Here is a 230,686-nt window from a genome sequence, read left to right on the forward strand (position 1 = left end):
GCCTCCATTCCGAACCCGGAAGCTAAGCCCTTCAGCGCCGATGGTACTGCCCTGGAAACGGGGTGGGAGAGTAGGTCACCGCCGGAACACACCTGAACTGCGCCCCACAACCTGGGCGGCGACATCGATCGCTGCGGGTTGTGGGGCGCAGTCGTATCTCGCCCCGGCCGTTCCTGGGGAATCCCGCACGACCTGAACGCCACCGAACACGGCGGAAGCTGACGGGCCACCGGTGGGCCCGGATCACACCGGGTGCGGTGGACCGGGAAGAATGGCGTGCGTCAGGCTGAACACGAGGAGGATCATCGATGGCTGGGCGCGACGGCTCCGGGGGACCGAGATCGTCGGATGAGAACGGCGACGCCGGCGGGGACCGCCGCGATCGGCGTGAGCGCCCGGGCGGAGGTGACCGGTCTCGGGACGAGAACGACCGCGCACGTGGTGGCGGAGCGCGAGGCGATCGCTCGCCCCGCGCCGGAAGTGGCTCGGGCAACGATCGGAACAGTGGCGCCGGCGGTCGAGGTGAGCAAGGCGGAAGTGAGCGCCGCGGGCGCGGAGATCAGGGGCGCCCCGGTGGTGGCGGCCGGCCGGGACGCTCCGGCGGTGCGGGCCGTTCCGGTGCGTCGAGCGGTTCGGGTGGTTCGGGCCGCTCAGGCGGGTCCGATCGCTCGGGTGGATCGGGTGGCCGGTCCGGTGGTGGCGACCGGCCGGGACGCTCCGGCGGTGCGGGCGGTCCGGGTGGTGGTCGGTCCGGCGGAGGTGGCACCGGCGCCCGGTCGGGCGAGCGGCCCGGCCGGGACGAGCAGCGGCCGAAGGCGTCGGGAACGGCGAAGGCGAAGCAGCCGGATCCGGCGGTCGATGAGGACGTCACGGGGCGCGAGCTGGACCACGAGATCCGCGCCGAGCTGAGCGGGCTGTCCGCCCCGGCCGCAGCGAGTGTCGCGCGGCATCTGGTCATGGCGCAGCGGCTGCTGGAGGACGAGCCGGAACGTGCGTGCGAGCACGCGATGGCCGCGCGCCGCCGCGCGGGCCGGATCGGCGTGGTCCGCGAGGCGGCCGGTGTGGCGGCGTACATGGCTGAGCGGTACTCGGATGCGCTCGCCGAGCTGCGTGCGGCGCGTCGGATGACCGGTTCGGCGGAGTACCTGCCGATGATGGCGGACGCGGAGCGGGGAATGGGACGTCCGCAGCGCGCGCTCGACCTGTCGCACGATCCGGCGGTCGTCGGGCTGGACACGGCTGGGCGCGTCGAGATGTTGATCGTCGCCGCGGGGGCGCGGCGTGACATGGGTGAGCACGAGGCGGCCGCAGCGGCTCTGCAGGTTCCCGAGCTGCGCTCGTCGTCCGACGAGGAATGGGTGCTCCGGCTGCGCTACGCGTACGCCGAGGCGTTGCTGGGCGCAGGCCGCGAACGTGAGGCCCGCCGGTGGTTCGCTCGGGCGGCCGACGCCGATGTGGAGGGGATGACCGACGCCGCGGACCGGGTCATCGAGCTGGGGGCCGACGAGACGGACTGATCGCGGTGACGCGTCCGTCGCCTCGGTGTCCACAGGCGCCTGACCAGCGGCGCGTTGTCCACAGATTGGGCTCGGCCCAGCGCGGACGGACCGCATCGGATCGGATGATGAGGGCTCCGATCCAACCGCGAGAGGGAGCTGTCCATCGATGACGACGACATCCGTGCCGGTGGCAGAGCACCGCAACGAGGTACGGCTCGTCGGCCGAGTGGCCGCCGAGCCCAGTGTCACCATGCTGCCGAGCGGTGACGAGCTGGTCACCGCGCGTCTCGTGGTGCAACGTCCGCGTCCGCCGGCGGGACGGGGCAAGCGACGCCAGGTCGACACGGTGATGTGCGCGGCCTGGTCTTCGCTGCTGCGACGGCGATTGCGCATCTGGAATCCGGGCGACACCGTGGAAGTGACGGGAGCGTTGCGACGACGGTTCTGGCGGGGAGAGTCCGGCTCGCGCAGCCGATTCGAGATCGAGGTCGCGACGGCGTGCCGGCTGGCGCGGGCACCGGTGCCGGCGTCAGAAGAGGACGAGACCTGATGCGGTCGTGACGCGGCCGCCCGCACCGTGGGCCGCCGATCGGATCAGCCCGGCTGCCGCGCGGCGACATCCGGGTGGCCGAGCAGGCGCATCAGGATCCCGGTCCACGGTTTGGGGGCGAACGACGTCGACTTGCGGGGCATCCGTACGCCGCGCCGCGCCAGGTCGAGAACGTCGGTCAGGGCAGGCGGACGGACGATCACGGCGACGCCGCCCGCCCGCGAGGCCGCCGCCAGGGCGTCCTGGTCCTCGTGGTGGTAGCGCACGCGTTCGTCCGCGTCGTCGACCCCCCACAGCCACGACAGCACGACGTCGGTCATGACGGCGGCGTCCATGCGCCGCCATCCCTCGGGCCGATCGTGCGGGAACGCCCGGTCGAGCAGCTCCGGGTGCGGGTCGCGTAACAGCATTCGCCGCTCGTCGTCGCCGATGACGAAGGCGGTGCCGGTCTGCTCGGCCAGCACTGCGGCGACGTCGTGCGTGCCGAGGTCCACGGTGTCGAACCACGGTTGCGCCGCCGACGCGGCGGCACTCGGGGTCAGACCGGCCACGCTGCGGTGAACGCCGCGCAGCTGCAGCGGATGCTGGCGCGCATCCACCAGCATCGCCAGGCCGAGGCCGGCTTCCTCGGTGGCCGATGCCGCCGCCACCTGCTGGTACGCGGCGAACCGGTGGTGACCGTCGACGATCAGGGCCGACCGCGCGGCCAGGTCGCCGGCAATGGCGGCCTGCGCCGACGTGTCGTCGATACGCCACACTCGGTGCGTCTCGCCGGTGCCGACCGCCACCTCCCTGTCCGGTGCGCCGGCAGCGACGTCGTCCACGATGCGGCTCGCGGGCCCGCCGCCGTCGTAGGTCAGCAGGATCGGCTCGAACTGCGCCCGGGTGGCCAGCATCAGAGCGGACCGGTCGGCGACCGGTCCGGGAAAGGTGTTCTCGTGTGCGAGCACGGGCCCGTCCAGCCCGACACCACCGACCAGCCCGAGGGCCCGGTGCCCTGCGGCGCGGTGCTCGTAGACGTACAGCGCGGGCGCGTGATCGGTGCGCAGCGTGTGGTCGGCGAGCCACCGGTGCAGCTCGGCCGCGGCGAGGCGGTAGCGCTCCGCGTCGGGCGCACCGCCGTGCGCGGTGTCGCCGGCCCTGTCGCGGGGAAGGGTGAGGTGCACGATGTTGCGCGGGTCGGCCCGCTCGTACCGGCGCCGGGTATCGGCGTTGATGACGTCGTACGGCGGACATATCACCCGGGCGAGGTCCGTCTCGGGGGCGTAGGTCGTGGCGCGGAACGGCAGCAGGCGCAACCGCGGCGTGTCGTCGCTCACGACCGGCATGCTACGCACTGCCGGGGCGCGTCCGTCCACCTGGGAGAATGGACCGTGTGTTTGCGCTGACCCGAACCTACGACGTCGCCCTGCTCGATCTCGACGGGGTGGTCTACGTCGGAGAGCGCGCGGTCCCGCACGCGGCCGAAGCCCTGGTGGCCGCCCGCGACGACGGGATGCGCCTGGCCTTCGTGACCAACAACGCCTCACGCCCGGCCGAGACGGTCGCCGCGCACCTCAGCGACATCGGTGTCGCAGCGGCGCCGGAGGAGGTCGTGACGTCGGCGCAGGCCGCTGCGCGGGTCCTGGCCGAGCGGCTGTCCGCGGGCGCACGTGTGCTGGTGGTCGGTGGCGAAGGACTCGAGGTCGCGCTGCGGGAGCGGGGCCTCGAACCGGTCGGTTCGGCCGACGACGGGCCCGAAGCGGTGGCGCAGGGGTTCTCGCCCGACATCGGGTGGCGTGCGCTGGCCGAGGGGACCTACGCCGTCGCGTCCGGCGCTCTGTGGGTGGCCACCAACGTCGACGCCACGATCCCGACCACTCGCGGGCGCGCCCCTGGCAACGGGACCCTGGTGTCGGCCGTCGGCCGGGCCAGCGGTCGCGAGCCGGTCGTGGCCGGCAAGCCGGAGCCGCCGATGCATCGTGAGGCGATCCTGCGCACCGGAGCCCGCCGACCGCTGGTCGTGGGTGACCGTCTCGACACCGACATCGAGGGTGCGGAGCGCGCCGGTGTCGACAGCCTGCTGGTGCTCACCGGGGTGACCGACCCGGTCGAGCTGGTGCTGTCCCCGGCCGGGCTGCGCCCGACGTACCTGGGCGCCGACCTGAGGGCTCTGCACGAGCCACCGGATCGGCTGGTGGTGGAGCCCGGCCGGAGCAGCCACGGCCCGTGGAAGGCAGCCGTCGAAGGCGGCCGGCTGCGACTGTGGCGTGACGAGCCCGCGGCCGGTACGTCCGCGCCGGAGCTCGACGCCGTCCGTGCCGCTTGCGGCGCGGCCTGGGCGGCGGACGGCGTCGAGCCCGCGTCGGTCCGCGATGCGTTCGCCGCGGCGAACTGGGCAGTGGCGTGACGACGGGCCGCGCCGTGTCGGATCGCCGCGCCGTGTCGGTCGGGCGTACTAGCGTTACGCCCATGTGGGAGGACAGTGGTGCCGCCTCGCCGGAGTCGACGGGTGACGGTCAGGTCGACCAGGCGCTCCTGGACCTGCAGCGGCTGCAGGAGCTGCCGGTTCACGACCATGCCACGATCATCGAGGGTGTCCATCGTGTCCTGCAGGAGCGTCTCGGCGCGGGCGATCAGCCGACGGCGGACCCTCCGGCCGGCCGGCCCGAGACGTCCGCACGCTCGGAACCGGCGTCCGCGCCCTCCGAGCCGGCCGCCGGCGGGGAAGGCTGATCGGCCGGTGCCGGCTCGACGACGTCTCGATCAGGAGCTGGTCCGCCGCGGCTTGGCCCGGTCGCGCGAGCACGCCGCAGCGTTGGTGGCCGACGGGCGCGTCAAACTCGGCGGGCGCCCGGCGGCCAAGGTCGCCACCCAGGTGAGCACGGCGGAGCCGGTGCTGGTCACCGAGCCCGCGACAGGTGAGGAGTACGTCTCGCGGGGCGGGCACAAGCTCGCGGGGGCGCTCGACGCGTTCGCCGACCGCGGCCCGCGCGTCGCCGGGCGCAGGTGTCTCGACGCCGGGGCGTCCACCGGCGGGTTCACCGACGTGCTGCTGCGCCGTGGCGCCGCGTCGGTGGTCGCGGTCGACGTCGGCTACGGCCAGCTGGCATGGTCGCTGCGTTCGGACCAGCGGGTCGAGGTGCTGGACCGGACCAATGTGCGCGATCTCACCGCGGAGTCCGTGCACCCGCCGGTGGAGCTCGTGGTCGGCGACCTGTCGTTCATCTCGCTGCGGCTGGTGCTCGCCCCGCTGCTGACGGTGTGCGCGGCACGGGCCGACCTGATCCTGATGGTCAAGCCGCAGTTCGAGGTCGGGCGCGAGAGCGTCGGCAAGGGGGGCGTGGTGCGCGACCCGGCGCTGCGTGCCGAGGCGGTGTCCAGGGTCGCGCAGGCGGGCTCGGAGCACGGCCTGGGCGTGGCCGGGGTGACCGCGAGCCCGCTGCCGGGGCCGTCGGGCAACGTGGAGTACTTCCTCTGGATGCGTGCGGGAGCTCCGGACGCCGACGCGGACGACATTCGGCAGGCGGTGGAGGAGGGCCCCTCGTGAGCAGAACTGTCCTGCTGGTCACCCACACCGGCCGGGAAGAGGCCCGGCACGTCGCGAAGGAGGCCGTGCACCGGCTGCGTGAGGCGGGCATCGCGGTGCGGGTGATGTCCGACGAACAGGCCGAGCTGGACATCGACGGTCTGGTCGGCGCCGACGGCGACGTCGTCGAGGAGGGCGACCCGCAGGCCGCCAACGGCTGCGAGCTGGTGGTGGTGCTGGGCGGCGACGGGACCATCCTCCGCGGTGCCGAGGTGGCGCGACCGTCCGGCACGCCGATCCTGGGCGTCAACCTCGGCCACGTCGGTTTCCTGGCGGAGTCCGAGCGTGACGACCTCGGGTACACGGTCGACCACATCGTCCGGCGCAGTTACGCGGTCGAGGAACGGATGACGGTCGACGTCGTCGTGCGGCAGAACGGCCGGATCATCGCCGAGGGCTGGGCGCTCAACGACGTCAGCGTCGAGAAGGCGAGCCGTGAACGGATGCTCGACCTCGTGGCCGAGATCGATGGCCGCGCGCTGTCGCGCTGGGGGTGCGACGGTGTCGTCATGGCCACCCCCACCGGCTCCACGGCCTACGCGTTCAGCGCCGGCGGGCCGGTGGTGTGGCCCGACCTCGAGGCGTTGCTCATGGTCCCCATCAGCGCGCACGCGCTGTTCGCCCGCCCGATGGTGGTCTCGCCGTCGTCGTCGCTGGCCGTCACCGTCCAGCCGAGCACCCCCGGCGCGGTGCTGTGGTGCGACGGGCGGCGCGCGGTCGAGCTGCCCGCGGGGGCGCGGGTCGAGGTGCGCCGCGGCGCCCGGCCGGTCCGGCTCGCGCGGCTGCACGAGGCGCCGTTCACCGACCGGCTGGTGGCGAAGTTCGCGCTTCCGGTCGAGGGCTGGCGCGGGGCACGGACGTGAGGGGCGGCCGCGCGCCGGGCTCGGTCGTGCGGTGCGCGCGGCGCCTAGACTGGCGCGGTCGGCGGAGGAGTGGTGTCGTGCGTAGGGTGAACTGTCGTGCTTGAAGAGATCCGCATCCGTGGGCTCGGTGTCATCGACGACGCACAGCTGGAGTTCGGGTCCGGGCTGACCGTCGTCACCGGTGAGACCGGCGCGGGCAAGACCATGGTCCTCACCGGGCTCGGGCTGCTCATGGGCGGGCGCGCCGATGCCGGCGCGGTCCGCGCGGGCGTGGAGCGCGCCGTGGTCGAGGGCCGGGTGAGCCTCGGCACCGGCGACGCCGCCGAGCGCGCCGCCGAGCGCGCGGCGGAGGCCGGCGCCGAGCTCGAGGACGGCGAGCTCCTGCTCAGCCGTACCGTGCTGGCCGGTGGCCGCTCGCGAGCGCACGTCGGGGGACGAGGCGCGCCGGTGAGCCTGCTGGGCGAGCTGGCCGACGACCTCGTCGCCGTGCACGGCCAGAGCGACCAGCAGCGCCTGCTGCGTGCCTCCCGGCAGCTGAACGCCCTCGACCGCTACGCTGGTGACGCCGTCGCCGTCCCGTTCGCCGAGTATTCCGTGCGCTACGCGCGGCTGCGCGCCGTCGAGTCCGAACTGGACGAGGTGACGTCGCAGGCACGTGAACGCGTCCGCGAGGCCGAGCAGCTGCGTCAGGGCCTGGAAGAGATCGAGTCGGTCGACCCGCAGCCGGGCGAGGACGCCGCGCTGCAGGCCGAAGAGGAACGGCTGGGCCACGCCGACGCGCTGCGCACGGCTGCCGAGTCGGCCCACCAGTGCCTGTCGGCCGACGACACGGTCTCCGACCAGACCGACGCGACGAACCTGCTGGCCCTGGCGCGACATGCCCTGGACGGCGAACGCGACCACGACCCGGACCTGGCCTCGCTGGCCGACCGGCTCGCCGAGGCGGCGTATCTCGTCGGTGACGTCGCCGCCGACCTCGCCTCCTACGCCTCGAGCGTCGACACCGACCCGGAACGTCTCGCGGCGGTGCAGCAGCGTCGAGCCACCCTGACGGCGCTGACCCGCAAGTACGGCGACGACATCGACGAGGTGCTGCGCTGGGCGCAGACCGGCTCGCAGCGGCTGCTCGAGCTCGACGGCGACGACGAGCGGGTGGCGGCGCTGCGCGAGGAGCGCGAGACGCTGCGCGCCGAGCTCGGCGAGCTCGCGGCCACCATCACCGGTGCCCGTACCGACGCCGCCGCCCGCTTCGCCGAGGACGTCGGCGCCGAGCTGACGGCGCTGGCCATGCCGCACGCGCGCATCGTCGTCGACGTGCGCCCGCGCGACGAGCTCACGGCCACCGGCGCCGACGAGGTCGAGATCCTGTTCAGTGCCCACCACGGCGCGCAGCCGCGCTCACTCGACAAGGGCGCCTCGGGGGGCGAGCTGTCCCGGCTGATGCTCGCCGTCGAGGTGGTGTTCGCCGGTGCCGACCCGGTGCCGACGTTCGTGTTCGACGAGGTCGACGCCGGCGTCGGCGGCAAGGCGGCGGTCGAGGTCGGCAGCCGGCTGGCGAAGCTCGCCCGGCACGCCCAGGTGTTGGTGGTGACGCACCTGCCGCAGGTGGCCGCGTTCGCCGACCGGCACCTGAAGGTCGTCAAGGCCGACGACGGGCGGGTGACCACCAGCGGTGTCGAGGTCCTGGACGAGTCCGGTCGCGTGGGCGAGCTGTCCCGGATGCTCGCCGGTCTCGAGGACTCCGCCAGCGCGCGTGCGCACGCCGAGGAGCTGCTGGCGACCGCTGCGGCGTCGAAGGACGCCGCAGCGGTCTGACCGAGTCGGGGCGCGTTCTCGATGCCGGAACGGGCCGGGTGGCGCGGCGTTCCCCACGCGCAACACGCCAGGACCGATGCGGCGCAGCGGAGTCGAACATGGCAGGATTCGCCCAGTGAGGATGTCCACGTTGCGCCGCCGCCGACCCGATGACCTTCCCGGGGTCACGGGGGTCGTGCGGCTCGATCACCGCACGAAGAACCTCACCAAGAGACTGAAGCCCGGCGAGATCGGCGTCATCGACCATCTCGACCTCGACCGGGTCAGCGCCGAGGCGCTGGTGGCGTGCGAGGCCGGGGCGGTGGTGAACGTCCGGCCGTCGGTGAGCGGACGTTACCCCAATCTCGGGCCCGACATCATCGTCCAGGCCGGTATCCCGCTCGTCGACGACGTCGGCCCGGACCTGTTCAGCACCGTGCACGAGGGTGAGCGGCTCCGCGTCAACGGCGACACCATCTACCGCGACGGCAGCGACGGCTCCGAGGTCGTCGGCACCGGCATCCGGCACGATCACGACAGTCTCGCCACCCTGATGGGCGCCGCCCGCGAAGGGCTCTCCTCGCAGCTCGAGGCGTTCGCCGCGAACACCATGGAGTTCCTCAAGCGGGAACGCGAGCTGCTGCTCGACGGTGTCGGCGTGCCGCAGATCCGCTCCGACCTCGAGGGCCGCCACGTCCTCATCGTCGTCCGCGGGTACGACTACAAGGAGGACCTCACGGCGCTGCGGCCGTACATCCGGGAGTACAACCCGGTGCTCATCGGCGTCGACGGGGGAGCGGACGCGCTGCTTGAGGTCGGGCTCAGCCCGGACATGATCGTCGGCGACATGGACTCCGTCTCCGACGACGCGTTGTCCAGTGGCGCCGAGCTCGTCGTGCACGCCTACCGCGACGGGCGCGCCCCCGGGCTCGGCCGGCTGGAGCGGATGGGCCTGTCCGGTGTCCCGTTCGAGGCCACGGGCACCAGCGAGGACATCGCCATGCTGCTGGCCGACGACAAGGGCGCCACGCTGATCGTCGCCGTGGGCACCCACGCGACGCTCGTCGAGTTCCTGGACAAGGGCCGCTCCGGCATGGCCAGCACGTTCCTGACCCGGCTGCGCGTCGGCAGCAAGCTCGTCGACGCCAAGGGGGTCAGCCGGCTCTACCACAGCCGGATCCCGGCCTGGATGCTCGCGATCTTCGTGATCGCCGGCATCGCGGCGGTGGCTGCGGCGCTGTACTCCACCCCGACGGGCAGCGCCTATCTCGACATCTTCGGTTCGTGGTGGGACCGTTTCTACTTCTGGGTGCAAGGACTTTTCTGACGTGATCGACTTTCGATATCACCTGGTCTCGATCATCGCCGTGTTCTTCGCGCTGGCCGCCGGAATCGTGCTCGGTGCGGGACCGCTCGGCGAGACCGTGGACGACACGCTGGCCGACCAGACCGCGACGCTGCGCGACGAGAACCGCCAACTGCGCGAGGACCTCGCCCAGAGCAAGGCCGACCAGGAGTACCAGGAACGTTTCGTCGACGCGGTGACACCGCGGCTGGTCAACGGCGAGCTCGAGGGAAGCAACGTCGCGGTCGTGGCGCTTCCGGGCGCGGAGGACGAGACCGTGACGGCAGTGCGTGACGTGCTGACGAGCGCGGGCGCGACGGCCGAGCTGACGGTGCGTATCGAGCCGTCCTGGACCGACCCCGACTCCGAGGCGGTCCTGGACGAACTGGCCACCGAGCTGGTGTCCTCCGGCACCGAGCTGCCCGCGGACGCCGACGGCTTCGGTCGCGGTGCCACGGTGCTGGCCGCGGCGTTGATGGCGCCTCCGGTCGAGGAGGGCAGTCCGACGGGCGCGCACGAGACGGTCGACACCGCCACCGTCACCGCATTCGAGGAGTCCGAACTGATCCAGCTCGAGCAGGACGCGTCGGTGGCGCCGTCGATGGCGGTGCTGATCGCGGGGTCGGTCTCCGGCGACGACGCGGAACAGCGGCTGAACCGGCTGGCCGGCTTGTCGGCGCGGATCGACGCTGTCGGGCAGGGAGCCGTGGTGGCCGGTCCGGCGGCGATCGCCGAGAGCGGGCTGCTCTCCAGCATGCGTGACGGCGACGTCGCCGACGACGTCTCGACGGTCGACTCGGTCGACCTGCCCAGCGGCCGGGCGGCCGTGGTCTTCGCGCTGAGCGAGCAGGCGAGCGGCGAGACGGGCAACTACGGCGTCGTCGGCGAGACCGACGGGGTGCTGCCGCCCGTGCCGGACACCGCGCCGACCGACGGCGCGACCGGCTCCGCCGAGGGGAACGATGCCGGATGAGCCGGCGCGGACTCGCTGCGGCGGCTCTCGCCGCGGGAACGGCGGCCGCGGTCACGTGGGCGGTCGGCCGGGCGCTGGCGACCTCGCCGCCGGCCGGACGGCGGCGGTGGGAGCGGACGAACTTCCGCGGCTCCACCGTCACGCTGACCGGTGGGCCCGCGCTGGTCGCGGGTGTCACGGCCGGCGCCGCACTCGCTCCCGGCGTCCCGCGGCCGGTGCGGGCGGGCGCGGTGGGCAGCTGCGTCGCCGTGGGCGCGATCGGGCTGCTGGACGACCTGGCGCCGTCGTTCGACCCGGACGGCAGGTGGGGCCGGTTCGCCGGCGACGCCGGCAGCAAGGGCCTGCGCGGACACGTGCTGGCGTTGCGCGACGGCGAGGTCACCAGCGGCGTGCTCAAGATCGGCGTCATCGGCCTGGCCGGAGCGGCTGGAGCCGCCCTGGTCAGCGACAATGTGCCGGACGCCGTCATCGGCGGCGCCGCGGTGGCCGGGCACGCGAACGTGGTGAACCTGCTCGACCTGCGGCCCGGCCGGGCGAACAAGACCGCCTTGCTGCACGCGCCGCTGGTGCTGCGCGGGCCGGCGAAGGCGGTGGGCGCCGCGGCACTCGCCGGGTCGGTGGCCAGCCTGCCGGACGACCTCGGTGAGCGGACGATGATGGGCGACTGCGGCGCGAACACGCTTGGCGCGCTGCTCGGCCTGGCGATGGTGGCACGCGAGGGGCGCACCGCGCGATTGGTGCACCTGGGCGTCGTCACCGGGCTCACACTGCTCAGCGAGAAGGTGAGCTTCACCCGGGTCATCGAGAGCACGCCGGTCCTGCGTGAACTGGACGGCCTCGGCCGCAGGCCGTAGCGCCGTGAGCGCGCGACGCGTCGCCGCGGGGGCGGCGACCGGAATCGCCGGGGGAGCCGCGCTGATCGCCGCGATCAGCGTGGTGGCGCGGGTGGTCGGCTTCGGCCGGCAGCTCGTGTTCAACTCCCAGGTCGGGGTGACCCTGCTCGGCAGCGTCTACTCGACCGCGAACGCGATCCCGAACGTCGTCTTCGAGATCGTCGCCGGCGGCGCCCTCGCCAGCGTCGTCGTGCCGTTGCTCGCGGCGGCGGCGCAGCGCGGCGACACCGTGCACGTGCGGCAGACGGTGTCCGCGCTGCTGGGCTGGACGCTCGCGCTGCTGGTGCCGGTGGCGCTGCTGGGCGTGCTGGTCGCGGGGCCGTTGATCGAGCTGATGCTGCGCGGACAGGGCGGGTCGGCGGGTGTCGAGGCCGGCCGCTCGATGCTGGTGCTGTTCCTGCCGCAGATCCCGCTGTACGGCATCGCGGTCGTCACCGCGGGCACGCTGCAGGCACACCGGCGGTTCCTGGCCGCGGCGCTGGCGCCGGTGGTGTCGAGCGTGGTGGTCGCCGGGGCGTACCTGGTGTTCGGAACGACGTTCACCGGCGACGCCGACGACCTCGGCGACCTGACCCGGCAGGGTGAGCTGATCCTGGCCGGCGGCACCACGCTGGGCGTGCTGGCCCTGGCGCTGACCACGCTGCTGCCGATGCTGATGAAGGTCACCGGGCTGCGGCCGACACTGCGGTTCCCGCCCGGCATCGCGCGTCGCGCGGCGGCGCTGGCCGGAGCCGGCCTCGTCACGCTGCTCGCCCAGCAGATGGCGTACCTGACGTCCTACGTCACGTCGAACCAGCACGCCGGCGACGGCGGTGCGGTGACGTACCTGAACAGCTGGATGGTCTATCTGCTGCCGTACGCCGTTCTCGCGGTTCCGATCGCCACCGCGTCGTTCCCGCGGCTGGCGGAGTACGCCGAGGTGGACCGTGCCGCCTACGCGCGCACGCTCGCGGAGTCCACTCGCGCGGTGCTGATGGTGTCGACGGCCGGGGCGGCGGCGCTGATCGCGGCGGCGTGGCCGGTGGCCAGGTTCTTCGACGCCATCGACCAGGGAGACTCGGCGGCGCCGGCACGGATGGCGTGGGCGCTCGTGGCGTTCGCGCCGGGACTGATCGGCTACGGACTCATCGCGCATCTGGGCCGGGCGCTGTACGCCCGCCGCCGGGGACGCACGGCTGCCGCGGCGACCAGCACCGGATGGCTGCTGGTGGTGCTGCTCGCGGTGGTGCTGACCGCGCTCGTCCCGCAGGAAAAGGTCACCGCCGCGCTCGGGCTCGCGCACACGGCCGGCATGACCGTGGCCGGCGTGCTGCTGGTCGCCGGTGTGATCCGCGACTCCGGGCGGACGGCGACGACGGGCGTCGTGCGGGTGCTGGCCCTCGCGCTGCTGGCCGGTGCGGCCGGCGGCGCATGCGGGTGGCTGGTGGCCGGCGCCTTCCCGGCCGGCGGAGCCGGCACGCAGGTCGTCGCCGGTGTGGCGGCGGGGATGGTCGTGGCGACGGTGATGGCGGCGGTGCTCTGGGCGCTGATGCGCGGGGAGCTGACGGCTACGCTGAGGCGACGCCGTGCCGCTCCCGGGCACGAGCCCGGTGCGGGCGATACTCGGAGAGGGGAGAGCCGGTGAGGCTCACGATCGTGGTCGGCATGACGGCCGGTGGAGTCGGCGCGCACGTGCGTTCGCTCGTCGAACGGCTGGGAGCGCTGGGCGTGACCACCGGCGTGGCCGGTCCGGCCGAGACCGAGGAACGGTTCGGGTTCACTGCTGCGGGGGCGCGGTTCGTCCCGGTGGAGATCGGCAGCGCGCCGAACCCGCCGTCGGATCTGGCGGCCGTGCGGGCGCTGCGCCGGGCGTTCTCCGGCGCCGACGCGGTGCACGCGCACGGGTTCCGCGCGGCCGCGCTGTCGGGGCTGGCGCTGGGACGTCGCCGGCCCGGCCGGACACCGCTGCTGGCGACCTGGCACAACGCGGTTCTCGGCGGCGGGCCGCGCCGGCTGGTGCTCGGCGGTGTGGAACGGCTGGCGGCGCGCCGGGCCGACATCACCCTCGGCGTCTCGTCCGATCTCGTCCGCCGTGCCCGCGACCTGGGTGCCCCGCGGACCCGGATCGCCCCGGTGGCCGCTCCGGTTCCGCGGGCGCCGGAGCGTTCCCGTGAGGACGTCCGCGCGGAGCTGGGCGCCGGCGACCGGCCGCTGCTGGTGGCGGTGAACCGGCTGGCCGAGCAGAAGGGGTTGGACACGCTGCTCGCCGCCGCCGCGCGGTGGGGTGACCGCGATCCGGCGCCGCTGACCGTCGTCGCCGGCGACGGGCCCGAGCAGGACCGGCTGCAGCACGTCATCGACCGCGACGGGCTCGCCGTGCGGCTGCTGGGCCGCCGCGGTGACGTGCCGGACCTGCTGGCCGCGGCCGACCTCTACGTGCTGTCGTCGGTGTGGGAGGGCAGGCCGCTGGTGGTGCAGGAGGCGATGCTGGCGGGCCTGCCGGTGGTGGCGACGGCGGCCGGGGGTGTTCCCGAGCTGGTCGGTGACGGCGCCGAGGTCGTGCCGGTGGGCGACGACGCGGCGTTCGCGCGCGCGGTGTGCGGGCTGCTGGACGATCCGGCCCGCCGCGACGAGCAGCTGCAGCGGGCGCGAGAGCAGGTCGCGGGCTGGCCGGACGAGGACGACAACGCCCGGCTTGTCGCCGACCTGTGCCGAGAGCTCACCTCGCGCCGCGGGTGACGGGGTGGCCGGGGTGATCCCACCCTTGCCCGCGGCTCGCTCGTTCCTCGCTCGCCGATGCCCGTCCGCACCATGGATGGGACCACCACGGCCACCCCGCCCGTCCTGGCCGGTCGGCTCGCGGGCGAGGACGCAGAGCGCCCCCACCACCCAGCCGAATGCGGGCGAGCACGAGGGAGATTCCGCCCCGCCGGCCGCGAGTCCGGCGGGGCGGATGACCACCACGGGGGAAAGTGGCCGAAGACAAACGTACCTGATCAAGATCGTCATGCCACCGATTCGGCGATACTTCTCCGATGATCATCGGCACTTTCTCGTTGCCGCCGACGGAAGTGCCGGTGAGTCTCCGGGAGGAGACGGCCCGGGGTGGCGAGTTCGTGGCGCCGCGACGGTGCCGGCCTGTTAGGCTGAAGGTCCGTGGGGACACGGCCGGAGGATGACTCGTCGCCCGGCCCAGCCGACACCGGCCGAGGCGGACGCGCCGCCGAAGCCGCACTTGCAGCAGGCTCGACCGGTGCCGGACCGAGCCGAACGGACAGACCACGGGAGCCCTCCTTGGCGTTGCAGCCGACCACCCATGTGTTCGTCACCGGAGGCGTCGCCTCCTCACTCGGTAAGGGGCTCACCGCCTCCTCGTTGGGCAGTCTGCTGACCGCGCGCGGCCTGCGCGTGACCATGCAGAAGCTCGACCCCTACCTGAACGTCGACCCCGGGACCATGAACCCGTTCCAGCACGGCGAGGTCTTCGTCACCGAGGACGGCGCCGAGACCGACCTGGACGTGGGACATTACGAGCGGTTCCTCGACCGCGACCTGAACCGCTTCGCCAACGTCACCACCGGCCAGGTCTACTCCGACGTCATCGCGAAGGAGCGCCGTGGCGAGTACCTCGGCGACACCGTGCAGGTCATCCCGCACATCACGAACGAGATCAAGGACCGGATGCTCGGCATGGGCGTGCGTGACGTCGACGTGGTCATCCACGAGATCGGCGGCACCGTCGGCGACATCGAGTCGCTGCCGTTCCTCGAGGCCGCGCGGCAGGTCCGCCACGACGTCGGGCGCGAGCGCTGCTTCTTCCTGCACGTGTCGCTGGTGCCGTACCTCGCGCCGTCCGGTGAGCTGAAGACGAAGCCGACGCAGCACTCGGTCGCCGCGCTGCGCCAGGTCGGCATCTCGCCGGACGCCATCGTGTGCCGTTCCGACCGGCCCATCCCCGAGGGCGTGAAGCACAAGATCTCGCTGATGTGCGACGTCGACGCCGAGGCGGTGGTGGCCGCCGTCGACGCGCCGTCCATCTACGACATCCCGAAGGTCGTGCACTCCGAGGGCCTCGACGCGTACGTCGTCAAGCGCCTCGGACTGTCCTTCCGCGACGTCGACTGGCGGACCTGGGACGACCTGCTGCGGCGGGTGCACCATCCGCAGCACGAGGTGACCGTCGCGCTGGTCGGCAAGTACGTCGACCTGCCCGACGCCTATCTGTCGGTCACCGAGGCGCTGCGCGCCGGCGGGTTCGCGCGGGACGCGCGGGTGAGCATCCGCTGGGTCCCGTCCGACGAGTGCTCCACGCCCGAGGGTGCGGCGGCCCAGCTCGGCGACGTCGACGCGGTGTGCGTGCCGGGCGGCTTCGGCGTCAGGGGCATCGAGGGCAAGATCGGTGCCATCCACTACGCCCGTGAGCACGGCATCCCGACCCTGGGGCTGTGCCTGGGCCTGCAGTGCATGGTCATCGAGTACGCACGCGCCGAAGCCGGTCTCGAACAGGCCAGCTCGTCGGAGTTCGACCCGGACACCCCGGCGGCCGTCATCGCGACCATGGAGGACCAGAAGGGCATCGTCGCGGGTGAGGGCGACCTCGGCGGCACCATGCGGCTGGGCTCGTACCCGGCGTTGCTTGGCGAGGGCACGGTGGTGCGCGAGCTCTACGGCACCGAGCGGGTGACCGAGCGGCACCGGCACCGTTACGAGGTCAACAACGACCATCGGGACGCGCTGGTGAAGGCCGGTCTGATGGTCTCGGGCACCTCACCGGACGCGACGCTGGTCGAGTTCGTGGAGCTGCCGCGCGAGACGCATCCCTTCTTCGTCGGCACCCAGGCCCATCCCGAGCTGAAGTCGCGCCCCACCCGCGCGCATCCGCTGTTCTCGGGCCTGGTCGCGGCGGCGGTGCAGCGCCAGCAGGAGACCCGGCTACCGGTCGACGTCCGTCCCGCTTCCTGAGCGCACGGCGTCGACCAGCCGGACCCGGACCTGCTCGAGCAGCTCCGGGTCCGGCATCGGCAGCCCGGTCAGAGCGCTCAGGTACAGCCCGTCGCCCACCAGCCGGACGATCTCGGCGTCCACCGGGTCGCCGATGTGCTCGTGCAGGATCTCCGCCCAGCGCACGAAGCAGTAGATGATCAGCCGGCGGGCCTCGTCGCTGGCGACGTCGTTGGTCCGCAGCGCGGCGAGCAGCGACCAGAACAGCGCGCTGTCCGACGAGTCCGGCACCGACGTGCGCAGGAAGAAGCTGACGACGTCGCCGGAGGCCACGGCCTGTTCGAACTCCGCTTCGGCGGCCTCGGCCAGGCGCCGGGCGAGGGCGGTGATCAGCGCTTCCTTGGTCGGGAAGTGGTACAGCAGGCCGCCCTTCGACACCCCGGCGACATCGGCGACCGCCTCGAGCGTCACGGCGTGCGGACCGTGGTCGATCAGGGTCCGCTGTAGCGCGTCGAGGATCCGTTCTCGGGACGAGGGACGTGGCACGGAAATCAGTGGCCCTTTCGCGGCGTTAACTGTACCGTCTGGACGGTTCATTTTATCGCTGGAGTGTGTCGATGACGATGACGACGACCGTACGGGACCGCGAGCGGGCGGGCCCGAAGGAATGGGCTGCGCTGGTCGTTCTGCTGTTGCCGGTGCTGTTGATCTCCGTCGACATGACCGTCCTGAGCTTCGCCGTGCCGCACCTGACCGAGGACCTCGCGCCCAGCGGCACGCAACTGCTGTGGATCGTGGACGTCTACGGCTTCCTGATCGCGGGACTGCTGGTCACGATGGGCACGCTCGGCGACCGGATCGGGCGGCGCCGGCTGTTGCTGGCCGGTGCGGCGGCTTTCGGCGTAGCCTCGGCCCTGGCGGCGTACGCGTCCGACCCCGCGGTGCTGATCGCGGCGCGCGCCCTGCTGGGCATCGCCGGCGCCACGCTGATGCCGTCGACGCTGTCGCTGATCCGCAACATCTTCCTGGACATCCGCCAGCGGACCCTGGCCATCGCCATCTGGGCGACGATGTTCTCCGTCGGGTCCGCGGCCGGCCCGCTGGTCGGCGGCTGGATGCTCGAGCACTTCTGGTGGGGCTCGGTGTTCCTGGTGAACCTGCCCGTGATGGCGCTGCTGCTGGTGCTGGCGCCGCTGGTGGTGCCGGAGTCGCGGGACCCGGACCCGGGCCGCTACGACCTGGCGAGCGCGGGCCTGTCGCTGGTGGCGATGCTGCTCGCGATCTACGGCATCAAGAACCTGGTCACCGACGGCTTCGCCCCGGTGGCGACGGTCACCCTGGTGGCCGGCGTGTTCGTGGGCGCGGTGTTCGTCCGCCGGCAGCGCCGCCTGCCGGTTCCGCTGCTGGACCTGCGGCTGTTCGGGAATCCCGCGTTCAGCGCGTCGATCATCACGAACCTGCTGACGACGTTCGCGATCGTGGGGGCGCTGTTCTTCGTCACGCAGTACCTGCAGCTCGTCCTCGGCATGTCGCCGCTGTCCGCGGGCCTGCTGCTGGTGCCCGGCCTGGCGCTGGCCGTCGTCAGCGGGTTGACCGCGGTTCCGCTGATGCGGCGGGTCCGGGCGGCGTGGCTGGTGTTCGTCAGCCTGCTGACGGTGGCCGTGGGGTACTCGCTGATGACGCTCGTGGACGACGGCTCCGGCTCGACCGTCGTGCTGCTGGCGTTCCTGCTGGTCGGTGGCGGTGTGGGCCTGGTGCAGACGATCACGAACAACCTGATCATGAACACCGTCGACCCCACGAAGGCCGGAGCCGCGGCGGCGGTCTCGGAGACCGCGTACGAGGTCGGCGGCGGGACCGGCGTCGCGATCCTGGGCAGCGTGCTGTCGGCGGTCTACGCCGGCGGGCTGACGGCGGTCGACGGCATCGGCGGCGACGCGATGGAGCACGCACGCGAAACCATCGGCGGCGCGATGAGCGTGGCCGAGCGGACCGGCGGCGAGGCCGGGACCTCGCTGCAGACGGCGGCCGGCGCCGCGTTCACGGACGCGGTGCACGTCACCAGCGTGATCGGTGCCGTGGTGGTGGCGCTCGCGGCCGTGCAGGTCTTCGTCGTCCTGCGCCGCACCCCGTCGAAGTGACGGACGGCCGCACCGTGATGGTGGTGCGTTCACCCGCGCAACAGCACCGGTAGATGCTCCACCATCCCGAGGAACACGCCCTAGGCTGGCCGGAATGAGCGAGAGTTTGGCAGATCAGCCGGAAAGCTGGCCGGTCACGGCGTCCGACACCGGGTTCACCGGCGGCGTGGTGTCGGTGCGCAGCGACACGATCCGCTCACCGGTCGACGACGGCGAGTTCGTGCGTGACGTCGTCGAGCACCCCGGCGCGGTGGCCGTGGTCGCGCTCGACGACGACGCACGGGTACTGGTCGTGCGCCAGTACCGGCATCCGGTGCGGCTGCGACCGGTCGAGCTGCCGGCCGGTCTGCGCGACGTCGACGACGAGCCACCGCGGCTCACGGCCGAGCGGGAACTGTACGAGGAAGGACACGTCCGTGCGCGCGACTGGAACGTCCTCGTCGACCTGCTGCCGTCGCCGGGGATGACCGACGAGGCCATCCGGGTGTTCCTCGCGCGCGGCATCACCGCGTTGCCCGAGGACGAGCGGTACAGCGGCCATCACGAGGAGGCAGACCTGGACGTCGACTGGGTCGCGTTGCCCGAGCTCGTGGAGGCGGTCCTCGCCGGACGGGTGCAGAACGCCACCCTGTGCGCCGGCGTGCTGGCGGCGTGGGCGGTGCACGTCGGCGGCCCGGCGGAGCGCGGCTACGGCGAGCTGCGCCCTGCCGACGCGCCGTGGGCGAGCGGCGCGAGGTCCGGCGACTGACGACAGCGACCCGCGTGCACCCCGCGCCACGCCGGTGCTCCGGGTCGGCTGATCGGACCGCCCGTCCGGCGCGAGCCGGCGGAAGATGCCGGGACTAGACTCAGCCCGCCGCCCACCGCGGGGTCGGCCGCCCGACAGCGTCGTCGGGTCGAGTTCGAAGGGTTGGACAGCCTTGCTGGTCGGTATTCCCACCGAAGTCAAGAACAACGAGTTCCGCGTCGCGATCACACCCGCGGGTGTGCACGAGTTCGTCCGCCACGGACACGAGGTGCTGGTGCAGGCCGGTGCCGGCATCGGTTCGGCGGTCCCCGACGAGGAGTACCGCTCCGCCGGCGCGCGGATCGTTCCCACGGCCGACGACGTCTGGGGATCCGCCGAGCTGGTCTGCAAGGTCAAGGAACCGGTCGCCGAGGAGTTCGGCCGGATGCGCCGCGGGCAGGTGCTGTTCACGTACCTGCACCTTGCCGCGTCGCGCGAGTGCACGCAGGCGCTGCTGGACGCCGGCGTCACCTCGATCGCCTACGAGACGGTCGAGACGGCCACCGGTCACCTGCCGCTGCTGGCGCCGATGAGCGAGGTCGCCGGGCGGATGGCCACGCAGGTCGGCGCGCACGTGCTGGAACGCGCCCAGGGCGGCCGGGGCATCCTGCTCGGCGGCGTGCCCGGCGTGAAGTCGGCGAAGGTCGTCGTCATCGGCGCCGGCGCCTCGGGCATGAACGCGGCCACCATCGCCATGGGGATGCAGGCCGACGTGTGGGTGCTGGACAAGGACGTGTCGAAGCTGCGGCAGGTCGAAGAGCTCTATGGCGGGCGGGCACAGACCATCACCTCGAACCTGTTCGAGGTCGAGAGCGCGGTGCTCGACGCCGACCTGGTCATCGGAGCCGTGCTCGTGCCCGGAGCGAAGGCGCCGACGCTGGTCTCCGACGACCTGGTGGCGCGCATGCGTCCCGGAAGCGTCCTCGTCGACGTCGCCATCGACCAGGGCGGATGCTTCGAGAGCTCACGTCCCACCACACACGACGCGCCCACGTTCGCGGTTCACGACTCGATCTTCTACTGTGTGGCCAACATGCCGGGAGCCGTACCGCACACGTCGACGTACGCGTTGACGAACGTCACGCTGCCGTACGCCGTCGAGCTGGCCGACCGTGGCTGGCGTGACGCCGTCCGCGCCGATCCGGCGCTGGCCAAGGGGGTGAACACGCACGACGGCTCCATCACGTACGAGCCGGTGGCCTACGCGCACGACCTGCCGTCGACGCCCGTCGACGAGGTGCTGCGTTAGACGTCCGGCAGGGTCACCGGCTCCTGGTGCCGGGCCGTACCTGGAGCGATCGAGGAGCCGGGACCGATGGACATGACCGACACCGCGATCGACAGCGCGGTCCGCGGCTACCTGGACCACCTGTCCGTCGAACGTGGTCTCGCGCCGAACACGCTGGCGTCGTACCGGCGCGACCTGCGTCGGTACGGCGACTTCCTGCGCCGCCGCGAGCTGCGCGAGCCCCGCGAGATCGGCGAGGAGCACGTCGCCGCGTTCGTGCGCAGCCTGCGTGAGGGCGACGGCGAGCGAGCGGGGCTGGTGGCCAGCTCCGCGGCCCGTGCCGTCGTGGCGGTGCGCGGGTTCCACCGGTTCCTGCTGCGCGAGGGACTCACCGAAACCGACGCCGCCGTGACCGTCCGCCCGCCGACGCCGCCGCGCAGGCTGCCCAAGGCGATCCCGCTGGCGGACGTGGAACGGCTCCTGGGGGCGGCCTCGACCGGCGACGGACCGCGAGCGTTGCGCGACCGTGCGCTGCTCGAGCTGCTGTACGGATCCGGTGCGCGGATCTCCGAGGCGGTCGGGCTCGACTGCGACGACCTCGACCCCGAGACCGGGACGGTGTTGCTGCGCGGCAAGGGCGGCAAGGACCGCATCGTGCCGCTGGGCAGCTACGCGCGCGAGGCCGTCGACGCGTACCTGATCCGTGCCCGCCCGGCGCTGGTGGCGACCGGGCGCGGCGGCCCGGCGCTGTTCCTCAACGCCCGCGGCGGCCGGCTGTCGCGGCAGAGCGCCTGGTCGGTGCTGCGTGCGGCGGCGGGCCGCGCGGGACTTTCGACCACGGTCACCCCGCACACGCTGCGGCACTCGTTCGCCACCCACCTGATCGAGGGCGGCGCGGACGTGCGGGTGGTCCAGGAACTGCTCGGGCACGCGTCGGTGACCACCACCCAGGTCTACACGCTGGTGACCGTCGACCAGCTCCGTGAGGTCTACGTCGCCGCGCACCCGCGTGCCCGCAGCTCCACGCCGTCGTAGCGCGGTAGGCTCACGCCCAGACACAGTGCAGAAGGCCATCACGACCATCGAGGAGCTCTGACCGACGTGGCACCCTCGAACCCGGAAGCCGCGACGGGTGCGCTGCCGTTCGAGTCCGAGCCGGAGCCGGACCTCGGGCCGACCCGTCGTCCCAAGGTCGACTTCGACAAGCCGGCTCCGCTGGACCGGCACGGCCCGGCCCGGGTGGTGGCCATGTGCAACCAGAAGGGCGGCGTCGGCAAGACCACCACCGTCATCAACCTGGGCGCGGCTCTCGCCGGCTACGGCCGCCGGGTGCTGCTCGTCGACTTCGACCCCCAGGGGGCGCTGTCGGTCGGGCTCGGGCTGGACGCGCACGACCTCGAGCTGTCCATCTACAACGTGCTGATGGACAACTCGCTGCGCTCGGCGGACATCCTGCAGAAGACGCCGGTCGACGGCATGGACCTGCTGCCGGCCAACATCGACCTGTCCGCCGCCGAGATCCAGCTCGTCACCGAGGTCGGGCGCGAACAGGCGCTGAACCGGATCCTCGCGCCGCTGGTGCCGCACTACGACGTCATCCTCATCGACTGCCAGCCGTCGCTGGGGTTGCTGACGGTCAACGCGCTGACCGCCTCCGACGGCGTCGTCGTCCCGCTCGAGTGCGAGTACTTCGCGTTGCGCGGGGTGGCGCTGCTCAAAGAGACCATCGAGAAGGTCCGCGACCGGCTCAATCCGCGGCTCGAGATCGAGGGCCTGCTGGCGACGATGTACGACTCCCGGACGGTGCACGGCCGCGAGGTGCTCTCGCGCCTGGTCGAGGCGTTCGGCGACCGGGTGTTCCACACGGTCATCGGCCGCACGGTGCGCTTTCCCGAGACCACCGTGGCCGGCACCCCCATCACCAGCTTCGCCCCGTCGTCACGGGGTGCCTCGGCCTACCGTCAGCTCGCCCGCGAGGTGCTCGCACGGTGGGAGACCGATCGCCGGTGACCGCGCCCGCAGCCGCGCCGGACGTGTTCGAGCCCGATCGTGACGACGAGGCCGGTCCGGCCTTCGAGGTGCACCTCTCCAACTTCGAGGGCCCGTTCGACCTGCTGCTGTCGCTGATCGCCAAGCACAAGCTCGACGTCACCGAGGTGGCGCTGTCGAAGGTCACCGACGAGTTCATCGCCTACATCTCGGCCGGCACCCGCAGCGGCGACGCGGACGGCTGGGACCTCGACGAGACCAGCGAGTTCCTGGTGGTGGCTTCGACACTGCTGGACCTCAAGGCGGCCCGGCTGCTGCCTCGCGGCGAGGTCGAGGACGAGGACGATCTCGCCCTGCTCGAGGCGCGCGACCTGCTGTTCGCGCGGCTGTTGCAGTACAAGGCGTTCAAGGAGATCGCCGGCGAGCTGTCGGTCCGGATGGCCGACGAGTCGCTGCGCCACCCCCGCGCCGTGGGGCTCGAGGAACGATTCGCCGGCCTGTTGCCGGAGGTCGTGGTGGGGCTGGGCCCGGAGGAGCTGGCGCGGCTGGCCGCGAAGGCGCTGACACCGAAGCCGGCGCCCACGGTGGCCACCGGCCACCTGCACCAGCCGCGCGTGAGCGTGCGCGACGAGGCCGTGGTCGTCGTCGACCGGCTGCGCCGCTCGGGGGTGCTGACGTTCCGCACCCTCGCCGCCGACTGCCCGTCCACGCTGCACGTGGTGGCGCGGTTCCTGTCCCTGCTGGAGCTCTACCGTGAGCGGTCGGTGTCGTTCGAGCAGGTGAGTGCGCTGGGTGAGCTGACGGTGCGCTGGACCGGCGACGACGATGACGACGGTTCGGTCCAGATCGGCGCGGAGTTCGACGAACACGAGATCGCGGCGGACGGAAGTGAGCGGGCGAGCGGGTGAGCGAGGAAGCGATGCCGGACGCGACGATGCCGGAGGCGACCATGCCCGACGACGGTCCGTCGCTGCGCGCGAGCGTCGAGGCGATCCTGCTGGTGGCCGACGAGCCGGTTGAGGAGGTCACGCTCGCGCAGGTGCTCGAGCGGCCGCGGCACGAGATCTCCGACGTCCTCGAGATGCTGTCGGACGAGTACTCCGCTCGTGGCCGCGGCTTCGAGCTGCGCCACGTGGCCGGTGGCTGGCGCTTCTACACCCGCCCGGAGTGCGCGGCCGTGGTCGAACGTTTCGTCCTCGACGGGCAGCAGGCGAAGCTGACCCAGGCGGCGCTCGAGACCCTCGCGGTGGTGGCCTACAAGCAGCCGGTGAGCCGCGCCCGGGTGTCGGCCGTCCGCGGCGTCAACTGCGACGGCGTGATGCGCACCCTGACGACGCGCGGGCTGGTCGAGGAGGCCGGGGCCGACCAGGAGTCCGGCGCGATGCTGTACCGGACGACGTCGTACTTCCTCGAGCGGCTGGGCCTGTCCTCCCTGGACGACCTGCCGCCGCTGGCGCCGTATCTGCCGGACGCGGACGCCGTGGACGACCAGCAGGAGTCGGTGCGGTGATGCCCCTTGATCCCGGGTACGGTGGGGCCGTGACCTGGGAGACCGGACCGTATGGCTGATGACGACCAGGGCGTGCGGCTGCAGAAGGTGCTCGCGGGTGCGGGCGCCGGCAGCCGTCGCGCCTGCGAAGAGCTGATCACCGCCGGGCGGGTGGAGGTCGACGGCCGCGTGGTGCGGACGCTGGGCACCCGCGTCGATCCGGCCGCGGTGGTGCTGAAGGTCGACGGCATGCGGGTGACCCCGGCCGACGCGGGCGCGGTGTACCTGGCGCTGAACAAACCCGCCGGTGTCGTCAGCTCGATGAACGACGCGCATGGGCGCCCCGATCTGCGCCGCTACACCAAGGGCCGGCGCGAGCGGTTGTTCCATGTCGGCAGGCTGGACACGGACACCGAGGGACTGCTGCTGCTCACCAACGACGGCGAGCTGGCGAACCGGCTGGCACATCCGAGCTACGAGGTGCTGAAGACCTACGTGGCCGAGGTGCCGGGCCCGGTGTCGCCGGGGCTGGCGCGGCGGCTGCGTGACGGTGTCGAGCTCGACGACGGACCGGTGACCGTGCACTCGTTCCGGGTGGTCGACCGGGCCGGACCACGGGTGATGGTCGAGGTGGTCCTGCACGAGGGACGCAAGCACATCGTGCGGCGGCTGCTCGACTCGGTCGGTCATCCGGTGCGGCAGCTGGTGCGCACCCATGTCGGTCCGGTGGCGCTCGGCGACCTGCGGCAGGGCAACGTCCGCGCACTCACCCAGCCCGAGATCGCCAAGCTCTACGACACCGTCGGCCTCTGACCGCTCCGCGCCGGAATGATCACGTTCACCATGGAATTCCATGCGTCACCACCCCTGCAGCCCTGGTGACGCGTACGAAAGCCTGGTGACGTACGAGGCACGGCGCCTCCGTGTTCGACGAGCCGGTACGGTGCTCTGTTGTGACAGTCCGAGCCGTACGTGGAGCGACCCAGCTCGACGTCGATGAAGCCGAACACCTGCTGAGCAGAACCGCCGAGCTGATGCGAGCCGTCCTCGACCGGAACTCGCTGGTCGCCGACGACGTCGTCAGCATCATCCTCACCGCCACGCCGGACCTGCGATCGGCGTTCCCCGCGGCGGCGGTACGCGCCATCGGTATCACCGACGTGCCGATGATCTGCGCGAAGGAGATCGACGTCGCCGGCGCCATGCCGCGGGTGGTCAGGCTGATGGCGCACATCGAGTCGGACCGACCGCGTGACCAGGTACGCCACGTCTATCTGCACGGCACGAACGTGCTCCGCGACGACATCGCCGAGGAACAGTGACGGCGGAGCGCAGTACGGTCCAGCCGGGCGACGCGGCCGCCGCGTTCCCCGCCGGCGTCCTGGTGGTGGGCACCGGCCTCGTCGGCACGTCGGTGGGGCTGGCACTGCGCCGCGTCGGCGCGGACGTGCGGCTGCGCGACGCCACGCCCGCGTTGGCCCGCGAGGCGGTGAGCCTCGGTGCCGGCCGCCTGGCCACGGCGGACGACCCGCCCGCGTCGCTCGCCGTCGCGGCGGTCCCGCCGGAAGCCGTGGGCGAGGTCGTCGGCGAGATCCTGAACAGCGGCGCGGCGGAGTACGTCACCGACGTCGCGAGCGTGAAGGCGCTGCCGGCCGCGCGGGTCGGCGAGCACGCCACCGATCCCGGCCGGTACGTCGGCAGTCACCCGATGGCCGGGCGTGAGGTCTCCGGTCCCGCGGCCGCGCTGCCGGACCTGTTCGAGGGCCGGCCATGGGTGCTGTGTCCCGACGACGGCACGCATCAGCAGGCGGTCACCCGCGCTCTGGCGCTGGCCCGGATGGTGGGCGCGGCACCGATCACGATGACCGCCGACGATCACGACGCCGCCGTCGCGCTGGTGTCGCACTCGCCACACGTCGTGGCGGCGCTGGTCGCCGCACGCTTCACCGCGGTCGCCGAGCAACAGGTCCGGCTCGCCGGCCCGGGCGTGGCCGACGTCACCCGGGTCGCCGGCGGTGACCCGGAGCTGTGGACGGAGATCCTCACCGCCAACGCCGGCGCGGTCAGCGCGGTGTTGCGAGGCCTGCGCGGTGACCTGGACCGGGTGCTGGAGGCGCTGGAGACGTCCGCCGACGACCGCCGGAACCTGCGTGACGTGCTGCGCAGCGGCGTGGACGGCAGAGCCCGACTGCCGGGCAAGCACGGGACGGCGCACACCGAGTTCGCCACGCTCGTGGTGGTCGTCGACGACCGTCCGGGCCAGCTCGCGGCGCTGTTCGCCGACGTCGGCACCGCCGAGGTCAACGTCGAGGACGTGCGCATCGACCACAGCCCCGGTCAGCCCGTGGGCCTGGTCGAACTCGACGTGCGTCCCGGCGCCGAGGACCAGCTGGGCGACGTCCTGCGCGGCCGCGGGTGGACGATCCGCGGGTGACGACGCCGGTCGGCGGGTGTGGACGTTACCCTTCTGGTCGTGTCTGCTCCCTCCGCCTCCTCGTCGCGGGACTCGTCGATCGGCTCGTCCGGCGGGGCGGGGTCGCGGCGCTCGCCCGGCCCCGTCGTCGCCATCGACGGACCGTCCGGCTCCGGCAAGTCCACCGTCGCCCGTCGCGTGGCCGCTGAGCTCGGCCTGCGCTATCTGGACACCGGTGCCATGTACCGCGCCGTGACGTGGTGGCTGCTCGAACACGACGTGGATCTGTCCGACACCGAACGGGTGGCGGCGCTGGCAGCACAGGCGCCCGTGCACGTCGGTCTCGACCCCGAGCACCCGACGGTGCGGGTGGGCGACGTGGACGTGGCGGCGGCGATCCGCGAGAGCCGGATCTCCGCGGCCGTGAGCGCGGTGGCCACGAATCTCGGCGTGCGCGACACCCTGGTGGCGCAGCAACAAGGCACCGCGAGGGAGGGCGGAGTCGTCATCGAGGGCCGCGACATCACCACGGTGGTGGCCCCGGACGCGCTCGTCCGCGTGCTGCTGACGGCCAGCGAAGAGGCACGGCTGGCCCGTCGCGCGCTCGACGTGCACGGGAGCGCGGACGACGACGCCGTACACGCCACCCGTGACCAGATCGTGCGCCGGGACGCCGACGATTCCACGGTCGCCAAGTTCCACCAGGCCGCCGACGGCGTCGACGTCGTCGATTCGTCGCACCTGTCGCTCGACGAGACCGTCGAGGTGGTGCTGGCCCTGGTCCGCCGCCGTTCGGGGGCTCAGGCGTGAACTCGGAGCCTGTGACGTTACCCACTCGCCGCGGCGCCGCCGCGGGCCGGTGGATCGCCACCGGGCTGTTGCGGACGTTGTGGTCGGTGCGGGTCGACGGCGCCGATCACGTTCCCGCGCACGGTCCGGTGATTCTCGCGCCGAACCACGCCGGGTTCATCGACGCTCCGCTGCTGATGGCCACCAGCCCGCGACCGGTCCACACGCTGGCGAAACGTGAACTGTTCCGCGGCCCGATGGGGTGGCTGCTGCGTGGTGTGGGCCAGATCCCGCTGGACCGCGACGATCCGGGCCGGGGCCTGCTCAAGGCCGGTGTGGGTGTCCTCGACGACGGGCGGGTGCTGGTCGTGTTCCCGGAAGGGACCCGCGGCTCCGGTGACTTCAGCGAGTTGCGCACCGGGCTCGCGTGGTTCGCGTTGCGGTCCGGCGCGCCGGTCGTGCCGGTGGTGTTCAGCGGGACCAGCAGCAGAGGTCGTACCCTTGGGGGAATGCCCGGCCTGCGGTCCAGGCTCGACGTGGTCTTCGGCCCCCCGGTGCACCTACCCTCCGGCGGCCGGACCCGCGCGGCCCTGGACGCGGCAACCGACCAACTGCGCGAGGCGCTGGTGGCGCACCGTCAGGCCGTGGCGGATACACGACCCGAGGAGCCCACGTGAGTGAACCGACCCAGTCCGAGTACGTCGACGCCACGGAGCGCGAGCCCGATGCCGGCCCGGCGCCCGTCGTCGCCGTGGTCGGCCGGCCGAACGTGGGCAAGTCGACCCTGGTCAACCGCATTCTCGGGCGTCGCGAGGCGGTCGTCGAGGACGTCCCGGGGGTGACCCGCGACCGGGTCGCCTACGACACCGTCTGGGCGGGGCACCCGTTCACGCTCCTGGACACCGGCGGGTGGGACCCGGACGGTCAGGGCATGCAGGCCAGCATCACCACGCAGGCCGAGCTCGCCGTCGCGGCGTCCGACGTGGTGGTGTTCGTGGTCGACGCGGTCGTGGGTGCCACCGACGACGACGACGCGGTGGTGCGCGTGTTGCGCCGATCCGGCAAGCCGGTGGTGCTGGTGGCGAACAAGGTCGACGGCTCGAGCCGCGAGGCCGACGCGGCCGCGTTGTGGAACCTGGCGCTGGGTGAGCCGCATCCGGTGTCCGCCCTGCACGGACGTGGCAGTGGCGACATGCTGGACGCGGTCGTCGAGGCGTTGCCGGAGGCGCCGCCGGAGTCGTTCGACGACGAGGACGCGGGCCCTCGGCGCATCGCGCTGCTCGGCAAGCCGAACGTCGGCAAGTCGAGCCTGCTCAACCGCCTCGCCGGAGAGGACCGCGTGGTGGTCGACGAGGTGGCGGGCACCACCGTCGACCCGATCGACGAGGTCATCGAGCTGGGGGAGCGGCCCTGGCGGTTCGTCGACACGGCCGGCATCCGGCGACGCGTGCACGAGGCCTCCGGCGCGGAGTACTTCGCGTCGCTGCGCACGGCGGCCGCGCTCGAGCGGTGCGAGGTCGCCGTCGTCCTGGTCGACGCCAGCGACCCGCTGACCGAGCAGGACCTGCGGATCATCTCGATGGTCGAGGAGTCCGGCCGCGCGCTGGTCCTGGCCTACAACAAGTGGGACCTGCTGGACGACGATCGCCGCGAGACGCTGGAGCGCGAGATCGACCGTCAGCTCGCGCACGTGCGGTGGGCGCCGCGGGTGAACGTCTCGGCGCGCACCGGATGGCACGTGGACCGGCTGGTGCGGGGGCTGGACACGGCGTTGGACGGCTGGGCCACGCGGGTGCCGACGTCGCGGCTGAACGGCTTCCTCGGCGAGCTGGTCGCGGGGCAGCCGCATCCGGTCCGCGGCGGCAAGCAGCCGCGCATCCTCTTCGCCACCCAGGCCGACATCAAGCCTCCGCGGTTCGTGCTGTTCACGACCGGTTTCCTCGAGGCGTCGTACCGGCGGTTCGTGGAGCGGCGGCTGCGTGAGGAGTTCGGCTTCCCCGGAACGCCCATCGAGATCTCGATGAAGGTCCGCGAGCGGCGCTCTCGCCGCTGAGCCGCCGCCTGCGATCGCGCTGTCCGCCCGCTGTTCGCCGCTGTTCGCGTGCTCGTGCCGCCGTCCCCTGGTGTGCTTTCGCGGCCATTGGGGTGAGGCGGGTACCTCGTGGCCGCGGTGCCGCGGTGGGCGGCCGGTAGTCACATGATCGTCTCCGACGCCGTCGAGCGACGTGACACGGCGCGGGTGACCACGTGGCTCGTCAGGGGTGAGCGAGCGCGCCCGGTTCGCCGGGATTGTGGAACGCTCCGGCGAGCCACGTCGCCGTCGTCGCAGTCCGCGGCGGCGGCTTCCGCATCGTCAGTCCAGTCATCAGTCCAGTCCTCTGTCCGGCGACGATCAGGTGACATCTCGTGCGTCCGAGCGGCTGGGGCGTCACCTGATCATCTGCTGTCCGGAACCTGGACATGATCAGGTGACGCCCGTGCGCTTCAGCTGGGCTGTCCCGTCACCTGATCGCTCCGGTGCGGGCGATCAGGTGCGAAGAACGCGATCAGGTGACGTCGTCGCGCGGTGCGGGTGGTGGGGGAGGTTCGTTGGTGCTATGGTTCATTAGTCAAGTAATGAACCAAGGAGCCAGCAGAGGGGGTGTCGATGTTCGACGAGCGCAGCCCGATCTACTTCCAGATCGCGGACGCCATCAAGAACGACATCCTCAGCGGAGAACTCGAGGCCGAGGACCAGGTCATGTCCACGAACCAGTACGCCGCGCACTTCCGGATCAACCCGGCCACAGCAGCGAAGGGATTCCAGCAGCTCGTCGACGAGGGCATCATCTACAAGCGCCGCGGCGTCGGCATGTTCGTGAGCCCGGACGCGCGAGCGAAGCTTCTCGAGCAGCGCCGGCAACGATTCTTCGCCGAGGTCGTCGAGCCGATGGTCGCCGAAGCGCACGTCATCGGCATCCCCCTCGAGCAGATCGTGGACCGCATCAACGCACTGAACGGGAAGGAGGACGCATGACCCTGGGAATCGACGTCCAGGGCCTGACGGTCCGGTTCGGCGACGTCACCGCCGTCGACGACCTGTCCGTGCGGCTGGCCGGCGGAAAGATCTACGGGCTGCTCGGGCGCAACGGCTCGGGGAAGACGACGCTCATGTCGGCGATCGCGGCGTTCCTTCAGGCCGATCGCGGGCGCGTTCTCGTCGACGGTGAGCAGCCGTACGAGAACCCCGCGGTCACCGAGCAGATCTGCCTCGTCCGCGACAGCGGCGACCTCGCCGACCAGGATTCCGCACGCGCCGCTCTGAAGCGGGCGGCGAAGTTCCGGCCGAACTGGGACGCCGAGTTCGCCGAGCGGTTGATCGAGTTGTTCCGGGTGCCCACGAGACGGGGTGTCGCCAGGATGTCTCGTGGCCAGCGCTCGGCGCTCGGCGTCACCGTCGGGCTGGCCTCACGGGCTCCGGTGACGATGCTGGACGAGTCGTACTTCGGCATGGACGCACCGTCGCGGTACGCGTTCTACGACGTACTGCTCGAGGACTACATCGAGCACCCGCGCACCATCGTCATCTCCACGCATCTGATCGAGGAGGTCACGCGCCTGTTCGAGGAGGTCGTGATCATCGACCAGGGCCGGCTCGTCGCGCACGACGAGACCGAGGCGCTGCGGATGCGCGGTGCGGCGGTGACCGGAGCAGTGTCCGCGGTCGAGGCGTTCACCGACGGCATGACCGTCCTCGCCGAACGGCGGCTCGGAGGGACGAAGTCGGTCACCGTCTTCGGGGCGATGGGCGCCGAGCAGCGGGCGCGAGCGTCGGAGTTCGACGTCGAGCTGGAGCCCGTCGCGTTGCAGGACCTGTTCGTGCACCTGACGAAGGAGGCGCCGAGGTGAGCTCGATCACGTACCGCAAGGCCGGGCTCGTCAGCCGGGACGTGTTGTGGGCGCTGCGGATCTCGGCGGGGTGGTTCGCGGCCATCGTCGTCGTCGTGTTCCTCGGCATCGGCGTGGGCATCGAACTCGCCGGCGGGCTCGACGGCTCGACGCCGAACAGCGTCTGGGAGACCTCCGCCTATGCGACGCGCTACTGGCCGATGGCGATGGGCATCATGCTCACGCCCTTCTACCTGCCCGTCTGCGTCGCCAGCGGAGTGACCCGGCGCAGTTTCGGGATCGGCGCGGCGCTGGTGGTGGCCGGGCTCGCCGCGGTGATGGCCGTCCTCGAGGGCGTCGGGTACATCGTGGAACACGGCCTGTACGCACTCGCCGACAGCACGCCGCAGTTCGAGTCGCCGCACCTGTTCGACTCCGGCCTGCACATCTGGGTGAGCATGCCGGAGGTGTGGATCACGGTGTGCGGCAACGTCGCCGCCGGCTGGCTGATCGGGTCGGTCTACTACCGGTGGGGCTGGCTGTGGCCGACGCTCGCGTTGCCGCTGCTCGTCGTTCCCACACTCGCGGTGGAAGCCGCGATGTCGGTCGGGTGGCCGGGCGACGTGATGATCGGCGTGCTGGGCGTCGACCGTGCGCCGCTCGGCGTCGCGATCCCGGCGTCGCTGGTGATCATCGCGCTGACCCTCTGGGGAACCCATCGCCTCGTCCGCACCACCGCCGTCCGGCCACGGCGCGCCTAGCCCGAACGTCAGGAGGAATCGACCCATGTCGATCATCGAAGTCGCGAACCTGCGCAAGACCTACGGCAGCACCGTCGCCGTCGACGACGTGTCGTTCCACGTCGAGGAGGGCGAGATCTTCGGCATCCTCGGCCCGAACGGTGCGGGCAAGACCACCACGGTCGAATGCATCGAGGGGCTGCGCCGCCCGGACGACGGCACGATCCGGGTGCTGGGGCTCGACCCCACCCGCGACCGCCTCGAACTGCGACTGAAGGTCGGCGCACAGTTGCAGGAGAGCGAGCTTCCGGAGAAGCTCTCGGTCCGCGAAGCGCTGGAGCTGTACGCGTCGTTCTACCCAGATCCGGCGGATCCGCAGGTGCTGATGACCGAGCTGGGCCTGGCCGGCAAGGCGGACACGAAGTTCGGCAAACTCTCCGGCGGTCAGCGCCAGCGGCTGTCGATCGCCCTGGCGCTGATCGGCAACCCCAGCGTGGCGGTTCTGGACGAGCTGACCACCGGCCTCGATCCGCAGGCACGCCGGGACACGTGGCAGTTGGTGGAGAACATCCGCGCGCGTGGCGTGACGATCGTGCTGGTCACACATCTGATGGACGAGGCGCAGCGGCTGTGCGACCGGCTGGCGGTCATCGACGCCGGGCGTGTGGTGGCCGTGGACAGCCCCGCGGGGCTGGTCGACCGGGTCTCGGACGAGATGCGCGTGGCGTTCCGCCCCTCCGCGCCGCTGGACGTGTCGATCCTGGCCGACCTGCCGGAGGTGACCGAGGTCAGCCGCAACGGCGAGCACGTCGTGGTCACCGGCACCGGCGACCTGCTGTACCCGCTGGTGACGACGCTGGCTGCGCACGACGTCGCCGCCGTCGAGCTTCGCACCGAGCACGCCAACCTCGAGGACGCCTTCGTCACGCTGACCGGGCGTTCCTTCGACGAGGAACCGACCGCGGCCTGAGCCCGCACGAGGAGAGTCACGATGTCCACACTGACCACGATCACCGGGGTCGAGGCGAAGCTGTTCCTCCGCGACGCGACCGCGGCCATCATGACGTTCGCGTTGCCGGTGGGCCTGTTGGCCATCTTCGGTTCGATCGGCATGGGGGAGGGCGCCGACGCGCAGAACGTGCCCGAGTCGTTCGTCCCGGTGATGGCGCTGTCCCTGGCTGTGGCGATGCTGGGTCTGAGCGTGCTGCCCACCGTGCTGGGGACGTACCGCGAGAAGGGGATTCTGCGCAGGCTGTCGGTGACACCCGTCAACCCGGTGAACGTGCTGTCGGCGCAGCTGCTGGTCAACCTCGGTGCCGCGGTGGTCTCGTCGGCGGTCGTGCTGGTGCTGGCGGCGACCGCGTTCGGGCTGGGCAGTCCGCAGAACATCCCCGCGTTCGTCGTCGGGTTCGCGCTGACGGCCGCGGCACTGTTCTCGATCGGCCTGCTGGTCTCGGCCCTCGCCCCCTCCGGCAAATCGGCCACGTCCATCGGCATGCTGTTGTTCTTCCCCAGCATGTTCTTCGCCGGTGTCTGGACGCCGGGTGAGCTGATGCCCGACTGGGCCGAACCGGTACGCGAGGTCAGCCCGCTGGGCGCCGGAATGGAGGCGATGCAGGACGCGTGGGACGGTGGCTGGGGCGGTGCGGCCAACCTGGTCGCGCTGGTCGTGGCAGTCCTGGTGGCCGGCAGCCTCGGGGCACGATTCTTCCGCTGGGAGTGACGACGGCGTCGCCGGCCGGTGATCGGAGACGCCGGCTGGGCGGGTCGCGCACGCAGCGCCCCGGTGATTGTTCCGCGCCCCGGGGCGCCGTGTATGCTGCCTCCCGGCGGTGCACGGGCTGTGGCGCAGTTTGGTAGCGCACGTGACTGGGGGTCACGGGGTCGCAGGTTCAAATCCTGTCAGCCCGACACGTACACGATGCCCCGTTGGCCAAGGTCAACGGGGCATTCGCATGCCCGCCCGGCCAACACGACGCCTCGGCCGGTCACCCCTCCGCGCGGCCGGGGGCCGGATCGGAGTCGTCACCGGCCAGGCGGGTCTTCAGTTCGTCGCGTGACCGAAGGCCGAGCTTGCGGAGCGCGTTCGAGACGTGCGTCTCGACGGTCCGCGGGGAGACGAAGAGGTCCGCAGCGATCTCCCGGTTCGTTCTGCCGGCCGCGGCGAGTTCGGAGATCTCACGTTCGCGATCGGAGAGGTCGTGCCCGTGGGCGCGGCGTCCGCCCCGCCAGGGGTAGGGCACCGGGACCCCGAACCGGCGCATCGCACGAGTGACACGGGCGATGTCGCGGATGGCCGACATCGTGCCGTACGCGCGCAGGGCGCGCTCGAGGAGCGCGGGCCCGTCGTCGGAACCGGCCCCGGACCGCAGCACGCCGAGTCGCTCGGTGGCCTGTGCTTCCAGGTAGGGGAGACCGGCTTCGGCGAGCGTCCGTCTGGCCGACTCCATCAGCGCGTCCGCCCGGACGTCGTCGCCTTCGACGTGGGCCACGGCCGCCTGGCAGGTATGCAGCGCGGACATCGCCAGCGGAGCGTCCACCGCGTCCAGTCCTGCGGCGAGCTCCTCGGTGACCGTTCGGGCCCCGTCGGCGTCGCCGGAGGCTATCAAGGCGTCGACGAGGCACACGGCGGCTTCGGCGGCCCATACCCAGATGCCCTTGTGGCGAGCCACGTCGACGGCGGCGGAGGCTTCATGGACGCTGCCGTCGACGTCGTCGAGTGTCAGCAACAGGCGGGCTCGCGATGCGCGGGCGGGAATGAGCGGCCAGACAGCGCCGACCTCCTCGCAGTCGGCGATCAACGCGCGCAGCTGCGCCGCGGCATCGGTCGCGCTGCCACCGGCGGAGAGCATCTGGCCGTGCAACAACCGGCCGTCGAGCGACGTGGCACCGAACGCCGACGTGCGGCGGGCCAGCTCCTGAGCGCGCGCCGCCAGCCCGTCCCATCGTCCGGCGGCGTGGTCGACGAGGGCGGCGACGAGTTCGTTGACCTCGGTCACGCGGAGATACTCGGCACGTTCGGCGACCCGCCGACCATCGGCGAGCAGACTCTCGGCACGTTTCACATGACCGAGGTGCAAGGCGGCCTGGGCCCAGTTGGTGCACGCACGGGCGTGTTCGCGAGGGTGGGCACGCATGGTGTCGTCGTGGCGCATGTGTTCGACGAGCGGCCAGGCGTCGGGACGGCCCTGCTCCAACAGCAGGGAGGCCCGGGCGATCCGCACCGCGAGCTCGACGTCGGGGTGGCCGGTTCCGCGGGCGACCCGTTCGGCCTCGTCGCATCGCGCCGTGTGGTGCCCGATCGTCCGGTCGGCAACGGTCTCTGGCGCGGCCAGGGTGGCCAGCGCCCGGGCGTGGAGGTCGGGCCGGGTATGGAGGTCGTCGACGGCGCGCTCGATCTCCCGGTAGCCCTCGAGGGCCAGGCCGTGTTGGCGACGCAACCGGCCCAGGGCGAACCGGAGCTCGCCACGAACCGCCGACGAGAGCCCGTCAGAGGTGAGGAGCCGGGTGAGGATGGGCACGGCATCGGAATGAGCCAGTCCGTCGACCGCGGCGCGCCCCAGCTTGGTGGCCAGACGCAGCCTGTCGTCGATCGAGAGGTCCGGGACCTCGGTGGCCCGGAGGAGGAACACGGCGGCGGCCGCGTCGTTGCCGTGTCGGATGGCCTGGTCGGCCGCGATCTCGGCGTACCGGACGAAGTCGGCGCTCTGGCCGGCGCGGTCGTAGTGGTGGGCGATCCGAGCCGCCGCGAGCGGATCGTCGCCCTGTTCGAGGGCCTGGGCGACGCGCAGGTGCAGCCATCGACGGTTCGGCGCCGGTACCGCCTCGTAGACGATCTGCTGAGCCAGGACGTGGCGGAATCGGCTTTTCCCGTCCTGGTCGTGCAACAGCCCAGCGGCCTCGGCGGCGCCGAGGGCACCGGACACCTGTCGAGCGTCATGCCCGGTCACGTCGGTGAGCAGGGCCGGATCCACGCTCGGCCCGACGACGGCGGCCACGTCGACGATCTCGCGCGGCACCGGGTCGAGGGCGGCGAGGCGGTGCCGGACGACGTCGCGCAGCGCCGTGGACACCGACAGGGCGGCGAGCGCATCCGGACGGCTCGGGATGTCAGCGGGCGGAAGACGCTCGAGAAGGGTGCGGAGGACCTCCTCGACGACGAACGGTACGCCGCCGGTGGTCTCGAACAACGCCACCGCCGTCGGATCGGGGACGTCCTCGGCCAGGATGTGCCGGGCCAGCTCGCCGACCTCCGCGGCATCCAGCGGGGCGAGGCTGACGGACGACGCCGGCCCTTCCGGGGCGCGGGCGAACGCTTCGGCGACGGGGAGTGGGCCGTTCTCGGTGCGCGTGGTGACGACGACGGCGAGATCCGGCGGTTGGTGGGCGGCAAGAAACGCGAGAAAGTCGAAGGTGCCGCTCTCGGCCCAATGCAGGTCCTCGAGCACGAGTACCGCCGGTCCGAGGTGCCGGAGCAGCTCGACGGTGGCTCGGAAGATGCGGTACCGCGCGGCGGACTGGTCCGGCAGCGGGTCCGGGGGCGGGGGGAGTACATGCGCCAGTTCGGGCATCAGCGGCGCCAAGGCGCCGATCACCGGGCTCATTCCTGAAGAGTCGATCTGATCGACGTGGTGAGTGACGGCATCGAGGACGGGACCGAGCGGCAGGGGATCCTGCAGATGCTGGCAATGACCGATGAGGAAGCGGGTTCCGCCGAGGTCGGAGGCGACCAGTTCCCGGATCAGCCTGCTCTTACCGATCCCGGCCTCGCCGTCGACGATCACGAGAGACGGCGATGCGGCCACCGCCGACCGGACGCGTGAGAGTTCGGCCTCCCGCCCGACCAACACCGGCGACACTCCGGGCCGCGAACGGTGCGGTGCGAGGTCCCGAGGAATGGTCATCAACTCCCCTCCGGGGCCTGGCTGCGATCGGCAAAAGTCAGTGTAGGTCACGGATGTGGCCCGCAGCTTTGGTGCGTACCCTCGCTGACCACCTGTCCCGATCCTGATCCCGCGTCGGCGCTCACCGGCGTGACTCGAGAAGGTGCGATGCATTCAACGGGCACATCGATCCGGCGGTGATGGGCGCGCCGAGCGTGCGCACTGGCCGCGGCGGCGTCCGTGCTCGCGGTCGGAGCGCCAGTCGTGGCCTCGGCCGACGCCACGTATCGGTGGTACGGCGGGCGACCCGACCGCAGGTCGGTGGGATGGGCGCTCGACGAGCAAAGGTGGTTCGTGCTCGAGAATCCGGCTCCATGCGCGAAAAGCGGACGGATACGGCCCCGTTTCGGGGGTTGGTTCGTCCGGTTTTCGCGCATGGGACGCTCAGAACAGCGTCAGCCCGCCCGAGCGCATCCGCCGACGGGGTCACGGACGTGACAGGACCCCACACGCCGGTGCGTCGCGCACCGGCGTCCGCCCTCCGGGTTGCTGACCCTTCGACGAGACGGAATCCGCAGCCGGAGCGGCGCACGGGCCGTCGACGCGCAACCAGCCCGCCCACGGGTGAGGACGCAGAGCCGCAAAAGTCAGTGTCGGTCACGGATGTCGCCCGGAGCGTGGCGACGTACGGTCACTGACCACCTGTCCCGATCACCGTCCTGATCACGGTCGCCGTCGGCACTCACCGGCGTGACCCGAGGAGATGCGATGCAACCAGCGACACATCCGATCCGGCAGCGATGGGCGCGCCGATCCACGGCGCTGGCCGCCGCTGCCGCCGTCCTTGCGGCGATGGCACCGAGCGGGACCGCCACCGAGTCCGGTGCTGCCGAGTCCGGTGCTGCCGAGTCCGGCGGAGCCGAGTCCGGCGGAGCCGAGTCCGGCGCGCCCCACCTCAGCACGCCCGGCGGTGTCGAACTGGCCGAAGCCGCCGGGGTCGAGGTCACCGAGCCCGTCCAGGAAACGACGACCCGGCCGGACGCGGGCGAGACGGCAACGTACGTCGTCCAGATGGCGTTGGAGCCGGTCGTGACGTACGACGGCGACGTCGAGGGCCTGCCGGCGACGCGCCCGCGCGACGGGGAAAAGGTGGATCCGGCAGCGCCGAAGGTGGTCGACTACGCCGACCACCTGAAGGGCAGGCAACGTGCCGCGCTGGCGCAGGTCGACGCTGACGAACCGCTTTACCACTACGTGTACGCGTTCGACGGATTCGCCGCCGAGCTGACCGAGGCGCAGGCGGCGGATCTCACGGATCAGTCCGAGGTCGTGGCGGTGCGCAAGGACGAGCGGTACGAGGTGGACACGTCGTCCACCCCGTCGTTCCTGGGGCTCGACGACGGTGGGCTGTGGGACCAGCTCGGCGGACCGGACGGCGGGAAGCGTACGCCCGGAGCTGGTGAAGACGTGGTCATCGGCGTCATCGACAGCGGCATCTGGCCGGACGTCCGCAGCTTCTCCGACCGCGACGAGGACGGCAAGCTCGTGTACCAACCCCAGCCGGACGGGTTCCACGGCAGGTGCGAGTCCGCCGAGAAGGTGGGTGACGACTCGTGGGACGCCAACCTGTGCAACAACAAGTTGGTCGCCGCACGGCACTTCAACGCCGCATGGGGTGGTGACGAAGGGCTGGCCGAGCGGCGGCCGTGGGAGTTCGCCTCCCCGCGTGACTACAACGGCCACGGCACGCACACCGCGTCCACGGCCGGTGGCAACCACGACGTCGACGCCTCCGGGCCGGCTGAGTTGTTCGGTTCGATCAGCGGCATCGCGCCACGGGCCCGGATCGCGGCTTACAAGGCCCTGTGGTCCACCGAGGACGGGTCGACCGCCAACGGATATCTCTCCGACCTCGTGGCGGCGATCGACCAGGCGGTGGCCGACGGGGTGGACGTCATCAACTATTCCGTCTCGGGAACGAGTACCGACTTCCTGGATCCGGTCGAGCTGGCGTTCCTCAACGCCGCGGACGCGGGCGTGTTCGTCGCGGCGTCGGCCGGAAACTCGGGTCCGGGGGCGTCGACGGTGGCGCACCCCAGCCCGTGGGTGACGACGGTGGCGGCCGGGACGCACGATCGCGTGGCCTCCGCCGAGGCCACGCTCGGCAGCGGCGACGTTCTCGCGGGTGCATCCGTGGCGGCGTCGGCGGTCGGCCCGGCACCGTTGGTCGACGGCGCCGACGCCGGGCTGGACGGGGCCGACGCGACCGAGGCGGCGCGTTGCTACTCCGAGGCAGACAACGGCGGAGAACCGGTGCTGGATCCGGCGAAGGTCGAGGGATCGATCGTGCTGTGCGAGCGCGGTGGCGAGGTCGCCCGCGTGAACAAGAGTCAGGCGGTCGCCGACGCCGGCGGAATCGGCGTGATCCTGGTGAACTCCGCCCAGAACTCGCTCAATGCGGACTTCCACGTCGTTCCCACCGTGCACCTGGCCGACACGGAACTCGCTGATCTCCGGGCGTACGCGGCCACCGAGGGGGCGACGGCGACCCTGGGCGCGGCGACGATCGGCTCGGACGCCGAAGCACCGTACACGGCGTCGTTCTCCTCGCGCGGGCCGCTCAGGGCCGGTGGCGGCGACCTGCTGAAACCGGACGTGATCGCCCCGGGCCAGGACATCCTGGCCGCGGTGGCACCGCCCGGACACGATGGGAGGAAGTTCGGCCTGTCCAGCGGGACGTCGATGTCGGCCCCGCACGTCGCCGGGACGGCGGCGCTGCTGTCCGATCTGCATCCGGAATGGTCGCCGATGGCGATCAAGTCGGCGCTGATGACCACTGGATCGGACGTGCTCGACGGCGAGCCCACGGACCCGTCGGTGATCTTCAGTCAGGGCGCCGGTCACGTCGAACCCACGACCGCCGCCGATCCGGGCCTCGTCTACGACAGCGACTCCGACGACTGGCTGGCGTTCCTGTGCGGCGCCACCAGCGGCGTGGTGCAGAGCGTGTGTGACGACCTCGAGGAGGCCGGTCACTCGCTGGAGCCGACCGACCTCAACGTGCCGTCCATCGGGATCGGCCTGCTCAACGGCTCGGGGACGGTGACCCGTCAGGTCACCAACGTGAGTGGGGAAACCTCGACGTACACCGCGTCGGTCGACGGGCTCGACGGGTTCGACGTCGCTGTCGAGCCGAGTACTCTCACGCTCGATCCGGGTGAGACGGCGGAGTTCACGGTCACCTTCACCCATGTCGACGCCGAGCTTCTCGCCTATCGGGGCGGTCAGTTGACCTGGACCGACGGCACCCAGGACGTCCGTTCGCCGATCGTGCTCCGGGGGCGCGGTGCCGGCGAGGAGGACTGGGAGGCGCGGTACGACGGGCCGAGCAACTTCTTCGGTGACAGCGCCGACGGCGGCCGAGACCTGATCCTGCATCCCGACGGGGAGCGGCTGTACATGAGCGGGGTCAGCAATCCGCCGCTTCCGGGAACTCTGGTCTCCGACATGCTGACAGCGGCCTACGACCCCGAGACCGGCGACGAACTGTGGATGGTGCGCTACGACGGCTCTGACGGTGGATCGGACGAGCCGGGCGGGTTCGGCGTCAGCCCCGACGGCGAGGTCGTGTACGTCGCCGCCGCCAGCGGGGGCGATTTCGTCACGATCGCGTACGACGGAGCGACCGGCGAGGAGTTGTGGCTGACCCGGCTCGACGGGCCTGGCGCCGGCTCGGACGTCGTCAACGGGCTCGCCGTGGGTCCCGACGGTGAGACGGTGTACGTCACGGGATACCAGAACATGGGCGGGAACGAGCTGGACTACGCCACGGTCGCCTACGACGCGGCGACCGGTGACCAGCGATGGGTGTCCCACTACGACGACCCGGTGCAGGGCACTGATGACGCCCGCGACGTAGCCGTCAGCGCGGACGGCTCGACGGTGATCGTCACCGGCCAGAGCCGTGGTTTCGACACGGGCCTCACGGACTGGGGAACGGTGGCCTACGACGCCGCCACCGGTGCCGAGAAGTGGGAGGTGCTCCACAACGGCGACGCGGACAGCATCGACATCCCGAGCACGGTCGCCATCCAGGACGGCACGGTCGTGGTCGCGGGCTCCGTTCGCAACGACGACACCGCGACAGACTGGAACGTCGTCGGTTACGACCTCGCCACAGGGGAGCAGCGGTGGGCGTCCGAGTACGACGGTCCGGACAGCTACATCGACACGCCCCGGGCCCAGGCGTTCGGTCCGGACGGCGACGTGGTCGTGGTCACCGGTAACACCGAAGGCGAGGGCACCAACGGTGACTACACCACCATCGCCTACGACGTCGCCACCGGGGAGCAGCGGTGGGTGACCCGGCACAGCGGATCGGCGAACGGCCTGGACATCGCGTGGGACGTGGCCGTCACCGATGACGGCACGCACGCCGTCGTCACCGGGTACAGCGACGAGACCGATACGGAATACGACTACCTGACCATCGCCTACGACCTTGCCACCGGTGAGAAAGCATGGTCCACCCGGTACGACGCGACTACCGCCGGGGACGCCGGTAGCGCGGTGGTCGTCGACTCGGTCGCCGGTACCGGTCGGCGGGTCTTCGTCACCGGGCAGAGCTCCATCGCCACGAACCCGATGCGGGCCGGCAACGTCGACGCCACGACGTTGGCCTATTTCGATCCGTTCGGATAGGACCCTGGGTCGCCGGCCGGTGCGCCGGCCGGTGCGCCGGCCGGCGTCGGTGGCGGACAGAAGAGGCTCCGCGATCTGATCCGTGGGTGGTGATCGCGCCGATCACCGCGGGCGGGCGGGAGCGAACGTGATCAGCGCTGAATGGGGTGGTGCTGCCTGTGCTCGGCGCGCACGGTGTGGGACTGGTGTCGCTGTGGCGACGCGATGGTCACAGCGTGTCGTGCCCCTGGGTGCTGTAGCGACACGAAGTTCACACCGTGTCGTGCGCCAGCACGGCGCCTGTCCCGCAGGGCTGTGGATCACGGCGGTGTCCTTGCAGGTCACGAGCACCGCACGTTGTTCGCGCCCGCTCCGGCGGTTGCTCAGTGCGGTAAACAGGCCCCCATCACCCGGTGATCGTTGATGACCAGGGGGTGTGGAGGCACTATTCTAGCGCTAGAATAGAGCGATGGAACTCACGCCCGCCGAGCTGACCGTTCTGGGGCTCGTCATCGAGCGTCCTCAGCACGGCTACGACCTGGAGCAGGTCATAGAGCGACGCGGCGTGCGGCAGTGGACCGACATCGGGTTCTCCTCGATCTATTACCTGCTCGCCAAGCTGGAGAAGCGGGGCTTGCTCCATGTGCCCGCGGCTCCCGCCGCGGCGAAGTCCCGCCGGGTGTTCCACGCCACCGCTGCCGGCAAGGAGGTTGCGGCACGCGAGGCGCTGGCGCTCATCACCACGCCCCGACCGGCCGCGCACCCGTTGCTGGTCGGCCTCGCCAACCTGCCTCTGCTGCCGGAGCGGGAGTACGCGCAGGCGCTGCGTGCTCGGCTGGCGCAGATCGAGGCCCGTGTCGCCGAGGTTCAGGCGGCGCGGCGTGCGCAGCGCCCACTCCCGCTGCCGGCGCGTGAGGTGTTCTCGTACTCGTTGAGCCTCCTGGAGGCAGAAAGGCAGTGGCTCGCCGCGCGGGTCCAGGCGACCGATGACGGACAAGACTGACTTCAAGAAGACCCTCGACGGCTACCGGGCGCAACGAGGCGGGTTCCGGGCCCTGGACGTACCCGACACCGGGTACCTCATGGTCGACGGACACGGCGACCCGAACACGTCGCCCGCCTTCGCCGAGGCGATCGCGGCGCTCTACCCCGTCGCGTACAAGCTGAAGTTCGCCAGCAAGCGCGACCTGGGGCGTGACTACGTCGTCCCGCCGCTCGAGGGCCTGTGGTGGGCCGAGGACATGGACGCGTTCACGACCGCGCGGGACAAGTCACGGTGGGACTGGACGCTGATGCTCATGGTCCCGGACTGGATCGACCGGGCCATGATCACAGCCGCCGTCGAGCAGGCGGGGGCGAAGAACCGGCCGGCGCGGCTCGACGACGTCCGCGCGGAGACGCTCGCCGAGGGGCGGTGCGTGCAGACCCTGCACGTCGGCTCGTTCGACGACGAAGCCGACGTGCTCGCGCGGCTGCACCACGAGATCGTCCCCGGCCGAGGGTTGCGCATGACCGGCAAGCACCACGAGATCTACCTCAGCGACTTCCGCAGAGCCGCCCCCGGGAAGCAGCGGACCATCCTCCGGCAACCGGTCACAGCTGCCGCGGCATCGAGCGCGTCGTGACGGCGTCAGCGGTGCGGCGCTACCGGAGTGCCGGGGCGCCGGCTCCAGCACCACAGTGCCGTTGCGTCATCCAGCGGGGTGCTCGGTGCTCTCGCGCGCCAGGACGGTGTGCGGGGCGGTGAGCTCGGCGGCCGGGGTGTCGGGATCGGTGATCCTCGTCGTGATCCGCGCGACCGCGTGCTGTGCGATGAACGGTGTGTCCAGCGATACGGTGCTCAGGGTGGGGCGCGAGTAGCGGCCCTCCTCGATGTCGTCGACACCGACGATAGCGACGTCGTCGGGCACCTCCAAGCCCGCGTCGAACACCGCGCGCATCGCACCCATCGCGAGCAGGTCCGAGTAGCAGAAGATCGCGTCCGGGCGGTCGGGCAGGGCGAGCAGTTCACGCGCCGCGTGGTACCCGTCGGCCCGCCGGTAGTGCGCTGCCGGTTGCAGGTAGTCGCGTCGGGGTTCCAGGCCGGCGGCGCGCAGGGCACGCTCGTAGCCGGCGGTGCGCTGCTGCGGGGTCGCGTAGTTCTCTTCCGGCTGTGCCCCGATGGCCGCGATCCGGCTGCGCCCCAGCCCGATCAGATGGTCGGTGGCGTCCTGGGCGGCGCGGACGTTGTCGATGGCGACGTGGTCGTAACGTCCGTCGAATTCGTGTTCACCGAGCAGCACCAGCGGCATCGTGCTGCTGAGGTTCATCTCGAGGACTTCGGCGCGCGTGACCAGCGGGCTGAAGAGCACGCCGTCGAAGAGCATCGTGCGGTCGGCGCCGGTGAGCAGCCGCCGCTCCCGCTCGTGGTCGTGTCCGGTCTGGTCGATCATCACCCGGTAGCCGACGGCGGCGGCCGCGTCGATGACCTCGCGCGCCAGCTCCGCGAAGTACGGCACGTCGATCTCGGGGACGACCAGGGCCAGCACGCCGGTGCGCCCGGTCCGAAGCGTTTGGGCGACCGGGTTCGGGCGGTAGTCGAGCTCCTCGATGGCCGCGTGCACCCGTCTGCGCATCTGCTCGCTGACGTGCTGATACCCGCTCACGACGTTCGAGACCGTCCGGACCGAGACCTGTGCGCGCTGCGCAACATCACGCAGTGTCGCTGCCATGAACAACTCCCCACGTCGACGACGGCACAAGCATAGGGCTTGCAACGTTGGCAAACGACCGCTAGCGTTTGCGCACGTTGGAAAAGTCGGGGTGCGGATCGGTCGCGCCACCGCCTACCGGACGCACGAGGGAGTGCTCATGGACCAGCTCCACCCGCGTCGGCGCACGGCCCGGCCAGTCGGCGCCTGTCATCCCCGCCCGGTGGCCGCGGCGTTGGCTCTCGTGGCCGCCACGGCACTGGCCGCGTGCGGCCCGGAGATCACCCCCGGCGACGGCGGCGACGCGACGGCGCCGGCCGACGACCCGGACGTGCTCCAGGCGCCCACCGGCGACAGTCCCAGCGGCGAGATCACCATCTGGAGCCGCTCCGGCGACCTCTACAAGGTCTTCGACGCCGCAATCGACGACTTCAACCAGAAGTACCCCGACATCGAGGTCGACCACCGTGCGGTGGACATCGACGCCAAGTTGCAGAACACGCTGATCACCGGCACGGACGTGCCGGACGGGGTGTTCCTGGACGACGCCAAGGTCGCGGGCTTCGCCGAGCACCTGTGGGACCTCAGCGACGTGTTGCAGCCGTACGTGGACGACATCGCACCGCAGAAGGTGGACGTCAACTCGCTGGACGGCGGCATCTACGGCGTCCCGTTCGATCTCAACCCGGGCCTGCTCTACTACAACAAGACGGCACTGGAGAAGGTCGGCATCGACGCCACCCGGATCGAGACGTACGACGACCTGCTCGCGGCCGCACGTGAGTACAAGTCGGCGCGGCCCGACTCCGGGCCGATCCACCTCGAGCGCAGCGCCTTCCTCGCTCAGCTGCAGCTGGAGATGTACGCGAGCCAGTTGGGAACCAGCATCGCCGACGAGAACGGCGAACTGCGCCTGGACTCGCCGGAGTACGAGCGGATCCTCGGCTGGCTGGACACCGTCCGCACCGAAGGGCTGGGCACCCGCGCCGAGTACCTGACCCCCAGCGACATCGAGACGCTCGAATCCGGCCGGCAGGTGTTCTACCCGTGGGCGATCTGGTTCAGCTTCGCTCCCCAGCAGCTGCTGCCCGAGACGGCGGGGGACTGGCGCGCCATGCCGCTGCCCGCCTGGGAGGAAGGCGGGGCACGCGGCGGCGCGATGGGCGGCTCCTCGTTCGTCCTGCCGAAGGGAGGCGAGAGCTCCGAGCTCGCCTGGCTGTTCTACGAGTTCCTGATGTTCGACGAAGCCGGCTACACCGCGGTGTGGGGACCGAACGACATCTACCCGGGCGGACTGAACACGTCGATCCCGAGCTACCGGCCCGCCGCCGACGCCACCGAGCCGCTGTTCGATCCGGTCGACGCGCTGGGCGGACAGGACCTCTGGTCGGTCGCCGTCGAGGCCGGGCGGCAGATCCCCGGCGGCGCGCCGATCCCCGCGTGGTGGGCCGGCGCCGTCGACCACCTGGGCACGAACATGCAGCGGATGTTCGACGGAGAGCTCACCCCGCGGGACGTGATCGAGCGTTCCTCGGCCGACATCCAGAAGAACCTGGTCGAGCGCCAATGACGCCCGCCGCCCGCACCGAGCACCCACTGCTGAGGACGTCGCGTTGACACTCGCCGTCGACACGCAGGCATCGCCGTCCGCGTCGCCGTCGCCGAAGCGGCGCGCGAACCGGTCACGGTGGCGGCGTCAGCTCGCGCCGTACGTCTTCGTCCTGCCGTTCATCGCCATCTTCGCGGCGTTCGGCGTGTACCCGATGCTGTTCACGCTGCGGCTGAGCTTCACCGACTGGCGTGGGTCCGGAGCCGCCGAGTGGGTGGGCTGGGACAACTACACGTACCTGCTCGGCAACGAGGGCTTCTGGTCCTCGGTGAGCAACTCCGCGGTGCTGTGGCTGCTGATCATTCCCGTCCAGCTGCTGCTCGCCCTGGTCATCGCTGTGCTGCTGGACAACGCCAAACTCCGGCTGCGCAGCTTCTACCGCGTCGCGTTCCTGGTGCCGTTCGTCACGCCCCTGGTCGCCGTCGCGCAGATCTGGGTGGTGGTGTTCGACCAGGACTACGGCGCCGTCAACGCCATCCTCAACACGTTCGGGCTGCCGGACGTGGGCTGGCTGACCACGAGCCTGTGGGCCAAGCCCACGCTGGCACTGCTGTTCCTGTGGAAGACCACCGGCTTCATCGTGATCATCCTGCTGTCCGGCCTGCAGTCGATCGACGCGAACGTCTACGAGGCCGCCGACATCGACGGGGCGTCGCGGCTACGGCAGCTCGTGAACATCACGATCCCGCTGGTGCGGCGGACCCTGATGTTCTCGCTCGTGCTCCAGACGCTCGCGGTGTTCCAGATGTTCGCCGAACCGTTCGTCGTCACGGACGGCGGTCCGTACGGCTCCACCACGACGGCGGGGCTGCACCTGTACGAGCACATCAACCGTGGCGACCTGGGCACCGGAGCGGCGAACTCGTTCCTGCTGGTGATCATCGTGATGGCGCTCTCGCTGCTGTTCGTGCGGCTGTTACGAGCGGAGGACCGATGACGACCACGCTGCCCGGCTCCGCCGCACGCCCTCGCCCGCGCCGAGTGTCGCTGGTGACGGTGCGGTCGCAGATCTTCCTGCTGCTGCTGACTCTCGCCTTCCTGGCGCCGGTCGCCTGGGCGCTGCTCTCCGCGTTCAAGCCCGCCAACCGGATCATCAGCGACCCGTTGAGCTTCGACCCCACGTCCGCGACGCTCGACAACTTCACCAGGATGTTCGCCGACGTCCCGATCGGACAGGGGTTCCTGAACACCGCCGTGGTCCTGGTGTTCAAGGGCGCGATCACGCTGTTCTTCGCGCCGCTGGCCGCCTACGGCTTCGCCAAGTACACGTTCCCGCTCAAGAACATGCTGTTCGGCACCGTGCTGATCACGCTGATGCTGCCGACCATCGTGCTGATCATCCCGCTGCTGCTGCAGATGAAGGAGCTGGGCTGGGTCAACACCTACCAGGCGCTCATCCTCCCCGGGGCGGTGGACGCGTTCGCCGTCTTCTGGATGCGGCAGGTGATCGCCGCCGTACCGGACGAGCTTCTGGACGCCGCCCGCGTGGACGGCTGCCGCGAGTTCGCCCTCTTCCGCCGCGTCGTCCTGCCGGTGATCAAGCCCGCGCTAGCCGGCCTCGCCGTGCTGACGGTCATGAACATCTACAACGACTTCGTCTGGCCGGTGGTGGTCGCCAGCTCCGAGCGGATGGCGACGCTGCAGGTCGTCCTGTCGACGCTGGCGCAGAACATCACCGGCAACCGGATCGGCGCCGACTACGCCACCATCACCGGCGAGCTCCTCGCGGCCGCCTCCGTCGCTCTCGTCCCGTTGCTCGTCATCTTCGTCGCCCTGCAGCGGCACTTCATCAACGGCATCCTCGCCGGAAGTGTCAAGGGCTGAAATCTGCTACCGCGAAAGGGTCCCTCACCCATGACCTCTGCCGTCCCGCGCGCGGAGTACCCGCGTCCCGACCGCGACCGTTCGCAGCGCTGGCTGCCGCTCAACGGCGAGTGGAACTTCGAGTGCGCGCAAGGCACCTCGACGATCGTCGTCCCGTTCGCCTGGGAGACGGCCGCGTCCGGGGTCGGGCGGACCTGGCTCGAGGAGGCGACGTACCGCCGGCTGCTCACCGCGCCGGCCGGGTGGGCCGGGGCCAGGGTTTTCCTCTGTTTCGGCGCCGTGCACCACGAGACGCGGGTGACGCTCGACGGCGCCGCCGTCGGCTCGCACACCGGCGGGTACGAGCCGTTCGAGTTCGACGTCACCGAGCTGCTCACGCCGGGGGAGACGCACGAGCTGCGGGTGGACGTGCGCGCTCCGGCGGACAAGCGCGCGATCCCGCACGGCAAACAGCGTTCGATTCCCCGTGACGACTACGACGGCGTCTCGTTCACGCCGTCGTCGGGGATCTGGCAGAGCGTGTGGCTCGAGGCCCGCGGACGCACCTACCTCGACACGATCGCGGTGCGCGGCGACTCGCTGACCGGTTTCGACATCACCGCGCGGCTGGCCGGGGACGATCCCGCAGAGGCACCCGTGGTGGCTGAGATCGTCGACGGCTCGGCTCACGGCGAGCGGGTCCGGCTCGTGTCCGATGCCGACGGCCGCGTCCATGGCCGGCTCGACGTCGCCGAACCGCACCTGTGGAGCCCGGCGGATCCGCATCTGTACTCGCTCGAGTTCACTGTCGGCACGGGCGAGGCCGACCGGGTGACCGTGACCGGCGGCCTGCGGCGGTTCGAGGCGCTGGGCGAGCAGCTGTACCTGAACGGGGACCGGCTCTACGTGCGTGGTGTGCTCGACCAGGGCTACTGGCCCGGCACCGGCGTGACCGCCCCGGACGACGCCGCGCTGGTCCGCGATCTGGAGCTCGCCCGCGAGTGCGGGTACAACCTGGTGCGCAAGCACATCAAGCTCGAAGAACCTCGCTGGCTGCACCACGCCGACCGGACGGGGATGCTGGTGTGGGCCGAACCACCCGCACCCAGCCGGTACAGCGACGAGGCGGCGCTGGCGTTCGAGGCGCAGCTCGCGCCCATGGTCGACCGCGACGGCAACCATCCGTCGATCGTCGTCTGGGGCCTTTACAACGAGGAGTGGGGCCTCGACTGGGACATCCCCGGCACTCCCGCGCACGCGGCGGCGGCCGCACGGGCCTACGACGCGATGCGCCGGCTCGACCCGTCCCGCCCGATCGTCGAGAACTCCGGGTGGGCGCACGTCAAGACCGACCTCGTCGACTGGCATTACTACGACGACGACCCGGCGGCGTGGGCGGCCAACGTCGCCGCGCTGGCCGCCGGCTTTCGCGAGGACTTCCCCGTCAAGCTGGGACCGGACTTCGTCGTCGACAAGCCGCTGTACGGCAGCGCCCAGCACCCGCGCTCCGGGCTGCCTGTCCTGAACAGCGAGTACGGCGCGGGCTTCACCAGCCTCGAGCGCGCCTGGCAGCTGCGGTGGCAAACACAGGAACTGCGCCGGCACGACCGGTTCGCCGGCTACGTGTACACCGAGCTGACCGACGTCGAGCACGAGATGGCCGGTATCTTCGGCGCCGACCGCACGCGCAAGGACCTCGGCGGGCTGCGTCCGTGCGACGTGAACAGCGAGACCGTCCTGGTGGTCGACCTCGTCCCCGCCCACGCCGGCGCCGACATGCGCGTGCCCGACGCCCCGGTCACGCTCGACGTCCACGTCTCCCATCACGGGACGGGCGCGATCGCGGGACGCGTGCGCGCGGCATGGGCGCCACCGGGAACGCCCCTCGGTGCCGGCTGCCACGAGCTCGCGGCCGAGTCGGGAACGGTGAAGGCGGAGCCGTTCGTCCTCAGTGCGGCGACCCGTGTCGAGATCCCGCCGCCAGGGGCGGTGGCCTCGGCGCGTCTGCTCCTGTGGCTGGTCGACGACGCGGACGAGGTCGCGGCGCGGACGTTCCTCGACGCGGCGCCGATCGAGGTGCCGAACCGCTGACCGTCGCGGCCTTCGGTCCGTTTCGACGCCTCGGGACCGGCCCCGGTCCGCTGCCGTGTCCTCCGTGCGGAGGATCCGATCCACACCCTGGGTAGGGACCGGGCGGACGGTGTCACGCGGGCGCGGGTGAACGGGGTACCTTGGTTCGAAACACCGGGTGCGGACAGCGATGATGCGGGAGAGGCGGCGCCGTGGACGTCCAAGAGACGGGGGTGCAGACCAATCGGGTCCTGACGGTCCCGAACCTGCTTTCGGTCCTCCGGCTGCTCGGCGTCCCGCTGTTCCTGTGGCTGGTGCTCGTCGAGGAGGCGGACACCTGGGCCATCATCGTCCTCGCCGCCTCCGGGTTCACCGACTATCTCGACGGCAAACTGGCGCGACGCTGGAATCAGATCAGCCGGGTCGGTCAACTACTTGACCCGCTGGCCGATCGGTTGTACATCTTCACCACCATCGTCGCGCTGACGTTGCGCGAGGTCATCCCGTTGTGGTTCGCCATCCTGCTGGTCGGCCGGGACGTCGCGATGGCGGTGGTGGTGGCGTTCGTACGCGCCCGGCGCGGCATCACCGGACTGCCGGTGCACTTCCTGGGCAAGTCGGCGACGTTCTGCCTGCTGTACGCGTTCCCGCTGCTGCTGTGGGGGGACGGTGACGGGACGTTGCCGCTGCTGGCCCGGGTGTTCGGCTGGGCGTTCGCGATCTGGGGCGTCGCGTTGTACTGGTGGGCGGCGGCGCTGTACGTCATCCAGGCACGGAACGTGGTCCGTGAGGAAGGAGCGACATCGTGAGTGGGACGGCACCGGCGCGTGCGGTCCTGACACCGGGTCGTGCGAGCATGGGGCAGTGGTGACAGGGCAAGATTCCGGTACGCCCCCGCAACGGCGGCCGGACGAGTCGATGTCACTGCTCAACGACCTGTTCGCGAAACCGCTGGAGCCGGGGTACGAGGACGTCGCGGCTCGCCGGCGCGCGGCCGGTGAAGACCCGGCCAGCGTCGGACAGCTGCGCTTCTCGCCTGCCCTGATCCTCGGCACCGTCGCGCTGGGCCTGCTGCTGACCATGGCGGCGTTGCAGGTGCGAGCCACCGCCGACGTCGTCTCGGCCGAGCGGCAGAGCCTGATCGAGCGGATCCACGCCGAGGACGACAACGTGAGCCGGTTGCAGGAGACGGTCGCGTCGTTGGAGTCCGAGATCAGCGGTCTCGAGGCCTCGCTGCTCGAGAACTCGGCGGCTGGGCGACAATTGCGCGATGAGGTACGGCAGTTGCAGGCGCGCGCGGGGAGTATGGCGGTGACCGGACCCGGAGTGGTGGTCACCGTCGACAATGCGGAGAACCCGGAGAGCTACGAGGACCCGAACGACGCGCTCGTCCAGGACATCGACCTGCAGCAGGCCGTCAACGGGCTGTGGGCCGCCGGGGCCGAGGCCGTCAGCATCAACGGGCAGCGCATCACCGCGCTGACCGCCATCCGGCGGGTCGACAACGTCATGAAGATCAACTACCGTCCCACCCAGGCGCCGTACGAGATCACCGCGATCGGCGACTCGCGGTCGTTGCCCAGCGAGTTCGGCGACGGCACCGGCGCTTCGTGGTTGCGCTACTTCAGCTTGCCCTTCGACGTGCAGTCCGCGGAGTCGTTGACGGTTCCCGCCGGCAGCACCTCGCTGATCTACGCCAAGCCCGGGGAGGCCACGTGATCCCTCTGGCCGGAGTTCTGCTCGGCGTGCTCGCCGGGCTGGCGTTCGACGTGTCCGTCCCGCTCGAGCTGCAGCCGTACCTGCCCATCGCCATCGTCGCCGCGCTCGACGCGGTGTTCGGCGGAGTCCGCGCGGTGATGGAGGGCATCTTCAACGACAAGGTGTTCGTCGTCTCGTTCATCGCCAACGTGCTCATCGCCGCGTTCATCGTGTTCCTGGGTGACCAGCTCGGCGTCGGCTCGCAGCTGTCCACCGCGGTCATCGTGGTACTGGGCATCCGCATCTTCACCAACGTCGCGACCATCAGGCGGCTCGTGTTCCATGCCTGATCAGGAGCCGCGCACCGACGAGTCCACGACGGGCAGGAAACCGCCGCGGTTCACCCCCGCGGCGCCGTCGGGGCTGAAGCGGCTGTGGCGGGCGCTGAGCAAGCGCCCGGACACCGGGCACATCGGCGTCGGGCTGCTCGTCGGGCTGCTGGCGTTCGCCGCGGTCGTGCAGGTGCGAGCCGACGACGACGAAGCGCTGGCCAACGCGCGCCGCGACGACCTCGTGCAGATCCTGGACGGGCTGCGGCGGCAGTCCGAGCGCCTGGAGGACCAGGTCGCCAGCCTCGAAGCCGACCGGCGTGACCTCGTCAGCGGCGCCGACAGCGAAACGGACGCGCTCAAGCAGGCCCAGGAGCGCGCACGGGTCGTCGGAGTACTGGCCGGCACCGTCCCGGCCACCGGACCGGGCATCATCATGACCATCACCGACCCGGACCACCGGGTGAACTCGGTGCTGATGTACAGCGCGATCCAGGAGCTGCGCGACGCCGGCGCCGAGGCGATCCAGATCCTCGGCGACGGCAACGACTCGGCCGTGCGTGTGGTGCACGACACGTACTTCCTGGGACCGGAGGACGGAGCCATGAACATCGGCGGCACCATGGTCGAGCCGCCGTACAATGTCGTGGCCATCGGTGATCCCGGCACCCTGGCCGGGGCGATGTCGTTCACCAAGGGCATCGTCTCGCGCATCGAGGACCAGAAGGCACAGGCCACGGTGACCGAGTACAACGAGCTGACAGTGGACGTGTTGCACGAGCCGCAGCCCCATCAGTACGCTCGCCCGGCGCCGGAGGACGAGGACGATTGACCGGCGCTCCCAGTGATTCGCTCATGAATTCGACAACCGGCGTGTGCCGTGGAGGAGGCAGATTTCGTTGTATCCCGACGACCTGAGGTACACCTCGAAACACGAGTGGGTGCGTAGTCCCGGTGAGGCGGAGGGCAGCGTCCGCATCGGCATCACGCACTTCGCCCAGGAACAGTTGGGTGACATCGTCTACGTCCAGTTGCCCGCCGTCGGCGACGAGCTGACCGCCGACGACGTCTGCGGCGAGTTGGAGTCGACCAAGAGCGTCAGTGAGCTGTACGCGCCGGTCTCCGGCACGGTCGTGGCGCGCAACGACGATCTCGACGCCTCTCCGGAACAGGTCAACGCCGAGCCCTACGGCGCCGGATGGATGATCGAGATGATCCCGTCCGACGAGTCGGCGCTGGAGGGACTGCTGACCGCCGCGGACTATCGAGCGCAGGTCGAGGGGTGAGCGACGTGTGAGTCCGGCGAGCCGGCTCGTCGAGGCCAGTTGACCCCTGGCCGTGCCGGTCCTAGGTTGCCAGCATCCGTAAACTCTCAGGCGAAGGTCGAGGGTCACTCGACGACACCCGACTCGCCGACGACTCGAGCCACGGGAAGCCGTGGCGGGAGGCCATGCCGATGCCGTTCTGCACCCAGTGCGGTCACCAAAACCCGACCGATGCGAAGTTCTGCTCCCAGTGTGGGACGCCTCTGGTCACCGCCTCGCAGCCCGCGGAAGCGCCGGGTGACTCGACCAGCACCATGGCGACGGTCCGTGACGAGCCCGAACGGGGCGAGCGTGAGGACGGCAGCGACCTCGCCACGGCCGATCAGGCGGCCGTCGACGCGCTACCGGCAGGGAGTGCGCTGCTGGTGGTGCTGCGGGGTCCCAACGCGGGCAGCCGGTTCCTGCTCGACACCGACGTCGTCAGCGCCGGCCGGCACCCGGACTCGGACATCTTCCTCGACGACGTGACGGTGTCGCGCCGGCACGCCGAGTTCCGTCGTATGCCGGGCGGATTCGTCGTCTCCGACGTGGGTAGCCTGAACGGCACCTACGTCAATCGCGACCGGATCGACGAGGTTGTGTTGAACAACGGGGACGAAGTCCAGATCGGCAAGTATCGTCTTGTCTACTACTCCAGTCAGCAAGGGTTCGGAGGCGGACCGAGGTGAGCCCAGCCGAAGCACGTGCCCCCGGCGAGGCCGGTAGGGGCGCGGCGCGGCAGGCTCCGGAGACGATGAGCATCGGCGAAGTCCTGGCGCAGCTGCGCCAGGACTTTCCCGATGTGAGCATTTCCAAGATCCGGTTCCTCGAGACCGAAGGGCTGGTCGAGCCGCAGCGGTCGCCGTCGGGATACCGGCGGTTCACCGCCGACGACGTCGCGCGGCTGCGCTACGTGCTCACGGTCCAGCGCGACCACTACCTGCCGTTGCGGGTCATCAAGGAACAGCTCGAACAGCTCGACCGCGGCATGGAACTGGTGACCGAGGGCGCCAGCACGGTCACCCCGTACACCGCCGCCGGCCCGGCGTCCGACCCGAACGAGGTCGTGCTGTCTCGCTCGTCGCTGCTCGAGGCCGCAGCGATCACCGAGGAGCTGCTGGCCGAGCTCGAGTCCTACGGCCTGGTCAGCGCCGGTCGTGGCGGCACCTACGACGCCGAGGCGCTGATGGTCGCGCGCACCGTCGGCGAGCTGGCCGAGTTCGGGCTGCAGCCACGGCACCTGCGCGCGGTTCGTACCGCCGCCGAGCGCGAGGTCGACCTCGTCGAGCAGGTCGTGGCGCCGATGCGCAAGCAGCGCGGCGCCGACGCGCAGGGGCGCGCCGACGAGTCGGCCGATCAGGTGGCCCGCCTGACCGTGCGGCTGCACGCCGCCCTCGTCGAAGCCGGCATCCGCCGCGTCCGCTCTCGCTGACACCCGGATTGCGGAATGATCACGTTCCGCATGGAATTCCCTGCGTCACCACCCTTGCAGGCCTGGTGACGCATACGAAGTCCTGGTGATGGCCAACGGACCTCGCCGACGTCTCTGGCACCGGGGTCGCTCAGGAGTAGTGTGGAACCCGTGCATGAGCTTGACGTCGTGGGTGTACGTGTAGAGATGCCCTCCAACCAGCCGATCGTGCTGCTCCGCGAGGTCGGCGGGCAGCGGTACCTGCCCATCTGGATCGGCGCCGTGGAGGCGACGGCGATCGCCTTCGCCCAGCAGGGGGTGGTGCCACCGCGCCCGATGACGCACGACCTGTTCAAGGACGTGCTCGACACGGTCGGGGTCGATCTCGAGCAGGTGCGGATCACCGAAGTGCGCGACAACACTTACTACGCCGAGCTGGTGTTGTCGGGCGGGTACGAGGTCAGCTCGCGCCCGTCGGACTCGATCGCGCTCGCGTTGCGCACGGGGACGCCGATCTACGCTTCCGAGCCGCTGCTCGACGAGGCCGGAGTGCTGATGGCGGATCCGGACTCGGAGGAAGAGGAGGAAGACGAGGTGGCCCGGTTCCGGGAGTTCCTGGAACAGGTGACGCCGGAGGACTTCAGCTGACGCGGTGCCGGGCGGCGGGTGCCGGCTCCGTTTCGGCCTCGAGCTGAAGTTGAGCTTGAGAGTTGCCGCGTGTTGCGTTGACCCCTGTCGGGGGCGGGCCTAACGTCACTGATGTAACACTCGTGGGCCATCCCGGCGAGTGCACCGCCGTGGCGGGACGCCAGGGGATTGACGATGAAGGGGTCGGCGTGAGCGCAGACAGCACATCCGGGACGGGTACGGCGGGCGGGCCCGGACGGCCGGCGTCGACAGCGCCTGGCGGCGCGGGACATCTCACCCAGCAGGGGCTGCTGTTCGAAGGAATGGTCGGCCCGGTGCCCGAGGACGTCGGTTACCGCGGGCCCACGGCATGTAACGCCGCCGGGATCACGTACCGGCAGCTCGACTACTGGGCGCGGACCGGCCTCGTCGAACCCACCGTGCGCAACGCGACCGGCTCCGGCAGTCAGCGGCTGTACTCGTTCCAGGACATCCTGGTGCTGAAGATCGTCAAACGACTCCTCGACACCGGCGTCTCGTTGCAGCAGATCCGCCAGGCGGTGCAGCACCTGCGCGATCGTGGCGTGGAGGACCTCGCCGGCATCACCCTGATGAGTGACGGCGCCAGCGTTTACGAGTGCACGTCGGCCGACGAGGTCGTCGACCTCGTGCAGGGCGGGCAGGGCGTCTTCGGGATCGCGGTGGGCCGCGTCTGGCGCGAGATCGAGGCGAGTCTGCACGAGCTGCCGGCCGTCCGTGCCGACGAGGAGCCGCCCGAGCATCCGGGCGATCAGCTCGCGGCCCGCCGTCGTGCCCGCGCCGCGGGCGCATGATCCACGGCTGGCCCCCGTTCCCGGGCCACCACACCCGCCCGCCACGCCGGCTGGGAATGATCACGTCCCGCATGGAATTCCCTGCGTCACCACCCTTTCAGGCCTAGTGATGCGTGCAGAAGCCTCGTGATGTCGACGCCGGCCAAGCTGATGTATCCAACGTCAACGGTGCCGCGGCGACGTGGTGACGCGGCGGTTCCGCCGAGTGTCGAGCCGTCCCCGTGCCGTCCCACCGCTTTGCGGGAGCCGGGGTTCTGACGAGCAGCCGAGCCGTGGGTCCACCACTAGGCTTTTCCACGCATCACCAGGCCTGAAAGGGTGGTGACGCAGGGAATTCCATGCGGAACGTGATCATTCCCAGGGGAGCCGAACGGGAGCGGAGGGCTGTTCCTGGCGGAATCGGGTTATGCTGGGTAAGAGCCGTCGACTCTGGCCGGGAGAGTCTTCGTACGCGGGTACGAAGCGCCGAAGGGGCAACTTCCCCGTCAACCTCTCAGGCACCCAGGACCGGTCGGGCGAGGCCGCTCTGGAGTCGCCGACGGCGGCGACAACAGAGGGGGAGCACTCGCACCCGTGACCGAGGAGCTCCGTTCATGTTCCAACCGTTGGCTCAGACTTCCGGCGACGCGCCGTTCGTCGCGCGGCACGTCGGTCCGCGCGACGACGAGATCGCGAAGATGCTCGACGCGGTGGGTTACGAATCGCTCGACGCACTGGTCGACGCGGCCGTGCCACAGGCGATCCGCAGCATCGACGCCCTCGACCTGCCGCCCGCGAGCACCGAACTCGAGGCACTGGACGAGCTGCGCGCACTGTCGCGGCGGAACCAGCGCCAGACCCAGATGATCGGACTCGGGTACTCCGACACGATCACCCCGCAGGTGGTGCTGCGCCGGGTCCTCGAGAGCCCGGCCTGGTACACCGCCTACACGCCGTATCAGCCGGAGATCTCGCAGGGCCGGCTCGAGGCGCTGCTGAACTACCAGACGATGGTCGCCGACCTCTCCGGGTTGCCGACCGCCAACTCGAGCCTGCTCGACGAGTCGACGGCGGCCGCCGAGGCGATGACGCTGATGCGCCGCGCGGTGCGAGGCGAGGGCGGCGTGCTGGTCGTCGACGAGGACTGCCTGCCGCAGACCATCGCCGTCGTCCGGACGCGTGCCGAACCGCTCGGACTGTCCGTGCGGGTGGCCGACCTCGACGACGGTCTGCCGGACGGTGACGTGTTCGGCGTGCTCGTGCAGTATCCGGGCGCATCCGGCCGGGTCCGCGACCTGCGTACGATCACCGAGGAGGCGCACGAACGCGGCGCCCTGGTGACGGTCGCCGCCGATCTGCTGGCGATGACGCTGGTGACGCCGCCCGGTGAGCTCGGAGCCGACGTGGTCGTCGGTTCGTCGCAGCGGTTCGGCGTGCCGCTCGGTTACGGCGGCCCGCACGCCGGCTACATGGCTGTGCGCACCGGTCTCGAGCGCGGCCTGCCGGGCCGTCTCGTGGGCGTGTCGAAGGACGTGCACGGTGCGCCCGCCTACCGGCTCGCCCTGCAGACGCGAGAGCAGCACATCCGCCGCGAGAAGGCGACGTCGAACATCTGCACCGCGCAGGTCCTGCTGGCGGTGGTGGCCTCCATGTACGCGGTGTGGCACGGTCCGGACGGTCTGCGCGACATCGCCGGCCGGGTGCACCGGCAGGCGGCCGGGCTGGCCACGGCGTTGCGTGCCGGCGGCGTCGAGGTCGTGCACGACACGTTCTTCGACACCGTCCTGGCGCGGGTGCCCGGCCGTGCCGAGGCCGTCGCCGCCGACGCGGGCGAGCTCGGCGTGAACGTGGGCGTCGCCGGGACCGACCTGGTCCGGGTGGCGTGTGACGAGGTGACCACCGATGTCGACCTGCGGCGGGTGCTGAAGGCGTTCGGCATCGAGTCGCCGCAGCTGCCCACCGAGGCGGAGGCATTGCCGGCCGGGCTGCGTCGCGGCAGCGCCTACCTCACGCATCCGGTGTTCAACTCGCACCGGTCCGAGACGTCGATGCTGCGGTATCTGCGGCGGCTCTCGGACAAGGACTACGCGCTCGACCGCGGCATGATCCCGCTGGGTTCGTGCACCATGAAGCTGAACGCGGCGACCGAGATGGAGCCGATCACCTGGCCGGGCTTCGCCGGCATCCACCCGTTCGCGCCGGTCGAGCAGGCCGACGGCTACGTGGCCATGATCCGCCAGCTGGAGCAGTGGCTGGCCACGCTCACCGGCTACGACACCGTGTCCATTCAGCCGAACGCCGGGTCGCAGGGCGAGCTGGCGGGGTTGCTGGCCATCCGCGCCTACCATCGCGCCAACGGTGACGACCAGCGCGACGTGTGCCTGATCCCGTCCAGCGCGCACGGCACCAACGCCGCGTCGGCGGTGATGGCCGGGATGCGCGTGGTGGTGGTCGCCGCCGACGAGGACGGCGCGGTCGATCTGGACAGCCTGCAGGCGAAGATCGACGAGCACGGCGACCGGCTCGCGGCGATCATGGTGACCTACCCGTCCACGCACGGCGTGTACGAGGAGGGCATCACCGAGATCGCCCGGCGGGTGCACGAGGCTGGGGGACAGGTCTACGTCGACGGGGCGAACCTGAACGCGCTGCTCGGGCTGGCCAAGCCGGGTGAGTTCGGCGCCGACGTCAGTCACCTGAACCTGCACAAGACGTTCTGCATCCCGCACGGCGGCGGTGGTCCGGGCGTCGGGCCGATCGGGGTGCGCGCGCACCTGTCGCCGTACCTGCCGAACCATCCGATGCTGCCGGAGGCGGGCCCGGCCAGCGGCGTCGGGCCGATCTCCGGCGCTCCGTTCGGCTCGGCGTCGATCCTGCCGATCCCGTGGGCCTACATCCGGATGATGGGCCCGGAGGGGTTGAAGCTGGCGACGCAGACGGCGGTGCTGAACGCGAACTACGTGGCCGCGCGGCTGGCCGGGCACTTCCCGGTGCTGTACGCGGGCCGCAACGGGCTGGTCGCGCACGAGTGCATCGTCGACCTTCGGCAGCTGACGAAGTCCAGCGGCATCACGGTCGACGACGTCGCCAAACGGCTGATCGACTACGGCTTCCACGCTCCGACGATGTCGTTCCCGGTGGCGGGGACGCTCATGATCGAGCCGACCGAGTCGGAGGACAAGGCCGAGCTCGACCGGTTCTGCGACGCGATGATCGCCATCCGGGCCGAGGCGGACAAGGTCGCCGCCGGCGACTGGCCCGCCGACGACAACCCGCTGACCGGCGCGCCGCACACCGCGGAGTCGCTCATCGGCTCGTGGGAGCACCCGTACGAGCGCGAGACCGCCGTCTACCCGATCCGGTCGGTGCGCGGGGACAAGTACTGGCCTCCGGTGGGCCGCATCGACGGCGCGTACGGAGACCGGCACCTGGTCTGTTCCTGCCCGGCACCCGAGGCGTTCGAGTCCTGACACCGATGTGAAATGATCACGTTCTCCATGGAGTTCCAGCGCGTCACTACCCCTACAGGCCTGGTGACGCGCTGGAAAGCCTGGTGACGTGGTCGCTGCGACTCCGGCAGGAGGCGCGACGGGTCGTCGACGGCATCGCGCGGCCGACGACCCGTCGCGAAGCCCGAGCGGGTCAGGGGAACCCTGACCAAGGTCGGAGGGAGGGATCCGACTTCGGTGGCATGTGCCGGCTGATCGCCCCGCGTAGTGTCGGAAGTGACGTCAGTGGGGACGAAGGGCTCGGAGGGCATGGACGAAGCAATCATCGATCTGGCGCGCGACATCATGGGGTCGCCGTGGGTGTACACGGTCTTGTTCGCGATCGCCGCGATCGACGCGTTCTTCCCCGCGGTCCCCAGCGAGAGCCTCGTCATCACGGCGGGGGTCTTCGCCGCCAGTGGTGAGCCGACCCTGCTGTTCGTGATCATCGCCGGAGCGCTGGGAGCGTTCCTCGGCGACCACATCTCGTACACCATCGGCCGCACGGCCGGGACGCGGTTCCGGCATCGGTTCGAAGGCGGGAAACGGGCCGGCGCCACGTTCGGCTGGGCCGAGCGGATGCTCCGACAACGCGGCGGGCTGATCATCGTCGTCGCGCGTTACATCCCCGGTGGCCGCACGGCGGTGACGCTGACCGCGGGCACCGTCGAGTACCCGTTGCGCAAGTTCAGCCTGTTCGACGCCATCGCGGCGGCGTCCTGGGCCACCTACTCCGGGATGATCGGCTACCTCGGCGGCAAGGCGTTCGAGGAGAACCCGCTGTTGGGTCTCGCCGTCGGCCTCGGGGTGGCGCTGAGCATCACCGCGATCGTCGAGCTGGTGCGACACCAGCTGGCCAAGCGCCGTGCCCGCGCGGCCACGACGCCGGACGACCACCCGCAGGAACTGGTCTGAGCAGCACCTCGTTCGAGTCGCCGATGCTGCAGCAGGTCGGCACACTGGTGGCGCGCCGCACGACCGGTCTCCTCGCCGGGGCCGCGGGCGCACTGGTCCAGTTGGTGTTCGTGGCCGTCCTGGTGCTGGCGATGCTGCCCGTCATCCGGTGGCGCCGGCGGCGGGCGGCGTTGCTGCGCGCCGCCTGGCCGGGTACGCGTGCGCTGGCGGAGTGGGACCGGCGCCGGCTGGCGCGATGGTTCGCGGTCTCGGCCGCCGAGCCGGTGGAGCAGCGGCGGGTGGTGACGTTCCTCGCCCTGCGGTCGATGTCCGGCCTGCTGGCCGGCGCGATCCTGGGGCTGGTCTGCTGGGGTCTGGTCACTGTGTTCGTCATGCTCCGGTCCTGGCTGCTGGACGTTCCCGCCGACTACACCGAGGGTGCCGACCAGGTGACGACGGGGACGGTGCTGGTCGCGGTCCTCCCCGGCGCGGTGCTGCTGTACCTGGCGCTGCAGGGACTGGCCGGCGTGGTCGGCCTCGAGCGGCGCCTGGCGCACCACTACCTGGGACGCAGCCGGAACGAGCTGCTGCAGCGGCGGATCAGCGAACTCGCCGAGAGCCGCGCGGGTGTCGTCGACGTGGTCGACGCGGAACGCCGACGAATCGAGCGTGACCTGCACGACGGGGTCCAGCAACGGCTGGTCGCCCTGGGCGTGCTGCTGGGCCGCGCCCGTCGCGGCGCAGACGCCGAGCGCCGCGACGAGCTGCTGCGCGCGGCGCACGAGGAGACTCAGGCGGTTCTGGACGACCTGCGTCAGGTCGCGTGGCGCGTCTACCCGTCGGCGCTGGACACGCTGGGTCTGGAGGAGGCGCTGGCGGTGCTCGCGGCACGGCCGGGGGTTCCGGTCGAGGTCGAGTGCCACGACTGCGGGTCGCTGCCGGAGCCGATCGCGACGGCGGTGTACTTCGTCGTCTCCGAGACGGTGAACAACGCGGTGAAGCACGCCGCGGCGACCCGTGTCGACGTGGCCGTGCGCCGAGAGAACGGGTCGGTTCTGGCCCGGGTCTCCGACGACGGCGTCGGCGGGGCCGACCCGGACGGCGGCGGGCTGTCCGGGCTGCGTCGTCGCGTCGCCGGACAGGACGGCACGTTCGGCTTGGTGAGCCCGGCCGGCGGCCCCACCGTGGTGGAGGTGACGCTGCCGTGCGGGTGACGCTGGCCGAGGACGCGACGCTGCTGCGTGACGGTCTGGCCCGGTTGCTCGAGGACGAGGGGCACGAGGTCGTCGCCGCCGTCCGGGACGCGGATGCGCTGCTGGCCGCGGTCGAGGCCGACACGCCGGACGTCGTCGTGGCGGACGTGCGGATGCCGCCGACACACACCGACGAGGGCCTGCGGGCGGTGCTGGACATCCGCGCGAAACGGCCCGGGGTCGGCGTCCTGGTGCTGTCGCAGTACGTCGAGAAGCGCTACGCCGTCGAACTGTTCACCGCGCACACGGACGGGGTGGGTTACCTGCTGAAGGACCGGGTGGCCCACGTCGACGACTTCCTCGACGCGTTGGAGCGCGTCGGCACCGGGGGAGCGGCGTTCGACGCCGAGGTCGTGCGCCAGCTGATCGCCCGCAGCCGCCGGCCCGACCCGCTGGGCCGGCTGAGCCCGCGCGAGCGTGCCGTCCTGGAGTTGATGGCGCAGGGGCACACGAACGCGGGCGTGGCCGCCGCGATGCACCTGTCCACGAGCGCGGTCGAGAAGCACGTCAACACGATCTTCGACAAGCTCGATCTGCGCGACACCGACGGTTACAGCCGCCGCGTGCTCGCCGTGCTGCGCTACCTGGACTCGTGATCGGTGCGCCGGCGCCGGCCGGGCGCCGTGCGTTGCCCGGGTGCCGCGCGTCCGCGATCCCGGTTCCACCGGACGACGCCCGCGGTGACCGCTGCCAGAACCGCCGCGGCCACGACGGCGATGACGCCTTTCTGGAAGGTGCCGGAGTACTCCTCGACCCGGTGCCAGTTCTCGCCCAGCTGGTAACCGGCGAGGACGAAGACGGCGTTCCAGATCAGGCTGCCCAGTGTGGTGAGCACCAGGAACGACGGCAGTGACATCCGGGAGACCCCGGCGGGCACGGAGATGAAACTCCGGAAGATCGGGATCATCCGCCCGAAGAACACCGTTTTCGGGCCGTGCCGGTCGAACCATGCCTCGGTCCGGTCCACGTCCGTGATCTTGATCAACGGCAGCGCGGTCAGGATCGCCCGGGTGCGGTCGCGGCCGATGGCCGCACCCACGGCGTACCAGACGAGCGCGCCGACGACCGAACCCAGCGTCGTCCAGACGAGGGCAGCAGGCAGGCTCATGCCGCCGTGGCTGGCAGTGAATCCGGCGACGGGCAGGATGATCTCGCTGGGCAGCGGCGGGAAGACGTTCTCGGCGGCGATGGCGAGCCCGGCTCCGACGGCGCCCATCGACTCCATCAGGTCGACGGCCCAGCCGGCGAGCCCGGAGAGTTCGGCAGTGTCGGTCGTGGTCTGCGGGAGTGTCATGATCGCGACGCTAGGGTTCGGGCGGGTGCCGTGCCGATGGTGCCGGCCACCGGGACGGTTGCGGTTTCCCGCAGCCGCGGGGTGCGGACCTCCGCAACGCCCGGGGACCTGGCGCACCCGACCGAAAATGTTGATCACTCCGGCGTGCCGGTCCGGGATGGCCGCGTGGAGCGAGTAGCGTCCTTTGTCCGTAACGAGGTGAATCTGCCGAGACCGCCGAGGTGGTGAGTCCGTGTCACCCACCCAGCTGCGTTCGGCCGCCGCCGTGCTGGTTCTGGCCATCGCGGTCATCGCCGCAGCGGCGCACCGGGGCCCGGTGGACAGCGCCGCCGCGGGCGCGGCTGGTGCGGGGCCGGCCAAGACCGTGGAGGTGCCCGGCCCGTTCGTGCCGGCCGACGCCGGACCGTCCATGCCCGAGGTGGACTCGCTGGGTACCCGGCATCTGACCGGCCGTGCCGGCAAGACCGTCGCGCTGACGTTCGACGACGGGCCGCACCCGGGCCAGACGCCTCAGGTGCTGCGGATCCTGCGGGACTACGATGTCACGGCGACGTTCTGTGTCGTGGAACCGAACGTTCGGCGGCACCAGGACCTGGTCCGCGAGATCGTCGCCGACGGGCACACCCTGTGCAACCACACCGTCAGCCACGACTCCCGGCTTCCCGAACGTCCCGCCGGGCGCATCGACGACGAGATCGGCACCGTCGTGCGGGCGATCGACGACGTGGTGCCGGAGGCCGCCGTGCCGTTCTTCCGCGCACCCGGCGGGAACTTCGCGGCGAACGTGAACGCCGTCGCCGACGGTTACGGCGAGCAGCCGCTCGGGTGGAGCATCGACCCCGAGGACTGGCGCGACCAGACGACACGGCGCATCCGCGACGAGGTCATCCAGCGGATGCATCCGGGTGCGGTGGTGCTGCTGCACGACGGCGGCGGCGACAGGTCCGCGACGATCGCGGCGCTGCCGCGCATCATCGAGACGGTGCGTGCCGCCGGTTACGAGTTCGTGGTGCCCAGGGCGTGACCACGGCGCGGGCGGCGACCGGCACGGATGTGGCATCCTGAGTCCGGTGGGAGATCATCGGAGCTCGGCAGCAGGCAACTCGGTGGTTGCGGCGCTGCTACGCGCGCTCGGACAGGGTCTGTGGATGTTGCTGCCCGTCCTCAGTTTCACGATCCTCGCCTGGGTGCCGGCGGCGCAGGCCTGGTGGCGTGGGCGCAGCGCGGGCTGGCTGACGACCGCGGTCGGGCTGCTTCTCGCCTCCGTCGGCGTGCTGTACGGCATGGGCAGCGACCGCGACGGGGCCGGCTGGGGGCTGCTGCTTATCGGCAACGGGATCGGTGGGGTCGCCGCCGCCGTGATGGCGCGCCCGGTCGTGTTCAACAAGCGCGACGACACCGACCCGGCGATCAGGGGCGTGCTCCGCGACCGGGAACGGCGCACGCGTGCCCGTGAGATCGCCGAAAGCGATCCGTCGATGGCGCTGGAGCTGAACATCGGCCGCCCGGACGTGCCGGGCGCCTATGCCGATGGCGGCCTGATCGATCTCAACAACGCGAGCGCGGCGGGCATCGTGCGGGTGCTCGGCTGGACGACCACGACGGCCGAGCGGTTCGTCACCGAGCGGGACACCCGTCGCGGCTACGCGTCGCTGACCGAGATCGTCGCGTTGTCCGGGTTCGACCCCAGAACGTTCGACGGCCACGCCGACCGGATCGTGGTGCTGCCGTACCGGCCGCGGTGAGCTACGGCACGGGGGTGCCGAACACGGCGCCCGGGTCGTAGGCGGCCTTGACGGCGGCGAGGTGCTCGAGCACGTCCGGGGCGTACACCTCGGGCACGTGCGCGGCGGCGTCCGGTCCGGCCAGGAAGTTGGCGAACCGCCGTCCCGTCGACCAGGGCGCGATCCGGCTCCACAACCCGTCCGGCGCGGGCTGTTCCGCGCTCGACACCGTCGCCACGCTGAACGCTGCGTCACGGTGCCCGATCGCGTCGGGAAAGTCGGGGCGCCGCGCCAGTGCCCCGCCGAGGTGACGCAGCTCCGTCATGATCGGCGCTCCCTGAGCCCCGGCGCCGGCCTCGGCGAGGACGGCGTCCGCCGCCGATGCCGGCAGATCGCGTAGCATCAGGGAGTTCTCGCGGTAGGCCGACGGCTCGGTCGGATCGTCGTGCACGCGTGCGATCGCGCTGTAGGGCATCTCGTCGACGGTGTCCGCGACGATGCCGCCGGCAGCGCGCAGCGGCGCTACGAGCCCGGCACCCGCCTCGGCCGTGCCGGTGTAGGCGATGCGGATGTGTACGACGTATCGGCCGCGTAGGTGCGGAGGTATCGCCTCCACGTCCGGCAGGTGCATCAGGGCGAGCGACGAGTTCATGCTTTCGGGGACGGTTTCGGTCCACTGCCGCCACGTGTGCACCACCTCGGCGTCGGCGTCGCCGGTGAAGAACAGCCCACCGCCGTAAAGACGGCTGACCGGAACCAGCGCGATCTCCATCGAGGTCACCAGCCCGAAGCCGGCTTTTCCGCCGCCGCGCAGCGCCCGGAACAGGTCGGTCTCGGTGTCCGGCGACACGACGCGGGTCGCGCCGTCGGCCGTCACGAGCTCGAACCGGCGGGCATGGTCGGCGGCCCAGCCGTGGCTGCGGCCCAGGACCGGCAGGCCGCCGCCGAGGGTGTACGACACCGCGCCGACGAGCGGCGACGAGCCGTTCAGCGGCGCGAGCCCGTGCTCGGCGGCCCGGTCGATGACGTCCTGCCAGCGGACGCCGGCCTGCACCCGGGCGACGCGCCGACGCGGATCGACGGTGACGCGGTCCATCCGGCGGGTGGACACGAGCACGGCGCCGTCGGCCGCGACGGTCGCGCCGTGGCCGGCCGCCTGGACGGCGAGCGGGAGGCCGCGTGCGGCGGCGAACTCGACCGCGGCCACGGCGTCGGCCGTGCCGGTGGCGCCGACCACGACGGCGGGGTGGTGCCGGATCGACCGGTTGAAGCCGGCACGTTCGGTGTCGTAGCCCTTCTCGCCGGGGAGGTGGACGGGTCCGCGTACGCGCGCGGACAGCGGTGCGGTGTCGGCAGTGGACTGTGGGGTCGTCGTCATGGGTCCCAGTCCACCGGTGACCACGAGATCCAACCAGGGCCGATCTGTCCGTACAGTTATCACGAGGCGTGATGAACCGGGGTGGGCGATGGAGTTACGGCAGCTGGTCTACTTCGTCGCGGTCGCCGACGAGGGCGGGTTCGCCCGTGCGGCGCAGCGGCTGCACATCGTCCAGCCCGCCGTGAGCCAGCAGGTCCGCCGGCTGGAGCGCGAGCTGAACGTGCAGCTGTTCGACCGGTCGACCAGGCACGTCCGGCTGACGGCAGCGGGCGAGCGGCTGTTGCCCGAAGCGCGCGAGATCGTCGCGGGTACCGAGCGCGTCCGCCGGTTGGCCGCCGAGATCGCCCACGAGCAGGAAAGCGTGCTCCGCCTCTCGGCCGGCCCTGCGCTCGGTGAGGCCGCGCTGGCGGTGCTGGACCGGCTCCGGACGTCGGAGCCTCCGGTCCGGGTGCGGATGAGCAAACTGGGACTGGCCGAGCGCCTCGACGCGGTGCGTGCCGGCACCGCGCACGCCGCGCTGGTGCGCATCCTGGCGGCGGCTCCCGGCCTCGAGATGGTGCCGCTGTGGACGGAACCGCTCTACGTCGCGCTGCCGGCCACGCACCCGCTGGCAGCGGCGCCGGAGGTCGGCCTCGAGGACCTGGCCGAGATGCCGGTACGGCTCGCGCCCCGGGAACGGAACCCGCCGTTCGTCGACCTGATGCGCCGTGCGTTCCGGTCGGCGGGTATATCACCGCCGATGGGGCCGGAGTTCACGAACCTGCACGACACGCTCACCGACCTCGCGGAGGCCGGACCGTCGTGGACGGTCTTCTACCGCGTCGGCCAGCCGCCCGAGGTCACCGGCGTGGTGTATCGCGAGTTGGGCGAGCCGGCCGCGACGACGTACCTCGCCGTGCCGCCCGGCCCGCCCGCCGAGCCGGTGCGGCGGCTGCTCGACGCCGCGGCCTCGGCCGACCGGGCACAACGGCGATGACGACGCCGCCCGTGGTTGTGGCGATCCGCCGACGGTTCACCGCATCGTGAGCGTCGTCCGGTCCTCCACGGGCCGGGCGTCGTGACGAAAACGAAACCTCCCGCCCTCTTGACGGTTACCGGCCGGTGGTGGTTAAACGTATAACCATGACGCGCTCGAACCAATCGACGTCGCGGGACGTGGCGGCCCGTGCGGGCGTGTCGGTGGCGACCGTGTCGTACGTGATGAACGGGCGCACCGACCGCCGCATCCCGGCCGAGACGCGCGAGCGCGTCCTCGAGGCGGCCGAAGAGCTGGCGTACGCGCCCAACCGGTCGGCGCGCAGCCTGCGGCGTCGCCGCACCGAGCAGGTCTGCCTCGTCGTGGGTTCGATCGGCGTCCCCGCGTACGACCAGCTGGCTCGTGACGTGCATCTGCGCGCCGACGAGGCCGGCTACGGCGTCATCACGCTCGTGGTCGACTCCGCGGCACGCGCGGAGAAGGCCGTCGCACTGTTGCACCAGCGCATCGCCGACGGCGCCGTCGTCGCACCGAGCGTGCCGTATCTGTCGGAGGAGTCGCTGACCGGCATCGCGCGCAGCGGGCTGCCGCTGGTGGTGATGAGCAACACCGCGAAGCCGGACGGTTTCGACGTCGTACGAGCCCCGGAGGCAGCGGCCTGTACCCAGGCCCTCGATCATTTGTTCGGGAGCGGACGGCGGCGGATCGCCTTCATGGGCCACGAACACGAGCTCGACGACGATCCGCTGCCGTCCGAACGGTTGGACGCGTACCTGGACGCGCTCGACCGGCACGGCGCACCGCGGGACGGTTCGCTGATCGTCCGCGGCGCCAACGACCGGGTCGCGGCGTACCACGCCGCGACCGGCCTGCTCACCCGCGAAGACCGCCCGGACGCGATCTTCGCGGCGTCCGGGCGTGGTGCCGTCAGCGCCATCTGGGCGGCACGCGACGCGGACCTTTCCGTTCCCGACGACGTCGCGGTCCTGGGCTCCGGAAACCTGCCGGAGAGCCTGATCACGCGCCCCACGCTCAGCACCGTCGGCCCGGCCGACGCGGATGACTTCACCGAGGTCGCCCGTCTGTTGTTCGACCGCATCTCCGCCGGCGTCCCCGCCGAGGGACGCGAGATCACCGACCCGTGGTCGTACAACCACCGCGGTTCGACCTGACTCGCTTCCCGGCCTCGCCCTCCCGAAAGGAGAAAGACCGTGGCCATTCACACCCCCACACGTCGTGACCTTCTGCGCTGGACCGGCGGTGGCGCACTCGCCGGGCTGGCGGCACCGCTGCTCGGTAGTTGCGCCGGTGCGCCGGAAGAGGACTCCGGGAGCACGTCCGGCGGCGACGACGGCGGCGGTTCCGGTGGCGACTTCACCGTCTACTGGAACGCCGGGCACGCCTACGCCGCGTACGACAAGGTGATCGCGGAGTTCGAGGAGGCGCACGGCGTCACCGTGAGCTTCCAGAAGTACCAATGGGACGACCTGCGCACCCGGCTGCTGTCCGACTTCGCCTCCGGAACCGTGCCCGACCTCGTCGAGGAGCCCGGCGGCTGGGTGCAGGAGTTCGCCATCTCCGGTGACGCGGTATCGCTGCAGCAGTACGTCGACAGCGACGGCGCCGAGATGGGCTTCCCGGACGACTGGCAGCCCAGGACGATCTCGCGGAACTCCTACGAGGGCGAGGTCTACGGCATCCAGTTGCATCTGACCTGCATGATGCTGCTGTACAACCGCGGCATGTTCGACAGCGCCGGCGTGCAGCCGCCGACCGACTGGGGCAGCTTCCTCGACGTCGCCGAGAAGCTCACCGGCGACGGTGTCCACGGCTTCGCGATGAACCAGGACGACGGCTACGGCTGGCCGTGGCTGCTGCAGAACGGCGTGCGCTACTACGACCCGGACACCAAGGGGCTGCTCGTGCCCCACGACGCGGCGGCCGCCGCGCTGCAGTTCCAGGCCGACATGGCGCACAAACACGGAGTCTCGCCGGTCCCGACACCGGGCACCGACTACTCCGGGCCGCAGAAGCTGCTGTCGGCCGGGCGTGCGGCGATGATCATCACCGGGCCGTGGGACCTGCTGCCCATCGCCGAGACCAGCCCGGACCTCGATCTCGGCATCGCCCCGGCCCTGCACGAGGCGGAGCAGTCGACCGTGCAGGCGGGGACGAGCCTGTTCGTCCCGGCCAAGGCGAAGAGTCCCGACCTGGCCTGGGACTTCATCAAACGCATCACCGCGCTCGAGGTCGAGGTGGCCGCGACGAAGGAGGCCGGCATGCTCATGCCGCGGCTGTCCTGGGTCCAGGACCCCGTCGTCCAGGAGAACGAGCGGTACGCCGCGTTCGCCGAGGGGTTCGCCTACGCCGTCGACACCAGTGAGAAGCTCCGGCTCACCGGCAAGAGCGGCGAGATCAACGAGCAGCTGTTCCAGACGCTGTACCAGGACGTCGTCATGAACAACACGCCGGCCACGGAGGCGCTCGACAGGTTCCTGGCCGCTGGCCAGAAGGTGCTGGCGAGCTGAGGCGGATGAGACAGCTGACGACCGGACCGCCGCGCCGGCGTCGTCTGCGCGGACCGCTGGCGGTGTTCGCGCCGTCACTCAACCGGCGCTACGTGCTGACGGCCTACGCATTTCTCATACCGGCGTTCGCGTTCTTCGGGCTGATGTTCTATCTCCCCATCGCGAACATCATCACGAACTCGTTCAACACGGGCCCGCAGGCCAACCAGTTCGCCGGGCTCGAGAACTACACGCGGGCGTTCGAGGACGCGTCCGTGCAGAACTCGTTCACGGTCACGTTCATCTTCGGCGCCGCAACGACGATCGGCGCGATCGTCATCGGGCTCGCGCTGGCCCTGCTGCTCAACCAGCCGCTGCGGGGCCGGGTGGTGTTCCGTGCCGCGTTGCTGGTGCCGTATCTCACGTCCGTCGCGATCGTCGGGCTGCTGTGGCGCAACATCCTCGACCCGCAGCTGGGGATCCTGAACCGGCTGCTCATGGATCTGGGCCTGCCCACGCAGTCGTGGCTGAACACGCACCCGCTGGCGACGATCATCGCGGTCACGTTGTGGATGACGGTCGGCTACACGATGGTGCTGTTCCTGGCCGGGCTCCAGGGCATCCCGGAGCAGTACCACGAGGCCGCCACCGTGGACGGGGCGAGTCCGTGGCAGCGGTTCTGGCGCATCACGTTGCCGCTGCTGGCGCCGACGACACTGTTCGTGTCGGTGATGGCGGTGATCAGCGGCCTGCAGGCCTTCGGACAGGCCTACATCATCACCGGTGGCGGGCCGGCGAACGCGACGGATCTGTACATCTTCCACGTGTTCAACGTGGCGTTCACGTCCCGCGACTTCGGCTACGCGTCGGCGTTGTCGTTCCTGCTGTTCATCGTGATCGTGATCTTCACGGTGATCCAGCTGCGGGTCGGCCGGCGGAACGAGGTGCAGTACTGATGCGGCGCGGACCCACCATGACCGCCCGGATCGGCAGCTACGGCGTGCTCGGGGTGGTGGGCGCCATCACGGTGCTTCCCCTGTTGTACATGGGCGCGCTGTCGCTGCAGACCGAGGCGGAGACGCTGTCGGCGAACCCGGTGCTGTGGCCGGAGACCCCGCAGTTCGGCAACTACGCGGAGCTGTTCGAGCGCGCGCCGTTCGGTAACTTCATCATCAACAGCATCGTCGTCACCGGCGGCATCACCGTCGCCCACCTGGTCTTCGACCCGCTGGTGGGCTACGTGTTCGCGAAGTTCCGGTTCCCGCTGCGGAACACGCTGTTCATCGCGCTGCTGACAACGTTGATGATGCCACTGTTCGTGCGGATGATCCCGCTCTACGTGATGATGTCCAACCTGGGGTGGTTGAACAGCTATCAGGCGCTGATCGTGCCGTTCCTGATGGACGCGTTCGGCATCTTCCTGATGCGCCAGTTCATCCAGCCGATCCCGGACGACCTGATCCAGGCGGCACGGATCGACGGGGCCTCCGAGTTGCGGATCTACGCAAGGGTGATCCTGCCGCAGGTCAAGCCGGCTCTGGCGGTCCTGGGCCTGTTCACGTTCGTGTTCCAGTGGAACGAGTTCCTGTGGCCGCTCGTGGCGACCACGACCGAGGACATGCGAACGATTCCGGTCGGGCTGACGTTGTTCAACCAGGAATACTTCACCCTGTGGCACCTGACTGCGGCGGGTTCGGTGATCCTGTTCGTGCCGACGGTGTTGTTGTTCCTGTTCAGCCAGCGCTACTTCGTGCGTGGCATCACGTTGAGCGGGCTCAAGTGACGAACTACTGCAAAAGGGGGAAACCCGTATGGCTGCGGAGCCGGTTGACCATCCGAACGTGATCGTCGTGTTCACCGACCAGCAACGGTGGGACACGACCGGCGTCCACGGCAATCCGCTCGACCTGACACCGGAGTTCGACCGGCTCGCCCGGGCGGGCACCCATGCCGCGCAGGCGTTCACGCCGAACCCGGTGTGCGCGCCGGCCCGGGCCTCCATCCAGACCGGGCAGTACGGGACGGCCAACGGCTGCCATCGCAACGCGCTGAAGCTGCCGGGCGAGGCGCGCACGCTGGCGCATCACTTCGGCGACGCCGGCTACAGCACCGGCTACATCGGCAAGTGGCATCTCGCCGACACCGAGCCGGTGCCGCCCGAGCAGCGGGGCGGCTACGACAGCTGGCTGGGCGCCAACGTGCTGGAGTTCACCTCGGACGCGTACAAGACCGTGGTGTTCGACGAGGACTCCACACCGGTCATGCTCCCCGGCTACCGCTCGGACGCGCTGTTCGACGCGGCCATCCGGTTCGTCGGCGACCACTCCGGCGTCGGCGACGGCACGCGACGGCAGCCGTTCTACCTGTTCCTGTCGGTCATCGAGCCGCATCACCAGAACGAGATCGACGCGTACCCGGCGCCAGAGGGCTACGCCGAGCGATACGACGGCCGGTGGATGCCGCCCGACCTGGCCGCGCTGTCGGCCGAGGGCGGCACAGCCCACCAGCACATGGGCGGGTACTGCGGGCAGGTGCGCCGGGTGGACGAGGGCCTCGGGCGTCTGCTCGACGCGCTGCGCAGCCTCGACCTGCTCGACGACACCATCGTGGCGGTGACCTCCGACCACGGCTGCCACTTCAAGACCCGCAACAGCGAGTACAAGCGGTCCTGCCACGACGCGTCCATCCGGGTGCCGATGGCGCTGCGCGGGCCGGGGTTCGAACACGGCCGGCGCATCGACCGGCCGGTCAGTACCATCGACCTGCCGCCGACGCTGCTGGATGCCGCGGGCCTGACGGTCCCGGACGAGATGCAGGGACGCTCGTTCCTGCCGCTGGTGCGCGATCCCGCCGCGGCCTGGCGGGACGAGGTGCTCGTACAGGTCAGCGAGTCCGAGGTCGGTCGGGCGTTGCGGACGCCACGGTGGACGTACTACGTGGCCGCGCCGGAGGCGCATCCGTGGGACGACCCCGGTGCGGACCGCTACGTCGAGACCGCGTTGTACGACACGGTGAATGACCCGCACCAGCTGGTCAACCTGGCCGGACTGTCGTCGCATCGGCCGGTCGCCGACGAGCTGCGGGCGCGGCTGACGGCTCGCATGGTCGACGTGGGGGAGCGGGAGCCGGAGATCGAGCCGGCGGCGCCGGTCGCGACGTCGCCGCAGCGGCAGGTCGACCCGTACATCCACACCGCCGGCCTGAAACCGGAGCGGCTGGGACACCAGCCACCGCGCGGGCCCGCGGACGCCCGCTGATCGCACCTGATCAGCGGGCGGGGGTGCGCCGGCCGGCGCGGGCGGCGAAGTCGTCGAGCGCCGCCAGGACGTCGCCGCACTGCCAGAGCCGGGTACGCCGCTTCCCGGTGAACTCGGTGATGACGCCGGCCTCGGCCAGCTGCCGGATGGCACGGTGCGCGTTGGCCGACGTGGCGCCCAGATCGTGGCGGACGATGGCGGCGTTGATCACCGGCTGGCGCAGCAACAGGTCGGCGAGGCGCCAGGCGACGGCGTCGCGGCGGGCGTCGACGAGCCCGTTCCACCGCTCCCGCGCCGCGGTGAGGTCACGGACGAGCTGCCGGCCGTTGGCGATGGCGGTGAACGCGGCCTCGGCCATGGACGTCACGATCGGCGCGGGATCGCCGGCACGGTAGGCGGTGAGCGCGTCGAAGTATCCGTCGGTGTCGGTCAGCAGTCCGGCCGAGACCGGCACCGTCACATGGTCGGTCAGGTGCCGTGCACGCAGGATCGAGTGCACGAGCGCGCGGCCGGTGCGGCCGTTGCCGTCGGTGAACGGATGGATCGTCTCGAACTGCGCGTGCGCGACCGCGGCGTGCACGAGCACGGGGACGTCGTCACGCCGGACGAACTCGATCAGGTCGCCCATGGCCGCCGGCACGTGCCGGTGGTGCGGCGGGACGAACACCGCCTGATGAGGGCCGAAGTTGCTGCCGCCGATCCACACCTGCTGGCGGCGCCACCGGCCCGGCTCGTGATCGGGCTGGTGCTCCATGAGGGCGGCGTGCATGGCGAGCACCGCGTCGCCGTCCAGCCGGTCCGCGAGGTCGACAGCGGCACGCATCGCGTGCACGTTGGCGACGATCTGAGTGGCGTTCGAGCGTTCACCCTCGCCGAGCTCGGCGAGCGCGATCGCCCGTGCTCCCGAGGTGAGGTTCTCGATCTGCGACGACGACGTGGACTCCGACCGCAGCAGCAGCGCGCTGAACGGCGCCACGTCGGTGCCGAGCTCCGCGTCGAGCCGGGCGATCTCGATGGACGCCTCGTCGGCCATGGCGAGCACGGACGACGGCAGCGACACGTCCAGCGCGGCGATACGCGGCGGCACAGCGGCCTCGTAGTCGCCGGTGTGGCGGTCGCGCACACGGCGTGGCACGAGCTCGTCCGGCACCGTAGGGTGCCAGTTCAGCTGTTCCCACGTGAGCGCGGGCCATACCGGATCGGATGCCACGCCCCGACCATAGCATCCGAAAACCCCCGATCGAATGCTATTCACGGAGCCGGGGTGGGAGGTCAGGAGGCCTGCGACACCGACGACATGTTGAAATCGGGGACCCGCAGCGCCGGCATGGCCGTACGCGGGAAGTAGTCGCCCCACTCCCGGCTGAACGCGGGCACCGTCGCGCCGGCCCGCGAGAACCGGTCCAGCACCGCTATCGGGCTCTCGTTGAACCGGAAGTTGTTCACCGCGCCGACGACCTCACCGCCCTCGACGAGGTACACCCCGTCCCTGGTCAGCCCGGTCAGCAGCAGAGTCTGCGGGTCGACCGGGCGGATGTACCACAGGCACGTCAGCAGCAGTCCGCGGTCCATGCCGGCCGCCAGGTCCTCGACCCCGCCACCTGCCCCGCTGACCGTCAGCCCGAGGTTGTCCACGGGCGGCGTCGTCGCGAGCCCGGTGAGCCCGGCCGAGTGCCGGGTCTGCAGCAACGCCGACAGTTCGCCGTCGTCGATCCACTCGGTGGGCCGGACGGGCAGCCCGTTGTCGAACACGCTGGTCTCCGACGACGAGGCGTGGGCCAGTACGACAGGGGAGCACTCCATGCCGGGCGCCGACGGATCCGACCACAGCGACACCGGCCGCGACGAGATCTGCTCGCCCACCCGGGTCCCTTGGCCGGGCCGGGCGTAGACCGAGCGGCCCTCGTGTGCGTCGCGTGCGCCCATCATCCAGTACGCGAAGATCATCAGATCGGCGACGGCGGTGGGCGGCAGCACGGTGTCGTAGCGCCCGGCCGGAAGCTCGATCTGCCGCTCGGCCCAGCCGAGCCGACGCGTCAGTTCGGCGTCCAGTGCCGTGACGTCGATGTCGGACATGTCCCGCGAGGCCTGGCCGACCCATGCCGACCGCGTCCGGTCGCCGGACTTCCCGGTGATGCCGATGTGGCCTTCGGGCTGCTCGTGCCGCAGCCGCAACCCGGTGGACGAGCCCAGGTACGTGGTGCGCACGCCGTGTTCGACGTAGCCGTAGAGCAGCCGCCGTCCGTCGTCGGCGCGGCCGAACGCCTCGCCGAGCGCCGGAGCGATGTCACCGAAGACGCCGGGCGTGGTGCCGGCCGGCTCGTCCGCCCAGTCGGCCGCGGCGTCGCCGGTGACCAGCGGCTGCGCGTCGTCGGCCGGTCCGTTGTCGCGCGCGGCCTGCTCGGCGGCGCGGACCAGCGGTTCGAGGGCCTCGCTGGTCACCGCACTTCGCGCGACGACGCCGGAGGCGGTTCCGGTGCCGCCGCTGAGCGTCGCGATGACGGTGACGTCGCGGGCACGGGTGACACCGTTCGTGGTCAGGGCGTTGTTCGCCCAGCGCAGGTTGGCCGTGGACGTGTCGTCGACGAGCACCACCATGCCGTCGGCCTTGGACAGCTCGAGGCAGCGTTCGACGATCTCCTGCGGTGTCAGTGCGGTGCTCGTCATGGTCACTGACCACCTTCCGCAGCGGTGTTGAGGACGCGGATGTCACGGAACAGCGCCGACGGGCAACCGTGCGAGACCGGTGCGATCTGTCCCGGCTGCGCCTTGCCGCAGTTGAACGCCCCACCGAGACGGTAGGTCTGCGGGCCTCCGACGGCGGCCATGGACCCCCAGAAGTCGGTGGTCGTGGCCTGGTAGGCGACGTCGCGGACCTGTCCGTCGATCTCGCCGCCGCGGATGCGGTAGAAGCGCTGGCCGGTGAACTGGAAGTTGTACCGCTGCATGTCGATGGACCACGACTTGTCGCCGACGACGTAGATGCCGTCCTCGACCTGCGAGATCAGCTCGTCGGTGGACGGACCGCCGTCGGTGGGCTGCAGCGACACGTTGGCCATCCGCTGCACCGGAACGTGGCCGGGTGAGTCGGCGAAGGCGCAGCCGTTGGAACGGGTGGTGCCGAGCGCGCTGGCGTTGGCCGCGGCCATCGCGCGGTCCAGCTGGTAGCCGACGAGAGTGCCACCGCTGATGATGTCCCAGCTCTGTGTCTGCACACCTTCGTCGTCGTAGCCGATCGTGGACAGCCCGTGCGGCGTGGTGCGGTCGCCGGTGACGTGCATGATCGGCGAGCCGTAACGCAGCGTCCACAGCTGGTCCAGGGTGGCGAAGGAGGTGCCGGCGTAGTTGGCCTCGTAACCGAGGGCGCGGTCGAGCTCGGTGGCGTGCCCGACGGACTCGTGGATGGTCAGCCACAGGTTCGTCGGATCGATCACCAGGTCGTAGCTGTCCGGGTGGATGCTCGGCGCGGCGAACTTCTCCGCCAACAGCGGGCCGAGCTCGTCCAGCGCTGCGCCCCAGTCGACGACGCCGTCGGCACCGGTCGCGTACTCCCAGCCGCGGCCGGCGGGCGCGGCGAGGGTGCGCATGGTCTCGAACCGGCCGCTGTCGGCGTCGACCTTCAGCGCTTCGAACTCCGGGTGGATGCGCACTCGCTGCTGTGTGGTGACGGTGCCGTGGTTGTCGGCGTAGAAGGTGTTCTCCTGCACCTGCTGCAGCGTGGCGGTGACGTGGTCGACGGACGCCTGGGCGAGCACCCGCATCGACTGGCCGACCATCCGGTCGATCTTCTCGGAGTCGGGGACGGCGAACGGGTCGATGTCGTAGGCCGACACCCAGGTGACGTCCGGGTGGACCGGCTCCGCGGCCAGCTCCACGCGCGACGGGCTGAGCTCCCGTGACACCTTCGCGAGGTCGACGGCCTGCTCTGCGGTGCGGACCGCCACGTCCGGCGTCAGGTCGACCGCGGCAGCGAAGCCCCACGTGCCCTGGTGCAGGACACGGACGGCGAAGCCGACGTCCTCGCCGTCGCGGCTGCCCTCGAGCCTGCCGTCGCGGAAGCTCAGGTCCTGCGAGCGGATGCGCTCGAAGCGGAAGTCCGCGTGCTCGGCTCCCAGTTCGGTGGCGCGTTGCAGGGCGGCGTCGGCCAGCGATCGCATCGGCAGGGCCATGAATGCGGGATCGATCTCGTGCGGCACGGGGCGAGCCTAGACCAGCCGCCGACGCCACGTCATCGGGATGCCATCGAGAACGGGTCGAGCACACGTACCCCGGTGCGTTCGACGTCGCGGGTGTTGCGTGTGACCAGCGTGAGTCCGTGGCGCTCCGCGGTCGCGGCGATGAGCCCGTCGACGGTGGGGACAGGTTGTCCGGGGGACATCCGGCCCCACACCTCGGCGACAGCAGCATCGACAGCAAGCACACGGTCGGCGAAGTGTGACGTGATGTGCGCGAGCCACGTCGAGAGGCTCTCGGCCTGGCTGTGGTGGCCCCGCGCTCGGACCCGATCGACGCCGCGGTGCAACTCACCGACGGTCAGCGCGCTGATGAACAGGGCGGTGGCGGGGGCCCGCTGCCACCACTGCGCCAACCCCGGGTCGGGTCGGCGTTTGCGCACCTCGGAGGCGACGTTGGTGTCGAGGAGGAACGTCACGTCGTCCCCGTCAGGCCGACGTCTCTCGGCAGGTCCGCCGGACGTTCGGCGACGACGTCGTCGAAGACGGTGGAGGCATCGTCGTCCAGTGGCGCCGCCCCGGTCAGGGCAGCTTTGAAGTCGACCTCGACGTCCAGGCCGGTGAGCTCGCGGAAGTATGCGACGTCGACCACGACGGCCACCTCCTCTCCGTGACGGGTCACGAACTGTGGTCCTTCGTCTGTGGCTTGACGCAACAGTTCACTGAACCGCTGCTTGGCGTCCTGAACCGGCCACTGCATGTCCATCTAGACAGAATTCGCCGGTCCGCAACGGCAGTCCAGGGCGGACCTCTGCCGTCGATGACGAGCGTGGGATGATGCCGGACATGCTCAGATGGCTGACAGCGGGGGAGTCGCACGGCCCGGCGCTGGTCGCGATCCTCGAAGGTCTTCCGGCGGACGTCCAGGTCACGACGGCGGATCTCGCGGCGGCGCTGGCGCGGCGCCGGCTCGGGTACGGCCGTGGCGCGCGGATGAAGTTCGAGGCCGACGACGTCACGTTCGTCGGCGGGGTTCGGCACGGCGTGACCATGGGCGGCCCGGTCGCCGTGCAGGTGGGCAACACCGAGTGGCCGAAGTGGCAGCAGGTGATGTCCGCCGACCCCGTCGACCCCGAGGCGGTCGAGGGCATGGCCCGCAACGCGCCGTTGACGCGTCCCCGCCCGGGCCACGCGGACCTGGCGGGCATGCAGAAGTACGGCTTCGACGAGTCGCGCCCGGTGCTCGAGCGTGCGAGCGCACGAGAGACGGCGGCCCGGGTCGCGCTCGGCGCGGTGGCCGCGGCCTTCCTCCGGCAGGCGTACGACGTGCGGCTGGTGAGCCACACCGTCGAACTCGGGACGGTGGCCGTTCCCGCCGGTGCCCCGGTGCCCGCGCCCGACGACGTCGAGCGCCTCGACGCGGATCCGTTGCGCTGCATCGACGCGGAGACCAGCCAGGCCATGGTGGACGAGGTCGACACCGCGCGCCGCGAAGGCGACACGCTCGGTGGCGTCGTCGAGGTCGTCGTGCACGGCCTGCCGCCGGGCGTGGGCAGCTACGTCCACGGCGACCGCAAGCTGGACGCCCGGCTGGCCGGTGCGCTCATGGGCATCCAGGCCATCAAGGGCGTCGAGGTCGGCGACGGGTTCGGACTCGCCCGCACCCGCGGCTCCGCGGCGCAGGACGAGATCGAGCCGGCCGACGGCGGCGGCGTACGGCGCACGTCGGGTCGTTCCGGCGGCATCGAGGGCGGCATGTCCACCGGCGGGACGCTGCGCGTGCGGGCGGCGATGAAACCCATCTCGACGGTCCCGCGCTCGTTGCGGACCATCGACACCGCCACCGGCGAGGAGGCGCGGGCGCACCACCAGCGCTCCGACGTCTGCGCGGTGCCCGCGGCCGGCGTCGTGGCCGAGGCGATGACCGCGCTGGTCGTCGCACAACTGGCGCTGGAGAAGTTCGGCGGCGACTCCGTCACCGAGACCGCCCGCAACCTGCGCGCGTACGTCGAGTCGATCCCGCGGACGCTGGCGGTGCACCCATGAGCGGGGACGGGCCCGTCGTCGTCCTGGTCGGGCCGCCGGGAGCCGGCAAGACGACGGTCGGCAACGCGGTCGCGTCGACGCTGTCGGTCGGGTTCCGCGACACCGACGTGGACGTCGAGCAGGTAGCGGGCAAGAGCATCGCGGACATCTTCGTCGAGGACGGCGAACCGGTGTTCCGCGAGCTCGAGCGCACCGCGGTCGCAACGGCGCTGGCCGAGCACGACGGGGTGCTGGCGCTGGGCGGCGGCGCGGTGAGCGACGAGACGACGCGTTCGCTGCTGCGCGGTCACCGTGTGGTGTTCCTCGACGTCGGGCTTTCCGACGCCGTCGGCCGGGTGGGTTTCAACCGCGACCGCCCGTTGTTGCTGGACAGCCCACGTGCCCAGCTCAAGCGCCTGCTCGACGAGCGGCGTCCGGTCTACACCGAGGTCGCCTCCGTCACCGTCGACACCAGCGGGCGTGCGCCGGACGACGTCGCCGAGGAGGTCGTAGGGCATGCCCGATGAGCCGACCCGGATCCGGGTCGAGGGTGAGCAGCCGTACGACGTGGTCGTCGGCACGAATCTGCTGGGTGAGCTGCCGCGGTTGCTCGGACAGTCGGTCCAGCGGGTCGCGATCATCCATCCGGGGGCGCTACGCACGAGCGCCGACGTGGTCCGCGACGATCTGCGCGAGCAGGGTTTCGAGGCGCACGCGGTCGAGGTCCCCGACGCCGAGGACGCCAAGTCCGCCGAGGTGGCGGCATACTGCTGGTCGGTCCTGGGCCGTATCGGCATGACGCGGACCGATGCGATCGTCGGTGTCGGCGGCGGTGCGAGCACCGACCTGGCCGGCTTCGTCGCTGCGACCTGGCTGCGCGGGGTGCGCTGGATCCCGGTCCCGACGACGGTGCTCGGCATGGTCGACGCGGCCGTGGGCGGCAAGACCGGCATCAATACCGCGGAGGGCAAGAACCTCGTCGGCGCGTTCCATCCACCCGCCGCCGTGCTGTGCGACCTGGCCACCCTCGAGTCGCTGCCGCCGAACGAGTACGTCGCCGGCCTGGCCGAAGTGGTCAAGGCCGGCTTCATCGCCGACCCGGGCATCCTCGACATCGTGCAGGCCGATCCGGAGGGTGCGGCCCGGCCCGACGGCCCGTACGTGCGTGAGCTGGTGCAGCGATCCGTGCGGGTCAAGGCGGAGGTGGTCGGCGCGGACCTGCGCGAGTCCGGTCTGCGCGAGATCCTCAACTACGGGCACACGCTGGGCCACGCCGTCGAGAAGGTCGAGCGCTACAGCTGGCGGCACGGTGCGGCCGTCTCGGTCGGCATGGTCTTCGCCGCCGAGCTGGGCCGGCTGGCCGGCCGGCTCGACGACGCCACCGCCGACCGGCACCGCACCGTCCTGGAGGCGCTGGGCCTGCCGACGTCCTACTCCGCGGACGCGTGGCCACGGCTGCTGGAGGCGATGCGCGTGGACAAGAAGAGCCGCGGCGACCGGTTGCGGTTCGTCGTCCTGGACGCGCTGGGCAAGCCCGGCATCCTCGAGGCGCCGGACCCGCAACTGCTGACCGCCGCGTACGCCGAGGTCGGCACGTCAGCGTAGACGCGCGGTTCGGCGGCCGGCCGGGCTGAAGGCCGCCCGGTTCGGCCGCGGCGTAGAGTCGTGCACCGATGAGGCAGGTACTGGTGCTCAACGGTCCGAATCTCGGCCGGCTCGGTTCGCGCGAACCCGACGTCTACGGCGACACCACGCATGCCGGGCTCGCCGAGCGGTGCCGCCGACTCGGCGCGGAGCTGGGCCTGGACGTCGAGGTGCGCCAGACCGACGACGAGGCAGAGCTGGTGGGCTGGCTGCACGAGGCCGCCGACGATGCCACGCCGGTGGTTCTGAACCCGGCGGCGTTCACGCACTACTCGTATGCGCTGCGGGACGCGTGTGCGCAACTGCGCGCGCCGCTGGTCGAGGTGCACATCTCGAACCCGGCGGCTCGTGAGGTGTTCCGGCACACCAGCGTCGTCGCGGGGGTCGCGACCGGGACGGTCGCCGGGTTCGGGCCGGCGTCGTACGACCTCGCCCTGCGTGCGGTGGCGGACACGCCGAGCTGACCGGCGGGTCGGTGTCGCGGACGGCAGATGCGTGTCAGAGGGCGTCGAGGAAGCGCCGCGCCTCCTTCGTGTTCATGCCGGTCCGCTCCTTGAGCAGCCGGATGGCGGCGGTTCGGCGCAGCCGGTCCTGCACGACGAGCCGCCGCAGCGTGGCGAGCAGCTCGGCGTCGACGGGCGCGCGGTTGGCCTGCGCGGATTCGGGTTCGGGGGTGGCGGCCGGAGGCTCGGGTTCAGCGAACACCTGCCCGGCCTGGAGCGCGTAGACGACGGCGGTAGCCTGCGACATGGGCAGGCTCGCCTGCTTGTGCAGGTTCTTGGCGGCCTGTTCCGGGTTGCCGCGGGAAGCGACGTCGCGTGTCTCCTCCTGGAGTTCGCGGGTGAGACGGACGCCGGGAGGGGGAGTAGGCGGGGATGAGAACGTGGGTGCGTGTCGGGCGGTCGAGCTTCTCCGAGCGATCGCAAAGCTCATGACGAGGGCCAGGATGACAACGATGATCAGGCCGTAGCTGAGCATGATCAACATGCTAATCGAACGATGATCCATTGCGAAGCAGCAGTCTCATTTTTCGAAATAGTGATACTGTTACCGCAGGTCACAGCGGTGAAAGGATGGTACCCGTGCCGGAGATCCAGCAACAGCGCCGTCATGAACTCGTCGAGCAACTGCATCATGACAACATCGACACTATTCTAGTCACAAACCTGTTCAACATCCATTACCTGACGGGTTTGGCGAGTAGCAACGCGGCGCTGTTGGTGCGGTCGGACGGCGCGGCGGTGCTGGCGACGGACGGACGGTACGCGACCGCCGCGAGCGGGGCGGCGCCGGAGCTCGAGCTGATCGTCGAGCGGCAGGTCGCGCCGGTGCTGGCCGCACGGGCCGCCCGTGACGGGGCCGCGCGGCTCGGCGTCGAGGCACACGACGTCACGCTGGAGCGCGCCGAGTCGATCCGCGCGTCGCTGGCGGAGTCCGGCGCGTCGGGGGAGCCGCCCGAGCTGGTGCACTTCGGCCGTGGCGTCGAGCGGCTGCGGGCGGTCAAGGACGAGTCCGAGATCGCCGCGCTGAGGCAGGCGTGTGCCATCTCGTGCCGGGCGCTCGAGGACCTCTACGCCGCCGGCGGGTTCACCGGCCGCACGGAACGCGAGATCGCGCGCGATCTCGAATGGCGGATGTACGCGCACGGCGCGGACGGGGTGGCGTTCGAGACGATCGTCGCCGCGGGCCCGAACAGCGCCGTCCCGCACCACCGTCCGTCCGACCGGCCGGTGCAGCGCGGCGACCTGCTCAAGATCGACTTCGGTGCGGCGTACGGTGGCTACAACGCCGACTGCACCCGCACCTCGATGGTCGGCGCCGAGCCCGCGGACTGGCAACGCGAGATCTACGACATCGTCGCCAGTGCGCAGCGAGCCGGGCGTGCCGCGTTGACGGTGGGGGACGAATGCATCGGCGTGGACAACGCCAGCCGGGAGGTCATCGAGGCCGCGGGCTACGGCGAGCAGTTCGGTCACGGCACCGGCCACGGTGTAGGCTTGGAGGTGCACGAAGCGCCCACGCTGGGGTATTCGGCGACCGGTACACTGGCCGACCGCATGGCGGTGACCGTCGAGCCAGGGATCTACCTTCCGGGGCGTGGCGGTGTCCGCATCGAGGACACGTTGGTGGTTCGGGCCGCCGGCGGTCCCGACCTGCTCACAGAGACGACCAAGGACCTGCTCGTCCTCGACGTGTGAACGGTGCGTAGCCGGGCCGACGGCCCGGCCGGCCGAACGACGTCGTCCGGACGGCATCGACGACGAGAAGGCAACGTGGCGACGTGGCGACGACGAACGATCTGAAGAACGGCATCGTGCTCAACCTCGACGGCCAGCTGTGGAGCGTCGTGGAGTTCCAGCATGTCAAGCCGGGCAAGGGCGGCGCATTCGTGCGCACCAAGCTGAAGAACGTGCTCTCCGGCAAGGTGGTCGACAAGACCTTCAACGCCGGCGTCAAGGTCGACACCGCGAACGTCGACCGGCGGGAGATGACCTACCTCTACCGCGACGGCGACGAGTTCGTCTTCATGGACACCGACACCTACGACCAGATCCACGTGCCGGTCGAGACCGTCGGCGACGCGCAGAACTACCTGCTCGAGAACCGGAACGCGGTCGTGGGCCTGCACGACGGCGTCCCGCTGTTCGTGGAGCTGCCCGCGTCGGTCGTGCTGACCATCGACTACACCGAGCCCGGCGTGCAGGGCGACCGGTCCAGCGGCGGCAGCAAGCCGGCGACGCTGGAGACCGGCTACGAAGTCCAGGTGCCGCTGTTCATCACCACCGGCGAGAAGGTCAAGGTCGACACGCGCGACGGGTCGTACCTCGGCCGAGCCGGCTGACGGGCCGGCGTCGATGCCAGCGAGGAGCCGCGCGCGAAAGCGTGCGCTCGACATCCTGTACGAGTCCGACGTCCGCGGCCTGGGGCTGGGAGCGACGCTGGCGCATCGGATGGCGACGTCGGAACCGCCGCTGAACGAGTACACGGTCGCCCTGGTCGAGGGCGTCATCGCGCACCGGCAGCGCATCGACGAGCTGATCTCGACCTACTCCGAGAGCTGGACACTCGAGCGGATGCCGGCCATCGACCGCAACATCATCCGGGCCGGCATCTACGAGGTGCTCTATCGTGACGACATCCCCGACCCGGTGGCGCTCGACGAGGCAGCGTCACTGGCGGGGGAGCTGTCGACCGACGAGTCCCCGACGTTCGTCAACGGGCTGCTGAGCCGGATCGTGTCGCTCAAGCCCAGCCTCAGCGGATAGCCGCCGCGCCGTTCGTGCGGTGTGGGTGGTGGTGAGGTCTGCGCCCTCGCCCGCGGCTCGCTCGTTCCTCGCTCGCCGATGCCCGTCCGCACCATGGACGCAGACCTCACCACCACCCACGATCCGCGTTCGGCGTCACGGCCCGGCAGCTCACGTCACTGGCGGCGGGCCCGGCCGGCGAGGTTGTCGAAGATCTTGCCGCCGGTGTCGGCGACCCCGTTGGCCACGTCGCGCAACGTCCCGATGAGCGGGTCGGCGGTGCGGCTCCAGGCCTCCTGGTAGGACTTCGCGGCGTTGCGGACCTCGTCGCTGATGGACGCGTCGCGGTCGTCCGAGCGGCGCGGGTAGTCGCCGGCGAGGATCCGGCCGTACTCGCCCGACGTGGCCCACCGGTCGAGCTCGGCGAGGCGCACCACCGCGTGCGGGTGCGACCGGCCCAGCAGGCTGAGCAGCTTGATCAGCCCGTCGCGTGCGTCCTCGGCGGCGTCGTACTCGCGGGCCTGCTGCAGGAACGCGTCGACGCTCATGTTGCCGAGCCGCGAGCCGCCGGCCATCTTCATCAGCGAGCGCTTGGCCGCGTCGGGATCCTGCGCCGTCAGCAGGCCGGCGCGGTCGGAGGACAGTTCGGACTTGCGGTGCCACTCCTCGAGCGCGACGACGATGGCACGCAGCCCGACGTAGCCGAGCGGGATCCACGCGACACGCAGCGCGAGGTTCGTCAGCGCCAGCAGCAGCGTCCGGTAGACGGCGTGCCCGGAAAGGATGTGCCCGACCTCGTGCCCGATGGTGAACCGGCGTTCCTCGGCGTCGAGCAGGTCGAACATGCCGGTGCTGATGACGATGAACGGGTGGTCCGCCCCGATGGCCATCGCTCGCGGGTACGGATCGGAGACGACGTAGAGCTCCGGCGTCTCCGGCAGGTCGAGGATGTGCACGGCGTCGACGAGGTCCTGGTGCACGTCGCGGAACTGCTGCTCGCCGACGCGGACCGTGCCTGCGAGGAAGTGCAGGCGCAGGCTGCGTTCGGTGAACAGGCCGGACATCTTCTTGAGGACGGTGTCGAACCCGCGCAGCGACCGCAGTGCGACGAGGGCGCCGCGGTCGGCGGGGTGTTCGTAGGCGCGGGCGCTGATGTCGGGGAAGCGGATGCGGCTTCGGTCGGGCTCGGTCGTCATGCGGTCATCGTAGGCACGTCGCCGGGTTGGTGTCCCTGGCCGGAGCGGGGTGAATTCGGCCGGACCACGTGCACGCGCCGCCGGCAGGGATAGCCTGCGGTGTCCGATCAGCACATGGATGGAGTAGTGAACCGCATGACCGCGCGCGACGAGCCCGGACGGGTCTTCGACGGCTACGCCCGCCTCTACGGTCCGATTGCCGTGGCGGCGCTGGGCCTGGTGTTCATGCCGATCTTCGACGACCAGCGGGTCGACCTGGCGGACGGCACGATAGACCGGAGCTTCGGCACGCTCTGGGAGACCGCGGCGAGAGTCAACGGCGGCCCTGCCGTGCTGGGCATCGTACTGGCCCTGGTCCTGATGACGCTGTGCCTGGTCGCGACGTTCCGGCCGCGGTCGGCCGGGACACCGGCAGGCATCGCCGTCGTGTGCGTCCCGGTGATCGTCATGCTGATCACCAAGCCCAGAGCCGGTGACCCGGCTCCGGATCTCAGCGCCGCGGGCAGCGCCGCGCTGGCCGTCGTCGTGTTCACCGCCGTGCTGGCGACGACGCACGCGGCACACTACGCACGCTGGAGCCGCACGCAGGCACCGTCGGCCGTGGCGTCGTCGCCCGCCTGAGGTGTCGAGTTCACTCCGGCCATCACGAGGCTTCTGTACGCGTCACCAGGCTTGCAAGGGTGGTGACGCATGGAATTCCATGCGGGACGTGATCATTCGTGCTCAGTTGATCATGATGGTGGTGAGGGTGGCGGTGCCTTCGTAGCCGATCGTGGCGAGGTACGGGGTGCCGTCCCGCAGGCCGTCGTACTGGACGGTCACCGTGGACGGCTCACCTCGCCGGCCGGGGATCGGATCGGGCGTGACGGACATGGCGCCGCTGTGTCCGGACTCCGAGCCGACGGAGAACGTGCGCAGATCGAACTCGGCGGCGGACCCGTCCGCGCTTGAGAACATGTGCACCAGCACGCGGTACGTCCCGGGGCGCGGGGCGGTGAGGTCGACCCGTTCGCTGGTGGAGCCGGTCGCGCCCTCGACCGGCAGTTCCTTGCCGCCGGGACCGTAGAGGTACATGTCGTAGTCGGCGTGGGCGGCGCCGGAGACCAGGTCGAACCGGGCCGTCGTCGTGCCTTCGGGAACCTCGAACGTGACCACCTGCGACGAGGAGTTGCCCTCGGTGTCCGCCGGCTCGCCCGGTGTGAGCGAGCCCTCGGTGACCTCGCCCGGCGCGAGCCCGTGCGTGGTCAGGTCCACGTCGCCGTCGGAGCCGGGCACGACCTCGTAGCGGATCTCGCCGCTCGTGCCCGTTCCGGTGACCTCGGGTGGCGCGGCGACCGCGACCGGCCTGGCGACCACCGGGCTGCGGACGGTCGTGCCGCCGCCGCTCCAGGTCAGCTCCCCTTGGGCGTACGTGCCCAGCGGCGCCGTCTCGCGGTCGAGGACGATCTCGAACCGCTTCGTCTGGCCGGGTCTCGCGAAGTGGAGCACCGACGGGCGGACCCGGGCGTCGAAGCCGGGCACGTCGATCTCGGCGCGGTACAGCCCGGGTGTCACCGCGGTCACCTCGCGGGTGATCACCTGACGCCCGGCGAGCGCGCCCACCGCGACCGACGGCTGGTTCAGGTTCGACGGGTCGATCGGCTCGACGCCGTCGACACCGAGGTTCTCGCCGGTTCCTTCGAGGAACGACAGCCAGTCGTCCGGCCCGGCCTCGTAGACCAGCCCGGGGTCGAGGAACCGAGTGGGGTCGACGTTGCCGGCGCCGCGGCCGAACCGGTCCGCGTCGTTCTCGCCCTCCGTGGTCTTCACCTCGGAGGCGGTGGTCATGAGCGCGGACTTGACGGCCATCGCGGACCACTCGGGCCGCTCGGCACGCATCACGGCGGCGAGCCCGGCGACGTGCGGCGCGGCCATGGACGTGCCGGACAGGAAGTCGAAGTCGTTGCCGTTGTGCGGACCCGGAGCGACCGCGGCGAGCACGTCGACCCCCGGCGCGGCGACGTCCGGCTTGAGCACGTCACCGCCGTTCGCCTCCGCCGGGCCGCGGGAGGAGAACCCGGCGACGACGGGCAACGGCGTCGGCGGCAGGTCGGTCCGGTCACCAGGCAGCAGTGCGGCGGTCGCGTCCGGCCGCGACGTCGCGTAGGAGCGGATCGCGTCCGCGTCGCCCGCCGGCACGTGCGTCGTCGGGATGGTGTGCAGGTCGGCGTTGAGGCTGTCGGCCGGGTCCGTGTTGCCGAGCACCGTGCCCACTCCGCCGGCCCGCGCGACCTCGGCGGACTTGTCCACCCGGGGGTACTCGCCCCGGTCGCACAGCACCACGGCGGGCGCGGCCTCGGCGACCGCGGTCGCGTCCAGGGAATCGGGGGCGCACAGTGCGGCGTCGGCGGCGTCGACGCCCTGGGCGGGGATGTCGCCGGCGTAGAGCAGCCGCGAGCGTTCCGGCACCCCGGTGTCGTCGATCATGGCACCGCGGAAGCGCCGACCGTCGCCGAGTTCGACGGTGCCTTCGTAGCGCACGTGGGTGCTGGCGGCGACCGAGGTCAGCCACGGGCTGTTGTGCGCGACGGTGGACGGCTCCGGCCCACTGTTGCCCGCCGAGGCGGCCACGAAGACGTTCGCCGACGCCGCGGACAGGAACGCCAGCTCGACCGGGTCCATCACGGTGTCGGTCGCACCGGAGATCGAGTAGTTGATGACGTCGACGCCGTCCAGCACCGCCTGTTCGATCGCCGCGACCGAGTCCGAAGGGTAGCAGCCGCCGGTGGCCGCGTCGTCGTCCTGCCAGCAGACCTTGTAGGCGGCGATCTTCGCGCCCGGAGCCATGCCGGACCCGGAGCCGAACGAGCGGCCGTCGACACTCATCTCGACGTGGTGGTTGCCGGCGGCCGTCGCGGCGGTGTGGGTGCCGTGCCCGTCGCCGTCGCGGGCCGAGATCTGCTCGTGCTCACCGCGGTGCTCGGGGGCGACGTTAGTGACGAAGCCGTCCTCGAAGTAGCGCGCGGAGATCAGCTTGTCGTTGCACAGATCGGGGGTCCAGCCCTCGCCGGGCCGGCACGCGCCGGTGAACGTGTCGCCGTCCGCCTTGAGCATCGCCGTGCCGGTCTCGGACGTCCGGTACGGGCGGCCGACCTCACCGGTGCTGCCGTCGGGCAGCTCGTCGCCGGCGAACGACGGGTTCTCCGGCCAGATCCCGGTGTCGATGACACCGACGACGGTCCCGTGCCCGGCCCGGTCGCTGCCGCCGACGGACTCCCACAGGCCGTCGTCGCCGGTGAGTCCGAGGAACTCCGGCGAGTGCACGGTGTCGACCTTCCGCGGGACGTCCGCGACGACGGCGCGCACGCCGGGGGAGGCGCGCAACGTGCGGACCTGTTCGGCGCTGAGCCTGGCGGAGAAACCGTTGAGGGCGACGGTGTAGCGGTGCACCGGGCGGACCCCGACGTCGCGGGCGAGCGTGAGCTGACGGTCGCGCAGGTGTGCGCGGTAGTCGCGCACGGCCGCGGAGCTCGGGCGCAGCCGCTCACCCGCGGCGGGCGCGGTGCGGGCGAGCCCGGACACGCCGCCGCGGTAGCTCGCCGCGGGCTGCCCCTCGAGGACGACGATGTAGCCGCCCGCGTCGGCCCGCTGCCCATCGATCGGCTGCGCGTCGATCGGGTGCGCGTCGATCGGGTGCGCGTCGATCGGGCCGGACGGCGCCTTCGGGGCCGTGGGCACCGCGAACGCGACACCTCCCGCCGTCGCCGCCGCGAGAGATGCGGCGGCCGCTGCCGAGAGCAGCCTGGCGCGGCCACGACGCGGGGTGCTGACCATCGTCACGTGCTCGTCCTCTCGCAGGTGGTCGTACGGTGGACCCCACGACGTGACCGGATCCATGGGAAATCGTGGGCGGATGCCGACCAAGATCCTGTTCTGTGGCGAACCGGCCGGTCAAGCGTCTTGATCGGTTTTGGGTCGTTCGGCCGAGGCGTCCGAAACAGGGGTGACATCTGTCATGACGCCGGGACTCGCCGGTCATCGGAACCGATGACGTGATCCACGGGTCGTGGTCTCCGGTGGCGCTCACCATGGACACGACGGCAGAAGACGAGAAGGGGGGACCCGGATGGACGACGTCATCGAGGTGTCCGAACTACGGCGCAGCTACGGCGGCGAGTTCGACGCGGTCCGCGGCGTGACGTTCTCGGTACGGCGCGGCGAGCTGTTCGCGCTGCTGGGTACGAACGGCGCGGGCAAGACGTCCACGCTCGAGGTGATCGAAGGGCTCGCGCCGCCGAGTGGTGGCGGGGCCCGGGTGCTGGGGCACGACCCGTACCGCGAACGGGCGAGCGTGCGCCCGCGCATCGGGGTCATGCTGCAGCAGGGCGGATTCCCGGGCGACCTGACGGTCCGGGAGACTGCGGCGATGTGGGCGGGCACGCTGTCGGCGCCACGCCCGGTTGCCGACGCGCTCGAGATGGTGGTGCTGGACGCGCGCGCGGACGTGGCGGTCAAGCAGCTCTCCGGCGGGGAACGGCGCCGCCTCGACCTGGCGATGGCGCTGCTCGGCCGCCCGGAGGTGCTCTTCCTGGACGAGCCGACCACCGGCCTGGACCCGGAGAGCCGCCGCAACACCTGGACGCTGGTCAGGCGGCTGCTGGACGACGGCACCACGGTGCTGCTGACCACGCACTACCTGGACGAGGCGGAGGAACTCGCCGACCGGCTGGCCATCATGCACCACGGCCGGATCGTGCGCACCGGGACGGTCGCCGAGGTCGTCGCGGCACAGCCGTCGACCATCACGTTCGAGCGCGACGCCCCCGGCGCTCCGCCGCTGCCGGAGCTGCCCGGCGCGCTGGTCGTCGACGACGGGCGGGCGGTGACCGTGCACACCGACACGCTGCAGGAGACGCTGACCGACGTGATGCTGTGGGCGCGTCACCACGAAGTCGTACTGGATCAGCTCTCGGCACGCACGGCGTCGCTCGAGCAGGCGTTCCTGGCGGTCGCCAGTGAGAACACGTCCGAGCTGGCAGAGGAGGCTGCGGCATGAGCGAGCTCACCACGACCGCGGCGCCGCCGGCCGGCGGCCCCGCCGCATGGATGGCGTCGGCGCGACGTGCGCGGGCGCTCGCGGGAGCGGAGCTGCGGCTGCTGTGGCGCAACCGCACCGCGATGTTCACCGCGCTCGCGCTGCCGATCGCGATGGTCGCACTGCTCGGCAACATCGGCGTCGACCAGTACACCGGCATGGGCGTGGGCACTGTGCTGGTCACCATCATGATCGGCTTCGTGCTGCTGTTCGTCGTCTACTACAACCTCGTCACCGCCTACGTGGCGCGGCGCGAGGAGCTCGTGCTCAAGCGGTTGCGGGTCGGTGAGGCGACGGACGCCGAGATCCTGGCGGGAACCGCCCTGCCGTCCCTTGCGGTCGCATTCGCCCAGATCGTGCTGGTCACGGCCGGTGTGGCGATCGTGGTGGGCATCGAGGCCCCGGTGAACGTGCTGCTCGCGCTTCTGGGGTTCGTGCTCGGTGTGGTCGTGTTCGTCCTGCTCGCGGGCGCGTCGACGGCGTTCACCCGCAACGTCGAGATGGCCCAGGTCAGCACCCTGCCGGTGCTCATGGTCTGCATGGTCCTCTCCGGGATGCTCACGCCGGTGCACGAGCTGCCGGACTGGCTCGCCGACGTCGCGCGGTTCCTGCCGATGACGCCGGTGATCGATCTCACGAACCTCGGCCTCGCGGGTCTCGCCCCGGACGGAACGTCGGTGGACTTCGCGGAGAGTTTCGGCGCGGCGGCGCTGCCGACGGCCGTCGCGATCGGCTGGATCGTGGTCGGCGCCTGGGCGTTGCGGCGCTGGTTCCGCTGGGAGCCGCGCGGGTGAGGGCTCCATGAGAGGCTGCTGCCCGTGTCGGCGCTGAGCGGGTGGTGGGTCGAGCGCAGCGATCCGCAGCGGTTCGACCTCTACACCCGCGGCACGCTCTACGCCTTGACCGCGTTCGAGGTGTTGCTGGCCGCGCTCGTCTACGCGCAGTCCCTCCAGGTCCGGACACCTGGCCTCGTGGCCTTCCTCGGTCTGGCGGCGGTGCACGCCGCAGTGGGGATCCGCGTTCTGCACGGGGGGATGGACTGGTATCTCGGTCGACGATCGTGGCCGCGGTCCGCGGCGGTCGTCCTCGGCCTGGTCACCGTCCTGGGCTGGGCGTCGTCGGTCTGGGCGTTCGGCCCGATCGACGACGACCAGCCGCCGGACGGCTCCGGTTCGGCCGGGCTCGGGCTCATGCTGTTCACTTGCTACGCCGTGGTGGCGTTCACGCCACGGCTGCGCACTTCGGTATTGATGCCGATCTTCGCCGGGGCGGTGGTGTGGGTCGCGGCGGCGTCGGTCGCGCTCGGCTATCCGGGCGGGCCGGCCTTCGCACTTGGCTTCTCGACTGCGCTGGCGCTGGTGAGCGGAGGTTCGGCTTATCGGGGTTCGGTCTGGATGCTGGGTGTCGTGTGGGAGCTGGACCGCTCCCGGCAGACCCAGGCGCAGCTGGCCGTCGCGGAGGAACGGCTGCGCTTCGCCCGGGACCTGCACGACGTCCTCGGCCGCAACCTGTCCGTCATCGCGCTGAAGAGTGAGCTCGCTGCCCAGTTGACGCGGCGCGGCCGCGACGAGGCCGAAGCCGAGATGCTCGAGGTCCGCGACGTCGCCCAGGAGTCGCTGCGGGAGGTCCGCGAGGTCGTACGCGGATACCGGTCCGCGGACCTGGCCACCGAGCTGGCCGGCGCCCGGTCGGTGCTGCGCTCGGCGGGGGTCGACACCCGCGTCGTGGGCGACGCCGCCGCGCTGGCGCCCGGCGTGCAGCCCGTTCTCGGCTGGGTGACCCGTGAGGGGACCACGAACGTGCTCCGGCACAGCGACGCGAGCAGCTGCGTGATCACGGTCACCGAGGACGCCGGTACCGCGACGTTGGTCATGGAGAACGACGGGGTGTCGGCCGCAGGCGGCGGCCGGGACGGGTCCGGGCTGTCCGGGCTGGAGGAGCGGCTGCAGCACATGGGCGGCGGGCTGGAAACCACGCGCCCGGACGGCGGCCGGTTCCGGCTGGCCGCGTGGGTGCCGGGTCATGCCGGGCATGCCGACGACGAGGAGGAACCGTCGTGACCGAGCCGATCACGGTGCTGCTGGCCGAGGACGAACACCTGATCCGCTCGGCGCTGCGTGCCCTGTTGTCCCTCGAGGACGGCGTCGACGTCGTCGCCGAGGCGGCGACCGGTGACGAGGCGCTGGCCATGGCGCGGGCGCACAGCCCGGACGTCGCCGTCCTCGACCTGCAGCTTCCCGACCTCGACGGCATCGCCGTCGCGGAGGCGATCCGGGACGCCCTGCCCGGATGCCGCACCATGATCGTCACCAGCCACGGCCGGCCGGGCTACCTCAAGCGGGCGCTGGCGAGCGGGGTCGGCGGGTTCCTGCCGAAGACGGTCTCGGCCCAGGTGCTCGCCGACGCCGTCCGGACGGTGCACGGCGGCGGGCGCTACGTCGACCCGGAGCTCGCCGCGGAGGCGATCGGCGCGGGTGACAGCCCGTTGACCGCGCGCGAGTCCGACGTCCTCGAGTTGGCCGCCGAGGGCGCGCCGGTGGACGAGATCGCGGCGCGGGCCGCCCTGACACCGGGAACGGTGCGCAACTACCTGTCGTCGGCCGCCTCCAAGCTCAGCGCCGCCAACCGGCACGAAGCCGTCCACATCGCGCGCAAGCACGGCTGGATCTGACCTCGCCCGCCGCGGCAGCGATTCCTTTCGCCGCGTGCGCGAGTCGATACTCGTACCAGGCGTGCGTAGTGGCGGAGGTACATCCATGACCGTGGGGGACGACGAGTTCCGGACCGCGACGGACGGGTTCCGGCGGGAGCTGCTGGCGTACTGCTACCGCGTCCTCGGATCGGTGCATGACGCGGAGGACACCGTGCAGGAGGTGTACCTGCGGGCGTGGCGTTCGTACGACGGGTTCGAGGGCCGGTCGTCAGTGCGGGTCTGGCTGTATCGGATCGCGACCAACGCGTGCCTGACGGCGCTGTCGCGGCGCGAGCGACGCCCGCTGCCGTCCGGGCTGGGCGCACCGGGACACGTCTCCGACGTCCCGGCCACGCTGGACGGAACGGACCTGTCGTGGCTGGAGCCGTTCCCGGACGCACTGCTGGGCGGCGTGGCCGCCACCGACGGTGACCCGGCGGCCGTCGTCGCGACCCGCGACAGCGTGCGGCTGGCGCTGGTGGCCGCGTTGCAGCAGCTGCCCGCCCGGCAGCGGGTGGTGCTGATTCTTCGTGACGTCCTGGCGTGGAGCGCACCCGAGGTCGCGGGGTTCCTGGGCACCACGACGGCGGCGGTCAAGAGCGCGCTGCAACGCGCCCGCGCCCAGCTCGACGTGGCCGCCCCGCGTGCGGACGACGTGGTCGAACCGGCCGAGACCGAGACGCGCGTGCTGTTGGACCGGTACATGACGGCGTTCCACAGCGCCGACATCGACGGGCTGATGCGGCTGCTGCGCGACGACGTCGAGATCGAGATGCCGCCGTTGCGCGCCTGGCTGAGCGGCCGGGACTCCGCGGCCGAGTTCTTCGGCACGCGGGTGTTCGACGGGGCCGGCCGGTACCTGATGGTGCCGACGCGGGCCAACGGCACGGTCGCGGCGGCGGCCTACGGCGTCGACGGCGACGGCATCGCCCACGCGCACGGCATCCACGTGCTGACGGCGCGAGCCGCAGGGATCGCCCGGATCACCGCGTTCCTCGATCCCGGCCTGTTCGAGGTGTTCGGTCTTCCCGTGACCGCCGCCACCGATTCCATCCGGCCGTCCGGCGGGTCTGCATGAGTGTCATCGACACGCAGACCGATCGGAGCGACTCGTGCGGATCGACAACGGAGGAATCAGGACACCCCCACGGCGGACGTGGACACTGCTGTTGGCGTCCCTGGGCGCGTTCCTGGCCTCGCTGGACGTGGTGGTCGTCGCCACCGCGCTGCCGGTGCTCCGCGCCGACCTCGGCGCGGACCTCGCCGACCTGGAATGGACACTCAACGCGTACAACCTCGCCTTCGCCTGCCTGATCCTGACCGGAGCCGCGTTGGGCGACCGGTTCGGCCGCCGGCGGACGTACGTGACCGGCGTGGGCGTGTTCGTGGCCGCGTCGGGCGCCGCCGCGTTGTCGTCGTCGGCCGGCGAGCTCATTGCCGCCCGGGTGTTCCAGGGCGCCGGCGCCGCGCTCGTGCTGCCGTTGACGCTGACGTTGATCAGCGACATCTTCCCGGCGGCGAAACGGGCGGCGGCGATCGGGATCTGGGGCGGCGTGAGCGGGCTGGGCGTCGCGATCGGCCCGGTGCTCGGCGGCGCCATCACCGAGGGCATCTCGTGGCAGTGGATCTTCTGGATCAACGTCCCCGTCGGTGTCGTCGTCATGGTGTTGTCGGCCGCGTTGCTGCGTGAGAGTCACGGCCCGCGCCCGCAGCTGGACATCCGCGGGATGTTGTCGGCCGCGTCCGGGCTGTTCCTGCTGACCTGGGCGGCAGTGCGCGCGCCGGAGATCGGCTGGGGCAGCGCCGAGGTGGTGACGGCGCTGGTCGCCGGCTCCGTCGTCATGGTCGGGTTCGTCCAGTGGGAGCAGCGGGCGACGTTCCCGATGCTGCCGCTGGGGTACCTGCGGCGCCGGGGATTCGCCGGCGGCAACGGCGTGATCTTCTTCCAGTTCCTGTCGCTCGTCGGGGCGCTGTTCATGATCGCCCAGCTGTTCCAGACCGGGCTGGGGTACTCGCCGTTGGACGCAGGGCTGCGGATCCTGGTCTGGACGGCGATGCCGATGGTCGGTGCGCCGATCGCCGGGCTGTTGTCCGGGCGGTTCGGCACCCGCCCGCTGATGCTCCTCGGCCTGGTGCTGCAGTCCGCCGGGCTGGCGTGGGTGGCGCTGGTCGCCGAGGTCGGCATGGGTTATCCGACGCTGGTGCCGCCGCTCGTGGTGGCCGGCGTCGGCATCTCGATGATCTTCGGGACGTCCGCGACGACAGCGGTGGCGGCGGTCCCGCTGGAGGACTCCGGCGTCGCGGCCGGCACCAACAGTGCCCTGCGCGAGGTGGGGGCCGTGTTCGGTGTCGCGATCGTCGGTGCGGTGTTCGCCGCGAACGGCAGCTACGCGTCGGCGTCGTCGTTCCTGGACGGGTTCGTGCCGGCCGTGTGGACCGCGGCCGGGCTCGCGGCCCTGGGCATCGTGGTGGCGTTCGTCGTGCCCGGCCGGTCCGTGGACGCCGCCGAGGCGGCAGCGGCCCCCGGCGACGACGCCGTCGGCGCCAGGGTCTGAGCCGGGTCGTGGTCGGGAATCCGCATATAGAACCGCGGGAGCATTGACATCTTCCATGATTAAAAGTACAAACTATGTAAGTTGGTGGCGAAAGTGCGAAAGATAATGTGTTTTCGGGCATGACGTCACTCGCGATCGGATGGTCGGTTGATCGCGCGAAGCCGTCCTGACAGAACCAACGGGCAGTGCCGCCGCGCGGCTCGACGCGCTGCGGCCGCGTCCGCTCACATCGAGTCGAGGGGTAGACGATGGTTCGTCAGCGACCACCCAACATCGTGCTGGCCGTTGTCGACGATCTGGGAATCGGTGATCTCGGAACGTACGGTGGAGAGCTCATCCGTACCCGGACCGTCGACCGCCTCGCACGCACCGGAGTGACCTGCTCGGCGATGTACGCCGCCGCGGCGACGGACACGCCTTCCCGGGCGGGCATCGTCACCGGCAGATTCGGTGCGCGGTTCGGGCTTCCCGCGTCCCTGCGGCCCGGCGCGACTGCCGGTCTGCCCACCGGCGTGCCCACCGTCGCCTCCGGCCTGCAGGCCGCCGGATACGCGACAGGGCTGTTCGGGCAGTGGCGACTGGGGTCCGGTCGGGGTCAGCACCCGCTGGACATGGGATTCGATCGCTTCGCCGGAACGCTGTACGGCAGTGACGTCTCGCCGCTGGGCTGGTACGAGGACCGCGCCGAGGTCGAGGCCGGCATCGACATCGGGTCGACGACCCGTCGGATCACCTCTTCGGCGCAGGACTTCCTGCACGGTCTCGGTTCCCGCCGACAGCGTGAGAATCCGTTCCTCATGGTGTTGTCGTATCTCGTCCCGCATGCGCCTTTCCGGGTGGATCCGGAGTACGCGAGGTCGTCGCGCGCGGGCTCGTACGGTGATGTCGTCGAAGCGGTCGATGATCAGCTCGGTGAGCTGCTTCGTGAGATCCGCCGCCGGCAAGGCCGCCGCGAAGACACGCTGGTCATCTTCACCAGCGACAACGGTCCGCGGTACGAGGGCAGCAACCACGGCCTTCGGGGCCGCAAGCCGGAGGTGATGGACGGCGCCATGCTCGTGCCGTTCGTCGCGGCCTGGCTCCGAGGCGGACGTGGCAGGACCGACGGCACGCCCCGGTCGCTGCTCGATCTCGCGCCGACGTTGTGGAGTGTCGCCGGCGCGACTCCGCCGGGGGACGTCGACGGCGCGGACATGTCCGCGTTGTTCGACGGGGGTACACCTGCACGGGGGCCGGTGTACCTGTACTACAACGAGTGGCTGAACGCCGTGCGCAGTGAACGTTGGAAACTGCACGTCGCGTACGGCAACGACGCACGCGCCTACATGCCGGCGTTGTACGACGTGGCGCGCGATCCTCGTGAGTCGGTCAACATCGCCGAACTGTTTCCCGACGTCGTCGCCGACCTCACGACGCAGCTCGAAGAGACGCGAGCGGACGTGACCGCCGGTGTGACGTCAGGAGCCGCTGGAGGAACGACATGACAACGCATGATGTCGACCGACGGACCGTCCTCAAAGGCGCCGGTGTCGCCGGCGCCGCCACGGTAGCCGGTGGCGTGTTCGGCGGGTCCGGCTCCGCGCTCGCTCAGTCAGGGGGCGCAGAGGGGCAGCTGCCCGCGAGCAAGCCGAACTTCGTGTTCATCATGACTGACGACCAGGGGTACGGCGACCTCAGCAGCTACGGCGCGACCTTGACGCGCACCCCGAACATCGACGGCATCGCCCGGCGCGGGATCGCGTTCCGCGAGCACTATGCCGGCAGCCCCGTGTGCACACCGTCCCGAGCCGCGCTGCTCACCGGCGCGTGGGCGCCCCGTGTCGACATGCCGAACGTCGTTGGGCCGGGGAGCAGTGAAGGTATCTCCGAACAGGAGACACTGCTGCCCGAGTACCTGAAACAGGCCGGTTACGCGACGGCGTTGTTCGGCAAGTGGCATCTGGGTGACCAGCCACGGCACCACCCCATGGAGCACGGCTTCGACCGCTGGTACGGCATTCCCTATTCGAACGACTACCCGACGATTCCGGTGTACGACGACCACGAGGTGGTGACCGAGATCGTCTATCCCGGGGCGCTCACGCCCGACCCGGGGCCCGGCGACGACCAGGACTGGCTCACGACGGCTCTGTTCGAGAAGGCTTTCGAGTGGATCGACGACCACGCCGACGAGCCGTTCTTCTGCTACATCCCCACCTCCCAGCCGCATGAGCCGCTCGCGTCGGAATACGACGAAAGCCCCGGCGGCCCACACGGCAGCTCCATCGAGGAGATCGACCAGTTCGTCGGCCGGCTCCTGGAGCAGCTCGACGAGCTCGGCATCCGACACAATACCTGTATCGTCCTGACCAGCGACAACGGACCATGGTGGGTGGGTGACACGGGTGGCATGTACGGTCGCAAGAGCGAGACTTACGAAGGCGGCATCAAGGTGCCCTTCGTGATGGAGTGGCCTGCGATGATGCGCCGGTCCGGCGTCGACTACGAGCGGCCGACGTGTCACATCGACATCCTGCCGACTTTCTGCGCTGCTGTCGGCGTGCCTCTCGATCCGGACAGGGTCATCGACGGGCAGAACATTCTCCCCGCGATTCGGACGGGCAGACCCATGGAACACGTCGACATCGCCTACTACCGGGGAAACACGTTGAACGCGATCCGCCACGGCGACTGGAAGTTGCACGTGCGCCGTGAGAGCAACCTGGGCCGGTTCACCGGTCGGCTGGACTGGGACGCGACCGAGGAGATGCCCCAACTGTTCGACCTGAGCCGCGATCCCGGGGAGCACTACGACCTGTCCGATCACTACCCCGAACTGACCGCGCGGCTGCAGACGAGGCTCTCGGACTTCGACGCGAGCCTGAAGGCGGATCACGCCGCCCATTACGGCTAGTACCGCGCTGAACCGATCTCCACCGCTGGAGGCCTCCAGCGGTGGAGATCATTTGACCCGACGGGCCATGCCGCCATGTCCTCGCGTCGACAATCAAGTGGCAAAGCGTCGTTGTCGGAAAGGGGACATGAGGGGCAACAGTTGCCACTCATGTCATCCTTTCGAACACAAGGACAGCACGTCCGACTCGGCCGGGAACCGGCGACGACAGGCGACCGTCAGACGTCGCGGTGCCACCGCGATGCCGTGCCCGGCCGGATACGACCGGAAGATCACGATCTACAGCTGGAGTAAAGCGTGCTACGATTGCTACGGAGGTGGTGGTCGTGACGCGGACCATTCCGCATCGTGAACTGCGGAACAACAGCAGTGCGGTCCTTCGGGACGTCCAGGCCGGTGAGAGCATCGAGATCAGCAATCACGGCGAGGTCGTCGCCGTGCTCGTGCCCCCCGAGCGCCGATCGCGATCACTACCATTCCGAGAGGCGAGGGTTACGGGCGGCTTCAGCGAGTTGCCCCGGGTGCGTCGAGAGAGCTCTGTCCAGGAAGCACTCGACGATCTCCGGGGGGATCGTTGACGGTCTACGTCGAGACATCGGCGGCCGCCAAGCTCCTCGTCGATGAGCAGGAGTCCTCCGCGCTCGCCGCGTTCCTCGACGGACTCGGACCGAACGACGCGCTGGTGTCGAGCGTGCTGCTGGAGACCGAACTGCGGCGTCTCGCTGTCCGGGAGAACCTGAGCCAGGCGCATGTCACGGATCTGCTCGATCGGTTCGATCTTTACGACATGGACCGCGCCGTGTTCGTGGAAGCGGGGCTGCTGTCCGGCGCACATCTGCGCAGTCTGGATGCGCTGCACATCGCCGTGGCGGTGCGCGTCGAGGCCGCGGTGATGGTCGCCTATGACGTTCGGCAGACGGAGGCGGCGCGTGCCGCCGGGCTGCGTGTGATCGGGCCGACAGCCGCCGCGCCGGAATCCACGTCGCCACGCTGATAGGCTCGGCCTCGACCGACGTCCTTTAAGTCCCGTCCGGTGAGGCGGGGAAGGGGGTCCAACGAGTCATGTCTCGTGACCTGAGCAGTCCGCGGGAGGTGCTCGACGGCGACGACGTCGCCCGGGCGCTGACCCGCATGGCCCACGAGGTCGTGGAGCGCAACAAGGGCGCATCCGACCTCGTCGTTCTCGGCATCCCCAAACGCGGCGTCCCGCTGGCGCGGCGGCTGGCCGAGCGCATCACCGCCGTCGAGGGCGTCGAGGTGCCCGTCGGCGCCATCGACCCGACTATGTACCGCGACGACCTGCGGCTGCGCCCAGCGCGGGCGCTCGAGCCGACGGACATCCCGGCCGGTGGCGTGGACGACAAGACGGTGGTCCTCGTCGACGACGTGCTGTTCTCCGGGCGCACCATCCGCGCGGCGCTCACCGCGCTCGACGACATCGGCCGCCCGCGCACGGTGCGCCTGGTGGTCCTGGTCGACCGGGGGCACCGGCAGCTGCCGATCCGCGCCGACCACGTCGGCAAGAACATCCCCACGGCGATGCACGAGACCGTGCGGGTACTGCTGTCCGACATCGACGGGCAGGACGCGGTGCTGCTCGGCAGCACCGGCGCCGAGACCGAAGCGGAGGCCGCGCCGTGATCCGTCACCTGCTTTCCACCGCCGACCTGTCCCGCGACGACGCGACGCTCGTGCTCGACACCGCGGAAGAGATGGCCGGGCTGACCGAGGGCCGGTCGGTGAAGAAGCTGCCCGCGCTGCGCGGACGTACGGTCGTCAACCTGTTCTTCGAGGACTCCACCCGCACCCGCACCTCGTTCGAGCTGGCCGCGAAACGGCTGTCCGCCGACGTGGTGAACTTCTCCGCGAAGGGCTCGAGCCTGTCGAAGGGCGAGAGTCTCAAGGACACCGCGCTGACACTCGAGGCCATGGGCGCCGACGGGGTCGTCGTCCGGCACTCGGCCAGCGGCGCGCCGTACCGGCTGGCGACGTCCGGGTGGATCAACGCGAACGTGCTCAACGCCGGAGACGGCACGCACGAGCATCCCACTCAGGCGCTGCTGGACGCGTTCACGCTGCGCCGCCACCTCGGTGAGCTGGCCGGGCGGCACGTGGTGATCGTCGGCGACGTGCTGCACGGGCGGGTGGCGCGCAGCAACGTCCTGCTGCTGGCGACCCTCGGCGCGCGGGTCACGCTGGTCGCGCCGCCGACGCTGCTGCCGATGGGGGTCGAGCAGTGGCCGTGCACGGTGTCGTACGATCTCGACGCGGTGCTGCCGGACGCCGACGCGGTCATGATGCTTCGGGTGCAGCGCGAGCGGATGCACGACGCCTACTTCCCGTCGGCACGCGAGTACAGCCGCCGCTACGGGCTGGACGCGCGCCGTTTCGCCCGGCTGGCCGACGACGCCGTCGTGCTGCATCCGGGCCCGATGAACCGTGGCATGGAGATCACCGCCGACGTCGCCGACAGCGACCGCTCGGTCATCGTCGAGCAGGTGACCAACGGGGTGTACGTGCGGATGGCGGTGCTGTACCTGATGCTGGCCGGAGCGGCGAACGACGGAGCGAGGGACGAGCGTAGGAGCGAGCGCGACGAGGTAGGTGGAGCGGCGAACGACGGAGCGAGGGACGAGCGTAGGAGCGAGCGCGACCAGGCAGATCCAAGTGCGCAGGAGGAAACCACATGAGCGCCGAACCGATCCTGATCACCGGCGCGCGTGTGCTGGACGGCGAGCCGGCCGACCTGCTGCTGCGTGACGGGCGCATCGCCGCGGTCGGCGCGGGCCTCGACGCGGCGGACGCGCGCGTCGTCGACGGCACCGGGCTGGTCGCGCTGCCGGGACTGGTGGATCTGCACACGCACCTGCGTGAGCCCGGACGCGAGGACGCCGAGACCGTTGAGACTGGCACGCTCGCGGCCGCGCGCGGCGGGTTCACCGCGGTGCACGCGATGGCGAACACCGACCCGGTGGCCGACACCGCCGGCGTGGTCGAGCAGGTGTGGCGGCTGGGGCGCGAGTCCGGGCACGCGGACGTGCGCCCGGTCGGCGCGGTGACGGTCGGGCTCGGCGGTGAGCAGCTGGCCGAGCTCGGCGCGATGGCCGATTCGGCCGCGGGTGTGCGTGTGTTCTCCGACGACGGCGTGTGCGTGTCCGACGCGATGCTGATGCGGCGCGCGCTCGAGTACGTGAAGGCTTTCGACGGCGTCGTCGCCCAGCATGCACAGGAGCCGCGGCTGACCGAGGGCGCGCAGATGAACGAGGGCGAGCTGTCCGGGCGGCTGGGACTGCGCGGCTGGCCGCGGGTCGCCGAGGAGGCCATCGTCGCCCGGGACGTGCTGCTGGCCGCGCATGTCGGCTCGCGGGTGCACATCTGCCATCTGTCCACCCGCGGGTCGGTGGAGATCGTCCGACTGGCGAAGGAACGCGGCATGCCGGTCACCGCGGAGGTGACGCCGCACCACCTGTTGCTCACCGACGAGCTCGCCACGACGTACGACCCGCTGTACAAGGTCAACCCGCCGTTGCGTACCGCGGACGACGTCGCCGCGGTACGTGAGGCGCTCGCCGACGGCACCATCGACGTCGTCGCGACCGATCACGCGCCGCACCCGGTCGAGGACAAGGACTGCGAGTGGGACGTCGCCGCGTTCGGCATGCTCGGGCTCGAGACGGCGCTCGCGGTGGTGCAGCACACGATGGTCGACACCGGCCTGCTCGACTGGGCGGGCGTCGCCGAGCGGATGTCGTACGCGCCGGCGCGGATCGGGCGCTGCGACACCGGTGACGGCGGCGCCCACGGCCGTCCGCTGGCGGAGGGCGAACCGGCGAACGTCGTCCTGGTCGACCCGTCGGCGTCCGGGACGGTCGACCCGCGCGCGTCGTCGTCGTTGTCACGGAACACGCCGTACGCGGGCATGAAGCTTCCCGGAGCCGTCGTGGCGACGTTCCTGCGCGGACGGGCGACGTTCGGCGGCGACGCCGCGGCCGGAGGAGTGTCGTGAACACCGCTACCGCCGTCGCGGTCCTGCTGGTGGTGCTGCTGGGCGGCTACGGGCTGATGTGGCGCGGCTGGCGGCGCCGGGCGGGCCGGCACGGTGACCTGCCGCCGCTGCCGGAGGCGTGGCCGGTGGCCGACGACGGCGTCGAGGCCGCGTACCTGGGCACCACGGTCTCGGGCACCTGGCTGGACCGGGTCGGTGCGTTCGGGCTGGGCGTCCGTGGCGCGGCGACCGTCCACGTCGGCGGCGACGGCGTGCTGCTCGCACGGCGCGACGACGCGCCCGTGCCGATCCCGGCCACCGCGCTGCGTGGCGTGCGTGCCGACCGGGCCGGCGGCGGCCGCGCTGTACGGCGGAACGAATACCTGATCATCACGTGGGAGCACGGCGGGCTGTTGCTGGACACCGCCGTGCGCCCACGCCACCGCGATGACATGCGGCGGCTCCTGCACACCGTGGAGCCCGTCGCCGAAGGGGGAACCGGATGACCACGCGCACCCCGGCGCTGCTCGTGCTCGAGGACGGGCGCACGTTCCGAGGCGAGTCCTACGGCGCTCGCGGCGAGACGTTCGGAGAGGCGGTCTTCGCCACGGGCATGACCGGTTACCAGGAGACGTTGACCGACCCGTCGTACCACCGTCAGGTGGTGGTGCAGACGGCGCCGCACATCGGCAACACCGGTGTCAACGACGAGGACCCGGAGTCCGGGCGGATCTGGGTCGCCGGCTACGTCGTCCGCGAACCCGCGCGACGGCCGTCGTCCTGGCGATCGCGCCGCTCGCTGGCCGAGGAGCTCAGCGCCCAGGACGTCGTCGGCATCAGCGGCGTGGACACCCGCGCGCTCACCCGGCACCTGCGTGAGCGCGGCGCGATGCGCGTCGGCGTGTCCAGCGTCGAGACCGATCCGGAGGCGCTGCGCGAGCGGGTGCTCGCCAGCCCGCCGATGGTCGGCGCCGACCTGGCCGCCGAGGTCAGCACGGCCGAGCCGTACGTGGTGCCGGCCGAGGGCGAGCGGCGGTTCACCGTCGTGGCCCTGGACCTCGGCATCAAGACGATGACGCCGCGGCGGATGGCCGAGCGGGGTATGGAAGTACACGTGGTGCGCGCCGACACACCGCTGGACGACGTCCTCGCGCTGAATCCCGACGGGCTGTTCATGTCGAACGGCCCGGGTGACCCGGCCACCACCGACGGGCCGGTCGAGGTGCTGCGCGGCGCGCTGGAGCGCCGGCTGCCGTTCTTCGGCATCTGCTTCGGCAACCAGGTCTTCGGCCGGGCGCTGGGCTTCGGGACGTACAAGCTGGGCTACGGGCACCGCGGCATCAACCAGCCGGTCCAGGACCGCGGCACCGGCAAGGTCGAAGTGACGGCGCACAATCATGGTTTCGCCGTCGATGCGCCGCTGGATCGCCCTGCTGACACGGCGTTCGGCCGGGCCGAGGTCAGCCACGTGTGCCTCAACGACGACGTCGTCGAAGGACTGGCGCTGCACGATGCCGGCGGTCGGCTGAGCGCCTTCTCGGTGCAGTACCACCCGGAGGCCGCGGCCGGGCCGCACGACGCGGCATACCTGTTCGACCGGTTCGCCGACGTGATGTCGGCATCGGAGGGGACGTCGAAGGGGAACGGAGTGCGGGCACATGCCTAGGCGCAGCGACATCCAGAGCGTGCTGGTCATCGGCTCCGGGCCGATCGTCATCGGCCAGGCCTGCGAGTTCGACTACTCGGGCACCCAGGCCTGCCGGGTGCTGCGCGCCGAGGGCCTGCGAGTGGTGCTGGTCAACAGCAACCCGGCGACCATCATGACCGACCCGGACATCGCCGACGCCACCTACGTCGAGCCGATCACGCCGGAGTTCGTCGAGAAGGTCATCGCCACCGAGCGCCCGGACGCGCTGCTGGCCACGCTCGGCGGGCAGACCGCGCTGAACGCCGCGGTGGCGCTGCACGACGGCGGCGTGCTGCAGCGTTACGGCGTCGAGCTGATCGGTGCGTCCATCGAGGCCATCGAGCGTGGCGAGAATCGCGAGTCGTTCAAGGCGATCGTCGACGAGGTGGGCGGCGAGACGGCGCGTTCGGCGATCTGCCACTCGATGGACGACTGTCTCGCCGCGGTGGACAAGCTGGGGTACCCGGTGATCGTGCGGCCGTCGTTCACGATGGGCGGTGCCGGCTCCGGAATGGCCTTCGACGAGGACGACCTGCGCCGCATCGCCGGTACCGGACTCGACGCGTCACCGACGACCGAGGTGCTGCTCGAGGAGTCCATCCTCGGCTGGAAGGAGTACGAGCTCGAGGTCATGCGCGACGGCGCGGACAACGTCGTGATCGTGTGCTCCATCGAGAACGTCGATCCGATGGGCGTGCACACCGGCGACTCCGTCACGGTGGCGCCGGCCATGACGCTCACCGACCGCGAGTACCAGCGGATGCGCGACCAGGCGATCGACGTCATCCGCGCCGTCGGCGTCGACACCGGGGGCTGCAACATCCAGTTTGCCGTCAACCCGGCGGACGGACGCATGATCATCATCGAGATGAACCCGCGGGTGTCCCGCTCGTCCGCGTTGGCGTCCAAGGCCACGGGGTTCCCGATCGCCAAGATCGCGGCGAAGGTGGCGATGGGCTACACCCTGGACGAGATCGGCAACGACATCACCGGCGAGACACCGGCGTCGTTCGAGCCGACGCTCGACTACGTCGTCGTGAAGGCGCCCCGGTTCGCCTTCGAGAAGTTCCCGGCTGCCGACACCACGCTGACCACGCACATGAAGAGCGTGGGCGAGGCGATGGCCATCGGGCGCAACTTCACCGAGGCGCTGCAGAAGGCGCTGCGGTCGCTGGAGAAGCCGGACGCTCCGCTTGACTTCGTCGCGCCGCCGGGCGACGCCGCAGAGCTGGTCGAGAAGGTCCGCCGCGCCTACGACGGGCGCCTCGGCGACGTCGTCGCGGCGTTGCGGGCCGGTGCCCCGGCCGAGCAGCTGCACGACGCCACCGGGATCGACCCGTGGTTCCTCGACCAACTGGTGCTGCTGACCGAGGTCGCCGCCGACGTGCGGGACGCGGCGCAGCTCACTCCGGAGCTGCTGCGCCTGGCCAAGCGGCACGGGTTCTCCGACGCCCAGCTGGCGGCGCTGCGGTCCACCTCCGCCGACGTCGTGCGCGGTGTGCGGCACGCGCTGGGCGTGCGCCCGGTGTACAAGACCGTGGACACCTGTGCCGCGGAGTTCGCCGCGCGGACGCCGTACCACTACTCGTCGTACGACGAGGAGACCGAGGTGCGTCCGCGGGAGCGGCCCGCCGTGATCATTCTCGGTAGCGGGCCGAACCGGATCGGCCAGGGCATCGAGTTCGACTACTCGTGTGTGCACGCCGCGTTGGCGTTGCACGACACGGGTTACGAGACCGTGATGGTCAACTGCAACCCGGAGACCGTCTCCACCGACTACGACACCTCCGACCGGCTGTACTTCGAGCCGCTGACTCTCGAGGACGTGCTCGAGGTCGTGCACGCCGAGCAGCAGGCCGGCCCGGTCGCCGGCGTCGTGGTGCAGCTCGGCGGGCAGACGCCGCTGGGTCTGGCACGCGCCCTCGGCGAGGCCGGCGTGCCCATCGTCGGCACCACACCCGAGGCCATCGACCTGGCGGAGGAGCGCGGGGCCTTCGGCCGGGTGCTGCAGGCGGCCGGGCTGCCGGCGCCGAAGCACGGCACGGCGGGCTCGCAGGCCGAGGCGAAGGCCATCGCGGCGGACATCGGCTACCCGGTGCTGGTCCGTCCGTCCTACGTGCTCGGCGGACGTGGCATGGAGATCGTCTACGACGAGGAGTCGCTGGCCGACTACATCGGCCGCGCCACCGAGGCGAGCCCCGAACACCCGGTGCTGGTGGACCGGTTCCTCGACGACGCGGTGGAGATCGATGTCGACGCGCTGTTCGACGGCGAGGAGCTCTACCTCGGTGGTGTCATGGAGCACATCGAGGAGGCCGGCATCCACTCCGGCGACTCCGCGTGCGCGCTGCCGCCGACCACGCTCGGCCACGACGAACTGGTGCAGGTCCGCGACTCGACCCTGGCGATCGCGCGCGGGGTGGGCGTGCGCGGACTGCTGAACGTCCAGTACGCGCTGGCCGGCGACATCCTGTACGTGCTGGAGGCGAACCCGCGCGCCTCGCGGACGGCGCCGTTCGTCTCGAAGGCCACCGGAGTGCCGATGGCAAAGGCCGCCGCCCGCGTCATGCTCGGCGCGTCGATCGGCGAGCTGCGTACCGAGGGCCTGCTGCCGTCCAGCGGCGACTGCGTCGACCTGCCGGCCGACGCGCCGGTGGCGGTCAAGGAAGCCGTGATGCCGTTCAACCGGTTCCGGATGCCGAACGGGCGCACGGTCGACACCCTGCTGGGTCCCGAGATGCGCTCGACCGGTGAGGTCATGGGCATCGACCAGCTGTTCGGCACGGCGTTCGCGAAGTCGCAGACGGCGGCGTTCGGGGCGTTGCCCGCGGCGGGGACGGTGTTCGTGTCGCTGGCCAATCGGGACAAGCGGCACATGATCTTCCCCGTCAAACGGCTGGCCGATCTCGGCTTCACCATCCTCGCCACGGACGGGACCGCCGAGGTGCTGCGCCGCAACGGCGTCGCCTCCGAGGTGGTGCGCAAACGCTGGGTGGGCCACGAGGCCGACGGCACGCCGACGATCATCGGCCGGATCCTGGCCGGCGACGTCGACCTGATCATCAACACCCCCAGCGGCACCACCACGGGCGGCAGCCCGCGCGCCGACGGCTACGAGATCCGCACCGCCGCCATCCAGGCGAACATCCCCTGCATCACCACCACCCAGGGGCTCGCGGCGGCCGTGCAGGGCATCGAGGCCGGGCGGACCGGCTCGCCGGGCGTGCGGTCGCTGCAGTCGTGGGCGGAGGTCGTGCGTGCCGGGGACCTGACCGCGTGAGCGCCTACCAGCGGCTGTTCGACCGGGCGCTGTCCCGCGTCGACGCCGAGACGGCGCACCGGGTGGGCTTCGGTGGTATGCGAGCGGCGGCGCGGGTGCCGGGGCTGGCGCGGCGCGGGCACCGCCGGCTCGCCCCGGGCGGTGCCGGCGGTGTCGAGGCCCTCGGCCTGCACGTCCCGGGCCCGCTGGGCGTCGCGGCCGGTTTCGACAAGAACGCGACGGGCATCGACGCGCTCGGCGCTCTCGGCTTCGCGTTCGTCGAGGTGGGCACGGTCACCGCCCAGCCGCAGCCGGGCAACCCGCGGCCACGGCTGCACCGGCTGGTCGCCGACCGCGCCGTCGTCAACCGGATGGGGTTCAACAACGACGGCGCCGCCGCGGTCGCGGCACGGCTGGCCCGGCGCCGTCGTCGCCGGCACGCCCTGCCGGTGGTGGTCGGGGTGAACATCGGCAAGTCGAAGGCGGTGCCCGAGCAGCGCGCCTTCGCCGACTACGAGGCCAGCACCCGGCTGCTGGCGCCGTACGCCGACTACCTGGTCGTGAACGTGAGCTCGCCGAACACGCCGGGCCTGCGCGACCTGCAGGCGGTCGAACGCCTTGGCCCGCTGCTGCGTGCCGTGCGCCGTCAGGCCGACGAGGTCACCACCCGCCGGGTGCCGCTGCTGGTGAAGATCGCCCCCGACCTGGATGACGACGACGTTGTCGCGGTCGCCGGGCTGGCGGTCGAGCTGGGCCTGGACGGGATCATCGCGACCAACACGACCGTGCGCCGCGACGGGCTGCGCTCGGATGCCTCCGCGGTCGCGGCCGCCGGCGCCGGCGGGCTGTCCGGCGCGCCGCTGCGTGAACGGTCGCTGCAGGTCCTGCGGCTGCTGCACGACGCGGCGGGCGAGCGGCTGACCCTGATCTCGGCCGGAGGCGTTTGGACGGCCGATGACGTCGACGAGCGGCTTCGGGCCGGGGCGAGCCTGGTCCAGGCCTACACGGCGTTCGTGTACGAGGGCCCGTCCTGGCCGTCGCGGGTGCAGCGGGAACGCGCACATTGACCGGAGACGGGGGAGTGCCGATGACGTTCGGAGAGCGGCTGTGGGCGGCCATGGACCGCCGCGGGGCGCTGTGCGTGGGGATCGACCCGCACCCGTCGCTGCTGCACGACTGGGGTCTGGACGACGACGTGGCGGGCCTGGACCGGTTCGCGATGTCGGTGGTCGATGCGCTGGCGGGTGAGGTCGCCGTCCTGAAGCCGCAGTCGGCGTTCTTCGAACGGCACGGCTCGCGCGGAGTCGCCGTGCTCGAGCGGACGGTCGCCGCCGCGCGTGCGGCCGGGGCGCTGGTGCTCATGGACGCCAAGCGCGGCGACATCGGCTCGACCGTGCAGGCCTACGCGGACGCCTACCTCGACCCGGCGTCGCCGTTGTGCGCGGACGCCGTCACGGCCGCGCCGTACCTCGGTTTCGGGTCGCTGAGCCCGCTGGTCGACACCGCCCTGGCGCACGGCAACGGCGTGTTCGTGCTGGCCCTGACCTCGAACCCGGAGGGTGGCGAGGTCCAGCGGGCCGTGGGCGCCGACGGCCGCACGGTCGCCGGCACGGTCCTGGACCACGTCCGTGCGGTCAATGCGCGGACCCCCGGGTGGGGCAGCGTCGGCTGCGTCGTCGGAGCGACCATCGATCCGGTGGACGAGGACCTCGACGTCGGCGGGCCGCTGCTCGCGCCGGGTCTCGGCGCTCAGGGTGCCGACCCGGCCGATCTCCGGCGGCTGTTCGGCAATGCTCTGACCTCGGTACTTCCCGCCGTTTCGCGGTCCGTCCTGGCCGCGGGACCGGATCCGGCGGCGCTCCGGCGCGCGGCCGAATCCACGCTCGACGCGGCAGTTCGAGGGGCGGGCGAGGGCCCGTCCGGCCGTGATCAGGGCTAATCTGACGACATGCGACACGACACGCGGGACTCCTTGCGCCGGGCGCCGTTCCGGACAGGTACCGTGGTTTGCGTTGCTGACCTGGCGGTTCAGTCGCTAGGTTCCTAGATGGTCCTCCGCGAACGCGGGAGGCCATGTCCGACATCCCTACAGACACAACAGAGGTGACCCGCTCGTGGCGCTCCCCAATTTGACTCCCGAACAGCGCGCGGCTGCGCTCGAGAAGGCCGCTGAGGCTCGCCGGGAGCGTGCGGAGGTCAAGAACCGCCTGAAGAACGCCGGCGCACGGCTCGGCGATGTGCTCAAAGAAGGCGAGACCAATGAGGTCATCGGCAAGATGAAGGTCTCTGCCCTGCTCGAGTCGATGCCCGGCGTCGGCAAGGTCCGGGCGAAGCAGATCATGGAAGAGATCGGCATCGCCGAGACACGCCGCGTGCGTGGTCTGGGGGCAAACCAGGCTGCCGCGCTGGTCGAGCGTTTCGGCGGTTGAGCCTGCACACGTCGAATCCGCGGTCGGCCCCCAGGGTCGTCGTCCTGTCGGGGCCGACCGCGGTCGGAAAGACGACCGTCGTCAAGAGGCTGCGCGCGGCGCACCCGGAGTTGTGGATCTCGGTGTCGACCACCACACGGCCCGCGCGGCCACGTGAGGTCGACGGGCAGCACTACCACTTCGTCGACGACGCCACGTTCGACCGCATGGTCGAGCAGGACGCGTTCCTCGAATGGGCGGTCGTACACCGCGAGGCTCGGTACGGCACCCCGCGAGCACCGGTCGAGGCCGCACTGGCCGAGGGCCGCTCGGTCCTGCTCGAGATCGACCTCCAGGGCGCCCGGCAGGTCCGCGAGACCGTCCCGGACGCGCTGTACGTCTTCCTGGCACCGCCGAGCTGGGAAGAGATGGTCCGGCGGCTGGTCGGGCGGGGCACCGAGTCCGAGGCGGAGCGGGAACGGCGGCTCGCGACCGCCCGCGAGGAACTCGCCGCCGAGTCCGAGTTCGACGTGACACTGGTGAATACCGAGGTCGAAGAGGTCTGCCGGAAGTTGGTAGACTTGATGAGTTCACCGCATCTCACTCATACGAGTGGCTCCCCATCAACCCGCCCGGAGGCATGAGCGTGTCCGGAACCCAAGGCGTTGCCGAGGGCATCACACACCCACCCATCGACGACCTGCTCGCGAAGACCGACTCGAAGTACAGCCTGGTCATCTACGCCGCCAAGCGTGCGCGACAGATCAACGCCTACTACTCGCAGCTCGGCGAGGGCCTGCTCGAGTACGTCGGCCCGCTGGTCGAGACGCACGTGCAGGAGAAGCCGCTTTCCATCGCCATGCGCGAGATCGAGGCCGGGCTGCTGACCGCCGAGCAGGTCGACCCGTCCGAGCTCACCCCGGCCGACGTGCGTCCCGGTACGCCGGCCACCTCGGTGGCCGTCGAGGCCATCGAAGACACGGACCTCGACGCCGACACCGAGCAGGAGTGAGCACACCGTCTGAGATCGTCCTCGGCGTCGGCGGCGGCATCGCCGCGTACAAGGTCGCCGAGGTCCTCAGGCGCCTCACCGAAGGGGGCCACGGCGTCACCGTCGTGCCCACCTCCGCGGCGCTGCGGTTCGTCGCAGCGCCGACGTGGGAGGCCCTGTCCGGGCGCCGTGTCTCCGCCGACGTCTTCGACGACGTGCACGACGTCCCGCACGTGCGTATCGGCCGCCAGGCCGACCTCGTGCTGGTGGCGCCGGCGACCGCGGACCTGCTGGCCCGCGCCGCCGCCGGCCGCGCGGACGACCTGTTGACATCCGCTCTGCTCACCGCACGTGGGCCGGTGGTGTTCGTGCCGGCCATGCACACCGAGATGTGGGAGCACCCCGCCACCGTCGCCAACGTCGAGACGCTGCGAGCGCGCGGCGCGGTCGTCGTCGAGCCGGCCGTGGGCCGGTTGACCGGCGTCGACTCCGGCAAGGGGCGGCTGCCCGAACCGGACGAGATCGCCGGGCTCGCCGAGGACGTGCTCACCCACGGCGGTGAGCCCGACCTGGCGGGACGGCACGTCGTCGTGTCCGCCGGCGGTACCCGTGAGCACCTCGACCCGGTCCGGTTCCTCGGCAACCGCTCGTCCGGGCGGCAGGGCTACGCCCTCGCCCGCGCGGCCGCCGCCCGCGGCGCACGGGTGACGCTGGTGGCCGCGAACGTGACACTGGACGATCCCGCCGGCGTGGACGTCGTCCGGGTGACCTCCGCGGCAGAGCTCGGTGAGGCCATGGTGGCGGCGGCTGGTGCGGCCGACGCCGTCGTGATGGCCGCCGCGGTCGCGGACTTCCGGCCCGCGGCGTACGCGGACCAGAAGATCAAGAAGAGCGCGGACGACGCCGAAGCACCGGTCGTGCGGCTCGAACGTACGGGTGACGTGCTCGCTCACCTGGCTGCGCACCGCCCGCACGGCGGGCAGGTCGTCGTCGGATTCGCCGCCGAGACCGGCGACGACAGCGGCGACGTGCTGGAGCACGGCCGGGCGAAACTGGCGGCCAAGGGCTGCGACCTGCTGGTGGTGAACGAGGTCGGTGCCGACCGCGGGTTCGAGTCCGCGCAGAACGAGGCTGTGATCCTGGCCACCGACGGCACCGCTGTCCCGGTGCCGCACGGGCCGAAGTCGGCTCTGGCGCATGTGGTGTGGGACCTGGTCGGCGCCCGGCTGCCGAGCCCGTAGTTCACAGCCGGCCGGAAGGCCACCCGCGCGTGGCGGCGGGTCGACCGGCTACGTCCCCGCCAGCATCTTGACGACCGGCGCCATCGCGCGCATCGACGGCTCCAGCACGGTGACGTAGGAGAAGCCGAAGCGTTCCCTTGCCGCGCGCACCTGACCGGCGATCTCCTCCACCGTCCCCACCAGCAACGTCGGAAGCTCCAGCAGTTGGTCGGTGTCCAGATAGTCGAGGCCGAAGTCGCGGCGCGCGGCGTCCATGACGGCCCGCCGGTCGTCGGTGACGATCACCTGCTGGACGAGGATGTTCGCCTCGACGTCCGCGGCGCGTGCTCCCGCGGCCGCCCGGAAGTGCGCCACGCGATCGTCCAGCGTCTCGGCGCTGACCAGACGTAACGTGCCCGACGGCGCGTCGTCGGCGAGCGTGGCCCCGGTGAAGGCCACGACGTCGGCGTGCTCGGCGGCGAGGCGGAGCATGCGGTCGCCGTGCCCGCCCAGCAGCAGTGGCGGGCGCGGATCCTGCGCGGGGCGCGGCTGGTGCTCCGGATCGCGCAGCCGGGTGTCGACGTCACGGACCGCGGCGGCCAGCCGGTCGACCCTCGCCCCCGGCGACTCCCACGGCAGCCCGGCCGTCTCGAACTCGTCGCGCACGTAACCCGTGCCGAGACCGAGCTCGAAGCGTCCTCCGCTGATCTGGTCGAGCGTGGCGACCTCGCGGGCGAGCAGCGCCGGGTTCCAGAACGCGGCGTTCAGCACGAACGTGCCCAGTCGTGCCCGCGTCGTGGCGCCGGCGGCAGCGGCCAGAGCCGGGAACGGCGCCGGCCCGCCGAGATGGTCGGGCACCAGGACGACGTCGTAGCCGAGCTGCTCCGCTTCGCGGCACGTGGCCGCCCATGCCTGGCCGGAGTGCACGGACCTGAGGTTGACACCGAACCGGAACGGCTTCTCGGGCAGCATGACGGCACCGTCTCCACTCCTGGGCTGACGACGGAAACGATCTCAACCTAACCGACGCCGGCGCTGGACCGGAATACTCGCGCCGTCCGATCTCGTGCGGGCCGGGCCATCGCCTACAGTGTCTGTTCAGTCCATATCTCAGTCTCGTCCAGTTCCGTCATCGAGTGCGGCGCAAGGGAGCTCACCGTGTCTCGTCGTCTGTTCACCTCGGAGTCCGTCACCGAGGGCCACCCCGACAAGATCTGCGACCAGATCAGCGACGCCGTGCTGGACGCGCTGCTCAAGGACGACCCGGCGAGTCGGGTGGCCGTCGAGACGTTGGTCACCACCGGGCAGGTGCACGTGGCCGGCGAGGTGACCACCGCGACCTACGCGGACATCCCCGAGATCGTGCGCGATGCGATCCTGGGCATCGGCTACGATTCGTCCACGAAGGGCTTCGACGGTCAGTCCTGCGGCGTGTCGGTGTCCATCGGCGCGCAGTCGCGCGACATCGCCCAGGGCGTCGAGACGGCCTACGAGCACCGCGTCGAGGGCGTCGAGGACCCGCTGGACCTGCAGGGGGCCGGCGATCAGGGGCTGATGTTCGGCTACGCCTGCGATGACACGCCCGAACTGATGCCGTTGCCGATCATCGTCGCGCATCGGCTGTCCGAGCGGCTGGCACAGGTGCGCAAGACCGGCACCGTCCCGTATCTGCGTCCCGACGGCAAGACCCAGGTGACCATCGAGTACGACGGCGATCAGCCGGTGCGGCTGGACACGGTCGTCGTCTCCACCCAGCACGCGGGCGACGTCGACCTCGACCAGCTGCTGACACCGGACGTGCGCGCGCACGTGGTCGAGCCGGTGCTGCAGAACTTCGAGCTCGATCACCACGACTACCGGCTGCTGGTCAACCCGACCGGGCGGTTCGAGATCGGCGGCCCGATGGGCGACGCCGGGCTGACCGGGCGCAAGATCATCATCGACACGTACGGCGGCATGGCCCGCCACGGCGGCGGCGCCTTCAGCGGCAAGGACCCGTCGAAGGTCGACCGGTCCGCGGCGTACGCGATGCGCTGGGTCGCGAAGAACGTCGTGGCCGCCGGCCTGGCGCGCCGCTGCGAGGTGCAGGTCGCCTACGTCATCGGCAAGGCCGAACCGGTCGGGCTGTTCCTCGAGTGCTTCGGAACCGAGCGGGTCCCGGTGCAGACCATCGAGCGGGCGGTGGACGCGGTGTTCGACCTGCGTCCCGCGGCGATCATCGCCGACCTCGACCTGCTGCGCCCGATCTACGCGCAGACCGCGGCGTACGGGCACTTCGGCCGCGAGCTGCCGGACTTCACGTGGGAACGCACGGACCGCATCGAGGCACTGCAGTCCGCCGCCGGCTGACGCGGTCTCGTCACCTGATCGTCGTTTGGTCACCTGATCTTCCCGGAAGTCGCGATCAGGTGACCCGGAAGCGGTCCGGCAGCGGTCAACTGGCACCTGATCATGTCCGCAATGTGGACTGCGAACGATCAGGTGCCAGAGCAGCGTTCAGGCGGCGAGATCTGTCACCTGATCCACAACGGCAAGGCCCGCCAGGCGGACGGGCAGTCGCAGCCGTGCGGTAGAAACGCCCTGTGAGCGGAGCGGAGCCCGAACAGCCGGCACTGATGGCGGCGCCCGGACGCCGGCGTACCCGTTCCCGCACCCCTGAACCACTGGCCGACGAGCTGCCGGTCGCACGGGTGCTGGTGGACGTCCCGCTGCCGCACCTGGACCGGCCGTTCGACTACGTCGTGCCGAGTTCGATGGCCGACGACGCCGTGCCCGGCGCCCGCGTGGCCGTACGGTTCGCCGGCGCCGACCACAACGGATTCGTGCTGGAACGCGTCGCGGAAAGCGAGCACGAGGGAAGCCTCGCCCGACTGCGCCGGGTCGTGTCGAGCGAGCCGGTTCTGACCCCGGAGGTGGCCCGGCTGGCACGGACGGTCGCCGACCGCTACGCGGGGACCGTGGCCGACGTCCTGCGCCTCGCGGTGCCGCCACGGCACGCCACCACCGAGCGTCGCCCGTCGCCCGCCCGCCCCGCCCCGCCCGAAGCGCCGCAGGCGGGCGGATGGAGCGGTCATGCCGGCGGGCAGGCGATGCTGGACGCGCTCGCCGCCGGGAAGGCGCCCCGGGCCGTCTGGAACCCGCCGCCGGGCGGCGACTGGCCGGATCTGACCGCGCGTGCCGTGGCGGCCACGCTCGCGGGCGGCCGCGGCGCGCTGGTCGTCGTTCCGGACGGACGTGACGCGGCGCGCGTGTCCGCTGCGCTGACCGCGCTGATCGGCGATGGCCACCACGTCGTGCTCGAGGCTGACGCCGGCCCGGCGAAGCGCTACCGCCGGTGGCTGGCGGCACTGCGAGGGTCGGCCGGCGCGGTCGTGGGGACGCGGTCGGCGGCGTTCGCGCCGGTGCGCGACCTCGGCCTGGTGTGCGTGTGGGACGACGGCGACGACCTGCACGCCGAGCCACGCGCGCCGTACCCGCACACCCGTGAGGTGCTGTTGCTGCGCGCCCACGACACCGGCGCCGCGGCACTGGTCGGCGGGTTCGCTCGCACGGCCGAGGCCGAGCTGCTGCTCACCACCGGTTGGGCACGCCCGCTCACTGCCGACCGCGCCGGCGTCCGCCGGTCGTCGCCGGTCGTGCGTACGGTGGGCGACGACTACGAACAGGCCCGCGACGAGGCCGCGCGCAGCGCCCGGCTGCCGTCCATGGCATGGCGCACCGTGCGCGACGGGCTGGCCAACGGCCCGGTGCTGGTCCAGGTGCCGCGGTCGGGATATCTGCCCGGCGTGGCCTGCGGCCGGTGCCGGGCGGCGGCGCGGTGCACCGCCTGCGCCGGTCCGCTGCGGCTCGGCCGCGCCGACGAGCCACCTCGTTGCGGGTGGTGCGCCACCGCGTACCCGTCGTGGCGCTGCCCGGAGTGCGGGCACACGACGCTGCGCGCCACGTCGGTGGGCGTCGGGCGCACGGCCGAGGAGCTGGGCCGCGTGTTCACCGGCACGCCGGTCGTGGTGTCGCGGGGTGACGGTGTGCGTGACGAGGTCGCGGCCGAGCCGGCGCTGGTGGTGGCGACACCTGGGGCGGAACCGCTCGCCGAGGGTGGTTACGCCGCGGCATTGCTTCTGGACGGGACGTCGATGCTGACCCGCCCGAGCCTGCGGGCGGCCGAGGAGGCGCTGCGGCGCTGGATGGGGGCGGTGGTGCTGGTGCGACCGGGACCGGACGGCGGCAACGTCGTCGTCGTGACCGATCCGTCGGCGCCGGCGGTCCAGGCGCTGGTGCGGTGGGACCCGGCCGGCTTCGCGGGGCGCGAGCTGGCCGAGCGGGCGGAGTTGCACCTGCCGCCGGCCGCGCGGGTGGCCGAGCTCACCGGAGCGGACGCGGACGTCACGGACCTGCTGGACCAGGTCGAGGTGCCCGAGGCCGCCGAGACGCTGGGGCCGGCGCCGACCGACGACGGCGTGCGCGTCGTCATCCGGGTGCCGCGCGGCTCGGGGACGGCGTTGGCGGCGGCACTGCGCGCGGCGGCCGGGGTGCGTTCGGCACGGCGGTCCGGCGGTCCGGTGCGGGTCCGGATCGACCCCGTCGACCTCGGCTGACGGCGTCGCGGCTGCCGCGCGCAGTGCCGGGGGCGTGCCGGGGCGCGGCGGGGCGCGGGGCGTGAGCCGTCACCAGGATCGTGCAGGCATCACCAGGCCTGCAGGGGTGGTGACGCATGGAATTCCATGGTGAACGTGATCATTCCACCAGGGAGCGGTAGTGGGCGACGGCGTCGGGCGGGGGACCGTCGTGGGCGATGCGTCCCTGGTCGAACACCAGCACCCGGTCCATGCGCTGGACTGCCTCGAGGTCGTGTGTGACGAGGATCACCCGCTGCGAGATGCGGGACAGCAGGTCGAGGACCCGGCGCGTGTTGCGCAGGTCCAGCAGGGTGGTGGGCTCGTCGCACACCAGGACCTTCGGCTCGGTGACCAGCACCGAACACAGCGCCAGCAGCTGCTTCTGGCCCCCGGACAGCAGATGCGCCGGGTGGTCGCGGTGCGAGGACAGGCCGAAGTCGGACAGCGCTTCGTCCACGACTTGCCGCGTGTCCGGCTTGCTCAGCCGCTGCGGGCGTAACCCGAACGCGACGTCCTCGGCCACGGTGGGCATGACGATCTGCGCATCCGGGTCGGTGAAGACGAATCCGACCCGTCGGCGGACTTCCGCGCCGTCGGAACGCGTGTCGAGCCCGTCGACCCGGACCGAGCCGTGCTGTGGCACGACGAGGCCGTTGAGCAGGCGTGCGAACGTCGACTTGCCGGAGCCGTTGGCGCCGATGACGCCGACGCGGTGTTCGGTGAGGGTGACGTCGACGTCGCGCAGGACCGTCCGGGACTCGAAGCTGTGCCGGACACCGCACACCTCGATCGTCATGCGCCCGAGCCTACGGTGACCGCGGCGTCGGCCGGTATCCGGCTTGACGGCGCCACGTAGACTGGGCACATGAACTCCGTGGCCGATTAAACACGCGCGTCGTGTCCGAAGCAGTACGACCGCACACCTTCAGACGACGCCACGGAGAATCCTCACCACATGATCACCGCAACTCAGGTCGAGCTGCGCGCGGGCGCGCGCATCCTGCTCGACGACGCGAGCTTTCGCATCAACCCCGGCGACAAGGTCGGGCTCGTCGGGCGCAACGGCGCCGGCAAGACGACGCTGACCCGCGTGCTGTCCGGCGAGGCGCAACCGGCCGACGGCAGCGTGTCGCGCACCGGCGACGTCGGCTACCTGCCCCAGGACCCGCGTACCGACGACCCCGAGGTCATCGCGCGTGACCGGATCCTGTCCGCGCGCGGGCTGGACCAGGTGGTGGCCGGGCTGCGCCGCGCCGAGAAGCAGATGGCCTCCAGCGACGCGGACGAGCACGAGAAGGGCATGCGCCGCTACGAGAAGCTCGAGGCGCAGTTCCTCGCGCTCGGCGGCTACGCGGTCGAGAGCGAGGCCGCGACCATCGGCGCCAGCCTGGGCCTCGACGACCGGGTGCTCGGCCAGCCGCTGCGCACGCTCTCGGGTGGCCAGCGCCGCCGCGTCGAGCTGGCGCGCATCCTGTTCTCCGACGCCGAGACTCTGCTGCTGGACGAGCCGACCAACCACCTGGACGCCGACTCGGTGCTGTGGCTGCGCGACTTCCTGCGCTCCTACCGGGGCGGCCTGGTCGTCATCAGCCACGATGTGGCGCTGCTCGACCACACCGTCAACCGGATCTTCCACCTGGACGCGAACCGGACCGCGCTCGACGTCTACAACGTCGGCTGGCAGGCCTACCTCGAGCAGCGCGAGACCGACGAGCGTCGGCGTCACCGCGAGCGCGCCAACGCCGAGAAGAAGGCCACGGCGCTCAAGGCGCAGGCCGACAAGATGCGCTACAAGGCCACCAAGGCCACGGCCGCACAGAACATGATCAAGCGCGCCGACCGGCTGCTGTCCGGGCTCGAGGAGCAGCGGCGCTCGGACAAGGTCGCCAAGTTGCGCTTCCCGGACCCGGCGCCGTGCGGCAAGACGCCGCTCACCGCTACCGGGCTGTCCAAGTCCTACGGCTCGCTCGAGGTATTCACCGACGTCGACCTCGCGATCGACCGGGGGAGCCGGGTCGTCGTGCTGGGCCTCAACGGCGCGGGAAAGACGACCCTGCTGCGGTTGCTGGCCGGCGTCGAGACGGCCGACACGGGCGTTGTGGAGCCCGGACACGGCCTTCGCCTGGGTTACTACGCCCAGGAGCACGAAACGCTCGACACGGCGCGCACAGTCTTCGAGAACATGCGCTCCGCGGCGCCGGACCTGCCGGCGCTGGAGGCGCGGCGCGTGCTCGGCTCGTTCCTGTTCTCCGGCGACGACGTCGACAAGCCGGCCTCGGTGTTGTCCGGTGGTGAGAAGACTCGCCTCGCGCTGGCGTCCCTGGTGGTCTCCAGCGCCAACGTCCTGCTGCTGGACGAGCCGACGAACAACCTCGACCCGGCCTCGCGCGAGGAGGTCCTGGGGGCGCTGCGGTCGTTCTCGGGCGCGATCGTGCTGGTCACACATGACGAAGGCGCCGTAGAGGCGCTCGGTCCCGAGCGCGTCGTCCTGTTGCCGGACGGGGCCGAGGATCTGTGGAACCCTGACTATGCCGAGCTCGTCTCACTGGCATAGAGGAGTCCGCCCGATCTGCTTTTTTGGGCGCCATCCGGACGTGATCTTGTCTTCGAGTGGCGAAAAACGGTAATGGGGCGGATCATTGTCCTCTGTCATGCAGGACAACGAAACGGGAGGACGCGTGGCCGAGAAGTTGGCAAAGGGCGCGCGGATCAGCGGGGGGCAGCGTGACAAGCTCGCCTCTGACCTGAAGAAGAAGTACGAAAGCGGTCGGAGTATCCGCGAGCTCGCGACCGAGACCGGGCGCTCGTATGGGTTCGTGCACCGGGTTCTATCGGAATCCGGGGCCAATCTCCGTGGCCGAGGAGGAGCCACACGAGGCAAGGCGAAGAAGAAGTCCTGACTCCAGCCCCCGCTGGTCGAGATGCCGGAGGAAGGGTGGCCTCCAGTACTCTCGCCTCGCTCCACCAACGCGAACCACACCTGTGTGCGTGGCCCCGGACGCGCACCACCGACCGGCACGGCCGGTGCGGTGGGTGCTCGCCGTCAACGGCGGGCTAGTCGTTGTCGGAGGGAGAATCGGGTACCGTCCCGATCCTCCGGGGCCGTCATTCTTCGCATGAAGTTGATCATCGACCAACGTAGTGCCCCGGCATTTCCGGCAAATCGCCGGTGTTGTCGGCGCTGTGGTGGCAGATCTCCGTTCATGTATTGCCGAGTTCCCGTGTGTCTTCACAACGGACACGGCGGGCAGCGTCTGTGGCGTTCGCGGCCGTAACGGCGTGAACGCCACAGCGCCGCTGCTCCGAGCCGGGAAATGATCAACGCTCACGCCGGCTATTCGCCGGGCTCACCCGGCTATTCGTCGGTGTGTGACCGGCGGTTCCGGGCACGTGCGGTCCGCACGCGGGCCGTCGTGGGCCGTGAGCGAACATGATCATGGAATTCCCCATTGCGGGAAGAAAGCTGCGCCCGCGCGTGTTGTCGGCCCTCGAAGTCGCCGGAGACGAGGAGGTCGACCACCGGTGTCGATGGGGCCGATGGGCGGTGCGTGGGTGGCGTCACGGTCGTTCCAGCGCGACCGTGACGTGACCGATCAACGGCTGTCGCGCGGCACGACCAAGCGCGTGATCAGCTACGCGCGGCCGTACCGATGGCAGCTGGCGATCTTCCTCGCGACCACCGTGCTGTCGGCCGCATCCGCGGCGGCGGTGCCGCTGCTGCTCAAGGTCGTCATCGACGACGGCGTGACCCAGGGCGCGCGCGGCGTCGTCGTGTGGGGAGCCTCCGCGGTGGCCGCCCTCGCAGTGCTGGACGCCGGCCTGGGGCTGATCAGCCGGTGGATGTCGGCACGGGTCGGCGAGGGGCTCATCTACGACCTGCGCCGGCAGGTGTTCGACCACGTCCAGCGGCAGCCGATCGCGTTCTTCACCCGCACCCAGACCGGATCACTGGTGTCCCGGCTGAATAGCGACGTGGTGGGCGCTCAGCAAGCATTCACCGGCACGCTGTCGCAGGTCGTCAGCAACGCCGTCACACTCGTTCTCGCGCTCGGCGCGATGATCGTGCTGTCGTGGCAGATCACCCTCGTGGTGCTGGTGCTGGTTCCGCTGTTCCTGCTGCCCGCGCGCATCATCGGCCGCAAGCTGGCCGACATCACGCGCCAGTCGATGCAGCTCAACGCGGAGATGAGCCAGACGATGACCGAGCGTTTCAACGTCTCGGGGGCGCTGCTGGTGAAGATCTTCGGCCGGTACCGCACCGAGAACGAGGAGTTCTCCGAATCCGCGCGCCGGGTGCGCGACATCGGCGTGGTCCAGGCGTTGTACGCGCGGTACTTCTTCCTGGGCCTGACCTTCCTGGCGTCGCTGGCCACCGCCGTGGTGTACGGCGTCGGCGGCTGGATGGCCGTCGACGGCACGCTGCAGGTCGGCACGCTGGTCGCGCTGGCCGCTCTGCTCACGCGGCTGTACGGGCCGCTGACGGCGCTGTCCAACGTCCAGGTCGATGTCATGACGGCGCTGGTCAGCTTCGAGCGGGTGTTCGAGGTCCTGGACCTGAAGCCGATGGTGCGCGACGAGCCCGGGGCGAGGCCGATGCCGCGGACGTCCGAGCAGCTGTCCGTCGAGTTCGACGACGTCGAGTTCAGCTATCCCACCAACGACGACGTGTCGCTGGCGTCGCTGGAGTCGATCGCGCGTCCCGCGGCCACCGAGCCCGAGCGGGTGCTGCGCGGGGTCTCGTTCCGCGTCGACCCGGGCCGGATGGTGGCGCTGGTCGGTGCCTCGGGCGCCGGCAAGTCGACCATCACGCACCTGGTGTCGCGGCTGTACGACCCGACGTCGGGCACCGTCCGCATCGGCGAGACGGACCTGCGGCAGGTGACACTGGAGTCGTTGCACGACGCGGTCGGCGTCGTGACCCAGGACGCACACATGTTCCACGACACCATCCGGACCAATCTGCGCTACGCCAGCCCCGAGGCCACCGACGAACAGCTGCGCTCGGCACTGGAGTCGGCACAGATCGGGCGGCTGGTCGAGTCGCTGCCGGACGGGCTCGACACGATCGTGGGCGACCGCGGCTACCGGCTGTCCGGTGGCGAGAAACAGCGACTGGCCATCGCCAGGCTGCTGCTCAAGGCACCCCAGGTGGTGGTGCTCGACGAGGCGACCGCGCACCTGGACTCCGAGTCCGAGGTCGCGGTCCAGAAGGCGCTGCGCACAGCGCTGCGCGGACGGACGTCTCTGGTCATCGCGCACCGGTTGTCGACGATCCGCGACGCCGACACCATCCTCGTCGTCGACCACGGCCGGATCGTCGAACGGGGTACCCACGACGAACTGCTCGCCGCGGGGGGCCACTACGCTGAGCTGTACACCACCCAGTTCGCCGGTCAGCACGACCGGGTCGTGGTGGACTGAGAGCGGGCGGCCGCGGTCGTCGACGGCGGCCCCGCGGGCGTGTCGACGGGTCTTCGAGAGGAGCGGCGAGCGGATGCGAGCGGTACGAGCGATGCGGGCGGGCGGGCCAGAGGTGCTCGAGGTCGCCGAACTGGACCAGCCGTCTCCCGGACCGGGCGACGTGCTCGTCGAGGTCGCCGCGGCAGGCGTGAACTTCATCGACACGTACCGGCGCTCGGGCGTGTACCCGATGTCCTACCCGCACACCGTGGGCACCGAGGGTGCGGGCGTCGTCACCCGGGTCGGTGCGGACGTGACGGGCGTCGGCGTCGGAGACCGGGTGGCCTGGGCGAGCGCGGAGGGCAGCTACGCGGAGTACCAGGTGGTGCCGGCGGCCCAGGTGGTCCCGGTGCCGGACGAGCTCGACCTCAGCACCGCCGCTGCCGCACTTCTGCAGGGCATCACCGCCCACTTCCTGGTGAACTCGACGTACCGGGTGGGCGCGGACGACGACGTGCTGGTACACGCCGCCGCCGGCGGGGTCGGGCTGCTGGTCGTCCAGCTGGCGCACGCGCGCGGCGCCACCGTGATCGGCACCGTGTCCACCGCGGACAAGGAACGCCGTGCACGCGCGGCCGGTGCCGATCACGTGATCCGCTACACCGAGGTGGACGACGTCGCGGGCGAGGTCCGGGCGCTCACCGCGGGCCGGGGCGTGACGGTCGCCTACGACGGTGTCGGGCGCGACACCTTCGACGCCTCGCTGGCCGCCCTGCGCCGCCGCGGCATGCTCGTGCTGTTCGGCGGCTCCAGCGGGCAGGTGCAGCCGCTGGACCCGCAGCGCCTCAACCGCGGTGGATCGTTGTATCTCACCCGCCCGACCATCGGCGACTACATGGCCGACCGCGACGAGCTGCTGCACCGCGCGGGCGAGGTGTTCGGCGCGCTGATCGACGGCCGGTTGACGGTCACCGTGGCCGGTCACTTCACGTTCGAGAAGGCGGCCGACGCGCACAGCGCGCTCGAGGGCAGACACACGAGCGGCAAGCTCGTCATGGTGCCACAGGGATGAACACAGGCCCGAGCGCCGACGGCTACCGGCTCGAGTGGCTGACGAGCTTCCTGGCCGTGGTCGACCACGGCGGGTTCGCCGCGGCGGCCGAGCACACGTTCCGGTCCCAGCCGCGGGTCAGCACGCATGTCGCGGATCTGGAGCGGCGGCTCGGCGCCGTGCTGTTCGACCGTCGCGAGCGCCCGGTGCGGCTGACCGAGGCGGGGGTGGCGTTCCTGGCGCACGCCCGCGCGATCCAGCGTGAGCTGGAGGCGGGCGTGTCGGCGGTGCAGTCGGTCCTGGGGCTGCTGCGCGGACACGTACGGGTGGCCTGTTTCCCCAGCGCCGCGGCCGCGATGATGCCCAGGGCGATCATCGAGTTCGAACGGCTGCACGCGAACATCACCGTGTCCCTGGTCGAGGGCGACACGCTGAACATCGGCGAGGCCCTCTACGCCGGCGAGGCGGAGCTCGCCCTGCGGCCGGTGAACCCGCCGGCACGCGAGCACTCCCTCGAGTGGCACGTCCTGTGGGAGGAGCCGCTGGTGGCGGTGGTGGCCCGGGACGACGAACTGGCGACGGCCGAGCGGTTGACGTTGTTCGAGCTGAGCCGCCGCCCGCTGATCACCATCGGAAGCGGCCAGGAACATCAGGAGCACGCGTTCGAGGTGCACACGGCGCTCGCCGATGCGGGGCTGTCGCCGCGGATCCCGGTCCAGACCAACCAGCCGCAGACGCTCGTCGCGATGGCCCGCGCCGGACTGGGCGTCGGCATCACGAACCTGCTGGCGGCCTCGGTCTCCGACACCGAGGGCGTGGTGGTGGTGCCGCTGCGCGACGTCGTGCCGCACCGCGAGGTGGGTGTGTTCTGGGACACCAGCCGCCCGATGCAGCCCGCGACCCGCGCGTTCCTGGACCTGCTGTTGCAGATGCCGGTGCCCGAGCCGGTCGAGCTGTATCAGCGGCGCGAGCTCACCGGCCCCGGCTGCGGCCGCTGATCGTGTGCGCCCGCGGACCGGCTCATGGTCAGCCGGGCTGGTGGGCGGGTCAGGCGATGCTCAGCGACAGCTCGCCTGCCAGCCGGTCGGCCACCCGCCGCTGCGGTATCGAGTTCACCGCGCCCAGACCCTGCACCACGTGTGCGGCCGCGGCGGATCCGAGCAGCGCCGCCGCGGCGGGGGAGCGGCCCTCGACCGTGGCCACGGCGAACGCGGCGTTGAACGTGTCGCCGGCACCGGTCGGGTCCACGGCGCGCACGTCCAGGGCCGGCACCCGCGTGTAGTCGGCGGCCGAGGCGACCACGGCCCCGGCCGAGCCCATCTTGAGCACCGCGAGCGGGGCCCCCAGCTCCAGCAGTTCCATGGCGATGTCGTACGGGTCGTCACGTCCGGTGAGCAGTCTGCCCTCCTCGAGGTTGGGCATGACGACGTCACACATTGCCGCCGTGTAGCGGGTGACGGCCCGGGCCTCGTGCAGTGGCCACAGCTTCGGCCGGATGTTGGGGTCGTAGGTGACGATCGTGTCCGCGGCCCGGGCCCGCTCGACGGCCTGGAAGACGGCGTCGCACGCGGAGCGGCCGATGGCCTGGGTGATCCCGGTGACGTGGAGCAGCCGCGCCCGCTCGACCCACCCGTCGGGGATGTGCTCCGGGCACAGCTGCGCGGCGGCGGAGCCGTCCCGCCGGTAGACGAACTCCGCGGCCGAGCCGTCCCGGACGATGAAGTACAGGCCGGTCGGGTGCTCCGGGTCGGTCGCCACCCGGGACGCGTCGACGCCCTCGTCGCGCCACAGGTCCAGCAGCATCCTGCCGAACCTGTCGTCGCCGACGCGGGTGAGGTACCCGGCGCGGCCGTCGAGACGCGCGGTGGCGATCGCGAAGTTCGAGCTGTCGCCACCGAACCCGATGCTGTACAGGGCTCCGGATCGCGGGCCTCCGACGGCCTCCGCATTGAACTCGACGAGGGGCTCGCCGAAGGACACGATCTCTGCCACGGTCTCCACTCCTCCGTGCGTGGCCGGACGTCGGATGCGGACGTCAGATGCGGCCGTACCGCGCCATGCCCTCGGCCAGTGAACCGGTCTCGAGGATGAGCTTGGTCTGCTGGCGTTCCTTCTCCTCGATCTCCCGGGCGGTGGCGAGCGTCTCGTCGACGTGGGCGGCGGGAACGGCGACGACGCCGTCGCTGTCGCCGACGATCAGGTCACCTGGGGTGATGCGCACCCCTCCGCAGGTCACGGGCACGTTCGACTCGACCGTGCGGAACCTGCCGACGGTGGTGGCAGGGGTGGTGGAGCGGGCGAAGACGGTGAAGTCGAAGTCGCGGCCGATCTCCTCGACGTCCCGGACCCCGGCGTCGAGGACCGCCCCGGCGAGCTTGTTCGCCACCGCGCCGGCGGTCATGAGACCGCCCCAGACGGCGACCTCACTGGCTCCGTCGACGTCGATGACGACCACCGAGCCGGGCACCGCGGCATCGATGAGATCGAGGGCGAGCGTCGGCGGCTCGGCCTGGTCGGTCGGCTCCTCGCGTACGGTGACGGCCGGCCCGACGATCTTGTGGCCGACGCGCAGGCGGATCTGCGAGGACAGGAATCCCTGCACGCCGAGGGACTGCAGTGCGTCGCAGACCGACGCGGTGGTGACGGCGCGGTACCCGTCGATGGTGTCCTGGCTGTACGTGGTCATACTCGTGGTTCTCCTCTAGAGGTCGATGTCGAGTTCGGGCAGGTCGAGCGGGCCGAGGTGGTCGACCCAGTAGATGCGGGCGATGGAGTCGACGTCGTCGGGCGCGACCTCGCGCAGTTCGACGGTGTTGTCCTCGACACCGGCCACACGCCCGAACTCCTGCAGTTCGAGCGTGTGGAAGCGTTCCGGCGGAAAGTCGAGGGTGACGGCGACGCTGACAGGGGCATCGGCTTCGGAGGCCTGCTCGATCTCGGGGTCGATCTTGCCGCCGGCGGCCAGCGTGAGGTAAAGCTGCCAGCCCAGCCAGGCGACGAGCAGGACGATGAGGGTCCGGCCGCCTGTGCTGCGGATCGCCTTGGCGAGCAGGGTCACGGCGCCACCTCCGCGCCCTCGACGCCGAGCATGCCCATCAGCTCACGGCGGATGGACACGAAGTCCTCGTTCGTGTGCATGTCCGTCCAGGAGCGCGGCCGCTCGATCGGGATCCGGATGTCGGCCTGGACCTGGCTCGGACGGGTCGACAGCACGATGACGCGGTCGGACATGAACACGGCCTCGTCGACGTCGTGCGTGACGAACAGCACCGTCGTGCGGCGCAGGTCCCAGATCCGCAGCACCTCCTGCTGCAGGACCCGCCTGGTCTGCGCGTCGACACTGGCGAACGGCTCGTCCATCAGCATGATCGACGGCTCCGTCGCCAGCACCCGCGCGACGGCGGCGCGCTGGCGCATGCCGCCGGACAACTCGTGCGGGAACTTCCGCTCGAACCCCGACAGCCCGACGAGGTCGATCATCTCCTGCGCGGTGGCCTGTCGCTCGGCCTTGCCGACGCCGTTCATCTTCAGCCCGAAGGCCACGTTGGCCAGGACGGTCTTCCAGGGGAACAGCGCGAAGTCCTGGAACACCACGCCGCGGTCCGGTCCCGGGCCCGCGACGGGCACCCCCTCCAGCTGCACGGCGCCGCCGGTCGCCTCGACGAACCCGGCCACGATGTTCAGCACCGTGGTCTTGCCGCATCCGCTGGGCCCGATCAGCGAGACGAACTCGCCCGCGGGGATGGTGAACGAGACGTCGTCGATCGCGACGGTGTGCTCGTTCGTGTAGACGTCCGTGTAGACCTGGTTGAGCCGGTCCACCGTCAGGAAACTCATCGGCCGATTCCTTCCACGAGCCCCCAGCGCTCCACCGTCTCCTTCTCGAGCGGAGCGAGGACGAGGGCGTCGGTCATGTACCAGAGCACGCCGAGCACCGCCATGCCGACGAAGACGTGCGAGACGTCGCCCTGCCGACGGGCGTCGAACATCATGAAGCCGACACCGCTGGTGCCGATGATGATCTCGGCGGCGATCAGTGCCCGCCATCCGTAGCCGAGTCCGGTGCGTACGCCGCTGGACAGGCCCGGCAGCGCACCCGGGACGTAGACCTCCCAGAACATCCGCCAGCGGGAGGCGCCCAGGCTGGACGCCGCGCGCAGCAGGTTCGTCGGGATCGCGTCCAGGCCGGCGACGATGCTGATGATCAGCGGGAACACGACCGTGTAGACGATCACGACGGTGACCGACGTGAGGCTGAACCCGAACCAGATGATCACGATCGGTAGCCAGGCGATGTCGCCGATCGCCTGGAAGAACAGCAGCAGCGGCCAGCTGAACCGGCGCGCGTGCCGGTTCAGCCCGATCAGGAAACCCAGCGCCACGCCGACCAGCAGGCCGACGCCGGTTCCGACGGCCAGCCGGGTCAGCGAGTCCACGATGTACGCGGGCAGGATCCCGCGCTGGACCGACGTGAGCAGGCTGTCGGCGACGGTGGCCGGGCCGACGAAGAACGCGCTCGGGAACACGCCGAGTTCGGCGACGACCGCCCAGACCGCGATGACCACGGCGAACGGGAACAGCGTCGTGACCAGCGGGCGGCGGCGCAGCGCCCGCCAGCGTGCGGCCGCGGAGGTGCCCGTCCTGCGCGGCGGGTCCGGTCGGGAGGTCTTCGCTGTCGTCTGCACGCTCATGCCCGCGCCTTCCGTTCACCCGACCAGCGCTGGATCGTCCGGCGCTCGAAGGGGGCCAGCAACAACCGGTCCATGACCAGCCAGAGCACGCCGATGAGGATCATCATCAGGATGATCACGTCGGTCTCGTAGTACTGCCGGGCGAGGAACAGCGTGTACCCGAGCCCGGTGCTCGTCGCGATGATCTCGGCGGCGATCAGCCCGCGCCAGGCGAACCCGAGACCGACGCGCAGCCCGGTGACGATGTTGGGCAGCGCACCGGGCAGGTAGACCTCCCAGAACATCTGCCACCGGGACGCGCCGAGGCTGCGCGCGGCGCGCAGCAACGACGTTCCCGTCTGGCGCACCCCGAGCATCGAGTTGTAGACGATCGCGAAGAACACGGCGTTGAACACCACGAAGACGACGGCGCCGTTGCCGTAGCCCAGCCACAGCGTCGCCAGCGGGATCCACGCGATTCCGGCCAGCGCCACCGAGAATCGCAGTAGTGGCGAGAAGAACGTCGACAGCGCGGCGCTCATCCCCATCAGCAGCCCGGCCGGCACTCCGACCGCGACCGCGATGCCGGCGCCGAGGAACACCCGGCCCAGGCTGGACAGCACGTGCGGGATCAGTTCCCCGGCCGCCGTCTGGTCGACCAGGGCCGACCAGACGGCGGGCGCGGAGGGGAACGTCCGCGGTGAGACGTCCAGCGCCGGTATCGCGACCAGCCAGGCCGCGAGCAGCACGACGAACGGGCTCAGGAACCACGCGGCCGATTCGACCCGAGCGCGGGTCCGGATCTTGTGCGTCATCGTCAACGGACGACTCCTCGCATCTTCACAGGTGGTACGGGGTCCGGGGCCGCGTCAGCTCCAGATCCGGTCCCAGGACTTGTTCTCGTTCCACTCGTCGGACTTGGGGAAGAGCTTGGTGCCCTTCTTCAGGAACTTCTTGGCGGCGTCCAGATTCAGGTCGACGCCGAGTCCCGGCCGGTCGGTGAGGGTGTAGAAGCCGTCCTTCATCAGCGGCTTGTCCATCCCGTCGACGAGGTCGTCCCAGCCGTCGACGTCCCAGGCGTGGTACTCCTGAGCCTGGAAACCGTTGGTCGCGGCGGCGATGTGCGCGGACGCGATGGCACCGATGGGTGAGCCGGCATAGTGCAGCATCGTCGCGATGTGGTTGCGTTCGGCGTAGTCGCCGATGCGTTTGGTCTCCAGGATGCCGCCGGCGGTCGCCGGGTCGGGGTGGATGAGCTCGACCATGCCGTCGTCGATGATCTTCTGGAAGGCGTCGAACCCGTACATGTCCTCGCCGGTCATCGTCGGCACGTTGACGCTCTCGGTGATCTGGCGCCAGTCGTCGTGGTAGAACCACGGCACCAGGTCCTCCTGGTAGGCCAGGTGGAACTCCTGGAACCGGTTGGTCAGCCGGATCGCGGTGTCCACCCCGAAGTGGCCGGTGTGGTCCATGCCCAGCGGGATGTCGTAGCCGATGGCGTTGCGGACGGCGGCCACGTACTTCGCCATCTCGTCCAGGCCCTTGTCGGTGATCTGCACCTGGGTGAAGGCGTGCTCGGTCATGCCGTAGCTCTTCGGGTCGCCGTTGTACTGGCCGAGGTCACCGCCCCACAGGCTCTCGCCGACGATCGTGCCGGGGATGTCCTTGACGATGGACAGGCCGAGATCCATCTTGAGGAAGGTGACGCCGGCGTCGACGCGTTCCTTCATCCGGGCGGCGTACTCTTCGGGGTCCTCGGACTCGGTGGCGTCGGTGTAGACGCGGACCTTGTTGCGATACTGACCGCCGAGCATCGCGTACACGGGCACGCCGTACGCCTTGCCGGCGAGGTCCCACAGCGCCATCTCGACCCCGGACACGCCGCCGCCCTGCCGGCCGTGCCCGCCGAACTGCGCGATCCGCTTGAACAGCATCTCGACGTTGCACGGGTTCTCGCCGAGCAGCCGGCTCTTGAGCATCAGCGCGTACCGCGGGTCGGCGTCGTCGCGCACCTCGCCCCAGCCGGTGATGCCCTGGTTGGTGTCGATGCGCACGATCGGGCTGGTGAACGGTACGCCTTCCAGCACGGCGATGCGCAGGTCGGTGATCTTCAGCTGCGACGGCTTCGAGGCGCGGCTGACGTTCTGGGTGGCGTGGGCGACGCGGTCGTCGATCGGCAGCGACGAGGCGGCGGCGAGGCTCACGCCACCGGCGCCCACCGCGGCGGCGGACTTGATGAACGAACGCCGCCCGGAGCGGCGGCCGTCGGGCCGTACGACCTGTTCGTGCTGTTCGGGGGTGCTGGACATGCTGACTCCTTCCATCGGGGGGAACGGAAAAGCAGTCGGTCGGTTCAGCTTCCGCACTGCCGCGCGGACGGATCGAACGAGAAGTCCTCGGTGACCTCGGCGCTCTCGGGAATGGGAGGAAGGTCTTCGAACAGCTCGGGTGACTCGGAGACGACCTCGTTGATGGCCGCGGGTTCGAAAACCGACGCCGGATCGAACGTGTCGTCGATCGATCCGAGGTCGTGCAATGTTGTCATCGCGGAATTCAGCGCGGCGTAGTTGCACGCCGATATCCGCGGGTCGAGTTGTTGGATGTTGTGCTGCATCGCCTCTTTGGCGATCGCGGGGTCGAGATTGGACAGCCAACGTGAGGCGACACCGGCGGCGTCGTCGGGATTCTTACGCATCCACTGGTCCGCGGCGGCACGTGCGGTGAGGAAGCGCTTGACGAGGTCCGGGTGCTGCTCGGCCCACTCGCGCTCGGCGACGAGGTAACCGATGAAGCCGATGTAGCCGCCGCCGCGGGTGACCTCGTAGGCGCCTTCGACCTGCTGCTCGATCAGCAACGGCCACGGGTCCCAGACGATGGCCGCGTCGATGCCGCTGGTCTGCAGGGCCACACCCATGTCGGGTGGCGCGGTGTTGACGATCTCGACGTCCTCCGGAGTCATCCCGTGCTCCTTCAGGGCGGCGAGCAGGTAGAGATGGTTGATCGAACCCACCGCGACACCGACTTTCTTGCCGGCCAGCGTCGACAGATCGTCTTCCTTGATGCCCGAGTCCGCGCGGGCCATGACCGCCATCGTCTCGTCGATGCCCAGCTGGGACGCGCTTCCGGTGTAGTTGCCGAGGATCACGTAGTCGGCACCGCTGAGCACGGCGCCGATCAGCGGCGTGCCGACCTGGGCGATGTCGATCTGCCCGGTGTCGAGGGCGTTGAGCATGTCCACGCCGGTGGCGAAAGGCTCCTGGACCTCGACCCGGACGCCGGCGGCCTCGAAGTATCCCTTGTCCAGCGCCGCCGGCAGGCCGATCTGGTCGATGGCGCCGACCATGCCGGCCGAGATCTGCGCTTCGCCTTCCGCGGTGGCTCCGCCGCCACTACTGCCGCCGCCGCTGTCGTCGTCGGAGCCGCCGCACGATGTCAGCGCGGCGCACACCGCGAGCGCCGCGGTGGCGCCGGCAACGGCGCGTCGTGTTGAGAGCATGACTGTCCCACCTCTTCTCAAGGCATGAATCGAGCGTGGTGATCGGTGTCCGTCAGTCGCACGAATGCGTTGGCGCTTTGACGTTGCCAGGACATTAACCAGCGCCGATCCGGCGGTGAAGGGCGGATGTGGAATGTGTCCTATTCAGGACCCGGATACTGCCTGCTCGGCGGCGGAACGAACGCGGCCGGCGGCGCGGTAATTCGGTATTCGAATTCGGATCGTGCGCAATGTGTCGCCCCCGTGATCGTCGGGCGGTTGTCGGTCACGGGACCGGACAAGTGCCCACGATCACGGGGCGACGGCGTGGAACTCAGGCGTGCCCGGTCGCGGGGCCGGGCATCTCGGCGATCAGATAGGCCGCCGTCACCAGCGGGATGTGGCTCAGCGCCTGCGGGAAGTTCCCCACCATCCGGCCGGTCCGCGGGTCGTACTCCTCCGCCAGCAGGCCCAGGTCGTTGCGCAGCGACAGGAGCCGTTCGAACAGCTCACGGGCGCGTTCCGGCCGCCCGGTCAGGTGCAGCGCCTCCACCATCCAGAACGAGCAGGCCAGGAACGCGCCCTCGTCGCCGGGCAGGCCGTCGACGCCGTCGCCGCGGTAACGCAGCAGCAGGCCCGAGTCGACGGACAGCTCCCGCTCGACGGCGTCGACGGTGCCGATCACCCGCGGGTCGTCCGGGGGCAGGAACCCGACGATCGGGATCTGCAGGAGCGCGGCGTCCAGCGTCGGCTCACCGTAGGACTGGGTGAACGTCGACCGCTCGGAGTCGTAGCCGTACTTCGTGACCTCCGACAGGATCGTGGCGCGCATCGCCCGCCACCGGTCGATGTCGCCGCGCATCTGGTTCTGCTGCAGGGTCTGCACCGCGCGGTCCGCGGCGACCCAGGCCATCACCTTCGAGTGCACGAAGTGCCGGCGAGGCCCGCGGACCTCCCACAGCCCTTCGTCCGGCTCCTGCCACGCCTTCTCGAGGTGCTCGAGCAGCTTCTCCTGCAGTGCCCACGCATGCTGCTCGAGGGGCAGGCCGTGCTGGCGGGCACGGGCGAGCGTGTCCAGCACCTCGCCGTACACGTCGATCTGCAGCTGTTCGGCGGCGGCGTTGCCGACCCGTACCGGGCTCGAGCCCTCGTAGCCGCCGAGCCAGTCCAGCTCGTACTCCGCCAGCCGTCGCTCGCCGGCGAGGCCGTACATGATCTGCAGCTCGCCGGGGTTGCCGCCGATGGCGCGCAGCAGCCAGTCGCGCCACTCGCGCGCCTCGTCGACGTAGCCGCTGCGGATCAGCGCGTCCAGCGTGAACGCGGAGTCGCGTAGCCAGCAGTACCGGTAGTCCCAGTTGCGCACGCCGCCGATGTCCTCCGGCAGCGAGGTGGTCGGCGCGGCGACGATGCCCCCGGTGGGGGCGAAGGTGAGTGCCTTGAGCGTCAGCAGCGACCGGATCACCGCGTCGCGGTACGGCCCCTGGTAGGTGCACCGCGACGCCCACTCGTTCCAGAACGCCTCGGTCGTGTCGAGGGCGTGGCGGGGGTCGACCGGCGCCGCCGGCGGCTCGTGCGACGGCGACCAGGCGAGCACGAACGCGACTCTCTCGCCCTCGTTGACGATGAAGTCCGAATGGGTGGTCAGCGCCCGTCCGTACGTCGGGACGTCGCAGTGCAGGGCCACCGAGTCGGGACCGGCGACACCGACGATCATCCCGTCCTTACGGTGCATCCACGGCACCGACCGCCCGTAGTCGAAGCGCAGCCGCAGCTCGCTGTGCATGGCCACGCGCCCGGAAATGCCCTCGACGATGCGCACCAGGTCGTGCTGGCCGCTGCTGGGCGGCATCAGGTCGGTGACCTTCACGCTGCCGTCCGGGGTGTCCCAGACGTGCTCGAGGATCAGCGTTTCGCCGCGGTACCAGCGGCGATCCGCCTGGCCGGCGCCGGTGGGCGCCATCCGCCAGTAGCCGTGCTTCTCGGTGCCGAGCAGGGCGGCGAAGCAGGCGGCGGAGTCGAAGCGCGGCAGGCAGAGCCAGTCGATGGTTCCGTCGCGGTCGACGAGCGCGGCGGTGTGCAGGTCGCCGATGATCCCGTGGTCCTCGATCAGCCCAGTCATGTCACCTGTCTACCTGGTCGCGGCCTCCACCGTGTGCACGTGCGGCAGGTTCGCCGGCCGCGTGGTCGCCGGAGTCTTCCCCGGGTCCCGAGCTGTCGCCGTGGCCGGGCTCGGCCGCCGCCTCGGCGCGGCCGCGGGCCTCGGCGCGCACCAGTAGCACGTACCCGCTGACGCCGACGACGGCGAACAGGAACCACTGCACCGCGTACGACAGGTGCGGCCCGGACTCGGTCTCCGGCGCCGGGATGGTGCGCAGCTCGCCGGAGCCGGCGGGATCCTGCGCGGTCCGCTCGATCCACGCGCCGTACAGCGGGTACGGCATCGTCTCGGCGATGCCCGCGATGTCGACGTAACGGATGTCCCCGCGTGCGGCGTCGCCGCCGGTACCCTGGCCCGTTTCGCTCGTCCGCGCCCGTCCGGTCACGGTGACCCGCCCCTCGGGAGGCGGCGGAATGGGCACTTCGTCGTCGCGGGTGCCTTCGGACGCGACGTAACCGCGGTCGACCAGGACCGCGTTCCCGTCGTCGGTCACCAGCGGCGTCAGCGCGTGCACGCCGGGCACGCCGTTCACCGGACGCAGCCGCAGGATCAGTGCGTTGTCGGTGTCGTAGCGTCCGGTGACCTGGACCGTGCGCCACTGGTCGTCGTCGGCGAGGGCGGCGCCGGGCGCGGCGAGCCGGTCGATCGGCACCGCGTCGTCGTCGACGTTCGCCTCGACGACGTCGTTGTGCGCGGTGCGCTGCTCGTTGCGGTCGAGCTGCCAGATCCCCAGCCGGACGCACACGAGCACCAGGAGTATCCCGGCGATGGTGCGAACCAGCCACCGGCGGCTGGCCAGGAACCTGTACACGCTGCCGACCGTAGTCGCCGCGTCAGCACGCGTGCCGACAGGGGTCGCAGAATGGTCGTAGGGTGGTGGTGTGTTGGTAGACCGGTTCGGGCGTATCGCCACTGACCTGCGTGTGTCTCTGACCGATCGGTGCAACCTGAGATGCACGTACTGCATGCCGGAGGAAGGGCTCGCCTGGCTGCCTCGCGAGTCGCTGCTCACCGACGACGAGGTCGTGCGGCTGGTGCGCATCGGTGTGGAGCGCCTCGGCATCCGCGAGGTCCGCTTCACCGGCGGCGAGCCGCTGCTGCGCCGGGGCCTGGTGGACATCGTCACCGAATGCGCCGCGCTGCGGCCACGGCCGGAGCTGTCGTTGACCACCAACGCGGTCGGCCTCGCCCGCGTCGCCGAGACGCTGGCGACCGCCGGGCTCGACCGCGTCAACGGCTCGATCGACACGCTGAGCCACGAGCGGTTCGAGACGATGACGCACCGGCGCCGCCTCGACGACGTGCTGGAAGGGCTGGCCGCGGCGCGTGCCGCCGGACTCGAGCCGGTGAAGATCAACGCGGTGCTGATGCGCGGCATCAACGACGACGAGGCGCCCGACCTGCTGACCTGGGCGCTGGAGCAGGGCTACGAGCTGCGCTTCATCGAGCAGATGCCGCTGGACGCCCAGCACGGGTGGGACCGGGCGGCCATGGTGACCGCGGACGAGATCCTGACCTCGCTGCGGACGAGGTACACGCTCAGCCCGATCGGCGACGTCGAGCGCGGCAGCGCGCCGGCCGAGACGTGGCTGGTCGACGGCGGCCCGCAGCGGGTGGGTGTCATCGGGTCGGTGACCCGGCCGTTTTGTGGTTCGTGTGACCGGACCCGGCTCACCGCCGAGGGCGAGATCCGCAACTGCCTGTTCGCCCGGCACGAGTCCGACCTGCGGACGCCGCTGCGCGCCGGCGCGGACGACGCCGAGCTCGCGTCGCGCTGGGAGATGGCGATGGCCAGCAAAGCTGCTGGTCACGGCATCGACGACGAGGGTTTCCTGCAGCCGACGCGGCCGATGTCGGCGATCGGTGGCTGAGCCGAGACGCACGTGAATCGCCGGGCACCCACGGCGCCCGGCGAGAGATGACGACGTCGGGCAGCCACGGGGGAAGCCGCCCGACGTCGCCGGTACGCGTCGCACCGACGGGGGAATACGGAACGCGCGCGATGGGGAGTATTGCACGCGAGCAGACGTCTCCGGAAGAGCCTCCTACTCATTGATTCGATCATCGCGGGTCCGTGCGGCAGGTAGCTCTGCGCGGGGTTTCGGCGGCACCGGAGACAGCTCGCCCGAGGCCGGACGGCGGGTCGCGTTCGCGACGACGACGGCGACGTAGGGCAGGACGACAGCCCCGACGATAAAGATCCAACGTAGCCATCCGTCGGTCACGACAGCCAGCGGCAGGCAGGCGATGCGGATTCCCATCATGATCAGGTAGCGCCGCTGCCGCCCGGACACGTCGGTGCTGTTACCGGCGGCGGCCGTGGTGACCGAAGGCACCGGATCGTCCCTCCGGTGTCGGCTCGGGCCGTTCGCACCGCTCACCTTCCAACCGTAGGCCAGAATCGCTGGAGTGAAACATCCGCAGTCCGGGTTTTGCGCGACGAAGGAGGAACCATGAACCGCACTTATCGAGTGAGCGAGATCGTCGGCACGTCGACCGACAGCGTCGACGACGCGGTACGCAACGGCATCGGACGCGCCGCCCAGACGCTGCGGCACCTCGACTGGTTCGAGGTGACCGAGATCCGCGGACAGATCGTCGACGGCGAGGTCGAGCACTTCCAGGTCGGCATGAAGGTCGGTTTCCGCCTCGAAGACGCGTGAGGGGAGGTTGTGCCCGTGCGCGCTGTCCTCGCCCGCGGCTCGCTCGTTCCTCGCTCGCCGATGCCCGACCGAACCCTGGCCGTCGCAGGCGGGCGCAACCTCTCCGGGTCTGTTGGAGGCAGCGGCGGGGCGACTGGCGGGATCCGGTAGCGTCGACGCGGTCCGCCTATGAGAGGAGCTGCGAAGGTGAGTCGCTCGGTTCTGGTGACCGGCGGAAACCGCGGCATCGGCCTGGCCATAGCCCGCTCGTTCGCCGAAGCAGGCGACGCCGTCACCGTCACCCATCGTGGCGGTGAGCCCCCTTCCGGGCTGTCCGGCGTGCGCTGCGACGTGACCGACATGAGCTCGGTCGAGTCGGCTTTCGACGAGGTCGAGTCCACCCAGGGGCCGGTGGAGGTGCTCGTCGCCAACGCCGGCATCACCCGCGACACGTTGTTGCTGCGCATGGGTGAGGACGAGTTCACCGACGTCGTCGACACCAACCTGACCGGCGCGTTCCGGGTCGCCAAGCGCGCGGCCAAGGGGATGTTGCGTGCGCGTCGCGGGCGGGTGGTGTTCATCTCCAGCGTGGTGGGGTTGCTCGGCTCGCCCGGGCAGGTCAACTACGCCGCCAGCAAGGCCGGGCTCGTCGGCATGGCCCGTTCCATGGCTCGCGAGCTGGGCAGCCGCGGCATCACCGCGAACGTCGTCGCGCCGGGGTTCGTGGAGTCGGACATGACCGACGAACTGTCCGACGAGCGGCGCGAGCAGATCCTGGCGGAAGTGCCGCTGGGACGCTACGCCTCGGCCGACGAGGTGGCCCGGGTCGTGCGCTGGGTCGCCAGCGACGACGCGGCGTACGTGACCGGCGCGATCATCCCGGTCGACGGCGGTCTGGGCATGGGACATTGACGGACGAGAGCGCAGGAGAGCCGAACATGAGCGAGCCGACCGTACCGGGCGGGCGCATCCTCGAGGGCAAACGGATCCTGGTCACGGGCGTGCTGACGGACTCGTCGTTCGCCTTTCACACAGCACGGCTCGCCCAGCTGGCCGGCGCCACCGTGGTGGTCACCGGGTTCGGCCGGATGAGCCTGGTCGAGCGGATCGCGAAGCGGCTGCCGCACGAGGCGCCGGTGCTGGAGCTCGACGTCCAGGACGACACGCACCTGGACAGCCTGGCCGAGCGGGTCGGCGAGCATGTCGACGGGCTCGACGGCGTCGTGCACTCGATCGCGTTCGCGCCGACCACCGCGCTCGGCGGGGCGTTCCTGGACACGACGTTCGACGACGTGTCGACGGCGATGCAGGTGTCGGCGTACTCGCTGAAGTCGCTCACGACGGCCACCCTGCCGTTGATGCCGTCGGGCGGTTCCGTCGTCGGGATGGACTTCGACGCCCAGGTGGCCTGGCCCGGCTACGACTGGATGGGTGTCGCGAAGGCCGGCCTGGAGGCGACGACGCGGTACCTGGCGAAGTACCTGGGGGAGCGGCATGTCCGGGTGAACCTGGTGTCGGCCGGGCCGGTGAAGACGATGGCCGCCCGCTCGATCCCGGGGTTCGACCAGTTCGAGGGGGTCTGGGACGAGCGCGCCCCGCTGGGGTGGGACCTCGGCGACCCGGAGCCCGCCGCGCGCGGCGTCGTGGCGTTGCTGTCGGACTGGTTCCCCAAGACGACCGGCGAGATCGTCCACGTCGACGGCGGCGTGCACGCGATGGGTGCGTGAGGCACCCTCTTCCCATGATCATCGGCACTTTCCCGGCCACACGGCCGGAAAGTGCCGATGATCATCGGGAGCGGTCGGTGGCGAGCTCGATCAGCCTGGCCAGCGCCGTGTGCCCGTCCGCGGTGACCTGCGCCGTGTCCAGCGCCGTGTACGCCTCCGCGACGAGCTCGGCCACCCGCGCCTCGACTCTGGCCAGCGCGTCGGTGCGCACCAGCACGTCGCACAGCCGCTCGATGCCGTCGGGGTCGAGAGCCGGGTCGCCGAGCAGGCGCTCGACCAGCTCCGTCTGCGCGGTATCGGCGCGTTCCAGCGCGTACGCGACCAGCACGGTCCGTTTGCCCTCGCGCAGGTCGTCGCCCGCGGGTTTACCGGTACGGTCCGGGTCGCCGAAGACGCCGAGGATGTCGTCACGCAGCTGGAACGCCTCGCCCAGCGCGGCACCGTAGCGGTGCAGCGGCGCCAGCGCGGCGTCGTCGGCGCCTGCCAGGCACGCGCCGATGGTCAGCGGATGCTCGACGGAGTAGCGCGCCGCCTTGTACCTGATCACGGTGCGGGCGCGCTCGGCCTGACCGTGCGGGCGGCTCGCGCCGCTGGCCTGCTCGAGAACGTCCAGGTACTGGCCGGAGCCGACCTCGGTGCGCATCCGGTTGAACACCGTGCGGGCACGGCGTAAGCCGGCCGCATCGACAGCCGCGGAGTCGAACAGCTCGTCGCTCCACCCGAGCAGCAGGTCACCCAGCAGGACGGCGGCCGCGGCGCCGAAGGCGTCCGGGGCGCCGCGCCACCCGTCGTCACGGTGCACCCCGGCGAAGCGCCGGTGTGCCGACGGTTCGCCGCGCCGCGTGTCGGAGCCGTCGATGACGTCGTCGTGCACCAGCGCGGAGGCCTGGAACAGCTCCAGCGCGGCCGCCGCGGTCAGCACCGCGTCGTCGTCCGGAGCGCCTCCGACCGCGCGCCAGCCCCAGTAGCAGAAGGTCGGGCGCAGCCGTTTGCCGCCGCGGAGCAGCCTGGCCCCGGTGTCGAGCAGGACCACCGCGTCGGCGCTCACCTGGTGCACCAGGGCGCGTTGCCGTTCGAGGAACTGCTCGATGACACGGTCGACGCGCGGTCGGACGTCGTCCACCGGGTGCGTCGGCCGGGGAGAGGCGGCGGTATCCACGGTGGTCAGGCTAAGCGGTCCGGTCGGCGGCCGTCGTGCGCCCTCCGGGCCCTCCGGTGGCGGGACATCTCAGCCGGCTCCGAGCGCGGCGTCGATGTCGTCGAGGATCCGGTGCGCACCGCGGTATGTCGAGCTGCCCCAGACGTCGTAATCCGCATGGTGGACATCGCCGCGCTGCGCGGCGCCGAGGTTGCGCCAGAGCCCGGACGAGGTGATCTGGTCGCGGGCGCCGGTGTTGTCGTCGTTGGCCATGGTGAAGATCACGTCGGCGTCCGTGCGCGGGATCAGCTCGAGGCTGATCTCGATGAAGTCGCGGTCCGGATCCGGTTCGAGGTGACCCTCCGGGCGGGCGAAGCCGACGTCGTCGACCACCTGTCCGGGGAATGACCGCGGCGTCTCGATCCGCAGCACGTCGGCGGCCTGCACGCGGACCAGCGAGACGGTGATCGCCGACGGGTCGCCGACGGACTCGCGGACCTGCCGCACGTGCTCGTCGTACTCGGCGACGATCTGGTCGGCTCGGTCGCCGGCGCGGAGCACCTCCGCGAGGTCGGTGAGGTGCGTGCGCCAGCTCTCGGTCCCGGCCCATTCCAGCGAGACGGTCGGCGCGATGCGGTCCAGGTCGTCGTAGGCCTCGGCGAAGCCGGCGACGTCGACGGAGAGGATCAGGTCCGGCTCGGCGGCCGCGAGCGCCTCGATGTCCGGCTCGCGGGTGCCGGCGACGATCTCGAGCTCGTCGGCCGGGTAGTCGTCCGGCAGGAACGGCCCGAGGTCGGCGCCGTCGGCCTCGCCCGCTCCGGTCGCGACCGGGTCGAAGCCGAGGTTGACGAGCGCCGACAGGGTCGGCCGCCACAGCACGGCGATGCGCTGCGGGTCGTCGGGAACCTCGGTCTCGCCTTGTGCGTGCTGGACGGTGTGGGTGTCGTCCGGTGACGAATCCGCGGCGGAGTCGTCGCCGCATCCGGCGGCCACGGCGGCCGTCGTGACCAGGGCGAGCAGGCCGGCGACGCGCCGCCGGAAGGACAGGGGCACGGACAGCGGCACGGAGAGGGGCACGGACATCGGCATGGCGGACCTCACGGGCTCGTGCGGGCTCGGACGCGACGGATCAGTGCGTGGGTGACTCCAGCGCGGCGCGGCGGCGGTCGGCGCGCACGTCGTCGCCGACGTACGGGCAGCCTCCGCAGAACTCTTGTGGCCGCTGCGCGGCGTCACGGGGGTGCAGGTCCTGTTCGAGGTACTTCAGGCAGCAGGTGCCCTTGACGGTGCTGACGGCGGTGCCGCCCGTCCAGGGGATCTCGAGCAGCCGGGGACGCCGCCTGACCGGGGCGCCGAGCGCGGCCAGCCGGTCGACGACGCCGTGCGTGCGCCGCCAGCACTCGTGTGGGTCGAGCCCGCCGAGGTTGGCGGCCAGTACCGCCGGTCCGGCCAGCCGGTCGGCGACCGCGCTCCACATGTTCGCCCTGCTGTAGCGGGCGAGGCGGGTGGCGGCCTCGATGACGGGCGTGAGCACCGTGTGCAGGCGGACCGCGATCAGTTCGGCCAGCGCGTCGTGGTCGAGGGGCACGGGGCCCGGGCGGCCGGTGACGTCGCGGCTGTCGCGGACCGGGTCGTCCGGACCGACCTCGACGGCGCCCGCGGGCAGCGCCAGCCGGTCGAACTGCTCACCGTCGAGGCGGACCGCGGCGTGTTCGTCGTCGATGGGAAGACCGCGGCCCTGCAACAGGTAGGCGGCCATCAGCGGAGTCGCCACGCTGCCGGTGAGCCGCAGGACCAGGTACGAGGCGGCGACCGTGCGATGCCCGCCCGCAGCGGCGGTCAGCCGGTCCAGCCAGGCGCCGACCTGGGCCTCGGTGACCGCGGACAGGGCGACCCAGCCGTCACCGTCGGGTGCGGCCGGGGTGAAGGCGAACGTGTCGTGCACGCGTCCGAGCTCGTGCGCGACGGCGACGAGCGCAGCGGGCGTGCTGTCCGTCCCGGGGCGCGGGAGGGCCGCGAGGTCGGCCGTGACGAGTGGCATGTACGGTCCAGACGATCAGGGAGCAGTGTGGGTTAGGTGTTACTAACCTAACGTCTACCATGTGGCGCGCGCGAGTCACCCCCGGGCGGTGGCCGTTATCCTGTTCGGATGGTTTTGGAGCAACTGCCCACATCACCGGACGCGGCACAGTCCGTCGGTGAGCTGTTGGCCTCAGGGGAACAGTCGTTCTCGTTCGAGTTCTTCGCCCCGAAGACCGAGGACGGTGAGACGACGTTCTGGCGGACCATCCGTGAGCTCGAGCGGCTCTCGCCGACCTTCGTGTCCGTGACCTACGGCGCGGGCGGAACGAGCAGAGAGAGCACCGTCCGCATCACCGACGGTCTCGCGCGTGAGACCACGTTGACCACGGTCGGGCACCTGACGGCTGTCAACCATTCGGTCGCCGAGCTGCGCCACGTCATCGGCGAGTACTGCGACGCGGGCATCCGCAACGTTCTCGCGCTGCGCGGCGACCCGCCGGGCGACCCCGGCGCCGAGTGGGTCAAACACCCGGAGGGGTTCGAGTACGCCGAAGAGCTGGTGCGCCTCATCCGCGAGATGGGCGACATCTGCGTGGGCGTCGCTGCGTTCCCGGAGAAGCACCCGCGTGCGCCAGACGTGGAGACCGACGCCAAGTTCCTGGTGCGCAAGTTCCGCGCCGGTGCCGAGTACGCCATCACCCAGATGTTCTTCCACGTCGAGGACTACCTGCGCATGCGCGACCGGGTCGCCGCGGCCGGGGGAGAGGCGCCGATCATCCCGGGGATCATGCCGGTGACGAACGTCCGCCAGATCGAGCGGTTCGCCACCCTGTCCGGCGCCGACTTCCCGGCCGACCTCGCCGAACGGCTGATGGCCGTCGAGCACGACCCGGAGGCCGTGCGCTCCATCGGCGTCGAGGTCGCCACCAAGCTGTGTGAGCGGCTGCTGGCCGAGGGGGTGCCGGGTCTGCACTTCATCACGCTGAACCGGTCGACGGCCGCCCGCGAGGTGTACGAGGCACTGGGACTCGCCAACCGCACCACCTGAGCCGGCGCCCGCCGGCCGCGGTGACGGCACGTTCCGCCCGAGGCCGCCGGAGACCACCCGCGGCGGTGGTCTCCGGCGCCCTCATGCGCGGCCGACGCGGTCGGCGACGAGGCCGGAGGAGATGACCCCCATCGGCACGCCGGGCCCGGGATGTGCGCCGGCCCCGGCGAGCAGCAGCCCGTCGACGCGTGTCGACGGGCCCGGGCGGCTCACGTAGGCCGGCGGGTCGCCGGAGCGCTCGCCGTGCACACGGCCCCCCGGAGCGCCGACGCGGTGCGCCCAGTCGTACGGCGTGCGCACCAGGAGCGGCGCGATCTCGGCGGCTGCGGGCCCCAGGGCTCCCGCGGCGACGGCGTGCCGGATCAGCGCCGCGGTGTGGCGGTCGGCGACGCCGGGAGCGGTCCAGTCGAGTGCTGCGCGTCCGGTGCCGTGCGGGGCGCAGTCGGCGTTGATCACCCAGATGACCTCCGGCCCGGCTGCGTCGCCGGCCCGGTGCACCGTCATGGCCGGGCGGTCTCCGGCGGGCGGCAGTACGACGCGGGCGCCGTCCTGCGCCCGGGGCCCGGCCGGCGCGCGGAGCACGACGCACAGGCACGAGCGCCCGGACGGGCGGCCCGGATCGCGGCGGAGCCCGGTCGCGAGGTCCGTCAGACTCCGTCGCGGATCGCGGAGCAGCGGCACCGGGACCAGTTCGCGCACCGCGGCGGGCTGGACGGCCGCCACCATGAGATCGGCGCCGAGCCGCTCGCCGTCCGCCAGCACGACAGCCGTCGCGCGCCGGCCGGAGCCGACGTCGATCGCCTGCACGGCCGTGTCGGTACGGACGCGGGCTCCGCGTTGTTCGGCCCGGTCCCGTAGGGCGTCCACGAGCCGGCCCGGTCCGCCGCGGACGGTCCAGGTGCCGAACGCCTGCTCGAGGTACGGCAGCACGGTGACGGACTCGGGGGCACCGGCTGGGTACTCGCCGACGGTCGTCGCGTGCCAGCCGAGCAGCGACCGCAGCCGGTCGTCATGCAGGTGCGCCGTGTACTCGTCGAGCGCCGCGACCCGGGTGCCGGCGCGCGCGGCGTAGCCCATGACACGCGGGCGCAGCGTGCGCCAGAGCGCGTCGCCGTGCCGGACGACGGAGTCCCACTCGGCGCCGGATCCAGCGCCGAGCGCGTCGTCGAACGCGCGCCTCGCCCCGGCACTCGTGGCGTTCGGCAGTTCCACCACCGAACCGTCGCCGAACAGCACCCGCATGGCCGGATCGGCCGGAACCAGGTCGAGTTCGCGCTCGAGGGGACGCCCGGTCGAGCGGAACAGCTCACGCACCGGGGCGGGAAGTGTGAACGCCGCGGGGCCGAGGTCGACGACCCCGCCGTCCAGCTCGACCCGGTCGATCTGGCCGCCGACCGTCGACGAGCGCTCGAGGACGGTGACGTCGTGGCGCAGGTCGGCCAGCCTGAGCGCGGTCGCGAGCCCGGCCAGGCCGGCTCCGATCACCACGACCTTCGCCACGTCGCGTCTCCCGCGGGCGCCGTCAGCCCGCGACGTCGACGGGTGTGCCGCCGGTGACCCGGACCAGCTCGTCGAACGTGGTCGCGAACACGGTGTGCGGATGACCGGCGGCCGCCCACACGCGGTCGTGCTCGGCCAGTCGGGTGTCGACGAACGTCCGGATCGGGGCCGGGTGGCCCACGGGCGCGACCCCGCCGATGGCCTGGTCGGTGTGCTCGCGGACGAACGCGGCGCCGGCGCGGCCTACCTGCACGGCACCGGCGGCTCGGGCCAGCGCCGCGGTGGGGGCGGACTCCGGCAGCACCGTGATCTCGCGGTCGACGCCCGCCGCGCGCAGTGCCGAGCGCACCTGGGCGACCTTGGGGTGGTTCGAGGTGTCCTGGGTCGAGCTGGTCACGGCAACCGAGCTTACCGTCCGACGTCATCGCAGCAGTTCTTCGGAGCGGTCCCAGAGCCGGCGGGCCAGGACGGCGTCGTCGGCCTGCCGGTTCGTGCGCTTCGCGGGCCGGCGCTTCTCGTAGTACGTGCCGGACTCCCACTCCACGCCGGGCCGGCTCTCGGCGAGCCAGGCCAGCTGGTCGGCGCCCTTCTCCGGGGTGGTCAGCATGGCGCGGGTGATGCGGTTGGTGGTGATGAACCTCATCAGCCGGCTCTCGGACCGGGTGCCGAAACTCGTCGCCACGTTGCCCGGGTGGAAGGCGGCGGCGGAGAGGCCGTGGGAGTGGTATCGGCGGTGCAGTTCCCTGGTGAACAGGATGTTCTCGAGCTTCGCCGCGTTGTAGACGCGTACCGGGCCGAAGTTCCGGTCGTGGTCGAGGTCGTCGACGTCGAGTGTGTCCGCCATGCGCGCGCCCACGCTCGAGGTCTGGATCACCGTCGCGTTGCTGGCGACGAGCGTGTCCGTCAGGAGCTTGGTGAGCAGGAACGGCGCCAGGTGGTTGATCTGGAAGGTCCGCTCGAAGCCGTCGGCGGTCTTGGCGCGATCGCCGAAGACACCGCCGGCGTTGTTGGCGAGCACGTCGATGCGCGGGTAGGCGGTGCTCAGTTCGCCGGCGAGCTCGCGGACGTCGTCGAGGCGCGTGAAATCGGCGACGTAGTGGTCCACGCCGATCTCGGCGGCGACGGCGCGGGTCTTCTGCGGCGAGCGGCCGACGATGGCGACGCGGTGGCCGTCCCGGTGGAGCATGCGGGCCGCTGCTGCGCCGATGCCGTCGCTGGCTCCGGTGACGACGATGGTCTTGCCCTCGGTCATTGGTCTTCCCCTCGTGGCTGAACCGACGCTTGCAGATGACAGCGTACGCCTAGGATGGCAGTTACTGTCATTCTGGACGGAGCCTGTTACTGTCTGGGCATCATGAGCGAGAAACAGCGCGATCTCCGGGAGCGCACCCGTCGGGCGGTGCGGAACGAGATCGCCGAGGCCGCCAACGAGCTGTTCGTCGAACGCGGCTTCGAGGCCACGACCATCGACGACATCGCCGCAGCCGTCGGCATGTCCCAGCGCAGCGTCTTCCGCTACTTCTCGTCCAAAGAGGAGGTCGTTCTCGGCAAGTTCGACCTCGTCGTGGACGACATGCTCGCCGCCCTGCGTGCGCGCCCGGCCGACGAGGCGGTCTGGACGTCGCTGCGCCGAGTGTTCGACGTGCTGACGTCCTTGGCGGAGATGCCGGGCAGCGTCCGGATGGTGGAGCCGATCCATCGAATGGTCTTCGAGACTCCCGTGCTGTTGGCCGGTTACCTGCAGAAGCTGCAGCACATGCAGGACGCTGTGGTCGCCGAACTGATGGATCGCGCCGAGGCGGCCGGCACGCCCTACGCCGCCGACGATCCGACGCCCCGCGCCCTCACCGCCGCGGCGTTCGGGTGTCTCGTGGCCGCGCAGCACTCCTGGCTCGCATCCGGCGCGCAGGGTTCGTTCACCGATGCCGTCGACCGCGCCATGGCCACCGTCGGCCCGCGCGCCTGACGTCCGCGCCGCATCGTGCCGGCGGCCGTGACGCGGCGCCGGATCTCGGCGCGCCGTCGGTGAGCGTTCGGTGTTGACGGGCTGTCGGTCCCGAGGTGTACAGTCTTCAGCGTATCGAACAAAAGTTCGAACGGCATGTTCGGAGGCGACGGTGACAGTTGAATTCCAGCAGGTCAGCAGGGCGACGCACGGTTCGGACGCGTCCCGGCCCGGGCGCTCGCGCCCACCGATGGGGCACGCCACGCTGGACCTGATCGATCAGGCGCGGGCGTGCCTGGCGGAGTCCGCGACGGCGGGCACGGCGAACGACCGGTTCGTCGCGGCGCACCTGGGCGCGCTGCGAGCGGCAGCGGCGGTGCTGGCCGCGCGGGCGCGGCCGGTCAACCCACGCCGCTCGGGGCGCAGCGCGCGGCGCGGCCACGGCCCGCGGAACGTGTGGGAGCTGCTCCCGGGGGTGGCGCCCGAGCTGTCCGAGTGGGCCGCGTTCTTCGCCGCCAACGCGGGGAAGCGGTCGGCGGCTCAGGCGGGGCTGCGCTCGGCGGTGACGGTCCGCGAGGCCGACGATCTGCTGCGCGACGCGGACGCGTTCCTCGGCCTCGTCTGCGTGCTGCTGGGCCTGCCGTATCAGGAGCCGGTGGACGTCTGCGTGGTCGCCACCGCGCACGAATGATCTGTTCCGGGAAGCGTGCGGGCCGGTTCGGTGTTGTACGTGGTGTCCGTGTCCACACGACGTCTGGAGCCTGGTCATGTCGAACGGCAGTGATCTGTACGAGTTCGTCGGTGAACTGCCCGAGCCGGAGTCGCCGGTCCTCGTCTACTGGTTCGACGGGTTCGTCGATGCAGGGAAGGCCGGCAAGGGTCTGATCGACCATCTGCTGGCGACCCTCGATCACGAGGTCGTCGCGCGGTTCGACGTGGACACGTTGATCGACTACCGCTCCCGCCGGCCGGAGATGCGCTTCGCCGACGGCGCGTTCCAGGAGTACGCCGCACCGGAGCTGACGCTTCGCCGGGTCCACGACGACACCGGGTCGTCGTTCCTGCTGCTGTCCGGTCCTGAGCCGGACGTGCGGTGGGAGGCGTTCGCCGCCGCCGTCATCGACCTGGTCGAACGGCTAGACGTCCGGTTGTCCGTCGGCGTGCAGGGCATTCCGAACCCGGTTCCGCACACCCGGCCGATCGGTGTGCTCTCGCACGCCACCCGGCCCGAGCTGCTCGACGGCAACGGCATGGTCGATGTCGAGCTGCGCGTTCCGGGAAACGTCTCGTCGCTGCTCGAGTACCGGCTGGGTAAGGCCGGGAAGGATGCCATCGGGCTGGTGGCGCGGGTGCCGCACTACCTCGCGGAGTCCGATTACCCGCAGGCGTCGCTGAGCCTGCTACGGGCGCTGAGCAGCGTCAGCGGGCTGTTGTTGCCGTCGGACGACCTCGTCGAGGCCTCGCGCCGTGCCGACGAGCTGGTGCAAGAGCAGGTCGAGGGCAACGAGCAGGTGGCGAAGGTCGTGCACGCGCTCGAGAGTCAGTACGACGCGTTCGCGGGCAGCGAGAGCCGGGGCAGCCTCATCGCCGAACAGCAGGCGGTGCCCAGCGCCGACGAGATCGGCGCGGAGCTCGAGCAGTTCCTCGCCGAGCTCAGCGACGGTGACGACGGCAGCTGACACCGGAACTCCGGCCGGCCGGGCCGGTGTCGCGGTGCCCGCGCTCAGCCGTCGTCCGGGCGGCCCCGGAGCCGTTTGGTCCGGCCGCGTTGCTTCTTGTGCTCCACACGGCGGGCACGGGCCGCGCGTGAGGGTTTCGTGGGGCGCCGTGGCGGCGGGGGCGGACGCAGCGCCTCGTCCAGGGTCCGCGCGAGCCGCGCCATCGCTGCCCGTCGGTTGCGCAGCTGCGAACGGTGCTCGGCGGCCACGATCGTCAGCACCCCGTCGTTGAGCCGCTCACCGAGGTGGGTACGGATCCGCTCACGCTCGGCCGCGCCCAGCACGCTCGAGGCCGACACGTCGAACGACAGCTCCACTCTCGAGTCAGTGGTGTTGACGTGCTGGCCTCCCGGACCACCGGAACGCGAGAAGCGCCAGGTCAGCTCCTCGTCAGGGATGACGATCGCGTCCCGCACCCGCACCGGAGCCATGTCGCGATTGTCGCTCACCGGCCGGGCGCGCGTGCCGGACGGGCCCGCGGCGGTGCGCGCGTGTCGTCGCCGATAGGCTCGAGGGGTGCGCCGAGATGCTGTGCCTTTCTACCGCGTGATGGCTTACATCACGGGGGTCTTCCTGCTCGTGCTGTGTGTGGCCATGGTCGTCCGCTACGGTCCCGCCGGCGACCCGACCATGAGCCACATCGTCTCGCCGATCCACGGCTGGTTCTACGTGATCTACCTGGTCGCCACGGGCATGCTGGTGTATCAGCGCAACTGGAAGCCGAGCTGGGCGGTGCTCATCGCGCTGGCCGGAACCATCCCGTTCGCATCGTTCGTGGCCGAGCGCTTCGTGGTCACGAAGGCGCGTGAGACACAGCGGGTGCGTTGATCTCGCGTTTGCGCGTCCGTACGCCCGAGCGCACGATCGACGCCCAGAACACGACTGCCGCGAGGCCGAAGACCCACCACTGCGCCCAGTAGGACAGGTTCTGCCACGGGCTGACGTCGCGGATCGGCGCCACCTCGTCGATGCCGAGCGGCTGCGGGGCCGCCGTGGGAGCGGGGCTCTCGGCGCCGAGCAGCAGGTATCCGCGCAACGCCGTCCGCTCCGGCACGCCGGCGCGCTCGGCGAGCCGCCCGGGCGCGATGTAGGCGACCTGGCCGGGCTCGAGCACCTGGCCGCGGCGGACCGTCGCGTGCTCAGAGGTCTCCGGCGGCAGCAGGTGACCCTCGACCGTGACCGGCCCCGGTGGTACCGCGGTTGCCGCGGCGCCGTCCGCGTCGTCGACCCAACCACGCAGGACGGGAACGACCATGCCGTCCTCGAGGCGCAACGGAGTGACGACGTACGAGCCCAGGACGTTGTCGTGCACCCGCCCCGGCACCAGGCGCTGCTGCTCGGCCAGGTACCGGCCCTCGGCGACGGCCGGCCGCTCGCGCGCGTCACCCAGCGGCTCGCCCGGCTGCGCGAGCTCGGACACCGCTACTGCGGGCTCGTCGCGGACGTCCTGGCGATCCCGGCTGTTCTCGTACACGCCGAACTGCCACCAGCCGAGGACGAGACACACCAGCAGGGCGATGATCATCACGGCATGCAGAGCCATCCACCGTGGCGTCAGCAGGAACCGGTACACGTGTTCACGGTATCCGGCAGGCACGCCGCAAATACGGCCGGATGGCCGACTGATCGGCTCGGCTCCGGCAGGTAAGCTTCGGACCAGACTCGTTCGGGGGCGGGCACAATCCACCAGCGGTGAAACGATCATGATGGAGAGAAGATCGAGATGAGCCGACCACACCCGCTGACCGTGATGAAAGAGTGGGAGTGGTCGCGTACGTGGGACGAGCAACAAGAGATCGTGGACCAGTCCCGTGCCGGCGGTGGCGCCTGGCTGCCGAACGTGGTCGAGACACGGCAATGGGGTGCGGTGCGCTGGACATCGGGCCGTCCTGCTCACGCGTCCGAGTCGGGCCAAGCGGTGCCCGAGACGTTCGCGGTGTTGCGCCCAGGTCTGGACGACCCGGTCCTGCGTGAGCGCCTACCCGAGGTGCTGCGCGACCCGCCGCCGTTGTTCCAGGTCGCCGGTATCGGTGCGCGTCGGCACCAGCTGCTCGGCGCGGCGCCGGGCGCCGTCGTGGGCGCCGCCCTGCTGGGTGTGCTGATCGGCGTGCTCGGCCTCGGCGCGGTCGGGGTCGTCGTGGGCGTGCTGTTGGGCCTCGTCCTCGGCGCCGTCGGCGGCGCGGCCGTGGCGCAGTACCTGCACGACCGTGACCGGTCCGCGGTGTTGAAGGACGGCGAGCGCGTGCGGGTCGTCACCGGCCGTTACGCGCCGACGTCGTGGGCCAGGCTGGTCGAGGCGACGACCGGCCTGGAACGCGCGTCGGCGGGCAGCGACGGACCGGACGACCAGGCGGCGGAGGCCGTGCAGACCGCGCTGTGGGAGGCGGCAGGGCTGCTGCTCAGCTCGTCGGACCACACCGGCGTCGAGGTGCTTGCCGACGGCATGGAGCGGCTGGCGCAGGCCCACCGCGGCTGACCACCGGCTGTGCGGGGCCGGGTGGTCACGGCGTCGTGCCGGCAGGGCGCAGGATGGCGTGTACGGCGCCGACGGTGTCGGCCTCGGCCGGCGGCTTGTCGGTGCGGTGGCGCAGCACGCGCGCGAAACGCAGCGCCATGCCCGCGGGGTACCGCGGTGACGTCTGCACGCCGTCGAAGGCCACCTCGACCAGCAACTCCGGCCGGACGCTGACGACCGGTTGCTGCGTCGAGCCCTCGGCGAGCTCCTGGAGCCGTCGCGTCTGCCAGTCGAGCATGGCGTCGGTCAGGCCCTTGAACGTCTTGCCGAGCATGACGTAGCCGCCCTCGGGACCGTAGTCACCGGCGGGGTCCCGTGCGCCGAGATGCAGGTTGGACAGCCATCCGCGCCGCCGGCCGTGGCCCCACTCGGCGGCGAGGACCACGAGGTCGAGGGTGTGCCGCGGCTTGACCTTGAGCCAGCCCGCGCCCCGGCGGCCCGCCTCGTACGGCGCCGACAACGACTTCACGATGACGCCCTCGTGACCGCGGGCCAGCGCACGGTCGAAGAACGCGCGCGCCTCGTCCGGCTCGGCGGTGACGACGCGCGGCACGACGTGCGCCTCGGGCACCACGCCGGCCATCGCGGCCCAGCGCCGCGGACCGAGCTCGCCGATCAGGTCGGTGCCGTCCAGGTGCAGGCAGTCGAAGACGTAGACCGCCAGCGGCACTTCCTGCCGGGCGCGTTCGACGGCGGTCCGGCTGCTGACCCGTGCCGAGGTGCGCTGGAACGGCAGCGGCCGGCCGTCCCGGTCGAGAGCGATGGTCTCGCCGTCGAGGACCACGGACTCGACGGGCAGCGCGAGCGCCGCTTCGACGATCTCGGGCACCTGCGCGGTGATGTCGTCGAGAGTGCGGCTGTACACGGTGACGTCGCGACCGCGGCGGTGGATCTGCACCCGCACGCCGTCGAGCTTCCACTCGACCGCGGCCTCGCCGGTCCGGGTGAGCGCCTCGTCGATGTCGGCGGCGGGCGCGGCGAGCATCGGACGTACCGGCGAGCCCACCGTGAGCCGGAACGCGGCCAGCCCCGCGGCTCCCTCGGCCAGCACCGCGCCGGCCACCGGCACCAGCGCACCGGCGACGGTCACCGCGCGGCGCACCTCGGCCGGATCCAGGTCCGCCGCCACGGCGACGGCTTCGGTGAGGACGCCGTCCGACGCGCCCTGCCGCAGCTCACCGCTGACCAGCCCGGCCAGTAGCCGTTGCTCGGCGGGGGTGGCCCGGGTAAGCAGCGCCCGGAAGCGCTCGCGCCGCCGGGTCGTGGACCCGGGGCCGGACAGTTGGGCGAGCTCGGCGAACTCGGCATCGACCTCGAGCACGTCCAACCCGGCCTCGGAGGCGGGAGGCGGCATCTCGCGCAGAGCCGCGTACCCCAGACCGGTGCGGCGTTGGCGCAGCTCACCGCTGAGGTAGCTGGTGACGACCGGCGCTTCGTCCGGCCCGGCGCGGCGCAGGCACTCGGACAGGGTGCGGATCTTGGCCAGCCGGCCGGAGACCTCGGCCACCGCGACGGACGTGTCGGCGACATCGTTCAGGAGCACGACAGCCAGTGTGCCCGGTCGCACCGACAGACGTCGCCGCCCCGGCGACCGCGCGATGGCGGCCGGCCGGGGCGGCGGAGCGACGGACGGGCCGGATCAGGTGGTCTCGGTGTCACTGCCCAGGGTCACCTGAGCGGTCTGCTCCTCACCGTCGCGCAGGTACGTCAGCGTCACCTCGTCGCCGGGACGGTACGTGCGGATCGCGGCGATCAGCGAGGTCGCGCTGTTGACCGGCCGGTCGTCGACCGCGGTCACGATGTCACCCTCCTGCAGGCCGGCCTCGTCGCCGCCGCTGCCCGGGTTGACCGACGCGATGTAGGCGCCGCGGGTGTCCTGCGGGTTGTTGACACCGACACCGATCCGCGCGTGCGTGGCCTCCTGGCCGTCCAGCAGCTGCTCGACGATCGGCTTGGCCTGGTCGATCGGGATGGAGAAGCCCAGGCCGATCGAGCCGGAGCTCTGCCCGGCCGTGGCGATGGCGCTGTTGATGCCGATGACCTCGCCGTTCATGTTGACCAGCGGCCCGCCGGAGTTTCCGGGGTTGATCGGCGCGTCGGTCTGGATCGCGTTGATGACCGAGTTCGTGCCGGACTGTTGCTGCTGCTGACCGGCGACGACCGGACGGTTCATCGCCGACACGATCCCGCTGGTGACGGTGCCGTCCAGGCCCAGCGGCGAACCGATCGCGACGACCTGTTGGCCGACGCCGAGGTCGGCCGAGCTGCCGAGCTCGGCCGGGGTGAGGCCGGAGACCCCCTGCGCCTTGATGACGGCGAGGTCCGTCAGCGGGTCGGTGCCGACGACCTCTGCCTCGGCGGTCGTGTTGTCGGCGAACGTCACCTGCAGCGCGCCGCCGCCCTGCGCGGCCGCCGCGACGACGTGGTTGTTCGTCAGGATCTCGCCGTCGGAGGAGATGACCACGCCGGTGCCGCCGGCCTGGCCCATCTGGCTACGCACCGAGATCGACACGACGCTGGGCAGCACCTGGTCGGCGACCTGCTGCACGTCCGATCCGGTGGCGGCGGGCTGGCCGTTGGCGCTGTCGTCGTCGTTGCTGCCGCCCGCCTCGCCGTCCGTCCCGACGTCGAGATCGCTGCGTTCGGCGTTCGACGGGGCCGTCTCGGCCTCGTCGTCGACGAGCTGGGTCACGCCGGCTCCGGCGCCGCCGCCGAGGATCGCTCCGATGGCGAGTCCGGCGAGGACCAGCCGGCCGCGGCCCTTGCGGCGGGGTTCCGGCGCTGTGGTGGTGCCGCTGCCGCCGGGCGGTGGCGTGGCCACCCCGAACACACTCGTGTCCGAGGGCGGTGCGGCGCCGCCGGAAGCCGCGCCGCCGGTCGCTGTGCCGCTTCCGTCCGCGGCGGACCCGGTGGGCGTCGTCGCGGAGGACTCGCCGGTGGCGGGCTGCTCACGCGTGGGTTCGGCACCCGTCGTGTCCGCCTCACCCGCGGGCGGTGTTTCCTGCCCGGCGCTCGTCCACGGACCCGGGCGACCCGCGGGCGAGCCCGCCGGTGTCGACCAGCCGGTCCCGCCGGTGTTCGTGGCCGGCGGTGGAGGCGTGGGCCCCGGTGTCGGTGGCGAAGCCGGACGGTCGTTGCGGCCTGTGTCGTTCGTGTCGTCGCTCATGCCCCTACACTGCCCCCATACGCTGAGAGAACACTGAAATTCAGTCAAGAGCAGACGAAGAAGCTGCTGGCAGGCGCATCGTCAGCCGGGCTCCGCCCGACGGCGACCGGCCGGCGTCCACGCTGCCGCCGTGCCGTTCCGCCGTCGCCTTGACGATGGCCAGCCCGAGCCCGGAACCGGGGAGACCACGGGCCTCGGTGGAACGGTAGAAGCGGTCGAAGACGCGGTCGACGTCCGTCTCGGCGATACCGGGACCCTCGTCGCTGACGTCGAGGGCGCCGTCGCGCAGCGTGACCGTCACAGTGCCGTGCGGCGGACTGAACTTCGCGGCGTTGTCCAGCAGGTTCGTGGCAGCACGTTCGAGCTGGGTCGCGTCGCCGTCGACGGGCGACGAGTGCAGGTCGGCGGAGAACGCGACGTCCGGCGCCCGCCGGCGCACCCGCTCCAGGGCGTCGCGGACCACGTCGGCGAGGTCGATCCGCTCGGCGGCCGCGGCGGGCGGATCCTCGCGAGAGAGCTCGACGAGGTCGCCGACCAGCTGGGTGAGCTCGACCGCCTGGGCACGGGTGTCTGTGATCAGCTGGGCGCGGTCGTCGGCGGACATCCCGCCGCTGGCCTCGCTCTGCGCCAGCAGGTCGAGGTTGGTGCGCATGCTGGTCAGCGGCGTCTTCAACTCGTGCCCGGCGTCGGCGACCAGCCGCGACTGGCGCAGCCGGGCCTCGCGCAGCGCCACCAGCATCGCGTTGAAGGCGTGCGCCAGGCGGGCGATCTCGTCGCTGCCGGTCACCTCGATCGGTTCGAGCTCGCCGGTCTCGGCGACGTGCTCGGCGGCGTCGGTGAGCCGCCGCACCGGGCGCAGGCCGCCGCGGGCGATCGACATGCCGGCCCAGGCCGCCAGTACGATGCCGACACCGCCGGCGATGATGGACACGGTGCGCAGCCGGGCCAGGACCTCCTCGGTCTGCTCGGTCGGCTGGGCGAGAACGAGCGCGAAGTCGGGGGCGGCCGGAACGGCGACCACCCGGAACGAACCTCCGTCGAGTTCGACGGTTCGCACGCTCTCGGCCGACCGGCCCTTGGCCACCGCCAGCTCCGGGTCGCCCATCGGCGGCGTGCTGGCCTCGTTGGCCGCGAACGGCTGACCGTCGGCGCGGAGCAGGCCGATGCGCAGGTCGGCGGCGAGGATCGCCTCGGCGGGCTGCTGCACCAGCATCGCGGGGTCACCGAACGGGGTCGACACCGCCTGCTCGGCGCGATCCAGCAGGCTTTCGTCGACGCTGTCGGTGAGCTGGGCCGACACCGTCAGATAAGCGGCGAGCGCGGTCAGCGTGACGGCCAGCCCGACGCCGAATGCCGCGAGCGCGCCGACCCGGGTGCGCAGCGAAAGACGCCCGACATAGCGCGAGACCCCGCCGCCGACGCGGCCACCGACGGGCCGGCCGGAGTCACCGTCCGCATCGGTGTCGTCGTCTGACCGGCCGGCCGTCGAGCCGTCATCGGGACGAGTCCCGGACCCGGCGGGATGCGGCGCGGCGTCCGGTGGCGGCGGAACGGGTGGGACGTTCCGCTGGTCACGGTCGGTCGTGTCACTCACGGTGGATCCTCGCGCGCGACGTATCCGACGCCCCGCACGGTGTGGATCAGCCGGGGCTCGCCGGCGTCCTCGGTCTTGCGGCGCAGGTACCCGATGTACACCTCGAGGGAGTTCGCCGTGGTGGGGAAGTCGTACCCCCAGACCTCCTCGAGGATCCGGTCCCGGGTCAGCACCTGGCGCGGGTGCTTGAGCAACAGTTCGAGCAGGGCGAACTCGGTGCGCGTCAGGCGGATGCTCCGCGAACCCCTGGTGACGTCGCGGGTGTCGGGGTCGAGGCTCAGATCGCCCATGCGCAGTTCGTGCGACGGTGTGCCGTCCTCGGACGGCGTCGCCCGGCGCAGCAGCGCCCGCAGCCGGGCCAGCAGCTCCTCGAGCGCGAACGGCTTCGGCAGGTAGTCGTCAGCGCCGGCGTCGAGCCCGGAGACGCGGTCGGAGACCTCGTCGCGCGCGGTGAGCATCAGGATCGGCAGGTCGTTGCCGGCCGCACGCAGTGCCCGGCAGGCCGCCAGCCCGTCCATGCGCGGCATCATGATGTCGAGGACGACGGCGTCCGGCGTGGCGGCCGTGATCGACTGGAGCGCTTCCTCCCCGTCGGTGGCCAGCTCGACCTGGTACCCGTTGAACGTCAGCGACCGGCGCAGCGACTCGCGCACGCTCGGGTCGTCGTCGGCGACAAGTACTCGCATGCTCTCAGTGTGCCCGCGCGATGTGAGAAACGCCTGAGAGCCACTCCTCCTGCGGGGAAATGATCACGCTCCGCATGGAATTCCATGCGGAACGTGATCATTCCGAAAGGGCTTGGGGGTGGGGGCGGGCTGGGGAGAGTGCGGGGTCGTCGGCGGCGAACGTGCGCACCGGGCCGGGCGGTGTGCCGGCGGTCTCGAACCGGACGGTGACCCGGCCGAGTCCGCTGCCCCAGACCCAGCCCGGGCCGTGCTCGTCGTGCACGACGTCCATGCCGGGCACCCACGCCTGCGTCTCGTGCAGGAGTTCGCCGACCCGGACGTCACCGGCACGGTCACCGTCGCTCGGCACCGCGTCGGCCGGCGCGTCCTCGCCCGACGCCCCGTCGGTGCGCACGCCGACGAACCCGCCGGCGGACCGCTCGCCGGGGTCCTCGGCGGCCTCCGGCTCGGTGCCGAACAGATCGTCCTGGACCCAGTCGGACAGTCCGGAGACGCCGACGCCGAGCAGCCGGACACCACCGGTGACGTCGATCTCCGACAGCAGGCGGGACGCGACGCGCGACACGGTGCGCGGGTCGTCGGTGGGAGCGGGCAACGTGGCCGATCGCGACAGCGTCGTGAAGTCGTGGAGCCGGGTCTTGAGCGTAATGGTCCGCCCGGAGTGCCCGGATGCGTTCATCCGCTCGGCCAGCTTCTCGGCCAGCCGCGTGACCAGCGCCGCCAGCAGCGTCGGGTCGGTGACGTCACGATCGAAGGTGTCCTCGACGCTGATGGATTTCGATTCGCGCTCGGTGCTGACCGCCCGCTCGTCGCGGGCCCGCGCCAGCCGGTGCAGCATGCCTCCGTGTGCAGCGCCGACCAGGTCGACGAGGTCGGGCTCGGTGATACGGGCCAGGTCGCCCACCGTCTTCACCCCCAGCCGCGCCAGCCGAGCCGCCGTGGCCGGACCGACGCCGGGCAGCGCGCGCACGCTCAGCGGGTGCAGCACGTCGAGCTCGGCGCCGGGCTCGATGACGACCATGCCGTCGGGCTTGGCCTGTTCCGAGGCGATCTTCGCCATGAGTTTCGACGACGCCACGCCGACGCTGGCGGTGACGCCGGTACGTGCGCGGATGGTGGCGCGCAGGTCGTCGGCGAGCTTGCGGACCGGGCCGGGGGAGAGGTCGGGCAGGTCGCTGCCGCCGAGGTCGACGAACGCCTCGTCGAGCGAGAGCGGCTCGAGCAGCGGCGAGATCGCGCGCAACTGGTCCATGACGAACTCGCTGACCTCGCGGTAGACGGCGAACCTGCCGGCCAGGTACGCCGCGTGCGGGCAGCGCGCCCGGGCCTCGCTCATCGACATGGCAGAGCGGACACCGAACGTGCGCGCCTCGTAGGAGGCGGTGGACACCACCCCGCGCGGGCCGATACCGCCGACGATGACCGGCCGACCGCGCAGCGACGGCTTGTCGCGCTGTTCGACCGATGCGAAGAACGCGTCCAGGTCGAGGTGGAGGACGCGCATGACCAGATGGTCCCACAAGGCACCGACACCGCCAGGGCAGCGCGAGGCCGCCCGCGCTGCGAGTACGGCGAATGGCCGCTGCGCGGGTCCGGTGGCGCCGTGTTGCGGTAGCGTTGCGCCGCGACCTGACACGAGCACGACATCCGTGCGGCAGGAGCCGGCGGGTGCGAGAGAAGGATGCGATGACCGCGATCGTCGTGGGGTACGTTCCGAAGCCCGAGGGCCGCGCGGCGCTGCGGCGCGCCGCCGAGGAGTCGAAGCTCCGCGGCGCGCGCCTGGTCGTGATCAACTCGGCCCATGGAGGACGCGACCACGACGGCGAGGAGGCCGCGCGCGCCGACGCCGAACTCGAACAGGCCCGTGGCCAGCTCGCCGAGGCGGGCGTCGAGGCCGAGGTGCGCCAGCTGGTCCGCGGTATGGACGTGGCGGAGGATCTGATCTCGGTGGCCGAGGAGACCGGCGCCGACTTCATCGTCATCGGGCTCCGGCGCCGCAGCCCGGTCGGAAAACTGATCTTGGGGAGCAATGCTCAACGTATCCTGTTGGACGCGCCGTGCCCGGTCCTGGCCGTCAAGGCCGAGGACCTGGGCTGATCGAAGGACGTGCGGATCATGACGACGCTGTACCTGGCGGGCGACGCCGACGCCGACGCGCTGCTGGCCCGCGATCCGTTCGCGCTGCTGGTCGGGATGCTGCTGGACCAGCAGGTGCCGATGGAGAAGGCGTTTGCCGGCCCGGCGGTCATCGTGTCGCGGCTCGGAACCGAGACGCTCGACCCGGCCGTGGTCGTCGACCGCGACCCGGACGAGTTCGCCGAGCTGGTCTCACGTACGCCTGCCGTGCACCGGTTCCCGGGCGCGATGGCGGGCCGGATCCAGAAGCTGGCCTCGTACGTCGTCGAGGAGTACGACGGTGACGCCGCCGCCATCTGGACCGGTGCGCACACGGGCGCGGAACTGCTGCGCCGGTTGAAGGCGCTGCCGGGGTTCGGCGCGCAGAAGGCGGCCATTCTGGTCGCGCTGCTCGGCAAGCAGTTCGACGTGCGGCCGGACGGCTGGCGCGAAGCGGCGGGTGCTTACGGCGAGGAGGGCGCCAGCCGCTCGGTGGCCGACGTGGTCGACGACGAGTCGCTGGCGCGTGTCCGGGCTACCAAGCGCGAGGCCAAACGCGCCGCGAAGGCCTAGGGGACCGATGCGGCCGGCGGACGCGCAACGGCTGCTCGGCGCGCTGGCGGGGGTCGACGCCCCGGTGGGTTTCGCGGTCTTCGATGCGGAGCACCGTTATCTGGCGGTGAACGCGGCGCTGGCCGAGCGTTCCGGGCGCAGCATCGCCGAACACCTCGGCCGGACCCCGTCCGAGGTCCTGCCGGACGCGCTCGCGGCCCACACCGACGAGATGATCGAGCGGGTGCTGCGCACCGGCGAGTCCGTGGAGGCCGAGGAACCGCCCGTTCCGGACGCTCCGAACGCCTACCACCTGCACTCGTCCTGGTACCTCGTCGACGAGGGCCGCGGGCGGGAGGTGGCGATGTTCGTCGTCGACGACACCAGCCATCAGCGCGCCATCTCGTCGCTGCGGCGCAGCCGCGCGCGCAACGTGCGGTTGCTGGAGGTCTCGGACGTCCTGTCCCGCGCTGTGGCCGTGGAGGAGGTCGCCGAGGCGGTCGAGGACATCGGCCGCCGGAGCGTGGGCGCGCTGCGCACCGGTGTCACGTTGATCGGGCAGCGCGGCCCGTACGCGGTGCGGGCGCGGCCGGCCGGCGATCAGGTCCAGGACTGGCCCGAGGACGCCGTCTCGCCGGTGGCCGAGGTGATGCGGACGGGCTGGCCGATGTTCGTCTCGGGTGCCGCGCACGTCCGCGACGATTTCCCCGACCCGCGGTTCCGCGCGTTCCTGGACGCCACGGACGAGCGGGCCTGGGCCGTGCTGCCGCTGACCGTGGACGGTGAGCACGTCGGCGCGGTCCGGTTCGCCTTCGCCGAGGAGCGTGAGTTCGACAGCGACGTGTGCCGGTTCCTGCGCGCGGTCGCGCAGCAGTGCTCGCTCGCGTTCGCCCGCGCCCGGCTGTTCGAGCGGGAACGTACGGCCGCCGTGTCGCTCAGCCAGGGGTTGCTGCCGCGGAGCCTGCCGTCCGTTCCCGGCGTGGAGCTCGAGGCACGCAGCAGGTCGGACGTGGGCTCCGAGATGGGTGAGGACGCGGTCGGTGGCGATTGGTACGACGCGTTCGTGCTACCCGACGGCGCTCTGGGTCTGGCGCTCGGTGACGTCATGGGCCACGGTGTGGCGGCGGCGGCCGAGATGGGCCAGATGCGGTCGGCGCTGAGGGCGCTCGCGCTGACCGACCCGGACCCCGCGGCGGTCCTGCACGGGCTCGATCGGCTGGTGGAGCGCGACGACGTCATCGAGATGCTCACGGTCGTCTACGCGCTGGTCGATCCGTCGTCGGGTGTGGTCTCGGTCGGAGACGCCGGGCACCTGCCGCTGATCCGGATCCCGGCCGCGGGCGAGGTCGAGCTGGTCGACGTGCACGCGGGCACGACACCGGTGGGTGTGGCCGAGCCGCGGTCGTCCCAGTCGGTGCGGCTGTCGCCGGGTGACGTCCTGATCGCGTTCACCGACGGACTGATCGAGAGCCGCCGCCGGTCACTGGAGGACGGGTTCACCCAGCTCCTGCGGTTCCTGGAGGACCAGCGTGGCGCTCCGCTGGGCCAACTGCTGGACACCGTCATCGAACGGATGCGAGTCGACGAGTCGACGGACGACGTCACCGTTCTCGCGCTACGGTGGGCCGGTCGATGAGCCTTGCTCGTCGCGGCAGCAGCACGCGTTCTGGAGTGAACGGGAAGCAACACCTGTGCCAGAATGTTGTGCTGCCGTCGAGCTGCCTTCTTACGAGCCGCTGTCACTCACAACGAACATCGAGAGGTCGTACGTGTCGTCGAGCCCGTCTAGCACCAAGCACGCCCAGATCCTCGAACTTCCGCCGGTTCAGGAGCTCGTGACGCGGGGGCTGGAGTCCGGCTCGGTTACGGCCGAGGACGTCCGCAGTGCTTGCGGGGCCGCCAACCTGCCGATGAAAGAGAGCAGGTTCGTTGTCGAGCATTTGAAGTCGACCGGTATTACCGTCGAGGTAGCTGCTGCGGACTCACGGGGTCCGCGTAAGCGAGTGGCCGCTGCGACGTCCTCACGGTCCGGCGCCGTGGCCACCGCGGCGGCAGGCAACAAGTCCAAGCCGGCGGCCAAGAAGGGCGAAGGATCTGTGAACACGGCGGTGAAGAAGGCGAGTACCGAGGTCGACTCGGACGAGGCCGGCTTCTCAGAAGCGGCTGCTGAAGCGGTTCCCAAGACGTCGCGGTCGAAGAAGAAGGGCAGCAAGGCGGCCAAGCCCGTCGAGGGCAACGGCGTCGTCCCGACCGACATCGACCCCGACCCTCGTGAGCTGGCCGCAGAGGAGGCCCGGGCCGAGGACGAGGGATTCGTGCTGTCGGAGGACGACGACACCGACGAGCCCGAACAGCAGGTGGCCGTCGCCGGCGCCACCGCCGACCCGGTCAAGGACTACCTGAAGCAGATCGGCAAGGTCCCGCTGCTCAACGCCGGCGAGGAGGTCGAGCTCGCCAAGCGCATCGAGGCCGGCCTGTTCGCCGAGGAGAAGCTGGCCACCGAGTCCGAGTCCATGCAGGCCCGGTATCGCGAAGAGCTGGGCTGGATCGCCGAGGACGGGCGCCGGGCCAAGAACCACCTGCTCGAGGCGAACCTGCGGCTGGTGGTCTCGCTGGCGAAGCGCTACACCGGCCGCGGGATGCTCTTCCTCGACCTCATCCAGGAGGGGAACCTGGGTCTGATCCGGGCGGTCGAGAAGTTCGACTACACCAAGGGCTTCAAGTTCTCCACCTACGCGACGTGGTGGATCCGGCAGGCCATCACCCGGGCCATGGCCGACCAGGCGCGCACCATCCGCATCCCGGTGCACATGGTCGAGGTCATCAACAAGCTGGCCCGGGTGCAGCGGCAGATGCTGCAGGACCTCGGCCGCGAGCCCACGCCGGACGAGCTGGCCACCGAGTTGGACATGACGCCGGAGAAGGTCGTCGAGGTCCAGAAGTACGGCCGCGAGCCGATCTCGTTGCACACCCCGCTCGGCGAGGACGGCGACAGCGAGTTCGGTGACCTGATCGAGGACTCCGAGGCCATCGTGCCGGCCGAGGCGGTGTCGTTCACGCTGCTGCAGGAGCAGTTGCACGCGGTGCTGGACACGCTGTCCGAGCGTGAGGCCGGGGTGGTGTCCATGCGCTTCGGGCTCACCGACGGCCAGCCGAAGACCCTGGACGAGATCGGCAAGGTCTACGGCGTCACCCGGGAGCGCATCCGGCAGATAGAGAGCAAGACCATGAGCAAGCTGCGGCACCCGTCGCGTTCGCAGGTGCTGCGCGACTATCTGGACTGATCGCGCGTCCGCCCCGTAGCGGACACGCAGATGGTGGGCGGTTTACTGGTGTCATGACGCCAGTGAACCGCCCACCATCTGTTCTGCTCCCGTACCACCTGGACGAGCACCGGCCCGGGCTGGACGTCCCGGTGCCGCCCGACGTGACCGTCACCGCCGCGCTACCCGCCGGCGACGCCTGGCAGCGGATGGCGGTGCTGTACGAGCAGGTCGCGGCCACGGTGCGGACCGAGGCGGCCGGGGGCCGCACCGTCGTGGTCCAGTCGGGCGACTGCACCACCTCGCTCGGTGTCGTGGCGGGGTTGCAACGGGCCGGCCACGACCCGTCGATCGTGTGGTTCGACGCGCACGGCGACGTCCAGACACTGGAGACGACGGAGTCGGGCTATCTCGGCGGCATCCCGCTGCGGCTGCTGACCGGGTACCGCCCGGAGCTCGTCGCCGACGCGCTCGGGTTGACGCCCGTCGCCGAAGACCGGGTGGTGCTGGCCGGAGCCCGTGACCTCGACCCGCCCGAGCGCGAGTACCTGGAGTCGTCGGCCCTACGGCGCTGCGCGGTCGACGAACTGGACGCCGACCGGGTTCCCGACGGGCCGATCTACCTGCACGTCGATCTCGACGTCGTGGACGCCGCCGAACTGCCGGGTCTGCTGTTCCCGGTGCCGGACGGTCCTTCGGCGGACGATCTCGCGGCGGCGCTGGGGCGGGTGGCGGACACCGGCCGGGTGGCCGCGGTGGGTGTGGGCTGCACGTGGGACCCGGGGCACGGCGCGGCCGAGCGCGTCCGTGCCGTCCTGGAGCCGGTGCTCGCGCGGACGGAGCCCTAGACTGGTGGCGTGTCGTCCTCGGGTCAGGTGACGCCGCGCCGCGAGATCCCGCCGGCGGTCGCGGCGATGGTGCCGGTCTTCGTCATGGTGCTGCTCATGTGGGCGCAAGAGATCGTCGACCTGGTGCCGGGCGTCGACCTCGACCAGTACGGCATCCGTCCCCGTGAGGGCGAGGGCCTGCCGGGCGTGCTGGCCGCGCCGTTCCTGCACGGCGGGTTCGACCATCTGATCGCGAACACCGGCGCGTTCCTGGTTCTCGGGCTGCTCATCGCGGTCACGACCCGGCGGTACCCGGCAGTGACCATCGGCGTGGCGTTGCTCGGTGGGCTGGCGACGTGGCTCGTCGCGGGGGAGAACACGGTGCACATCGGCGCCAGCGGACTCGTGTACGGGTACGCGGCGTTCCTGGTCGCGTGGGGTGTGCTGACCCGCAGGGTGCTCAGCGTGGTCGTGGCGACCGTGGTGGTGCTGATGTACGGCAGTATCGCGTTGGGGGTGCTGCCCGTCCAGCCCGGCGTCTCGTGGCAGGGGCATCTGTTCGGCGCGCTCACCGGCGTGCTGATGGCCTTCGTGCTGCGAGGCCGGCAGGAGCGAGGCCAGGGCGGCACCGACCGCCGGTGAGTGTGAACCGGTCACGGACACGGTCGAACACGCCGTGCCCGTGACCGGGAAGTCACGTGGCGGTGGTCAGTCGTCGACGGGCTCCGGCTTCTCGTGCAGGCGGCTCGTCTCGTCGTGCCACTCCAGAGCGATCGGGCGGAGCTTGGGCTCGTGCCGACGTCCGTGGTGGCCGCAGAAGAGGAGCTCGCCCTCGCTGAGCACGACGCGGATGTATGCCTGGGCGCCGCAGCTGTCGCAGCGGTCGATGGCTTTCAAGGGGCTGGTAGCGAGAGCAGTGGTCACGTCGCATACCTTCCTGTTCGGTGGGCCACCGGGTTCTTACGGTGGTCGTTTCCTGCATCCGTACCAACATGAAATCACCCTCAACGTTTCCCGCGACGCGGGCGCGGCCTGGTTCGCTCTGCGCGTAACGGCCACCGTGTGAGGCTGCTCACGCCGGGTGGGGCGGTGCGTGGGCACGGCCTGCCGAGCCGTAGGCGTGGCTGCCGTGCTTCGTCGCGCTCCGGGCATAGTGTGGCAGCGCTGACGTTCGTCATGTGTATCAGGAGGAGGGCGCCGAGCCGTGACCGCTGAAACGGCCGAGACACGTCTACCCGGCGGGACCGCCGCGGCCCGCGCCGGAAGTGCGAAGCGCGGGGACTACACCGCGCGGCACCTCTCGGTTCTCGAAGGGCTGGAGGCCGTACGCAAGCGGCCGGGCATGTACATCGGCTCCACCGACTCCCGCGGGCTCATGCACTGCCTGTGGGAGGTCATCGACAACGCGGTCGACGAGGCGCTCGGCGGCTACTGCGACCGGGTCGAGGTCATCCTCCGCGCCGACGGCTCGGCCGAGGTCATCGACAACGGCCGTGGCATCCCCGTGGACATGCACACCAAGTCCGGCCTGTCCGGTGTCGAGGTCGTCTTCACCAAGCTGCACGCGGGCGGGAAGTTCGGCGGCGGGTCGTACGCGGCCACCGGCGGCCTGCACGGCGTCGGAGCCAGCGTCGTGAACGGGCTGTCGGCCCGGCTGGACGTCGAGGTCGACAAGGACGGTCGGACCCACGCGATGTCGTTCCGCCGCGGCGAGCCCGGCACCTACGACGGCGACGGTCCCGACGCGCCGTTCACCCCGTTCACCGACCATTCCGAGCTGCGCGTCACCGGCCGGGTCGCCAAGCGGGTCACCGGCACCCGGGTGCGGTTCTTCGCCGACCGGCAGATCTTCCTCGGCGAGGCCGGTTACGACTGGGACGACATCATCTCCCGTGCCCGCCAGACCTCGTACCTGATTCCGGGACTCGAACTGGTGGTCCGCGACGAGCGCGGCGACGAGACGGTCGAGGAGACGTTCCGCCACGACGGAGGCATCAGCGAGTTCGTCGACTACCTCAGCCCGGGTGCCGCGGTGACGGACGTGCTGCGGCTCACCGGCTCGGACACCTTCCGCGAGACCGTCCCGGTGCTGGACGAGGACGGCCAGCTCGTGTCGAAGGACACGGAGCGCACGTGCACCGTCGACGTGGCCCTGCGGTGGGACACCGGCTACGACAACGCGTCGCGGTCGTTCGTCAACGTGGTCGCCACGCCGAAGGGCGGCACCCACGTCACGGGCTTCGAGCAGGGCCTGTTGAAGACGATGCGCGATCAGGTCAAGGCCAACGCGCGCCGGCTGAAGGCCGCGAACGACAAGATCGAGAAGGACGACGTCCTCGAGGGGCTCACGTCGGTGGTGACCGTCCGCCTCGACGAGCCACAGTTCGAGGGGCAGACGAAGGAGGTGCTGGGCACGGCGGCCGTGCGCGGCATCGTCGCCGGGGTCGTCGAGCGCGAGCTCAAGAGCATCCTGACCTCGACCAAGCGCGCGCAGAAGGCACAGGCCACGGCGCTGCTCGAGAAGGTCGTCGCCGCGGCGAAGGCGCGGGTGGCCGCCCGGCTGCACAAGGAGACCGTGCGGCGCAAGAACGCGCTCGAGACGAGCTCGCTGCCGACCAAGCTGGTCGACTGCCGTTCGGCCAACCTCGAGCGCTCCGAGTTGTTCGTCGTCGAGGGCGACTCCGCGCTCGGCACCGGGCGCTCGGCCCGCGACGCCGAACACCAGGCGCTGCTGCCCATCCGCGGCAAGATCCTGAACGTGCAGAAGGCCTCGGTCGGCGACATGCTCAAGAACGTCGAGTGTGCCGCCATCATCCAGGTGCTGGGCGCCGGCAGCGGGCGCAGCTTCGACATCGAGCAGAGCCGGTACGGCCGGGTCATCCTGATGACCGACGCCGACGTCGACGGCGCGCACATCCGCACGTTGCTGATCACCCTGTTCTTCCGGTACATGCGGCCGTTCGTCGAGGCCGGCCGGCTGTACGCCGCGATGCCCCCGTTGCACCGTGTCGAGATCGCGAACCCGAAAAAGGGTCAGGACAAGTACGTCTACACGTACACCGACGCCGACCTCGACCGCACGATGCGCGAGCTGGCGCGCAAGGGCGTGCGGGTCAAGGACACGCCGCAGCGTTACAAGGGACTCGGCGAGATGGACCCGGAGCAGCTGGCCGAGACGACCATGGACCCGCGGCACCGCCGGTTGCGGCGTATCAACGCCGCCGACGGCGAGGCCGCCGAGCGGATGTTCGAGCTGCTCATGGGCAACGACGTCGCACCACGCAAGGAGTTCATCATCGCCGGCGCCGCGGAGCTCGACCGGACGCGCATCGACGTGTGACATCCGTCCGGGAACCGCACAGGCCTGACCCGCAGCCGTTGTGGGTAAGGGCAGGTCGTGCGCGCGCCTCATCACCCGCCGCCGACCGCGGGGCCGACGGAGCCTGACCAGGGCGGCGGCCGATGATGGCGGTGCTGATCGCGGCGCATCTGGCCGCTGCGGCTCTCGCTCCGCTGCTGGCGGGACGGCTGCGCAGCCGGGTTTTCCTCGTGCTCGCGGTGGTGCCGGCGACGGCCTTCGCCTGGCTGGCCGCTCGCGGCGGCACCGTCGCCGGCCCGGACGCGCGATCGATCACCCAGTCCACGGCCTGGGTCGACTCGCTGGGCATGCAGCTGTCGTTCCGTCTCGGCACGCTGTCCTGGGTGATGGCGCTGCTCGTCACCGGGATCGGCGCGCTCGTGCTCGTCTACAGCGCCTACTACTTCCGCCCGGACGAGACCGGCCTGGGCCGCTTCTCCGGGCTGCTGACCGGTTTCGCGGGCACGATGCTGGGCTTGGTCCTCGCCGACGACCTGCTGTTGCTCTATGTCTTCTGGGAGCTCACGACCGTCTTCTCGTACCTGCTCATCGGGCACAACCCGGATCGCAGGGCGAACCGGCGAGCAGCCATGCAGGCGCTGATCGTGACCACGTTCGGCGGGCTGGCGATGCTGGTCGGTGTCGTGATCGTCGGGCAGGCCGCGGGGACGTACAGCATCTCCGGCGTGCTGGCCGACCCGCCGGCGGGCACGGCCGTCTCGGTCGCGGTCGTGCTGTTGCTGGTCGGCGCCGTGTCCAAGTCGGCGCTGGTCCCGTTCCACTTCTGGTTGCCCGCGGCGATGGCGGCTCCCACGCCGGTCAGCGCGTACCTGCACGCGGCCGCCATGGTCAAGGCGGGTGTGTACGTGGTGGCGCTGTTCGCTCCCGCGCTGGCCGGCGTGCTGCCGTGGCGGCCGCTGCTGCTGACGGTCGGCGTGGCCACGATGCTGCTGGGTGCGTGGCGTGCGTTGCGCCAGCACGACCTGAAACTGCTGCTCGCCTTCGGCACGGTCAGCCAGCTGGGGTTCCTCGTGGTGGTGCTCGGGGTCGGCACGCGCTCGGCCGCGCTGGCCGGTGTCGCGATGCTGGTCGCGCACGCGCTGTTCAAGGCGGCTCTGTTCCTGGTGGTCGGCATCGTCGACCACGGCGCGGGCACGAGAGATCTGCGCCTGCTCTCCGGCCTGCGGCGGCGGATGCCGGTGGCGTTCTGGGCCGCGGTCCTCGCGGCGGCGTCGATGGCCGGTGTTCCGCCCCTGGCGGGGTTCGTGGCGAAGGAATCGATCGTCAAGGCTTTCGTGGACGTCGCCCGGACCGGTGACGGCACGGGGATCCCTCCGGTGGCCGGCTGGACGGTCCTGGTCGGCTTGGTGGCGGGTTCGGCGTTGACCGTCGCCTACAGCGCTCGGTTCGTCTGGGGCGCCTTCGCCACCAAACCGGGGGTGAGCGAGCCGGCCGGGATTCACTCGCCTCCGGTGGGGTTCGCGGCCGCCCCGGCGTTGCTCGCCCTGGGCGGACTCGCGCTGGGATTCCTCGGTTCGGCGGAGACGCCCGCGCTGGCGCCCTACGCGGAGCACTATCCGGAAGGAGTGCACCACGCGTCGCTGGGCCTGTGGCACGGTCTCAACCTCGCGCTCGTGCTGTCCGCGGTCTCCCTGGCTGCCGGTGCGGTCATGTACTGGCAGCGCCACGCGGTCGCCCGGGCTCAACGTGGTCTGCGGGTCGGGTACGAAGCCGAGCACGGGTTCCGCAGGACGCTGCGTGTCGTCGACCGGGTCGCCGTGGAGGTCACGGGCGCGACGCAGCGCGGCTCGCTTCCGGTCTATCTCGTCGTCATCTTCGTCGTGGTGATCACCGTGCCGGGCACGGCGCTGCTCATGGCCGGCGTCGGGTCCGTAGACCTGTACGGCTGGGACAACCCCGCGCAACTGGCAGTCGGCGGCGTGCTGGTGGCCGCGGCGATCCTGACGGCGCGATCGGGTCGTCGGCTCAAAGCCGTGCTGCTGGCCGGCGTCACCGGTTACGGCATGGCGCTGCTGTTCATGATGCACGGTGCGCCGGATCTCGCGCTGACGCAGGTACTGGTCGAGACCGTCACGCTGGCCGTGTTCGTCCTGGTGTTGCGCAGTCTGCCGCCGCGGTTCTCCGAGCGGCCGCTGACCAGTACCCGATGGGGCAGGCTCGGCATCGGTGCGTTGGTCGGCGCGCTCATGGCGGGCTTCGCGCTCGTGGCCTCCGCTGCGCGGACCGCGGATCCGGTGTCCGAGACGTTCGCCGAGCGGGCGGAGGCCGAAGGCCGCGGCCACAACGTCGTGAACGTCATCCTCGTCGACATCCGCGCGTGGGACACCATGGGCGAGATCTCGGTTCTCGTCGTCGCGGCCACCGGGGTGGCGAGCCTGGTCTTCCTCATCACCGGCCGGACGGGTCGATGGCGCCCCGACGAGGCCATCGGCAGTGCCCTCGACAGCCATGCGTCGTCGCACCCTGACGGCGGGCGCCCCAGCTGGCTGCGGGCCGGCGGGACACTTCCGCCCGATCGTCGTTCGATCGTGTTCGAGGTGGTGACCCGGCTGGCGTTCCACATCATCGTCGTGTTCTCCGTCTACCTGCTCTTCTCCGGGCACAACATGCCCGGCGGCGGCTTCGCCGCCGGGCTGGTGGCGGGACTGGCGCTGATGATGCGCTACCTCGCGGGTGGCCGGCACGAACTGAACGACGCGGCGCCGGTCGACGCGGGCCTGGTGCTGGGTGTCGGGCTGTTCGTCGCGACCGGCACCGGCCTGGTCCCGCTGGCCGTCGGCGGTGCGGTACTGCAGAGCGCCGTGGTGGACCTGAGCGTCCCACTGCTCGGCCATGTGCATTTCACGACGTCGCTGTTCTTCGACGTCGGCGTCTACCTCGTCGTCGTCGGCCTGATGCTCGACGTCCTGCGGAGCCTGGGCAGCGGCGTGGACCGGCACGGCGACGAGAGCGCGGAGAACGGCCGGGACGAGGCCGACGAGCAACACGCCCAGCAGGAGCGGCTCGGGGAGACGAGATGAGCGTGAACGTCGTGCTGGTCGCCGTGGTGGGCACCTTGTTCGCCGTCGGCGTCTACCTTCTGCTCGAGCGCAGCCTCACCCGGGTGGTGCTGGGGCTCCTGTTGATCAGTAACGGCGTCAACGTGCTGTTCCTGATCGCCTCGGGCGGCGCCGGACAGCCGCCGATCGTCGGATCGAGTGCGCCAGAACGGATGAGCGACCCGCTGCCTCAGGCGCTCGTGCTCACCGCCATCGTCATCACGCTGGGCGTCACGGCGTTCCTGCTGGCCATGGCCTACCGCTCCTGGCAGCTCCACGAACACGACGAAGTCCAGGACGACGTCGAGGACGCACTGATCCGGCGGCGGGCGGAGCGCGACGAGGCGTCGTCCAGCTACGACGACAGCGCCGGCGGAACCCTCGACGAGCGCGGCGCCGACCCGGCCGGCGAGAGCACGCAGGACTCGCGGGACGGCGACGGCGCCCCGATCGGGCCGGAGGGGGAGACACCGTGAACGCTTCCGCACTGGTGCCGCTTCCGGTCATCCTGCCGTTGCTCGGGGCAGGGCTCGCGTTCGCCTTCGGCCGCTCGGCCCGGGCGCAGCGTGTCGTCAGCGTGGTGGTGCTGAGCGTGATCGTGGCCGTCGCCGCGGTCCTGCTGACGCGGGCCGACGCGCACGGGCCGCAGGTGATGCACCTCGGCGGCTGGCACGCGCCGATCGGCATCGCGCTGGTGGCCGACCGGGTCTCGGCGCTGATGCTGCTGGTCTCCGCCGTCGTCGCCCTGTGCGTGCTCGTGTACTCGCTGGGGCAAGGGGTGACGGAGTACGGGCCGGACACGCCGTTGTCCGTGTTCCATCCGACGTTCCTGGTCCTCATCGCGGGGGTGTCCAACGCGTTCCTGTCCGGGGACCTGTTCAACATCTACGTCGGGTTCGAGGTGCTGCTGGCCGCGAGTTACGTGCTGCTCACCCTCGGCGGCACCAGCGGGCGGATCAGAGCGGGAACGATCTACGTGATCGTCAGCCTGGTGTCCTCGGTCATCTTCCTCACCGCGATCGCGCTGATCTACGCGGCCACGGGGACGGTGAACCTGGCTCACCTGTCGGTGCGACTGGAGGACGTGCCGGACGGCATCCGGCTCGCCCTGCAGCTGATGTTGATGACCGGTTTCGCGGTCAAGGCCGCGGTGTTCCCGCTGTGGGCATGGCTCCCGGACAGCTATCCGACGGCTCCGGCGCCGGTGACCGCCGTGTTCGCGGGTCTGCTGACCAAGGTCGGCATCTACGCGATCATCCGCACCCAGACACTGCTGTTCCCCGGCAGCGAGATCTCCGGGCTGTTGATGTGGGCGGCGCTGCTGACGATGCTGATCGGTGTCCTGGGGGCCGTCGCGCAGACGGACGTCAAGCGGATGCTGTCGTTCACCCTGGTGAGCCATATCGGCTACATGGTGTTCGGGGTGGCGCTCTCCGGCGACGACGGGCTGTCCGCCGCGATGTTCTACGTCGTGCACCACATCACGATCCAGACCACGCTGTTCCTCGTGGTCGGGCTCATCGAACGCCGCGGCGGCAGCACCGCTCTGGACCGGCTCGGCGGGCTCGCGCGGAGCTCGCCGGTTCTCGCCGTGCTGTTCTTCGTTCCGGCCATGAACCTGGCGGGTATCCCGCCGTTCCCCGGGTTCCTCGGCAAGGTCGCGCTGATGCAGGCCGGTGTGGAGAATGCGAGCCCCATGGCCTACGTCCTGATCGCCGGAGCGGTCACCACGAGCCTGCTCACGCTCTACGCGATGGCGAAGGCCTGGAACCGCGCGTTCTGGCAGCCGCGGCCGGCCGAGGCCGACGGGTGGCACCGGGACGCCGAGGACGGTGCGGCCGACTCGACCGGTGCGGCGGGCGCTGCCGGCCCGGCGACGGACCTGCACCGCGGGCCCGTGTCGGTCGCCGAACCGGAGGCGGCCGAGCCGTCGCGGCCGCTACAGCTGGCCATGACCGGTCCGGCAGCGGCGCTCGTGCTGGTCGGGATCACGTTGTCGGTGGTGGCGGGGCCGTTGTTCGACCTGACCGATCGTGCCGCCGTGGATCTGCGCGAACGCGCTCCGTACGTGGAGGCGGTACTGCCGCAAGGAGGTGGACCGTGAGTGCCGAGTCCGTGGCCGGCCCGCGCCGGCATCGGTTCCGGTGGCCCTCGGTGCTGGTGCTGACCGCCGTGTGGGTGCTGTTGTGGGGCGAGCTGTCCGTCGCGAACGTCGTCTCCGGGTTGGCCGTCGCCAGCGTCGTCTTCGCGGTCTTCCCGCTGCCGCCGGTCGCCTTCGGCGGGCGGATACGCCCGATCGGCCTGGCTCGCCTGCTCGGGCGCTTCGCCGCCGATCTGGCGGTGGCCAGTGTCGAGGTCGCCGTCCTGGCGCTGCGGACCGGGCGCCGGCCGACGAGCGCGGTCATCCAGGTGGACCTGCGCAGCGACTCGGACCTGTACCTCGTGCTCACCGCCGAGCTGCTCACGCTCCTGCCCGGCAGCATCGTCATCGAGACGCGCCGGTCCACGAGCACGCTGTTCGTCCACCTGCTCGACGTGCGCAACGAGGCGGACATCGAGCGCACCCGCCGTCAGGCTCTGGAGCAGGAGGCACGCGTGATGCACGCGCTGGCCTCGTCCGCCGAGCTGGACGCCTACCGGCGTGCGAGCGAAGGAGCGAACGGATGAGCGCCGTCGCGTGGTCGAGCGCCGCACTGCTGACGGCAGCGGCGATCCTGGTGCTGGTCCGGGTGGCACGGGGGCCGAGCGTGCTCAACCGGGTCGTGGCGATGGAGGTGCTCGTCGTCATCGTCGTCAGCGGTTTCGGCGTGGAGGCGGCGGTCAACCGGCACGCGACGACGTTGCCGATCCTGGCGGTGGTCTCGCTGGTGGGCTTCGTCGGCGCGGTCAGTGTGGCGCGCTTCGCCGCGCCGGACGAGTGGGATGACCGAACGTGAACTGGCACCTGATCGCCGATGTCGTCGCCGGGGTCCTCCTGCTGGCCGGTGCGCTGCTGTCGTTGCTGGCCGCCGTCGGGTTGCTGCGCTTCCCGGACCTGCTGGCCCGGATGCACGCCGGGGCGAAGCCGCAGGTGCTGGGGCTGCTGCTGATCCTCGTCGCGGTGGGGTTACGGCTGCGCAGCCTGCACGACATCGGCCTGCTGCTGGTCATCGGGCTGGCGCAGCTGTTGATCGTGCCGGTCGCGGCGCACATGGTCGGGCGGTCCGCCTACCGTACGGGCGAGGTCGAGCGGGACGACCTGCTGACCGACGAGCTCTCCCCGGCGGTGGACGAGTCCGGGGACGACTAGGGCGTGTCCGCGCCCAGCTCGCGGACGAAGTAGCGCACCGACTTCTCGTGCCCGTCCAGCTCGGACCGGCCGACCTCGGCGAAGCCCATGGCCGCGTGGAACGCGTCGGACGCCGGGTTCGGCGGCTCGAGATTCACCTCCGCGCACAGCAGGGTGTGACCTTCGGCACCGGCGGCGGTGATCACGTCGTCGTAGAGCGTCCGCGCCAGCCCCTTGCCACGTGCGGCGGGCGAGACGACGACCCGGTCGACGTAGACGAACCGGTCGTAGCGGCGGCGGAACCAGCTGAAGTTCTGCCCGTCCGAGTCGCTGTCCTGGTCGAGGGCGATGACCATCGCGGCGGCGTCGTCCGCGACCCGCACCCGCCAGGCGATGCCCAGCAGAACGCGGAACTCGTCCGGCGTGAGCTCGGAGAGTTCGACGGCGTGGTCGTTGTTCAGCTTCAGCAGCGCGGGAACGTCGGCCGGCTGCGGTGGCCTGAGTAGGTGCGTCACTGGTCCAGGGTATGGAATCTCCACCGCGGTCGGCTCGTTGGCCCGGCATGACGGTTGACGTGGGACACAGTGGTGTGTGGGTCGGGCCGGGGGGCTGGCCCGACGACGGTGCCGCCGGCGACGAGGCGGCCGCGGAACTGGAGGAGCTCGGCTACCGGACGGTGTGGTTCGGCGGGTCTCCCGGCGACCTCCGCCGTCCGGAGCGGACGCTGTCGGCGACGTCCCGGCTGGTGGCCGCCACCGGGATCGTGAACGTGTGGGGCGACGACCCGGCCGACGTGGCGGCCGCGTTCCACCGGGTGAACGACGCGTACCCCGACCGGTTGCTGCTGGGCGTCGGCGCCGGGCACGCCACCTTCGTCGAGCAGGCCGGCGGCACGTACCGGCGTCCGTACAGCAAGGTGGCCGAGTACCTGTACGGCCTCGACGCGGCCGTGCGCCCGGTCCCGGCGCCCGCGCGTGCGGTGGCCGCGCTCGGCCCGCGCACGGTGGCGCTGGCGGGCGAGCGCAGCGCGGGCGCGCATCCGTACCTGGTGAACCCGGAGCACACCGCGACGGCACGAGAGATCCTCGGCGCCGGACCGCTGCTGGCTCCGGAGCAGAAGGTGGTCCTCGAGACCGACCGCGACCGGGCACGCGCCATCGCGACGCCCGCCCTGGAGTTCTACCTCGGTCTGCGCAACTACGTGGCCAACCTCCGCCGGCTCGGCTTCACCGAGGACGACGTCTCCGGCGGCGGCAGCGAGCGCCTGTTCGAGGCGCTGATCGCCTGGGGAGACGAGGACTCCGTCGTCCGGCGCGTGCGCGAACATCGGGACGCCGGTGCCGACCACGTCTGCGTCCAGGTGCTGACGGGACGGACGGGCCCTGACAGCCTGCCACACGAACAGTGGCGGCGACTGGCGCCGGCGCTGACCTGAGCCACGCGGCGGGACGCGTCACACCAGGTGCTCGAGCCGGCCGGTGTCCACGTCGTAGCGGAACCCGCCCACCGGGACTCCGGCCGGCAGGAACGGCCACGACCGCACCCGCTGGACGTCGTCGCGCAGCGTCGCCTCCTGGTCGGCGACGAGCCGGAAGTCGAGGCTGCGCACGTCGATGCCGGACTGCGCCTCGATGGTCGAGACGACCTCCTCGCGGGTGGCGCTGGCCATCTTGCACTTCGTGTGGGCCACCACCATCACCCGGGTGACACCCAGCAGGTGGGTGGCGAGTGCGAGCGTGCGCAGTACGTCCGACGTCACGCGGGCCCCCGCGTTGCGCATGATCTTCGCGTCACCGGGCTTCAGGCCGAGCATGTCCAGCGGTTCGATCCGCGAGTCCATGCAGGTGACGACCGCGAGACCGCGTCCGGCGACCGGCTCGAGGCCGCGCAGGGCGAACGTGCGGGCGTAGTCGGCGTTGGCGGCCAGCACGTCGCTGAACTGATCCGGGCTCTGATCGGGCGATTGATCGGGCATGGGCGGGCAGTCCTTCACACGGTCATGGTTCGGTGGTGGTGACCTCCGCCCGGTACGACACCGGGCGGGCGGCGTCCTTGCCGCAGGACTCGGGGCGGGCCGGCTCGAGGGTCGTCGCGCGGACGCTGACGCTCCACCGGCCGCCACCACGATGGCTGACGGTCGCCTGCCACGTGGCCGAGTCCAGAGCGTCCACTCTATCGACGGCCAGATCGTCGAGGCCGGCCGCACCCGTCACCCGGCGGACCTCCGCCTCGGCGGCCTGTCCGGGGCGCGAGTAGGTGCTGCGGCCGCGGTACCCGTCAGGCAGCAGCCGGCCCGCGCGGGCGTGCGAGACGACACGCTCGGCCGTGCCGGCGTCGAGCCGCCCGTGCACGACGCCGTGGGGGAGCAGCGCGGTGGTGGGCGCGAACCGGTGCCCGCCCAGGTGGGTGGTCTCCCAGACCCGGCCGACGACCCGGTCGCGCAGCTGCTGGACGAGCTGGCGGCCCTTGGTCGCGCAGCACACGTCGCGTCGCCCGTTCGTGCAGACCAACAGCAACGGGTGGGACTCGGCGCGCAGGAACGGCAGATGTGCGAGGACGGACTCGTGGTCGCCCTCCTCGACCGCGCGCCAGGGCAGCGCGCCCAGCGCCGCGGGCTCCGCGGTCCACCCGCCGAGCAGCCGGGTCGCGCCCGGCCGGGTCCAGGCCAGCCACACCCGGTGCGACACCGGTCCGCCGGTGTCGGCGTGCCGGCGGGGCCTGCGGACCAGCGCGACCCGGCCGCCGTGCGCGCCGGCGGCATCGTCGAGCTGCGCACCGAGCTCGGGATCGAGGTGCGACTGGGTGAGCGCCTTCGCGCCCCAGGGCCCCGACTGCTCGAGCACCAGCCACCAGGCGGCCACCGGGGCGGTGGCCGCGACCGGTTCGGCCAGCGCGGCGCTGGCGTCCGAGCAGGCCGTCAACGGTTCTCCTGTCCCGCTGCGACGCGGCGGTGCAGCAGTAGGGCCGCGGCGGCCGCCGCGGCGGCGCACACCGCCGCGCCGGCGAAGGTGGCGTGCAGCTGCGCCAGCACCGCGTCGCGCAGGGCGTCGTCGTAGGCCGGGCACGCGGTGGGGGAGTCGGGGCACAGGACCGCCGGCGACTCGATGCCGGCCTGGGCGTCGTACAGACGGCGCAGGCCGATCGCGGTCAGCGCCGCCAGCCCGGCCAGCATGCCGATCATCCGCGCGACCACGACCAGCGCGCTGGCGACACCGTGCGTGGCACGCGGCGTCGCGGCGAGCAGCGCGGCGTTGACGGGGGCGATGGCGAGCCCGAAGCCGAGCCCGGTGACGGCGAGCACGACGTCGTCGCCGACGCCGTCCAGCGACCCGGCGCCCCAGGTCGTCATGGCGGTCAGGCCGGCAGCGGCCACCACCATGCCCGCACCGGCCACCAGTGAGGCGGGCAGGCGCCGCACGAGCCAGCCGCCCGCGACGGCGCCGACCGGCAGCGCCACCAGGAAACGCAACAGCACCAGCGCGGCGTCGAACTGGTCGGCCCCGTCCAGGACGGTACGCGCGAGCACCGGCACGTCCACCACCACGGCGACCAGCGCGGCGCCGACCAGAAGACTCACCACGAGCGCGCCCCAGGCCGGGCGGGCGCGGACGGCGCCGGCGGGCACCAGCGGTGCCCGGGAGTGCCGCTGCCGCCATCCGAACGCCGCGAACGCGACCGCCGAGCCGAGCAGCAGCCACGGCGCGGCCGGCGACACCAGCCGGACCGCCGGGTCGGCCGTCGCGAAGGTCACGACGATGCCGCCCAGAGCCGCGCCGAGCAGAACCGCACCGGGCACGTCGGCGGCGCGCACGACCACCGGCGCCCGCCGCAGGTCCAGCAGCGGCCGCCGGGCGGTGAGCTCGCGCACGACGAACGCGGCCGCCGACGCGGCGGCGGTGAGTGCCAGCGGCGTGCTCCACGCACTCTGCCCGGCGAGCGGGACGAGCAGCTCGCCCCACGCCACGCTGCGCTCCAGCGCCGCCGGCCGAGTCAGGGCGACGGCCGCTGACACGAGTGCCACCAGTGCCAGTGCGGCCCCGGCCACGTCCGGCCGGCCGTCCGGCGATCCGGCGCGTGGCCGGACGCCACCGCCGGCCGCGCTCGCGGCCGTGTGCCGGCGGGCGACCGTTCCGAGCAGCAGGAGCGTTCCGGCGACGCCGTTGATCCAGAAGATCGCGCGCCAGTCCGACAGCGCCAGCACGCCGGCGCCGAACAGCGGCCCGAGCACGGACCCCAGCTCCTGGACGGCGCCGACCAGGCCCAGCGGCACGCCGCGCCGTTCCGGGGGCCACAGATCGGCCACCAGCGCCAACGTCACCGGAACCAGGGCGCCTCCGCCTGCGCCCTGCAGGAACCGGCCGGTCACCGCCGCGGCGAGTCCGTCCGACGAGGCGGTGACCAGCGAGCCGGCCGTGAAGACGAGCAGCGCCGCCGTCAGTACCGGTAGCCGTCCCACCACGTCGGAGACGCGGCCCACCAGCGGCAGCACGACGACGTAGCCGAGCAGGAACATCGAGACCAGCGGGACGGCGCGCTGCAGCTCGTCCGCGTCCAGCCCGACGCCGACCATCATCTCCGGCAGCGCCAGCACGATGACGTACGTGTCGGCGGCCGCGAGCAGCACGCCGACACCGCACAGCACCAGGACCGAGGTTCCGGCGCGGGTTCTCGTCGGCTCGGCCGGCTCCTCGGCCGGGACCGGCGGGCGCTGCCTATCCGGTGGGCGCACTGATCTCGGCCGGAGCGTCGTAGTCGTCGAGCCGGACGGTGTAGGTCTGCTCGCCACCCGGGTAGAAGGCGCCGGTGAGCGTCGCCCGCCGCAGCCGTCCGGACTCGGGGTCGAGCGCCCAGGTGGCCTGGATCTCGGCGCCCGGGTCGGAGATGGCGAGGATGCGGTCGACGGTCTTGCCCGGCAGCACGGACTCGACCTGGTCGTACACGTCGCCGTCGACGCGGACCTGCCCGGCGGAGGTGACGTCGCTGCCCGCGGTGAGCAGACTGCTGACCCCCTGTTCGGGGTCGATCAGCGCGCCGGGGTCGCCGAAGTCGATGTCGTCGGCGGTGATCTCCTCGTACCCGTCGGTCAGCGGCAGCTGCGCCCACAGCCGTCCGTCGACCGACACCACCGGGATGGTGGCGGGAAGGGCGCCGGAGCGGATGCGGATCTCGCCGTCGAACGAGTCGGGCGGGACCGCCACCCCTTCGGCGGCGACGACGACCGTGCCGGAGTCCGGCAGGTCGGAGCCGTCCACGGTGAACCGGACGCTGCTGGCCTCGTCCAGGAGCTGACCGGCGGACTCGAGTGCGGCCGCGGGGTCGGCGACGCCGTCACCGCCGTCGCCACCGCAGGAGGTGAGCGCAAGGACGACGGCGGCGCCCACGGGCAGGAGTGCGCGACGGCCTCTCGCGTGCATGGGATGCAGTCTGCCAGTCGACGCCCCGCGGCCGTGCCCCGCTCTCAGCTGGTTCCCAGGTTCGGGCCGACCGCGGCGATCGGCTGCTCGGCCGGCTCGCCGGAGCCGTCCCGGCGGCCCGTCGGCTCGGGCAGGCCGACCGGGACACCGCTGCCCGCGGCCGCACGCGCCGGCGCCGGGCCCGCCCAGGCCATGATCAGCGTGTCCTCGCCCTTGAGGAACCGGTGGCAGCGCACGCCGCCGGTGGCGCGGCCCTTGGCGGGGTACTCGTCGTACGGCGTGACCTTGACGGCGCCGGACTGGGTTCCCGGAAGCGCGTCGGACGAGCCGGACACGGTGACGACGCTGCCCTGCCGCTCCGGGTCGGCGGCGCCGAAGAAGACGACCCGTGCCCCCGCGGAGAGCTTGATTCCCGCGACGCCGCCGCCGGAGCGGCCCTGCGGGCGCACCAGGCCGGCGGAGAACCGCAGCAGCTGCGCGTCGGAGCTGATGAACACCAGGTCCTCCTCGCCGGTGCGCAGCTCGACCGCCCCGACGAGCCGGTCGCCGTCGTCGAGCCGGACGACCTCCCAGCTGTCCTTGTTCGACGGGTGGTCGGCCACGACCCGCTTGACCACACCGCGCTCGGTGCCGACGGCCAGCCCGGCCGAGTCGGGGTCGAAGGTCGTCAGGCACAAGACCTGCTCGTCCTGCTCGAGGTCGACGAACTCCTTGACCGGTGCGCCACCGGCCAGCGTCAGCGTGGCCGACGGCGGCAGCGACGGCAGGTCGAGCACCGACAGCCGCAGCACCCGCCCGGAGCTGGTCACCACGCCGACGTATCCGCGTGCGGTGGTCGGTGCGGTGGAGACGACGACGTCGTGCTTGGAGCGCTTGCCCCCGCCGGAGTCGGGGTCGTCGCCGGGCGTGCCGTCGTCGGCGGTACGGGCGAGCAGGCCGGACGACGAGAGCAGCACCCGGCACGGGTCGTCAGCGATCTCGAGGGAGCCGGCCGCGGCCTTCGGTGCCGCCTGCCCGGAGTCCTCGAGCAGGACGGTCCGCCGCGGCGTGGCGTGTTTGGCGCCGACCTCGGCGAGCTCGGCCGAGACCGCTTCGCGCAGCAGCGCGTCGTCCTCGAGCAGCGCGGTGAGCTCGGCGATGGTGCGGCGCAGGTCCTCGCCCTCCTTCTCCAGCTCGAGCCGGTCGTAGCGGGTGAGCCGGCGCAGCGGCGTGTCGAGGATGTAGCGCGCCTGCACGTCGCTGAGGTCGAAGATCGTCATCAGCCGTTCACGGGCGGCCGACGAGTCGTCGGAGGAGCGGATCACCGCGATGACCTCGTCGATGTCGAGCAGCGCGACCAGCAGCCCGTCGACCAGGTGCAGACGGTCGGCGGCCTTCGTGCGGCGGAACTCGCTGCGGCGGCGCACCACGTCGAGGCGGTGCTCGATGAACACCTCGAGCAGTTCCTTCAGCCCGAGCGTGCGCGGCTGGCCGTCGACCAGTGCCACGTTGTTGATGTTGAACGAGTCCTCGAGCGGGGTGAGCTTGTACAGCTGCTCGAGCACGGCTTCCGGCACGAAGCCGCTCTTGAGCTCGATGACCAGGCGCATGCTGGTGTTGCGGTCGGTGTAGTCGACGACGTCGGCGACACCGGCGAGCTTCTTGCTCTTGACCAGGTCGACGATGCGCTCGCGGATGCGCTCGGGCCCGACCATGTACGGCAGTTCGGTGATGACGATGCCCTTGCGGCGCGCGGTGATGTTCTCGATGCGCGCCGTGGCTCGGGTCCGGAACGCCCCGCGGCCGGTCTCGTAGGCCTCGCGGATGCCGCTGAGCCCGGCGATGCGCCCGCCGCTGGGCAGGTCCGGCCCCGGGACGAAGCGCATCAGGTCGTCCAGGGTGGCCTCCGGGTGCGCCAGCAGGTACCGGGTCGCCTCGACGACCTCGCCCAGGTTGTGCGGCGCCATGTTCGTGGCCATGCCGACGGCGATCCCGCTGGAGCCGTTGACCAGCAGGTTCGGGAACGCAGCCGGCAACACCTCCGGCTGTTCGAACTGGCCGTCGTAGTTCGGGACCATGTCGACGACGTTCTCGTCGAGCGAGGTGGTGAGCAGCATGGCCGGCTCGGCCATCCGGCACTCGGTGTACCGGTAGGCCGCCGGGCCGGCGTCGAGTGAGCCGAAGTTGCCGTGCCCGTCGACCAGCGGCACCCGCATCGCCCACGGCTGGGCCATCCGGACGATGGTGTCGTAGATGGCGCCGTCGCCGTGCGGATGCAGCTTGCCCATGACGTCACCGACGACGCGTCCGCACTTCACGTGCGGGCGGTCCGGGCGCAGGCCCATCTCGTTCATCTGGAACAGGATCCGGCGCTGGACCGGTTTCAGCCCGTCCCGTGCGTCCGGGATGGCCCGGGAGTAGATGACGGAGTAGGCGTACTCGAGGAAGCTGCCGCGCATCTCCTCGGAGACGTCGACATCCAGGATGGTCTCCTCGATGTCCTCTGGGGGTGGTGTGCTCGTCCGGCGTGCCATGGACGCCATTGTGGCGTCACCGGCGCCGGAAGTGTCGCACCGACCCGCTGTCCGGACGGCCCGCCGGTGGACGGGTCAGCGGGTCAGCTGGTCCGCGGCCGTGTCCGCGAGGGTGGGGTAGTCGAGGTAGCCGCGTTCGTCGCCGCCGTAGAACGTGCTGCGGTCGGGCGTGTTCAGCGGCGCCCCGTGACGGAGACGCTCGACGAGGTCGGGATTGGCCAGCGCCTGGCTGCCGACGGTCACGACGTCGGCGAGGCCGGCCGCGACGTCGTGCGCCCGGGTGTCCAGCTCGGCTCCGCCGCGGTTGAGCACGAGCGCGTTCGGCCAGAGCCTGCGCAACCGGCCGATCAGTTCCAGGTCGTGCCCGGCGACGTGCAGATACGCCAGATCCAGCGACGACAGGGCGGAGACCAGCGCGGGGTACAGGTCGGCGACGTCGTGTTCGGCGATGTCGTTGAACGGGTTGCCCGGCGAGATCCGGATACCGGTGCGGCCGGGCCCGATCTCGTCGGCGACGGCGGCGGCCACCTCGACGGCGAGCCGGATGCGGTTCGGGACGGAGCCCCCGTAGCGGTCGGCGCGCAGGTTGGCATTGCCGGACAGGAACTGGTGCAGCAGATAGCCGTTCGCCGCGTGGATCTCGACACCGTCCGCTCCGGCGGCGACAGCGGCGCGTGCGGCGGCACGGAACTCGCCGACCACGCCGCGTACCTCGTCGGTCGACAGTGCGCGGGGCTCCGGGATCGGCAGCATGCCGTCGCTGGTGAACATCCGGGCGTCCGGTGCGATCGCGGACGGCGCGACCGGCTGCCGCCCGTGCGGCGTGTTCCGCGGGTGCGCGACCCGGCCGACGTGCATCAACTGGATGACGATGCGCCCGCCCGCGGCGTGCACCGCGTCGGTCACCGCCCGCCAGCCGGCGGCCTGCCCGTCGGTGTGGATTCCCGGGGTGAGCAGGTAGCCCTGTCCGTCCTCGGACGGCTGGGTTCCCTCGGTGACGATCAGTGACATGCCGGCGCGCTGTGCGTAGTAGCGGACGTTCATCGCGCTCGGGGTCCCGTCCGGGTGCGAGCGGTCACGCGTCATCGGCGCCATCGCGAGCCGGTGCGGCAGTTCGAGATCGCCGACGCGCACCGGCTGCCAGAGCGGGTCGAAGGCGGCCGGGTCGGTCGAGGTCGACGGTTGGGTGGTGACGGTCATGGGGTGGTTCCTCCTGAACGGTGTGCAGGGTGTCGTGCGTTAGTGGTCAGAGCAGCTCGGTGCGGTACCGGGGGGCCAGCTGTGCGGCTCGTCCCGGTTCGCCGCCTGCTCGGCTTCGGTGAGCTCCGGTGGCGCGGTCGCGGTCCGGTCGACACGAGGAGCGATCCGCAGGAAGAACTCCTCCTGTCCCGCCGGTGTGCACATGCACGTCATCCGTGCCGGCTCGCCGGAGACGTTGCGGAAGTGATGTGGCGCGTTGGCCGGGATGTTCACCGTCTCGCCGGCGCTGACGTCGACGTCCTCACCGCGGAAGGTGAACCGGATCCGTCCGTGCAGGACCGTGAACATCTCCTCGAAGTCGTGCCGGTGCGGGGGAGGGCCGCCGCCCGGCGGTACGCGCATGTCGATCAGGCAGTACCGGCCGTCGGTCTGCTCGCCCGACAGCAGGATCGTGTAGATGTCACCGGCCAGTGCGATGTGTCGCAGGTCGTCCGATTCCGGGCGCACCACGGCGAGTTCGCGTCGCGGATCGTCCGGCGGGAGCGGTGATTGATCCGAGGGTTCCGGGAACGTGGGGTCGGTCATGAGCACTCCTCTCTCCGACAGGTCTGTGGGGACGGCTGCGCGGAAGCTTGGAGAATCTAAGCGGAAGATTTCATCCGCTTTTTGATGCTAGCCTCCCCGCGGTTGGTACGTCAACGGCTGACGAGTGACGCGCGACACGTACGCGAAGGAGTGACCATGCCCGCTCAACGCAAGCCCCGTCGTGATGCCGAGGCGAATCGCCAGCGGCTGCTCGCCGCGGCCTCGTCGGCGATGCTGCGGGAGGGCCGCAATGTTCCACTCGCCGACATCGCCGCCGAGGCAGGCGTCGGCGTCGGCACCTTCTACCGCCGCTATCCGGACCGTGACGCGCTGATGCGCGACCTCGAGCACCGCGCGTACGGACTGCTCGACGGTATCCTCGGCGACATCGAGAGCCGAGGCGGCAGCGGCCTGGACGCGATCGAGGGGTACCTGGTCGGCGCGTGCGCGATCAGCGACCAGCTGTTCCTGCCGCTGCACGGAGCGCCGCCGCTGATGACCGAGGAGGCCGTGGCGGCACGTCGCTCGATCAACCGGCGGCTGGAGACCTTCATCGAGAGCGGACGCGGCGACGGCACCATCCGTGCGGCCGTCAACGCCACCGACATCATCACGTTCACCGCACTGATCACGCAGCCGTTGTCCTACGGCCCGGACTGGAATCACATGGCGCGGCGTCAGATCGCGGTGTTTCTGAACGGACTGGCCACCGACGGTCCGACCGGTATCCCGGGGCCGGCGGTCGGCGCCACCGACGTCGAGGAGGCCTTCCAGCGCCGCGTCTGAGCGCGCGGAAATCTGCTCGCGGCCGTCCAGGGCTGGTGTGACACTGTGCCGATGATGTCGATCATTCAGAACATCGCTGTGGACTGCGCGAACCCCTACCGGCTGGCCGAGTTCTGGAGCCGGGTACTCGACCGGCCGATCCATCCGGACAACGAACCGAGCGACGACGAGGTGGGCGTCCAGCTCGGCGACGGCAGGGAGCTGTTGTTCGTCGAGGTTCCCGAGCCGAAGTCCGGGAAGAACCGGCTGCACCTGTGCCTGCGGCCGCAGCAGCTGCGCGAGGACGAGGTGCAGCGGCTGACCACGATGGGCGCGACCCTGGTGGCCGACCACCGCAACGCGGACGGCACCGGGTGGGCGGTACTGGGAGATCCGGAGGGCAACGAGTTCTGCGTGCTGCGCAGCGAGGAGGAGCTCGCGCGGACGTCGTGACCGGCCGCTACGTCGTCAGTCCGTCGAGGTGAGGACGAGAGCGACGGCGACCGCGACACCCGGAACGGCGATCAGCAGGGTCTTCAGCAACGGCCGGCGCTCGAGCAGCGACACCGCGCGCGGGTGGGTCCTCGCGAGCTCCTTCCCGGTGCTGACGCCACGCAAGACCTGCGGCGTCAGCCCGAGCGCGCGGAGCAGCCGCCGGTGGTCGTCCTCGAGCCAATGGGTGCCGCTGAGCCTGGCGACGCGCCGGCCGTCGCCGTCCAGCACGAACAGGTGCGGAAACGTCGGGCTCCGGGGGTGCGAACGCGGCATCGTCGCGGAGACGGCCGTCGTGACCGACCCCCGCGGCGTGCGGCGTCTGCGCAGCAGTCCGGTGGCGACGAGCTCGGTGGGCGTGACGACCACCGACGCGCGGCGGAAGTACAGCGACATCAGCCCGGAGCCGCCGGCGGCCAGCAGCAGTGCGAACAGGGTGCCGACGCCGCCACCACGGAGGAACAACACGACGGCGATCACGACGAGCATGGCCGTGGTGGCCCGGTAGGCCTGCAGGTAGCGCAGCATCGACGGCCGCAGGACCAGGTCGGCGCTGCGCTGCGGAGGGCCGGGCACTGCCGTGTTCATAGCGCGCCGACCCCCACCAGCACCGCCAGCAGCACGATCGTGGCGACGCCGATGCCGGCGCCGACGAGCATCATCCTGAACGGCTGCCGCTCGTCCCGCGACACGGTGCCCGGATACGCCTCGGCGAACTCACGCATGCCGAGCGGACGGTCGGGACTGGACACGGGCAGGCCGAGATGCTCGACCAGCCGGTCGACGTCGTCCGTCGCGTACCGATGGCCGCTGATCCGCAGCACCCCCTGCCCGTCGCCGTCCAGCACGAACACGGTGTCGACGATCGGTCCGCGCCCCGGGATCAGGACGGTACGCACGACCGACGCGGCTCGAGTGCGTGACACGTTGCGGCGACGCAACGGCCCGACGACGGCGATCTCGTCCGCGGTGACGACGATGCGCGAGCGGCTCGAAGCCGCGGCCAGCAGGGCCAGCCCCGCGGCCACGGCGGCCGCGGTCACGAGCGCGGCGGTGGCACCGTACACGGCGGCGAGGGCGACGAAGACGGCACCCAGCACCGTGGCGAGAATCAAGATCTCGCGTTGTTTGGACGGCGCGGGCCGGAGCACGAGGTCGCCGTGAGTGACCGCCATGCGGCCCGACCCTAGCGGCGACACGCACACCGGCGTGCTCCGGGGGACCGCCGGGATGCGATCACGGTCACACGCTCGGCCCGGGGCCGCCGCCGTACGGCTCGGTGGAGTCGGCCGCGGGGAGCCGCACGACGAACCGAGCGCCGGGAGCGGCGTCGTCGACGGTCAGGGTGCCGCCGTGTGCGTGGACGATCTCCCTGGCGATGGCCAGGCCCAGGCCGGTGCCGCCGGCGTCCCGGCCGCGTGCGTCGTCCAGGCGGGTGAACCGTTCGAAGATCCGTTCGCGGTCGGCCTCCGGCACCCCGGGGCCGTCGTCGGCGACAGCGACCGTCACGGTGCCGGTCTCCGCCCGCACGGTGACGGTGACCTGCTGCCTTGCGTGCCGGACCGCGTTGTCGACGAGGTTGCGGAGCACTCGGCGCAGCGAGTCGCGGTGGGCCGTCGTCCGGGCCGGCTCGGGCGCGTCGACGACGAGGCCGGCCCGGGGCTCGGGGATCGCGCCCACGACGTCGTCCACCAGCTCGTGCAGATCGACGACCTCGGCCTGGCGGACCGGACGCGGGTCGTCCAGGTGAGCCAGTACCAGCAGGTCGTCGACGAGCCTGGCCATGCGGGTGACCTCCGCGAGGGCGTCCTGCGCGGTCTCGCTCGGGTCGGCAGCCTCCGGGTGGTGCAGCGCGACCTCGAGCTCGGTCTGCAGGGCGGTGATCGGGCTGCGCAACTCGTGCGCGGCGTCGGCGACGAAGGCACGCTGCCGTTCCGAGGCGGCGTCGAGCCGGCCCAGCATGTCGTTGAGCGTCACGGCGAGCCGGGTCAGTTCGTCGTCGCCGGAGGGGACCGGGAGCCGCTGCTCACCGCCGCCGCCGGTGATGATGTCCGCCCCGGCGCGGAGCTCGTCCACCGGACGCAGCGCACGCCCGATGACCACCCAGCTCAGCAGTCCCAGTGCGGCCGTCAGGCCGGCGCCGCCGCCGACGACGCCGATGGCGGCGAACTGCACGCTGCGCTGGTGTTCGGTCAGCGGCACCGCGACGACGACGGTCTGCGGGTCTCCGGGCGGGCCGGCGGGCTCGCCGACGACCCGCAACTGCCCGGGCATGCCGAGCCGGCCGCCGTCCAGGTTCACCGCCTCGCCGGCGCGCAACGCGTCCAGATCGTCCTCGGTGACGATCGGGGTGAGCCGGTCGCCCCCCGGCGTGGACGCACGCACGCGGCCCTGGGCGTCGACGACCTGTGCGACCGCGGCGCCGAAGCTGGGCAGCGGATTGGTGACCTGGTCGGACTCCACCAGCGCGGCGATGTCGCGGCCGTGACCGTGCGCGGTGTCGTCGAGCGCACCCAACAGCGCCCGTTCCAGCGCGACCACCATGAGCACACCGGCGACCGCCAGGCCGGCGGCGGCGACGACCGTGGTGGCGAGCGTGACCCGGGCACGTAGCCCGAGGCGGCGAAGCAGCCTCATCCGCCGTCGCCGGCCAGCCGGTATCCGGAACCACGGACCGTCTGGACCGCGTTCCGGCCGAACGGTGTGTCGATCTTGCGGCGCAGGTAACCCACGTACACCTCGACGACGTTGGGGTCGCCATCGTAGTGCGCGTCCCACACGTGCTCGAGGATGTCGCGCTTGGACACCACCTCGTCGTTGTGCCGCATCAGGTACTCGAGGACGCCGAACTCGCGGGCCGTCAGCGTCACCGGAACGTCACCACGGCGCACCGTCCGCGCGCCCGGGTCGAGCTCGAGGTCGCCCGCCGTCAGCACGGACGGTCGTGCCGGAGCACCACGGCGCATCAGTGCCCGCAGCCGCGCCACCAGGACGACGTACGAAAACGGCTTGGTCAGGTAGTCGTCGGCGCCGACGTCGAGCCCGTCGGCCTGGTCGTACTCGCCGTCCTTGGCCGACAGCATGAGGATCGGCACCCAGTTGTCCTCGTCGCGCAGCGTCCGGCACACCATGTAGCCCGACAGCGACGGCAGCATGATGTCGAGAACGACGACGTCGTAGTCGTTCTCGCGGGCCAGGTGCAACCCGTCGAGACCGTCGGCGGCCAGCTCGACGGCGAACCCCTCGGCGGACAGGCCGCGCTTCAGCGCGCGGGCCAGCCCGCGCTCGTCCTCGACCACCAGTACGCGCATGCCCCAAGCTTGCCTCGTGTCCGTGACCGGCGCCGAGACTTCTCAGCGTCTTCACAGGCCGCCCGTCGCAGAGTGGGTGCCATCGAGCCGAACCGTGGCTCGAACGACGTACACGATCGTCAGGAGAACGACCATGCAAACCTCCATTCTCCGCCGCCCGGTGGTCAAATGGGCGCTGCCGTCAGGCGTGGCCGCCGTGGCGGTGGCGGCCGCCGCGGTCGGACCGGTGATCGCCGGCGCCGATTCCGAACTCCCAGAGCGTTCCGCCACGGAGCTGCTGGTCGAGCTGGCCGGGGCACGCGACGTGGCGTTCTCCGGCACCGTGGTCCAGTCGGCCGACCTGGGCCTGCCGGAGATCCCCGGTACGGGCGCGGCGGACGCCGGCTCCGCGTCCACCACGGCGCTGTCGTTGCTGACAGGGTCCACGTCCGCGCGCATCTGGTACTCCGACACCGAGAACTTCCGGGTGGCGCTGCAGGACGAGCTCGCCGAGACCGACTTCATCCGGAACGGCCAGGACGTCTGGTTCTGGAACAGCCAGCACGAGTCGGCGACGCACACCACCGTGTCCACCAAGGACTCCGAGCAGAAGATGACGCTGCCCGAGAACGCGCCCATGGGCACCCCGGGTGCGGCGGCGGCCATGGCGCTGCAGGCCATCGCGCCGACGACGGACGTGGCCGTGGACGGGACCGCCACGGTCGCCGGCCGCGACGCCTACGAACTGGTCGTCAGCCCGAAGGACGACAAGTCGCTGATCGGGTCGATCCGCCTCGCCGTCGACGGAGAGCACGGGCTTCCGCTGCGGGTGCGCATCCTCAGCAGCGAGGGCGGCGACCCCGTCTTCGAGATGGGCTTCACGTCCGTGACGTTCGGCGAGCCCGACGAGTCGGTGTACGACTTCAACCCGCCCGCCGGGACGGAGGTCGAAGAGGTCGACCCGCAGGAGCTGAAGCGGCAGTCGCCGCACGGCCCGAACGGGCACGGGAACGCGAACGCCGAGGACGTGCCCGCCCCGAGCGACGTGAGCGTCGTCGGCAGCGGATGGACCTCGGTGGCCGTGGTGCGCGACGTGCGCCTGGAGGACCTCACGAAATCGATGGACGGCAAGGCCCCGACGGTCGACGCGCTCCTCGGTGAGTTCGAGAAGGTGTCCGGGCCGTACGGGACCGGGCGCGCCATGAGCAACGACATCGTCTCGGCGCTGCTGCTCGACGACGGGCGGCTGCTGGTCGGCGCGGTGCCGCTCGAGGTGCTCGAGGACGCGGCCATGGATCCGCAGGCGGCCGCGTAGTAGGGGGCGCGGCCGGCCGCGATCCGGAGCGGCCGCGGGAGAACCGCGAGGTGCGGGTGGACGCCGACAGGTGTCCACCCGCACCTCGTTCGTGTCCTGGACTCGCACCGCGCCCCGTGCCCGCACGGTGCGGCGGTGGTGTCGGAATAGCGACAGCTACCTCACACCGTTCTGCCGGAGCGACACTGTCCTCACACCGTGCGTGTCCGGTGTGCGCGGGCCCTTCTCGCATTGATCATGGCCGTTCCCGCCCGTTCCCGATGATCGTGTTCGCTCGCGGACGCACAGCGAGCGGTGACGGTCATGCGGATCCGGCGACACGACCGAACCCGGACGGTCGAGGCGGGGGTCGTGTGTGAGCGGAAGCCGTCGTGTCTGGGTGACCAGCGTCAACTCGGGTCCTTCGTGGCGGCGATCATGAGACAACAACGGCGTGGGCGCGCACGGGTGAGCGCATGGGCCGCAGGGATCTCCGTGAACGTGATTCGCGGGCGGCGGGTGCAGGCCGGAGCCTTGCACCCACCGCCCGCGAAGCGGTGTCACCGGTGTGTCACGAGTGTGTCACCGGTGTGCGGTGATCAGCGGAACGCGTGCCCCGCGTCCTCGGCGGCGTCGGAGCCCGCGTCGGAGCGAGCCTCGATGTCCGCCTTGACCTCGGCCTTGCGTTCCTCGGCCGGGCCCATGGTGCGGCGCTGGCTCATGGTGCTGATCGCGGATTCGGCGCCGCAGTCCTCGGTGCCGCGGACCCGGTTGTTCTCCGCGACCGGCGCCGGGTCGTTGCCCGAGCAGGTCAGGTCGCCACGGACGACGTTGCCGGAGACGTACGACTCGGCGGTGTTGTCGGTGATGCTGAGGTTGCCGCCGAACACGTTGAAGCCGCAGCCCGACAGCGGAGCCGTCGCGCCGACCTGCAGGATGTCGCCGTTGCCGCTGAACGACGCGTCGCCGTCCACCTCGGAGAGGCAGAAGACGCTGCCCTGCGAGGCACCGGAGACCGACACGTTGCGCTCGACGACCGTGTCGTAGACGTCGGTCAGCGCGTCGCCCTCGGTGGTGAGGTTCCGGCTGACCCAGCCGCTCTCGAGGAACGTCTCGCCGTTCGTCGACGAGATGTTCCTGCTGTGCGTCGAACCGACGCTGTAGAAGAAGCCGGAGTCGGTGGCGTTGACGTTCCCGCCGACCGAGGTGTCCTCCACGTAGGCGCCGTAGGCGGTGGCGAGCCGGACGTTGCCGGTCACCTCCGAACCGATGACGTCGGCGAACCCGTTGTCACGGACACGGACTGTGCCGTTCACCGTGGCGTTGTCGAGCAGCAGGTCGGCGTCGGCGCGGACGATCGCGTTGCCGTCGATGGTGACGTTGGTGAGCTCACACGAGTCGCCCGAGCGGACGACGAGGTCACCGGGTACGGAGACGTCCGAGGCGACGCCGTCACAGAAGGTCGTGAGACCGGCCTGTGACGGAGCGGCGAACCCGAGTGCGACCAGCCCGGTGACCGCCGTGGTGACGGCGATGTTGCGGTAGCGCATGTGCGCTCCTCTCTGCGGATGAGGTGCGTGGATGACGCTTCTTCGCGCGCATCGCCCGAGGGCTCGCCGTTGGTTCCGAGCCTGTGGGCGGCGGCACGAAGTTTTCTCGGATCAGCACGGCTGCGACCTGGCGTGCTGATCGAATGCGAACGTGTCGACCCCCCTTACTCCCTGCTCGGAGATGCGTACGACGTGAACTCTTTCCGGGTTGTGACGATCATGTCAAGGTTTGGCCCGTATTTCGGGTGAGATGTCGCTCCGAGTTCGCCTTCGGGACACGGACACCGACGTGTGCAGTCTGCCGTGCCCGTCGCCGACTGGCCATGGCGGCGCGCGGAGCCTGTGGAAAACCGCCTCGGCGGACGGCCGGGCGACGCCGCGCTCAAGGGCGCAGCGACGAGCGCACGGGCTCGTTGCCGGCCGCCGAGCGGTACGCCGCGAGGGCCACCAGGGTGGCGGCCAGGCCGTCCGCACCGGTCACGGAGGGCGTACGGCCGGTGCGGACCACATCGACGAACTCGTCGATCATCCCCTGGTTGGCATCCGACCCCCACATCGGCCACGCCAACGGCCCCTGTGATCCGCCGTGGACCGTCAGGTGCTGGCCGAAGGCGTCGACGCCGATCGTGCCGTTCTCGCCGACGAGCTCCAGCGTGAGCCCGCCCCACGTGGGGTAGTCGTCGGGCCTGCTCCAGCTGGAGTCGATGGTCGCGAACACGCCGTCGGGATACGTGAGCATCACCAGCCCGCCGGTCTCGACGTTCACGGCGTCGCGGTGCAGGACGCGGTTGGTCGCCGCGTACACCTCGACCGGGTCGTGGCCCAGGTACCAGCGCAGCACGTCGGCGAGGTGGACGGTGTGGTCCATGACGGCGCCGCCCCCGGCCAGCACCGGGTCGGCGAACCAGGCGCCGTGCCTGATCGGCAGGACGCTCTGGTTCGTGCCCGAACACGCGTACACGTGCCCCAGCGCGCCGTCGGCGAGCAGACCGGCGGTCTCCCGCAACGGCGGGCTGAACCGCATCGGGAACGCCGTCATGAGCGGCACACCGGCCTCAGCGCAGACGGCGACGATCGCGCGCGCGTCGTCCTCGTTCGTGGCCAGCGGTTTCTCGCAGAGCACCGCGACACCTGCCGCCGCGGCCCGCTCCACGAGGCTGCGGTGGTGCACGGTCTCGGAGCAGACGACGACGGCGTCGACACCATCGTCCAGCAGCTGTTCCGGCGAGGCACGCCACGGGACGTCGTGTGCCTGTGCCCACCGGGTGCCGCGCTCGGCGTCGTCGTCGGTGACACCGGCGACCTCGACCCCGGCGGCCCGGAAGTTGGCGACGTAGGCGTCGGCGTGCACGTGTGCGCTGGACAGGAATCCGACTCTCATTCCATGACCTCCGTGCCCTCGGTGACCTCCGTGGCCTCCACGTCGGCGGGACGGCCGGTGGAGATCGACTGCCCGACCGCCGCCGCGATGCTCACCGCGGCGAGCGCGTCCTCGGCGGTGACCACCGGCTCGGCCGCACCACGCAGGACGTCGAGGAAGTGCCGTAGCTGGACCGTGTGCGGGGGCTCGGCGAGCGGGCTGGACGGCAGCGGCATCTGCGCGGACGGCGAGTTCGTGCGGACGTTCGGGCGCACCGGTGCGCTGCGGTCGGAGTCGAGCTCGAGGACGCCGCCGGTGCCGGCGATCTCGGCCCGGGTGCGGAACGTGGGCGGCGGGTGGGCCCACGACCCGTCGACGTGGCTGATGGCGCCGGAGGCGTGGCGCAGGATGGCCAGGACGTGGTCGGGAACGGAGCCGGCGTCGGCCTCGGCCCGGGAGGCGCGCACGCTGCGCGCGTACACCCCGACCACCTCGCCGGCGACCCAGCGTGCGTAGTCGAAGTCGTGCACCATCAGGTCGAAGTGCAGGCCGCCCGAGCGTGCCTCGTCCACGTACCAGCTCCCCGGCTGCTGCGGCTGGAACGTCGAGCGGGCCAGCCGGACGACCGCGGGCTCACCGACCGCCCCGTCGTCGACCGCCGCCTTGGCCGCCGCGTACTCGGGGAAGAACCGCACGACGTGCGCCGGCAGCAGCGCGACGCCCGCCTGGCGGCACGTCGTGATCATGTCGGCCGCCGCGGCCGGCGTGCGGGCCAGCGGCTTCTCGCAGACCACCGAGCGCCCGGCGCGGGCCGCGCGCACCGTGATCTCGTGGTGCACGTCCGTGGGCACGCACACGTCGACGACGTCCACCCGGTCGAGCAGCTCGTCCAGGTCGTCGCACGCGTGCATGCCGTACTCGCGCGCCAGCGGATCCGGCGAACCACCCGGGCCGGAGAGCACCGCCGTGAGCTCGGCGTCCGGGCAGGCCGCCCAGCCCGCCGCGTGCACGGACCCCATGAAGCCCGTGCCGACGATTCCGATCCGTGTTCGGTTCATTTGATCGCTCCCGAGGTCAGACCGCGGATGAACTGCCGCGAGAAGATGATGAACAGGGCCATCATCGGCAGCGCCGCCAGCGTCAGCACCGCCAGCACGGCGTTCCAGTCGGTGACGAACTGCCCGAGGAACAGCTGCGCGCCGAGCGTCACCGTCCGTGCGCTCTCGCCCGGCGTGAGGATCAGCGGGAACCAGAGGTCGTTCCAGATCGGCAGCATGGTGTACACGCCGATGGCGGCGAGCCCCGGACGCACCAGGGGAGCAGCGATGCGATACACGCGGTACTCACTCGCGCCGTCGATCCGGGCGGCGTCCTTCAGATCGCCGGGCACCTGTTTGAAGAACATCGTCAGGACGAACACCGCCAGCGGCAGCCCCATCGCGGTGTACACGAGCACCAGCCCGAACAGCGAGTTCACCAACCCGATGCGGACCATCAGGTCCAGGATGCCCACCGTGCCGAGGCGGATGGGGATCATGATCCCCAGCGCCATGTACAGCGACAGGGCCGTGATGCCGGCGAACCGGTACTCGGCGAGCGCGAACGCGGCCATCGAGCCCAGCAGCAGCACCAGGAAGATCGTGCTCACGGTCACGATGAAGCTGTTGAGGAAGTAGAGCTCGAACTGCGCCCGTTCGAAAACAGTCTGGAACCCGCTGACGTCGAACGTGTCGGGCGTGGGGATCGCGAACGGCTCGTCGAAGATCGCCTGGCGGGATTTGAAGGCGTTCATGACGATCAGCGCGATCGGCCCGCACGCCACGACGACGTAGGTGAGCAGGATGACGTGCGGAACCGCGGTGCCCGCGCGCGCCCGCAGCGGACGGCGCGCCGTCGGCCCGACGGCGACACCGCGCGTAGGGGTGTTCACAGCGTTCACACTGGGCTCCTCACAGTTGGTAGCTCTCGACGCGCCGCTGCCAGCCGTAGAAGTACAGGAGGACGCCGGCCAGGATGAGCAGGAACATCATGGTGGCCACGGTGGCGCCCATGGTGCTGGAGCCTTCCTGCAGCTGGAACCCGAAGAACGTGCGGAAGAAGAACGTCCCCATGATGTCCGATGCGAAGTCGGGCCCTGCCAGAGCGCCCTTGACGGTGTAGATGAGGTCGAAGGCGTTCATGTTCGCCACGTAGGTCACCACGGAGACGACGCCGACGGTCGGCAGCAACAGCGGGAACTTGACCCGCCAGAAGGTCGACCATCCGCCGGCTCCGTCGACCCTGGCCGCCTCGGTGAGCTCGTCGGGGATGCTGATGAGCACGGCGTAGAACAGGATCATCGGAATGCCGATGTACTGCCAGACCGACATCAGCGCCAGTGTCACCAGCGCGGTGCTCGACTGTCCCAGCAGCGGTGTGTCGACGAAGCCCCATATCGGGCTGATGATGAGCTGCCAGATGAATCCGACGATGACCACGCTCAACGTCGTCGGGATGAACAACAACGCCTGGTAGGTGGCGCGGCCTTTGAGCGCGGGTCCGGCCAGCAGCGCCGCCAGCAACAGCCCGATCGGATTCTGCACGAAGAAGTGCACGGCGAAGAACACCAGGTTGTTCCACACCGCGTTCCAGAACGCGGAGGCGAGCAGGTCGTCGGTGAGCAGGTGGACGAAGTTGTCGAAACCGACGAACACCTGCCCGCCGTCGCTGGGGGCGAACATGCTCAACCGCAGCGAGTCCAGCAGCGGGTAGACCATGAACACGGTGTAGATCGCCGCGGCGGGCGCGATGAAGACGAGGAGGTGTGTCCGGAAACGCCGCCGGCGAGGCGGTGCGGCCGGAGGCGTGGCGACCGCGTCCGCGCCCGTGGCGACGGTCGTGGTGCCGACCTCGTCCGGCGGCACCGAGTCCCGGAGTCGGCTCATGTGTGCTCCTTTGCGGCGGGAAACGAACCGGCGCCCTATTTCTGCTGTGGCTCGTACCAGCGCTCCAGGCCCTTCTGCGCCTCGGCGGCCGCCTGCTGGGGCTCGATGGTGCCGTTGAGCACCTGTGCGCTGAGGTCCCACAGCTGGTTCTCGAGGTTCGGCTCGCCGCGCGAGAGGATCTGGTACGAGTTACGGATCGTCGACTCGCACTCGTCGCGCCAGCTCAGGAACTCCTTGGCCAGCGGGTCCTGTACCTCGACGTCGTGGTCGGACATCGGGAAGAACCCGGGCAGCTCGTTGGCGTACAGCTCCGCGAACTCCGCCGAGGTGGTCCATTCGAGGAAGGTCCGGGCCGCTTCCGGGTGCTCGGTGGCGGCGTTCATGCCGACGCCGATGTCGGTGTGGTCGCTGACGTAGCAGGTGTCCTGTCCCTCTGGCGGCGGGGGAGGGAACGCCCCCATCTCGAAGTCGGCCTGCTCGTTGAACAGCGCGATCTCCCACGAGCCGGTCGGGTAGATCGCCCCGCGACCCAGGGTGAACATGTTCTGCGCGTCGGGGTAGGTGATCGACTCGTAGCCGTCGGGCAGATACTCCGACCAGGAGGCGAGCTCGGCGAACGCGTCGACGTACTGTGGGTCGTCGAAGCTCTCGCTGCCCTCGATCAGCGCCTTCCGGCCGGTCTCGCCCTTCCAGTAGTTCGGGCCGATGTTCTGCAGGCCCATGGTCGCGGCCTCCCACTGGTCCGCGGTGCCCATCACCAGCGGCGCGTACTCACCGTTCTGGGCGATCGTGTCGAGTACCTCGTGGAACTGCTCCTCGGTCTCGGGAGGCTCGATGCCGAGCTCGTCGAAGATCGCCTTGTTGTAGAGGAAGCCGTGGATCACCGACGCCATCGGGACGCAGTAGGTCTCCGAGCCGTCGTCGGTGGACCACGCGGTGCGCGCGATGTCGTCGAACGCGTCCATGCCGGGCAGATCGGTCACCGGCGCGAGGTGACCCTCGTCGTAGAGCCGCAGTGACACGTCGAACGGCCGACACGTGATCAGGTCGCCCGCCGTGCCGCCGGACAGCTTCGCGTCGAGCGCGGCGTCGTACTCGTCCGGAGCCGTGGGCCGGAACTCCACCCGGATGTCGGGGTGCTGCTCGTGGAAGGCCGGCAGGATGACGTCCTCCCAGATCGCGAGGTCGTCGTTGCGCCAGCTCTCCATGAGCAACGTGACCTGGTCGCCGCTGCCGCCGTCCGAGCCGTCGGAGCCGTCGTCGCCGGCGTTGTCCGTGTTCTCCCGCGGATCGACGCTTTCGCCGCATGCGGCCAGTAGCAGTAGGGCGGCGCCCGTGATCGGGACCAGCCGGCGGAGTCGTTTGGACATGGTTTCTCCTGTAGTCGTCGATCCTCGTACAGCGCTGCGCCCGGCGCCGGCCACCACCTGGCGGACCGGCGCCGGACGTCAGCTTTTCAGCGGGTCAGGCCATGGACCGCGCCCTGCGGTTGGCGGCGTTGCCACGTGCGACGTCACTGCGCGCCGCGGCGCTGATGACGGCGCCTCGTTCGTCGTTGCTGAGCACGCCGTCGGTCACCAGCTGGCCGGTCACCTCCCGTACATGCCTCACGAAGGCTCCGTGGTTCTTCCAGTCGCCGTCCTCGTGGATGAGGTCGTTGATAGTACAGCCGTCGTCAAGCGTGTGGTTGGTCACACCACTGTCGACGTCACCGACGACGACGGTGTCCCTCATGTCCGGGTCCGGGCATGCGTCGGGGTCCGGCTCGGCGATGGTGAACTCGACCGTTTGCAGGCTCTCCGTCCGACCCGCGACATCGGTCGAGCGGAACTCCACCACGTGCTCCCCGGCGCCCTCGACGGTGAACGGGGTGTCGTAGGTGGTGAACTCTTCGTCACCGGCCATCCGGTACTGCGTCTGCGCCACGCCGGAGGTCGCGTCGTCGGCTTCCAGCGTGACCGTCACCGGTCCGGTGAAGGCGCCGTCCGCCTGCTCGCCCGTCAGCGACGCCTCGGTGGCCGGGGCGGACTGATCGATCAAGAAGTCCATCTCCTCGATGCCGGTGTACACCGGCGGCTCACCGCTCGACGGAGTCACCTCGAACTTCGACACCATCCCGGTCCACGACGTGGGGTCGTCCGGGTTCGGGCGGTTCGAGTGCGGCGTGCAGTACACGTAGTACGTGCCCTGCTCCGTCGCCTCGTAGTAGAACGGATCGTCCTCCCAGTCGGATCCCAGCGGGCGCGACGCCAGCACCTCACCGTTCTCGTCGGTGATCACGACGTCGTGCGCGTAGCCGGGAACGTACTGGAACTTGATCGTGTCACCCTGCGTCACGCTGAACTCGGTCTCGCTGAACTCGAACCCGTTCTGCCCGACGAGGATCTCCTTCTCGGACGGCTCCTGCCCGCCGTCACCGGGCAGCATCGCCCGGTAGTCGATGTCGTAGACACCGTCCGCGTCGAACGTCACGGGCTCGGTCCAGGTGCGCCACCGGGACTCGTCGGTCCGCGTGCGCCACTGCAACTCCGCCGCGGGGTCGTTCGACTCCATCGACAGCGTGACCGGCGAGTTGTACCAGCCGTTGGAGCCGTCGGGTTCCGCCGGCTCCACCGACGCGTCGACGGTCAGCTCCGGATCGGTCTCGTGCTCGTTGATCCAGACGTTGCGGAACTCGACGCTCTCGCCGGGCGCCTGGCCCTCGGAGTGGTTCTGCAGGCCGACGAAGCCCTCGAGCGGGCGGGTGCCGTCGCCGGTGAAGGTGGTGACCTCGGTGCCGTTGAGCACCACCCGGTACTCCTGGCCGATCACCTCGATCTCCATCGTGTTCCACTCGCCGATGGGGTTGGTGGCCAGCGGCTCGGCCGGAGCGTAGTTGTAGATGGCGCCGGTCCGGGTCATCGGGTCGTCGGTGGCCTCGTAGATCTGGACCTCGTGACCCTCGTCGATCGTATTGGTCGGATCACCCTGGGGATCGGGGAAGCGGACGTACACGCCGGAGTTGTCGTCCGGGTTCTGGACCCGGAAGTCGACTCTCATCGTGTAGTCGGTGAACTTCTGCTGGTCGTACCAGAGCAGACCCATGCCGCCGTGCGGCTGGAGCAGCCCGCACTCGTCGATGTCGAACCCGCCGGGACCGGCCTGCGTCCAGCCGTCCAGCGTCTCGCCGTCGTACAGCGGCACGTAGCCTTCGGGCGGTGTCTGCGGCTCCGGGCACTGCGAGTCGCCGAGCTCCTTGACCCAGATGTCGCGGAAGAGCACGTTGTCCGACACCCGGTTGTTCTGGATCCCGACGTAGCCGGAGGTCAGGTCGCGGCCCGAGTCGGCCGGGTTCTCGTACTCGTTGACCAGCACGTCGTTGATCCACACCCGGACCATCGGGGCGTCGACCTCGATCTCCATCTCGTTCCACTCACCGGCGACGGTGGGGAACGACGTCGGCGCCTGGAAGGTGTAGACCGATCCGGTCTTGGCGCGGTCCGGGGCGTCCGGATAGCCGCCGGTGTCGTCGATCTGGATCTCGTAGCCCTGGTTCACCCCGATCCACGGGTCGTCGCCGGGATCCGGGAACCCGAAGAACACGCCGGAGTTGTCGTCCGCCGCGCGGGCCTTGAAGTCGACATGCAGCCGGTACGAGTCGAACTGCTCCTCGTGCCACAGCATCCCGAGCCCTTCCGGATCGCCGGTCGACTCGAGAGCACACGTGCCCTCGCGCGCCTCGTCCTCGACGATGGCGAATCCGCCCGGTCCGGCCTGGTTCCAGCCGTTCAGCGTTGAGCCGTCCCACAACGCCCGGTATCCCTCGTCGACCGCCGGCGTCTGACACACCGGGCCGCCGGTGTCCTCTCCGACGCACAGCGAGAAGTCGGTGAAGGTGGCCGTCAGCGGATTCGCGATCTCGTTCGGGCCGTGCGCGGCGAAGAAGCCGAACTCGGGGTTCTCGTACTGCGAGACCGGGGCGGGTCGCCCGACGTTGACCCACGACTCGCCGTCGCGTGAATACGCCGCGGAGACGTTCTCTCCGTCGCTGGTCAGCCGGATGGTCAGGGTCTGCGGCGCGTTCGTGATGGCGGGATTGTCGACGCCGCTCTCGTAACGGATCTCGCCGTTCTGGTGGAACAGGTACTCGAATCTTCCGTCGGCGTTGCTGCCGTACGCCGGGAAGAACGACGCCTTGGTGAAGTTCTGGTCGTCACCGTAGATGATGAACCCGGCTTGGTCGTGACGGACCGAATTCTCCGGCATCGTCACGGTGACCTCGGCTTCCCATCGCTCACCCGGAACCGGCTTCAGGATCATGTTCTGCGCGTTCGTGACGATGTTGTCGCTGAGATGATTGCTGATCATGTCGCCCTGCAGCATGTCGATCTCGAGCGCGCCGTCGGTCTGCCGGTAGCTGTCCGGGGCCTCGCGCACGATCGTCGGCCACATCTCGCGGTCGAGCTCGGTCCCGGCGAAGTCGTCGGTCACGCATTCACCGAGCGGGGGAGCGCTGCCCACGTAGTCGATCCGGTAGAGCCCGGCGTTCGGGCTGTCTCCGAACGAGCCGCCCTCCAGCACGTACAACGACCCGTCCGGGCCGAACGCGCCGTCCATCAGCCCCGACCACGTCTCGTTGGGCATGAAGTCGTTGATGGCCGTGATCTTCTCGTTCTCGTCGAGCTCGGCCGTCTTGACGTGGCCGCGGTGAAAGTCGAGAAGGAACCAGCGCCCGTCGTAGTGCTCCGGGAACTTGGTGTCGGACTCGAGGTTCTCGTCGTAGCGATACACCGGTCCGGACATCGGCCCACCGGCGCCGGTGCCCATGTTCAGGAACGGCTCGGGGATCGGGTTGACCTCACCGCTCGGCATCCCGGCCCAGGTGTCCGGCCAGTTGGCCCAGCTGCGCGGGTAGTAGATCGTCGCCGGCTTCACGGGCGGCAACTGCTCGAGCCCGGTGTTGTTCGGCGAGTTGTTGACCGGGCCGTTCTCGCAGTCGTAGAAGTCGCCGAGCGGCTCGTTCGTCTCGTAGTCCCACGGACGGTACGGGTAGTTGTTCCCGATACAGAACGGGTAGCCGAAGTTGGCCGGCTCCGACGTCACCATGTACTGGTCGAAACCCCAGGGGCCGCGCTCGGTCCATTCGCCCAGTCGGTTCGGGCCGTAGTTGCCGATGTGCAGCCGATCGGTGGCGGGGTCGATCGAGATGCGGAACGGGTTGCGGAACCCCATCGCGTAGATCTCCGGGCGCGTCTTGCCGCCGCCGGCCTCGTCTCCGGTGAACAGGTTGCCGTCCGGGACGGTGTAGGTGCCGTCCGGCTGCGGCGTGATCCGCAGCACCTTCCCGCGCAGATCGTTCGTGTTGCCCGACGTCCTGCGGTCGTCGTTGTACCAGTGGTCCGACCGGCTGTCGATCGGGGAGTACTGGTCGTTCAGGTCCGGCGTGGACTCGTCACCGGTGCTCAGATACAGGTTGCCCGCGGAGTCGAACTCGAGATCGCCCGCCACGTGGCAGCAGTTCGTCTTGTTGTACGGAACCTTCAACATGACGGTCTCGGACGACACGTCGAGCTGTCCGTTCTCGAACACGAACCGGGACAGGAAGTGGTTGTTCTCGTCCCGGCTGGTGTAATAGACGTACACCCAGCCGTTCGTGGCGAAGTCCGGGTCCAGCGCCAGCCCCAGGAGTCCGCCCTCCTGGTTCTTCGACCCTTCGATGTCAGGGTCCGACGGCAACGGGTGGTCGTCGAACACACTCAGCTCAGCCGCGACGGTCACCTCGCCGGTGTCCGGGTGATACACCCGGACCACGCCGTCGCGGCTGGTCATGAACACCCTGCCGTCGTCGGCCATGTCCATCGTCATGGGCTGCGGGACGTCGGGGGTCAGGAGCGTCTTCTCGAACTCGTCGTCCGCGGACTGCTCCGCGAACGTGGCGTTCTGGTCCTGGTCCTGTGGCGTGTCCACCGTCTGCGCGGTGGCCGGCGCGCTGACCATGACCGAGAACAGCAGGGCCAGGAACAAGAGCAACGATGCGGGTCTCTTGCCGAACATGGCTTCCTCCCGGGGATAGCCGGTTCTACGTGAATGATCACGGTGCCGAATCTGGTCACCGTGGCGTAGTAGTGAAAACTTCTTCACTTGCGTTCGGGGTGCAGAGGTGCCGAGGGGAGGGGTCGGGCTGGCCGCCTTCGGGCGCGTTGCCGGCGCTCGACGGCGTCGTCACCGAGCCGGAGGGGCTCGGCGCAGGAGTCGATCTCGGCTGTGACGGGCTCGGTTCACGAGCGCCGGCGCGACCATGGCGAGGACCGACAGGAAGGAACGGTTCGCTTGCCCGACATGAGCTCTCCTTGGGGTGTCGAGGATGTCGGCTGATCGACGAATCTCGTTTAGACTTACTAACGAAGCTTTCTTCAATATCTCTACTCGACATCACGGTGTCAAGGGGGCGTAGTGACCCAATCCGGACTCGGAGGCGGGCCGCACCTGCTTCGACTGATGAACTGCGCCGCGGTACTCCAAGCCATTCGGGACGCGGGGACGGCGCGGCTGACCGACGTCGTCCAGGCCACCGGCCTGTCCCGGCCGACCGTCACCGCCGCTGTGTCCACACTGATCGGTGACGGGTGGGTGGAGGAGACCGAGGCGCCCGAGAGTGACCTGCCGCGGATGGGGCGCCCGGCGCGGGTGGTGCGCTTCCGTGCCGACGCCCGCCACGTCCTCGGCATCGACGTCGGGCCGCACAAGGTGTACTGCGCGGTCGCGGACCTGAACGGCAACGTGGTGACCCACATCCGGCGCGACGTCGACGAGCCCGGCTCCTACGCCGCTCTGCTCGAGCACGTCGACTCCACGATGGACCTCGTGCTCGACGAGGCGGGTGTCGACCGCTCCTCGCTGGCGGCGGTCGGTATCGGCACTCCGGGCATCGTGGACGAATACCGCGGCGCCGTCGTGCAGGCGCCGTCGGTCCCCGGCTGGGACTCCCTGGAGCTCAGCCGCGCGCTACAGGACGGCATCCCCTGTCCGGTGCATGTCGAGAACGACGTGAACCTCGCCGTCGTCGCCGAGCGGTGGAACGGGCGGTGGGGCGACGCCGACGATCTCGTCCTCGTGCAGTGGGGCTACAGGGTCGGCGCGGCGGTGCTGATGCAGGGCAGGTTGCACCGTGGCGCACACGGTGCGGCCGGTGAGATCGGCTTCATCGACCTGGAGGAGGAGCCCCAGGGCGTCCAGGCAGAGGGACTGGGCCCGCTCGAGGCCACTGCGGGAACGTCGTGGATCTTCCGCCGAGCTCGTGAGCTGGGCGATCATACGAGCCGCGACGCCGTGACGGTGCTGAGCGCGGCGGCGCGCGGCGACCCGCTCGCCACCCGGGTGGTGGACGAGGCAGCCGCGCGATTCGCGCGCGGTCTGGCACCGTTCCTGGCCGCTATCGACCCCGAGTTGGTGGTCATCGGCGGCGGCATCACCCTCGCCGGCGAGACGATGCTGTCCGCGGTGCGCAGCCAGCTCGCCCGGCGGGCGCTCGTGGTTCCGCGGCTCGAGTTGTCGTCACTCGGCGACGACGCCGTCGCGCTGGGTGCCGTGCGGCTGGCCCTCGACCACGCCGAACGGCGGCTGCTGGACGCCTACTCGGCGCCGGACGCCAAGATGTGAGGGTCGTCGGCGAGGGGGCGCCGCGCCCCGGTGAGTGTGCGCTGCGCCTCGGCCAGCGTGTCGAGGATCTCGCGGCCGAAGGTGACGTCGTACGGGTGTGGCGGGTCGTGGAAGGTGGCCGTCGCCATCAACTCGGTGACGGCGAGGCCGGCCACCTCGACCACCGGCGTGCCGGACTCCGGCATTGCCGCCTGCCCGTCGCCGCCCCACACCCGTGCCCGGAATCCGCTTGCGGCTTCCGGTGCCGCCAGGGACACCGTGGCCACGCTCGACGCGCCGCCGGCGTGCGACAGGACGAGGTGCGTGGTGCCGAGCGGGTCGCCGTGCGCGGCGACCGCGGTCACCGGTCCGAGCGTGGCCACGAGCACCGACAACGCGTGCGGCCCGACGTCCCACAACCCCCCGTGCTCGAGTCGCCACGGTGTGGCGAACGGGCCGCCGTCGCGCTGCACCGAGCCGAGCAGCAGCGCACAGCCGCCCTCCCAGCCGAGCTCGGACTCCGCGCACGAGTCGAGCCAGGTCCGGATCTCGGGCCGGAACAGCTGGGTGAAGAAGACGACGCTGGCGACCCCCGCATCGTGCACGGCCGCCTCGAGCGTCCGGCCGGCCGGCGCCTCCAGGGCGATCGGCTTCTCGAGCAGGAGATGCTTGCCGGCCGTGGCGGCCCGGGTGGCCAGGTCGGCCTGGACGTCGGGCGGTACCGAGAACGCCACCGCGTCCACCTCGGCGAGGAAGGCGTCGTAGTTCTCGTTGCCCGTGTACGGCTGGGCGCCGGTCACGTCGGCCAGTTCGCGGGCACGGTCGGCGTCACGCCCCCAGACGGCGGTCAGCGACGCGCCCTCGGTGGCGACGATCGCGGGCGCATGCGTGACGTGGGCCCAGTAGCCGGTGCCGACGAGTCCGAATCGCATGACACGACACACTACGTGTCCGGACGGTGGTGACGCTCACCCGATACGGCGCCCCGGACGACTAGCCTGAGGCAGCGTGGACGGTGAAGCGGCGTACCCCGCGCACTGGGAGGCCGACGTCGTCCTGTCCGACGGCGCCACGGCCCACCTGCGGCCCATCGCGGCCGACGACGCGGACCGGCTGGTCGACTTCTACGCCCGGGTGAGCGACGAGTCGAAGTACTTCCGGTTCTTCGCGCCGTATCCGCGTCTGAGCAGCCGCGACGTCGACCACTTCACCCAGGTCGACCACGACGACAGGGTGGCCCTGATCCTGCTGGTCGGTGACGACATGATCGCGGTGGGCCGGTACGAACGGGTCGACAGCACCGACGCGGAGGTCTCGTTCCTCGTCGAGGACGGTCATCAGGGCCGCGGCGTGGGCAGTGTGCTGCTCGAGCACCTGGCGCAGGTCGCGCGGGAACGCGGTGTGCGCCGGTTCGTCGCGGACGTGCTGCCGACGAACCGCAGGATGGCCACGGTGTTCGCCGACGCCGGCTACACCGTCGAGAGCCGGTACGAGGACGGCGTGGTGCACGCTGAGTTCGAGATCGTGCCGACCGACGACTCGCTCGAGGTCATGGCCGCACGCGAGCACCGTGCCGAGGCCAGGTCGATCGAGCGGCTGCTGACACCGCGCTCGGTCGCGGTGGTCGGCGCCAGCCGCCGCCGCGACACCGTGGGCCAGACGCTGGTGCGCAACCTCGTGGCGGGCGGCTTCACCGGCCCGGTGTACGCCGTCAACCGCGAGGCGAGCGCCATCGCGGGGGTGCCGGCCTATCCGAGCGTTCGGGCCGTCCCGGACGACATCGATCTGGCGCTGGTGGCGGTGCCCGCCGACGCGGTCGAGGAGGTCGTTCTGGACTGCGCGACCAAGGGGGTGCGCGGGCTGGTCGTCGTGTCGGCCGGCTTCGCCGACACCGGCGAGGAGGCTGGGCGCGAGCGCCAGGCCGAGCTGGTCCGCACCGCGCGCGCACACGGGATGCGCATCGTCGGCCCGAACTGCCTGGGCATCGTCAACACCGACGCCGCCTACTCGTTGAACGCGACGCTCGCCGCGGTGGTGCCGCCGGCGGGCCGGGTGGGCTTCTTCTCCCAGTCCGGCGCGCTGGGCACCGCGATCCTCGGGGACGGCGCGGCGCGCGGGCTCGGCCTGTCGACGTTCGTCTCAGCGGGCAACCGCGCCGACGTCTCGGGCAACGACCTGTTGCAGTACTGGCGCGACGACCGGGCCACCGAAGTGGTGCTGCTCTATCTCGAGTCGCTGGGCAACCCCCGCAAGTTCGCCCGCATCTCGCGCCGGGTGGCGGCCGTCAAACCGGTCGTGGCGGTCAAGAGCGGCCGCTCGACACAGGGGGTCCCGCTGGGGCACACGGTGCGGCCCATCGAGGCGCCGCAGCCCGCGCTCGACGCGATGTTCCGCCAGTCGGGCGTGATCCGCGTGGACACGATCTCGGAGATGTTCGACGTCGCCCAGGTGCTGGCGTACCAGCCGCTGCCGGACGGTGACACCGTCGCCGTGCTCGGCAACTCGGGGGCGCTGTGCCTGCTCGCCGTCGACGCCGCCGTGAACGCGGGCCTCGACGTCCGCGGTGATCCGGTCCGCCTCGGTGCCGCCGCGAGCGCCGGGGACTACCGGGACGCGCTGGCCGAGCTGGTGGCCGACGCGGACGTCGACTCGATCCTGGTGGTGTTCGCGCCGGCGGTGGACGCCTCCAGCGGCGGCGACGTCGCGCACGCGATCGCGCAGATGGCGCGCACCTCGCCGAAGCCGGTCGTCACGACGTTCCTGGGCAGCAGGGGCGTGCCGGAGAGCCTGCGCGTCGTGGACGAGCACGGCGTGCCCGCACGCGGGTCCGTCCCGTCGTACCCGTCACCGGAGGAGGCGGTCCGCGCGCTGGGCCACGTGTCGACGTACGCGCGCTGGCGGCGACGCTCCCGCGGGACGGTGCCCGAGGTCGCGGGGTGCGATCCGGAGGCCGCCCGGCGGGTCGTGGCCGAGGCGTGGCGCGGCTCGGCGGAGTCCGGCACCGACCTCGACACCGAGCAGCTCGGCCGGCTGCTGTCCACGTACGGCGTCGACCTGCTGCCGATGATCCCGGCGGTGACGCTGGACGACGCGGTGGCCGCGGCCGACCGGCTGGGCGGCGAGGTGGTGCTCAAGGCGACCGCCGAGCACCTGCGGCACCGCCCCGACCTCGCCGACGTGTGGCGCAACATCGACACCGCCGACGAGCTCCGCGACGCGTGGCAGACGATGTCGTCGACGCTGGCCGATCCCGCCGAGGCCGGGTTCGTCGTCCAGCCGATGGCGCCGGGAGGCGTCCCCGTCGTCGTCCGGGCGCAGGAGGACCCGATGTTCGGGCCGGTGGTGTCGTTCGGCGTGTCCGGTGTGGCGACCGAGCTGCTGGGCGACCGGTCGTACCGGATACCGCCGCTGACCGACCGCGACTGCGCCGAGATGGTGCGCGAGATCAAGGCAGCGGCACTGCTGATGGGATACCACGGCGGTATCACCGCCGACCTGGCGGCGGTCGAGGACCTGCTGCACCGGATGTCCCGGCTGGTCGACGACGTCCCCGAGGTCCGGTCGGTGGAGCTGAACCCGGTGCTGGTCGCCGAGTCGGGACTGGCCGTCGTCAACGGCGCCGCGCGCGTCGCGCCGCCGTCCGGGCGGTCGGACTGGTATACCCGGAGGCTGCCGTGATGAGTCCGGGGTCGAGCGTGCAAGGATGGTGGACATGGCGGATACAGGTACGCGTGAGGGCCTTCGCCTGGCCATCCAGGAGGCGGGATATTACCCCGATCTCGTCGCCGACACGCTCGAGACGGCGCTGGCCGGCGAGGCGGTGACCTCCTACGTCGTTCATCACGAACCCCACTTCGACCGGGACGAGTTGCGCAGGCACGTCAGTGTGCTCGTTCTGACACCCACCCGGCTCGTGGTCGGGCACACCGACGAGTACCCGTCGGACGAGACGCATGACGTGCCGTACGCCACCACCTCCACCGAGGCGGTGCCGCTCGACCGCGTGTCGTCGGTGGTCGTGAGCCGCACGGTCACCGCTCCGGCGGCCTACCGCACCGGGACGCCGGCGCTGGACGTCGTGCTGACGGTCGGTTGGGGCGCCATGAGCCGCGTCGACATCGAGCCCGCCACCTGTGGCGATCCCGAGTGCGAGGCCGATCACGGCTACACCGGCGCGTTGACGTCCGACGACTTCACGTTGCGGGTGAGCCAGGCCGGCGAGGGCACCAACCGGGTCGAGGATCTGCTCACGTTCGCCCGCTCGCTGTCGGCGGCCACGGTCTCCGTACGGTGACGCGAGTGCCGCTGCTGCCTCGGTACGGTGAGGCCGCGCTGAGCGACCTGCTGCCGTCGGTGCTCGGCGCCCTCGGTGTCGCCGGCGAGAGCGACGTGCTGGGGCTGCCGCCGGCGCGGCAGTACTGTGTGCTGCTGATCGACGCGCTCGGCTGGCGGCTGCTGCAGGCGCATCCGGCGCAGGCGCCGTTCCTGTCGTCGCTGACCGGCCGGGCGATCACGGCCGGTGTCCCCACGACGACGGCGGTGAGTCTGGCCAGCCTCGGCACGGGGCTGCCGCCCGGGCGGCACGGCATCGTCGGCTACACCTCGCGCACACCGGGCGACACGGCACTGTTCAACGCGCTGCGCTGGGAGCCGCAACTCGACCCGGAGGCGTATCAGCCGCATCCGAGCCTGTTCCAGCGGGCGGCCCGTGCCGGCGTCGAGACCACGGTGGTGGGTGAGGGCAAGTTCCGCGAGTCCGGTCTCACCCGTGCCGCGATGCGCGGCCCGTTCCGGGTGGCCAACACGTTCGGCCAGCGGATCGCGGCGGCGGCCGACGCCGTCGCCGGTGCCGGCTCCGGCCTGGTGTACGTGTACGACGGCGACCTCGACTACACCGGCCACCAGCACGGATGCTCGTCGGCCGCGTGGCGGCACCAGCTGGCGATGACCGACCGATTCGTCGAGGAACTGTACGATCAGCTGCCCTCGGGCACGGCGCTGGTGGTCACCGGTGACCACGGGATGGTCGATGTCGACCCGGAACGGCGGGTGGACGTCGACGACGTGCCGGCACTGCGCGACGGCGTAGCGCTGGTGGCCGGTGAGGCCCGGTTCCGGCACGTCTACACCACGGACGCCTCCGCGGCCGAGGACGTCGCCGCGGCGTGGCGCGGGGTGCTGGGGGAGCGGGCGAGCGTGCTGACCCGCGGCGCCGCGGTCGAGGCCGGATGGTTCGGCGCGGTCGAGGGGCGCGTGCTCGAGCGGCTGGGCGACGTCGTGGTCAGCGTGGACGGTGACTGCGCTGTCGAGCGGCGCAGCGTGTTCCCCGTCGAGGGCAAGCTACGGGGCTTGCACGGGGCCTTGACAGAGGACGAACTTCTGGTGCCCTTGTTGGTCGGAGAGGCCTGAGTCCGTGGCGGATCTGCACTTCTTCACCGGGACCATGGACTGCGGAAAGTCGACGCTGGCGTTGCAGATGGACTACAACCACCGAAGACGCGGCCTGACCGGGCTGCTGCTCGCCTCGCACGACCGCGGCGGCGACGCCACCGTGTCCAGCCGGCTGGGCCTGTCGGCACGCGCGGTCGAGGTGGGCACCGACACCGACCTGTGGGGACTCGTCGTCGAACGACTGACGGCCGGGACCCGGGTCGACTACGTCATCTGCGACGAGGCCCAGTTCTACACGCCCGCGCAGATCGACGACCTCGGACGGGTCGCCGACGAGCTGGACACGCCGGTCTACGCGTTCGGCATCCTGACCGACTTCCGCACCCGGCTGTTCCCGGGCGCGGCGCGCCTGGTCGAGCTGGCCGACCGGATGGAGACCCTGCAGGTCGAGGCGTTGTGCTGGTGCGGGCGGCGGGCGACGCACAACGCCCGCACGGTCGACGGCGTCATGGTCACCGAGGGTCGGCAGGTGGTGGTCGGCGACACCGGCGACGACGGCAGGATCGGCTACGAGGTGCTGTGCCGGCACCATCACCGCCGCCGGATGACGGCCACCAGCGCGGGGGTGGCCGGAACAGGCAGCGACCCGTTGCCGTTCGCCGCCTCGTGAGACGGTGCTGATCAGACCGTGACCCAGCTGGTGACGATGGGCGCCCGCTGCGGGTCGTCGAAGCGGCAGCTGACCGAGAGCGGCCCGGGGGAGACCGGCGCCGCGCGGAAGCGGCCGTCGCCGTCGGCGTCCACGGTCACCACGCCGCCGGGATGGCGGACCTCCACCGTCGCCGCGGCCGGCGCGATGATCTGACCGATCAGCCGCCGGGAACGGCGTTCGTGACCGATCTCGAGAACCACGGTCGTGTCGCCGGAGGCGAAGGTCAGCAACTGCGGCGGCTCGGCGGCGCGCACGGCGGCGGCGGGTTCGGCCGTGGAGTCCGCGACCAGCTCCGCGAGCTGAGCGTCCGGGTCGCGCCAGCTCAGCAACGCTTTCGCCGCCTCGACGAGATGCGGTGGCGGCGCCTCGGTGACCTCGAGCACGGTGCGCAGGCGGTCTTCGAGCGGTTCCGCGGCGTCGGTCATGGTCTAGTCCCCCTTGGTCTGCCGGCCGGGCCGGGCATCGTCGCCGAGCAGACGGCGCAGATGCTGCAGGCAGCGTTTCCGGGTCGGGCCGATGCTTCCGACCGGCATGCCCAGGGCGTCCGCGACGTCCTCGTAGGCATCCTGCTCCGGTGCGGCCACCGTGAGCCGCAACACGTTCTGGCAACGTGCGGAGAGCTGGTCGAACGCACGCCGGACCTCGACGTGGTCCTCACGGGTGAGCAGCGCGTCCACGGGGCCCGGAGTCCCCGTGTCGGCGCCGGCGTGCTCCTCGACCGCGACGTCCGGGCGTTCCCGGTCGGTGCGCCGCAGTACCCGGAGGCATTCACGCCTGGCTGTGGTGACCAGCCAACCGGCCAGCCGGTCCGGCCGGTCGATCCGGTCGACGTTCTCGAGCAGCCGCAGCCAGGTGGCCTGGAAGGCGTCCTCCGCATCGCCGGTCCGGAGCTGATGGCTGCGCACCACCGTCCAGACCAGCGCCGAGTGCTGCTCGACCAGGCGGTCCCAGGCGTCCTGAACGCCGTCGGCCGCCTGCTTGACGAGCTCGCTGGTGGACGGATCACCCACGCCGACTCCCGGAGAACTGACACCACCGCCGGGACGGACGTAGGAAACCGGCAGAGGGCCGATGCGGCCCCGCCCGAGTATAGAACGTGCTCATGGGTGGCCGTCAGCGACGGGCCCGCGCCTCCGGGCACGACATGGTGTCGTGCGTCGCCTGCGCGCCCGTCGCCCCCCGTTGGTACGACCATCGCAACCTGCCCCCCTGACTCACAGACGGATCACGAGCGGTCGCCGTGTTCGCCTGCGTCGTTTGGCTGCGAGGATCTCGACGACGCGGTGCCTCGTCAGAGCCCGCCACCGGTCCGGATCGGCGCTCGCGCCGGGCACGGGCTGGATGGACACAGCGAAGCGTTGGTGAAGCACCGCTGCCTCCCTCGGTGTGCTCGGCGCGACCGGAGGTCTCCGGCCGACGGAACGCCCGTGGTGGCCACCGGGCGCTCACAGATACAGAGCAACCGATGCCGGCTCAGATACATCCGCGAGCCGGTTTTTTTCAGTCGTTCTTACGGCGGCCGAACATGATCTCGTCCCAGCTGGGCACACTGGGCCGGCGCGAGCGGCTGGAGCCGCTGGACTTGCGCTGGGGCGTGGACGCGGGCTGATCGGCCGTGGGCGCCAGGTCGGAGGTGTCGTCGGTCTCGACGTGGCTGGCGATGTCGCTGAGCCGGAGCCGCTCGCTGGTGGCTTCGTCGTCGGCGGTCTCGTCGGCGGGCGGGTCAGACCACAGCTCCGGCTCTCGCCGGCGCCGGTCCGCACGCGCGTTGCGCTGGTTACGGCGCGAACGCCGCGCTGCCGGGCTCGCCGTGCCCTGGTCCGGCTGGGTGTCGTCGGTGTCGTCGTCGTGCGCCTGTTCGGCACGCCGGGCCAGCTCGTGCACCGGAGCCGCCACCGGGGGCGGCACCACCGACAGCGGGTCGACCTCGGGCTCGTCCTCGACGGGCGACTCGACCACCGCGAGCCGGGGACCGGCCGGCTGCTCGGGCTCGTCGGTGGGGTCGGCGTCGACGGGTCCGTGGGCGACGGCGTCGACCTCGGGTGCGTTCAGCGGCGCCAGTCCGGCGATGACACGCCCGGGGTCGTCCTCGGGCTGCACCGATCGGCCGGACGGGTCGAACGAGAACAGCGCGGAGCCGTCCTCGCCGTCCCACGAGAACCGGACCAGCCAGCGGCCGTCGTCGCGCCGCCAGGCATCCCACTGCACCTGCTGTGGGTCGGTGCCGTGCGAGCTGGCGGTGGCGGCCGCGGCGGACTCGAGTGTCTGCGGAGGGCCGTCGCCGCCGAGACGGCGCACCGTGGCCTGGCGGGCGCGTTCGGCGACGTGCTGGCGTTCGCCGATGACGGGACCGGCGAACCGCTCCACCTTCTCGCGCGGCATGCCCGACACGGCCGCGACCGTGTCGACGGATTCTCCTGCCCGCACGCGCGCCTGGATGTCACGCGGACGTAGCTGGCTTTCGAGCTGGATATCCAACTGTCCCAACCTCGCTCGGTCGCCTCGGATCGCGGCGTGCAGGCGGTCGTCCACGCGCAACGCCAGCTGTTCGTCGCCGTACCCGCCGAGGATGAGATGCTCGCCGTCCTCACTGACGGCTACGAGCCGTAGTTCACGCATCTCATCACCTCCCACGCACGACTGGCACCATGGTCACCCGGGCGACGGTGTCCACAAAGCCGCCACGCCGCCGGAAATTGCCGGATGTCCAGGCCGTGCCGGGGTGTTCAGGGTCCGAGCACCCGGTCGAGGTACTGATTGGTCATGATCCTTTCCGGGTCGACGCGGTCTCGGACCGCGCGGAAATCGTGCAGTCTGTCGTAGTGATCAGAAAGATACGTGATGTCGCGCGTGTGCAGCTTGCCCCAGTGTGGTCGGCCGGCGTACGAGGTCCACAGCCGTTCCGCGGCGTCGAACCAGCCCCGGTAGTCGGTGCCGGGGTAGGCGTGGGTGGCGACGTACACGGTGTCCCGGGCATGTGCGGGGGAGAGCCACACGTCGTCGGCCGGAGCGGTACGGACCTCGACCGGGAACGCGATGCGCCACGGGCCGCCGGCGGTGAGCTCGCGCAACTCGCGTAGGGCCGGCACCGCCGCGGCCCTCGGCAGGGCGTACTCCATCTCGTGGAACCGCACCCGCCGGGTACTGGTGAACACCGCCGGCGCGTCGTCGACGGAGGAACGGCGCCCGATCAGCCGCGCGGCGGCGCGGTTCACCGCCGGGGTCACCCGCGGCACGGCCCTGGACAGCCGCTGCGTCAGCGCGACACCGGCGTTCTCGACCACCTCGTTCGACAGCCGGGCGGACAACCGGCCGGTCCTGGTGGGCCGTTCGTCGGTGCGGCGGTTGCGTTTGAGCTGGACCGCATCGGTGAACGGGAGCCAGTAGAACTCGACGTGCTCCTCGTCGGCGGCGAGGTCGTGGAAGGCGTCGAGGACGTCGTCGAGCCCGGCCCGCTCTTGGACGGCCCGTAGCCGGAACGCGGGCTCGACGTGGAAGGTCACCGCGGTGATGACGCCCAGGGCGCCGAGTCCGAGCCGCGCGGCGTGGAAGAGGTCGGCGCCGTCACCGTGGTCGTCCGCGGCCACGTCCGCCAGCGAACCGTCGGGCAGCACCATCCGTACCCGGCGCACGGCCGCGGCGAGCGCGGCACTGGCACGCCCGGTGCCGTGCGTGCCGGTCGAGACCGCTCCGGCGACCGTCTGGACGGCGACGTCGCCCATGTTCCTCAGCCCGTACCCGCGCACGGCGAGGGCGTCGTTGAGCTCGCGGATGGTCGTGCCGGCGGCGACGGTGGCCTCGGCGCCGCCGTCCGCGGCCGGTTCCAGCGCCAGCAGGCCGCGCAGCCGGTCCAGCAGCACGAGCACGCCGTCGGTGGCCGCCACCGGGGTGAAGCTGTGCCCGGCGCCGGCGGCCTTGACGCGCAGGTTGCGGCGCGCGGCGTCGGCGACGACGGCGGCGACCTCGTCCGCGTCCGCCGGCCGGACGACGCGCCGCGGGTCGCAGTGGACCGTGCGAGCCCAGTTACGCCACGTCACGTCGGGTCCTTCCGGGCGGCCGGCAGGGTGTGGCCGGCGCCGTCACCGCACCCTGCGCGCGCATGTCCGGAGCGAACTTGGCAGGATCGTGCGGGTGAGCGAAACGCGAAATCGCGTCGATCCGTACGACGCACTGCTCGTGGTCTCCTTCGGCGGGCCGGAGAGCGACGACGACGTCATGCCGTTCCTCGAGAACGTCACCCGGGGACGCGGAGTGCCCCGGGAGCGCCTCGAGGAGGTGGCCGAACACTACTACGAGTTCGGCGGCCGCAGCCCGATCAACGCCCAGAACCGGGCGCTGGTGGCCAACATCGAGCACCTGCTCGCCGAGATCGGCATCTCGATGCCCGTCTACTGGGGCAACCGGAACTGGGACCCGTACCTGGCCGACGAGCTCACGCGCATGCGCGACAACGGCATCGGCCGGGCGGCGGTGTTCATCACCAGCGCGTACGACTCCTACTCCGGGTGCAGGCAGTACCGGGAGGACCTGGCGGACGCGGTGGCGGCGGTCGGTCCGGGAGCGCCGCGTCTGGATCGGCTGCGGCACAGCTTCGACCACCCGGGATTCATCACGGCGAACGCCGACGGCGTCGTCGGCGCGCTGGGCGACCTGCCGGCGCAGCTGACCGGCCGGGCGCGGATCGTGTTCGTCACCCATTCGATCCCGGTGGCGATGGCCGAGACGTCCGGTCCGTCCGGCGGCGCCTACGTGGCCCAGCACGAGGCCGTCGCCGAGGCCGTCGCCGCGCAGGTGGCCGAGCGTACCGGCGTGCAGCGCCCGTTCGACCTCGTCTACTGCTCGCGCAGCGGACCGCCGGAGATGCCGTGGCTGGAGCCGGACGTCAACGACCACCTGGCGAGCCTGGCGGCGGACGGCGTCGAGGCGGTGATCCTGGCGCCGATCGGGTTCCTCTCCGACCACATGGAGGTCGCCTACGACCTCGACACCGAGGCGATCGCCACGGCCAAGGAGCTGGGTGTCGCGGCCGCGCGCGCGGCCACCGCCGGGACGCACCCGGACTTCGTCGCCACCGTCGTCGACCTGCTGACCGAACGGGCCGCCGTGGAGCGTGGTGAGGACGTCACCCGGGCGAGCGTGCTGTCGCTCGGGCCGGCGCCCGACGTCTGCCCCGCGGGCTGCTGCCCGAACCTCCGCGAGTCACGACCCGCCCTGTTCGGCGAGGACGCCCCACCCCACCCGTCGCCGTGAATGACCACGTTCACCATGGAATTCCATGCGTCACCACCCCTGCAGGCCTGGTGACGCGTGTACTCGCCTGGTGGTGTCCACCGATGAACCCGAGGAGTGCCCCGTGACGGTCGACCCCGCAGCCCTGCTGGCCCTCGCCGAGTCGACCGCGCGTGAGGCCGGCGCCATGGTGCATCGGCGCCGCGAGGCGGTCGAGCGCATGGACGTCGCCGCGACCAAGTCGACACCCACCGACGTCGTCACCGAGTCGGACACGGCCGCGGAGACGCTGATCCGCGAGCGCCTGCTGGCCGCTCGGCCCGACGACGGGATCCTCGGCGAGGAGGACGGGCACACGGCGGGCAGCTCGGGCGTCGACTGGGTGGTCGACCCGATCGACGGCACCGTGAACTACCTCTACGGCATGCCGCAGTACGCGGTGTCGATCGCCGCGCGCGCCGACGGAGTGGTGGTCGTCGGCGTGGTGCACAACCCGGCCAGTGGCGAGACCTGGACGGCGGTCCGCGGCGGTGGCGCCCACCTGGACGGCCGCGCGATCCGCGTCACGTCGTGCGACCGGCTCGACCTCGCCATGGTGGGCACCGGCTTCGGCTACGACGCGGACCGGCGGGCCCGGCAGGCCGCGGTGTTGCTCGACCTGGTGCCGGTCGTGCGCGACATCCGCCGTGCGGGAGCCGCGTCGCTGGACCTGTGCTGGGTGGCCACCGGCCGGCTGGACGCCTACTACGAACGCGGGCTGAAGGCGTGGGACATGGCCGCCGGCGCGCTGGTCGCTGAGGAGGCGGGCGCCGTCGTCACCGGGCTGCGGGGCACGGAAGCCGGCGAGGACCTGATGCTGGCGTGTACCCCCGGCGTGGTGGACGAGCTGCGTGCGCTGTTGGAACGCCTCGGTGCCGACCGCGACCTGAGCTGAGCGACGGGGTTTCCGGCCACCACTGGGCGAATGCACGCGTCACCAGGCCTGCAGGGGTGGTGACGCATGGAATTCCATGGTGAACGTGGTCATTTCCCGGCCGGCGTGGAGGTACCGCGGTCGGGGGTGAGCGCCTCGCGCCAGGAGACCTTGGCACCCATCCGCAGCACGGCGCCCTCGTAGATCCGGGCGGCCAGCGCCACCAGCAGCACGATCAGCAGCAGCATCGACCCGAGCGCCAGCCCGACCTCCCAGCCGGCGGCATCGCCGCGGGCCATCCGGATCGGCATGACCAGGGCGCTGAACGGCGGCAGCACGCTGACCACCCCGACCAGCGGACTGTCCGGGCTCATGAACGCGAGGAAGCTGGCGAAGTACGAGATCATCGTCAGCATCGTCACCGGCGTCGTGACGTTCTGCAGCTCCTCCTGACGCGAGATGCGCGCGGCCGCGGCGGCGGACAGGCACGAGTAGGCGGCGTAGCCCAGCACGAACCAGCCGAGCGACAGCAGCACCGGTGTCAGCATCGACGCGGTCAGCGTGACCATCCCCAGCCCGCCGGCCAGCGCCAGCCCCAGCGCGCCGATCACCATCAGCTGCACCAGTCCGAGCAGGCCGATGCCGACGATCTTGCCGGCCAGGAGCGCCCTGGCCGGGATGGCGGCCAGCATCACCTCGACGACCCGGCTCGACTTCTCCTCGACGACGCCCATGGCCACCCACATCGAGTACCCCATGAGCTGGCCGAACAGCACCATCGAGCCGAAGAACGCGACGACGCCGCGGGTGTTGCGCTCCTCCGCTTCGGGATCGAGCGTGACGGTGCCGAGCGTCGCGCCGTTCAGCGCCGCGGTCACCTCCTCCGGGTCGATGCCGGCCTCGGAGAGCGCCGCGCTGCCCTGGACCTGGCTGTAGGCGTTCTGCAGCACCGCTCGCAGCGAGTCGTCCAGGTCACGTTCCACATAGACGGAGTCGCCGTCGACGTAGGCGTCCAGGTCGCCGTCGGTGACGGCGCCACGTGCCTGCTCGGCGTCGGCGACGTCACCGAACTCGACCTCCACACCGGCGACGTCGGCCTGCTGCTGGACCGCGCTGCGCAGGGCCTGGTCGCCACCGAGCAGGCCGACGTCGAAACTGTCCTCGCCGACGTCGGTGAACCGCGGGAAGAGCGCGACGACGGCGATGATGCCGACGGTGACCGCGGTCGAGATGAAGAACGACCGGTCGCGCAGGCGCTGGCCGAACTCGCGGCGCGCCACCAGTGTCGCGGCGGCGCGAAAGGTCAGGGCGCGGCTCATCGGCTCTCCTCGGCATGGTCGCCGGCATGGGTGCCGGCATCGTCACCGGCGCCGTCGGTGACGGCCTCGCGGAACAGTTCAGTGAGCGTGGACCGCACCGGCGTGAACTGGCGTACCGGTCCGAGGGCGCGGGCGGTGTCGAGCGCCTTCTGGTCGTCGACGTCGGGTGCCAGCTCGACGAGCGCGTCCGGTGCGGAGCCGTCGACGACGGTGACCCCGGGCAGCCGGTCGCGCAGCTCGCCGACCCAGCCGGGCCCGGCGTCGACGTGGATCCGGTAACGGCGCGCCGCCTCGCCGCGCAACTGCTCGACGGTGCCGTCGGCGACCATCCGGCCGGCGCGGACGATGCCGACCGCGTCGCACAGCCGTTCGACGAGTTCGAGCTGGTGGCTGGAGAACACCACGGCGGCTCCGGCGTCGACCCGGGCGCGCAGGACCCCCGCCATCGCGTCGACGCCCATCGGGTCGAGGCCGCTGAACGGCTCGTCCAGCACGAGGACCGCGGGATCGTGGATGAGCGCGGCCGCGAGCTGCACGCGCTGCTGGTTGCCGAGCGACAGCGCCTCGACCCGGTCGCTCGCGCGTTCGCCGAGAGCGAGCATGTCGAGCAGGTCGCCGGCCGTCTGCCGTGCTGTGGTGCGCGCCACACCGTACAGCTGTGCGAGGTAGACGAGCTGATCGAACACCCGCATCTTCGGATAGAGGCCGCGCTCCTCGGGCATGTAACCGAACTCACGTCGCATGTCGCGGTCGACGGTGCGGCCCTGCCAGCGCACGGTGCCCGAATCGGGGGAGAGTACCCCCAGCACGATGCGCATCGCGGTGGTCTTCCCGGCGCCGTTCGTCCCGACGAACCCATACATCTGCCCTGGTCGGACCGTGAATGAGAGATCGTCGAGAGCGACCACGTCGCCGTATCGGCGCGAGAGCCGGTCGAGCTCGAGCATGCGGATCCTTCGTTTCGGCAGCGGGTCCGACGGCCAGCATCCCCCGTCCGGATGCGGACGTTCCTCATCCTTCGGGACGGTCCCGCGGTCACTCGGGAGGACGATACCGGCCACGTGTTGGCGGGTCGGTGTGCGGGAACGGGTCACCATCAGGCAGAATCTGCCGCTCGGAGCGGGCACAACCGCGGACGCTCGTGCGTTACGAAGGGGCACCGATTCGTCGGAACGATTCCGGCGACGCCACCGACGGACGACAAACGCGCCCAGTGAGGGGGATGGATCATGGCAACCGACTACGACGCACCACGCAAGACGGACGAGGAGATCTCCGAGGACTCGCTCGAGGAGCTGAAGAACCGGGGGATGGACAAGTCCTCCGGGATCGTCGACGTCGACGAGTCCGAGCTCAACGAGTCGATGGAGCTGCCTGGTGCGGACCTGTCGAACGAGGAGCTGGCAGTACGCGTACTGCCGCGGCAGGCGGACGAGTTCACCTGCTCGCAGTGCTTCCTCGTGCATCACCGCAGCCAGTTGGCGAAGGAGAAGAACGGGCAGCTCATCTGCCGCGACTGCGCAGCCTGACGCCCGACGTTCCCCTCATGCGGTGTGCTGACGCGCCGCCTCGAGAACGGCCGCGAGCCGATCGGGGCGGCGCGTCGTGACAAGCCAGTACGGAGTGGGGTCGTCGGGATCGTCGACCCCGACACGCACGACGGCGGGGGCGTAGCCGCGGATGACCGTGTAGGCCCTCGGGTCCAGCTCGGGTCCCCGGGCGGCGCGGGCGCGCTCGCCGTCGAGTGCCTCGACGGTGCCGACGTTCGCCAGCGGTATCCGTGCCCGCCCGACCGTCAGGGTGGTGTCGTCCACGGCGATGAGCGCTCTGCCGTAGGCGAACAGCAGCGCCGCCCCGAGCGCGAGCACCCCGAGGCCCACCGGCAGCGACACCGCCGGGCCATAGGCGTGGTGGTACACCATCCACACGGCCCCGGCCAGCGCCACGAGCAGGCCCCACCAGAGGACGGGCACCCACAGGCGCTCGCGATAGTTCGTCACCCACAGCAGGGTGCCACGGAAAGGCCCGCGCCGAACACACGGACCGAGCCGGTAGGGTCGGCGATCGTGAGCGGAGGTGTACACGTGAGCGAGCCGGTGGACGTGCTGATCACCCGCATCGACCCGGACGTGGCCCTGCCCGGCTACGCACACCCGGGCGACGCGGGCGCCGATCTCGTCACCACCACCGACGTGACCATCCCGCCGGGCGAGCGGGCGATGGTCGGCACGGGCATCGCCATCGCGCTGCCGGCGGGTTACGCTGCGTTCGTCCATCCGCGTTCCGGACTGGCCCACCGGCTGGGCGTGAGCATCACGAACACACCCGGCACGGTCGACGCCGGATATCGCGGCGAGATCCGGGTATCCCTCGTCAATCACGACCTGCGTGACGCGGTGACGTTCGCCCGTGGCGACCGGATCGCGCAGTTGGTCGTCCAACGGGTCGAACGGGTCCGTTTCCACGAGGTCGAGCGGCTTCCCGGGTCGGCCCGTGGCGACGGTGGACACGGGTCGACGGGAACGTCGTCGGCCCATCACGACGGAAGGAAGTAGACCAAAGTGTTCCGACGCCGGCGCCGAGGCGACGACGCATCGACACCCGCCGACCAGGGCCCGGACGAGAGCGCTGCGGCGGACGGCGAGCCCGCCCCGGACGCGGATTCGGCGGGGGACACCGACCGTACCGGTGGCCCGTACGACGCGTCCGAGGTCGACATGCAGGAGGCCCGCTCGGGCCGGATCGACCTCGGCGGTCTGCTCGTGCGCCCGGCGCCGGGGATGAAGCTGCAACTGCAGCTGGACAAGCGCACCGGCAACGGCACGAGCGTGTTGCTGAGCACCGACGAGGCCGCGGTCCAGCTGGTCGCGGTGGCGGCCCCGCGCAGCTCCGGAATGTGGGAGCAGACCCGGTTGCAGATCGGCGAGGACGCCAAGGGCCGGGGCGGGCGGTCCGAGGAGGCGAACGGGCCGTTCGGCACCGAGATGCGGGTGGTGGTGCCGGCTCAGTCGCAGGAGGGCAAGCAGGTCTTCCAGCCGTCGCGGGTGTCGGGTATCGACGGGCCGCGGTGGATGCTGCGCGCGACCTTCCTCGGCAAGGCCACCACGGACGCGTCGGTCTTCCAGCAGCTGGTCGACATCGTGCGCCAGACGGTGGTCGTGCGCGGCGAGGCCCCGATGGCGCCGGGTGACGTCATCACGCTGAAGCCTCCGGAGGGCGGCCAGGGCGAGGCGGAGACGTCGCAGGCCGGGCCCTCCGAGGACGGGCCGCTGCAGGCGTGACGTCCGCAGCCGGGACGGGTGGGCAGAACAGCTAGGCTGGGCGGTATGGGTGACAACGCCACGCGCCGCGGCTTCTGGGGAGCCGTGGCCCGGTGGGCGGCCTCGGACGCCGAGGTGGACGCCGAGGAGCTTCGTGACGACGCGCGCGAGGCCGGGTGCCAGTCGCTGGCCGAGGTTCCCGAGCGCTCGCGGGTGAAGGTCCGCGGCACGCTGCGGTCGGTCACGCTGCAGCCGCGGCAGGGAACGCCCGCGCTGGAGGCGGAGTTGTTCGACGGCTCCGACTCGGTGACACTGGTGTGGCTGGGCCGGCGCCGGATCGCGGGCATCAGCTGTGGCCGTCGGCTGACGGCGGTCGGCCGGGTGGCGACGCTCGACGGCCGGCGCGTCATGTTCAATCCGCGATACGAGCTGCAACCGTCCGGTACGGAATGACCTCGCCCGTCCGGGGCGGCACGAACCTCATCGACGAGCGAGAAGGCGAGCGGGACCGGACATCATGAGCCAGACCGAACCCGGCGATCAGCGCGGCCAGCAGCAGAGCTGGGTCGGTGCCATCGCGTCCGAGGACCGGTTCCGTCCGCAACACGCGCTGAGCCTGGGCGCACTGCTGGACGCCGGGCTGCCGCTCGCGCTGTTCACGGTGGTCTACGCGGTCGCGGGGCACAACCTGTCGCTGTCGCTGTGGGTGGCGCTGGGCTCCGGCGCGCTGCTGGCGGTGGTGCGGCTGTTCCGGCGTGAGCCGCTGCAGAACGTGGTCGCCGGCTTCGTCGGCCTCGGCATCGCCGCCTACCTGGCCCACCGGACCGGACAGGCCGAGGACGTCTTCCTGCCCGGGCTGCTGATCAACGTGGGATACGGGCTCGCGTACCTGGTGTCCATCGCGGTGCGCTGGCCGTTGCTGGGCGTGTTCGTGGGGCTGGTGACCGGTCAGGGCATGGCGTGGCGGCGCGACCCGGCGTTGCTGCGCGCGTTCACCAAGGCCAGCCTGCTGTGGGTGGCGCTGTTCGCCACCAGGCTGGCGGTGCAGGCGCCGCTGTACTTCGCCGGCGAGGAGCAGCTGGGCTGGCTCGCCGGCGCCCGGCTGGCCATGAGCTGGCCGCTGTTCCTGCTGGTGGTCTACCTGTCGTGGGTCATCATCCGGCCGGCGTACCGTGCGCACACCGAAGCGCAGACCGAGGCGGCGGCGGACTAACCCTCGTCGTGCGGCGACAGCAGCTGCCCGAGCTGGCGCTCGCGTTCCGGCGCCGCGACGAACAGCAGCTCGTCGCCGGCCTCCAGCGGCATGTCCGGCAGCGGACTGTGCACGTGCTTGCCGCGGATGATCGACACCAGCGACGTGTCCACCGGCCACGCGACGTCGGCGATGGCGGTTCCGACGATGGGGGAGTCGGTCGGCAGCGTCAGCTCGACGAGGTTCGCCTCGCCCTGCCGGAAACTGAACAGGCGCACCAGGTCGCCGACGCTGACGGCCTCCTCGACGAGGGCGCTCATGATGCGCGGCGTGGAGACGGCGACGTCGACGCCCCAGCTGTCGTTGAACAGCCACTCGTTGCCCGGATGGTTCACCCTGGCCACGACGCGCGGCACCCCGAACTCGGTCTTGGCCAGCAACGACACGACGAGGTTGACCTTGTCGTCGCCGGTGGCCGCGATGACGACGTTGCAGCGCTCCAGCGCCGCCTCCTCGAGCATGGACAGCTCGCAGGCGTCGGCGAGCAGCCACTCCGCCTCGGGCACACTGGCGGCCTTGATGGCGCGCGGCTCCTTGTCGACGAGCAGGACGTCGTGGTTGTTCGTGAGCAGCTCGGAGGCGATGGAGCGCCCGACGTTGCCGGCACCGGCGATGGCGACGCGCATCAGAGCTCGACCTCCGGATCGTTCGTGAAGATGCTCTCGACCTTCTCGAGGTCGTCGGTGCGGATCAGCACGTGGATCAGGTCGCCGTCCTGGATGACGGTGTCGGGACGCGGCAGCAGGCCGTCGCCGTAGCGGGTGATGAACGCGATCCGCGCGCCCGACGCCGCTTCGAGCGTCGTGGCCGGCTGACCGATCCACCCGGCGGCGACGTGAATCTCGGCGAGGTGGATGGTGCCGGACGGATCGACCCACTCGGTCTGTGCGCCCTCCGGGATGATCCGGCGCAGCATCTGGTCGGCGGTCCAGCGCACGGTGGCGACCGTGGGGATGCCGAGGCGCTGGTACACCTCGGCGCGGCCGGGGTCGTAGATGCGGGCGACGACGTTGTCGACGCCGAAGGTCTCGCGCGCGACCCGGGCGGCGAGAATGTTCGAGTTGTCACCGCTGCTGACGGCGGCGAACGCGTCGGCGCGCTCGATGCCCGCCTCGCGCAGCACGTCCCGGTCGAACCCCACGCCGGAGACGGTCGAGCCCTCGAACCCGGGCTGCAACCGGCGGAACGAGTCCGGGTTCTGGTCGACGACGGCGACCGTGTGATCGTGCGACTCCAGGCTGTGCGCCAGGGTCGAGCCGACCCGGCCGCATCCCATGATGACGACGTGCACCTGCGTCCTCTCCGCTTCGCCGAAGCCACGAGCGCTGTCGCCGACGACGTTACACGAGCGGACCGGCCGGAGCGTCGGTGCGACGGGTCCCTGCCCGACGGCCTAACATTGCGGACCGTGCCGAAGCTGGGCGACATCTCCAAACGTGTGCTCGTCGGTCGCAAGCTCGCCAGCGACCGACTGAGCCACACGTTGCTGCCCAAGCGCCTCGCGGTCCCGGTGTTCGCCAGCGACCCGCTGTCGTCGGTGAACTACGCCACCCAGGAGATCCTGGTCATCCTGACCCTGGGTGGGCTGACGTACCTGGTCTACACCCCGTGGGTGGCGGCGGTCGTCGTGCTGCTGCTGGTGACGGTGGTGGCGTCCTACCGTCAGCTGGTCCGGGCGTATCCGTCCGGTGGCGGTGACTTCGAGGTCGCCAGCACGAACCTCGGCCCCACGGCCGGGCTGGTCGTGGCCAGCGCGCTGCTCATCGACTACGTGCTCACCGTCGCCGTGTCGGTGTCGGCCGGCGTGGACAACCTGATCTCGGCCGTACCGCAGCTGGATCGATATCGCATCCCGATCGCGCTCGGCCTCGTGGTGTTCCTGGCGGCGATGAACCTGCGCGGGGTCCGCGAGAGCGGCAAGGCCTTCGCGATACCGGCGTACCTGTTCGTCGTCGGCATCGGCGCGATGATCGTGTGGGGCCTGGGGCAGACGCTCTTCGGTGAGGCGCCGCGCGCGGAGTCGGCGGACTACGACGTCGCCGCGGAGATGACCGATCTCGGCGGGGTCGCGGTCATGCTGCTGGTGTTGCGGGCGTTCGCGTCCGGCTGTACCGCGCTGACCGGCGTCGAGACCATCGCGAACGGGGTGCCGGCCTTCCGCAAGCCCAAGGGCAAGAACGCCGCGTCGGCGCTGGCGATCATGGGGACGTTGTCGATCAGCATGTTCGTCGGCATCACGGCGCTGGCCGTCGTGTCCGAGGTGCGCTACGTCGAGGACCCGTGCTCGCTGCAGGGGTTCGACTGCGAGACCCAGCCGCAGCGCACGGTGATCTCGCAGATCGCCCTGGCCGTGTTCGGCGACGAGAGCATCCCGTTCTACTACATTCAGGCGGTCGCCGCGCTGATCCTCATCCTGGCGGCGAACACGGCGTTCAACGGCTTCCCGCTGCTCGGGTCCGTCCTGGCGCAGCACCGGTACGCGCCACGGCAGCTGCACACCCGCGGCGACAAGCTGGTGTTCAGCAACGGCATCATCGTTCTGGCGCTGCTCGCCGGGGTGCTGATCGTGGTGTTCGACGCCTCGGTGACGCGGCTGATCCAGCTGTACATCGTCGGTGTGTTCACCGCGTTCACGCTCGGGCAGGCGGGCATGGTCCGGCACTGGAACCGGACCCTGACCACGACGCGAGACGTCTCGGAACGCCGGTCGATCATGCGCTCACGGGCGATCAACGCGTTCGGTGCGACGATGACCGGTGTCGTGCTGGTCGTGGTCACCATCACCAAGTTCACGCACGGCGCGTGGATCGTGCTGGCCACGATGCCGCTGCTGTTCGCGCTGATGCGCGGCATCCGCCGGCACTACGACACCGTCAGCGAGGAACTGGCCGTCGACGACTGGCCGTCGGAGTCGTTGCTGCCGTCGCGCGTGCACGCGGTCGTGCTGGTGTCGCGGCTGCACAAGCCGACGGTGCGGGCCATCGCGTACGCCCGGGCGGCACGGCCGGACATCATCGAGGCGATCACCGTCAACGTCGACGCCGACGACACCGCGACGCTGCTGGACGAGTGGGACCGGCGCGAGATCCCGGTGCCGCTGCGGGTGCTCGACTCGCCGTACCGTGAGATCGCGCGGCCGGTCATCGAGTACGTGCGGGCGATCCGGCGCGCCAGCCCGCGTGACGTCGTCACCGTCTACGTCCCCGAGTACGTCGTCGGGCGCTGGTGGGAGCGGCTGCTGCACAACCAGAGCGTGTTCTGGCTCAAGGGCCGGCTGCTGTTCACACCGGGGGTGATGGTGACGAGCGTTCCGTGGCAGCTGCATTCGTCGACGGACCAGGGGAGCAAGGGCGGCGCCCGCCCCGGGCCGGACCAGGGCGGTGGATCGAGCTGAGCAGGCCACAGCGGCGGGTCCGGGGCGAGGACCGGGCCGGCACCGAGATCGTGGTGGACGTGGGCGACGTGGCGCACGGCGGCGTCTGCGTCGCGCGGCACGAGGGACGCGTCGTGTTCGTCCGGCACGCGCTGCCGGGGGAGCGGGCGTGGGTGCGCGTCACCGAGGGCGGCAGCGACGACCCGTTCTGGCGCGCGGAGGCCATCGAGATCGTGACCGAGTCGCCGGACCGGGTGCAGCCGCCGTGTCCGTACGCGGTCCCCGGCGGCTGCGGCGGGTGCGACTGGCAGCACGCGGCTCCGCGGGCACAGCGCCGGTTCAAGGAGACGGTGGTGGCCGAGCAGCTGCGTCGCCTCGCCGGCATCGACATGCGGGTCGAGGTCGAGCCGGTGCCGGGTGACGCCGACGGGCTGGACTGGCGCACCCGCGTCACCTACGCCGTCGACGCGGACGGCCGCGCGGGGCTGCACCGGCACCGGTCCCACGACATCGTGCCGATCGAGCGCTGCCTCATCGCGCACCCGCGCGTCCGTGACGTGGGCGTGGAGGCGCGCGAGTGGCCGGACACCGAGTCGGTCGAGGTCGTCGCCGCGAGCGGCGGCCGGCTGGTGATCGCGGAATGTACGAGCCCGGAACCGGAGCCGCCGATCCTGGCCTCGGACGTGTCCGTCGCGGTGGCGGCCGACCGCGACGGAAGCCGCCTCCGCGCCCTGCACGGGCGGACCGAGGTGGTCGAGGAGGCCGCCGGCCGTCGCTGGCAGGTCACCGGCGGCGGCTTCTGGCAGGTCCATCCGGGCGCCGCGGACATCCTGGCCGCCGCCGTGCTGGACGCCCTGGACCCGCGCCCCGGCGAACGCGGGCTGGACCTGTACTGCGGGGTCGGGCTGTTCACCGGCGTCCTGGCCGGGCGGGTTGGCCCGGACGGCTGGGTCGTCGGCGTCGAGGGGTCGCGGCAGGCGGCGGACGACGCCGACTGGAACCTGCGCGACCTGCCGGGCGTCCGGGTGGAACGTGGCCGGGTCGACCGGACGCTGAACCGTGCCGACGTCGCGCCCGAGGTCGACGTGGTGGTCCTGGACCCGCCGCGAACCGGCGCGAAGGCGCGTGTCGTCGCTTCGATCGCCGCGAGGTCGCCGCGCGCCGTCGCGTACGTGGCCTGCGACCCGGCCGCGCTGGCCCGGGATGTGGCGATCTTCGCCGAGCACGGGTACACGCTGGCGGGGCTGCGCGCGTTCGACCTGTTCCCGATGACCCACCACGTGGAGTGCGTGGCGGTGCTGGAACCCACCGCGCAGCGGTGATCACGCGGCGTGTGCTTCGAGCGCCGCGACACAGGCACGCACCGGCGGGCTCTGGTTCCGGGTGAGCCAGGCCACGCTGATGTCGCGCCGGAGCGCGGGCGTGGTCGGGATCATGCGCACGCCCGGTGGGGCCACCGCCCCGGCCATCGCGGGGACCAGTGCCGCGGCCAGGTTCTGTTCGACGAGGGCGTACTGCGCGGTGTGCTCGGCGACGAAGTAGCGGACGTCGGGTTCGACGCCCCGGGCGCGCAGCGCCTGCACGAGCGCCTCGTGCGGCTCGGTTCCCGGTGGGCAGGTGGCCCACGCCGTGTCTGGCAGTTCGGCGAGGTCGACAGCCTCGTGGTGGTGACACGGATGACGCGTCGAGAGGGCCACCTTCGCCTCTTCGTCGACGAGCGTCCGCAGGGTCACGCCCTCCGGAATGACCAACGGCCGGTTGGCCCAGCTCTCGATGAGCAGAACGTCGAGAGCGCCGTCGAGCAGCCGCGGCATCAGGTCGACGACCTCACCGTCGGTGACGGTGGGCAGCAGCCGCGGGTGCCGGGTGGTGAGGTCGGCGAGGGCATGCGGCAGCAGCGTACGGACCGCGCTGGCCACACCACCGATGCGCAGCGGTCCGAGCACCTGATCGTCCAGGTCGCCGAGATCGGACTCGGCGGCCGCGAGTTGGCCGAGGACCTGTTCGGCGTGCCGGCTGAGCACCCGGCCGGCGTGTGTGAGCCGGACGCTGCGGCCGTGTGGTTCGAGCAGCGTGTGCCCGGCCTCCCGCTCCAGCTTGCCGAGCTGCTGTGACACCCCGGACGGGGTCATGTGCAGGGCCTGCGCCGCACGGGCGACGGAGCCGTGGGTGGCGACGGCGGCGAGCGCGCGGAGCCGGTCGAGACTGAACACATTAGCGAGACTACTGGGTACAGCCGAGAAATCGTTGCTTTTACTTCCGTGACGCGCCATGCACAGTGGAGTTCGTGACGCGAGACGACGGTTCGACGACCATGCGGCAGGAACCGAGCACCACCGTGCGGGCCCGGGTCGTGAGCCGTCCCGTCGTGCTGGCGGTGGCGGGCTCCGCCTGCATCTCGGCGTCGGCGGTGTTCATGAAGCAGTCCGGGACCAACGCCGGCACCGCGGCCTTCTTCCGGTGTGCGCTCGCGCTGCTCGTGCTGGTGCCGCTCGCCTGGCGAGAGCGGCACCGGCTCGACCCGCGGCAGCTGCGGCATCGGCTGATGGACGTCGGCGCCGGCGTCCTGCTCGGCGTGGACATGGTGTTCTGGGCGGCCAGCGTGCTCAACGTGGGCGCGTCGATCGCCACGGTGCTCATCAACGTCCAGGTCGTGGTGTTCCCGTTGCTGGCCCGGGTGGTGTCGGGCGCGAGGCTGTCGTGGCGGTTCGCGGTGACGGCGCCGCTGATGCTCGTCGGTGTCGCGCTCGCCAGCGGGGCCGTCGGCCGGCCCGAGCCGGGCAGCGACCCGGTGGCAGGCGTCACGTTCGGCATGATCGCCGGGGTCGCGTACGCGGGGTACCTGTTCCTGATGCGGCTCGGCGGCGGGCGTCAGCACACGGTGTCGCCGGTGTGCACGTCGACGGCGGCGGCCGCGGTGACGGCCGGCGTGCTGGGCGGACTCTGGACGGGCATCGACCTCGCGCCGGGGTGGCCGGCCATGGGCTGGCTGCTGACGCTGGCGATCGTCGGGCAGGTGGTGGCGTGGCTGCTCATCACGACCGCACTGCCGGCGCTGCCGGCCGACGTCGGCGCGGCGCTGCTGCTGTTGCAACCGGTGCTGGCGTTCGGGCTCGGTGTCGCGATCGGCGAACGTCCGACCTCGACGCAGGTCGCCGGCTGCGCGCTGGTGGTCGTCGTGGTCTGGTATCACAACCGGCTGCCCCGCCGGTCCGGCGTCAGTTATCCTGACCAGTGGTCCGACGACGGCTGCGTGCAGGGAGGTGAGGCTGCCATGAGCAGTGAACCTCCCAGTTATGCACGGCGGGACGCTCGAGCCGCGGGCAGCTGATGCCCGGCGGCGGGTGTCCTGCGCCTCCGACACCCTCGCGCCCGCGTCCGTTTTCGTTGGGAGAGACGCCATGCCGCCGCGTCGTCAACGTGCACTCCGTGTCATCCGTCCGGCCCTGCGCCGGCACAACACCCGCAACAACACCGGCGCCGCGGCCGCGGACACGCAGCCGGCCGAGTCCGACAACGGTCACCCCAGGTCCAGCATCATCGACGCCGCGCTGTACCGCGACGGCTATCGCGCGAGCACGCCCGGCTCGCTGGCCGAGACCTACCACGAACTGCGCGCGGACGCCGAGGCGATGGCCTGGATCGGGCTGTACCGGCCCAGCGACGCCGAGCTGATGTCGCTGGCCGAGGAGTTCGACCTGCACCCCTTGGCGGTCGAGGACGCCATGGAGGCGCACCAGCGGCCGAAGCTCGAACGCTACGGCGAGACCCTGTTCGTGGTGCTGCGCGCCGCGCGCTACCTCGACGCCTCCGAGCAGGTCGACTTCGGCGAGCTGCACCTGTTCGTCGGCCAGGACTTCGTCATCACCGTCCGGCACGGCGCGGCGCCGGACCTCTCGGCGGTGCGCCGCCGCATGGAGGACACCCCCGACCTGTTGCGGCTCGGGCCGGAGGCGGTGCTGTACGCGGTGCTGGACGCGGTCGTCGACGGCTACGTTCCGGTCATCGCCGGCGTCGAGAACGACGTCGACGAGATCGAGACGGAGGTGTTCGGCCGTGATCCGCGGGTGTCGCGGCGTATCTACGAGCTCTCGCGCGAGGTGCTCGAGTTCCAGCGGGCCACCCGGCCGCTGATCGGCATGATGCAGGGCCTGCAGGCAGGATTCGTGAAGTACGGCACGGACGAGGAGCTGCAGCGCTATCTGCGCGACGTCGCCGACCACGTGGCCGAGGTCACCGAGCGCGTCGACGGCTTCCGGCAGGTGCTGCAGGACATCCTCCGGGTCAACTCGACCCTCGTCACGCAGCAGCAGAACGAGGAGATGAAGGCGCTCACCGAGGCGAGCTTCGAACAGAACGAGGAGCTGAAGAAGATCTCCGCGTGGGCGGCGATCCTGTTCGCCCCGACCCTGGTGGGCACCATCTACGGCATGAACTTCACGCACATGCCGGAGGTGGACTGGTACTTCGGCTACCCGTTCGCGTTGTTCCTGATGGCCCTGGTGTGCGCGGGGCTGTTCGTGGTGTTCCGGCGACGCGGCTGGTTGTGACCGCCGGGCCGCGTGCAAAGCTGGAACCATGCGACTTCGGATCTTCACCGAGCCCCAGCAAGGGGCCAGCTACGACGACCAGCTCCGGGTGGCGAAGGCCACCGAGGCTCTCGGTTTCGACGCGTTCTTCCGCTCCGACCACTACCTGGCCATGGGCGCCGCCGACGGCCTGCCCGGGCCCACAGACTCGTGGGTCACCCTGGCGGGCCTGGCACGCGAGACGTCGCACATCCGGCTGGGCACCCTGGTGTCGTCGGCGACGTTCCGTCATCCCGGGCCGCTGGCGATCCAGGTGGCGCAGGTCGACGAGATGTCCGGCGGGCGGGTCGAGTTCGGCCTCGGCACCGGCTGGTACGACAGTGAGCACGCCGCGTACGGCATCCCGTTCCCTCCGAAGCGGTTCGGCCTGCTCGAGGAGCAGCTGGCGGTCGTCACCGGGCTGTGGAACACGCCCGTCGGCGAGCGCTTCTCGTTCTCCGGCGAGCACTACACGGTGACCGACTCGCCGGCGTTGCCGAAACCGGCCCAGCGGCCGCTGCCGTTGATCGTGGGCGGCAACGGCCCGCGGCGCACGCCAGCCTTGGCCGCGCAGTACGCGGCGGAGTACAACACGTCGTTCCCGCCCAAGGCGGAGATCGGGGACAGGTTCGCCGCGGTGCGCAAGGCGTGCGAGGACGCCGGTCGTGACCCGGACGAGCTGGTGTACTCGGCGGCGCTGGTGCTGGCGTGCGGCAAGGACGAGGCCGAGTTCGCGCGGCGTGCTGCCGCCATCGGTCGCGAGCCGGCGGAGCTGCGGGCCAACGGCCTGGCCGGTACGCCGCAGGAGGTGGTCGACGGCATCGGCGCGCTGAAGGAGCTCGGCGCCGGGCGCGTGTACCTGCAGGTGCTGGACCTGACCGATCTCGAGCACCTGGAGCTCGTGGCCGCGGAGGTGGCGCCGCACGTACAGCCTGCCGGCTGACCCGGCGGTTCACCCCGGCCGTCAGCTGCCGGGCTGGACGAGCCCGGTCTCGTAGGCGATGACGACGGCTTGCGCGCGGTCGCGCAGGTCGAGCTTGGTGAAGAGGCGCCCCACGTGGGTCTTGATGGTCTGCTCGGCCAGCACGAGCGATTCGGCGATCTCGGCGTTGGACATGCCGGCGGCGATGAGCTTGAGCACCTCCGTCTCGCGAGTGGTGAGGTCGCGCAGTTGGTCCGGTCGGGGCCGGTTGGCCTCCGGGCGGCGGGCGAACTCGGCGATGAGGGTGCGGGTGATCGACGGAGCCAGCAGGGCATCCCCGGCCGCGACGACCCGCACCGCGTGCACGAGATCGGCGGCTGGAGCGTCCTTGAGGAGGAAGCCGCTGGCCCCGGCGCGCAGCGCCTCGTACACGTAGTCGTCCAGGTCGAAGGTGGTGAGCATGACCACCCGTGGATGCCGCAGGCCCGGAGCACGCAGGATCCGCCGGGTGGCTTCGAGGCCGTCCAGCATCGGCATGCGCACGTCCATGAGCACGATGTCCGGAGCCAGGCGGCGGTTGGCGTCCACGGCGGCTGCGCCGTCGGCGGCGTCCCCGACGACGTCGATGTCGGGCTGGGCGGCCAGCAGCGCGCCGAACCCCTGCCGGACCATGGCCTGATCATCGACGATCAGTACCCGGGTGGGTGGCTCACTGCTCACGAGGGCTCCTCGACATGGAAGGGCAGGGTGGCTCGGACCTCGAAGCCGCCGCCGGGACGCGCATCGGTGGTCAACGTGCCGCCGACGACGTTCGCGCGTTCGCCCATGCCGATCAGGCCATGGCCGGGGCCTGCGGGCTCGACCGGCGTCGCCGGCGCGGCGTTGACGATCGTGAGCTCCAGGCCGGTCGAGGCGTAGACGATGGTCACGTCGACCTCCGCGCCGGGGGCGTGCCGGGCCGCGTTGGCCAGCGACTCCTGGACGATCCGGTAGGCCGACAGGCCGACCTGTGTGCCGACGGCCGTGGGTGAGCCGTCGATGCTCAGCCGTACCGGCACTCCGGAACGCGCCGCCGACTCGACCAGCTCGCCGACCTGGTCGAGGCCGGGCTGGGGCGCGTGCGTGACCTCGCGGTCCTCGCTGCGCAGGACTCCGAGCAGGCCGCGGATCTCCGTGAGTGCCTGGCGCGCGGACGTGCTGATGGCCGCGAACTCCTCCTGCGCCTGCGGCGGCAGCCCGCTGATCCGGTACGGAGCGCTCTCGGCCTGCACCACCACCATCGACATGTGATGGGCGACGACGTCGTGCAGGTCGCGGGCGATCCGCGCCCGCTCTTCGAGGACGGTACGGCGTGCCTTCTCCAACTCGCTGAGCTCGGTCTGGCGTTCGAGTTCGTGCCGGGCGCGCCGGCGCGAGCGGACGAGGTCGCCGATGATCGTGAACGCGGTCGCCACGACGAGCATGGTGATGGCGACTCCGGAGTCCACCGGGGCACCCGTCGCGATGACCATGACGGTGACGGCCCACACCCAGCCCGTCGTCCAGCGGTCGTGGCGGACGCTGACCAGGAACGTCGAGGCCAGCCAGACCCACTGGAAGATCACCGGCCAGGCACCCGGGTCGAGGCCGCCGCTCTGCGTGCCGATGACGGCGACGACGGCGGCGAGAACCGTGGCGAGCCGCCAGCCGAGCAGCGCGTACCGCCTGCTCAAGCCCACCGGTAGGGCGATGAGCGCGGCGAGGATCGGCAGCACGAGGTCGTGGACCACGAGCGTCTCGCGGATCGAGGCGGCCACCGCGATCCAGAACACGCCGAGGGCCAGCAGCCACGGGACGACGGCGCGCACCCGCTCCACCCACGGCGACGACGGCAGCAGACGATGGCCCAGGGGAGGCCCGGCCGGCGGTGAGGTCACCCAGTCGACGAACGCCTCCCGGAAGCCGCCGAGCAGTCTGGCCCTGACCTCGGTGAGCGAGACCGGAGGCGCCGCGTCGCCGGCCGGGTGGATCAGGCCGGCGGAGCGCACGAGCGTGCCGGCCAGCGCCACCACCGTCACCCCGACCGTCCAGCCCGCACGGAGATCGTCCGGCACGGAGACCGCGAAGAGCACGGCCGTGGCGAGGGCCGCGGCCACGGCCGTGGCCACCCGCAGGGACCGGGTCAGGTGCGGTGGCGGGCGCAGGGCCACCGCGAACAGCAGCGCCAGCAGCACCAGCCCGTGCACGGTCGGCCACGGCCATGGGTCGCCGTCCACGACCGGAAACGCTCGCGACACCAGCAGGGCGCCGCCCGCCGACAGCAGCCAGCCCAGTGCCGGACGGGTGGTGATCAGGCCGAACGGCACGGCCGCCAGGGCCGCCAGGATCGGCACGTCGAGCTCGGTGCGGGACTCCAGCACCTCGGAGACGCTCGGCAGGGCGACAGCGAACAGAGCGAGGCTGCCGATCCATGGCAGCCACTTCCGCGCCGTGATGACGGCGTCGCCCCGGTCGTCCACCCGCTCAGGTTAGGCGGTCGGCGGTCGTCTCGGCGTCACGCCACGGAGCTACGCCGCATTGGCTCCGGGGAGGGACGCCGGCCCGTGCCCGGTCCCCCGGGGGTGACAGCCGAAACGGCTCTGCGGTGCGACGACGTGCCGCGGCCGCGTCCATAGCGTCCGTCCTGGCCCGCCGGATCGCCCGGCCGGACGAGGAGGGGTGCCCCATGGTGTGGACGCGGTTGGGAGCCGTCGCCGCGGCGATCGCGGCGGCCTTCGTGCTGACCGGCGCCGGTCAGGTCTCGCCGGCCACGTCGGGGCCCGAGAACGCCGCTGCCGCGCGGGCCGTCGCCGTGTTGACCGGCCGCGCCGCCGGCGACGTGCCGGCGGTGATTCCGGCGGACTTCGCCGACGTCATGGGGTACGAACCCGTGACGGTGACGGACGCCGGCGGTGCGGTGCGGGTGCTTGATCCGTCGGGCGAGTGCTCCTCGCCCGTAGGAACCGCAGGCTACGACTTCGCGCAGGCCTGTCGCGTGCACGATTTCGGCTACGACCTCCTCAGGTATGCCGTCGAGCGCGGCGGCGAGCTGGGGCCTTGGGCGAGGATGGCCATCGACGACCAGTTTGGTGCCATGCTGCGGGCACGGTGCGACAGCGACGGCGGGGGAGCGCCCTGCCATGCCGCGGCGGCGCTCACGCTCGGCGCGGTGAAGATGAACTCCTGGCGGCAGGGATACGGTCAGCCGGGTGACGAGGACCCTGTCCCGTACATCGTCGCGGGCCTGCTGCTCGTGTCGGCGTGCGTCGGTCCGCCGCTCGTGCGCCGGCTCTGGGGTCTCGGATGAACGCTGGACGCGACCGCTTCGTGGATGCGCTGAGGGCGGCGAGCCTCGTGGCGGTAGCGGTGGGCCATTGGCTGATGGCCACCATGGTCGTGGTCGACGGCGAGGTACACGGGGCGAACGCCTTGGATTCGATCGCGGCGTTGCGGCCGGCGACGTGGCTCCTGCAGGTGATGCCGCTGTTCTTCATGGCCGGCGGATTCTCGAACGCGCTGGTGTGGCGCCGGACGGTGCGCCGAGGCGGCGGCTATACCGAGTTCGTGCGCAGCCGGGTGCACCGGCTGACGCGCCCGGCGATGGCCTTCGCGGTGATCACGCCGACCGTGC

213 protein-coding genes, 1 tRNA gene, 1 rRNA gene, 2 pseudogenes and 1 riboswitch (1 of these 218 cut by a window edge) are annotated in these 230,686 nt (G+C 71.2%); of the genes and pseudogenes, 144 read left to right on the forward strand and 73 right to left on the reverse strand.

Features of this window, described 5'->3' with window-relative positions:
- The 3 genes from rrf to CLV30_RS11120 all read left to right on the forward strand — a co-directional run.
- Positions 1-87, forward strand: a 5S ribosomal RNA gene (gene rrf, locus CLV30_RS27845); the annotation flags it as partial.
- Positions 88-308: 221 nt separating this feature from the next.
- Positions 309-1,517, forward strand: coding sequence for a tetratricopeptide repeat protein (locus CLV30_RS25970; RefSeq protein ID WP_129710974.1), 1,209 nt, complete (start codon positions 309-311; stop codon positions 1,515-1,517).
- A gap of 148 nt (positions 1,518-1,665) precedes the next feature.
- Complete coding sequence (locus tag CLV30_RS11120; protein WP_106537293.1) at positions 1,666-2,049, forward strand: single-stranded DNA-binding protein; 384 nt, start codon at positions 1,666-1,668, stop codon at positions 2,047-2,049.
- Between the two features lie 44 nt (positions 2,050-2,093).
- Here the strand turns inward: CLV30_RS11120 and CLV30_RS11125 are convergent, their stop codons facing one another.
- A complete protein-coding gene (locus CLV30_RS11125) occupies positions 2,094-3,368 on the reverse strand; it encodes a DUF1015 family protein (RefSeq protein WP_165358575.1) in 1,275 nt (424 codons plus the stop codon).
- Between the two features lie 47 nt (positions 3,369-3,415).
- Between CLV30_RS11125 and CLV30_RS11130 the strand changes: the two genes are divergently transcribed.
- The 11 genes from CLV30_RS11130 (at position 3,416) to CLV30_RS11175 (ending at position 16,426) form a co-directional block, all read left to right on the forward strand.
- The gene (locus CLV30_RS11130) at positions 3,416-4,438 is read left to right on the forward strand and encodes an HAD-IIA family hydrolase (RefSeq protein WP_106537295.1); all 1,023 of its coding nucleotides are present in this window, start codon (positions 3,416-3,418) and stop codon (positions 4,436-4,438) included.
- Positions 4,439-4,500: 62 nt separating this feature from the next.
- A complete protein-coding gene (locus tag CLV30_RS27285) occupies positions 4,501-4,764 on the forward strand; it encodes a hypothetical protein (RefSeq protein WP_240723270.1) in 264 nt (87 codons plus the stop codon).
- A 7-nt stretch (positions 4,765-4,771) separates the two neighbouring features.
- On the forward strand, positions 4,772-5,578 hold the full coding sequence (locus tag CLV30_RS11135) for a TlyA family RNA methyltransferase (protein ID WP_240723271.1): 807 nt from the start codon (positions 4,772-4,774) through the stop codon (positions 5,576-5,578).
- Positions 5,575-6,480, forward strand: a complete 906-nt coding sequence (locus CLV30_RS11140) for an NAD kinase (RefSeq protein WP_106537297.1) — start codon at positions 5,575-5,577, stop codon at positions 6,478-6,480. Before CLV30_RS11135 ends, CLV30_RS11140 begins: the two co-directional genes overlap by 4 nt.
- A 96-nt stretch (positions 6,481-6,576) precedes the next feature.
- Complete coding sequence (gene recN, locus CLV30_RS11145) at positions 6,577-8,295, forward strand: DNA repair protein RecN (protein ID WP_106537298.1); 1,719 nt, start codon at positions 6,577-6,579, stop codon at positions 8,293-8,295.
- A 121-nt stretch (positions 8,296-8,416) separates the two neighbouring features.
- Positions 8,417-9,601, forward strand: a complete 1,185-nt coding sequence (gene steA, locus CLV30_RS11150) for a putative cytokinetic ring protein SteA (RefSeq protein ID WP_106537299.1) — start codon at positions 8,417-8,419, stop codon at positions 9,599-9,601.
- Between the two features lies 1 nt (position 9,602).
- A complete protein-coding gene (locus CLV30_RS11155; protein ID WP_165358576.1) occupies positions 9,603-10,592 on the forward strand; it encodes a copper transporter in 990 nt (329 codons plus the stop codon).
- The gene (locus CLV30_RS11160; protein ID WP_106537301.1) at positions 10,589-11,446 is read left to right on the forward strand and encodes a hypothetical protein; all 858 of its coding nucleotides are present in this window, start codon (positions 10,589-10,591) and stop codon (positions 11,444-11,446) included. Before CLV30_RS11155 ends, CLV30_RS11160 begins: the two co-directional genes overlap by 4 nt.
- A 4-nt stretch (positions 11,447-11,450) precedes the next feature.
- A complete protein-coding gene (murJ, locus tag CLV30_RS26955; RefSeq protein WP_165358577.1) occupies positions 11,451-13,109 on the forward strand; it encodes a murein biosynthesis integral membrane protein MurJ in 1,659 nt (552 codons plus the stop codon).
- Complete coding sequence (locus CLV30_RS11170; protein WP_205740742.1) at positions 13,106-14,203, forward strand: glycosyltransferase family 4 protein; 1,098 nt, start codon at positions 13,106-13,108, stop codon at positions 14,201-14,203. Before murJ ends, CLV30_RS11170 begins: the two co-directional genes overlap by 4 nt.
- A 555-nt stretch (positions 14,204-14,758) precedes the next feature.
- A complete protein-coding gene (locus CLV30_RS11175) occupies positions 14,759-16,426 on the forward strand; it encodes a CTP synthase (protein WP_106537303.1) in 1,668 nt (555 codons plus the stop codon).
- On the opposite strand, the gene CLV30_RS11180 is transcribed toward CLV30_RS11175, so the two are convergent.
- A complete protein-coding gene (locus tag CLV30_RS11180; RefSeq protein ID WP_205740743.1) occupies positions 16,397-16,951 on the reverse strand; it encodes a TetR/AcrR family transcriptional regulator in 555 nt (184 codons plus the stop codon). The two genes, CLV30_RS11175 and CLV30_RS11180, sit on opposite strands and share 30 nt — an antisense overlap.
- Before the next feature lie 71 nt (positions 16,952-17,022).
- Between CLV30_RS11180 and CLV30_RS11185 the strand changes: the two genes are divergently transcribed.
- The 19 genes from CLV30_RS11185 to CLV30_RS11275 all read left to right on the forward strand — a co-directional run bounded on the left by CLV30_RS11185 (position 17,023) and on the right by CLV30_RS11275 (position 33,759).
- The gene (locus CLV30_RS11185) at positions 17,023-18,546 is read left to right on the forward strand and encodes an MFS transporter (RefSeq protein WP_106537305.1); all 1,524 of its coding nucleotides are present in this window, start codon (positions 17,023-17,025) and stop codon (positions 18,544-18,546) included.
- 94 nt (positions 18,547-18,640) lie between these two features.
- Entirely contained in the window at positions 18,641-19,294 is a 654-nt protein-coding gene (locus CLV30_RS11190; RefSeq protein ID WP_106537306.1) for an NUDIX domain-containing protein, read from the forward strand.
- Positions 19,295-19,466: 172 nt separating this feature from the next.
- Positions 19,467-20,582, forward strand: coding sequence for an alanine dehydrogenase (gene ald / locus CLV30_RS11195; RefSeq protein ID WP_106537307.1), 1,116 nt, complete (start codon positions 19,467-19,469; stop codon positions 20,580-20,582).
- A gap of 72 nt (positions 20,583-20,654) precedes the next feature.
- Entirely contained in the window at positions 20,655-21,596 is a 942-nt protein-coding gene (locus CLV30_RS11200) for a site-specific tyrosine recombinase XerD (RefSeq protein WP_106537486.1), read from the forward strand.
- 57 nt (positions 21,597-21,653) lie between these two features.
- The gene (locus tag CLV30_RS11205; protein ID WP_165358594.1) at positions 21,654-22,571 is read left to right on the forward strand and encodes a ParA family protein; all 918 of its coding nucleotides are present in this window, start codon (positions 21,654-21,656) and stop codon (positions 22,569-22,571) included.
- Positions 22,568-23,458, forward strand: a complete 891-nt coding sequence (locus CLV30_RS11210) for a segregation and condensation protein A (protein ID WP_244908032.1) — start codon at positions 22,568-22,570, stop codon at positions 23,456-23,458. The genes CLV30_RS11205 and CLV30_RS11210 overlap by 4 nt, the downstream gene beginning before the upstream one ends.
- A gap of 26 nt (positions 23,459-23,484) precedes the next feature.
- Positions 23,485-24,060 (forward strand): SMC-Scp complex subunit ScpB, encoded by a 576-nt coding sequence (gene scpB, locus CLV30_RS11215; RefSeq protein WP_205740783.1) that lies wholly within the window; start codon positions 23,485-23,487, stop codon positions 24,058-24,060.
- Positions 24,061-24,111: 51 nt separating this feature from the next.
- Positions 24,112-24,852 (forward strand): pseudouridine synthase, encoded by a 741-nt coding sequence (locus tag CLV30_RS11220; RefSeq protein WP_106537309.1) that lies wholly within the window; start codon positions 24,112-24,114, stop codon positions 24,850-24,852.
- Between the two features lie 140 nt (positions 24,853-24,992).
- Positions 24,993-25,361, forward strand: a complete 369-nt coding sequence (aroH, locus tag CLV30_RS11225; RefSeq protein ID WP_106537310.1) for a chorismate mutase — start codon at positions 24,993-24,995, stop codon at positions 25,359-25,361.
- On the forward strand, positions 25,358-26,473 hold the full coding sequence (locus tag CLV30_RS11230; RefSeq protein WP_106537311.1) for a prephenate dehydrogenase: 1,116 nt from the start codon (positions 25,358-25,360) through the stop codon (positions 26,471-26,473). The genes aroH and CLV30_RS11230 overlap by 4 nt, the downstream gene beginning before the upstream one ends.
- A 78-nt stretch (positions 26,474-26,551) precedes the next feature.
- Positions 26,552-27,262, forward strand: a complete 711-nt coding sequence (cmk, locus tag CLV30_RS11235; protein ID WP_106537489.1) for a (d)CMP kinase — start codon at positions 26,552-26,554, stop codon at positions 27,260-27,262.
- A gap of 11 nt (positions 27,263-27,273) precedes the next feature.
- Positions 27,274-27,918 carry a lysophospholipid acyltransferase family protein gene (locus CLV30_RS11240; protein WP_106537312.1) on the forward strand — a complete coding sequence of 215 codons (645 nt, stop codon included), beginning with the start codon at positions 27,274-27,276 and terminating at the stop codon, positions 27,916-27,918.
- Positions 27,915-29,294 (forward strand): ribosome biogenesis GTPase Der, encoded by a 1,380-nt coding sequence (gene der / locus CLV30_RS11245; RefSeq protein WP_106537313.1) that lies wholly within the window; start codon positions 27,915-27,917, stop codon positions 29,292-29,294. The genes CLV30_RS11240 and der overlap by 4 nt, the downstream gene beginning before the upstream one ends.
- A 594-nt stretch (positions 29,295-29,888) precedes the next feature.
- A complete protein-coding gene (locus CLV30_RS11250; protein WP_106537490.1) occupies positions 29,889-30,257 on the forward strand; it encodes a GntR family transcriptional regulator in 369 nt (122 codons plus the stop codon).
- The gene (locus CLV30_RS11255) at positions 30,254-31,129 is read left to right on the forward strand and encodes an ATP-binding cassette domain-containing protein (RefSeq protein ID WP_106537314.1); all 876 of its coding nucleotides are present in this window, start codon (positions 30,254-30,256) and stop codon (positions 31,127-31,129) included. Before CLV30_RS11250 ends, CLV30_RS11255 begins: the two co-directional genes overlap by 4 nt.
- Positions 31,126-31,869 carry a hypothetical protein gene (locus CLV30_RS11260; RefSeq protein ID WP_106537315.1) on the forward strand — a complete coding sequence of 248 codons (744 nt, stop codon included), beginning with the start codon at positions 31,126-31,128 and terminating at the stop codon, positions 31,867-31,869. The genes CLV30_RS11255 and CLV30_RS11260 overlap by 4 nt, the downstream gene beginning before the upstream one ends.
- Positions 31,870-31,894: 25 nt before the next feature.
- Complete coding sequence (locus CLV30_RS11265) at positions 31,895-32,818, forward strand: ABC transporter ATP-binding protein (protein WP_106537316.1); 924 nt, start codon at positions 31,895-31,897, stop codon at positions 32,816-32,818.
- Between the two features lie 21 nt (positions 32,819-32,839).
- Positions 32,840-33,571 carry an ABC transporter permease gene (locus CLV30_RS11270; protein WP_106537317.1) on the forward strand — a complete coding sequence of 244 codons (732 nt, stop codon included), beginning with the start codon at positions 32,840-32,842 and terminating at the stop codon, positions 33,569-33,571.
- 114 nt (positions 33,572-33,685) lie between these two features.
- Positions 33,686-33,759: transfer RNA gene (locus tag CLV30_RS11275), tRNA-Pro, on the forward strand.
- A 77-nt stretch (positions 33,760-33,836) separates the two neighbouring features.
- Here CLV30_RS11275 and CLV30_RS27535 read toward each other — a convergent pair.
- A complete protein-coding gene (locus CLV30_RS27535) occupies positions 33,837-36,752 on the reverse strand; it encodes an ATP-binding protein (protein WP_165358578.1) in 2,916 nt (971 codons plus the stop codon).
- Between the two features lie 747 nt (positions 36,753-37,499).
- On the opposite strand from CLV30_RS27535, the gene CLV30_RS11290 reads away from it, so the two are divergent.
- From CLV30_RS11290 to CLV30_RS11300, 3 genes are all read left to right on the forward strand, one after another.
- Entirely contained in the window at positions 37,500-41,432 is a 3,933-nt protein-coding gene (locus tag CLV30_RS11290) for a S8 family serine peptidase (RefSeq protein WP_165358579.1), read from the forward strand.
- 448 nt (positions 41,433-41,880) lie between these two features.
- Positions 41,881-42,414 carry a PadR family transcriptional regulator gene (locus CLV30_RS11295; RefSeq protein ID WP_106537321.1) on the forward strand — a complete coding sequence of 178 codons (534 nt, stop codon included), beginning with the start codon at positions 41,881-41,883 and terminating at the stop codon, positions 42,412-42,414.
- Positions 42,398-43,036 (forward strand): GyrI-like domain-containing protein, encoded by a 639-nt coding sequence (locus CLV30_RS11300; protein ID WP_106537322.1) that lies wholly within the window; start codon positions 42,398-42,400, stop codon positions 43,034-43,036. Before CLV30_RS11295 ends, CLV30_RS11300 begins: the two co-directional genes overlap by 17 nt.
- A 66-nt stretch (positions 43,037-43,102) precedes the next feature.
- Here the strand turns inward: CLV30_RS11300 and CLV30_RS11305 are convergent, their stop codons facing one another.
- Positions 43,103-44,122 (reverse strand): LacI family DNA-binding transcriptional regulator, encoded by a 1,020-nt coding sequence (locus CLV30_RS11305; protein WP_106537323.1) that lies wholly within the window; start codon positions 44,120-44,122, stop codon positions 43,103-43,105.
- Positions 44,123-44,261: 139 nt separating this feature from the next.
- Here CLV30_RS11305 and CLV30_RS11310 point away from each other — a divergent pair, with 139 nt between their 5' ends.
- The 17 genes and pseudogenes from CLV30_RS11310 to CLV30_RS11390 all read left to right on the forward strand — a co-directional run bounded on the left by CLV30_RS11310 (position 44,262) and on the right by CLV30_RS11390 (position 61,995).
- Positions 44,262-45,671 (forward strand): ABC transporter substrate-binding protein, encoded by a 1,410-nt coding sequence (locus CLV30_RS11310; RefSeq protein ID WP_106537491.1) that lies wholly within the window; start codon positions 44,262-44,264, stop codon positions 45,669-45,671.
- Between the two features lie 43 nt (positions 45,672-45,714).
- Positions 45,715-46,647: a carbohydrate ABC transporter permease gene (locus tag CLV30_RS11315; RefSeq protein ID WP_106537324.1), complete on the forward strand. Its 933-nt coding sequence runs from the start codon at positions 45,715-45,717 to the stop codon at positions 46,645-46,647.
- On the forward strand, positions 46,644-47,534 hold the full coding sequence (locus CLV30_RS11320; protein ID WP_106537325.1) for a carbohydrate ABC transporter permease: 891 nt from the start codon (positions 46,644-46,646) through the stop codon (positions 47,532-47,534). Before CLV30_RS11315 ends, CLV30_RS11320 begins: the two co-directional genes overlap by 4 nt.
- Before the next feature lie 30 nt (positions 47,535-47,564).
- On the forward strand, positions 47,565-49,604 hold the full coding sequence (locus tag CLV30_RS11325; protein ID WP_106537326.1) for a glycoside hydrolase family 2 protein: 2,040 nt from the start codon (positions 47,565-47,567) through the stop codon (positions 49,602-49,604).
- Between the two features lie 191 nt (positions 49,605-49,795).
- The gene (gene clsA, locus CLV30_RS11330) at positions 49,796-50,392 is read left to right on the forward strand and encodes a cardiolipin synthase ClsA (RefSeq protein WP_106537327.1); all 597 of its coding nucleotides are present in this window, start codon (positions 49,796-49,798) and stop codon (positions 50,390-50,392) included.
- A gap of 58 nt (positions 50,393-50,450) precedes the next feature.
- Positions 50,451-51,302, forward strand: coding sequence for a DUF881 domain-containing protein (locus CLV30_RS11335; RefSeq protein ID WP_129710976.1), 852 nt, complete (start codon positions 50,451-50,453; stop codon positions 51,300-51,302).
- Positions 51,299-51,631 (forward strand): small basic family protein, encoded by a 333-nt coding sequence (locus CLV30_RS11340; RefSeq protein ID WP_106537329.1) that lies wholly within the window; start codon positions 51,299-51,301, stop codon positions 51,629-51,631. Before CLV30_RS11335 ends, CLV30_RS11340 begins: the two co-directional genes overlap by 4 nt.
- Complete coding sequence (locus CLV30_RS11345; RefSeq protein WP_106537330.1) at positions 51,624-52,442, forward strand: DUF881 domain-containing protein; 819 nt, start codon at positions 51,624-51,626, stop codon at positions 52,440-52,442. The genes CLV30_RS11340 and CLV30_RS11345 overlap by 8 nt, the downstream gene beginning before the upstream one ends.
- Before the next feature lie 67 nt (positions 52,443-52,509).
- Positions 52,510-52,896, forward strand: coding sequence for a glycine cleavage system protein GcvH (gene gcvH, locus CLV30_RS11350; RefSeq protein ID WP_129710977.1), 387 nt, complete (start codon positions 52,510-52,512; stop codon positions 52,894-52,896).
- A gap of 86 nt (positions 52,897-52,982) precedes the next feature.
- A pseudogene (locus CLV30_RS27300) lies at positions 52,983-53,603 on the forward strand (FHA domain-containing protein); the annotation flags it as partial.
- A complete protein-coding gene (gene ftsR, locus CLV30_RS11360) occupies positions 53,600-54,346 on the forward strand; it encodes a transcriptional regulator FtsR (RefSeq protein WP_211300048.1) in 747 nt (248 codons plus the stop codon). The pseudogene CLV30_RS27300 and the gene ftsR, both read left to right, overlap by 4 nt.
- A 150-nt stretch (positions 54,347-54,496) precedes the next feature.
- Entirely contained in the window at positions 54,497-54,973 is a 477-nt protein-coding gene (locus tag CLV30_RS11365) for a bifunctional nuclease family protein (protein WP_106537494.1), read from the forward strand.
- Between the two features lie 287 nt (positions 54,974-55,260).
- Positions 55,261-55,785, forward strand: coding sequence for a MerR family transcriptional regulator (locus CLV30_RS11370; protein WP_420841991.1), 525 nt, complete (start codon positions 55,261-55,263; stop codon positions 55,783-55,785).
- A 424-nt stretch (positions 55,786-56,209) separates the two neighbouring features.
- Positions 56,210-56,305: riboswitch (glycine riboswitch) on the forward strand.
- A 73-nt stretch (positions 56,306-56,378) separates the two neighbouring features.
- On the forward strand, positions 56,379-59,234 hold the full coding sequence (gene gcvP, locus CLV30_RS11375) for an aminomethyl-transferring glycine dehydrogenase (protein ID WP_106537333.1): 2,856 nt from the start codon (positions 56,379-56,381) through the stop codon (positions 59,232-59,234).
- Between the two features lie 288 nt (positions 59,235-59,522).
- Complete coding sequence (locus CLV30_RS11380; protein ID WP_106537334.1) at positions 59,523-60,167, forward strand: DedA family protein; 645 nt, start codon at positions 59,523-59,525, stop codon at positions 60,165-60,167.
- Between the two features lie 23 nt (positions 60,168-60,190).
- On the forward strand, positions 60,191-61,360 hold the full coding sequence (locus CLV30_RS11385) for a sensor histidine kinase (protein WP_106537335.1): 1,170 nt from the start codon (positions 60,191-60,193) through the stop codon (positions 61,358-61,360).
- Positions 61,351-61,995 (forward strand): response regulator transcription factor, encoded by a 645-nt coding sequence (locus tag CLV30_RS11390; protein ID WP_106537336.1) that lies wholly within the window; start codon positions 61,351-61,353, stop codon positions 61,993-61,995. Before CLV30_RS11385 ends, CLV30_RS11390 begins: the two co-directional genes overlap by 10 nt.
- Here CLV30_RS11390 and CLV30_RS11395 read toward each other — a convergent pair.
- Entirely contained in the window at positions 61,980-62,693 is a 714-nt protein-coding gene (locus CLV30_RS11395; RefSeq protein ID WP_106537337.1) for a DedA family protein, read from the reverse strand. The two genes, CLV30_RS11390 and CLV30_RS11395, sit on opposite strands and share 16 nt — an antisense overlap.
- 232 nt (positions 62,694-62,925) lie before the next feature.
- Here CLV30_RS11395 and CLV30_RS11400 point away from each other — a divergent pair, with 232 nt between their 5' ends.
- Both CLV30_RS11400 and CLV30_RS11405 read left to right on the forward strand, forming a co-directional pair.
- Positions 62,926-63,717 (forward strand): polysaccharide deacetylase family protein, encoded by a 792-nt coding sequence (locus CLV30_RS11400; protein ID WP_106537338.1) that lies wholly within the window; start codon positions 62,926-62,928, stop codon positions 63,715-63,717.
- Positions 63,718-63,841: 124 nt separating this feature from the next.
- Positions 63,842-64,438, forward strand: coding sequence for a ComEA family DNA-binding protein (locus CLV30_RS11405; protein ID WP_129710978.1), 597 nt, complete (start codon positions 63,842-63,844; stop codon positions 64,436-64,438).
- 1 nt (position 64,439) lies between these two features.
- Here the strand turns inward: CLV30_RS11405 and CLV30_RS11410 are convergent, their stop codons facing one another.
- On the reverse strand, positions 64,440-65,795 hold the full coding sequence (locus tag CLV30_RS11410; RefSeq protein ID WP_106537340.1) for an FAD-binding oxidoreductase: 1,356 nt from the start codon (positions 65,793-65,795) through the stop codon (positions 64,440-64,442).
- A gap of 88 nt (positions 65,796-65,883) precedes the next feature.
- Between CLV30_RS11410 and CLV30_RS11415 the strand changes: the two genes are divergently transcribed.
- The 6 genes from CLV30_RS11415 to CLV30_RS11440 all read left to right on the forward strand — a co-directional run bounded on the left by CLV30_RS11415 (position 65,884) and on the right by CLV30_RS11440 (position 72,535).
- A complete protein-coding gene (locus tag CLV30_RS11415; RefSeq protein ID WP_106537341.1) occupies positions 65,884-66,771 on the forward strand; it encodes a LysR family transcriptional regulator in 888 nt (295 codons plus the stop codon).
- A gap of 146 nt (positions 66,772-66,917) precedes the next feature.
- Positions 66,918-67,943, forward strand: coding sequence for a LacI family DNA-binding transcriptional regulator (locus CLV30_RS11420; protein WP_106537342.1), 1,026 nt, complete (start codon positions 66,918-66,920; stop codon positions 67,941-67,943).
- Between the two features lie 39 nt (positions 67,944-67,982).
- Positions 67,983-69,299 (forward strand): ABC transporter substrate-binding protein, encoded by a 1,317-nt coding sequence (locus CLV30_RS11425; RefSeq protein WP_205740748.1) that lies wholly within the window; start codon positions 67,983-67,985, stop codon positions 69,297-69,299.
- Positions 69,300-69,304: 5 nt separating this feature from the next.
- Entirely contained in the window at positions 69,305-70,234 is a 930-nt protein-coding gene (locus tag CLV30_RS11430) for a carbohydrate ABC transporter permease (RefSeq protein ID WP_106537343.1), read from the forward strand.
- 17 nt (positions 70,235-70,251) lie between these two features.
- Positions 70,252-71,061, forward strand: coding sequence for a carbohydrate ABC transporter permease (locus CLV30_RS11435; protein ID WP_106537496.1), 810 nt, complete (start codon positions 70,252-70,254; stop codon positions 71,059-71,061).
- A gap of 28 nt (positions 71,062-71,089) precedes the next feature.
- Positions 71,090-72,535 (forward strand): sulfatase family protein, encoded by a 1,446-nt coding sequence (locus CLV30_RS11440; protein WP_106537344.1) that lies wholly within the window; start codon positions 71,090-71,092, stop codon positions 72,533-72,535.
- Positions 72,536-72,545: 10 nt separating this feature from the next.
- Here CLV30_RS11440 and CLV30_RS27540 read toward each other — a convergent pair whose 3' ends face one another.
- The 5 genes from CLV30_RS27540 to CLV30_RS11465 form a co-directional block, all read right to left on the reverse strand.
- Complete coding sequence (locus tag CLV30_RS27540) at positions 72,546-73,745, reverse strand: Fic family protein (RefSeq protein ID WP_205740750.1); 1,200 nt, start codon at positions 73,743-73,745, stop codon at positions 72,546-72,548.
- A gap of 62 nt (positions 73,746-73,807) precedes the next feature.
- Positions 73,808-75,202 carry a metallopeptidase TldD-related protein gene (locus tag CLV30_RS11450; RefSeq protein ID WP_106537345.1) on the reverse strand — a complete coding sequence of 465 codons (1,395 nt, stop codon included), beginning with the start codon at positions 75,200-75,202 and terminating at the stop codon, positions 73,808-73,810.
- 2 nt (positions 75,203-75,204) lie between these two features.
- On the reverse strand, positions 75,205-76,731 hold the full coding sequence (locus CLV30_RS11455; RefSeq protein WP_106537346.1) for a TldD/PmbA family protein: 1,527 nt from the start codon (positions 76,729-76,731) through the stop codon (positions 75,205-75,207).
- A gap of 32 nt (positions 76,732-76,763) precedes the next feature.
- Positions 76,764-77,186: a type II toxin-antitoxin system VapC family toxin gene (locus tag CLV30_RS11460; protein ID WP_106537347.1), complete on the reverse strand. Its 423-nt coding sequence runs from the start codon at positions 77,184-77,186 to the stop codon at positions 76,764-76,766.
- Positions 77,183-77,473: a type II toxin-antitoxin system prevent-host-death family antitoxin gene (locus CLV30_RS11465; RefSeq protein WP_205740751.1), complete on the reverse strand. Its 291-nt coding sequence runs from the start codon at positions 77,471-77,473 to the stop codon at positions 77,183-77,185. The genes CLV30_RS11460 and CLV30_RS11465 overlap by 4 nt, the downstream gene beginning before the upstream one ends.
- Before the next feature lie 80 nt (positions 77,474-77,553).
- Between CLV30_RS11465 and aroC the strand changes: the two genes are divergently transcribed.
- The 4 genes from aroC to aroQ all read left to right on the forward strand — a co-directional run bounded on the left by aroC (position 77,554) and on the right by aroQ (position 80,840).
- On the forward strand, positions 77,554-78,753 hold the full coding sequence (gene aroC / locus CLV30_RS11470; protein WP_106537499.1) for a chorismate synthase: 1,200 nt from the start codon (positions 77,554-77,556) through the stop codon (positions 78,751-78,753).
- The gene (locus tag CLV30_RS11475) at positions 78,750-79,259 is read left to right on the forward strand and encodes a shikimate kinase (RefSeq protein ID WP_106537348.1); all 510 of its coding nucleotides are present in this window, start codon (positions 78,750-78,752) and stop codon (positions 79,257-79,259) included. The genes aroC and CLV30_RS11475 overlap by 4 nt, the downstream gene beginning before the upstream one ends.
- Complete coding sequence (aroB, locus tag CLV30_RS11480) at positions 79,249-80,337, forward strand: 3-dehydroquinate synthase (RefSeq protein WP_106537349.1); 1,089 nt, start codon at positions 79,249-79,251, stop codon at positions 80,335-80,337. Before CLV30_RS11475 ends, aroB begins: the two co-directional genes overlap by 11 nt.
- A gap of 68 nt (positions 80,338-80,405) precedes the next feature.
- The gene (gene aroQ / locus CLV30_RS11485) at positions 80,406-80,840 is read left to right on the forward strand and encodes a type II 3-dehydroquinate dehydratase (RefSeq protein WP_106537350.1); all 435 of its coding nucleotides are present in this window, start codon (positions 80,406-80,408) and stop codon (positions 80,838-80,840) included.
- Positions 80,841-80,874: 34 nt separating this feature from the next.
- Here the strand turns inward: aroQ and CLV30_RS11490 are convergent, their stop codons facing one another.
- Positions 80,875-81,354: a hypothetical protein gene (locus tag CLV30_RS11490; RefSeq protein ID WP_129710980.1), complete on the reverse strand. Its 480-nt coding sequence runs from the start codon at positions 81,352-81,354 to the stop codon at positions 80,875-80,877.
- A 104-nt stretch (positions 81,355-81,458) separates the two neighbouring features.
- On the opposite strand from CLV30_RS11490, the gene CLV30_RS11495 reads away from it, so the two are divergent.
- The 3 genes from CLV30_RS11495 to nusB all read left to right on the forward strand — a co-directional run bounded on the left by CLV30_RS11495 (position 81,459) and on the right by nusB (position 83,642).
- Positions 81,459-82,574, forward strand: coding sequence for a M24 family metallopeptidase (locus CLV30_RS11495; protein WP_240723273.1), 1,116 nt, complete (start codon positions 81,459-81,461; stop codon positions 82,572-82,574).
- A gap of 83 nt (positions 82,575-82,657) precedes the next feature.
- Positions 82,658-83,218, forward strand: coding sequence for an elongation factor P (efp, locus tag CLV30_RS11500; protein ID WP_106537353.1), 561 nt, complete (start codon positions 82,658-82,660; stop codon positions 83,216-83,218).
- Positions 83,219-83,231: 13 nt separating this feature from the next.
- A complete protein-coding gene (gene nusB, locus CLV30_RS11505) occupies positions 83,232-83,642 on the forward strand; it encodes a transcription antitermination factor NusB (protein WP_106537354.1) in 411 nt (136 codons plus the stop codon).
- A 155-nt stretch (positions 83,643-83,797) separates the two neighbouring features.
- Here nusB and CLV30_RS11510 read toward each other — a convergent pair whose 3' ends face one another.
- Complete coding sequence (locus tag CLV30_RS11510) at positions 83,798-84,817, reverse strand: M48 family metallopeptidase (RefSeq protein ID WP_106537355.1); 1,020 nt, start codon at positions 84,815-84,817, stop codon at positions 83,798-83,800.
- A gap of 135 nt (positions 84,818-84,952) precedes the next feature.
- Here CLV30_RS11510 and CLV30_RS11515 point away from each other — a divergent pair, with 135 nt between their 5' ends.
- Positions 84,953-85,438, forward strand: coding sequence for a hypothetical protein (locus tag CLV30_RS11515; protein WP_129710981.1), 486 nt, complete (start codon positions 84,953-84,955; stop codon positions 85,436-85,438).
- Between the two features lie 102 nt (positions 85,439-85,540).
- Here CLV30_RS11515 and CLV30_RS11520 read toward each other — a convergent pair whose 3' ends face one another.
- Entirely contained in the window at positions 85,541-88,630 is a 3,090-nt protein-coding gene (locus CLV30_RS11520; protein ID WP_240723286.1) for a S8 family peptidase, read from the reverse strand.
- Between the two features lie 292 nt (positions 88,631-88,922).
- Here CLV30_RS11520 and CLV30_RS11525 point away from each other — a divergent pair, with 292 nt between their 5' ends.
- From CLV30_RS11525 to coaBC, 22 genes are all read left to right on the forward strand, one after another.
- On the forward strand, positions 88,923-89,852 hold the full coding sequence (locus CLV30_RS11525; protein ID WP_106537358.1) for an ABC transporter ATP-binding protein: 930 nt from the start codon (positions 88,923-88,925) through the stop codon (positions 89,850-89,852).
- A complete protein-coding gene (locus CLV30_RS11530; RefSeq protein ID WP_205740752.1) occupies positions 89,849-90,685 on the forward strand; it encodes an ABC transporter permease in 837 nt (278 codons plus the stop codon). The genes CLV30_RS11525 and CLV30_RS11530 overlap by 4 nt, the downstream gene beginning before the upstream one ends.
- A 24-nt stretch (positions 90,686-90,709) precedes the next feature.
- Entirely contained in the window at positions 90,710-91,951 is a 1,242-nt protein-coding gene (locus CLV30_RS11535) for a sensor histidine kinase (RefSeq protein ID WP_106537359.1), read from the forward strand.
- On the forward strand, positions 91,948-92,562 hold the full coding sequence (locus CLV30_RS11540) for a response regulator transcription factor (protein ID WP_106537360.1): 615 nt from the start codon (positions 91,948-91,950) through the stop codon (positions 92,560-92,562). The genes CLV30_RS11535 and CLV30_RS11540 overlap by 4 nt, the downstream gene beginning before the upstream one ends.
- Positions 92,563-92,647: 85 nt before the next feature.
- Positions 92,648-93,661 carry a sigma-70 family RNA polymerase sigma factor gene (locus CLV30_RS11545; RefSeq protein ID WP_106537361.1) on the forward strand — a complete coding sequence of 338 codons (1,014 nt, stop codon included), beginning with the start codon at positions 92,648-92,650 and terminating at the stop codon, positions 93,659-93,661.
- A gap of 34 nt (positions 93,662-93,695) precedes the next feature.
- Positions 93,696-95,138, forward strand: coding sequence for an MFS transporter (locus CLV30_RS11550; RefSeq protein WP_205740753.1), 1,443 nt, complete (start codon positions 93,696-93,698; stop codon positions 95,136-95,138).
- Between the two features lie 248 nt (positions 95,139-95,386).
- Entirely contained in the window at positions 95,387-96,622 is a 1,236-nt protein-coding gene (locus tag CLV30_RS11555; protein WP_106537362.1) for a sulfatase-like hydrolase/transferase, read from the forward strand.
- Positions 96,619-98,031, forward strand: a complete 1,413-nt coding sequence (locus CLV30_RS11560; protein WP_106537363.1) for a sulfatase-like hydrolase/transferase — start codon at positions 96,619-96,621, stop codon at positions 98,029-98,031. The genes CLV30_RS11555 and CLV30_RS11560 overlap by 4 nt, the downstream gene beginning before the upstream one ends.
- A 326-nt stretch (positions 98,032-98,357) precedes the next feature.
- A complete protein-coding gene (locus CLV30_RS27855; RefSeq protein WP_205740754.1) occupies positions 98,358-98,609 on the forward strand; it encodes a type II toxin-antitoxin system Phd/YefM family antitoxin in 252 nt (83 codons plus the stop codon).
- Positions 98,606-99,025 carry a type II toxin-antitoxin system VapC family toxin gene (locus CLV30_RS11570; RefSeq protein WP_106537364.1) on the forward strand — a complete coding sequence of 140 codons (420 nt, stop codon included), beginning with the start codon at positions 98,606-98,608 and terminating at the stop codon, positions 99,023-99,025. The genes CLV30_RS27855 and CLV30_RS11570 overlap by 4 nt, the downstream gene beginning before the upstream one ends.
- 68 nt (positions 99,026-99,093) lie before the next feature.
- Positions 99,094-99,672, forward strand: coding sequence for a bifunctional pyr operon transcriptional regulator/uracil phosphoribosyltransferase PyrR (pyrR, locus tag CLV30_RS11575; RefSeq protein WP_106537365.1), 579 nt, complete (start codon positions 99,094-99,096; stop codon positions 99,670-99,672).
- Positions 99,669-100,721: an aspartate carbamoyltransferase catalytic subunit gene (locus CLV30_RS11580; protein ID WP_106537366.1), complete on the forward strand. Its 1,053-nt coding sequence runs from the start codon at positions 99,669-99,671 to the stop codon at positions 100,719-100,721. Before pyrR ends, CLV30_RS11580 begins: the two co-directional genes overlap by 4 nt.
- Complete coding sequence (locus CLV30_RS11585; RefSeq protein WP_106537367.1) at positions 100,718-102,037, forward strand: dihydroorotase; 1,320 nt, start codon at positions 100,718-100,720, stop codon at positions 102,035-102,037. The genes CLV30_RS11580 and CLV30_RS11585 overlap by 4 nt, the downstream gene beginning before the upstream one ends.
- Positions 102,034-102,522, forward strand: coding sequence for a PH-like domain-containing protein (locus CLV30_RS11590; RefSeq protein ID WP_106537368.1), 489 nt, complete (start codon positions 102,034-102,036; stop codon positions 102,520-102,522). Before CLV30_RS11585 ends, CLV30_RS11590 begins: the two co-directional genes overlap by 4 nt.
- The gene (carA, locus tag CLV30_RS11595; protein WP_106537369.1) at positions 102,519-103,682 is read left to right on the forward strand and encodes a glutamine-hydrolyzing carbamoyl-phosphate synthase small subunit; all 1,164 of its coding nucleotides are present in this window, start codon (positions 102,519-102,521) and stop codon (positions 103,680-103,682) included. The genes CLV30_RS11590 and carA overlap by 4 nt, the downstream gene beginning before the upstream one ends.
- Positions 103,675-106,983, forward strand: a complete 3,309-nt coding sequence (gene carB, locus CLV30_RS11600; RefSeq protein WP_106537370.1) for a carbamoyl-phosphate synthase large subunit — start codon at positions 103,675-103,677, stop codon at positions 106,981-106,983. Before carA ends, carB begins: the two co-directional genes overlap by 8 nt.
- A complete protein-coding gene (locus tag CLV30_RS11605; RefSeq protein ID WP_106537371.1) occupies positions 106,980-108,029 on the forward strand; it encodes a quinone-dependent dihydroorotate dehydrogenase in 1,050 nt (349 codons plus the stop codon). The genes carB and CLV30_RS11605 overlap by 4 nt, the downstream gene beginning before the upstream one ends.
- Positions 108,030-108,049: 20 nt before the next feature.
- Positions 108,050-108,901: an orotidine-5'-phosphate decarboxylase gene (pyrF, locus tag CLV30_RS11610; RefSeq protein ID WP_106537372.1), complete on the forward strand. Its 852-nt coding sequence runs from the start codon at positions 108,050-108,052 to the stop codon at positions 108,899-108,901.
- 175 nt (positions 108,902-109,076) lie between these two features.
- A complete protein-coding gene (gene mihF, locus CLV30_RS11615; RefSeq protein ID WP_106537373.1) occupies positions 109,077-109,391 on the forward strand; it encodes an integration host factor, actinobacterial type in 315 nt (104 codons plus the stop codon).
- Positions 109,388-110,014: a guanylate kinase gene (gene gmk / locus CLV30_RS11620; protein WP_106537374.1), complete on the forward strand. Its 627-nt coding sequence runs from the start codon at positions 109,388-109,390 to the stop codon at positions 110,012-110,014. Before mihF ends, gmk begins: the two co-directional genes overlap by 4 nt.
- Positions 110,011-110,382 (forward strand): DNA-directed RNA polymerase subunit omega, encoded by a 372-nt coding sequence (gene rpoZ, locus CLV30_RS27310; RefSeq protein ID WP_106537375.1) that lies wholly within the window; start codon positions 110,011-110,013, stop codon positions 110,380-110,382. Before gmk ends, rpoZ begins: the two co-directional genes overlap by 4 nt.
- Entirely contained in the window at positions 110,379-111,602 is a 1,224-nt protein-coding gene (gene coaBC, locus CLV30_RS11630) for a bifunctional phosphopantothenoylcysteine decarboxylase/phosphopantothenate--cysteine ligase CoaBC (protein WP_106537376.1), read from the forward strand. Before rpoZ ends, coaBC begins: the two co-directional genes overlap by 4 nt.
- Before the next feature lie 48 nt (positions 111,603-111,650).
- On the opposite strand, the gene CLV30_RS11635 is transcribed toward coaBC, so the two are convergent.
- Positions 111,651-112,553, reverse strand: a complete 903-nt coding sequence (locus tag CLV30_RS11635; protein WP_106537377.1) for a TIGR03621 family F420-dependent LLM class oxidoreductase — start codon at positions 112,551-112,553, stop codon at positions 111,651-111,653.
- A gap of 186 nt (positions 112,554-112,739) precedes the next feature.
- Between CLV30_RS11635 and metK the strand changes: the two genes are divergently transcribed.
- Positions 112,740-113,930 carry a methionine adenosyltransferase gene (metK, locus tag CLV30_RS11640; RefSeq protein WP_106537378.1) on the forward strand — a complete coding sequence of 397 codons (1,191 nt, stop codon included), beginning with the start codon at positions 112,740-112,742 and terminating at the stop codon, positions 113,928-113,930.
- 266 nt (positions 113,931-114,196) lie between these two features.
- Complete coding sequence (locus tag CLV30_RS11645) at positions 114,197-116,176, forward strand: primosomal protein N' (RefSeq protein WP_106537503.1); 1,980 nt, start codon at positions 114,197-114,199, stop codon at positions 116,174-116,176.
- A 139-nt stretch (positions 116,177-116,315) separates the two neighbouring features.
- On the opposite strand, the gene CLV30_RS11650 is transcribed toward CLV30_RS11645, so the two are convergent.
- Entirely contained in the window at positions 116,316-116,993 is a 678-nt protein-coding gene (locus CLV30_RS11650) for an energy-coupling factor ABC transporter ATP-binding protein (protein ID WP_106537379.1), read from the reverse strand.
- 159 nt (positions 116,994-117,152) lie between these two features.
- Here CLV30_RS11650 and CLV30_RS11655 point away from each other — a divergent pair, with 159 nt between their 5' ends.
- The 5 genes from CLV30_RS11655 to CLV30_RS11675 all read left to right on the forward strand — a co-directional run bounded on the left by CLV30_RS11655 (position 117,153) and on the right by CLV30_RS11675 (position 123,646).
- Entirely contained in the window at positions 117,153-118,751 is a 1,599-nt protein-coding gene (locus tag CLV30_RS11655) for an ABC-F family ATP-binding cassette domain-containing protein (RefSeq protein ID WP_106537380.1), read from the forward strand.
- Between the two features lie 124 nt (positions 118,752-118,875).
- On the forward strand, positions 118,876-119,097 hold the full coding sequence (locus CLV30_RS11660; RefSeq protein WP_205740756.1) for a helix-turn-helix domain-containing protein: 222 nt from the start codon (positions 118,876-118,878) through the stop codon (positions 119,095-119,097).
- Positions 119,098-119,725: 628 nt separating this feature from the next.
- Positions 119,726-121,618 (forward strand): ABC transporter ATP-binding protein, encoded by a 1,893-nt coding sequence (locus CLV30_RS11665; protein ID WP_240723287.1) that lies wholly within the window; start codon positions 119,726-119,728, stop codon positions 121,616-121,618.
- Between the two features lie 73 nt (positions 121,619-121,691).
- Complete coding sequence (locus tag CLV30_RS11670; protein ID WP_106537383.1) at positions 121,692-122,669, forward strand: quinone oxidoreductase family protein; 978 nt, start codon at positions 121,692-121,694, stop codon at positions 122,667-122,669.
- Positions 122,666-123,646 (forward strand): LysR family transcriptional regulator, encoded by a 981-nt coding sequence (locus CLV30_RS11675; RefSeq protein ID WP_106537384.1) that lies wholly within the window; start codon positions 122,666-122,668, stop codon positions 123,644-123,646. The genes CLV30_RS11670 and CLV30_RS11675 overlap by 4 nt, the downstream gene beginning before the upstream one ends.
- 49 nt (positions 123,647-123,695) lie before the next feature.
- Here CLV30_RS11675 and CLV30_RS11680 read toward each other — a convergent pair whose 3' ends face one another.
- The 10 genes from CLV30_RS11680 to CLV30_RS11725 all read right to left on the reverse strand — a co-directional run bounded on the left by CLV30_RS11680 (position 123,696) and on the right by CLV30_RS11725 (position 133,762).
- A complete protein-coding gene (locus CLV30_RS11680) occupies positions 123,696-124,640 on the reverse strand; it encodes a sugar kinase (protein WP_165358582.1) in 945 nt (314 codons plus the stop codon).
- Positions 124,641-124,683: 43 nt separating this feature from the next.
- On the reverse strand, positions 124,684-125,334 hold the full coding sequence (locus CLV30_RS11685) for an RraA family protein (protein WP_106537386.1): 651 nt from the start codon (positions 125,332-125,334) through the stop codon (positions 124,684-124,686).
- A gap of 15 nt (positions 125,335-125,349) precedes the next feature.
- Positions 125,350-125,706 carry a hypothetical protein gene (locus tag CLV30_RS11690; RefSeq protein WP_106537387.1) on the reverse strand — a complete coding sequence of 119 codons (357 nt, stop codon included), beginning with the start codon at positions 125,704-125,706 and terminating at the stop codon, positions 125,350-125,352.
- Complete coding sequence (locus tag CLV30_RS11695; RefSeq protein WP_106537388.1) at positions 125,703-126,485, reverse strand: ABC transporter ATP-binding protein; 783 nt, start codon at positions 126,483-126,485, stop codon at positions 125,703-125,705. Before CLV30_RS11695 ends, CLV30_RS11690 begins: the two co-directional genes overlap by 4 nt.
- A complete protein-coding gene (locus CLV30_RS11700; protein ID WP_106537389.1) occupies positions 126,482-127,339 on the reverse strand; it encodes an ABC transporter permease in 858 nt (285 codons plus the stop codon). Before CLV30_RS11700 ends, CLV30_RS11695 begins: the two co-directional genes overlap by 4 nt.
- Entirely contained in the window at positions 127,336-128,133 is a 798-nt protein-coding gene (locus CLV30_RS11705; protein ID WP_106537390.1) for an ABC transporter permease, read from the reverse strand. The genes CLV30_RS11700 and CLV30_RS11705 overlap by 4 nt, the downstream gene beginning before the upstream one ends.
- A gap of 54 nt (positions 128,134-128,187) precedes the next feature.
- Positions 128,188-129,627: a mandelate racemase/muconate lactonizing enzyme family protein gene (locus CLV30_RS11710; protein WP_205740758.1), complete on the reverse strand. Its 1,440-nt coding sequence runs from the start codon at positions 129,625-129,627 to the stop codon at positions 128,188-128,190.
- Between the two features lie 44 nt (positions 129,628-129,671).
- Positions 129,672-130,814 (reverse strand): ABC transporter substrate-binding protein, encoded by a 1,143-nt coding sequence (locus tag CLV30_RS11715; protein WP_106537392.1) that lies wholly within the window; start codon positions 130,812-130,814, stop codon positions 129,672-129,674.
- A gap of 313 nt (positions 130,815-131,127) precedes the next feature.
- Positions 131,128-132,912, reverse strand: a complete 1,785-nt coding sequence (locus CLV30_RS11720) for a glycoside hydrolase family 15 protein (RefSeq protein ID WP_106537393.1) — start codon at positions 132,910-132,912, stop codon at positions 131,128-131,130.
- A gap of 1 nt (position 132,913) precedes the next feature.
- Entirely contained in the window at positions 132,914-133,762 is an 849-nt protein-coding gene (locus CLV30_RS11725) for an SURF1 family cytochrome oxidase biogenesis protein (protein WP_165358583.1), read from the reverse strand.
- Positions 133,763-133,832: 70 nt separating this feature from the next.
- Between CLV30_RS11725 and moaA the strand changes: the two genes are divergently transcribed.
- A complete protein-coding gene (moaA, locus tag CLV30_RS11730) occupies positions 133,833-134,822 on the forward strand; it encodes a GTP 3',8-cyclase MoaA (RefSeq protein WP_106537394.1) in 990 nt (329 codons plus the stop codon).
- 174 nt (positions 134,823-134,996) lie between these two features.
- Here the strand turns inward: moaA and CLV30_RS11735 are convergent, their stop codons facing one another.
- Positions 134,997-135,287 carry a DUF3099 domain-containing protein gene (locus CLV30_RS11735; RefSeq protein WP_106537395.1) on the reverse strand — a complete coding sequence of 97 codons (291 nt, stop codon included), beginning with the start codon at positions 135,285-135,287 and terminating at the stop codon, positions 134,997-134,999.
- Positions 135,288-135,404: 117 nt separating this feature from the next.
- Here CLV30_RS11735 and CLV30_RS11740 point away from each other — a divergent pair, with 117 nt between their 5' ends.
- From CLV30_RS11740 to fabI, 3 genes are all read left to right on the forward strand, one after another.
- Entirely contained in the window at positions 135,405-135,614 is a 210-nt protein-coding gene (locus CLV30_RS11740) for a dodecin (RefSeq protein WP_106537396.1), read from the forward strand.
- Between the two features lie 186 nt (positions 135,615-135,800).
- On the forward strand, positions 135,801-136,505 hold the full coding sequence (gene fabG / locus CLV30_RS11745) for a beta-ketoacyl-ACP reductase (RefSeq protein ID WP_106537397.1): 705 nt from the start codon (positions 135,801-135,803) through the stop codon (positions 136,503-136,505).
- A gap of 26 nt (positions 136,506-136,531) precedes the next feature.
- Positions 136,532-137,320: an enoyl-ACP reductase FabI gene (fabI, locus tag CLV30_RS11750; protein WP_106537398.1), complete on the forward strand. Its 789-nt coding sequence runs from the start codon at positions 136,532-136,534 to the stop codon at positions 137,318-137,320.
- 61 nt (positions 137,321-137,381) lie between these two features.
- Here the strand turns inward: fabI and CLV30_RS11755 are convergent, their stop codons facing one another.
- The 3 genes from CLV30_RS11755 to CLV30_RS11765 form a co-directional block, all read right to left on the reverse strand.
- A complete protein-coding gene (locus tag CLV30_RS11755; protein WP_106537399.1) occupies positions 137,382-138,479 on the reverse strand; it encodes a polyprenyl synthetase family protein in 1,098 nt (365 codons plus the stop codon).
- 69 nt (positions 138,480-138,548) lie between these two features.
- Complete coding sequence (locus tag CLV30_RS11760) at positions 138,549-139,541, reverse strand: ABC transporter substrate-binding protein (RefSeq protein WP_165358584.1); 993 nt, start codon at positions 139,539-139,541, stop codon at positions 138,549-138,551.
- A 46-nt stretch (positions 139,542-139,587) separates the two neighbouring features.
- On the reverse strand, positions 139,588-140,499 hold the full coding sequence (locus CLV30_RS11765; protein WP_106537401.1) for an IucA/IucC family C-terminal-domain containing protein: 912 nt from the start codon (positions 140,497-140,499) through the stop codon (positions 139,588-139,590).
- 108 nt (positions 140,500-140,607) lie between these two features.
- Between CLV30_RS11765 and metF the strand changes: the two genes are divergently transcribed.
- Positions 140,608-141,528: a methylenetetrahydrofolate reductase [NAD(P)H] gene (metF, locus tag CLV30_RS11770; RefSeq protein ID WP_106537402.1), complete on the forward strand. Its 921-nt coding sequence runs from the start codon at positions 140,608-140,610 to the stop codon at positions 141,526-141,528.
- An 81-nt stretch (positions 141,529-141,609) separates the two neighbouring features.
- On the opposite strand, the gene CLV30_RS11775 is transcribed toward metF, so the two are convergent.
- Genes CLV30_RS11775 through CLV30_RS11785 form a run of 3 tightly spaced genes read right to left on the reverse strand, consistent with a single transcriptional unit; the run spans position 141,610 to position 144,280 of the window.
- Positions 141,610-143,028, reverse strand: coding sequence for a phytoene desaturase family protein (locus CLV30_RS11775; protein WP_165358585.1), 1,419 nt, complete (start codon positions 143,026-143,028; stop codon positions 141,610-141,612).
- Between the two features lie 22 nt (positions 143,029-143,050).
- A complete protein-coding gene (locus CLV30_RS11780) occupies positions 143,051-143,425 on the reverse strand; it encodes a YbaK/EbsC family protein (protein WP_106537404.1) in 375 nt (124 codons plus the stop codon).
- 24 nt (positions 143,426-143,449) lie between these two features.
- Positions 143,450-144,280: an SDR family NAD(P)-dependent oxidoreductase gene (locus tag CLV30_RS11785; protein ID WP_106537405.1), complete on the reverse strand. Its 831-nt coding sequence runs from the start codon at positions 144,278-144,280 to the stop codon at positions 143,450-143,452.
- Positions 144,281-144,382: 102 nt separating this feature from the next.
- Between CLV30_RS11785 and CLV30_RS11790 the strand changes: the two genes are divergently transcribed.
- From CLV30_RS11790 to CLV30_RS11800, 3 genes are all read left to right on the forward strand, one after another.
- Positions 144,383-144,994: a TetR family transcriptional regulator gene (locus CLV30_RS11790; RefSeq protein ID WP_165358586.1), complete on the forward strand. Its 612-nt coding sequence runs from the start codon at positions 144,383-144,385 to the stop codon at positions 144,992-144,994.
- Positions 144,995-145,145: 151 nt separating this feature from the next.
- Positions 145,146-145,664: an SAV_6107 family HEPN domain-containing protein gene (locus CLV30_RS11795; RefSeq protein ID WP_205740760.1), complete on the forward strand. Its 519-nt coding sequence runs from the start codon at positions 145,146-145,148 to the stop codon at positions 145,662-145,664.
- 76 nt (positions 145,665-145,740) lie between these two features.
- Positions 145,741-146,652 carry a proteasome assembly chaperone family protein gene (locus CLV30_RS11800; protein ID WP_106537408.1) on the forward strand — a complete coding sequence of 304 codons (912 nt, stop codon included), beginning with the start codon at positions 145,741-145,743 and terminating at the stop codon, positions 146,650-146,652.
- A 44-nt stretch (positions 146,653-146,696) separates the two neighbouring features.
- On the opposite strand, the gene arfB is transcribed toward CLV30_RS11800, so the two are convergent.
- The gene (gene arfB / locus CLV30_RS11805) at positions 146,697-147,122 is read right to left on the reverse strand and encodes an alternative ribosome rescue aminoacyl-tRNA hydrolase ArfB (protein WP_106537409.1); all 426 of its coding nucleotides are present in this window, start codon (positions 147,120-147,122) and stop codon (positions 146,697-146,699) included.
- 118 nt (positions 147,123-147,240) lie between these two features.
- Between arfB and CLV30_RS11810 the strand changes: the two genes are divergently transcribed.
- A complete protein-coding gene (locus CLV30_RS11810) occupies positions 147,241-147,519 on the forward strand; it encodes a DUF3817 domain-containing protein (protein ID WP_106537505.1) in 279 nt (92 codons plus the stop codon).
- Here CLV30_RS11810 and CLV30_RS11815 read toward each other — a convergent pair.
- Positions 147,485-148,264 carry an SURF1 family protein gene (locus tag CLV30_RS11815; protein WP_165358587.1) on the reverse strand — a complete coding sequence of 260 codons (780 nt, stop codon included), beginning with the start codon at positions 148,262-148,264 and terminating at the stop codon, positions 147,485-147,487. The genes CLV30_RS11810 and CLV30_RS11815 overlap by 35 nt on opposite strands.
- 150 nt (positions 148,265-148,414) lie before the next feature.
- Here CLV30_RS11815 and CLV30_RS26440 point away from each other — a divergent pair, with 150 nt between their 5' ends.
- Entirely contained in the window at positions 148,415-149,167 is a 753-nt protein-coding gene (locus CLV30_RS26440) for a hypothetical protein (RefSeq protein ID WP_106537411.1), read from the forward strand.
- A 25-nt stretch (positions 149,168-149,192) separates the two neighbouring features.
- Here the strand turns inward: CLV30_RS26440 and CLV30_RS11825 are convergent, their stop codons facing one another.
- The 5 genes from CLV30_RS11825 to CLV30_RS11850 all read right to left on the reverse strand — a co-directional run bounded on the left by CLV30_RS11825 (position 149,193) and on the right by CLV30_RS11850 (position 156,156).
- Positions 149,193-150,749 carry an ATP-dependent DNA ligase gene (locus CLV30_RS11825; protein WP_106537506.1) on the reverse strand — a complete coding sequence of 519 codons (1,557 nt, stop codon included), beginning with the start codon at positions 150,747-150,749 and terminating at the stop codon, positions 149,193-149,195.
- Between the two features lie 96 nt (positions 150,750-150,845).
- Positions 150,846-152,372, reverse strand: coding sequence for a S1C family serine protease (locus CLV30_RS25980; protein ID WP_129710982.1), 1,527 nt, complete (start codon positions 152,370-152,372; stop codon positions 150,846-150,848).
- Positions 152,373-152,412: 40 nt separating this feature from the next.
- Positions 152,413-153,966, reverse strand: a complete 1,554-nt coding sequence (locus tag CLV30_RS11840; protein ID WP_106537413.1) for a sensor histidine kinase — start codon at positions 153,964-153,966, stop codon at positions 152,413-152,415.
- Complete coding sequence (locus CLV30_RS11845) at positions 153,963-154,652, reverse strand: response regulator transcription factor (protein WP_106537414.1); 690 nt, start codon at positions 154,650-154,652, stop codon at positions 153,963-153,965. The genes CLV30_RS11840 and CLV30_RS11845 overlap by 4 nt, the downstream gene beginning before the upstream one ends.
- Positions 154,653-154,749: 97 nt before the next feature.
- Positions 154,750-156,156 (reverse strand): DNA polymerase IV, encoded by a 1,407-nt coding sequence (locus tag CLV30_RS11850; RefSeq protein WP_106537415.1) that lies wholly within the window; start codon positions 156,154-156,156, stop codon positions 154,750-154,752.
- Positions 156,157-156,338: 182 nt separating this feature from the next.
- Between CLV30_RS11850 and CLV30_RS11855 the strand changes: the two genes are divergently transcribed.
- The 6 genes from CLV30_RS11855 to CLV30_RS11880 all read left to right on the forward strand — a co-directional run bounded on the left by CLV30_RS11855 (position 156,339) and on the right by CLV30_RS11880 (position 162,051).
- On the forward strand, positions 156,339-156,749 hold the full coding sequence (locus CLV30_RS11855; protein WP_106537416.1) for a universal stress protein: 411 nt from the start codon (positions 156,339-156,341) through the stop codon (positions 156,747-156,749).
- An 18-nt stretch (positions 156,750-156,767) separates the two neighbouring features.
- The gene (locus tag CLV30_RS11860) at positions 156,768-157,340 is read left to right on the forward strand and encodes an HhH-GPD-type base excision DNA repair protein (RefSeq protein WP_205740762.1); all 573 of its coding nucleotides are present in this window, start codon (positions 156,768-156,770) and stop codon (positions 157,338-157,340) included.
- Positions 157,341-157,347: 7 nt separating this feature from the next.
- The gene (locus CLV30_RS11865) at positions 157,348-158,955 is read left to right on the forward strand and encodes a SpoIIE family protein phosphatase (RefSeq protein WP_106537417.1); all 1,608 of its coding nucleotides are present in this window, start codon (positions 157,348-157,350) and stop codon (positions 158,953-158,955) included.
- Between the two features lie 133 nt (positions 158,956-159,088).
- Positions 159,089-160,603, forward strand: a complete 1,515-nt coding sequence (locus tag CLV30_RS11870) for an RNA polymerase sigma factor (protein WP_106537418.1) — start codon at positions 159,089-159,091, stop codon at positions 160,601-160,603.
- A 53-nt stretch (positions 160,604-160,656) separates the two neighbouring features.
- Positions 160,657-161,430, forward strand: a complete 774-nt coding sequence (locus CLV30_RS11875; protein ID WP_106537419.1) for an arginase family protein — start codon at positions 160,657-160,659, stop codon at positions 161,428-161,430.
- A 9-nt stretch (positions 161,431-161,439) separates the two neighbouring features.
- Entirely contained in the window at positions 161,440-162,051 is a 612-nt protein-coding gene (locus CLV30_RS11880; protein ID WP_205740763.1) for a rhomboid family intramembrane serine protease, read from the forward strand.
- 66 nt (positions 162,052-162,117) lie between these two features.
- Here the strand turns inward: CLV30_RS11880 and CLV30_RS11885 are convergent, their stop codons facing one another.
- Positions 162,118-162,333, reverse strand: coding sequence for a DUF7455 domain-containing protein (locus CLV30_RS11885; protein WP_106537420.1), 216 nt, complete (start codon positions 162,331-162,333; stop codon positions 162,118-162,120).
- A 280-nt stretch (positions 162,334-162,613) separates the two neighbouring features.
- On the opposite strand from CLV30_RS11885, the gene CLV30_RS11890 reads away from it, so the two are divergent.
- The 7 genes from CLV30_RS11890 to mnhG all read left to right on the forward strand — a co-directional run bounded on the left by CLV30_RS11890 (position 162,614) and on the right by mnhG (position 171,115).
- On the forward strand, positions 162,614-164,749 hold the full coding sequence (locus CLV30_RS11890; protein WP_106537421.1) for a DNA gyrase/topoisomerase IV subunit B: 2,136 nt from the start codon (positions 162,614-162,616) through the stop codon (positions 164,747-164,749).
- Positions 164,750-164,874: 125 nt separating this feature from the next.
- The gene (locus CLV30_RS11895) at positions 164,875-167,808 is read left to right on the forward strand and encodes a Na+/H+ antiporter subunit A (RefSeq protein WP_106537509.1); all 2,934 of its coding nucleotides are present in this window, start codon (positions 164,875-164,877) and stop codon (positions 167,806-167,808) included.
- Positions 167,805-168,302 (forward strand): Na(+)/H(+) antiporter subunit C, encoded by a 498-nt coding sequence (locus CLV30_RS11900; protein WP_205740764.1) that lies wholly within the window; start codon positions 167,805-167,807, stop codon positions 168,300-168,302. Before CLV30_RS11895 ends, CLV30_RS11900 begins: the two co-directional genes overlap by 4 nt.
- The gene (locus CLV30_RS11905) at positions 168,299-169,930 is read left to right on the forward strand and encodes a Na+/H+ antiporter subunit D (RefSeq protein ID WP_205740765.1); all 1,632 of its coding nucleotides are present in this window, start codon (positions 168,299-168,301) and stop codon (positions 169,928-169,930) included. The genes CLV30_RS11900 and CLV30_RS11905 overlap by 4 nt, the downstream gene beginning before the upstream one ends.
- Positions 169,927-170,493 (forward strand): Na+/H+ antiporter subunit E, encoded by a 567-nt coding sequence (locus CLV30_RS11910; protein ID WP_205740766.1) that lies wholly within the window; start codon positions 169,927-169,929, stop codon positions 170,491-170,493. Before CLV30_RS11905 ends, CLV30_RS11910 begins: the two co-directional genes overlap by 4 nt.
- Positions 170,490-170,762, forward strand: a complete 273-nt coding sequence (locus CLV30_RS11915) for an MrpF/PhaF family protein (protein WP_106537423.1) — start codon at positions 170,490-170,492, stop codon at positions 170,760-170,762. The genes CLV30_RS11910 and CLV30_RS11915 overlap by 4 nt, the downstream gene beginning before the upstream one ends.
- The gene (gene mnhG, locus CLV30_RS11920; RefSeq protein ID WP_106537424.1) at positions 170,759-171,115 is read left to right on the forward strand and encodes a monovalent cation/H(+) antiporter subunit G; all 357 of its coding nucleotides are present in this window, start codon (positions 170,759-170,761) and stop codon (positions 171,113-171,115) included. Before CLV30_RS11915 ends, mnhG begins: the two co-directional genes overlap by 4 nt.
- Here the strand turns inward: mnhG and CLV30_RS11925 are convergent.
- Positions 171,112-171,609 (reverse strand): GNAT family N-acetyltransferase, encoded by a 498-nt coding sequence (locus CLV30_RS11925; protein ID WP_106537425.1) that lies wholly within the window; start codon positions 171,607-171,609, stop codon positions 171,112-171,114. The genes mnhG and CLV30_RS11925 overlap by 4 nt on opposite strands.
- Positions 171,610-171,668: 59 nt before the next feature.
- On the opposite strand from CLV30_RS11925, the gene CLV30_RS11930 reads away from it, so the two are divergent.
- Positions 171,669-172,529 carry an LLM class F420-dependent oxidoreductase gene (locus CLV30_RS11930; RefSeq protein WP_240723276.1) on the forward strand — a complete coding sequence of 287 codons (861 nt, stop codon included), beginning with the start codon at positions 171,669-171,671 and terminating at the stop codon, positions 172,527-172,529.
- Positions 172,530-172,547: 18 nt separating this feature from the next.
- On the opposite strand, the gene CLV30_RS11935 is transcribed toward CLV30_RS11930, so the two are convergent.
- The 7 genes and pseudogenes from CLV30_RS11935 to CLV30_RS11965 all read right to left on the reverse strand — a co-directional run bounded on the left by CLV30_RS11935 (position 172,548) and on the right by CLV30_RS11965 (position 180,806).
- A complete protein-coding gene (locus CLV30_RS11935) occupies positions 172,548-173,069 on the reverse strand; it encodes a beta-class carbonic anhydrase (RefSeq protein WP_106537427.1) in 522 nt (173 codons plus the stop codon).
- A gap of 22 nt (positions 173,070-173,091) precedes the next feature.
- On the reverse strand, positions 173,092-174,015 hold the full coding sequence (locus tag CLV30_RS11940; protein ID WP_106537428.1) for a ferredoxin family protein: 924 nt from the start codon (positions 174,013-174,015) through the stop codon (positions 173,092-173,094).
- Complete coding sequence (locus CLV30_RS11945; RefSeq protein ID WP_205740767.1) at positions 174,012-175,823, reverse strand: MFS transporter; 1,812 nt, start codon at positions 175,821-175,823, stop codon at positions 174,012-174,014. Before CLV30_RS11945 ends, CLV30_RS11940 begins: the two co-directional genes overlap by 4 nt.
- Positions 175,807-176,508: an LppX_LprAFG lipoprotein gene (locus CLV30_RS11950; RefSeq protein WP_106537429.1), complete on the reverse strand. Its 702-nt coding sequence runs from the start codon at positions 176,506-176,508 to the stop codon at positions 175,807-175,809. Before CLV30_RS11950 ends, CLV30_RS11945 begins: the two co-directional genes overlap by 17 nt.
- A gap of 44 nt (positions 176,509-176,552) precedes the next feature.
- The gene (locus tag CLV30_RS11955) at positions 176,553-179,021 is read right to left on the reverse strand and encodes a DNA gyrase/topoisomerase IV subunit A (RefSeq protein ID WP_106537512.1); all 2,469 of its coding nucleotides are present in this window, start codon (positions 179,019-179,021) and stop codon (positions 176,553-176,555) included.
- 75 nt (positions 179,022-179,096) lie between these two features.
- On the reverse strand, positions 179,097-180,221 hold the full coding sequence (locus tag CLV30_RS11960) for an alkene reductase (protein ID WP_106537430.1): 1,125 nt from the start codon (positions 180,219-180,221) through the stop codon (positions 179,097-179,099).
- A gap of 46 nt (positions 180,222-180,267) precedes the next feature.
- Positions 180,268-180,806 (reverse strand): annotated as a pseudogene (locus tag CLV30_RS11965) (cupin domain-containing protein).
- 156 nt (positions 180,807-180,962) lie between these two features.
- Between CLV30_RS11965 and CLV30_RS11970 the strand changes: the two are divergent.
- On the forward strand, positions 180,963-181,592 hold the full coding sequence (locus CLV30_RS11970; protein WP_165358588.1) for a TetR/AcrR family transcriptional regulator: 630 nt from the start codon (positions 180,963-180,965) through the stop codon (positions 181,590-181,592).
- Positions 181,593-181,643: 51 nt separating this feature from the next.
- Positions 181,644-182,024 carry a VOC family protein gene (locus CLV30_RS11975; protein WP_106537432.1) on the forward strand — a complete coding sequence of 127 codons (381 nt, stop codon included), beginning with the start codon at positions 181,644-181,646 and terminating at the stop codon, positions 182,022-182,024.
- A gap of 15 nt (positions 182,025-182,039) precedes the next feature.
- Here the strand turns inward: CLV30_RS11975 and CLV30_RS11980 are convergent, their stop codons facing one another.
- The 4 genes from CLV30_RS11980 to CLV30_RS11995 form a co-directional block, all read right to left on the reverse strand.
- Positions 182,040-182,651 (reverse strand): hypothetical protein, encoded by a 612-nt coding sequence (locus tag CLV30_RS11980; RefSeq protein WP_106537433.1) that lies wholly within the window; start codon positions 182,649-182,651, stop codon positions 182,040-182,042.
- Positions 182,648-183,238 (reverse strand): hypothetical protein, encoded by a 591-nt coding sequence (locus CLV30_RS11985; RefSeq protein WP_106537434.1) that lies wholly within the window; start codon positions 183,236-183,238, stop codon positions 182,648-182,650. The genes CLV30_RS11980 and CLV30_RS11985 overlap by 4 nt, the downstream gene beginning before the upstream one ends.
- Before the next feature lie 67 nt (positions 183,239-183,305).
- Positions 183,306-184,700, reverse strand: coding sequence for a sensor histidine kinase (locus tag CLV30_RS11990; protein WP_106537435.1), 1,395 nt, complete (start codon positions 184,698-184,700; stop codon positions 183,306-183,308).
- Positions 184,697-185,374 carry a response regulator transcription factor gene (locus tag CLV30_RS11995; protein WP_106537436.1) on the reverse strand — a complete coding sequence of 226 codons (678 nt, stop codon included), beginning with the start codon at positions 185,372-185,374 and terminating at the stop codon, positions 184,697-184,699. The genes CLV30_RS11990 and CLV30_RS11995 overlap by 4 nt, the downstream gene beginning before the upstream one ends.
- A gap of 133 nt (positions 185,375-185,507) precedes the next feature.
- On the opposite strand from CLV30_RS11995, the gene CLV30_RS12000 reads away from it, so the two are divergent.
- Positions 185,508-186,668: a LolA family protein gene (locus CLV30_RS12000; protein WP_165358589.1), complete on the forward strand. Its 1,161-nt coding sequence runs from the start codon at positions 185,508-185,510 to the stop codon at positions 186,666-186,668.
- 578 nt (positions 186,669-187,246) lie between these two features.
- On the opposite strand, the gene CLV30_RS12005 is transcribed toward CLV30_RS12000, so the two are convergent.
- The 7 genes from CLV30_RS12005 to CLV30_RS12035 all read right to left on the reverse strand — a co-directional run bounded on the left by CLV30_RS12005 (position 187,247) and on the right by CLV30_RS12035 (position 198,514).
- Positions 187,247-188,197: a hypothetical protein gene (locus CLV30_RS12005; RefSeq protein ID WP_106537438.1), complete on the reverse strand. Its 951-nt coding sequence runs from the start codon at positions 188,195-188,197 to the stop codon at positions 187,247-187,249.
- 382 nt (positions 188,198-188,579) lie between these two features.
- Positions 188,580-189,578: a Gfo/Idh/MocA family protein gene (locus CLV30_RS12010; protein WP_106537439.1), complete on the reverse strand. Its 999-nt coding sequence runs from the start codon at positions 189,576-189,578 to the stop codon at positions 188,580-188,582.
- The gene (locus CLV30_RS12015) at positions 189,575-190,615 is read right to left on the reverse strand and encodes a Gfo/Idh/MocA family protein (protein WP_106537440.1); all 1,041 of its coding nucleotides are present in this window, start codon (positions 190,613-190,615) and stop codon (positions 189,575-189,577) included. The genes CLV30_RS12010 and CLV30_RS12015 overlap by 4 nt, the downstream gene beginning before the upstream one ends.
- Positions 190,612-191,436: a carbohydrate ABC transporter permease gene (locus CLV30_RS12020; protein ID WP_420841992.1), complete on the reverse strand. Its 825-nt coding sequence runs from the start codon at positions 191,434-191,436 to the stop codon at positions 190,612-190,614. Before CLV30_RS12020 ends, CLV30_RS12015 begins: the two co-directional genes overlap by 4 nt.
- A 70-nt stretch (positions 191,437-191,506) precedes the next feature.
- Positions 191,507-192,481, reverse strand: coding sequence for a carbohydrate ABC transporter permease (locus tag CLV30_RS12025; RefSeq protein WP_106537442.1), 975 nt, complete (start codon positions 192,479-192,481; stop codon positions 191,507-191,509).
- Positions 192,482-192,516: 35 nt separating this feature from the next.
- Positions 192,517-193,851, reverse strand: coding sequence for an ABC transporter substrate-binding protein (locus CLV30_RS12030; RefSeq protein WP_106537443.1), 1,335 nt, complete (start codon positions 193,849-193,851; stop codon positions 192,517-192,519).
- Between the two features lie 94 nt (positions 193,852-193,945).
- On the reverse strand, positions 193,946-198,514 hold the full coding sequence (locus tag CLV30_RS12035; RefSeq protein WP_106537444.1) for a 3-keto-alpha-glucoside-1,2-lyase-like domain-containing protein: 4,569 nt from the start codon (positions 198,512-198,514) through the stop codon (positions 193,946-193,948).
- Positions 198,515-198,913: 399 nt separating this feature from the next.
- Here CLV30_RS12035 and CLV30_RS12040 point away from each other — a divergent pair, with 399 nt between their 5' ends.
- A complete protein-coding gene (locus CLV30_RS12040) occupies positions 198,914-200,119 on the forward strand; it encodes an ROK family transcriptional regulator (RefSeq protein WP_205740769.1) in 1,206 nt (401 codons plus the stop codon).
- Here CLV30_RS12040 and CLV30_RS12045 read toward each other — a convergent pair.
- On the reverse strand, positions 200,092-201,030 hold the full coding sequence (locus CLV30_RS12045; RefSeq protein ID WP_106537446.1) for a Gfo/Idh/MocA family protein: 939 nt from the start codon (positions 201,028-201,030) through the stop codon (positions 200,092-200,094). The genes CLV30_RS12040 and CLV30_RS12045 overlap by 28 nt on opposite strands.
- A gap of 76 nt (positions 201,031-201,106) precedes the next feature.
- Between CLV30_RS12045 and CLV30_RS12050 the strand changes: the two genes are divergently transcribed.
- The 4 genes from CLV30_RS12050 to CLV30_RS12065 are packed head-to-tail and all read left to right on the forward strand — an operon-like array spanning position 201,107 to position 206,159.
- Positions 201,107-203,776: a bifunctional acetate--CoA ligase family protein/GNAT family N-acetyltransferase gene (locus tag CLV30_RS12050; RefSeq protein WP_106537447.1), complete on the forward strand. Its 2,670-nt coding sequence runs from the start codon at positions 201,107-201,109 to the stop codon at positions 203,774-203,776.
- Positions 203,777-203,810: 34 nt separating this feature from the next.
- Positions 203,811-204,392 (forward strand): DUF5998 family protein, encoded by a 582-nt coding sequence (locus CLV30_RS12055; protein WP_106537513.1) that lies wholly within the window; start codon positions 203,811-203,813, stop codon positions 204,390-204,392.
- A 5-nt stretch (positions 204,393-204,397) separates the two neighbouring features.
- Positions 204,398-205,507, forward strand: coding sequence for an alkaline phosphatase family protein (locus CLV30_RS12060; RefSeq protein ID WP_240723277.1), 1,110 nt, complete (start codon positions 204,398-204,400; stop codon positions 205,505-205,507).
- A gap of 4 nt (positions 205,508-205,511) precedes the next feature.
- Positions 205,512-206,159, forward strand: a complete 648-nt coding sequence (locus CLV30_RS12065) for a thymidine kinase (RefSeq protein ID WP_106537449.1) — start codon at positions 205,512-205,514, stop codon at positions 206,157-206,159.
- 11 nt (positions 206,160-206,170) lie between these two features.
- Here CLV30_RS12065 and CLV30_RS12070 read toward each other — a convergent pair whose 3' ends face one another.
- From CLV30_RS12070 to CLV30_RS12085, 4 genes are all read right to left on the reverse strand, one after another.
- Positions 206,171-206,626: a hypothetical protein gene (locus CLV30_RS12070; RefSeq protein ID WP_106537450.1), complete on the reverse strand. Its 456-nt coding sequence runs from the start codon at positions 206,624-206,626 to the stop codon at positions 206,171-206,173.
- 3 nt (positions 206,627-206,629) lie between these two features.
- A complete protein-coding gene (locus CLV30_RS12075; protein ID WP_106537451.1) occupies positions 206,630-207,211 on the reverse strand; it encodes an RNA polymerase sigma factor in 582 nt (193 codons plus the stop codon).
- Positions 207,212-207,701: 490 nt separating this feature from the next.
- Positions 207,702-208,820, reverse strand: coding sequence for a septation protein SepH (gene sepH, locus CLV30_RS12080; protein ID WP_106537452.1), 1,119 nt, complete (start codon positions 208,818-208,820; stop codon positions 207,702-207,704).
- A 107-nt stretch (positions 208,821-208,927) separates the two neighbouring features.
- Positions 208,928-210,238 carry a D-arabinono-1,4-lactone oxidase gene (locus CLV30_RS12085; protein WP_106537453.1) on the reverse strand — a complete coding sequence of 437 codons (1,311 nt, stop codon included), beginning with the start codon at positions 210,236-210,238 and terminating at the stop codon, positions 208,928-208,930.
- Between the two features lie 94 nt (positions 210,239-210,332).
- On the opposite strand from CLV30_RS12085, the gene CLV30_RS12090 reads away from it, so the two are divergent.
- Both CLV30_RS12090 and CLV30_RS12095 read left to right on the forward strand, forming a co-directional pair.
- Entirely contained in the window at positions 210,333-211,451 is a 1,119-nt protein-coding gene (locus tag CLV30_RS12090; RefSeq protein WP_106537454.1) for a ferrochelatase, read from the forward strand.
- Positions 211,452-211,554: 103 nt separating this feature from the next.
- The gene (locus CLV30_RS12095) at positions 211,555-212,364 is read left to right on the forward strand and encodes an inositol monophosphatase family protein (RefSeq protein WP_240723278.1); all 810 of its coding nucleotides are present in this window, start codon (positions 211,555-211,557) and stop codon (positions 212,362-212,364) included.
- Positions 212,365-212,453: 89 nt separating this feature from the next.
- Here the strand turns inward: CLV30_RS12095 and CLV30_RS12100 are convergent, their stop codons facing one another.
- On the reverse strand, positions 212,454-213,662 hold the full coding sequence (locus tag CLV30_RS12100; RefSeq protein ID WP_106537456.1) for an ABC transporter permease: 1,209 nt from the start codon (positions 213,660-213,662) through the stop codon (positions 212,454-212,456).
- Positions 213,659-214,609, reverse strand: coding sequence for an ABC transporter ATP-binding protein (locus CLV30_RS12105; protein WP_106537457.1), 951 nt, complete (start codon positions 214,607-214,609; stop codon positions 213,659-213,661). Before CLV30_RS12105 ends, CLV30_RS12100 begins: the two co-directional genes overlap by 4 nt.
- A gap of 282 nt (positions 214,610-214,891) precedes the next feature.
- On the opposite strand from CLV30_RS12105, the gene CLV30_RS12110 reads away from it, so the two are divergent.
- Positions 214,892-215,191: a DUF4193 domain-containing protein gene (locus tag CLV30_RS12110; protein WP_106537458.1), complete on the forward strand. Its 300-nt coding sequence runs from the start codon at positions 214,892-214,894 to the stop codon at positions 215,189-215,191.
- 15 nt (positions 215,192-215,206) lie between these two features.
- Here CLV30_RS12110 and CLV30_RS26445 read toward each other — a convergent pair whose 3' ends face one another.
- Positions 215,207-215,662: a DUF3093 domain-containing protein gene (locus CLV30_RS26445; RefSeq protein ID WP_165358590.1), complete on the reverse strand. Its 456-nt coding sequence runs from the start codon at positions 215,660-215,662 to the stop codon at positions 215,207-215,209.
- An 84-nt stretch (positions 215,663-215,746) separates the two neighbouring features.
- On the opposite strand from CLV30_RS26445, the gene dut reads away from it, so the two are divergent.
- The 4 genes from dut (at position 215,747) to CLV30_RS12130 (ending at position 218,135) form a co-directional block, all read left to right on the forward strand.
- Entirely contained in the window at positions 215,747-216,217 is a 471-nt protein-coding gene (gene dut / locus CLV30_RS25985) for a dUTP diphosphatase (protein WP_129710985.1), read from the forward strand.
- 6 nt (positions 216,218-216,223) lie between these two features.
- Entirely contained in the window at positions 216,224-216,943 is a 720-nt protein-coding gene (locus CLV30_RS12120) for a DUF3710 domain-containing protein (protein ID WP_106537460.1), read from the forward strand.
- Between the two features lie 45 nt (positions 216,944-216,988).
- The gene (locus tag CLV30_RS12125) at positions 216,989-217,375 is read left to right on the forward strand and encodes an OB-fold nucleic acid binding domain-containing protein (RefSeq protein WP_106537461.1); all 387 of its coding nucleotides are present in this window, start codon (positions 216,989-216,991) and stop codon (positions 217,373-217,375) included.
- 64 nt (positions 217,376-217,439) lie between these two features.
- Positions 217,440-218,135, forward strand: a complete 696-nt coding sequence (locus tag CLV30_RS12130) for a DUF3159 domain-containing protein (protein ID WP_106537462.1) — start codon at positions 217,440-217,442, stop codon at positions 218,133-218,135.
- Here the strand turns inward: CLV30_RS12130 and CLV30_RS12135 are convergent.
- On the reverse strand, positions 218,132-218,800 hold the full coding sequence (locus CLV30_RS12135; protein WP_106537463.1) for a potassium channel family protein: 669 nt from the start codon (positions 218,798-218,800) through the stop codon (positions 218,132-218,134). The genes CLV30_RS12130 and CLV30_RS12135 overlap by 4 nt on opposite strands.
- On the reverse strand, positions 218,800-219,465 hold the full coding sequence (locus CLV30_RS12140) for a potassium channel family protein (protein WP_106537464.1): 666 nt from the start codon (positions 219,463-219,465) through the stop codon (positions 218,800-218,802). The genes CLV30_RS12135 and CLV30_RS12140 overlap by 1 nt, the downstream gene beginning before the upstream one ends.
- A gap of 117 nt (positions 219,466-219,582) precedes the next feature.
- Between CLV30_RS12140 and CLV30_RS12145 the strand changes: the two genes are divergently transcribed.
- Together CLV30_RS12145 and CLV30_RS12150 are read left to right on the forward strand one after the other, a co-directional pair.
- The gene (locus tag CLV30_RS12145) at positions 219,583-221,568 is read left to right on the forward strand and encodes an APC family permease (protein WP_205740770.1); all 1,986 of its coding nucleotides are present in this window, start codon (positions 219,583-219,585) and stop codon (positions 221,566-221,568) included.
- Positions 221,565-222,869, forward strand: a complete 1,305-nt coding sequence (locus CLV30_RS12150) for a class I SAM-dependent RNA methyltransferase (protein WP_106537515.1) — start codon at positions 221,565-221,567, stop codon at positions 222,867-222,869. The genes CLV30_RS12145 and CLV30_RS12150 overlap by 4 nt, the downstream gene beginning before the upstream one ends.
- On the opposite strand, the gene CLV30_RS12155 is transcribed toward CLV30_RS12150, so the two are convergent.
- Complete coding sequence (locus CLV30_RS12155) at positions 222,870-223,760, reverse strand: LysR family transcriptional regulator (RefSeq protein WP_106537465.1); 891 nt, start codon at positions 223,758-223,760, stop codon at positions 222,870-222,872.
- Positions 223,761-223,861: 101 nt separating this feature from the next.
- On the opposite strand from CLV30_RS12155, the gene CLV30_RS12160 reads away from it, so the two are divergent.
- From CLV30_RS12160 to CLV30_RS12170, 3 genes are all read left to right on the forward strand, one after another.
- Complete coding sequence (locus CLV30_RS12160) at positions 223,862-224,878, forward strand: DMT family transporter (protein ID WP_106537516.1); 1,017 nt, start codon at positions 223,862-223,864, stop codon at positions 224,876-224,878.
- A gap of 70 nt (positions 224,879-224,948) precedes the next feature.
- Entirely contained in the window at positions 224,949-226,097 is a 1,149-nt protein-coding gene (locus CLV30_RS12165; RefSeq protein ID WP_106537466.1) for a magnesium and cobalt transport protein CorA, read from the forward strand.
- A gap of 28 nt (positions 226,098-226,125) precedes the next feature.
- Complete coding sequence (locus tag CLV30_RS12170; protein WP_106537467.1) at positions 226,126-227,058, forward strand: LLM class F420-dependent oxidoreductase; 933 nt, start codon at positions 226,126-226,128, stop codon at positions 227,056-227,058.
- Positions 227,059-227,079: 21 nt separating this feature from the next.
- Here CLV30_RS12170 and CLV30_RS12175 read toward each other — a convergent pair whose 3' ends face one another.
- Both CLV30_RS12175 and CLV30_RS26960 read right to left on the reverse strand, forming a co-directional pair.
- Positions 227,080-227,757 carry a response regulator gene (locus tag CLV30_RS12175; RefSeq protein ID WP_240723280.1) on the reverse strand — a complete coding sequence of 226 codons (678 nt, stop codon included), beginning with the start codon at positions 227,755-227,757 and terminating at the stop codon, positions 227,080-227,082.
- A complete protein-coding gene (locus CLV30_RS26960) occupies positions 227,754-229,535 on the reverse strand; it encodes a sensor histidine kinase (protein WP_205740772.1) in 1,782 nt (593 codons plus the stop codon). Before CLV30_RS26960 ends, CLV30_RS12175 begins: the two co-directional genes overlap by 4 nt.
- A gap of 206 nt (positions 229,536-229,741) precedes the next feature.
- On the opposite strand from CLV30_RS26960, the gene CLV30_RS12185 reads away from it, so the two are divergent.
- Entirely contained in the window at positions 229,742-230,362 is a 621-nt protein-coding gene (locus tag CLV30_RS12185) for a phospholipase A2 family protein (protein WP_106537468.1), read from the forward strand.
- Positions 230,359-230,686, forward strand: the start of a protein-coding gene (locus CLV30_RS12190) for an acyltransferase family protein (protein WP_106537469.1). It continues 965 nt past the right edge of the window; only the first 328 of its 1,293 coding nucleotides appear in the window; its start codon is at positions 230,359-230,361; its stop codon lies beyond the right edge, outside the window. The genes CLV30_RS12185 and CLV30_RS12190 overlap by 4 nt, the downstream gene beginning before the upstream one ends.

Origin of the sequence: Haloactinopolyspora alba (assembly GCF_003014555.1) — a bacterium.
GTDB classification, from domain to species: domain Bacteria; phylum Actinomycetota; class Actinomycetes; order Jiangellales; family Jiangellaceae; genus Haloactinopolyspora; species Haloactinopolyspora alba.

Excerpts from the sequence above, each read along its gene's own strand:
- CLV30_RS25970 (WP_129710974.1), top strand. The coding sequence starts at position 309 with ATGGCTGGGCGCGACGGCTCCGGGGGACCGAGATCGTCGGATGAGAAC.
- CLV30_RS11120 (WP_106537293.1), top strand. The coding sequence starts at position 1,666 with ATGACGACGACATCCGTGCCGGTGGCAGAGCACCGCAACGAGGTACGG.
- CLV30_RS11130 (WP_106537295.1), top strand. The coding sequence starts at position 3,416 with ATGGACCGTGTGTTTGCGCTGACCCGAACCTACGACGTCGCCCTGCTC.
- CLV30_RS27285 (WP_240723270.1), top strand. The coding sequence starts at position 4,501 with ATGTGGGAGGACAGTGGTGCCGCCTCGCCGGAGTCGACGGGTGACGGT.
- steA (WP_106537299.1), top strand. The coding sequence starts at position 8,417 with ATGTCCACGTTGCGCCGCCGCCGACCCGATGACCTTCCCGGGGTCACG.
- CLV30_RS11160 (WP_106537301.1), top strand. The coding sequence starts at position 10,589 with ATGAGCCGGCGCGGACTCGCTGCGGCGGCTCTCGCCGCGGGAACGGCG.
- CLV30_RS11185 (WP_106537305.1), top strand. The coding sequence starts at position 17,023 with ATGACGATGACGACGACCGTACGGGACCGCGAGCGGGCGGGCCCGAAG.
- CLV30_RS11190 (WP_106537306.1), top strand. The coding sequence starts at position 18,641 with ATGAGCGAGAGTTTGGCAGATCAGCCGGAAAGCTGGCCGGTCACGGCG.
- CLV30_RS11200 (WP_106537486.1), top strand. The coding sequence starts at position 20,655 with ATGACCGACACCGCGATCGACAGCGCGGTCCGCGGCTACCTGGACCAC.
- scpB (WP_205740783.1), top strand. The coding sequence starts at position 23,485 with ATGCCGGAGGCGACCATGCCCGACGACGGTCCGTCGCTGCGCGCGAGC.
- CLV30_RS11220 (WP_106537309.1), top strand. The coding sequence starts at position 24,112 with ATGGCTGATGACGACCAGGGCGTGCGGCTGCAGAAGGTGCTCGCGGGT.
- CLV30_RS11250 (WP_106537490.1), top strand. The coding sequence starts at position 29,889 with ATGTTCGACGAGCGCAGCCCGATCTACTTCCAGATCGCGGACGCCATC.
- CLV30_RS11255 (WP_106537314.1), top strand. The coding sequence starts at position 30,254 with ATGACCCTGGGAATCGACGTCCAGGGCCTGACGGTCCGGTTCGGCGAC.
- CLV30_RS11265 (WP_106537316.1), top strand. The coding sequence starts at position 31,895 with ATGTCGATCATCGAAGTCGCGAACCTGCGCAAGACCTACGGCAGCACC.
- CLV30_RS11270 (WP_106537317.1), top strand. The coding sequence starts at position 32,840 with ATGTCCACACTGACCACGATCACCGGGGTCGAGGCGAAGCTGTTCCTC.
- CLV30_RS27535 (WP_165358578.1), bottom strand. The coding sequence starts at position 36,752 with ATGACCATTCCTCGGGACCTCGCACCGCACCGTTCGCGGCCCGGAGTG.
- CLV30_RS11290 (WP_165358579.1), top strand. The coding sequence starts at position 37,500 with ATGCAACCAGCGACACATCCGATCCGGCAGCGATGGGCGCGCCGATCC.
- CLV30_RS11295 (WP_106537321.1), top strand. The coding sequence starts at position 41,881 with ATGGAACTCACGCCCGCCGAGCTGACCGTTCTGGGGCTCGTCATCGAG.
- CLV30_RS11300 (WP_106537322.1), top strand. The coding sequence starts at position 42,398 with ATGACGGACAAGACTGACTTCAAGAAGACCCTCGACGGCTACCGGGCG.
- CLV30_RS11305 (WP_106537323.1), bottom strand. The coding sequence starts at position 44,122 with ATGGCAGCGACACTGCGTGATGTTGCGCAGCGCGCACAGGTCTCGGTC.
- CLV30_RS11310 (WP_106537491.1), top strand. The coding sequence starts at position 44,262 with ATGGACCAGCTCCACCCGCGTCGGCGCACGGCCCGGCCAGTCGGCGCC.
- CLV30_RS11320 (WP_106537325.1), top strand. The coding sequence starts at position 46,644 with ATGACGACCACGCTGCCCGGCTCCGCCGCACGCCCTCGCCCGCGCCGA.
- CLV30_RS11325 (WP_106537326.1), top strand. The coding sequence starts at position 47,565 with ATGACCTCTGCCGTCCCGCGCGCGGAGTACCCGCGTCCCGACCGCGAC.
- CLV30_RS11345 (WP_106537330.1), top strand. The coding sequence starts at position 51,624 with ATGCCTGATCAGGAGCCGCGCACCGACGAGTCCACGACGGGCAGGAAA.
- gcvP (WP_106537333.1), top strand. The coding sequence starts at position 56,379 with ATGTTCCAACCGTTGGCTCAGACTTCCGGCGACGCGCCGTTCGTCGCG.
- CLV30_RS11380 (WP_106537334.1), top strand. The coding sequence starts at position 59,523 with ATGGACGAAGCAATCATCGATCTGGCGCGCGACATCATGGGGTCGCCG.
- CLV30_RS11385 (WP_106537335.1), top strand. The coding sequence starts at position 60,191 with ATGCTGCAGCAGGTCGGCACACTGGTGGCGCGCCGCACGACCGGTCTC.
- CLV30_RS11395 (WP_106537337.1), bottom strand. The coding sequence starts at position 62,693 with ATGACACTCCCGCAGACCACGACCGACACTGCCGAACTCTCCGGGCTC.
- CLV30_RS11405 (WP_129710978.1), top strand. The coding sequence starts at position 63,842 with ATGTTGCTGCCCGTCCTCAGTTTCACGATCCTCGCCTGGGTGCCGGCG.
- CLV30_RS11410 (WP_106537340.1), bottom strand. The coding sequence starts at position 65,795 with ATGACGACGACCCCACAGTCCACTGCCGACACCGCACCGCTGTCCGCG.
- CLV30_RS11415 (WP_106537341.1), top strand. The coding sequence starts at position 65,884 with ATGGAGTTACGGCAGCTGGTCTACTTCGTCGCGGTCGCCGACGAGGGC.
- CLV30_RS11420 (WP_106537342.1), top strand. The coding sequence starts at position 66,918 with ATGACGCGCTCGAACCAATCGACGTCGCGGGACGTGGCGGCCCGTGCG.
- CLV30_RS11430 (WP_106537343.1), top strand. The coding sequence starts at position 69,305 with ATGAGACAGCTGACGACCGGACCGCCGCGCCGGCGTCGTCTGCGCGGA.
- CLV30_RS11435 (WP_106537496.1), top strand. The coding sequence starts at position 70,252 with ATGACCGCCCGGATCGGCAGCTACGGCGTGCTCGGGGTGGTGGGCGCC.
- CLV30_RS11440 (WP_106537344.1), top strand. The coding sequence starts at position 71,090 with ATGGCTGCGGAGCCGGTTGACCATCCGAACGTGATCGTCGTGTTCACC.
- CLV30_RS11450 (WP_106537345.1), bottom strand. The coding sequence starts at position 75,202 with ATGACGAGCACCGCACTGACACCGCAGGAGATCGTCGAACGCTGCCTC.
- CLV30_RS11465 (WP_205740751.1), bottom strand. The coding sequence starts at position 77,473 with ATGGACATGCAGTGGCCGGTTCAGGACGCCAAGCAGCGGTTCAGTGAA.
- aroC (WP_106537499.1), top strand. The coding sequence starts at position 77,554 with ATGCTCAGATGGCTGACAGCGGGGGAGTCGCACGGCCCGGCGCTGGTC.
- CLV30_RS11475 (WP_106537348.1), top strand. The coding sequence starts at position 78,750 with ATGAGCGGGGACGGGCCCGTCGTCGTCCTGGTCGGGCCGCCGGGAGCC.
- aroB (WP_106537349.1), top strand. The coding sequence starts at position 79,249 with ATGCCCGATGAGCCGACCCGGATCCGGGTCGAGGGTGAGCAGCCGTAC.
- aroQ (WP_106537350.1), top strand. The coding sequence starts at position 80,406 with ATGAGGCAGGTACTGGTGCTCAACGGTCCGAATCTCGGCCGGCTCGGT.
- CLV30_RS11490 (WP_129710980.1), bottom strand. The coding sequence starts at position 81,354 with ATGCTCAGCTACGGCCTGATCATCGTTGTCATCCTGGCCCTCGTCATG.
- nusB (WP_106537354.1), top strand. The coding sequence starts at position 83,232 with ATGCCAGCGAGGAGCCGCGCGCGAAAGCGTGCGCTCGACATCCTGTAC.
- CLV30_RS11510 (WP_106537355.1), bottom strand. The coding sequence starts at position 84,817 with ATGACGACCGAGCCCGACCGAAGCCGCATCCGCTTCCCCGACATCAGC.
- CLV30_RS11515 (WP_129710981.1), top strand. The coding sequence starts at position 84,953 with ATGACCGCGCGCGACGAGCCCGGACGGGTCTTCGACGGCTACGCCCGC.
- CLV30_RS11520 (WP_240723286.1), bottom strand. The coding sequence starts at position 88,630 with ATGGTCAGCACCCCGCGTCGTGGCCGCGCCAGGCTGCTCTCGGCAGCG.
- CLV30_RS11525 (WP_106537358.1), top strand. The coding sequence starts at position 88,923 with ATGGACGACGTCATCGAGGTGTCCGAACTACGGCGCAGCTACGGCGGC.
- CLV30_RS11530 (WP_205740752.1), top strand. The coding sequence starts at position 89,849 with ATGAGCGAGCTCACCACGACCGCGGCGCCGCCGGCCGGCGGCCCCGCC.
- CLV30_RS11545 (WP_106537361.1), top strand. The coding sequence starts at position 92,648 with ATGACCGTGGGGGACGACGAGTTCCGGACCGCGACGGACGGGTTCCGG.
- CLV30_RS11555 (WP_106537362.1), top strand. The coding sequence starts at position 95,387 with ATGGTTCGTCAGCGACCACCCAACATCGTGCTGGCCGTTGTCGACGAT.
- CLV30_RS11560 (WP_106537363.1), top strand. The coding sequence starts at position 96,619 with ATGACAACGCATGATGTCGACCGACGGACCGTCCTCAAAGGCGCCGGT.
- pyrR (WP_106537365.1), top strand. The coding sequence starts at position 99,094 with ATGTCTCGTGACCTGAGCAGTCCGCGGGAGGTGCTCGACGGCGACGAC.
- CLV30_RS11585 (WP_106537367.1), top strand. The coding sequence starts at position 100,718 with ATGAGCGCCGAACCGATCCTGATCACCGGCGCGCGTGTGCTGGACGGC.
- carA (WP_106537369.1), top strand. The coding sequence starts at position 102,519 with ATGACCACGCGCACCCCGGCGCTGCTCGTGCTCGAGGACGGGCGCACG.
- carB (WP_106537370.1), top strand. The coding sequence starts at position 103,675 with ATGCCTAGGCGCAGCGACATCCAGAGCGTGCTGGTCATCGGCTCCGGG.
- pyrF (WP_106537372.1), top strand. The coding sequence starts at position 108,050 with ATGACGTTCGGAGAGCGGCTGTGGGCGGCCATGGACCGCCGCGGGGCG.
- rpoZ (WP_106537375.1), top strand. The coding sequence starts at position 110,011 with ATGAGCGTGTCCGGAACCCAAGGCGTTGCCGAGGGCATCACACACCCA.
- CLV30_RS11635 (WP_106537377.1), bottom strand. The coding sequence starts at position 112,553 with ATGCTGCCCGAGAAGCCGTTCCGGTTCGGTGTCAACCTCAGGTCCGTG.
- CLV30_RS11645 (WP_106537503.1), top strand. The coding sequence starts at position 114,197 with ATGGCGGCGCCCGGACGCCGGCGTACCCGTTCCCGCACCCCTGAACCA.
- CLV30_RS11650 (WP_106537379.1), bottom strand. The coding sequence starts at position 116,993 with ATGACGATCGAGGTGTGCGGTGTCCGGCACAGCTTCGAGTCCCGGACG.
- CLV30_RS11655 (WP_106537380.1), top strand. The coding sequence starts at position 117,153 with ATGATCACCGCAACTCAGGTCGAGCTGCGCGCGGGCGCGCGCATCCTG.
- CLV30_RS11665 (WP_240723287.1), top strand. The coding sequence starts at position 119,726 with ATGGGGCCGATGGGCGGTGCGTGGGTGGCGTCACGGTCGTTCCAGCGC.
- CLV30_RS11670 (WP_106537383.1), top strand. The coding sequence starts at position 121,692 with ATGCGAGCGGTACGAGCGATGCGGGCGGGCGGGCCAGAGGTGCTCGAG.
- CLV30_RS11675 (WP_106537384.1), top strand. The coding sequence starts at position 122,666 with ATGAACACAGGCCCGAGCGCCGACGGCTACCGGCTCGAGTGGCTGACG.
- CLV30_RS11685 (WP_106537386.1), bottom strand. The coding sequence starts at position 125,334 with ATGACCACGTACAGCCAGGACACCATCGACGGGTACCGCGCCGTCACC.
- CLV30_RS11695 (WP_106537388.1), bottom strand. The coding sequence starts at position 126,485 with ATGAGTTTCCTGACGGTGGACCGGCTCAACCAGGTCTACACGGACGTC.
- CLV30_RS11700 (WP_106537389.1), bottom strand. The coding sequence starts at position 127,339 with ATGAGCGTGCAGACGACAGCGAAGACCTCCCGACCGGACCCGCCGCGC.
- CLV30_RS11705 (WP_106537390.1), bottom strand. The coding sequence starts at position 128,133 with ATGACGCACAAGATCCGGACCCGCGCTCGGGTCGAATCGGCCGCGTGG.
- CLV30_RS11710 (WP_205740758.1), bottom strand. The coding sequence starts at position 129,627 with ATGTCCAGCACCCCCGAACAGCACGAACAGGTCGTACGGCCCGACGGC.
- CLV30_RS11715 (WP_106537392.1), bottom strand. The coding sequence starts at position 130,814 with ATGCTCTCAACACGACGCGCCGTTGCCGGCGCCACCGCGGCGCTCGCG.
- CLV30_RS11720 (WP_106537393.1), bottom strand. The coding sequence starts at position 132,912 with ATGACTGGGCTGATCGAGGACCACGGGATCATCGGCGACCTGCACACC.
- CLV30_RS11740 (WP_106537396.1), top strand. The coding sequence starts at position 135,405 with ATGAACCGCACTTATCGAGTGAGCGAGATCGTCGGCACGTCGACCGAC.
- fabI (WP_106537398.1), top strand. The coding sequence starts at position 136,532 with ATGAGCGAGCCGACCGTACCGGGCGGGCGCATCCTCGAGGGCAAACGG.
- CLV30_RS11760 (WP_165358584.1), bottom strand. The coding sequence starts at position 139,541 with ATGTCCGTGCCCCTCTCCGTGCCGCTGTCCGTGCCCCTGTCCTTCCGG.
- CLV30_RS11765 (WP_106537401.1), bottom strand. The coding sequence starts at position 140,499 with ATGCCACTCGTCACGGCCGACCTCGCGGCCCTCCCGCGCCCCGGGACG.
- metF (WP_106537402.1), top strand. The coding sequence starts at position 140,608 with ATGGTTTTGGAGCAACTGCCCACATCACCGGACGCGGCACAGTCCGTC.
- CLV30_RS11785 (WP_106537405.1), bottom strand. The coding sequence starts at position 144,280 with ATGACCGAGGGCAAGACCATCGTCGTCACCGGAGCCAGCGACGGCATC.
- CLV30_RS11790 (WP_165358586.1), top strand. The coding sequence starts at position 144,383 with ATGAGCGAGAAACAGCGCGATCTCCGGGAGCGCACCCGTCGGGCGGTG.
- CLV30_RS11800 (WP_106537408.1), top strand. The coding sequence starts at position 145,741 with ATGTCGAACGGCAGTGATCTGTACGAGTTCGTCGGTGAACTGCCCGAG.
- arfB (WP_106537409.1), bottom strand. The coding sequence starts at position 147,122 with ATGGCTCCGGTGCGGGTGCGGGACGCGATCGTCATCCCTGACGAGGAG.
- CLV30_RS11810 (WP_106537505.1), top strand. The coding sequence starts at position 147,241 with ATGGCTTACATCACGGGGGTCTTCCTGCTCGTGCTGTGTGTGGCCATG.
- CLV30_RS26440 (WP_106537411.1), top strand. The coding sequence starts at position 148,415 with ATGAGCCGACCACACCCGCTGACCGTGATGAAAGAGTGGGAGTGGTCG.
- CLV30_RS25980 (WP_129710982.1), bottom strand. The coding sequence starts at position 152,372 with ATGAGCGACGACACGAACGACACAGGCCGCAACGACCGTCCGGCTTCG.
- CLV30_RS11845 (WP_106537414.1), bottom strand. The coding sequence starts at position 154,652 with ATGCGAGTACTTGTCGCCGACGACGACCCGAGCGTGCGCGAGTCGCTG.
- CLV30_RS11850 (WP_106537415.1), bottom strand. The coding sequence starts at position 156,156 with ATGCGCGTCCTCCACCTCGACCTGGACGCGTTCTTCGCATCGGTCGAA.
- CLV30_RS11855 (WP_106537416.1), top strand. The coding sequence starts at position 156,339 with ATGACCGCGATCGTCGTGGGGTACGTTCCGAAGCCCGAGGGCCGCGCG.
- CLV30_RS11860 (WP_205740762.1), top strand. The coding sequence starts at position 156,768 with ATGACGACGCTGTACCTGGCGGGCGACGCCGACGCCGACGCGCTGCTG.
- CLV30_RS11865 (WP_106537417.1), top strand. The coding sequence starts at position 157,348 with ATGCGGCCGGCGGACGCGCAACGGCTGCTCGGCGCGCTGGCGGGGGTC.
- CLV30_RS11875 (WP_106537419.1), top strand. The coding sequence starts at position 160,657 with ATGACGCCAGTGAACCGCCCACCATCTGTTCTGCTCCCGTACCACCTG.
- CLV30_RS11895 (WP_106537509.1), top strand. The coding sequence starts at position 164,875 with ATGGCGGTGCTGATCGCGGCGCATCTGGCCGCTGCGGCTCTCGCTCCG.
- CLV30_RS11900 (WP_205740764.1), top strand. The coding sequence starts at position 167,805 with ATGAGCGTGAACGTCGTGCTGGTCGCCGTGGTGGGCACCTTGTTCGCC.
- CLV30_RS11915 (WP_106537423.1), top strand. The coding sequence starts at position 170,490 with ATGAGCGCCGTCGCGTGGTCGAGCGCCGCACTGCTGACGGCAGCGGCG.
- CLV30_RS11935 (WP_106537427.1), bottom strand. The coding sequence starts at position 173,069 with ATGCCCGATCAATCGCCCGATCAGAGCCCGGATCAGTTCAGCGACGTG.
- CLV30_RS11950 (WP_106537429.1), bottom strand. The coding sequence starts at position 176,508 with ATGCACGCGAGAGGCCGTCGCGCACTCCTGCCCGTGGGCGCCGCCGTC.
- CLV30_RS11955 (WP_106537512.1), bottom strand. The coding sequence starts at position 179,021 with ATGGCACGCCGGACGAGCACACCACCCCCAGAGGACATCGAGGAGACC.
- CLV30_RS11960 (WP_106537430.1), bottom strand. The coding sequence starts at position 180,221 with ATGACCGTCACCACCCAACCGTCGACCTCGACCGACCCGGCCGCCTTC.
- CLV30_RS11970 (WP_165358588.1), top strand. The coding sequence starts at position 180,963 with ATGCCCGCTCAACGCAAGCCCCGTCGTGATGCCGAGGCGAATCGCCAG.
- CLV30_RS11975 (WP_106537432.1), top strand. The coding sequence starts at position 181,644 with ATGATGTCGATCATTCAGAACATCGCTGTGGACTGCGCGAACCCCTAC.
- CLV30_RS11980 (WP_106537433.1), bottom strand. The coding sequence starts at position 182,651 with ATGAACACGGCAGTGCCCGGCCCTCCGCAGCGCAGCGCCGACCTGGTC.
- CLV30_RS11985 (WP_106537434.1), bottom strand. The coding sequence starts at position 183,238 with ATGGCGGTCACTCACGGCGACCTCGTGCTCCGGCCCGCGCCGTCCAAA.
- CLV30_RS11990 (WP_106537435.1), bottom strand. The coding sequence starts at position 184,700 with ATGAGGCTGCTTCGCCGCCTCGGGCTACGTGCCCGGGTCACGCTCGCC.
- CLV30_RS11995 (WP_106537436.1), bottom strand. The coding sequence starts at position 185,374 with ATGCGCGTACTGGTGGTCGAGGACGAGCGCGGGCTGGCCCGCGCGCTG.
- CLV30_RS12000 (WP_165358589.1), top strand. The coding sequence starts at position 185,508 with ATGCAAACCTCCATTCTCCGCCGCCCGGTGGTCAAATGGGCGCTGCCG.
- CLV30_RS12005 (WP_106537438.1), bottom strand. The coding sequence starts at position 188,197 with ATGCGCTACCGCAACATCGCCGTCACCACGGCGGTCACCGGGCTGGTC.
- CLV30_RS12010 (WP_106537439.1), bottom strand. The coding sequence starts at position 189,578 with ATGAGAGTCGGATTCCTGTCCAGCGCACACGTGCACGCCGACGCCTAC.
- CLV30_RS12015 (WP_106537440.1), bottom strand. The coding sequence starts at position 190,615 with ATGAACCGAACACGGATCGGAATCGTCGGCACGGGCTTCATGGGGTCC.
- CLV30_RS12025 (WP_106537442.1), bottom strand. The coding sequence starts at position 192,481 with ATGAGCCGACTCCGGGACTCGGTGCCGCCGGACGAGGTCGGCACCACG.
- CLV30_RS12030 (WP_106537443.1), bottom strand. The coding sequence starts at position 193,851 with ATGTCCAAACGACTCCGCCGGCTGGTCCCGATCACGGGCGCCGCCCTA.
- CLV30_RS12035 (WP_106537444.1), bottom strand. The coding sequence starts at position 198,514 with ATGTTCGGCAAGAGACCCGCATCGTTGCTCTTGTTCCTGGCCCTGCTG.
- CLV30_RS12045 (WP_106537446.1), bottom strand. The coding sequence starts at position 201,030 with ATGCGATTCGGACTCGTCGGCACCGGCTACTGGGCCCACGTCACGCAT.
- CLV30_RS12055 (WP_106537513.1), top strand. The coding sequence starts at position 203,811 with ATGGCGGATACAGGTACGCGTGAGGGCCTTCGCCTGGCCATCCAGGAG.
- CLV30_RS12070 (WP_106537450.1), bottom strand. The coding sequence starts at position 206,626 with ATGACCGACGCCGCGGAACCGCTCGAAGACCGCCTGCGCACCGTGCTC.
- sepH (WP_106537452.1), bottom strand. The coding sequence starts at position 208,820 with ATGCGTGAACTACGGCTCGTAGCCGTCAGTGAGGACGGCGAGCATCTC.
- CLV30_RS12100 (WP_106537456.1), bottom strand. The coding sequence starts at position 213,662 with ATGAGCCGCGCCCTGACCTTTCGCGCCGCCGCGACACTGGTGGCGCGC.
- CLV30_RS12105 (WP_106537457.1), bottom strand. The coding sequence starts at position 214,609 with ATGCTCGAGCTCGACCGGCTCTCGCGCCGATACGGCGACGTGGTCGCT.
- CLV30_RS12110 (WP_106537458.1), top strand. The coding sequence starts at position 214,892 with ATGGCAACCGACTACGACGCACCACGCAAGACGGACGAGGAGATCTCC.
- CLV30_RS12125 (WP_106537461.1), top strand. The coding sequence starts at position 216,989 with ATGGGTGACAACGCCACGCGCCGCGGCTTCTGGGGAGCCGTGGCCCGG.
- CLV30_RS12130 (WP_106537462.1), top strand. The coding sequence starts at position 217,440 with ATGAGCCAGACCGAACCCGGCGATCAGCGCGGCCAGCAGCAGAGCTGG.
- CLV30_RS12135 (WP_106537463.1), bottom strand. The coding sequence starts at position 218,800 with ATGCGCGTCGCCATCGCCGGTGCCGGCAACGTCGGGCGCTCCATCGCC.
- CLV30_RS12160 (WP_106537516.1), top strand. The coding sequence starts at position 223,862 with ATGCGGCAGGAACCGAGCACCACCGTGCGGGCCCGGGTCGTGAGCCGT.
- CLV30_RS12165 (WP_106537466.1), top strand. The coding sequence starts at position 224,949 with ATGCCGCCGCGTCGTCAACGTGCACTCCGTGTCATCCGTCCGGCCCTG.
- CLV30_RS12170 (WP_106537467.1), top strand. The coding sequence starts at position 226,126 with ATGCGACTTCGGATCTTCACCGAGCCCCAGCAAGGGGCCAGCTACGAC.
- CLV30_RS12185 (WP_106537468.1), top strand. The coding sequence starts at position 229,742 with ATGGTGTGGACGCGGTTGGGAGCCGTCGCCGCGGCGATCGCGGCGGCC.